The sequence below is a fragment of the Paenibacillus tyrphae genome, assembly GCF_027925525.1.
Taxonomy (GTDB): domain Bacteria; phylum Bacillota; class Bacilli; order Paenibacillales; family NBRC-103111; genus Paenibacillus_G; species Paenibacillus_G tyrfis_B.
Genome location: NZ_BSDJ01000009.1, coordinates 115,343 through 278,602, shown reverse-complemented (window position 1 = coordinate 278,602; position 163,260 = coordinate 115,343). Strand labels below are relative to the sequence as shown.

The following is a 163,260-nucleotide window of genomic DNA, read 5'->3' as shown; positions in this document are numbered from 1 at the left end:
TAGGCGATAGGGGTGGTATCTACGATAACCGTCACATGCGAGTTGCCGCTATGACTGACGGTTTGTTCCACTCTACTCATTTGCTCTCCTCCTCTCTCGCGTTGGTCTATTTATTCTATGATCTATAAATAAGATTCGGACGTGGCAAATATCTGAATATACTTAAATTCCGCTAGACTATTATCGATACTATTGCGATCCTTATGTCTCACGAACCCAAATATTGACCGAATGATTTTGTTGAATCCATCGTAAACTACTCATGGTTAGGGGCATTAACCCATCATGGTCTTAAGGAGCAATCATATCAATCATGAATGGAAAAATGTTTGGAAGCTGGACAACGATGTCGATTCTGGCGTTAGCGGCAGGCGGAGCTGTCGCCTATGCCGTGGCAAGACGCAACGGAGGCCGCAGAAACGTATTGCAAGGCGTACGAGGTTTTCGGTAATTCCGATAATAGGCTTGACCTCACCTATTCCGGTGAGGTTTTATTTTGAGTTTGGGCTTGGCCGAAAAAAATAGCTCGTGATAGAAAAAGCATTTGAGGAACCGTTCGAGAACCGTGCAGTTATAATCATGGCGTTGAAACAATTGCGTATTCTGCTCCTCGTTACGTATAAACGCTCCCTTGTCATACCATTGCATAAACCTGTTGCATAAAGGTTGGTACAGCCGCGGCGCGAATGAAAACGTAATGGAATTCAACTACTTTCAATGTAGTCACGAAGTATAATGTAACCTGACGGATTGAAAAAAATCCAAGTGGAAAATACCTTACGCCAAAAGACGCCTCATCCTGCATGGGATAGAAGGCGTCTTTACCTTAGTTTTTCTGCTTTATGACCCGCGCCGGAACGCCGACGGCCGTACAATCGTCCGGTAGGTCGCAGACAACGGCCGCTCCGGCTCCGACGACGGACCATGCTCCGATCCGGATGCCGTCGATCACCTTCGTTCCCGTGCCGAGGAAGGTGCCGGTTCCGACCGTCACGTTCCCGGACAAGGTCGACCCCGGCGCGATATGGCATGCGGTGCCGATCCGGCATTCGTGATCGACCGATGCGTTCGTATTGATGACGGCGTAATCGCCGATATGCGCTTCCGCGTGAATCACGGCGCCGGCCATCACGGCAATTCCGCTTCCGAGCGTTGCCGATTCGGCGATATAAGCGCGCGGGCTAATGGCATTGACGAGCCCGAAGCCGGCCTCGGCCGTCTGCCGGCACAGCTTCTCGCGCAACCGGTTGTCTCCGATGGCGACGAAGGCGTGCCGGACGCCCTCCTCGTACAGGCGCGGCAGCACGGAATCGTCGCCGAGGATAGGAATGCCCGACACTTCGGTACCCGGCGCTTTGGTTGTGCAGCCTGCCAAGCTTACCGTAGGATCGGACTTCAGAATATCGATGACGACTTTGGCATGCCCTCCGCCGCCGATAACGACCACTTTCCGTACCCCCGTCATACGGAATCTACCTCCTTGCCTTCAGCCGATTCCGATCACCGCTGAATGAGGCTTTGAAATAACCCGTAATATTCCTGCGCCACATTGGACCACGTACGCTGCAGCGTTCCCCGGATGGCGGCTTTCTCTTGGACAACCAAGGAACGGCGGTTTTGGTAAAGCTGCGCGATGGCGGCGGTCATCTCGGGCACTGAGTAAGGATCGAACGTCACGAAGGCGTTCATATCGCTGATCACTTCTCTGGCGACCTCGATCCGGCTGATCGCTACCGGCGTATCGACGGTCAAAGACTCGAGAATCGGGAAGGGGCAGCTTCCTTCGAAAAGCGTAGGCACGATCGTTCCCGCTGCATACTTATACAGCGAAGGCATATCGCCGGACGGGAGTCTTAAGTACACGATGCTGTTCAAAGCTTCATGATCCCGGCACCGTCCCAGCACGTCGGCGATTTCGTGTTCCAGCGGTCTGTGGTGGTAATGATCCGTCAGAACGAGCTTCAGCTTGGAAGCCCGGCCTTCGGGGGACTGCCTGTAATTCAGAAAAGCCTCCAGCAGCCGGTCGTGATTTTTATGCGCCCGGATGATGGAAGGGAACACGAGGTACTCCCCGTACAATTGATGCTTGCTGCGAAAAGCTCCTTCGGCCAACAATCCCAGATTGCGGTATTCCTCCACTGGGGCGGCCAATCGGATTACCTGCGTTTTATGAAGCGGGAGCTGCAAGTAACCGAGACCGTCATAATTTTGAACGTAGGCCGAGTTGAAGACCACTTTAACCGCTTTGTTCGCCATGGCATGAACGATTGCGTCCAAGCCTTGAACCAATTCCGGATGCTTGCGCACGTACAGCTCCCGAAAATGCGTGTACACGAGGTCGTGAATGCATAAAACAACCGGACGCTCAAGCTGCAAGGCCATATCCATCCCTACATAAGGCACGCACCAGACATCAACCGGGAGATGTTGGTTCAACCAGGGGACGCTTGAAAAATGATGCATAAACAGCCGGTTCGGATAGAGCGAGGCGAAGGCTTGGAACAATTTCTCCACTTCCTCAAAATTATGCTCCGTCGTGGCCACGTGGATCATGACGTCCGGAGCGTTCAACAGCAAGCCTTCCGTCAGTCGGACGACAAAGCGCCCGATGCCTTCCCCATCCAGATGAATCTTTGGCTGATACCCGAGAAATATGCCGATATGCTTAAAGGATGGCGCATGGGGCGGCAGCGGCGCAGCTAGCGCGGGTACCGCATGTATTTTCTCCCGAAACTCTCCGGATTCGATAAAGCTGCAGAGCAGCCGGACCCGGGACAAGCCGAGCGAGAGATGGTGAATATGGCTGTGAAGTCCCGGCAGATCGGGCTGGCGCAGCAGCAAGTCTTGATATAAGCAGTACACGAATTCCACATCGGTCACATGATTAATCCGGTGAAAAATACCGATGAACGTCGTATGGGGATATTTCGCCGGCGATTGGGATGGGCTGTACAGACGTTCGGCTTCACCGCTTTGCAGGAAATAGATCAGGAAGCTGGTTTTCGGTACGCCAGCGTTCAGCCCGTTCAAATGCGATTGAAAGCCTTCCGGATCGGCATCCCGGAAAAACAACTGCCGGTACAGTTCCCAGATGAACTCCGCGCCTTCCAGCAGCAGCAGATTGCGCAAAATGTCCGTAAAGCGGAGCGCCGGCGCTTGCTTTAGCTTTTCCGCAAAGTGGGCGCTGCTCAATCTTAAGTTAATAATGTCCATGCGACAAACCTCCCTTACCATAAATTTTCTTGCCGTTACAGCAAGCTGAGATGGGCCAGGCGCTGCTCGATCAAACGGCCGACGGCAGAGGGGGAATACCGGGTGCGGATCGTCTGCTGTCCGGCAGCAGCGACCTGGCTTCGCCAATCGGGATGTCGGACCAGATTGCGCATATGTCTGGCCGCCTGGCCGATGTCGGGATCGGCCCATACTTGATGGGCGCCGTAAGGTCCGTGGTCTGTTCCTACTTGTACAAGTTTGTACCCGACCGTACACGAGTTTTCCGGAGTCATGAAATCCGTATTCCCCGACCAGTCTGTGCCGATAACCGGCTTGCCCAGATACATGGCTTCCGCCAAGCCGAGGCCGAAGCCTTCGGCGCGGTGCAGCGAGACGAAGCTGTCGGTGCAGGCGATCAGGGCGTTCACTTCATGACGCGCAAGCGTGCGGTCCATAATGATAATTTGAGGGAAGCCGTCAACTACGCGATGCAGCAGGGCCATATCTTCCGGCTTCACTCTCGCATTGTTCACTTTGACGAGGAGACCGGCCGACGGATCGTCCCTTTCGAAAGCCGCCTTGAACGCCTCAATGACGGCAAGCGGATTTTTCCGTTCCTGAAAGCTCTGCGTGTCGTACATGGAGCAGAACAGAAAGCGATTGTCCGGCAAGCCAAAGTAGGCCCGGTTCATCGCCGCATTGTAAGCTACTTCGATGCCGTGCGGGATATGGATGACGGGAACCGGAGACCTTTTGGCAATATTGGCCGCCACATAGACCGAGGGCGCCCACACCTCCTGCAGGAACCGGAAGCCGTCGGCGTAAAAATCGGGAAGCTCCGGAAGCTCCCAATGCCAGTAGCCGATATTGTAGCGCCCGTGCAGAAGGGAAGCGCCAAAGTGGTCGACGACATGCTTCAGCGTGTTCCCGTTGACGTGGAAAATGTTCACGTTATAGGCGGGGCCCTGCATTTCTTTATGCGCCCACGTCATATCTTCGTTGCGGTAGTCTCCGTATACGGGACAGTTCAATATCCCGAACGGAATCCTCGTCGTCTGCAGCGCCCGGGCAGCTAACCGGCCGGATTCGCCGATGCCGGTCTCCGCGCGGATTAAGCCGACCAAATTCACCCCGGCGGCGGGAGGAGCTGCAGCGGACGGGGAAGGAGGAACGGCTTTGGTCCCCTTAGGCCGGCGGGCACGCAAGGATGAGAGCCGCTTTTTTCGCTTGCGGCTCGCGACTTTTCGATGCTGACGAAGACCTGCACGGCTTCTCCGGCCCCGTTTCCCGGCAGCTTGCGGCGCCTTTTTGCGCTTCGGCTTCTTGGAGGCTTTGGATGAAGCCCGCTTGTAGCCCCGAGGGCCCGAAGCGCGTCGGGTTTTCTTCTTTCGCATGTCTTTCATCTCCAGACTGGATTGGATCTGTTGGCTGCCCCTTACGGGAAGGAGCGCCAATAATTCAGAAGGTCTTTGAGCGTGCGGTCCAATGGAATTTCCGGTTTCCACCCCGTCGTCTCATGGAATTTCCGATAATCCCCCAGCAATATTTCCACATCTGACGGACGCAGACGGGCCGGATCGACCTTGACCTCGATTTTTGTCTTGCTGAGCGCAAGCAGCTTCTGGAGCATTTCATCGATCGTGATGCAGGAGCCGGAAGCGATGTTGTACGTTTCCCCGGGCACGCCTTTCTCCAGCGCCAGCCAATACGCGCGCACGACATCCCGGACGTCCGTAAAGTCCCGCTTGGCTTGCAGATTCCCGACATAAAGCACGGGGGGCTGTTTGCCTTTTTCGATATCGGCGATTTGCTTGGAGAAGTTCGAAGTGACGAAGTTTTCACCCCGACGCGGTCCCGTGTGATTGAAGGTCCGGGTGATGACGGTGTTCAGGCCGTAGCTTTTGTAATATTGATAGCCCAAAAACTCCTGCGTCACTTTGCTGACGGCATACGGGCTGAGCGGCCGAAGCGGGTTCGTTTCCTTGATAGGCACCTCGTAGGCTTCGACGTGACCGTATTCCTCGCTGGAGCAGGCGATTTGGATTTTGCAGTCGGGCTTGATCCGCCGGACGGCTTCCATGATGTTGATTTGGCTGGCGGCGTTATTGTAGATCGTGTCTACCGGAGAGTTCCAGGAGGTTGGCACGAAGCTTTGGGCAGCCAGATGAAAGATCCGGTCCGGCTTCACGCTGGCGATCATGGCTTCGACGGAAAAAGGATCGCGCAGCTCGCATTCGACCAATTCGACCAATTGAAGATCCTTTAAATGCTTGATGTGATCCAGTCGGCTTCGCTGGCGGATCGTTCCTACGACATCATGCTCCTGCAGCAGATACTCCGCCATATGGCTGCCGACAAAGCCGGAAATCCCGGTAATAAGCACCTTCATAAGTTTGTTCTCCTCCTTTAACGTTACATAAATTTCTGTGCGTCCTTGATATGCTGCTCGTGGGCTTTGTCGCATACGAGCAGGCCGTCGGGGGTCGTGACGATGATCAAATCTTTGACTCCGATGACGACGGTCTTCAGGTTCTCCGTATAGACGATGCTGTTGCTCGTATAGAGAGGAGAGGCGTCTCCCATCACGATGTTTCCTTGGTCATCCGGTTGATGCACGCGTTCCAGCGAGGTCCAGGAGCCGATATCATCCCATTCGAAATGAACGGGGATCGTATAGATCAACGAAGCTTTCTCCAAGATGGCGTAATCCACGGATATTTTGGGCAAGCGCGAATAGACGTCTTCCCACTGCCCGCCGCATCCTTCGAGCAGCGTCCACATGTCCTTTTGGCTGCGGCTCATGTAGTGGGCGATGGTCGAAGGCTTCCAAATGAAAATGCCGCTGTTCCAGTACACGTTCTTCTGCTCGATCAATTGCTTGGCCCGCTCCAGGGGGGGCTTCTCGATAAAGGCTTTCGCCGCAACCGCCTGCCCCTCTGCCGTCGGCTCTTCCGTCACGATATAGCCGTATCCGGTTTCCGGCCGGGTCGGCGCGATCCCCAAGGTAACGATCGAATGGCCCGATCCGGCAACGATCTCCGCTTGCTTCAGCGCTTCCCACAAGCTGTTTCCTTCCGGGATGTATTGGTCGGACGGGGTCGTCACCAGAACCTCGTCTTCCCCTTTTTGCAAAAAATGCAGCGCCGACAAAGCGATGCAAGGAGCCGTATCCTTCGGTTCGGGTTCCATAATGAGGTGTTCCTGCTTCAGCTCGGGAAGCTGCTCGTGAACAATGCTGGCGTATTGCTTTGTCGTCACGACATAGATGGACGTGCCCGGCACATACTGGAGAAATCTGCGGTACGTTTGCTGCAGCATGGTTTCTTCGGAGGTTAGGGAGAGGAATTGCTTAGGCTTCGATTTGACGCTGCGCGGCCAAAATCTCGTTCCTTGTCCGCCAGCCATGATCATGATTTTCATCGGTCTCATCCTCCTTATGCAGTTGATCATTCCGCCTCCGATTAATATATTGGGGCGGGCCGGTTCATCGGAACGTCGACTGTCCCCCGTACAATCGTACAAATTACAAGTAAAACCCCCGATAAAGGAAATGGGCGGATTGAAATACGGAGATGTAATGTTTGGCAATATCGTCCCAGGAGATCGTCGGGTCGTTCATGCCCAGGACAGTGGATTGCTTGTAGCGCGCGTAGTTGTCGGCTAGGCTCTCCATAGCGCGGGTCATATCGTCCGGCGACTCGGGGTTAAACCAGGCCACCTCCGCGCTCCGCCGCACCAGATGCTCTCGCATGACCGGGATGTCCGAGCATAAGACCGGCGTTCCCATGCTGAGCGCCTCCTCCACCGGATAGCTGCCTCCTCCCTCGGCAAGGCTTGGCATAATCAGGGCGTAGGCGTTCCTGATTAACGGAGCGACCAACTGATCCAGCACCAGCCCGAGCGGGAAGACATCTTTATCGATTTGGAGCCCTAATCTTTTGATTAGCGAGACCAAGGTCGGAATCGAAGCCAGCTCCGGCCAGTGGGGCGGAACGCTCCTTAGCATCTCCGTATTGTAGCCGATCAGAAGAAGCGGGTGCTGGCTGCGGCGGGAAAAGCGCGAGTAGGCGAGCAGCAGATTGTAGTGGTTTTTGTGCGGAGAGGTGTTGGCCGGATAAATGAAGTAGGGAAACGGGTAGCTCTTGGCGAGTGCGGAGTCCAGCGCCGGATTCTCGAAAACTTTGGACGGCGAAATCGCATGCGGAATCAGGAAGGTCGGTTGGCAGGCCGGACCGAAATGTGCGACGAGTCGCGACTTCACATATTCGGAGGAAACGACGACATGTGTGCTTCTTTCCAGCCAGACCTTAGCTTTGTCCCAATGCTCGCGAACGACCGATCCCGGCGTGAACGGCGGCACGTAATCGAAGATGGTGGCATCGTGAAACGTAATGACGGTGGGCTTGTGAAAGTCGACGAATGCCGGGCCGTGCGGCCAAAATACGTACACGACGTCGCAATCGGCAATGTACGGATGATTCGGGGTGTTCCTAATGTCCTCTTCGCAGTATACAACGCTAACTTTGGGATGCTGCTGCGCGTTGATTCTGTCCTTAAAACCGGTCTGAGCCGACAGGACGACCCGGACAAATTGCACGGAAGGCTGCCGGGCAAGCGCCGTCGCCAAATTCGTCAGCAGCCTGCCCCCGCCTCCGATGGAGAACATGTAGCTCCATATCAAGATTTTCATTCCGCGATCTCTCCTTGAGAACAAAGTTTGTCAGGTTTGTGTATTCGTATGTACTAACATATGGGATGGGCCTCTTCATCGGCACGACGGATGTCCCAGCCGGAATAATTTTGTAGAGACCCTAATTTTCGCACAAATGAAAACCTGCCATCGATGGATGACAGGCCGCCGGTGTAGCCGGAAAAATTTTCGTCGTACAGAACAGAACAGGCGTATAACCTTGCCAAGCTTTTACCCATATACTGGACCAATGAAATGGTTAATGGGTATGCAAATAGGCTGCATATTGCAGCGGACGCTTATAAACCGCGTCTTGGCCGGAGAACTGGTCATAGATCTCTTTCTGCGGCTTTCCGTTAACTTCGATGATCCACAGCCGCTCGTCGTTGTCCAACGCAAAATCGACGCTAAGCTCGCCCAGATGCAGGCCGGTGCCCGACTCTACGGTTTCCGCGGCTCTTAGACTGATTTCGCGTATCGATTGAAGGAAGGCGTCAGCCTTCTCCTGCGGGTACAAATGGCGAAGCACTTCTTCGGACAAACAAATTTGGGCGCACATGCTCGTATTAAAGCAGCCTTTGTGAGCGACCCGACTGACGATGTTCGTTACTGACCATACGCCCGACTCGTCTTTTTGAACAAGCGCCCGGATATCGAAAACTTGTTCATTCCATTGCTGCAAATCGACCCCTTGCTGGATGAGGTAACGGGTGGACCCGAGAAGTTTGTCTAGCTTTGTTTGGCATTGCGGAACGTCTGCAGTAATAAATTGCGGCAAAAAATAATGCTTGCTAATGTGAATTTCCCCAGACTCTTTCGCTTCTACACGGTGTACCCCTTTCCCTTGATATCCGCAGCAAGGCTTTACATAGAGCACTTTATGAGTTCCCAGCAGCTGTGCGACGGTCTCCCGGTCGTAAAGAACGGTTTCGGGCAAATACGGAGCGAGCGGTTGGCTTAGTAGCTTATAGATCTCGTATTTGTCGAACCGGTTTTGCTGGTTGAAGCATTTGTTGCTTCCGATGGCGGCCTCGAGCCTTTGGAGGGTTGCCTTTTTCGTCGTGTAGCAGCGGTTATATACCACTTCGGGGAAAGGAAACCGGTGCTGTACCCACTTCCAGTTCGAATGATGAAGGCCGAGGATGCTTTTCCGTTTCCAATCAATCTCGGACGGCGTGAAACAGAATAGCCTCATATGGGCCGCTTTGCAGGCAAGATATTTTCTTAGAACATACTTCCTCTGCTTGGGGTTCGCGACCATGATGCCGAAGGTTTTGACAGTACGGCTTTTTTTCTTCATACGCGCTCTCCTTTATCGCTATAAAGTGAGTTGTAAACAAGGTATGTAGCCGCATTGAAAATGCATGGACAACAATACAATTGGATAGAAAACAGGCATGTGCAGGAGACAGCAAAAAAAAATCGGGATGATATGGGCGCTCGCCCTGTCTAAAGGCGGATGCGGTGAGTACATTGGTTGTGAAATCAAAAAGGAGAGTGAACACATATGGGTAGAATACCGGGCCCTCCAGGCCCTCCAGGACCGCAGGGTCCACAAGGACCGCAAGGACCACAAGGACCACAAGGACCGCAAGGTCCGGCTAGGATCACCTCATTTGCTTTTCTGTGCAGTACGGTAGACCAAACCATTGCCGCAGCGCCAACCCCGGGTGGGCAAGGCGGGGTCGTCTCGTTCAATAGTTCTCTTGTCAATGGCACGGCGGTCAGTTTTACCCCGACCTCCACAATTAACATTCTCGAAACCGGCATTTATCACATCAACTGGGAAGTGTTCCCGACACCGGGCAATAACGCGTTCGGATTGTTCTTTGATCCGGACGGCGCGGGTCCGGCTCCGGCAACCCTGGTCCTGTGCAGTAACTATGGCACCAACGCAGGAAACCAGCCTTACACGGGGCAGGTCGTCACTAACTTAACGGCCGGCGGCGTACTGACGTTGAACCGGATTGACAACACAGGGGCTCTGACCCTGCAAAGCACCATCGGAGGCGGCACGCCGGTAGTAAGCGCATCGCTTTATATCGAGAAGCTAACCTGACGGGTGGACTGAGAATCACGCGCCAGACTCCATCGATACCTGCAAGGAAGAGTATAAGCGGCGTTTCCGCGTAGAGCGGGGCGCCGCTTATTGCTGCCGTGCAGCATCAGAAGAGCTTGGCAGGCCGTTCGGCAATCTGTCACAAAAAAGAGGTTGATTCCTTTCCCGCAGAGTGCTATATTTTATGTGTAACCGGTACCACATACTTGATCATGTGAGAATTTTATTACTTATAAAATGCAATGGCATCATCGGAAATTTTTTTTAATCCATATGTAACCGGTACCACATAGTAGGGGTGAAGAAGTATGGCAACCATTCGGGATGTAGCCAAGCTGGCTGGCGTGTCCGTTGCGACGATTTCCCGGTACTTAAACAAAAGCGGCTATGTGAATGTGGAAACGGAGCAGAAGATCAAAAAGGCCATCGAAGCGCTGAACTACGAGCCGAATGCGGTGGCCCGGGGATTGGCCGGAAAGAAGACGAACACCATTGCCTTAATTCTTCCCGATATTTCTAACCCCTTCTTCCCGGAGCTGGCCCGGGCCGTCGAGGATGTAGCCTCGATGTACGGGTATACGGTCATTTTGTGCAACTCCGACGACGAAGGGGTCAAGGAGAAGTCCTATATTGAAGTATTGAAGAAAAAATATATCGACGGCATTATTTTTGCTTCCAATACGCTGGATTCCGCCGATGTCGAGCAGATGACCAAGAAAGGCATCCCCGTCGTCTGCCTCGACCGGGTGCCGCCGAAGCAGTCGTGCAGCGTGGTCCGCTCCAAAAACCGGGAAGGCGCGAAGCTGGCTGTCGAGCATCTTCTGAGCATGGGCTGTCGGAAAATCGCCCACATCTATGGCCCGCAGGAATTCATTACGGCCAAGGAGCGGCTGGCCGGATACGAGGAGTCCGTGAAGCATTTGGACTGGTATTCGCCGACGTTTATGATTCATGGAGACTTCCGGATCGAAGGCGGAATCCGGGCGACGGAGCTGCTGATGGAGCGTCATCCCGATGTGGACGCCATTTTTGCCGGGAACGACCTTATGGCGGTAGGCGCACTCAAGGCGCTTCACCGGATGGGCGTTCAAGTGCCCGGGCAAGTGGCGGTATGCGGCTTTGACGGCATCGGCATGACGGAGATTACGCAGCCGGAGCTGACGACGGTCGCCCAGCCGATCTATGAGATGGGCGCGCTCGTCTCGCGGATTTTGATCAAGAAAATCGAAGGCACCCTGGAAGCGGATCAGACGTACGAGCTGGACGTCGCGCTCGTGCCCAGAGAGTCGACCTTAAGGAGGAACGAACATGCAAGCTCCTAAAATCGTTGTTATCGGAAGCTTGAATATGGATATTGTTATCGAAGCGGACCGGTATCCGCAGCAAGGGGAGACGATGCTCGGACACGGCATCCGTTTTCTTCCCGGAGGAAAGGGCGCGAATCAGGCCGTTGCTGCGGCTCGGCTGGGCGCGGCCGTGACGATGGTCGGCGCGATCGGTACCGACGGCTTCGGGCAAGAGCTGCTGCACGCTCTGCAAGCCGAGAGCGTTGATACGAACGCGGTGCGGGTCGCGGAGCAGGCGGCTACGGGAGTCGCCAGCATTTACGTTTGTCAGGGAGATAACAGTATTGTCGTCCTGCCGGGCGCAAATCATACGCTGCTCCCCGCGCATATCGACGCTTGCCGGGAAGTCATCGCTGCGGCGGACATCGTGCTGCTTCAGATGGAAATTCCCGTGGATACTGTAGCGCATGCGGCTCAAGTGGCGAAGGCGTGCGGGCGCACGGTCGTATTGAACCCCGCCCCGGCACAGAAGCTGCCGGAGGAATTGCTGCGTAACGTCGACTATATTACCCCGAACCGGACGGAGCTGGCCTTGCTGACCGGGCGTTCCGCGGAAGGCAGCCAATTGGAAGCCGCGATGCGGGAGTTGGCCGGCATGGGCGCCCGGCACGTAATTACGACGCTCGGCGCGGAAGGCTCCGCGTTTATGGCGCAGGAGGGCACGCTGACCCACGTTCCCGGGTATGTCATGGAGGTCGTGGATACGACCGGGGCTGGCGATTCGTTTAACGCAGGGCTGGCTTATTCGATTGCTTTGGGGCAAAGCTTAGAGGAAGCCGTATCGTTCGCGGCCAAGGTTTCGGCGCTTGCCGTGACGAAATTCGGGGCTCAACCGGGGATGCCCACGCTGCAGGAAGTGCTCGATTTTAACGGGCGAGCGAAGGGGAAACCATCATGAAAAAAATCGGAATCATCAATAGCGAAATTTCCGAAGTCATCAGTAAATTGGGCCATACGGATACGATCGTGATCTGCGACAGCGGGCTGCCAATCCCCTCCCATGTGCGGCGGATCGATCTGGCCTTGAAGCAGGGCATGCCTTCCCTGCTGGATACGCTGTCCATCGTGCTCGAGGAAATGGAAGTGGAGGCCTCGTTCATCGCGGACGAAATGGAGCGGGCCAGCCCGCAGTTCAAGCGGGAGCTGGAAGCCGTTATGAAGGGCATCCCGGTTCGAACGGTCAGTCACGAGCAATTGAAAAGGCTTACGCACGAAGCGAAAGCGGTTATTCGGACAGGCGAATTTACACCATATGCAAACATCGTTCTGCAGGCCGGCGTGATCTTTTAAGAAAGGAGTGGCCGTCATGACGACATACCTGCTGGAAATGAACGACATCAGCAAGAGCTTCCCGGGCGTCAGGGTGCTGGATCAGGTAACGTTCAACCTGACCGGCGGGGAAGTGCACGCGCTGATGGGGGAGAACGGCGCGGGGAAATCCACGCTCATGAAGATTCTCGGCGGCATTCACCGCAGAGACGGCGGAACCGTGATCCTGAAGGGGACGCCTTGCGAGATCACTTCCCCTTCCATGGCGCAAAGTTTGGGCATCGCCATGATTCATCAGGAATTGAACTTAATCCCGCATCTGACGGTGATGGAAAATATTTTTCTCGGGCGGGAATTTACTTACGGCCGGAGCGGGATGATCAACTGGGGCAAAATGAGACAGGAATCGGTTCGCTTCTTATCCCAGCTCGGCTTGTCCATCGATCCCGGCATCATCGCAGGCGAGCTATCCGTCGGACAGCAGCAAATGATCGAGATTGCTAAAGCGCTTTCCATGAATGCGGAAATTCTCGTCCTCGACGAGCCGACGGCGGCGCTGACCGACCGTGAGATCGAAGCGCTCTTTACGGTGATCGAATCGCTCAAAGCCAAGGGTGTCGGGATGATCTACATCTCCCACCGGATGGAGGAAATTTTCCGCATCTGCGACCGGGTCACCGTCATGAGAGATGGGCATACGGTAGGGACGGACCGCGTAGCGGATACGAATATCGACAAGCTGGTCAAAATGATGGTAGGCCGGGAAATCAAAGACCGTTTTCCCAAAATCGACGTTGCCGTCGGCGAGCCCAAGCTGGAGATCAAGGGCTTGTCGCTGCCGGGCAAACTGCAAGACATTTCCTTTGCCGTGCGCAGCGGGGAAATCGTCGGCATCGCGGGTCTGATGGGGGCCGGCCGGACCGAGCTGGCCAAAGCCTTGTTCGGGGTGACGCCAGCCCGCCACGGAGAAATTCGTGTCGACGGCCGGCCCGTTGCTATCCGCAAGCCGGTCGATGCGATCCGCGCGGGCATCGCGCTGGTCACAGAGGATCGCAAGGACGAAGGGCTGTTGTTGAACTTGTCCGTGAAGGATAACATTTCGCTGCCTAATTTGAAGGACGTTTCCTCATTCGGGTTTGTCAGCCGCAGCAAAGAAACCGGCATCTCGGACCGGCTCATCTCGCAATTGCTGATCAAGACCCCGAACGGCGAGCAGAAGGTCGGCTCCCTGAGCGGCGGAAATCAGCAGAAGGTCGTGATCGGCAAATGGCTCGAAACGAATCCGCAGGTGTTTATTTTGGACGAGCCGACCCGCGGGGTGGACATCGGCGCGAAGAAGGAGATCTATGATTTGATGAACCAATTGGTCTCCCGAGGCGTGGCTATCCTGATGATTTCGTCGGAGCTCCCGGAGGTTCTCGGCATGAGCGACCGCATCCTGGTGATGCACGAGGGCCGGATTGCCGGAGAGTTCGCCAGAGGGGAAGCCACGCAGGAAAAAATTATGCACTGCGCGACAGGAGGAGGAAAGCATCATGCAAACGGAAGCGAAAGCGGGCGGTAAGCGGGCAGGCAAAGCGTTCAGCCTGGGTCCGCTGCTCGGACTCGCCTTAATTGTCGTCGTTTTATCGGTGATCAATAGCGACTTTTTGACCGTTACCAACATTTTCAACGTGCTTCGGCAAATTTCCATCAACGCCTTGATTGCGTTCGGGATGACGTTCGTTATTCTGACCGGAGGGATCGACCTTTCCGTCGGAGCGGTTCTGGCGCTGTCCAGCGCGTTTACGGCAGGTATGATGGCCTCCGGCATGAATCCATGGCTGGCCGTGCTGATCGGCCTCGGCTGCGGGGCGGTGTTCGGAGCCGTCAACGGCTTGCTGGTCACCAAAGGGAAGGTCGCCCCCTTTATCGCCACTTTGGCGACCATGACCGTCTATCGCGGCTTAACGCTCGTCTATACGCAGGGCCGGCCGATTACGGGGCTGCACGAAGATTTCGCCATCATCGGGAAAGGGTATTTTCTCGAAATTCCGATGCCGATCGTTTGGATGGTCCTGACCTTTATCATTCTGTTCATTATATTGAAATATACGACCTTCGGGCGGCGCGTCTATGCGCTGGGAAGCAATGAGGAAGCGACTTGGCTTTCCGGAATCAACACTTCCAGAATCAAAATTATGGTTTATTCGGTAAGCGGATTATTGGCAGCTTTAAGCGGAATTATACTCACCTCCAGACTCAACTCCGCACAGCCGACGGCAGGCACCTCTTACGAGCTTGATGCGATTGCCGCGGTTGTTCTCGGAGGAACCAGCTTATCCGGCGGACGGGGCTGGCTGGTGGGGACGCTGATCGGTGCCATGATCATAGGCGTATTGGACAACGGTCTGAACCTGCTGAACGTTTCATCCTTTTATCAGCTGGTCGTGAAGGGCGCCGTCATCCTGGTTGCGGTGCTGCTGGATCGTTCCAAAGCCGCCAAATAAAAAAAGCAAAGGGGAAAAGTAACATGAAAAAAATGTACATGGTTCTGTCGCTCCTGCTGGTATTCGTCATGGTAGCCGCCGGCTGCTCCACCAAGTCCAATCTGGAGGGCGGAGCGAAGACGGCCGAGCCGAAGAAAGAGGGAGGCGCCGCTTCCGGTAAAACAACGATCGGCCTTTCCATCTCCACGCTCAATAACCCGTTCTTCGTGACGTTGAAAGAAGGCGCCGAGAAAGCGGCGAAGGAAGCCGGAGTCGATCTGGTCGTTGTCGACGCGCAGAACGACACCTCGAAACAAATCAGCGGCATCGAGGATCTGATCCAGAAAAAAGTAAGCGTCATCCTCATCAACCCGACGGACAGCGTGGCGGTCATTACGGCGGTGGAGGCAGCTAACAAAGCCAACATCCCGGTCATCACGATCGACCGCGCGGCGAACGGCGGTCAAGTCGTCTCGCACATCGCATCCGACAACGTCAAGGGCGGACAAATGGCCGGCGACTACATTCTTAAAGCGATCGGCGGCAAAGGAAACATCGTCGAGCTGCAAGGCATCGCCGGAACCTCGGCAGCCCGCGACCGCGGCAAAGGCTTCCACAATGCCGTAGACGGCAAAGACGGTGTTAAAACGGTTGCTTCCCAGCCGGCCGACTTCGACCGCGCCAAAGGGCTGTCCGTTATGGAAAACATCCTGCAAGGGAATAAGGACGTTGCAGCCGTATTTGCCCACAACGACGAAATGGCGCTGGGCGCGCTGCAAGCGATCCAAGCCTCCGGCAAAAACATCGTCGTGGTCGGCTTCGACGCAACCGACGATGCGGTGAAAGCCGTAAACGAAGGCAAAATGGCCGCGACGGTAGCGCAAAAGCCGGCAGCCATCGGCGATGTGGCCGTAAAAACGGCCGTGAAGGTATCGAAAGGCGAGAAAGTAGAAGCTTCGATCCCTGTTGATTTGGAGCTTGTTACGAAAAAGTAAGGCATGGCGTTTAGTTAAAAGACACGCTTTATAATGGAAAGAGGACGATCCCGGGAGCGGAGCAAAAGCCGCGGGATTTTCCTCTTTTTTTGAATGTCACGATCATTTTGATAAATTGATTTATAGAACTATTCCTCTTTTAAGTCTTTCCCCACTGGCTTAGTTTGCTCTGGAGGTTAAAACAAATTAGGCACAGACACAAATATGACTGATAACAATCTAAGTACCTATACCAAGTTGCATCCCTATAAAAGTCGATAACATGACGCTAAGTAATGCCTTTGTAGACTTAGGTATGGATTATACTGCTTCAGCGACTCCGCAAGCACTAGTAACGCCTGCTTCTGGCGCTGAGCATTTTTAGTGATCACATTAGATACCGGCCCGGCCTCTTATGCCATATGAAGTGAATGAGTATACGCCCGCGACGAAATAATATGACAAATCCCCACCAACTTTTGACTGGCGGGGATTATTAAATATCTTACGAATTCATTAAAGAAAGTTTATGTTTGAGCAACGATGTTAATTGGGAACTTTTTCAATTCTCCACTCTTGATCGGCTGCTCCAAATACACTATCCCATTGAATAGCATACCTGCCATTATTTAAATTTGCGGGATAGCCCCCTGCAACACCCATTGATTTTTGACTGTTGTTATTAATTAATCTGTAGCGTCCGTTTCCTGTATCCATAATGTTCCACTGCTGGTCAAGAATCCAGCTTCCAAACGGCCACTCGATGATTTCTTTACCGTTAGCATAGTTATTATTATAACCGCCGGCTACCGACATAACCTTATTGCTCTGGCGGTTAGCTATTTTGTAAAAACCGTTGCCCAGATCCTCTATTTTCCACATTTGATAGTACTTGCTGTTATCCCCAATATCCCATTGTATGATATTTTCTCCGGTGCCATTTAAAAGCTCTAAGGCTTTTCCACTATTTTGGTTAATGATTCTATAGTATGCGTTCGAATCAAACTTTTGGGGTCTTTCATTGCTGTCAATAACGACATCCATATATTTAGTAGCTGTCCCAGCGTAGTTATTTTGAGCGGAATACAATCTGAAGGCTTTTCCAACGCTCATTCTATCCCTTGCGTTGCTGGCATCTACAGGAAAGTTATACCATTGTATTCTGCTGCTGTCAGCAAACTTTCCTTTCCACTCCCAGTCTTGCTTATTGAGATCACTTGCAGTCGCTATATTTCCGCCGCCGTCGTTAATAATCGCCATGTATTTATTCAAATAACTATTCCAAAAAACAACTCCGCTATCGGTTACGTTTCCCGGAAGAACGACGCTATCAAGTCCACCAAGTCCCGATTCGCTCCATGTGCCGTTATAAAATTTTTTCCATGACCCTGGTGCCATTGCTGAGCCGATGGGGCTTCTTGCTACTTTGATTTGCGATTGCCTGTTATCCTGATTTTTGGATAGCCAAGCCGTTTGATAGTATACATAAAAATATCCACCCGCTAAATCAACAAATAGTTTATGATCTCCCACTCCGTAATAATACGATTCTCCCGGATATGCATTGAGATCGGCGTATGTTGGATATTGACTTGTTATAATGTCTCCTTGGTAATTCCAGGTTTGTCCTTTGTCATCGGAATAAGCAACACCAATTCGGCGGAAATGCTGAATGGAGCCTGTATATCCCTGTTTCCTCCAACTGTTGTAATTAAACTCAACATGAACGGTCGTGTAAAATCTTCCGCTTTCAGGTACGATCCATAATCCGCTAAGCCAATACCGATCGTCTCCATTGGGTCTAGTGAACCCATGTGACGCGGCATTAAGTGTATTAAAAGAGTATTGCTCCACCAAATTATCCATGTTGGTTCCTTTAAAAACATGCCAAACGCTGGATCCGTCAGCGTATATAAACCAAAAATTCCCTTGGGGGTCAACAGCAATTCCTGGATCGGCATCGATATTGTTAAACTTGCTTGTTGTTACATCGGGCCCTAGATTTATCGAAGTACTAGCAAATGTGGAGGCCGAAGAAAACAGAAAGGACAGCAGCAAAAGAAATAAGGTTAAAATATATTTTGTTTTTTTCAAGGTCACTCTTCTCCTTTTAAAGAATTCTGAAAAACATGGTGCTTAAGCAAAATAAATCATATCTATCATGCCTCCTTGTAACAAGTTGACTTTATTTAAAGGAATAATAGGCTAATAATATCTAGTGATTCTATGTTATTTTTCTATTTCCTTCCTGATAAATCTAATTTTATAGGATAGTAACAGGGTACAAAACATTCGTGCACCACTTCATGTCAATAAAGATTACTTCATTTTGAAAGATAGATAATCTAAACCTCTTCAGCCTGTATTCTACTTTGATGTTGGCATCGATGGACTATTAAGGTGGGACCGAAAACAGAATAATAAAACCTGAGAATAGCCAGCGGTGATCATTTTTCTTTTTACATTACAAGAAGTGAAAAATTTCCATCGTACATTCGCCATTTGTTGGCACAGTTGTTGGCACAGTATATAAACAAATCTTCTCAAGGGATATGCATGAGCAAAAAAAGAGTGGAAATGGACTTTGGGAGTCATCCACGTATGATCATTCCGTTGCATAGAGAGTCCGATGATTTGGGTATCCCTGGTATTTTCGTGAAAAATTAACGTAGTATTCAGGACACTAGTTCGGTCACAGAGAAGAAAATTAAAACCAGATAGTCAAAGATAAAAACATGAACTAAGAAACGAGGAAAAATTTTGCTTTGCTTTAAGTAACGATACCAGTGGGGTATCATCCTTTTTTTCATCTTTCCGGGATCACTCCTCTTGATTTATCACTAAACAAATTCTACCGAATTATAAGAACATATAAGTTTTTTTAATTAATAAAACATATATACTTATTATCTGACTTATATGTTTTGTCTACACTAACTTACAGGGGGTGTGGACGACTGTGAATGTTCTACAGAAGACGGGGTCAAGAATAAAAGCGATTCGAAAGTTCAATGGACTTTCACAAGAGGCTTTGGCAGAAAAAGCAGACCTGCACTACGTTTATATTGGAGGTATGGAACGCGGGGAAAGGAATATCAACCCTGCGAAACCTCGAAAAGATAGCACAGGCTTTAGATGTTGAGTTACATGAATTTTTTAGATTCAATACTCCCGATACAGAAGACGAAGAGATTACAGCGGCAATCCTCGCTACAATTGAATGCAGGAACACGGAAGATAAGCGGAGGATTTTACAAATAATAAATTTGATACCGGGAGGACAAGACGAAAGAAAGTGTTCAACGGACTCAGCGGCAAATAAATGAGAAAAATGGTCCCCGCCAGTGACGAACTCGAACTGGTCTGGGACTATTTTTATTTAATCCGGATTTACATTTCGACGAATTTGTCTCGAAGCTTGCGACTTATCGGTATATAATGGATACGGAAACGGCGACGGGTTAATATAGGAAGAAAGGCGATGGAATAATTTTATGTCGATGCGCAAGCTAAAAATATTGACGATCCTGCTACCACCTCTGGTCATTGGGGGATTCGAGTATATACGTCACGATTTTCTGCTGGACGTGCTGTCCATGGAGACGGGCAATTTCTACATGACGCTGCTTACGCTGCTGCTGTCGTTCTTGTTCGGCAACTGGATGTTCAACCGCATCGAGGCTATGAACGCAAAGCTGGCCGTTGAGCAATCGAAGCGGGCGGTATACGAGGAGCGCGAGCGGCTAGCTCAGGAGCTGCATGATAATATCGCGCAAATTTTGTTTTTCCTGAACGTGCAGCTAAAGAAAGGGCAGATCGAAGAGGCGCGTTCAGCTGTATCCGAAATCGACCACCATCTGCGGCAGGCGATCTTCAACCTCCGGACGGCACCGGAGGAGGGGGCCGATTTCGGCTCGCGCCTGCGGACATGGCTGGAGGAATGGAGCGGCATGAGCGGCATCGCCGTCAACCACCGGATTACGGTTCCAGAGGAAGGGATATCGCCGTCGGCGGAGGTGCCCTTGTTCTCCATTATCCGTGAGGCATTCACGAATATTCGCAAGCATTCGTATGCAGATCACGCAGAGGTGGAGCTTGGTCCGACTGAGGACGGGCGAAGCTGGAGACTGCGTATTGCCGACGACGGGAAAGGCATGGAGGGCGATGCCGGACAGCGGCCGAACCGGTACGGGGTATCGATTATGCGCAAGCGGGCGCAGGAGCTGGGAGCGGAGCTTGAAATCCGGGCGCAGGAAGGGCAGGGGCTGGAGCTGATCGTTACCGGACCGCTGCGGGAGGTGAAGCTGTGATGATGAATTACCGGGTGCTGATTGCCGACGATCATCCGTTAGCCCGCCGCGCCATCCGCTCGCTGATCGACGGGGAGGCCGGCTTCGAATGGGTAGGGGAAGCCCGCAGCGGCGCTGAGGCCGTCGAGCTGTGTGGACGGCTGCTGCCGGATCTGGTGCTGATGGATATTCAGATGCCGGGAATGAGCGGCCTTGAAGCGACCAAGCGGATTAAACAGCTGTATCCGCACATCCGCATCGTTATGCTTACGGTGTCCGACGACGTGGCCGATCTGTTTACGGCCGTAAGGCATGGGGCGCAGGGGTACCTGCTCAAAAACATGGACCCCGACGACTGGATCGCCTACTTGCGCGGTTTGCTCGATGAGAACAGCGAAATTTCCCGCGGCATGGCGGACAGGCTGTTCCATTCGTTCCGGTCGACCGGCGAATCCACGACCAGCGACATCGGGCCGGGCGTGCTTTCCCATCGCGAATGCGAGATCCTGAGCTGCGTCGCCAGCGGGCAGAGCAACCGCCAGATCGCCGAGACGCTGATTATTACGGAGAACACGGTCAAGAACCATATCAAGAACATTTTGTCCAAGCTGGCGCTGGATAACCGGGTGCAGTTGACCGCTTATGCGGTGCGTCACGGATTGACACAGATCGGACAAAAACAAGGGGGAAAATAGCCCGGTCGAGCCATTCTTTCGATAAGCGGTTTACGATAAAGTACAGTAGGATAAACTGACTGCTTAAAGAGAAAGGGGCTTTTATTTATGAAAAAATGGCATTTTGCGCTCGCGCTCGGACTGCTCGCTTCCATGCTTGGAGGAGGCTTCGCCAGCGCGCATGTGACGGTGCTGCCGAAAGAAACGACGCAGGGAAGCTATGAGAAATTTGCCGTTCGGGTGCCGACGGAGAAAGACATTCCGACGGTAAAAGTCGAAGTGAAGTTTCCACTGGACTCCGTATCGATCTCCCGCTTCGAGCCGAAGCCGGGCTGGAAATACGAGCTGACGAAGGATGCGAACAAAATTACCGGCGTGGTGTGGACAGCTACCGGCGAAGGCTTGGGCGCCACGGAATTCGGCGAGTTTTACATGCAGGGGAAAGTAGCCGATACCGCTACCGCGATTACGTGGAAGGCGTACCAGACCTACAAAGACGGCAGTGTCGTCGAATGGGTCGGCGCCGACGGCTCGGACAAACCGGCTTCCGTGACGAAAGTGAACGCAAAACCGACCGGAGCCGGAACGGACAGCCACGGCCATACGACGGCGCCTGCGACACCGGCGGCCGATAAGGCTGCATCCGAAGCTCCCGCCGCGTCCCAAACGCCGCTATACTTGTCCATCGCGGGCGTCGTGCTCGGCGCCGCAGCTCTGATCGTTTCGCTGATGCGCAGAAAAGCTTAGCCGTCAACTATCTGACGGCTATATGCAAGGCCCGTTTCCTTCGTTCCGATAGGAAATGGGCTTTTTGGCTTGTCTTTTCCCCCGAAAAACGGTTAAACTGGTGAAAACGCCATTCTAACTACACCAAGTCAAAAAAAGGAGACAGCCATAGGATGCCGTCAAGAATTTTGAAAGAATTTAAAGAATTTGCAATTAAAGGGAATATGATCGATCTGGCGATCGGGGTGATCATCGGAGGCGCGTTCGGCAAAGTCGTCACGTCGATCGTTAACGATCTGGTCATGCCTCCGGTCGGGCTGCTGCTCGGCAAGGTGAATTTTACCGATCTGTATATTCGTTTGGACGACAAGCCTTCTTCGACTTTAGCCGAAGCCAAGGCAGCCGGAGCCGCAACATTTAACTACGGATTGTTCCTCAGCACGCTGCTCGATTTTCTGATCGTCTCGTTCGTCATCTTTATCGCCGTCAAGCAGATCAACCGGTTCCGCCGCAAAGAAGAGGCCAAGCCCGACCCGAAAGAAAACATGAAGGAATGTCCGGAATGCTTGTCCGAAATCCCCAAAAAAGCATCCCGCTGCAAATACTGCACCGCCGTTCTCGAAGCTCCGGCTGCGGAACGCGCTTAGCCCCCTTACAGCTCCGGCTGCGGAACGCGCTTAGCCCCCTTACAGCTCCGGCTGCGGAACGCGCTTAGCCCCCTTACAGCTCAGACAGCCTGTGCTCCTGCTTGAAATCTTAGGGAGCCTGGCTTTTTTCTTAAGAAATAATTCAGAAAAACCTCCATTTGTTCTAAAGATATTTTGGATATCCTAAGTACATCACATTCCATTGGACGAAACAAACGGACTCTTATATTCGTTTTAAAAGTAAGGTAATGAAGGGTAACAAGGTTCGAACAGCGTCTAAATGGTTAAATTTAGAGCAACAAGGAGGGCAATACATTCATGAGTTTCCACGCCAGCGTTCAAGAAAAGGTGCTTTTTTTAAATAAATTTTTTCAATCTCCCCGAGAAATGGGCAGCGTTACGCCCAGCTCCCGATTTTTGGCCCGGGCGATGACCAAGCATGTTCCTTGGGCTAAAGCGCAAGTTGTGGCGGAACTCGGAGCCGGAACAGGCGCATTAACCCGGTTCATCCGGCAAGCCAAGGGGTCGCAGACGAAGGTGCTGCTGTTCGAAAAGGAACAGGTGCTGAGGGAGCAGCTAGCCGTACAGTTCCCGGAGTTCTCCTGTCATGCCGACGCCTGCAGTATGGGGCAAGTGCTGCATCAGCGGGGGATCGAGGGACTGGATGCTGTTATCAGCGGTCTCCCGTTCTATAATTTCCCGCAGCAATTGCGCGACCGGCTGATCGAACAAATCACGTCGTCCCTCAAGCCGGGCGGCCGGTTTATCGCGTTTCAATATTCGCTGCAAATGAAGTCCCAGCTCGAACAATACTTTGACATCGAGACGATCCGTTTCGTTCCGTTTAACTTTCCTCCTGCATTCGTGTATGTGTGCCGAAAACCGGGGGGAACACCGCAATGACTTACGATACGCTGATGCTGTGGATCGGGCAGTTCGGGTATTTGGCTTTGTTTTTCGCGCTGTGGCTCGGCATTGTAGGGATGCCGATTCCCGACGAAGTTATCGTGATGACCGGCGGTGCAGTAACGGCCAGCGGCCTGCTGCACCCCGTTCCCGCCTTTCTTTTAACCTATCTTGGCGTCGTATCGGGGTTATCGCTCGGATACGTGCTCGGCCGGTACGCGGGCACTCCGGTATTGGAGCGACTCCGGAAAAAGAAGAAAATGGATAAAGCGATAGAAATGTCGGAAAAGCTCAATCAAAAATACGGCAGTCTGGCCTTGATCATCAGCTACTTTTTCCCCGTTGTCCGCCACGTCTTGCCATACCTCGTAGGGATGAACAAAATGTCCTTTCGCCGCTATGCTCTCCTTTCCTACACGACGGGGTTCGTATGGACTCTTGCCTTTTTCTTCATCGGACGGCTAACGGCCGGTCACGCTCAAGAAATCGGCATGCTCATCTATAGTTACGGGCTTAAGCTGCTGTGGATTCCGCTGGCGCTTGCTGCCGGATGGGTCCTTATCAAGCTCGCGCAGCGCAAAAAATTGCAGGAGGGCGGTTCAATTGGAGCAGGCGAACAGCGTATTGGTAGCTGACGACGATCCGGATATCCGGGATATTATTCAAATTTATTTGCGGAACGAAGGCTACCGCGTACTGGAAGCCGAGGACGGAGTGCAAGCCTTGAAGCTGGCCGAACGGGAAAAGGTGGACATCATCATTTTGGATATTATGATGCCCCAGATGGACGGCATTCGCGCGTGCGTGAAAATCCGGGAAAAGAGTGACGTTCCCATCATTATGCTGTCGGCCAAGGGCGAGGATCTGGACAAAATCACCGGCTTGTCCACGGGCGCGGACGACTACGTCGTGAAACCGTTTAACCCGCTGGAGCTGGTCGCCCGGGTCAAGGCCTGCCTGAGACGGCAGCACATGATCGGCAAGAAGGCGGAACGCGGCCGGGTGGAGGTCGGCGACCTTGTCGTTGATCCGGCCCGTCACTTGGTGTCGGTTCGCGGCAAAAAGGTCAATCTGACGCCGATCGAATTCGCGATACTGGCTCTGCTGGCCAAAAACCGTGGCCAAGTGTTCTCCGTTGATGCGATTTATGAGCAGGTATGGAAAGAAGGCGCTTTCCATTCCGACAATACTGTTATGGTGCATATCCGCAATCTCCGGGAAAAGATCGAAGACATCCCGCGGGAACCCCGGTATATTAAAACCGTATGGGGAGTGGGCTATAAAATTGAGTAGGGTGCGTTTGCCGAAATGGCCGTTTTTGGTAACCCTTCGCGTGAAGCTGATGCTGACCTTCGTCGGATGCCTTATGCTGAGCACGCTAGCCTCGACTTTATTGGAATGGGGTTACCAGGAAATTCAGCCGAACGATTCGGACAATTACGATTCGATCCGAAGGACGGTGAACGAACGGCTGGACAACCTCGACAAGAAGTGGGCGGCCTTGAGCGCAATAGATTCGGATGAACGGACGGCGGCTTCGCTGGTGGAACAGGCCGGACAGGGAGGCAAGCTGAGAGCATACGTTTCGGACGAGTCCGGACGTGTGCTTTTTCGCTCTTCCGAAGCCTCGGAGAGCAGGCTCAGCTTGTATGAGCTGCTGATGTCGGCCAAACAAGCGAACAACAGGCAGCCGGGTGCGGCGTACACGGCGGTGCTGCCGGCGCAGTACCGGGGTCAGGCCGTCTATTTGATCGTTTCCAGCAAGCTGGTTCCGCAGCCGGGGAATGCGTACGAGACTAACGAGGTATGGTTCAAATTTTTACTGTTCATCGCTCTGTTCGTGCTGTTCTTCTATGCTCTAACATGGCGCAAAATGAGGCAGATTCGGTACATCAACCGCGGATTGAACGAAATCGCCCACGGCGAGCTGTCCGTGCGGCTGGCGACAAACAGCCGGGACGAGCTTGGCTTGGTCGCCGCCAATATCAATTCCATGGCGGAGCAGCTGGCCCGGCAGCAGGAGAAGGAGCGGCGCCTGGAGAAGTCGAAGATGGACTTGATCACGAACGTTTCCCATGATCTACGGACTCCGCTAACGAGCGTTATCGGGTATTTGAACCTGCTCATGAATCCTGCGCAAACGGATGCCCCTGAGCGGGAACGGTATTTGACTAGCGCTTACAATAAAGCCAATCAGCTGAAGAAGCTGATCGACGACTTATTCGAATACACCCGGCTTTCCGGGGGAGAGGCCAAGCTGGAACGGCGAGAGATTGACATTCACCATTTACTGGAGCAATTGGTCAGCGAATTCGAGCCGATTGCGGAGCAGCGTCAGATTGCCATCGAATGCCGGCTCCCGGAAGCCCCGTTGTATGTTGTTGCCGATGCGGAAAAGCTCGTTCGCGCGCTGGACAATCTGCTGATGAACGCCGTTAAATATTCCGTCGCTCCCGGCCGTGTGACCGTGACGTTAGCGGCCTATCCGAAGCGTGCGGCTATCGAATTCGAGAACGAAGGCCGGCCGATTACGAAGGCGCAGGAGGAGCTGCTGTTTGAGCGATTCTATAAAGCGGACGAATCGCGGAGGGGGGACTCATTGCCTGACGGCGCGGGACTCGGGCTGGCGATCGCGTATAACATTGCCGAGCTGCACGGAGGACGGCTGACGTTCCGGCACGAGCAGGGACGGTTTGCTTTTCGCCTGGAGCTGCCTCTGAACGTGTAATGCGGGAAGCTTCTTCGCCGGATGGGAATATTTTAACAAGCGGAAATTCCGTATGTTCTTATTGACTTTACATGAATAATTTTGTACACTAACAACGTTTCATCCATTGGATTGAGAATGTTATTTTAATTTCATAGAAACACTTCTTATCAAGAGAGGCGGAGGGACAAGGCCCGATGAAGCCCGGCAACCGTTCCTTAACAGTTCGGAAATTCAGAACTGTAGGAAATCAGGTGCCAATTCCTCCAGAACCGAAGCCCGGTTCTGGCAGATGAGAGGGACATGAGTTAAACCGCTAACCCTGTACCTCGTCGTGCAGGGTTTTTTTGCGCAAGCGAACGCGCCCGTTTAACCGAACAAGGGCCGTTTATTCCGGGGAGGAAGACGATTTGATTCATTTGAAAGGCGTTATGAAAAACTACGATGTCGGGGGCAAACAAGTTACGGCACTGCGGAATATCGATTTGACGATCCGCAAAGGCGAGATCTTCGGCATCATCGGCCATTCGGGGGCAGGCAAAAGCACGCTGATCCGCACGATCAACATGCTGGAGCGCCCGACAGCCGGGGAAGTCGTCGTGGATGGCGTCGAGATGACGAAGCTGGGTACCGGCAAGCTGCAATTGGAGCGGCGCTCGATCGGGATGATTTTTCAGCATTTTAACCTGCTGTCGTCCGCGACGGTAGCCGATAATATTGCATTCCCGCTGCGGCTCGCCAAGCTGCCGAAGGAGCAGATCGCCCGCAGGGTGGAGGAGCTGATCGGACTCGTCGGACTAACCGGCCACGGGAGCAAATATCCGGCGCAGCTGTCGGGCGGCCAGAAGCAGCGGGTCGGTATCGCCCGCGCGCTGGCGACGAATCCGAAGGTGCTGCTGTGCGACGAGGCGACGTCGGCGCTCGATCCGCAGACGACCGGCGCGATTTTGTCGCTGCTGCTGGATATTAACAAGCAGCTCGGGATTACGATCGTCCTGATTACGCACGAGATGAACGTGATTCGCACGATTTGCGACCGTGTGGCGGTCATTGACGGCGGAGAGATCGTGGAAGAGGGACCGGTAACCGACATGTTCCTGAAGCCGCAGCATCGGACGACCAGAGAGTTCGTCGCTCAAGTTTCCGATGTGGCTGCGATCGGACTGGAGACGTCCGGGAGCGCTGGGGCAGGCAATCGGACGCTTGTCCGGGTGACGTACATCGGCGAGCAGACGTACCAGCCGGTACTGTACGAAACGATGCGCGAGACGAACGTGCCGTTCGTCATCCTGCAAGGGACGGTATCGAAGCTCAAGGATACCCCTTACGGACAGCTTGTCGTAGAGCTGCAAGGGCAGGAAGGCGGCGCGGAGCAGGCTATCGCTCTGCTGCGAGGCCGCGGATTGGATGTGGAGGTGATTCAGCATGGATGAACTGCTTAATCTGGATTGGGGAGCGATCGGAGAGGCGACCTACGATACGTTGACGATGCTTGGTCTGTCCATGGTGTTTACCGTGCTGATCGGTCTGCCGCTCGGCATCATTCTCTTCGTCACTTCGCGGGGGCAGCTTCTCGGGCAGCCTGTGGTGTATGCGCTGCTGTCGCTTGTGGTCAACGTGCTGCGTTCCGTGCCGTTCGTGATTTTAATGATTATGCTTATCCCCTTCACCCGACTGGTTGTCGGTACGTCCCTCGGGGTATCGGGCTCGATCCCGCCGCTCGTCATTGCCGCGGCACCGTTCTTTGCCCGCCTGGTGGAGACATCGCTGCGCGAGGTGGACCGCGGCGTCGTGGAAGCCGCGCAATCGATGGGCGCGACGTACTGGCAGATCGTGTCGCGGGTCATGCTGCCCGAAGCGCGTCCGGGTTTGATTGCCGGGGCGACGATTACGGCGGTCACGCTCGTATCGTATACGGCCATGTCGGGGGTTATTGGAGGCGGCGGTCTGGGCGACCTGGCGATCCGCTTCGGCTACCAGCGTTTCCAAACGCTCGTGATGATTGTTACCGTACTTCTCCTGCTCGTGCTGGTTCAAATCCTGCAGTCACTGGGCGACCGGCTTGTCCGGAAGTTTCAGCGGAAATAAGGATTTTTATATACAAAGCAATCGATACTATACTATACAAAAAGGTGGAGGAATCTTACTATGAAAAAAATGATGATTACCGCATTGTCCGTCGTGATGGCCTTCTCGCTGGCCGCTTGCGGCACCAAGCCGGCTCCGGAATCGGCAGCTTCGCAAACAGGAGGAGCGACCCCGGCTCCCGAGAAAAAAGAAGTGACGCTGAAGGTCGGCGCAACCGCCGCTCCGCATGCGGAAATTTTGAATTCCGTCAAAGCGAAGCTGAAAGAGCAAGGCGTCAACCTGGAAGTAAAGGAATTCACCGATTACGTACAGCCGAACGTACAGGTATTCGAGAAGCAGCTGGATGCGAACTTCTTCCAGCACACGCCATATCTGGAGCAATTCAACAAAGACAAAAACATGAATCTCGTTACCGTGACTGGCGTTCATATCGAGCCGTTCGGCGGCTACTCGCAAAAAATTAAAAAGATCGACGAGCTGAAAGATGGCGCAACCGTTGCGATTCCGAGCGATCCGTCCAACGGCGGCCGCGCGCTCGCGCTGCTGGAGAAAAACAACCTGATCAAGCTCAAAGAAGGCGTTGGCGTCAAAGGAACAGTTAGAGACGTCGTCGAAAACAAGAAAAACCTGAAGTTTAAAGAGCTGGAAGCCGCTATGCTGCCGCGTACCTTGGGTGAAGTCGATCTGGCGCTCATCAACACGAACTACGCGCTCGAAGCGAAGTTGGTACCGACGAAGGATGCGCTGTTCATCGAATCGAACGATTCCCCGTATGTGAACATTCTCGTATCCCGTCCGGACAACAAAGATTCCGAGGCGATGCAGAAGCTGGCTAAAGCACTCACGTCCGAAGACGTCAAGAAGTTTATCGAAGACAAATACAAAGGCGCAGTCGTGCCTGCATTTAAATAAGCGATAGCGGTAAGCTGAGCGGGGCCTTCGGGTCCCGCTTTTTCGTGCTGTCCGCCAACTTGAAATTATCCGCGTGAAGTCGTATTCTGCATACGAATGGATTGGGAAGGGGAAAACCACCCGATGAATACGTCAACGAAAGAAACAAAGCTCTTGTACGGGGTTAAAGCCGCTGTGCTGCATGTCCGGGATTTGCCCGACATGGCGGCTTGGTATGCCGGGCTTCTGGGCATGCCGCTCCAGCCTCTGGATGACGAAAAACCGTTTTACGAGTTCGACATGAATAATCGGGTCAATCTGATGCTGGATGATCACCGCAATATGCAGGGGTGGGAAAATATCCGATTTGCATGATGGGAACTGCGGATATTGAAGCAGCCTGCGCATACGTTCAGGAGAACGGGATTTCGATCTCTCAAGATGTGCAGCATCCCCATCCCGGACTCGCGTATTTTCATATTTTCGATTCGGAAGGCCAGTGCAATCGGAGTGGATCAATCCCAATCCGGTGAGGTCGACCGTTCCAGATCACCCGATCCAAAACCACATCAGCAGCGTCGTGATCCCTGTGACCGATCTGAAAAGAGCGACCGAGTGGTACGGCAAGCTGCTCGGCCAGCAGATCAAGCCGATTCGTCAGGATGGCGGGCCGATTTATTGGTTCGATATGCCGAACGGCACGGGAATTCTGCTCGACGATAACCGCAACAACCGAGATCTTGCAGCACTGCCGACGTTTATGCTCAAAGCTGCGAATATCCATGAAGCTTGCGCGTTCGTTCGGAGCTCCGGCATGAAAATCGTCCGAGATGTGCAGTTCGACCATTATTTTATCGTCGAGGACCCGGAAGGTAACGCGGTGATGATTTGTCTGTAATCGGTGCTTCCTCTGATTTGTCATGCGTTCGAGGGATTTGATATAATTGACATAATGATATTATCGATAGCAGAGGTCGTGACGCATGCAAAGCGAAAGACAGCCCTTGTACGTGCAAATTCAGGAGCACTTCAAGCAGCTCATCTCCTCCGGCAAACTGGCCGACGGGGATCGGATTCCGTCCGAGAAGGAGCTGATCGCGAGGTTCAACGTCAGCCGGATTACGGTAGCCAATGCGCTAGCCCAGCTTGCCAAGGACGGCTGGATTTATCGCATTCCCGGACGCGGCAGCTTCGTCGGCAGTGGAGAGGGCGCTTCGATCAGCCCTCAAGCTGGCAGCATACAGGCCGAGAAGGGAGTACAGGGTGCTGCGCCCGGTTCCCCTACCGATCGGACCGCGGCCGGAGTACGCAGAATGATCGGCCTTCTCATCCCGTCCATGGCCGACTATTTCGCGCTGCGGCTGGTGCAGGGAATCGTGAACGAGTTGAACGATACCGGCTATTATCTCGCCACCGTCCTGACGCACAATTCCAAGGAGAGGGAGCGGGAAGCGATCGTCGAGCTGACCCGCATGGGGGCGGCCGGCTTGATTATTTTCCCAGTCGATGCGGAGACGTATAACGAAGAAATATTGGCGCTCAAAATCAACAAGTTTCCGTTCGTATTAATCGACCGTTACCTGCCCGGGGTGGAGACGAATTTCGTCTGTTCGGACAGCGCGCTTGGCGCCAAATTGGCCGTCTCGCATCTGTGGGAGCTCGGGCACCGGAGAATTGCCATCTGCTCGGACTCGCCGCTGCCGACGGTATCCGTAGACGAGCGCATCGCCGGGTACATGGAGGCGCTGAAAGAGCAAGGAGCGATGATCGATCCTTCGTTGATCTTGACGGACTTTCGGATCGACGACGACCCGCTGGACGAGCAGCATCCGCTGTACCGGCATTTGCAGAGCAAATCGGCCACAGCTTATATCGCGCTGAACGCGAAGCTTGGCATTCACACTGCGATTCTCGCCCGGCGGCTCGGGCTTCGCATTCCCGACGATCTGTCCATCTTGACGTTCGACGATCCTTCTCCAGGGCTGGAAGAGCCCGGACGATATACGCACGTGGCCCAATCGGAAGGGGAGATCGGAAGCCGAGCGGCGGAAATTTTGATCCGGCTGCTGGATCGCCCGCAGGACAAAGACAAGGACAACGGGCAGTACACGAAAATCATCTTAAGACCGGAACTGGTCGTAAGAGGGTCAACCGGTCCCATAAAGCCATCCTAGCATTCAGCGAATCCGTGGCAGACTGCGCTGCGGGGGCGGAACTATATTAGCACTAGCTGTCTTCTTTATCATGTGTGTTTGCAAGCCTCGGTCAAGATTCATGCTTGGCGGGGGCTTTTTGCCGTGTGTGTGTAATTCAAATTTTATAGCAAATATGCATATTGATAATATATTTGATATATCGTACATTGAAGGTATATCTTAACGATAGAAAAGGAGAACGGACATGAGATTCGTACAAGAAAAGCTAGAGCGTCGCATCAACGAATTGGCGCACGCCAGATACCGGGATCGCTTCCCGTTGACCGGCATTCGCATTGTGGAGCAAGCCTCTTCCCCGCAGGAAGCTCGGGAGCAGGCAGGAGCACCGGCATCGGTCGGCATTCGTTGGGGAGGACGCGATCAGACCGCTTGGTTCGTGGGCACGCTGACGTTCCCGGAAGCATGGAAGAATCGGGACGTCGTAGGCCTGATCCGGCTCGGCAACACGGGCGGAGGCAATTGCAGCGGTTACGAGGCGCTCGCTTATTTGGACGGGGAGCCGGCGCAGGCGCTGGACCGGAACCATGGGGAGCTGTTTATCCCGACCGAAGCCGTCAACAAGGGCGGCACGGAGCTGATCATTCAAGCCTGGAGCGGCTTGACGCCGCCGGACGCGGGACATCAGCCGTTCGATCACCGGATCGATGAGCTGGACCTCGCTTGGCTGGACCCGGCCACGGACGATTTGTATTATACGGCGCTGCACGTGCTGCAAGCGGTGCGCTGCCTGGAGGACCGCAGCAGCGAGAAGCACGGCATGCTGTCGGCGCTCGATGATGCGTTCCTGCTGCTGGATTGGCGCGCGCCGGGCTCGGACGCTTTTTACGCTGGGACGGAACAGGCTTTGACGCTGCTCAAGCAGCGGCTGGAAGAGCTGCCGCGCGGGACAAGGCCACAGGTGACGGCGGTCGGACACTGCCATATCGACGTTGCTTGGCTGTGGAGATTGAAGCATACGCGCGAGAAATCCGCCCGCTCCTGGTCGACCGTGCTGCAGCTGATGGACCGCTACCCGGAATATATCTTTTTCCAATCCCAGCCGCAGCTGTACGCTTATTTGAAGGAAGACTACCCGGCCATCTACGAGAAAATCAAGCAGCGCGTGGCAGAGAACCGCTGGGAAGCGTCCGGAGCGATGTGGCTGGAATCGGACTGCAACATTCCTTCCGGCGAATCGCTTGTCCGGCAGCTGCTGTACGGCAAACGGTTTTTCCGCGATGAATTCGGTGTGGACAACCGGATTTTGTGGCTGCCCGACGTGTTCGGCTACAGTTGGGCGCTGCCGCAAATTTTGAAGAAGGCCGGCATCGATTATTTTATGACGACCAAAATCAGCTGGAGCCAGTATAACCGCTTCCCGCACGATACGTTCCATTGGCGGGGCATCGACGGTACGGAGCTGCTGACCCATTTTATTACGACACCCAACAACGACGGCAGCTGGTACTACACCTACAACGGCAACGTGACCGCGTCCAGCGTGCAGGGGCTATGGGACAACTATCGGCAAAAGGAGCTGAACGATCAACTGCTGCTCGCCTACGGATGGGGCGACGGAGGAGGCGGACCGACCCGCGATATGCTGGAGGCGGCGCGGCGCTTCGAGGACATGCCAGCGATGCCGCAGGTGCGTCAAGGCCGGGTGGAGGAGTTTTTCGAAGCGCTCGATGACCGGGTATCGGATCACCCGCGGCTGCCGTTATGGGATGGGGAGCTGTACCTGGAATACCACCGCGGCACGTATACGTCGCAAGCCTACAACAAGCGGATGAACCGCCGGATGGAGGCGCTGCTGCATCAAGCGGAATTCGTCAACAGCCTTGCGATGCTGCTGAACGGCGAGCATGCGTATCCGGTTGAAACGCTGCGGAAGAGCTGGATCATTACGCTCCGCAACCAGTTCCACGATATTATCCCGGGCTCCTCGATCGGCGAAGTATACGAGGATAGCCGGGAAGAGTACGCGGAAGCGGAGCAATTGGCGGTCGCGGCTTTGGAGCAAGGCACTCAAGCGCTCGCTGGCGTTCGCGGGCAAGATGGAGCTGCGGCGGAAGAGGTTGTCGGTTATCGGGTGATCAACCCGTTAGGCTGGGAACGGTCGGCGCTTGTGGAAATTCCTTTGGACGCCCTTCCAGCTACTGCCGGGCAATTAGCGTGGTCCTTGCCAAGCGGCGAAGCGCTGGAAAGTCAGGTTGTTCGCGGCGCCGACGGACAGCCCGTCTCGATGCTCGTTCATACGCCGAACGTTCCGGCATTAGGCTATACGACCATCGTCGGCAAAAGCACGAACAGCGCTTCGGCGGCAAGCAGCGACGTGTGGAGCATTGGCGACCGCCTGCTGGAGACGCCTTATTATCGGATTGAGCTTAACGGAAGCGGCCAGATCGTATCTCTATACGATAAACGGAACGCGCGGGAAGTGCTCAAGCCGGGTGAAGCGGCCAACGTGCTGCAGGTGTTCGAGGATAAGCCGATGGCGCACGACGCATGGGATATCGACATCTACTATCAAGAGAAGAGCTGGACTGTCGATGAGCTGACCGAAGTCGTCGTGGAGGAGCAGGGGCCGCTGCGCGCCGTGCTAAAGCTTGTATGGCGTTACCACCGCTCCGTCATCGAACAGAAAATGACGCTGTACCGCGACCATCCGCGAATCGATTTTTGTACCCGGGTCGACTGGCGCGAGAAGCAGCACCTGCTCAAGGCGGCGTTCCCGGTTGACATTCGGTCGACAAAGGCGACGTACGAGATTCAATTCGGCAATGTCGAACGGCCGACGCACTGGAACACGAGCTGGGATTGGGCACGGTTCGAATCGGTGGCGCAGCGCTGGGTCGATCTGTCCGAAGGGGGCTACGGCGTCAGCCTGCTGAACGATTGCAAGTACGGCCACGATATCCGCAATCATGTGCTGCGTCTCAGTCTCATTAAGTCGGCGGTATCGCCCGATCCGGAAGCCGATCAAGGGCTGCACGAATTTACGTATTCGCTGTATCCGCATAAAAACGGTTGGCTGGAGGCAGATACGCACCGTCAGGCGTGCGAGCTTAACCTACCGCTGCTTCCGGTGCGATTGGCCGGAGCGGCACATGCGGACGGCCTTCCTGAGCAGTTGGGGCTGTTCTGCGTCGATGGTTCTCATGTCATGATCGATACCGTGAAAAAAGCCGAAGACGACGAGACGTTCATCGTCCGTTTGTACGAGTACGGCGGCATTCGGGGAGACGTCCGGTTTTGCGTGGATGCGCGGATCGGGGAGTTCGTCTCTGTGGAAGAGACGAACCTGATGGAGGAGCAGCCGCAAGCGGTGGAGCACGGTCCGCATGAGGTAAGTCTGTTCATGAAACCGTACGAGATCAAGACGCTCCGGATCGCTCTGAAAGCTTAGCGCGAAGCCCATTTTTAAGTACGAACGCACCAGCAAGTGCTGCCTTTCATAAACTGAATTTGACTGTATCCCTAGACCTTGTAATGAAACCAAAACCCGGGCAAGGAGGGGTGACACTTTGAAAGGCAGCGATCACAAAAGTAAATTTTTGCTCACCAATCGCGAACGTGAGGTCTTTGAACTGCTGGTGCAAGACAAAACGACAAAAGATATCGCACAGCAGCTGTTTATTAGCGAAAAGACAGTGCGGAACCATATTTCTAACGTCATGCAGAAGTTAAATGTCAAAGGCCGTTCGCAAGCAGTTGTCGAGCTGATCAAGCTTGGGGAACTGCAGATTTGAAGCATTCGCGAAGCAACCACACCAGCCTTCTTTTTCCGCTTTCCTTCCGGGGAAGCGCGGGAAGAGGGCTATTTGGTTTTCGAAAAATTCATGCCATATTAATGTGCGATTTTACATAAATTTGGAGAGGGAGATGGCCGATATATACAGAGGTGCTTGAATCAAGCCCACGTGAATCGAAAGGAAGCAACTTATGCAAAGCAGATTTTTCAGCCATACGATGAAATGGTTAATAATTATGGTATTCTTGGCAGCAGCGGTAGGCTGCGAGAAGTCAACGGCGGATAAACCGGAGGCACCAAAGAAAGACGCAAGCAATCAACTGGAAGGCACTAAACAAAATGCGGAAGCATCGCAACCGCAAGCTCAAGCTCAAGCTCAAGCGCAAGCGCAAGCGCAAACCCAAACTCCATCCCAACTGCCGTCCGAGCCGCAATCCAAGTCTCAGCCCGAGCCACGGCAGACTGGGGCGGCGCAAGATATCCGTAACCTTTCTTCTCTCATTCCGGCCGGAAAGGAACTCTCGCTTCGGAGTAACGGCCAGAAGGCCATCGCCCGCGGAGATCTCAACAAAGACGGAATTGACGATCTGGCCATCATCGTAGAAGATCCCAAGGATTCCATGACGGAAAGGGATTTAATTGTATACTATGGAAACGCTGCGGGAGCTTACGAACAATCGATCTATGCCAAAGAAGCCATTTTGTGTAAAGACTGTGGGGGGTCTTCGGAGAGCCGTTAGAGGAGCTTTCCATAAAAAATAATACGCTCCTCTTTGGTTTTCACGGAGGGTCAAGCGATCGGTGGTATTCGAAGTACCGCTTTCAATACCGGGACCGGGACTGGGTTTTAATAGGCTATACGGGCGGAAGCTACCATACGATGGACGTTTATCAGGGGGAGGAAGAAGACATCAATCTGTTGACCGGAGATTTTGTCCTCAAAAAAAGCGATAAAAACGATCCGGCCGGCAAGCTGATTCAAACCGAGAAGGGGAAGCGGCCCAAACGCAAACTTGTCAAGCTAAGCGAGTTCAAAGGGAAGATTTACGATGAGACAGTCATCGAACGTGTGGAAACAGATAAAGGCAAATCTCTTTCTCACCCGACAATTCCAGGCTGCTGTATGCTCGTGGTTTGGAGGGACTTCCCTCGATTAAGGACCGCCATGTTGACGGAGGCCGCATAAGCATTATGGTGCTGGATCTCGGCACAGGTAAGGAGAAGATCGTAAAGCAGGGTACGGAAACCGTCGATTATGATTTTCCGAGGTGGGAGGACGATCATCAAATCTCCTATACGAAGACAACAAACAGCGTAGTCCATGGGAAACTTGTCCAGACAGATACTAAAGAAACCATGAAGCTCGAAGAATAGCCCCGACAAAAAATACCCTCATCCCGCAAAGGATAGAGGGTATTTGCTCGTTGTAAGTGGACTGGTTGGTTTGGTTCGATCAAACTTCCATAATAATCGGAAGAATCATCGGCTTTCTTCTGGTTCGCTCATATAAGAATCGTCCAAGCGCATCTTTTACATTTGATTTTATCGTAGACCATTGGTTCTCATTCTCGTGAGTTAATTTGTTGATCGTATTGGACACTATGCGGCTTGCATCGTCGAGCAAGCCTTCCGATTCGCGGACGTATACGAAGCCGCGGGAGATGATGTCGGGTCCGGAGAGGATCTTGCCTTCCTGTTTGCTGATCGAAACGACAACAATCAGGATGCCGTCTTGAGACAAGTGCTTACGGTCTCGCAGGACGATATTTCCGACGTCACCGATGCCTAAGCCGTCAATGAGGGTGTTGCCTGCAGGAACTTTGCCGCGTTTGCGGGCTGCGCCGTTCTGGATTTCAACGACTTCGCCGTTGTCGACGATGAAGATGTTGGCCGGGTCGACGCCGACCGCTTGCGCCAGCGTGCTGTGCTGACGGAGCATCCGGTATTCCCCGTGAATCGGGATGAAAAATTTCGGACGCATCAGATTGATCATCAGCTTCAATTCTTCCTGGCTGGCATGTCCGGAAACGTGCATGCCCGTCAGCGAGCCGGAGCCGTAGATAACGTGGGCGCCGAGACGGAACAGCTCGTCGACCGTCCGTCCGATATTTCTTTCGTTCCCCGGAATTGGCGTGGCCGAGATGATGACCGTGTCTCCGGGGAGAATTTCCACCTGCTTGTGGTTCGAGCGGGCCATCCGGGTCAGCGCCGACATCGGCTCGCCCTGGCTGCCCGTACATAGAATAACGATGCGGTCAGCCGCATATTTATTCACTTCGTTTGGCTCAATCAGCATGCCGTCCGGAATATTCAGATAACCGAGCTCGGAGGCGATGGTAATCATATTGACCATGCTGCGTCCGATGACGACCAGCTTTCGGTTCGAAGCGATGCCCGCTTCGATGACCTGCTGAAGCCTGTGCACGTTGGAGGCAAAGGTGGACACGATCACCCGCTGGCGAGCGGTTCGGAATACGTCCTCCAGATTGACGCCGACGCTTTTTTCCGAAGGGGTGAACCCTGGACGCTCCGCATTCGTGCTCTCGGACAGCAGGGCGAGGACGCCTTTTTTGCCGATATCCGACATGCGGTGAAGGTCCGCATATTGGCCATTAACGGGCGTTTGGTCGAATTTAAAATCGCCAGTGTGAACGACTGCGCCTTCGGGGGTATCAAGCACGACCCCAAGGCTGTCCGGGATGCTGTGATTCGTTTTGAAGAACGAAGCAACAATGGTGCCGAACTTTAATACGGAATCCGCGTGAATTAACACCCGTTCCGTCGAACCCAGAATCCCGTGTTCTTTTAATTTTCCTTCAATAAGTCCCATCGTCAGCTTGCTCGTATAGACGGGCATGTTGAGCTGCTTGAGGATATAAGGCAGTCCGCCAATATGATCCTCATGACCGTGCGTAATGACGAGCGCCCTGACTTTATTCCGGTTCTCGATCAGATAGGAGATATCCGGTACGATAATATCGATGCCGGGCAGCTCCACATCCGGGAATTTCGAACCGCAATCAATGACAACAATATCGTCTGCGTATTGTACTACATACATGTTTTTGCCAATTTCGCCTACGCCGCCCAAGGCAAAAATGGACAACTTTTTTTCTGAACCAGCCAAGTTAGACCTCCTCGATGGAATTGACGACGAACATACAAATCAAACTCAAAAGATCCGAACCAGTCACTTGCTTTTATTATAACACAACTCTCGGAAAAAAAGTAAATGTTGGACGAACTCGACACCAGAACATGCTACGGGTCAAAGAGAGCATGGCAAATGCCGGCGCTTTTGATACAATGGAAGGGAAATACAGCCATGCGCGGCACAAAAGACGGAAGGGCTGTACATTAGCCGTTATTCCATATCATTCCACGTATTCAAGGAGGAATTCTTATGAGTGAGCAAGCATCCGGATTGCGGCAGCAGCGTTTCGAGCAGCCGATTGACGCCGGACTGACCCTTCGGGGCGAGGTAACGGTACGGGAAGCGGCCAACGAAGGGCCATTGCCCGTCGTGATCATGGCGCACGGCTTTAAAAGCTTTATGGATTGGGGCTTTCAGCCTTATGCAGCCGCCGAACTGGCCCGCCGCGGATATTACGTCGTCCGGTTTAATTTTTCCTGCAACGGGGTGAACGAGCGGGATTTCGACGAGCTGGACAAATTCGCCGTGAACACGTACTCCCGCGAGCAGGCGGATCTGGCGGTCGTCTGGGAGCTGCTACAGGAGAAACGGCTGCCCTTTGCGGAGCAGGCGGATACCGGCCGGGTTGCCTTGCTCGGCCACAGCCGAGGGGGCGGAAACAGCATCTTGTTTGCCGCGGAGCACCCAGACGTGCAGGCCGTCGTTACGTGGAACGGCATCGCTTCGGCCGACTTGTTCGACGACGCGTTCAAGGAAGAACTCGCCCAGAGCGGCGTCGCCTACGTGGCGAACGCGCGGACGGGGCAGAACATGCCGATTCGGCAAACATTCTACGATGACTTGAAGCAAAATGCGGAGCGCTTCGACATTACCGCGCAGCTCGCCGGGCTGAAGACACCGGTGCTGTCCGTACAGGGCGACGCGGACTCCGATCGGCTGAAGGAGGGCTTCCGCAGGCTGCGCGAGGCCGCTCCGAATCAAGCTTTCGTGACAATTGCAGGGGGGACGCATACGTTCGGTGCGGTTCATCCGTTTGCCGGAACGACCCCGCAGCTGGAGGAAGCGCTCGAAGCGACCGTGCGTTTCCTAGACGACCGGATGCGTGCTACCGGTGAAAGGGGCAGGCAAGGTTGAACGCAGAACGAAAAGCCGGGACATCGGTCCCGGCTCCGTCGGATTTTTACGGACAGCGGATTCTTCCCGCCGTACGCAAGCTGAAGGACCTGGAGCACTTGCTCGCATCCTCCTATGTCTGGATCGTTCTGCTGGACAGCCATGTGTCGCAGCTGATGAGCGTCGCGCACCTTGTCCGACAGCACAAGAAGCAGCTGCTGGTGCACGTGGATTTGATACACGGCCTGAAAAACGATGATTACGCCATCGAGTTTTTATGCCAATCCGTGCGGCCGGCGGGCATTATCTCCACCCGAAGCAGCGCCGTAGCGACGGCGAAGAAGCATAAAGTGCTCGGCATTCAGCGGCACTTCCTGCTTGACTCGATTGCGCTCGACACGACCTACCGGCTGTCGGAGAAAGTGACGCCCGACTACATTGAAGTGATGCCGGGCGTGATGCCGCATATTATCGCCGAGATGCGCAGCAAGCTCGACATTCCGATTCTGGCCGGCGGATTGATCCGGACAAATGAGGATGTCGAGCTTGCGCTGGGCTCCGGTGCGGTAGCCGTCACCACATCTCGTAGGGAGCTGTGGGATGCCTATGCGCCGATATAACGGCTTGCCGGGACCGGGCGATTACTCGGAAGCGGCAGGCGTCGCCGCATCGTGTAGCAGCACGTCCAGTCGGCGCAGATGCTCTTCCGCGACCTCCGGCGTCCAGCCGAAGCGCTTCGCCATGTAAGCCGTCGCCGGCTGCTTCCAACGCTGTGCCCAAGCGATGTCGAAGTACACCGCGCCTGTACGGCGGACGAAAAAGTCTTGCGGCGTCGCGACCATTTCCTCATCGATGCCGTAGGCAAGCGAAGCCAGCACATCGACCGGCAGGCCGGCTTGCTCCGCTTCTTCGCGCAGCAGCGTGCAGCGCTGGAAGACGCGGTCTGCGTTGGAGCCATAGCGCTGTACGATCGACTCGGCCTGCCGCTTCGTCAAGCCAAGCGCTTCGCCGTCGCGTACTTTCGTTTCCGCAAACGCCTTGAATTGCGCGGAGCCGCCGACGTCCCCGCCGGACAGCTTGATCCGGTCCGTCGAACAGCCCGGATACGAAGCGCCGCCTTGCTCCTGGAGCTGGCCTGTCACCAGGTTGACGATGCGCTCCGCCATTTTGCGGTAGCCGGTCAGCTTGCCGCCGGCAATAGTAATGAGACCCGAAGGAGCGATGAAAATTTCATCCTTCCGCGACAGCTCCGACGGCGATTTGCCGTCTTCGTGAATGAGCGGACGCAGCCCGGACCAACTGGACTCGACATCGGCCGCCGTCAGCTTGAGGCTCGGGAACATGAAGTTCGCCGCCGTCAAAATATAATCGCGGTCGGCCGTCGTCGTCCGCGGATGAACAATATCGCCACTGTAGTTCGTGTCGGTGGTGCCGACATACGTTTTGCCGTCGCGCGGAATGGCAAACACCATGCGGCCGTCCGGCGTATCGAAGTATATCGCCTGCTTGAGCGGGAACCGCCCGCCGTCGATGACAAGGTGCACGCCTTTGGTCAGGTGAAGCCGCTTGCCCTGCTTCGAGCCGTCCTTTTCCCGGATCGTGTCGACCCAGGGTCCGGTCGCATTGACGATTTTGCGGGCAAAGATGTCATACGTTTCACCGCTCAGCATGTCGACGACGCGCACGCCCTTCAGCTTCCCGCCTTCATAGAGCAGCTCTTCCACCTTCGCATAGTTGACCGCCAATGCGCCGCGGTCTGCAGCAGCTTTCATCGTTTCAATCGTCAGCCGGGCGTCGTCCGTGCGATACTCGACGTAATACCCGCCGCCCTTCAGTTTGTCTTCGCGGAGCAGAGGCTCGCGCCGCAGCGTCTCGGCTTTGGACAGCATGATCCGGCGCTCGTTCCGCTTGACGCCCGCCAGCGAGTCGTAAATCATCAGCCCGACGGAGGTTGCCAGCTTGCCGTAGGTGCCGCCTTCGATCATCGGCAGCAGCATCCACTCCGGCGTCGTCACATGCGGCGCGTTCTCGTAGACGATGGCCCGCTCTTTGCCGACCTCGGCCACCAGTTTGAATTCGAGCTGCTTCAAGTAACGCAAGCCGCCGTGAATCAGCTTCGTGGAACGGCTCGACGTGCCCGCGCCGAAGTCTTGCATCTCGACCAGTCCGGTTTTCAGACCCCGGGTTTGCGCGTCGAGCGCGATACCTGCTCCGGTAATGCCTCCGCCGATGACCAGCAGATCGAGCGGGGCTCCGGCCATCTCCCGAAGCTGTTCTTGTCGGTGTTCCGCTGAAAATTGCGCCTGTTTTGTCATGTGTATCGATCCCCTTTCGAAATATGCGGCCGCCCGGTTCCGGGTAAAAGCAAAAAAGAGAAGACGTGAAACAACTCTACGTCGGCACGTTGCTTGTCGCACACGCGCTCCTGAAGAGCTTGCTCACGGTCTTCTCTTGATCTCTGACCTGATTAACTTGTTAACATTATCATAGCACGAGACCGGCTTCGGATCAACCTTGACAGCGAAATCGGGCTTGTGATAGATTCCCTTTGCAACCTTTTTCCTATATATTTGCTCGGCGTTCCCGTCGTGCGGCCGAAAGTGACCGAGACGACGGCGCTCGGCGCCGCGCTGCTTGCGAGGTTTGCCGTCGGATTCTGGGCCGGGCTGGAGGAGCTGGAGCAATTGCAAGGCTTCGACCGGACGTTAAATTGAAACACCAATAAACCATCAATGGGGCCCGCAGCAAGCGCGGGGTCGTCTAAGCCGACCCTTCCAGCGATTCGCGGGTTTGTACTCGTTCATGACATGGAGTCAAGGGGGACCAGATGTGGAGCCTGACCGTTTCGATACCGCGCACCGCCCGTGGTCGCTGCCTGCGCTGCCGTGGATCATGAAGCAGACTTGGCGCAATCTTTTGTTTGCCCATTGGCCCGTTCCGGCGGAGGAGGTTCGCGCTTACGTGCCGAAGGAGCTGCCGCTGGATACCTTCGAGGGCAGTGCGTGGCTGGCCGTCGTCCCTTTCCGGATGACGGATATCCGGTTGCGCGGCTTGCCGCCGATTCCGGGAACGAGCCGGTTTCCGGAGCTTAACGTCAGGACGTACGTCACGCTCCATGACAAGCCCGGCGTTTATTTTTTCAGCCTCGATGCGGCGCATACGCTTGCCGTCAAGCTGGCCAGATGGCTGTATCATCTTCCGTACTACCGGGCCGATATGGGCGTAACCGTGCAGAACGAAACCGTGTTTTACCGGAGCGAGCGCCGGCAGGGGGGCCCCGCTTTTGCCGCGCGTTATCGGCCCGTGTCGGCGCCGTATACGGCCAAGCCGGGCTCGCTGGAGCATTGGCTGACCGAACGCTACTGCTTGTATACCCTGAACGGGCGCCGGGACGTCATGCGCTGCGACATCCATCATCGGCCCTGGCCGCTGCAGAAGGCGGAAGCCGAGCTTTACGAGAATACGATGCTGACGGGCAACGGCCTTCCGTTCATGCCGGACGTTCCTCCGCTGCTTCATTATGCGGAAGCTCTGGAAGTGCGCATATGGCCGCTCCTGAAGGCCGCTGGCCGAATGCCTTAGCCGGCGTCCGTTCGGGACGAATCCATCATAGCTCCGTAACCTGCCGATACGTTTCATTCTGAAGTGTCGGCTTTTTCTTATTTTGCTCTTTTTCAAAAAAGCAAGTTCGGAAAACGAAAAAAAAGACGCATATTTTGCCAATATCCTGAATGTTTCGTGTCTTTCCGGTGTATAATGGAATTATATGAACCTATTATAGTAAACTATATGCATATAGCTTTACGCGAGGTAAGCCAAGGAGGAAAACGGTTATGGATCAAATTTCATCTCTGTCGGAGCTGCTGGCGGAGCAGAAAGCGTCATCGTATATCGAAATCCCCGGGGCGATGTCCCGGACGTTCGGACAGACTACGCTTTCGACCACGCTTCCGATGAGCAAGCTGTTCGCCATCTACGAAGTGGATTTGGAGGTTCAGCGCTCCATCGTTCCGCAAAACTTGTCCAAGATGATGGACTATATCATGCTCTATCTGGATCACGGACAAGGCATTTATTTTCCGGGGATCATCCTCTCGGCCCGCGGCGCGGGAGAGTATGACGCGCAGGCGCGGGTCTACCGTTTGCAGGCGATCGAGAAGCTGTACGTCGTGGACGGCCAGCACCGGCTTGCCGCCTTCCGCCGCCTGATGGAAACGCTGCAGGGCGCGATGGCCCGGGCAAAAGACCGCCGGGAGTACGACCGCATGGAGGAAATCAGCGCGAAGCTGAGCAAGCTGTACGCTTTCCCGATGTCCACCATGATCTACCTGGACATCAACGCGCGTCAGGAGCGGCAGCTGTTCTCCGACATCAACAAGCTTCCGCGCAAAATCGGCGGAAATCTGGCCGTTCTCCGCGAGCAGCGCCGGTTCTATCACGTGCTGGCCTCGAGGCTGGTGGAAGATGCGCCTGTGATGAAGAATCTGCCTGTCGACATGTTTACGGAGCGAGGCAAAGGGCCGGAGTATTTGTTCTCCTACCACTTGCTGATCGAAATTTTGATCGGCTTGTTCGAAGGACGGCTCAAGTCGGCGGCGCGCAACAACGGGTACTATTTTGAGGAAAAAGAGATCGAAGAGCATTTGAAGTTGGCGGCGCTCTATTTCGAAAGCCTGCTCAAATACTTGCCGGAGCCGGAAAAGGGCGAGCTCTGCTGGACGGAAAACCTGCAGATCGCGCTGGCGATGTTCTTCCACGAGGAAGTAACGAAAACCGGCACGTTCAACAAATACGCGCTCGATTACGCGCTCAAAATTTTGCCGCATATCGACTGGAGCGCTATTTACAGCGGAGACGAGAAAGACCGTTTGCCAAGACGCTCACGCATCGTAAAAGCGTATCAGTTCGTCAAAGATTTTTACGTGGAGCACCACATGTTCCTGATCCGCGACGATTCGATGGGGCAGCAAGCTTTTCCGGGAGATAGCTCTAAGGAGGACGTCGGTTAATGGACGGTTTAAATTTGCAAATGACCATACATCCGTTTTGCGATCGGTTCGGACTCGCAACGGTTGCGATACAAGTGCAGGATCTGCTTAACTACACCACCATCGATCCGATGGTGCAGCGGAAGCTGAGCGGGGGACAACGCCGCAAAATTTCCAACTACTTGCAGGAGCGCGAGCTCGACCGCGTCTTTTTCGGTCCGGTCACCTTAAGCTTGCGCGACGTAAGCAGCTTGGCTAAGGTGCAGAATGGCCTGTACCTTCGTCCCGGCTCGAAGCTGAGCATTCTGGACGGCCAGCACCGCATTCTCGCTCTCGGCTACGTGAACGAGCAAATGCTCAAAGAAGCGCGCAGCCTGGACAAGAAAGTCGCCGCCATGAAAATCAAGCACCGGAAAGCGCCGGACAATGCGGAGATCGCAAGCGAGCTGGAGCAGCTGGAAGGCCAGGTCGAGCAGCTGGAACGCCGCCGTCTGGAGCTAATGGAAAGCGAGCTGGCGGTGCAAATCTACATCGGACTGAGCGAGGAAGAAGAGAAGCAGTTGTTCGGGGATATCAACTCCAAGGTTCAGCTCGTCAGCAAAGAGCTCGGTCATTCGTTCGACTCGATCGATCCGCTCAACGTCGTCATTCAGCAGGTCGTGGACCACAACGTCTTCTTGAAGTCCGCGGGCGTAGAGCGACGGGCTAACCTGACTGCTTACAACAAAAACTTTACGTCGTTCAGCTGGATGTACTCGACCGCAACGATGCTGTTTACCGGCAAAATGCAGCCGTCCTACGAGCTGGCGCGCCGGATCAAGCAGGACCCGTCCACGTACATCGAGATCTTGCACCAATTCTACAGCACGCTGATTCCTCTCATGCCGGAGCAGCCGGGGCTGCCGCAGTACACTTCGGCGTCCCGCGCCATGCAGGAAAGCGTCGCGCTGTATGCACACCGTCATTTGTTCACGGACGGCAAATATACGAAGAACTGGACCAATTGTCTGAACATCTTCGAAGGCTTCGATTGGACGCACGAGAACGAGCAGTTGATCGAACGATTCGGAGTGCTGGACAACGGCAAGCTGAACCTGATTCACGAAAAATCGCTGCGCAAGCATGGCAAGCTCGTTCAGCTGTTCCAAGAGCTGCACGGCGATTCGGCCGAGGATGGCGAAGCATCCGCTTAGGTAGTTTGGAAGAGGAAACCTAAAATTAGGCGTCCCTGCATTGCATTGCGGGGGCGCCTTTTTGATATGCCGTTGAGGGCAAGAGACGACGGCAAGGTGCGTTAAGCGAGGATATTAAACGTTGTATCGGGGTTAGCGGAACCCAGGAGACTGTCGATTAATTCCCTGACGTGCACTTGCCAAAATACTAATAAAACAACTCATTTTCTCTGTATTTCTCGAAAAATCTCCGTTATTCATGGTATAATATTACTACTATGAGGGGAGGCGGCAGGGTTGAAGCAGGTGCGCTACAAACAGTTGGATCAGATGTCATTCGCCGATTTGGAAGTATACTCGGTGTTACCGGAACATCCCGTCTGGAGTCGGGCAGCTGAACTACTCGATTTCAGCTTTGCCGACGAGATCTGTGCGCCACTTTACTCTACCCGTGGACCAAAACCATACGCGCCTTCACTTAAACTGAAATTGCATATTGTACAGCGTTACTACAATCTTTCTGACCGCGAAATGGAAGAGCGTGTAATTGGCGATTTGTTCATTAAACGTTTTTTGGGTTTACCGGTTAGTTTCATCGGATTCGATCACAGTACGATCGGACTTGACCAGGAACGAATGGGTTCTGCACTATTTGATGCGTGTCACCACCACATTCTCGCCCAAGCGAAACAGAAGGGGCTCTGGGGTGACAACAAGGACATTTGGCTTGTCGACTCGTTTCACACCAACGGGCACATCGCTCGGCTGTCGGCTTACCGTCTCATCAAGCAAGCCGTTCTCCGTGTACTCAGTCATCTTAAACGCGCGCACCGCGTGCTATACCGGCAGCTTGGACTGGAACTGGACCTGAAGCTACTAATCGCCAAGCTACCGGCCGATCCGACGCCCGAAGATGTCACTGCTACTTTCAGTCGGCTGGTCGTCCTTGCATACGGGCTGTTGCATTGGTTTGAAAAGGAGACGATTCGCCCCATTTTCTGGTCTTGGCAGGACCGTGACCGGCAACTCGCTTCCCTAGAGAGGCAAGCGATTCTATTCCGTATTCTCACCGAGAATACCATGCCTGGCGATCCGGATGATCCGAATGACGCCTTCCGCAAGCGCCCGCGCAAAGACCGGCCTGCGAACCAACTGCTTAGCAGCGTGGATCCGGATGCGCGAGTCAGTAAGAAAAGGTCGATCACCTATAGAGGTGACAAAATCCAGGTGGTCATGTCTGCCGCCAACGATATGGTGCTAGTGGCTGAACCGATTGCCGGCAATGAGACGGACGGAGATCGCCTGCAGGAACTGCTGGATGTGGTTCAGCAGAAGCATGGTGTGAAGCCTGCCATTGTGGTGACCGACTCCGCATACGGCCGTGGTTACCATCGTCGCGATTTGAAGATTAAGGGGATTACTTTTGCAGCACCACTCCAAGGCGTCAGCGATAACTTTACTGGCTTGTATTCGAACGAGAACTTCTCTTATGACGTAGAAGCTGGCACGGTAACCTGCCCGGCCGGGCAGGTTACCCAGAAAAAGTCCTACAACCGGAAGCTGGAAGGAACGCAGTACCACTTTCCGAAGACGACCTGCCTGGCATGCCGCCTTCGTGAACAGTGCACAGCCAGCGTACATGGCCGGAAGGTATTCATTAGCGACTATTACGACGAGTTCCAAGAAGCCAAGGCATTCAATGAGACGGAACAGGCTAAACAGCTCTTCCAACTACGAAATAGCATCGAACGCAAGAATAACGAATTGAAAAACCATAACGGTCTCGGTCACGCCCGTACCCGCACCAGAGAGAAGCGTCGCGTGTACGTGAAGGTTGTGAGCATGGTCGTTAACCTTAAGCAATTTGTTAAACAAAGAAATCCACTCACCTTGGGGTTCGTGCGGAAACGTTCCTCTGGTTTCTCGTTGCCAATTTTACCGGCGTCATGAAAAAAAGAAATTCGAAATGCTGACATTCTACACCCCATTTGCACCCGAGAATCTGCAGAAATCCCCCAATTTTCAGCTTTAACAGGGGAAGTAAGTCTAATGGGTACAATTTAATCGACAGTCTCCCCATGTGCTCTAGTCGTGTCGAAAAATGTTCATATCCCCTAAAATAGGGCTGTTAGCGCACCACAGACAGATTCGCTATTTTGAAATGCCAGGCGAATTCTGGGGGCATAGGGTACGTGCAGTTCCGCTAATTTTGGTGAAAGTCTAGGGCATCCGCTCTTGGCTATCCGGCGTCTGGCCGTCAGCATTTGGCCGCCGGCACTCGCCAGCGTCCCTCGGAGCCCTTCATCACCTGCTCCCTCGTCCCGGGTTCATGGATCCCGACACCCCGCCATCGGTACCATGTCACGTACCCGGCCCCGTCCAATCTATACCGCGCTTAGCTTGTTCACGATCAGCAGCGCCGCCCCGGTGGCGAGCGCTTCTTCGCCGAGCGCGCCTTGGCTGAACACCACCTGATATTTGGGATAATAGTATGTTCTTTGAATCGCGACGCGCGTCGCGGTATGGAAGAAGCCGGTATGGCCGCCGATCAAGGAGCCGCCCAGAATGACCTTCTCCGGATGCAAAATGTTAAGCAGGTTGGACAGCCCGATGCCGAAATAGGTGGCCGCTTGCGTAAACAGCTCGACCGTCAGTGGGTCGCCGGCCTGCAGCGCCTTCTGGAGATGGGCGAACCCGATCTTCTCCGGGTCGGGTTCCAGACGGAGCAGCAGGCTGTCACGGCCTTGCTTGAGCCGGGCTTGCGCTTGCTGCTCCAGCGCATGAATGGAAACGTACGATTCGAGCGCGCCGAAGTTGCCATGATTCCACAGCCGGGGGCCGTCCGTTTGGATGATCATTTGGCCGATCGACCCTTCCATATCCACCGCCCCATAGACGACCTGCCCGTTCGTCATCATGGCCGAACGCAAGCCGACGCCGACGTGAACGTACAGCAAATGGCGGTAATCGCGCTCCCGGTCCGACCACGATTCGCCGATGAGCGCCGTATTCGCTCCGTTGTCGAGCAGTACCGGAAAGCCGAGGCGGCTTTCCAGGAAGCCGGTGACGCTGACATTTTTCCAGCCGGCGGCGGCGAAATGAAGCGGCTCCAGCAGCATGCCGGAAGCCCGGTCCAGCGGCCCGACGGCCCCGATCCCCATCCCGAGCACCTTGTCGGCCGGAAGAGAGCGGCGATCCAGCATGGCGCGGGCTTCGGCCACAATCTCTTCCAGCAGCACCTCGGGGGTGACATCCTCCGTCATGACCCAGCGCTTGCTGTCCAGCTTGCTCAGCTGCAGGTCGAATAGAATAAGCTTGGAGTACATTCGTGATATATCCAATCCGAACACATAGGCATAATCGGGATTCACCGTATACAAAATCGGCCTGCGTCCTCCGGTCGATTCGCCGAAGCCGGCCTCCGCAATAACCCCTTGGGCCGTTAATTCCTCCAGCGTCCGGGTTAAGGTACTGCCCGTCAGCCCGCTTTTCTCCAGCAGATCGATCTTGGAGACCGTCCCCTGCTTGCGGATTTGCTCGAAAATTTCTTTATGCTTACGCCCGGCGATGCGCTGTTCAATGGCGGTTGTCATCTTTTTCCTCCGTTGCCAGAAGAGTCTTTTTCGTTTTCAACCGTTAATTATACTACAGTCCCCGATGACCCGCTATCCTTCCTTGAGAAAAACGAAGTACCGCTTCAGCGCGAACGGCAGTTTCGAACAAAAACGTGCGTTCAGGCGGGACCTTCTGGTAAAATAGGGCTTAGTTTGTCTAGGCAAGCTTGGGATAGAAGGGACGAAAGCGAAATGACCGAATGGTTCGAAAAAAGCTTCGGACGGGATTATCTGCTCGTCTATAAGCATCGCGATATGCAAGGCGCATATGAGGAAGTGCGCCGGATGATGGAGTGGCTGGAGCTGCCCGAGGGAGCGGAAGTCCTTGACCTGTGCTGTGGCATGGGGCGCCATTCGATGGCGCTGAACGGATTCGGTTTTCGGGTTACCGGAATGGACTTGTCGGAGGTGCTGCTGGCGGAAGCGAGAAAGCTGGATACCGCAGGCGAAGTACGCTGGGTCCATGGGGATATGCGCAACGTGCCGATAACCGATCAGTTCGATGCGATCGTCAATTTATTTACGTCATTCGGTTATTTTTCCGGCGATCGGGACAACGAGCAGGTGCTGCGGGAAATGTACCGTCTGCTCGCGCCGGGCGGGCGGTTCATTATCGATTATTTGAATCCGGCCTATGTGGCGGAACATTTGGTACCGCACTCGGTTAGAAGCGTCGAAGGAATCCATATCGATGAGAAACGCCGGATCGAGGACGGATTCGTGCGTAAAACGATCGTGCTGCAGGACGGAAGCGGATCAGGCGAGCGGGTCTACGAGGAGCAGGTGAAGCTGATCGGACAGGAGCGTTTCCTGGAAATGCTAGAGCTGGCAGGCCTGAAAATCGACGCCATTTACGGCGATTACGACGCCTCGGCTTATGAACCCGACCGATCGAAACGAATGATCTTTGTCGGCAGGAGGGACGTATAATATGGACGGATCGCCATCAAGCCGCCACGGGAGCGTAACGAAGCACGGCGACGTGCTCCAGATCAAGGTGCCCTTGCCGTTTCCGCTGCGCTGGGTAAACAGCTATTTGCTGCCGGGGGAGAGCGGCTGGACGCTGATCGACCCGGGGCTGCGGACGGAGGCGGCCGAAGCCGTCTGGACGTCGGCGTTTGCGGAGCTTGGGCTCGGCTACTCCGACATCGACCGCATCGTGCTGACGCACCATCACCCGGACCACTACGGGCTGGCCGGATGGTTTCAGGAGCGCACCGGCGCGCCCGTGCTGATGTCGCGGAGCGGGCTTCACCAGACGCGCTTGCTCTGGGGAGACGGGCAGCCGATGACGCAGCAGATCATCGGGCTTTTCCGGCGGGAAGGGCTGCCGGAGGAGCTGGTGAAGCCGATGGAGGAGCATTTGCAAAGCTTTGTCGCGTCCGTTTCGCCGCAGCCGGTAGTCACCGTCGTGGAAGCCGGGGAGCGCGTAAGGCTCGGCCGCGAGGAATACGAAGCGATCGAGACACCGGGGCATGCCGCAGGGCATTTGTGCTTTTACCGGGCGGAGACGGCCGTCATGTTCTGCGGGGACCACGTGCTTCCGCAAATATCCCCGAACGTCAGCTATTTGCCCGGAGGGATCGACGAGAACCCGCTTGCCAGCTACTTGGCCAGCCTGGAAGCGATTCGCCGCTATGAGGTGCGGCTCGCTTTTCCCGGTCACCGGGAGCCTTTCGGCCATCTGCAGCAGCGGGCCGACGAGCTGATCGCCCATCATGCGGAGCGTCTGGAGGCGATGCGGTCGAAGCTTGCGGAGCCGGCCACGGCGTATCACGTATGCTCGGCGACCTTCGGGGAGCGGCTCAGCCTGCACCAGCTGCGCTTTGCGCTGTCGGAAACGATTGCGCACCTGATCTGGCTGCGTGAAGCCGGCAAGCTGACCGAAAGCGTACGCGAGGGGCTTGTATTTTACCGGCAAGCGTAGTACGAATCCAATCCGCCGGTTTCGACCGACCGGCTGCCAGGCGGCATGACTCGTTTTTCGATGGAGTCGGCCGCTTTTTGATCTAGGCCGGGTGTGAAAAAACTAGGTCTGGAATAAAAAGGAAGCCATTGGGGAATAGTAGATGATCTGTAACGCGTTTTTTTGTTAACGGTTATCGGACTATTTTTTCAACTGGAGGCGGCTTCCTTTGAACATAAAGCGAATCTTAATGAACCGGGCCGTATCGCTGCCGCTCGCTGCGGCTTGCCTGCTGCCCGTGGCGGGGTGCGTCCGCTTGACGGATGCGGAGCCTCGCGCATTACAGGCGGAGGAAGCGAGGCTCGTAGCCGCAGGCATTGACGAGGGCCCCGGCGGCCTTCGCGTAACGACGGGCTACGGACCGCCTGCGTCCGGCCGCCCGCTTCAGCCATACTCGAATGCCGGTCCTCGGATGCAATCGTTTGTTTCGTTCCAGGCTGCGGCTTACCGATGGGAGCGGAACCGGCCGCCTGAGCTTGTGGCGATCGGCGAAGCCTGGGCGCGCTCGCACGGCTTCCCGGCTTCGTGGACGAGGCAGATCCGGATGCTCGGCGTGAAGCAGGGCCGCAGACCGCTAGTGGCGGTGGTGGAAGGGACGGCCGAACGGTTCGTCAGCAGCCCGGACACGATGAACGGCGGCATTGCACGGCTCCGGGAAGGAGGCTGGACCGCGGATCCGCTCCGCTTTGCGGGGAGCGCGTACGAGGACGATGTGGTCCTGCCCTACTTGTCCGCAAGTCCGGCCGCAATGGACAATATTCCCAGCCGATCGGGTGTTTCAACCCGGGCGCTTTTGTTTAAGAAACAAGAGCTTGTGACTGAGTTGACCTCGTCCCAAAGCAATCTGCTCGCTTGCATGATGGGGGGTTACGGTCTGCCGAAGCTCGAATGGTCTTCGGATGTGACGCGATTTGCTACCGATTCTCCGCTGCTGCGTAATATAACTTGCCGGGCTGAAATTGCGAGCAACGGCGATTTGAAGCAGCCCCGGCTGAACATGGTGATGCGGGTGGCGGCTTCGCCCGGTGGACCATCCGTTACCGCCGATAGTTGGGCATCGAACCTGCAGCGGCAAGGAACGGAATTGATCCGGTTGCTTCAAGACCTGCGCTCCGATCCGCTGCGCTTGGGGGAGTCCGTGCGGCAGCAATATCCTGGCGTGTGGAACCAGGACCGCTGGCGTGACGCCCTCACCCGCGCTCGAATCGATCTGCAGGTTAGGGTTACATTCGACGGAGGTGCTTGACGATGAAAACAAAAAAACACGCACAATGGATGAGAACGGCGGCTCTGTTGTCCGCACTGATTCTCACCGTGACGCTGACAGCTTGCAAGAAAGAGGCGGCCCAGCCGCCGAAAACCCCGGATCCCACTCCGACGGAGCAGACGACACCGCCGGGACAAACGACTCCACCGGGGCAAACGACCCCGCCAGGCCAGTCAGGACAGACGACGCCGCCGGGTCAGACCGGTCAAGGCGGAGAGGCGGCCAAGCCGCCGGAGGAAGCTCCTATCAAGATGGGTCAGCTTCAGTACAGCGAATTGGAGCGGACGACCGTCGCCACGACGGCCAAAACCGCCGGCGTTCCGACGCATTATTTGCCGGAGCGGGGAGCCTCGGACGATAAGATCGATCAGATGGGCACCAGCGCCAAGCTGCTGACGCTGAAATATTACAAGATGACGATCATGGAATCGCCGGAAGAGATCAAGCCGAGCGGCAAGGTGGAGTCGAAGCAGGAAGTAAAGCTCCGCAACGGAACGGGTCAATGGATCACGGCTGACGGGCACAAGACCCTGCACCTGAAGCTGGACAAGACTTATATTGCTCTTAGCTCGGACAAGCTGTCCCAAGCAGACCTGCAAACCGTAGCCGAATCGTTGGCGACATTGAAATAACCGATAGGCGTTAACCAACGGATTTACAATCAAAAACGGCGCTCTCCTCGGAGAAGCGCCGTTTTCCATTACGTCTGCGTACTTTCCTTCTCTTTCTGCTTGCGGTGGGCGATGCGGCTGCTGGCGGACGCCGCAATAGCGCCGACGATATCGTCGAGGAACGTGTGCTTGTGCTCGCCGCTCTTATCGTTCAGCCGCCCGACCAGCCCCGGCTTGATTTTGTCAATATATCCAAAGTTGGTTAGCCCGATGCTGCCGTACACATTGACGATGGACAGAGCCAGGATTTCGTCGCAGCCGTACAGCCCCTCGTCGTTTTCGATCATCTCCTGAAGCGGAGACAGCAGCTTGCCCTCCTCGGCCAGCACGTCGAGCTGAATCCCCGTCAAAATGGCATTCTGCACCTCCCGCTTGCTGAGGACCTGCTCCACGCTTTCCCGACACTCGTCCATCGTCAGGTTAGAGTAATAATCTTTTTGCAGAAAATAAGTAAGCTCCGCCATATCTTCCATGGTGACGCCGCGCTTCGTCAGCCACAAGGCCGAAGCTTCGGCAACCTGCTTGCTGTTCAAGCTGTAGCTCATAGAGGCCTCCTTAGGAATCCGAGAAAAACCGGAAGTGGTTTTTACCTTGCTGCTTCGATGCATACATCGCCGTATCGGCGCACTGCAGCAGCGTTTCGATATCATGCCCGTCCTCGGGATAGCAGGAAACGCCGATGCTGCTCGTAATGCTCATCGTTTGGCCGTTTAGCTCGAAAGGCTGGTTTAGCGTCTGCGCGATTCTGCCGACGATCTTGGCAACATCCTCGCGGTGCTCAAATTGCTGCACCAGCACGACGAACTCGTCGCCGCCCATCCGGCAGACCGTATCCGGCTCCCGGATGGAATGCGAGAGACGGGAAGCGGCCATGGTCAGCAGCTCGTCGCCGGTGGCATGGCCGTATGTATCGTTAATGCGTTTAAAATCATCGAGGTCCAAGTAAATGACGGCCAGCTTATGGTGGTAGCGCTTCGCCATATTCAGCGATTGGCTAAAACGGTCTTGAAACAGCCTGCGGTTCGGCAGTTGAGTCAACGGATCGTAGTAAGCCAGACGGGTCAGCCGTTCTTCCTGCTTTTTGAACGCCGTGATGTCTTTGGCTGCCAAGGCGGCCTGCCATCCCGAAGACTTGCATGCTAACGGATATCCTTGGCCTTCAAGCCATACGAGAGCTCCGTCCGGCAGCACGGCCCGAAACGTCATCGCGAACGGTTCGCGCTCTTGAAGCAGCCGGCGGCATGCCTGCTGCAGCGGAAGGAGATCGGTTTCGTACACCCAGCGGAACAAGGCCAAGCCGTAGTTGGGTTCCGGGGACAAGCCGACCGGCGAACCGGTCTCGTCCAGTACCCACAGCCAATCCGGAGATTGACGCACAACGGCCCGATATAGGTCGTCAGGCACGAAATCATGAAGACGGTTTTCCATGGGAAATCACCTCTTTTTGGAAAAACACATCTATATTATAGGCTTTTAGTACCGTACAAATCAAGGATATATCCGTCCAAAGTACCATAAACGAAATCGTCCTCCGAATCGGACAAATTGGTGTCATAAACTTGTCTGCCGCCCGTATACATAAAAGTAAAAACGGACAACACCCAATACCAAGGAGGAACACGCAATGAAACAATACAAATGGATACGATGGGCCGCCGCTGTCGGAATGGTCGCTCTGCTTGCCTCCGGCTGCTCGCCTTTGGGAAAGAAGGAACAGTCGCAGCAAATCGATCCTCCGCCGGTCGGAGCGGACGCCATGGCCACAAGCGGCAAAATGTCCCAAACGGTTACCAATCCGATGCAGGTGACGGTTTACGCCAAGGATGAAAAAGGGTTCGTCGCTCCGATTGCCGTTCAAGTCGAGAAGACCCAGGGCGCCGCCCGCAAGGCGCTGGAATACATGGTGGACGGCGGTCCGGTACAAGGACGTCTGCCGGCCGGATTTACAAGCCTCCTTCCCAAAGGTACCGAAATTAAAGGCATTAACATCGTGGAAGATCAAAAACTGGCTATCGTTGATTTTTCCAAAATGTTTACGGATTATAACTTGCAGGACGAAAGAAAAATTATGGAAGCCGTCACCTGGACCTTGACGGGCTTTCCTTCGGTAGAGAAAGTGCAGCTTCGCGTCGAGGGCAAGCCTTTGAAAGAAATGCCGGTCGGCGGCACGCCGCTGGACGAACCGCTGACCCGGGCGATCGGAATCAACGTGGAGAAGCCGGGAAGCGTCGAGTACGGACAATCGACGCCGGTTACGCTGTATTTTCTAAATCAGAATCAGGAAAATTACAGCTATTACGTGCCCGTTACCCGGCTCGTCCCAAGGACGGACAACGTTTCGGAAGCGGTCATCCGGCAGCTTATTGCAGGACCGGATCAGAAGAAAGGTCTGGTTGCCGTCATGGCTCCGGGAGCCGAGCTGCTCAAGGTGGACAAAACGGACGACTTGATTACCGTCAATTTCTCGGACAAAATGCTCGGCCCGGATAAAAAGGCGCCTGCCGAAGCGTTGAAAGCGGTCGTCTTGTCGCTTACGGAGAATACGAATGCGGCCGCCAAGGTGCAAATTCTCGTGAACGGCGACGCCAAAGTAAGCGCAACCGATAATCAAAGCTACGCGAAGCCCGTATCCCGGCCTCAAACCGTGAATCAGCTGAAGCTGTAGCGTCATGCCTCATAAACGAACGCTCCTTCCTGTGCGGCCCGCTTCCGGAAGGAGCGATTTTTCGTTTCCGCAGGCCCGTTTGGTTTTCCTGAGGCGCTCTGGTACAATGGGAACGTGAAAGCCAAAAGGAGGAAATGAGACTTAAATGAGAAGCGACGGGAGAAGAGTCGATCAGGCGCGTCCTGTGAAAATTACGACCAATTACAATAAACACGCCGAAGGCTCGGTGCTGATCGAAGTGGGAGATACTCGGGTCATCTGCACGGCGACGGTGGAGGAACGGGTTCCGCCTTTTATGAAAGGGCAGGGTAAAGGATGGGTGACGGCCGAATACTCGATGCTGCCCCGGGCGACTTCGGTCCGCAATCAGCGCGAAGCGGCCAAAGGCAAGCTCGGCGGACGTACGATGGAAATTCAGCGGCTGATCGGACGGGCACTGCGTTCCGTCGTCGATCTGGAAGCGCTGGGCGAACGTTCCATTACGCTGGACTGCGACGTGATTCAGGCGGACGGCGGCACACGGACGACGTCGATCACCGGCGCATTTGTCGCTATGGCGATCGCAATGGATAAAATCGCGCGGGAGCGGAATTTGAGCCGGTTCCCGATCACCGATTTTCTCGGTTCCGTGAGCGTGGGCATTATTCAGGAGCAGCCGTGCCTGGACCTGAACTATGAAGAGGATTCTAAAGCGAAGGTCGATATGAACGTGGTGATGACCGGCCAAGGCAAATTCGTCGAGGTGCAAGGAACCGGAGAAGAAGCCCCGTTCTCCCGGCAAGAGCTTGACGCGCTGCTGGCGCTGGCCGAAACGGGCATCCAGGGCATGATTCGGGAGCAGGCGCTGGCGCTTGGACCGATTGCCGAACGCATTAAGGGGGCATCCCATGCGGCTCGGAGCTGAGGTCGTCATCGCGACGACAAACGCTGGTAAACTTAAGGAATTCGAGAAGATGTTCCGGGAGAAAGGCATCGCGGTCAAAAGCCTGCTCGATTACCCGGAGATCCCGGACATCGTCGAGGACGGAGATACCTTTGCGGCGAACGCCTTGATCAAAGCCAGAACGGTGGCCCGGCGACTCGGCGTTCCTGCGGTGGCGGACGACTCCGGCTTATGCGTGGATCGTCTGAACGGCGCACCGGGGGTATACTCCGCCCGGTATGCGGGCGAGCCGAAGGACGACGCCGCGAATAACCGCAAGCTCGTCGGCGAGCTGGACAAGCTGGAGCCGCTGCCCCGGCCGGATGACGCGGCTCATCCCGAAGCGCTCAGCCCCGCCCGTTTCGTCAGCGCTATTGCGCTCGTAGATGCGGAAGGAACGCCGCTTGCCGAAGTCGAAGGGACGTGCGAGGGCGTCATCATCCGCGAGCCGCGTGGCAGCGGGGGCTTCGGGTATGATCCGTTGTTTTACGTCCCGCAGCTCGGCCGGACGCTGGCAGAGCTGACGCTCGAAGAGAAAAATGCGCTCAGCCATCGGGGGCAGGCCATCCGTAAATTGTGGGATTTCCTGGCCTAAGGAAGCCGTATTGCCATTATCGGATCGATACTTTGTAATGGCGCAGCCAAGTGTCGACTTGGGCCAAATAAGCGAACAACTGCGGCCCGGTCATCAACTGGCCGAACCAAGGCAGCTGAAACCGGCCTTCGGCGTCCTCTGCGAGGATGCGGATTTTGGCCGTATCGATAAACGGAAGCAGAGGCGAGGAAGGGTCGTCTAAGATGTCCAATACCCAGGAGCGGACGGCGGTCAAATAGTTCGGATTGTGCGTTTTCGGATACGGGCTTTTTTTGCGGGCCAGCACGTCTTCGGGAAGTATGCCGCGGAGCGCTTTGCGCAAAATGCCTTTCTCCCGGTCGCCGGCCGTTTTGACCTCCCACGGAATGTTCCATACGTATTCGACCAGCCGGTGATCGCAGAACGGCACGCGCACCTCAAGGCCGACCGCCATGCTCATCCGGTCTTTGCGGTCGAGCAGCGTCGGCATAAAGCGGGTGATGTTCAAATAGGACATCTCCCGCATCCTGTTTTGCTGTCCGTTCTCGCCGGCAAGACGGGGCACTTCGGAGAGCGCTTGGCGGTAGCGGTCCTGAACGTATTGGGCGGGCTTCACCCAATCGACGAATTCGGGAGACAGCAGGGCGATACGTTCAGGGGTCGCAAGCGACCAAGGGAAGGTTCCGGCATTCAGCGCTTCCTCCCGGTGAAACCAGGGGTACCCGCCGAAAATTTCGTCGGCCGCCTCGCCGGATATCGCCACTGTGGCGCCTTTTTTAATTTCGCGGCAAAACAAATAAAGCGAACCGTCCACATCGGCCATTCCGGGCAAGTCCCTGGCCAGCACGACGGTTCGGAGCGCCTCGACCAGTTCCGGCGTATCGAATTCGATCGCATGATGTACGGTCTCGAGGTGTTCCGTCATCCGCTTGATCCAAGGCGCATCCGCATTCGGCTGAAAGGCGCTTGCTTGGAAATGCCTATCGTTGTCGACATAGTCGACCGAATAGGTGTGCAGGGCTCCGAGCCCTTGCTGCGCATAGTATTGTGCGGCAAACGTCGTTAGAGCACTGGAATCGAGACCGCCGGACAGCAGCGTGCAGATCGGCACATCCGAAGCGAGCTGACGGATCACCGTGTCCCGTAGCAGCTCGCGCACTTTGGCGGCCGTCGTCTCCACGTCGTCCTCATGCGGCTTGCTTTCCAGCTTCCAGTAGGCGCGTACGCTTAGGCCGCGCGCATCCATGACCATGCAGTGACCCGGCTTCAGCTCCTGCATATTTTTATAGACGCCGTGTCCCGGCGTGCGTGCCGGCCCGATGGCGAAAATTTCCGCCAGCCCTTCGCCGCTGATCTGAACCGTAAAGTCCGGATGCGCCAGGATGGCCTTCGGCTCCGAACCGAACAGCAGCCGGCCTTCTGTGTAGGAATAGAAAAGAGGCTTGACGCCCAGCCGGTCGCGTACGAGGAACAGCGTCTGCTCTTCGTTGTCCCAGATGGCGAAGGCGAAGATACCGTTGAGCCGGTCGACGCAGGCTCGGCCCCATTCGACGAACGAAACGAGCAGCACCTCGGTGTCGCAGGTGGTGGCGAACCGGTGGCCTCGCTGCTCCAGCTCTTTTTTTAATTCGGGCGCATTGTATAGCTCGCCGTTATAGACGATCGTTATTGTATTATCCCCGACTTTCCGGGTCATGGGCTGGGCGCCGCCTGCCGGATCCATGACGCTCAGACGGCGGTGGCCGAGCGCGCAGCGGGGCGTGATCCAGCTGCCGGAGGCATCCGGACCGCGCGAGGCGAGCGTATCCGTCATCGTCTCGAGAACGGACGGATACTGGGTCAAATCTTTGTTCCAATCAATCCATCCCGTGATTCCACACATAGCTTTCATCCTCTCCGGTCTTCCAGAATCTGTCGCTCCCACGAGGGGTCCAAAGATGACAGCAAGATGTTAAAGGTTATGCTTGGCGGGAGCGGATGATGTCTGTCCGGACGAGGCGCGACGTGGAAAACTTGATGAAAAAATGGACAAACGGCCGAAGAAAAGTTACACTTAGCGTATAGGTGTATTTTTATAACAGCCTGCGTTTTGGAGACCGATGTATAGAAAGCGTCGGTTTTGTCTCACGCTATAGCTGGGAGAACGATAGGCAGGAAGACAATTGATCAACAGGTAAAGGTGGTTCATCATTAATGAAAAGAACGTTCTCAGAACAGCAGAAAGAATACAAGGAAGCCAAAGAAAACTTCGAGAAGGCGAATAAAGAATTTGAGCAAAAGCTCGCTACGACGAAAAAACTCGGTAACGTAACTCCGGAAGTGATGGAGCAGCTTGTCGGCGATACGGGACTTCATATTGCATTGAACCGGCTCGGTGCGGCGGAAGCCGCGCTTCTGAAATGGTCGCACGAGATGATTCAGAACGAACGCGACTATTTGCAAAATAAAGAGCAGGTCGATCGCATGTACAGCTTCATCGAACAAAATCCGCACATTAAAGCGCAGCTCATCCAAGCCGCGATGAAAATGGAATAGATTTCGGAATATGGAACGCTAAACAGCGCCTGCATAACGGGCAGCCCGGATGCCGTGGTTATTACGCATCCGCGGCTGCTTTTTTACGTCCGCATAACGCGCTTCCGAATCCGGCATTCTAATTTGGAATGGACAGGTAAGCGGGTCGCGGCAGGAGATTTTGCTTTCGCTTCTTTTTTGGGGTACACTGGCATTCATAAAGAAGCTCAGCAAGAAAGGCGGTGTTTCATGAGCGGGCAGACCAATGACAATGTGATTCTTTTTCCGAAAACCGTCGAATTTTACCAGTTCGAACTGACCCGGCTCCTTGAAGCGGAACGCTACGGAGAAGCGATGAAGCTCCTCCGCTTTTTGCTTGCCTGCCAATCGGACGACGACCGGGCGCGGGAAGAATGGCGGTCCTTGCTCGATTGGCTGCAGGTCATGTTCCCGGATCTGGCACTGGGGCAGGAGGACGAAAGCGAAGAGCTCAGCGAAGCGGACCTGCTGCGGCAGCATATACACGCCAAGGGCGAGCAGAAAGGCGACTATGCGAAGCGGCTGCTGGCCAGCCTGCGGGAGCAGCATGCCGTGGACAAGCAGCTGCTGGCTCTGGATCAGCTCGCGTTCTTGGAAGACGAAGGGATCGACGAAGAGCTGATCGGGTGGTTGAAGGAGGATGCGGGGCGGCATCCGCTGATCCAGTTCAAGGCGCTGCAAACGCTCAAGAAGCGGGGCGCGACGGGCAGCGTAACGCTGCATAAGAACGGCGAAGCGACGGTCGTCGAGATCGAGGATACGCCTGCGTCCTTCGACCAGTTTCCTTCGCAGATTCAAGAGATTATTAACCGCGTGCAGGAAATCAGCGAGACGCAGCACCCGGCGCTCTCGTATTTTGCGTCGGAGACGTGGAACGAATTTTTGGCGTTTATTTACGGAACTTCCGCTTACCGGCAAATGCTGCGGCAGGACGCGGCCTGCGTGGACGTATGGGCGGCGGCGCTGCATCTGACGTTGCTAGAACAAGTATTTGAAGGCGGGGACAAAGCGGAGCTGCTCGAATTGTACGGGATTACGTCGGATCTGGCGTTCCAGTGGGAGCAAGCTTACCGGATGATGCAGCAATTTGCCGCAAACGTATTCACCCGGAGATTATAAAATGGCGCCGCGGGACGATTTCCCGACGTTTCCGCGTTAGAAGCCTTGAAAACCGCATTTATTACGGTTATAATATAGTGGTTATATCGGCGGGCTTGTCCGGGTTGTACCGCAACTCCGCCAGAACGTGACAAAATTGCGATGGATAATTTTTGGAGGGGAAAGCATAAAATGAAAGCAAGCTGGGAAAAGATAGAGAAGAACGTAGCCGTTCTTGATATTGAAGTGGATGCGGACCAAGTAGCCGCCGCTCTGGACAAGGCATTCAAAAAAGTCGTAAACAAAGTAAACGTTCCGGGCTTCCGCAAGGGCAAAGTGCCTCGCGCTATTTTCGAATCGAAATTCGGCGTGGAAAGCTTGTATCAAGACGCTCTCGATATCATCGTGCCTGACGCTTACATTGCAGCTGTTCAAGAGACGGGCATTCAGCCGGTGGACCGTCCGGAAGTGGACGTCGAGCAATTTGGCAAAGGCCAAGTTCTGAAATTCAAAGCGAAAGTTACCGTGAAGCCTGAAGTCGAGCTTGGCGAGTACAAAGGCATCGCTCTTGAAGCTCCTTCCGTCGAAGTAACGGCCGAAGAAGTGAACGAAGAGCTGGAGAAGCTGCAAAAGCGTCATGCGGAACTCGTTCCGGTAGAAGCAGGCGCAGCCGAGAACGGCGACATCGTCTCGATCGACTTCGAAGGCTTCGTCGACGGCGCTCCTTTCGAGGGCGGCAAAGCGGAGCGTTATTCCCTTGAGCTTGGCTCCGGCAGCTTTATCCCGGGTTTCGAAGAGCAAGTTGTCGGCCTGGAGAAAGACGGCGAGAAGGACATCACCGTAACTTTCCCGGAAAACTACCATGCGGAAGAACTGAAAGGCAAAGAAGCCGTTTTCAAAATCAAGCTGCATGACATCAAGCGCAAAAACCTGCCTGCACTCGACGACGAGTTTGCTAAAGACGTGAGCGAGTTCGACACGCTGGACGAGTACAAAGCGGATCTGGAGAACAAGCTGAAAGAGCGCAAGCAAAGCGAAGCCGACCGCAAGAAAGAAAACGATCTGGTAGAAAAAGCTTCCGAAACTGCCCAAGTGGAAATTCCGGAAGTTATGATTAACGACGAAGCGGAGCAAATGGTGAAAGAATTCGAAAACCGTCTGCGCACGCAAGGCATGAACATCGACATGTACTACCAGTTCACCGGTCAAAGCGCCGAGGACCTCAAAGGTCAAATGCGTTCCGACGCCGAGAAGCGCGTACGCAACAACCTCGTGCTTGAGGCGATCGCGAAAGCGGAAAACCTTGAAGCGACAGAAGAGGAAATCAACGCCGAGCTGGAGAACCTGGCCCAAATGTACGGCCGTTCCGTTGACGAAATCCGTACCATCTTCGCATCGAATGGCAATTTGGGATCGCTGCTGCAAGATATCGTCAACCGCAAAACCGTGAAATTCTTGGTTGACAACAGCAAAACGGCTTAATTCGGAAATTGTATAAACGCGAACATACATGCAAAGGCACGTGTACATCCATGCGTGCCTTTGTTTTACCTTAAATCGCGTTGACGGTTTCCGTGAAACATGCACATAAGAAGTACATAAGCATAACATAATAAGCGTTACATAAGAAGCAAACGAACCATTACATATGCGGTACATAATGAAATACATAGGCGGCGGCAAGGCGGTCCTGTCCGGCAAAACATACGTTAGCGGCCGCAACGTTTGTTCGTATCGGGCAGGAAATGACTTTAGTCTTTAAACGTGCTACAATGTTTTGAGTAAGGCTGAAAGTGGTTTGCATTTTATGAAGTAAAGGGGTTGGGACGATGACTCTGGTACCTATGGTTGTGGAACAGGAAGGCCGCGGCGAACGCTCTTACGATATTTACTCGCGTTTGCTGAAGGATCGTATTATTTTTTTGGGCAGTGCGATCGATGACGACGTCGCCAACCTGGTTATTGCCCAGTTGCTTTTCTTGTCGGCGGTAGATCCCGAGAAGGATATTCATTTGTACATTAACTCCCCCGGCGGTTCGGTGACGGCCGGTATGGGTATATATGATACAATGCAATTCATCAAGCCGGACGTTTCGACGATTTGTGTCGGCATGGCCGCCAGTATGGGGTCCCTGCTGCTCACGGCAGGTGCCAAGGGCAAACGCTACGCGCTTCCGAACAGCGAAGTGATGATCCATCAGCCGCTGGGCGGCGTCCGCGGGCAGGCATCGGATATTAAAATTCATGCCGACTGGATTATCAAAACGAAGCAGAAGCTAAACCAAATCTATGTGGAGCGTACGGGGCAGCCTTACGAAAGAATCGAACGCGACACAGACCGTGACAATTTCATGAGCGCCGAAGACGCGAAGGCGTACGGTCTCATTGATGCGGTTATCACTCGCAGTGATCTGACTTAGAAAAGGAGTGATCCCATGTTTAAATTTAACGATGAAAAAGGCCAGCTCAAGTGCTCGTTCTGCGGCAAATCCCAGGAGCAGGTACGCAAGCTGGTTGCCGGGCCCGGCGTTTATATATGCGACGAGTGCATCGAGCTTTGCACGGAAATCGTTGAGGAAGAATTGGGTCACGAGGAAGAGCTCGACCTGAAAGACGTACCGAAGCCGAAGGAAATCCGCGCGATTCTGGATTCCTACGTCATCGGGCAGGAACAGGCCAAAAAATCGCTGTCGGTTGCCGTATACAACCATTACAAACGGATCAACTCGCAGCAAAGCAAGCTCGAAGATGTCGAACTGCAAAAGTCGAACATCGTCCTTGTCGGTCCGACGGGCAGCGGTAAAACGCTGCTGGCCCAAACGCTGGCCAAAATTTTGAATGTTCCGTTTGCGATCGCCGACGCAACGTCTTTGACGGAAGCCGGCTACGTAGGGGAAGACGTCGAAAACATTTTGCTGAAGCTCATTCAAGCGGCCGATTACGATGTGGAGAAAGCCGAGCGCGGCATTATTTATATCGATGAAATCGATAAAGTAGCCCGTAAGTCGGAAAATCCGTCCATCACCCGCGACGTTTCGGGCGAAGGCGTACAACAAGCTCTTCTGAAAATTTTGGAAGGCACAGTTGCTTCGGTACCGCCTCAAGGCGGACGCAAGCACCCGCATCAGGAATTTATTCAAATCGATACGACGAACATCCTGTTTATTTGCGGTGGGGCATTCGACGGGCTTGAGCAGATCATTAAGCGCCGGATCGGCAAAAAAGTGATCGGCTTCGGCACGGACGGACATAAAGCCGACCTGAAGCCGGGCGAATATTTGTCCCTTGTGCTTCCGGAAGACCTGCTGAAATTCGGTTTGATTCCGGAATTCGTGGGCCGTCTGCCGGTCATCTCGACGCTGGAGCCGCTTGACGAAGCAGCGCTCGTCCGCATTTTGACCGAGCCTAAAAACGCTCTTGTCAAGCAGTATCAGAAGATGCTGGAGATGGATAACGTATCCCTTGAATTCGAACCGGAGGCGCTGGAGGAAATTGCGAAAGAAGCGATTAAGCGCAATACCGGAGCGAGGGGGCTTCGTGCCATTATCGAAGGCATTATGCTGGAAGTGATGTACGAGGCGCCATCCCGCACGGAGAGCTCCAAGTGCATCGTTACCAAGGAAGCCGTACAAGCGAAGATCACACCTCAGATCACCGCAGCGGACGGCCAGTCCATGAAGAAAAAAGAAGAAAGCGCGTAAGCGCCGGATATACAAAAAAACTAAACGCCTCCAATCCGCAGGACCGATGATTCGTCCCCCGGAGCGGAGGATGTTTGGCATCATGGGAGAGAAGAAAACACATGTTCCATAGAACGGAAACGGTTCCGGTTAAAGTCGGCAATCTAACCATCGGCGGCAGCAATGACGTGATCATCCAGAGCATGTGTACAACCAAAACGGCGGATGTAAAGGCTACGGTGGCCGAGATTCATCGGCTGGAAGAAGCGGGATGCCAGATCGTCCGCGTTACGGTCAACAATAAGGAAGCGGCGGAAGCGATCAAAGCGATCAAGAAGCAGATCTCCATTCCGCTGGTGGCTGATATTCACTTTGACTACCGGCTCGCTTTGCAGGCCATTGAGAACGGGATTGACAAAGTAAGAATCAATCCGGGGAACATCGGCCGACGCGAGAAGGTGGAAGCCGTCGTCAAGGCCTGCAAGGAGCGAGGGATTCCGATCCGGATCGGCGTCAACGCCGGCTCGCTTGAGAACCATTTGCTGGAGAAATACGGTTACCCGACGCCGGAAGCGATGGTCGAAAGCGCGCTGTACCATATCGGCATTCTCGAAGAGCTCGATTTTCGTGACATCATCGTCTCGCTGAAGGCATCCGACGTCCCGATGGCGATTGCCGCTTATACGAAAGCGGCCGCAGCCTTCCGCTACCCGCTGCACCTTGGCATTACTGAGGCTGGGACGTTGTTCTCCGGTACCGTGAAGAGCGCGGCAGGCTTGGGCGCGCTGCTAAGCATGGGGCTCGGTTCGACGATCCGGATTTCGCTCAGCGCCGACCCGGTTGAGGAAGTCAAAGTATGCCGCGAGCTGCTGAAATCGTTCGGGTTGATCACGAATGCCGCCACCTTGGTATCTTGCCCGACCTGCGGCCGATTGGATATCGATCTGTTTTCTATCGCGAATGAGGTGGAAGAGTATATCTCCAAGCTGAAGGTGCCGATTAAAGTATCCGTCCTCGGCTGCGCGGTGAACGGCCCGGGCGAAGCTAGGGAAGCCGATATCGGCATCGCCGGCGCCCGAGGCGAAGGATTGTTGTTCCGTTACGGCGAGATGATCCGCAAAGTACCGGAAGCCGAGCTGCTGTCCGAGCTGAAGAAGGAAATCGACATCATCGTCGAGCATTTCGAGCGAACGGGTGAAATTCCCGGAAGAAAGCATCACGCAGCGATGTAATAGGCACATCATAAATACACCCGCACAAGGCAGGTGGAGGGAAGCGAGTTACGGCTTTCCGTCCTGCATTGGCGGGTGTATTTTTACTTAATTAATGCTTGGTATCGAAAAGGATTGGGAGCTCCTCCACACCATAGACAAAAGGACTGCGGATCGGTTTAAATTCGAAATGCTCTGCAAAGCGGATATTCGTCATCCGGTTCATGATGATGCGCAGTGCTATTACAGCTTCCAACCGGGCTAAAGGAGCCCCCAAGCAAAAATGATTGCCGAAGCCGAAGGCCATATGCGGATTGGGCGTCCGGTCTTCGATAAATTGATCGGCAGCGGGAAACTTGTTTTCGTCCCGATTGGCCGAACCAATCCAGGGGATGATGAGCTCACCCTCACGTATATCGGTGTGTCCGATTCGAACGTCTTTGGTCGCATAACGGCTTAGAGATAAGACCGGGGGATAATACCGCAGAACTTCTTCGACGAAGCTCTCGATCAAAGCCGGTTGTTCGTGAAGTCTTGTCTGCAGCGCAGGGGCCTCGGCTAATCTCCGTACCGAATTCGTAATCAAATTGGTCGTCGTCTCGTTGCCGGCGGCAAGCAGCAAAATGCAAAACTCCACAATTTCCATATCGTTTAAGCGCTCGCCATTTACTTCCGCTTCCACCAATTTTGTGACCAAATCATCCTTCGGACGATTGCGGCGCTCCGCAATGACTTTCAGAAAATAGTCGTCCAATTCGTGCCGGGTCTTCTCTCGTTCCAGATACAGCTGGAGCATGTCTTCTTTGCTGCCGGATTGCGGCCCTTTGACGATCGAATCCGACCATTCTTTGAAAAGTCGGCGGTCTTGCGCCGGAATCCCCAGCAGCTCGGCAATGACGATGACGGGCAGGGGAACGGCCAGATCGTGAACCAAATCCGTCGCCCCTTCATTTGCAACCGCGTTTAATAATTCTTCGGTAATAGAGGCGATGCGCGGACCTAGTTCCTCGATCGATTTCGGAGTAAACGCTTTGCTGACGATGCCGCGCATCTGCATATGCTTGGGCGGGTCCATGCCAATGATGCTTCCGAGCAGGACAGGACCTTTAATCGGTCTTACCGAAGAGAAGGTAGTAGGGTCTTTGAGCACATTGTGCACATCTTCATAACGAAAAATATCCCAGCATTCCCTATGGGGATCATAACGTACGGGAGTGGACTCGCGGCACTGGCGAAAAAACGGAAACGGATCGATTTGCGTTTCTTTTGTAGACAATTCCTTTACCGGTGCTATAGCTTTAGGTAACTCTTTGGCAGACTCCATCCGTGTCATCCTTCCTAATAATAGACTCGTATAACAATAATTTGGTCGATAATACTATTATAGTAGATAAATAATTAAAATAGAATAATTTTACTTTATGAATTGGACATCCATTTAAGATAAGGAGTACAGGAGTACCGCCATAAAAAACAGGCTGGAGCAAAAGGCTTCTTTTTTCTTACCCTGTGGTTTATTTCTCAAAACCAAAAAACGTTCAATGACCAGAAACAAAACACCAAGTACGGCGAAAATCAACAGCGGCTGGCCTGCCAGGACGGAAGCTAGAGCGAATAGCACCAGGACGCTCATTTTCACCGCATTCGTCACGATAATCCTTAGAGCACGCCTCAGCTCAAACCGCTTCCTAAGAACCAGCACATAATAAACCAAGAGAAAAAAACCCAACCAAGCAAGAGTAAATTTCGCCAGCATCCACAGTGACCCCGTAAGCAGCCTTTGCAGCAATCCGTTCTCCCCCAAGCGTTGTTCCGTTTGGGCTCTCGATTCCCGGGCAAAATTCGGATCGTAAGCCCCGTCCAAGAGCGCTTGAATGGTCTGCGCAGACAAACCGGGGATTTTTCTTACCTCGTCCAGCTCCCGGATAAACGATTGATTGTCCCGGTATCGAATGATAACTTCCGCCTCAGCCTCTCCGATGCCTGGAAAAGTCATGAGATCGCTGATATCCGCCGCATTCAGATCGAACGCATAAAACGGCATTCGAATCGAGCCTGCCTCATCGATCGCCAAATAGCTGTGCGCATGGCTCTTGTTCAGAAGCCAGATTTCCGGGGGTCTTGCTTCAAGTTCCTTTTCACTTAGCCCCGTAGCTTCGCCTAGGAGCCGGTACAGTGCTTCTTTCTCGTCCGGGTACTCGACGGCGTAGCCATGGACGAAATCCGCCAACGGTGAATCGGTTCGATTCACATACTTATGGAGAACGTGAAATATTTTCATGTACTCGTTTTGCAGTGGGGTAAACACGGCTTTGGCATCCACGGTACGCGAAGCGTCCGCCAAAAAAGCCGAATAGAACGAATCCTCCCTATAACGGTGCTTCAAGTCGCTGGAAAGCAGCTTCGTAAAAAAAAGCGGAAACGACTCCTTCGGTAGCCAAGGCTTGCGATACGTTCCTCGGTTTGCTCTCAACATAACGAACGCCCGTATTGCGGTATTTGATGCTCTGTTCGGCAGACCCCGCAGAAGGCTGCGTCGTCGTGAAACGAATCGTTCCCTCTTTCACCCAATCGTGCCGCTTCAGCATTTCGAACCGCTGATACCAGAACGGAACAGCGGCTCGATAAAGCTGCAGCCGCATTGGCCAGACGTAGTCCTTTTCGTATCCGGCGACCATGGTCGCTGTGGTTAGCCGAGCCTGCCGGACGCTGGATTCAAGGCCGGCTTTTCTGGATTCGTCCGGCTCATGATCTAAAGAGACATTTTCGAAGTGCTCGGCAAAGCCTTCGTCAAACGCGACCCGCCGGTCCGTGGTCAAGGACACGTAATGCATATCGACCGAACGGCTTTCGGTGCGGTCCCAGTCCGGCGAAAGCAAATGGTACATGACATGGCCGAGCTCATGCGGATAAACTTGGCTCATGGAGCCCAAGTAGTCGGACGCGGCCGTGCTTTTCATAAGGTCGACATAGGGCGTGCCCGTATGGTCGAGCAGCTCTCCATTCTGCTTCAGATAAAAGCCCGTCCCGGGGAAGCCGCCTTCCCGTTCTGATAATAACAAGTAGGCAGGGTGGCTTGCCTGACGGAGTTTCGTTTGCGCCTGCGTTTCCTTGGGGCGGTTAACCAAGTTTTGAGCGAGGAAAAACAAACGTACGGACTCAGCCATAAACGAATCGCGGAATAAATGCTCCGTATTCGCATCGTCGGTATGTTCGAAAATCGGGTATTCGCCTTTCTTCTCCCCGGTATCCCGAACGATTCGGAACGGCGGGGACGGGTCCGGTCTGACGTACGATAGAAAAGAATCGGTTTCCTTAACTGAAGACTCTGCGGCTTGGGCGGCGTCGCAAGCACACATCGCCATCCATACTAGTCCTGCGCAGCATAACAGTTTCCATCGTTTCATTTGAGCCCTACTTTCTTGTCTCTATGTAAATAATTCCAATAACTATAGACGAACAAGACTGCATTTTTCCTTCAAATAGGGATATGAATTTCTGGAGCTAAAATCCAAAATTAGCAAACGCTCGTATAGGTTTTTGCCGTAATGCAAACAATGAAGTAAGGAAATACGGATAAGGAGGTGCGGGCCATGAGAAGGAAATGGTGGGCGTCCGTCACAGGATGGGTCTGTCTATGCGTCATCATTCCGGCAACCGCAGCCGGACAGTACACAGCCATCGACCCGGCGGTAGGAACGAAGAAAATTGCCGTCGTTATCGACGATTTCGGCAACGGTCAAGCGGGCACCGAGCAGATGATGGAGCTGCCGATTCCGTTTGTAGCGGCGGTTATGCCTTTTCTGTCGACAACGAAGCGTGATGCGGAATGGGCGCATAAACTTGGTAAGGAAGTCATCGTACACCTGCCAATGGAGCCGCGGAACGGAAAACCGGAATGGCTTGGTCCGGGTGCGATAACCACGAGACTTCCCGACGATGAAATCCGGCGCAGAGTCATCACTGCCATAGAGGATGTACCCCATGCGGTAGGCATCAATAACCACATGGGATCGAAGGCGACGTCGGACGAGCGGGTCATGCGGATTGTGCTCACCGTATGTAAAGAGCGCAACTTATATTTTTTGGACAGCCGGACGACAGACAAGACCGTCATCGGTAAACTGGCGAAAGAAATGGGTGTGCGCACGGCGGAAAACAACTTGTTCATGGATGATACCTACACCCGGAGTCATATTCTCAAGCAGGCGGTAAAGCTGCAGAAGCTCGTCCGCGAGAATGACAGCACGATTGTCATCGGCCATGTCGGTCCGCCGGGGAAGCATACCTCCGAAATTTTGAAGCAATCGATTCCGACTTTGCAGCAGCTTGGCGGACATTTCGTACCGGCATCTCAGTTGATGAAATAATGTTTCCCGATGCAAAAAAAAGACCGCGCACTGCCGTGGAACGGCGGTCCATTGCGGTCTTTTACTTTTTTTGCTGCTGCAAGTACTGCTCGACGCCTGCGGCGATTGCTTCAGCAATAAGCTGCTGAGACTGGTCCTCGGAAAGCATCCGGCGGTCTTCGGCGTTCGTAATAAAACCCATTTCGACGATAACCGTTGGCGCCTTCGAATATTTTAACAAATAAAACGTGCGGCTAGGCACAGGCTTGTCGCTCGTACCATATAACGCGTTCAACGCTGCTTGCACGGATTTTGCGAGTTGCTCGCTTTGCGGTTTTATTTGATGAATCACGATCGCGCCCCGTTTCGAAGAATGGCGGGCAGAGTTGACGTGCAGACTGATCATGATTTTGGGCTTGATCTCATTGCACAGATGGCTGCGCTGGGCCAAGTCCTTGATATGTCTCGAACGGCTTTTTAACCATAAATTTTCTCCGCTTAGCGCGTAATCGTCCATCCGGTTCATCAAGACGACGTACCCTTTTCTGCGCAAAGTCTCGTACGTTTTTTTGGCGACCGCCAAATTGATATCTTTTTCCAGCAAGTCACCGTAGGAGGTACCCCCGTCGATTCCCCCGTGACCTACGTCGATTAAGACGTCGACGCTCGTTATGGCGGGATTGGCAGACTTCAGCTCCGGCAAGTACAAGGATTCAGGCACAAACGCTGCCGCTTGTCCGGCTTGGAAAGTCAGGACGGTCAGTGCCAGCATTGCGGCAACGGCAAGTTTAATCGCCCGCTTCCATAGATTCGGCCCCGACATCCGCTGTCCCTCCTTTCGCATAAAATCGTCCGCAGCTTTTTGTATCACATGGTTTTAGCATTCCCCAAAAAGTTTCTTAAAGCGCAGCGATTAATGGTACCATGACAGGGCAATACTACCAATTATATGAATGCCGTAGCGGCCGTTCAGGCGGCCGTGAGCAACAGGAGGGATTAGATTGAATATCAGCGTGATTTTGATGGTTATCCAGTTGTTTTTTGCCATCGTCATCGGTATGTATTTTTGGAATTTGCTGCGCAATCAGCAGACGAATCGTTCCGCCGTCGATAAGGAATCGAAGAAAGAGCTGGAGAAGCTGCGCAGGCTGCGATCCGTCTCTTTAAATAAACCGTTAGCCGAAAAAACAAGACCGACTGCCATGGAGGACATCGTCGGGCAAAAGGAAGGGCTGCGTGCCCTGAAAGCGGCGTTGTGCGGCGCCAACCCGCAGCACGTGATTATCTACGGCCCGCCCGGCGTGGGCAAAACGGCCGCCGCCCGTGTCGTATTGGAAGAAGCGAAAAAAAATCCGGAATCGCCGTTTCGTCCGGACGCCAAATTTACCGAGATCGATGCGACGACGGCGCGGTTTGATGAGCGCGGCATTGCCGACCCGTTAATCGGCTCGGTTCACGATCCGATTTATCAAGGAGCGGGAGCTATGGGAGTTGCCGGCATTCCGCAGCCGAAACCCGGGGCGGTGACGAAGGCGCACGGCGGGATTTTGTTCATTGACGAGATCGGTGAATTGCATCCGCATCAGATGAATAAATTATTAAAGGTGCTTGAAGACCGCAAAGTATTTTTGGAAAGCGCGTATTACAATTCCGAAGACACGAATGTGCCGAGTTATATTCACGATGTGTTCCAGAACGGCCTGCCTGCGGATTTCCGGCTCGTAGGGGCAACGACGCGCAACCCGCAGGAGCTGCCCCCGGCGATCCGCTCGCGCTGTATGGAAATTTATTTTCGTCCGCTGCTGCCGGAGGAAATCGGCTCGATTGCCGACAAAGCGCTGAAAAAAATCGGATTTCCCGACTGTCCTCCCGCGATTGAGGTCGTTAAGAAGTACGCGACCAACGGTCGCGAAGCGGTTAACATTATTCAGCTTGCGGCAGGGGTGGCGCTGACCGATCAACGCAGAGAGCTGACGGCCGCCGACATCGAATGGGTTGTCAACAGCTCGCAAATTCCGCCGAGGCCGGAGAAAAAAGTTTCCCAGCGCCCGGAAATCGGTCTGGTTAACGGATTGGCCGTTTACGGACCGAATCTCGGTATGCTGCTTGACATCGAAGTGACCGCCATTCCGGCGGCCCAACCGGGGATGGGTCAATTTACGATTACCGGTGTCGTCGACGAGGAAGAGATGGGTGGCGGATCCCGGACGCTGCGTCGCAAAAGCATGGCGCGCGGCTCCGTCGAGAACGTGCTTACCGTCCTGCGTCGGCTCGGCATGCAGCCTTACGATTACGACATGCATATCAATTTTCCGGGCGGCATTCCGATCGACGGACCGTCGGCCGGTGTATCGATGGCCGTGGCGATTGCTTCCGCCATCAAACGAATTCCGGTCGACAACCATCTGGCGATGACCGGCGAAATCAGCATTCACGGCAAGGTGAAGCCGGTAGGAGGCGTTATCGCCAAGGTTGAAGCCGCTTTTCAGGCCGGAGCGACCAAAGTCATCATTCCGAAGGAAAACTGGCAGGAAGTTTTTGCGGGGCTTAACGGATTGGAAGTCATTCCGGTCGATTCTGTGGAGGAACTGCTTCATCACGCCCTGGGTATCGAAAGCGCCCATCTGGCTGCCGAGCCTCCTGCCATGCCTCAGGAGACGGTCAGCAGCGCCTCCGTTACGATTCTGCACGCCGATGCGCTCGAATAGAGCGGTTGGCGTCTCTTTGTTCGTAAGAGCGGAAACTGCGGCCCCCGATTGGTGTTTTAAAATCAATTTTGATAAAATGTAAATCACATGCATGTAAGTATAGTCTGGAGGTGCTCGCGGATGGGAACGAGCAAACAGAAATTGCGCCGCTTGCCGCTGCTTCCGCTCCGGGGGCTGCTGGTGTATCCGAGCATGGTTCTGCATTTGGATGTGGGCAGGGAAAAGTCGGTACGGGCCCTGGAGAAGGCTATGGTCGAAGACAGCATGATCCTGCTGTGCTCGCAATCCGAGGTGAACATCGAGGAGCCGAAAACCGAAGATATTTACCGGATCGGCACGATATCGAAAGTGCGGCAAATGCTCAAGCTGCCGAACGGAACGATCCGCGTGCTTGTCGAAGGCGTCGTTCGCGCCGAAATTGCGGAATTTCTGGTTAACGACGAATACTACGAGGTTCATGTCAGGGAACTCCCTGAGCAGGAAACGTCCGATCCCGAAATCGACGCGCTGATGCGCACGGTGCTGAACCAATTCGAACATTATATCAATCTTTCGAAAAAAGTGACCCCGGAAACGTTGGCTGCCGTATCCGATATTGACGAACCAGGGCGACTCGCAGACGTGATTTGCAGTCATTTATCGTTAAAAATTAAGGATAAGCAAGAAATTTTGGAAACGGTCGATGTCCGGCTGCGGCTTGAGAAGCTGCTCGGTATCCTGAACAACGAGCGTGAGGTGCTCGAGCTCGAACGCAAAATCAGCCAGCGCGTCAAGAAGCAGATGGAGAAGACGCAGAAGGAATATTATTTGCGCGAGCAAATGAAGGCGATTCAGAAGGAGCTCGGGGATAAAGAAGGACGGGCCGGCGAGGTCGAGGAGCTGCGCAACCAGCTCGCGCAAAGCGAAGTGCCCGAGAAGGTGAAGGAAAAGATCGAGAAGGAGATCGACCGGCTCGAAAAGATGCCGGCAACTTCCGCCGAAGGCTCGGTCATCCGCAACTACATCGATTGGCTGCTTGGCTTGCCTTGGGCCCAATCGACCGAAGACGACCTCGATATCCGCAAGGCCGAGGAAATTCTGAATCAGGATCATTACGGCTTGGAGAAGCCGAAAGAGCGCGTCCTTGAATATTTGGCCGTACAGAAGCTGGTCAAGAAGCTCAAAGGACCGATTCTATGCCTTGTCGGCCCTCCCGGGGTCGGGAAGACATCGATCGCCCGTTCGATCGCTAGGTCGCTCGGCCGGCAGTTCGTGCGCATTTCCTTGGGCGGCGTGCGCGACGAAGCGGAAATCCGCGGACACCGCCGCACGTATGTGGGCGCGATGCCGGGTCGGATTATTCAAGGGATGAAAAACGCGGGAACGAACAATCCCGTCTTCCTGTTGGACGAAATCGATAAAATGGCGATGGATTTTCGCGGCGACCCGGCTTCCGCTCTACTGGAAGTACTGGACCCGGAACAAAACAGCACGTTCAGCGACCATTTCGTCGAAGTGCCGTTCGATCTGTCCAATGTCATGTTCGTAACGACGGCCAACGCCATACACAACATTCCGCGGCCGCTGCTTGACCGGATGGAAGTGCTGTACATTCCGGGATATACGGAAATCGAGAAGCTGCACATCGCGCGCAATTACCTGCTGCCGAAGCAGCAGGAGAACCACGGGCTGCAGGACGGTCAGCTCGTCATAGACGAAGACGCCCTCATGAGCACGGTGCGCGAATATACGCGAGAAGCGGGCGTTCGTAACCTGGAGCAGCAAATTTCGTCCATCTGCCGGAAGGCGGCCAAGGAGATCGTCGGCGGAGCAACGGCCGTGCATGTGAAAGCCGATAACCTGAAGGAATATCTCGGCCAGCCGAAATTCCGCTATGGCATGGTGGAGGAGCGCGATCAGGTCGGCGCGGTGACCGGGCTTGCCTGGACGGAGGTCGGCGGGGTCACGCTCGTTATCGAAGTGACGGTGATGCCCGGCAGCGGCAAGCTGACACTGACCGGAAAGCTCGGAGACGTCATGAAGGAATCCGCTCAGGCGGCTTTCAGCTACACCCGTTCGCGGGTCGAGCAATTCGGAATTCAGCCAGACTTCCATGAAAAATACGATGTCCACGTGCACATGCCGGAAGGCGCCATCCCGAAGGACGGTCCATCCGCCGGCATTGCGATGGGCACGGCGCTCATCTCGGCCTTGACTAATATCCCGGTCTCGCGTCACGTCGCGATGACGGGCGAGATCACGCTTCGCGGCCGCGTGCTCCCGATCGGCGGTTTGAAGGAAAAGGCTATGGCCGCCCACCGCGCCGGCATCCGCACGGTTCTACTGCCGAAGGACAATGCCAAGGACATCGAAGAAATTCCCGAGAGCGTGCGCTCCGAGCTGACGTTCATCCCGGTTTCGCATATGGATGAGGTGCTCGAACACGCTCTGGTCAAGCCTGTAGGCGTATAATAACAGGCGTTGGGTTGGGTGGTTTTTCGGAATTTATCATTCGTTCCAGGCAACGTTAGGAAAAGTATTTTCGAGGAAAGTTTACGGCCGCCTTTGAAATCAAGTTGTATCCGCTAAGGATCATAATAGACAACTTGAATTTCAAGAGCGGTGGAGCGGAAATATTTTTCCGGCCCGGCAGATAAGAATGATTTTTACGAACTCCGTCCGGCCCAACGCCCCATCAAGAAATGAGTGAAACTTATGAAGGTCAATCAAGCTGAATTCATCATCAGCGCGGTTGGTCCGAGTCAGTACCCTACGGATGCCTTGCCGGAGATTGCTCTGGCAGGGCGTTCCAATGTAGGGAAGTCATCGCTGATCAACCGGATGATCAACCGCAAAAACTTGGCTCGTACCAGCTCCAAGCCCGGCAAGACACAGCAGTTGAACTATTACAAAATTAATTCCGATTTGTTCTTCGTCGATTTGCCGGGGTATGGGTATGCGCAGGTGTCCAAAACCGAACGTGAAAAATGGGGCAAATTTATCGAAAATTATTTGCTCCACCGGGAATTTTTAAAGCTGGTGCTGCTCGTGATCGATCTTCGCCATCCGCCGTCCAAAGACGACCAAGCGATGTATTCGTGGCTGAAGCATCACGGCACGCCGCTTTGCATCGTGACGACGAAAGCAGATAAAATTCCGCGCAGCAAATGGCAGCAGCATGTCAAGATCGTCAAGGAAACGCTGGGAGCGGACAAGTCGGACCCGGTCGTCCTATTTTCGTCCGAGCTGGGACTTGGAAAAGACGAACTGTGGCAGATCATCGAGCAGAAGATCGACTATGGCGCCGATACGGCTGCGGAGGGACAGTCTGAGACGCAGCCCGAATCCGGCGATCAAGAACATTAATACGCCTGTCCTCTAAAGGGGGCGGAAGCCAAAAAGGCTATCTCCCAATCTCCGGTCTCTTGTGCCGGTAAACGGGAATAGCCTTTTTAAACTTGATTTTTATCGCTTAAGAGCATAATCCCACCACATTCGGCTTTGACCGGATGTCAGGTCGGAAATACGGTTCACCTGACGGTCCACGACATAAATGTGCCCCTTGCTGTCTACATAGCCTCTGCCTGCTCCTTTGTACAAAAACAGCCTCGTTTCTTTCCCCTGCAGGTCCAGATGATAGTATGTCTCCCGTTCCTCCGCATCAAGCGGAATGAAGCTGTCATGATAAGCTTTAAAACGGTCGCTGTAGGCTTTGACCGTCAATCCGTCGTTGGTGGAAGCCAGCAGATCGATGTCTTTTTCCCCAAGCTTCGTGTTCATGCCACGGAGCTGTCCCGATACGTTCAGCAGCGCGAGCTGACCGTATACGTTCGGCGTCCGGCTTGTCATCCGGTCGGCCGCTTCGCTGGCGATCCAGAACGAACCGTCCGGGTTGCGGACGACGCGGGTAGGCACCTGGGTCAAATCCGGCACGGGCAAAGCTTTCCCGTCCCGAACGATGAAAGCCTCGTGCGTATAGGGCGTATAGGGAGGCGGGATGTGCAGGAAGCTTGAGACCGAGATGACGGCGAGCACCGTTCGGTCGTCGAGCTTCATGATTTCGGATTGCACGTCCAGTCCCTTATTCTCATATTCCGTCTGCGATTCGTAGAAGGCTGCCGCTTTTTCCAGAATCGGCTTGAGCGACATCAATTCGATGTTGTCGTAATAGACCGAATCCCCCAGGCGTACGGCCGTTTGCTTCGGGTCTCCGGCAAAAGGCACTCCGGGCTTCCGCTTTTCCGCCAATTGATTTACGCCAGCCTTCGCTTTGTCGTCTAACAGGGACGGATCGCCTTTCAAATCTTTATTCACCTTCAGCATCCGGTTCGACTCGGCTTCCACAAATAGAGCTTCCGTATCCTCGGCGATAATGCGGTGCAGCACCTTTTGCTGCTCCGTTGTAAGCTGAAATCCTTCCTGTGCGCCCCAATCCGTCCGCCAGCCGAACTCGTTATGCGCATAACGCCAGGTCATCGGCAAATAGGAGACATTATCCACCAGCAGCAAGGGATACGGCTCGCCGGCGTTGTTAATTGATTTTCCGTTCACATCGATAGGGAATCCGGGCAGTACGGCTTCATAACGCCGGCTTCCGGATGTTTTGTCCTTCGACTCGACCGTCGGCCGTATCCCCGAAGGACGCTCGCGGCGGTTAATCTTAAGCCCGCGGGCGGCGTCCCATGCCACTTCCAGCCCAAGGGGGACGGTTCTTCGGCTTGTACGGGGGAGCCGGAGGCAAGCGCAAGCAAGATTCCGGCGACCAGCCCACCGACCGTATGGCGTAAACGAATGCGATGATTTTTCATCGGGCGGATTCCTCCTTCGTATAATCTGCCGCCTTTTACCCCAAACTTGGAGGAAGAGACTTTGTCTTCCATCCTGAGCGAGGAGCGTCGGAGCCAATTGAACCTGTTAACCCGTTTCAGCTTAAAAAATGCGGCCGCCATCATATTAGGCTCTATCCTGCTTATGCTCGGCGGAATATATGCTTTCACATCCCTGAAGGTGGACTTGCTGCCGGATGTGGAACTACCCACGCTAACGGTGCAGGCCGTGTACCCCGGGGCATCTCCGGCCGATGTGGAAGAGCGGGTGACGCGCGAGCTGGAACGAAGCTTGAAAGCGCTCAGCGGCCTCGAATCGTTAACGAGCCAATCGATGGAAAGCTTCGCCGTGGTGCAGATGAAGTACCCGATCGGGACGGATATGGAGCTGGCTTCCCGTCAGGCAGAGGACGCGTTCAAGGGACTGAAGCTTCCCGAAGGCGTGACACCTAAAGTGACGCGATTGAATTTCAGCGCGCTGCCTATCCTGAACTTGGCCGTATTCTCGAAGCAGAGCGATTCCATTGAAGAGCTTATCGTTCAGGACATTCAGCCCGAATTGGAAAAAATCCCTGGCGTCAGCAGCGTAGCGGCAGGCGGTTTAAAGGAAAGCTATATCCGAATTGCCATCGATCCCGCCAAAGCCAAAGCGTATAATCTAACCTTAACCCAAATTCAGCAAAAAGTGCAGGGGCTATTTTTGTCCTTCCCGGTCGGCTCCGTTGTCGAGAACGAGCTGGTCATCCCGGTCAGGGTCGAGGAGCGCGCCGCAGGCATTCAGGAATTGAAGCGGCTTGCGCTCGATGTCCAGACGGGCTTTCCGCCTGTCCCTGCGGAGATCGCGCTGGAAGATATCGCCGCTGTGCAGCCGATAGAGGAAGCGTCCGAGCTGGTTCGCTACAACGACAAAAGCGCCCTAGCCCTATCCATTTCCAAAAAACAGGATGCCAATACGGTCCAAATCGCCGATCAGGCATTCGCCGTGTTGAACAAGCACCGGGACCGGATCGATTACGCGCTCGCTTTCGATCAATCGGGAGGGATCAAAAAGTCGGTCCAAAGCCTGCAGAGAGAAGGGCTGTACGGAGCGCTGTTCGCCTCTTTGGCGGTGCTTCTGTTTCTGAGGAATCTAAGAGCGACGCTCATCGCCGTCTTATCCATCCCTTTGTCATTATTGATCGCATCGATCGTCTTGAATCGCATGGATATCACCCTGAATATTATGACGCTGGGTGGTATGGCTGTTGCGGTAGGGCGGGTGGTCGACGACAGCATCGTGGTGATCGAAAATATTTACAGGCGCATGAGCCAAAGAAAGCCCGGCGAAGACCGGACGCAAATTACGCTGGATGCGACCAAAGAGATTATGGGCGCGATCACATCGTCCACCTTGACGACCGTCGTCGTGTTTTTGCCGCTCGGCTTCGTTGGGGGCATTACCGGGACGTTTTTTAAGCCGTTTTCGCTGACCGTCGTCTTTGCGCTCGTCGCTTCACTGCTTGTCGCCGTTACGCTCGTTCCGATTTTGGCCAAAGCTTCGTTCGGCCGCATCCGGGAAAAGGAAGGGCGAGAGAGCGCGCTGCAGCGGGGGTATGCGGCAGTGCTCACCTCGGCGCTGAGGCATAAATGGTCCGTCATCGCCGTTTCGCTGGCGGTGCTTGCCGGGTCGCTTCTGCTGGTGCCGAAGCTCGGATTTATTTTTTTGCCGAACGAGAAGCAGCGGATCGTCGCCGCCGGAGTACAGCTTCCACCGGCTTCCCGGCTTCAGAAAACGAATGAAATATCTAAAGATATTGAAAAGATGCTCCGCGAGCAGCCGGGCGTCTTCGAATACGTTTTTACAACCATCGGCGGGCTTGATTACCGTTCCGGTCTCAAGCAGGAGAATCGGGCGCAATACATGATGAGCGTAAATCGCTCGGCCGATATCGAAGCCGTCGTGAAGACGCTCGCGGTCAAGATGGATGCGATCGTTAAAAAGAGTTCGCCGGAGGGAACCGTAACGGTGCAGGAAATGAGCTCCGGCGGCCCCATGACCGGGACAAGCGTCGAAGTCCGGCTGTTCGGGAGCCAACCGGACCGGCTGGGGGAAGCCGCCAAGCGGATGGAGGACCGGCTGAAGCAGATACCTTATCTGCGCTCAGTCCAAAACAATTTCCGCGAAAAGCAGCGGCAGTGGACCGTCCGCATCGATCCCGGGAAAGCCGCCGCGGCAGGAGTCGACCCCCAGCTAGTGCTCGGACTCGTTGCGGACCGGACCAAGCCGGTCGAGATCGGCACGTACAAGCTGGACGGCAAGCGGCAAAAGCTGCAGGCCACCTATACGGCGGGCCCTGCCAATGTCGCCGAGCTGGAGCAAATGCCGCTGTTTGGCAAAAAAGGCCCCGTGCTGCTCCGCGATATCGCGGCCGTCGAAGCATCCGATACCGTATCCGCAATTCAGAAGCTGGATGGCAAGCCTTATGCCGCGGTCAGCGCGGAGCTGACCGGAAACAACATCAGTCAAGCGACGCAGGACGTCAAGGACGCGGCTTCCGCTGTCCCGCTGCCGGAAGGCGTGACGCTCGGTTTTGGGGGCGGCAGCGACGAGACGGAGAAGACGTTCAAGGATCTGGGCGTGGCGATTGCCGCGGCCATCGGGTTGGTTTATTTGGTTATGCTTGTTACCTTCGGCCAAGCGCGCGTTCCGTTCATCATTTTGTCTTCGCTGCTGTTCGTACCGGTCGGCGCAGCCTTCGGCCTGTATTTGACTCGAGAGCCGCTGTCGGTCAGCGCCATGATCGGGCTGTTGATGCTGGTCGGCATCGTCGTGACGAATGCGATTGTGCTGATCGACCGGGTGCGTCAAAACCGCGACAGCGGGTTAAACATACGCGAGGCGCTTATCGAAGCGGGCAAAACGCGGCTGCGGCCTATTCTGATGACCGCATTCGCTACCGTCTGCGCGTTGATTCCTTTGGCGTTGACCGAATCGGAGGGCAGTTTGATTTCTAAAGGGCTTGCCGTCGTTGTCATCGGGGGCTTGGTTACGTCGACGCTGCTGACGCTGGTCATCGTGCCGGTGATGTATGAATTGTTTTTTCATCGTCAGCGCCGCAGGGAACTGCGGAACAAAAGGAGGTAAAACGAGTTTTTAAGCTTTTATGCCGTCCTCCTGCGAGGAAAACGCGGAATTTTCTGATTTCCGGCGAAAATCAATGACTGCCTGGCAGGAATATTAAATAATTATGTAGTATAATGTATATAGACAATAGAATCAGGCTCACAGACACATGGTTTGAAAAAAATGAATCGAGGGATTTTTATGGCAATTAGGTTAGCGACCGAATACGTCAAAACCTGCCTGCAGCTTACGGAAGCCGAGATGGCCAAGTTCATTCGGATGTTTGTCGATCACGGAGCCTCTCTGCAAGTCAAAGTACTCGAAAACGGAAATCAAGAGGTGGTATTGCCGGACGACGCCGGCGAAGAAATCGTGCTGTCGTTCGAACGTGAAATGAACTTGTATGTATGCCGGGGAACATGCCGCATCCGCAACAAAAATTTGGTCAACCTGATGCGCAAAGCCGTAGCCGAATTTAAAGGCGACGCTGTCGTGCATCGCATTTATGCAGCATATACGATGGTCTATACGTACAAGCAAGGTGCGGTAGTCCGAATCACTGAGAAAAAGGACGCCGCGGAAAAAGTGATTTACGAATATCGGGATACCGTCGGACAATTGGAGCAACTGTTCCATAAGAATGAGGTGGAGCAGGAAATCCAAATGCTCAAAGCCCAAGTGAATCATCTGCTCGACATGAGAAACGAGATGCAAGAAGCCGCCATCCGCGAGCACATCGACGGGCGTTTGCACAAACTTACCCATCGCTTGTTCGTACTCGAAGCTTAACATATATCTTTTAGACTTCTCGATCATAGCGGAAAAAGCTCTTCCCGATCGCCCATAACAAGGGCAGGGAAGAGCTTTTTTTGTATTTTTATGCATCGAAGGGTATATTTTCCTCAGGAAAGAAGTAGCAAGAAAAAAACGGAAAAGTTGGGCTTATCCGGAGCTTCGCGGCTTACACCCCGTGCGGGCTTCGGGCATAATTTATTGTTGTGTGCCACCCTCTGGCAGGTAAATATGGCCTGTGCAAAAAAAAGGGTTGCATTTCTGTTCAATAGATGTTATTTTTATCTTCGTTGAAAACAAAATAGGAACCAGGATTCACTCAGGACATGTAATGTTGCGAGAGATTATTCCCTCGGGAAGTGAATGACGTAGGTCCTAGCGGATGAAATTTTCAAAACATTTTATTCCTAGGAAGGGGGAACCGGAAGATGGAATATTCAACTTTCGGAAGACACGTAGCTGTAGACACTTGGGGAGTAGATTTTGAGCTTCTCAACAATGCTGAATGGTTACAAGCGCAAATGGTAGAAGCTGCTGAGGTATGCGGAGCAACCGTTTTGTCGGTACAATCCAAACAATTTGAGCCCCAAGGGGCAACCGTTCTGGTCATGTTGTCGGAAAGTCATCTCTCCATTCATACGTATCCTGAGAGAGGATTTGCTGCCCTTGACTGCTATACTTGCGGTGAGACGGTAGACCCTCAACTCGCGATCGAGCACATGCTGTCCGTGCTGAAGCCGGAAGTGTCTCATGCGAAGAAACTGGTTCGCGGTATGGGTGAACTGCAAGTGGAAACACCGGCATTGAAGCAAGCTGAATTGGTAAAATAATTACAAGCGCATATACGATAACCACGGACGATTCCGTGGTTATTTCTTTTGCTCCGGGCCCATACACTCTCAAAGAGAGCTTGGTTCCTGCGGCGTCCGTCCGCCGCAGGCAGAGGAGGGGGACCCGGGTTGAAAAGATTCAGAAAAAAGCTGTTCATGTACCTGATCGTAGCCGTGCTGATCATCTGGCCTGTTCTGCAAATCGCAGAGCTGATCGGCCATAAGGCACCGCCCGAAAAAGCGGAGAAGCTGCTTTATCAAGTATCCCTCTTTCAAATGGAGCTGCTTGGCAGCTACTTGCAGGAAACCGGCAAGCTCAAGGATACCGAGGCGCTCAGCGCGCTCCGTCAAGCCGTTTACTCCGCTTCGTTCGCACACGATCATCTGGCGCTTGCCTACGGCGACAGCAGCTTGGCGAAGCTCGATTCGCTCGCCCAGCTCATGCAATATTTGCTGCGCCTCCAAGTCGGCGGCTCCCGCCCTCTGCGTGCGGAGGAGGCCCAAACCCTCGGAGACGTTTCGAAGCTGTACGCCGACCTGTACGAGGCTTACTCCAAACTGATGTCGAGCGGCGCCGACATTGTCGATTCGCAGAACGACCGTCTGATGAAATCCGACAAAGCGGTCGCCGACCTCCTGCGCAAAAAGCTGCTGCAATAATTGCCGTAGTCGTATAGGCCCGCCCGTTTCGGAGGAAACTAAAACTGGCAGCCTTAGGCAGGTCAGGGCGGTATGGTAGAAGGTAGGGCAAGGTAGGGGGAGAAGCTACCGATAGGAAAGGGTGGCGGCTGTTGGTTGAACATAGGCAAGTGAGCGTGATTTCAATCACAGCCTGCTTCAGTCAGGCGTGATAGGATGTTGGGGAAAGTTAGGGAATGAAATATGTTCTCTGGCAGAAGGTGGCTGTGTGGGATATTGGGTTCGTCGCTCGCTCCCACCAAAGAGTGTGGGAGTCGAGCCAGCGCAGTAAAGCGTGTTCAGGAGACGGTCGCTTCCTGGGGGAAGCCGGCCTCTCCTGAACAGACGCGATCCCTGCACCACAGCAGCTCTCATGCGCGTCTCTGCGCCTCCCACGTTCTTTACCCGTTCCCGCACGCCGTTAAGCGTATCCTTGCGTTAACCGGCCCCCTCTCCATAGGGAGAGAGGGGCGGTTAACACAAGGAGGAAAAGCGCTCACTCCACCAACTGCGCATCGAAGCTCGGGGGTCCAGGGGGATGGAGCCCCCCTCTCCCTGTAATAAAACTTTCAAAATTATTGTCGCAAAAACTCGGACTTGTTCCGCATCGTGTGATATAATAAATTGACTTTTACGAGGAGGAGGCAGGTGAACCAGATGCATATCGTCGTGGCGGGTTTAAATTATCGCACAGCACCGGTGTCCATCAGAGAAAAATTTGCATTCGCCGAAGGGGATTTGCCGCTGGCGCTGAAGGAGCTCAAGGAAACGAAGAGCGTCATGGAGTGCGTCGTCGTGGGCACCTGCAACCGGACGGAATTGTACGTGGCGGTCGACCGCCAGCCCTGTGCCCATTATTTGCGGGGCTTCATTGAGAAATGGTTCGGCGTACCGCGCGGAGAGTTTCAGGAGCATTTGTACGTTTACGAGAACGAGAAGGCGATCGAGCATTTATTCCGCGTAACGAGCGGTCTCGATTCCATGGTCATCGGCGAGACGCAAATTTTGGGGCAGGTTCGGGACGCGTTCCTGTTGGCTCAGCGTGAGAAAACGACCGGCGTTTTGTTCAACACTTTGTTCAAGCAAGCCGTAACGATGGCCAAACGGGCCCATTTCGAGACCGGCATCGGGGAAAATCCGGTGTCTGTCAGCTATGCGGCTGTCGAGCTGGGCAAGCGTATCTTCGGCAGCTACGCGCATAAGAAAGTGCTGATTATCGGCGCGGGTAAAATGAGCGAGCTGACCGTCAAGCACCTGTACGCGAACGGAGCCGACAAAGTGACCGTCGTGAACCGGACGCTCAGCCGGGCGCAAGAGCTGGCGGACAAGTTCCGGGGCGTGGCAAGCACGATGGACCGGTTGATGGCGCACCTGGAAGAAGCTGACATTGTGATCAGCTCTACCGGAGCCGCCGGTTACGTGCTGACGGCCGAGCAGGTGTCCTGTATTTTGCAGCGGCGCCGTTCGCGACCGCTGTTCATGATCGATATCGCGGTTCCGAGAGACCTCGATCCGCGGCTTGGCGAGATGCCGAACGTCTTTTTATACGATATCGACAATCTTCAATCGCTCGTGAACTCTCATTTGGAAGAGAGGCGTAAAGCTGCGGTGCAGATTGAGAAAATGATCCGTGAGGAATTGGCAGCCTTCGAGCAGTGGACGAAAACGCTGGGTGTCAGCCCGGTTATTCAAGCGCTGCAGACCAAAGCGGCCACGATTCACGAGGAAACGATGGACAGCTTGATGAAGAAGCTGCCGGATTTGGATGAACACGAATTAAAGGTCATTCGCAAATTAACGAAAAGCATCGTCAATCAGATGCTGCGCGATCCCATTGTCCGCATTAAAGAAATGGCTGCCGAGCGTCACGGGGATGACGCGCTGGACATGTTCACGAAAATTTTTGCTTTGGAAGAGCCTTTGGCTGAGCAAAAACGGGTGGAGCAGGCGGTACGGAAGCAGGAGGCGGAGGCGGCGCAGGATCGGATCAAGGAAGAACTGCTATCCAAAGTGCGGGCCGCGGCGCCTGCCGAAGCGCTTGACGTTCTGGCCAAAGCTTGACCGGAAAGGAACAGCATGGTCACTCAAACCTGGTTGTACGATGTCATTTTATATATTTATGCCCTGAGCCTCCTGTTTTACTTCTCGGACTTTGTCGGTCCGAACCGAAGTGCAAAGCGGATGGGGACAGGGTTGCTTTCTTTTGTATGGGTACTGCAAACCGCCTACTTAATTTACAGCTTGGTCACGCACGGCAAGCTGTCGGCGTTTTCCATGTTCGAAACGCTTTTTATTTTATCTTGGCTGCTTGTGACCGTCTCGCTGATCGTGAACCGGTTTTTCCGGATCGAGCTGTTTGTGTTTTTGGTCAACGTGTTCGGATTCGCGACATTTGCGCTTAACGTTTTCAGCCGGCCGGGGCTGGCGCCAACCTTGGCGCATTGGAACATTAACGATGAGCTGCTGTTCATTCATATTACGTTCGCGATTTCCGGCTATGTCGCATTCGTCGTATCCGCTATTTTTTCCGGAATGTACTTGTTCCTGCACCGCAAGCTGAAGGAGAAGCAGTGGTCACAGCAAATGCTGCGTCTGCCGAGCTTGGAGAATACGGACCGTTACGCGTTTGTTTCCGTAGTTATCGGAGCTCCGCTTCTGCTGCTTACGCTGTCGCTTGGAATCGTCTGGATCGCGCTTGAGGGCGATTTGATGCTGTTTTTCGATCCGAAGGTGCTGAATTCCTGGTTCGTGCTGTTGGCTTATATTTTTTATTTGTTTCAACGGTTGGTGATGAAAGCGGCAGGCAACCGACTGGCGTTGTGGAATTTGGCCGCGTTTATCATTACGCTGCTTAACTTTTTGTTGGCTAATCAATATTCGAACTTTCACCAATGGTCCTAAAGGGGGCGTAGGAAATGACGAAAGCTGGCGAAGGAAGGCTCCCGGGGCCGTCCCCCGGCGTCAAATCCTACTATCCCGCTATGCTCGATCTTGAAGGGCGGCCATGCGCCGTTATCGGCGGCGGCCGGGTAGCGGAGCGCAAGGCACGCGCGCTCCTCGAGGCGGGGGCTCACGTCACCGTCGTGAGCCCCGTTTTTACGCCGCAGCTGGAAGCGTGGGCGGCCTCGGGCGCGGTACGCGCGCTGCGCGAGCGGTACGCGCCCGGCCTGCCCGCGCTGGCCGAGGCGCGGCTGGTGTTCGCGGCCACCGACGATGCGTCGGTGAACGCGCAAGTCTGCGCCGAGGCCGAGGCGCTCGGCAAGTTCGCGAACGCCGCCGACGAAGGGGCTGGCGGCGGTTTTCTCGTCCCGGCTGCGGTCCGGCGGGGACGGTTGACGCTCGCGGTGTCCACCGCAGGCGCCAGCCCTGGTCTGGCCGCGACGCTGCGCCGCAGGCTGGAGGAAGTGTTCGGCGAAGAGTATGCGCCGTATGTAGAGCTGCTCCACGAACTGCGCGGTATCGTACAGCAGACCGTCCCGGAAACGGGTCAGCGGCAGGAGCTGTTCCGCGGCATGCTGGAGTGGGAGCTGCTGCCGCTGCTGCGAAGCGGCCGGACCGATCCGGCGGAGCTGCGCGCCGAGCTGGCGCACAGAGTGCTGCAAGATCCGACGCCGGGAGGCATTGAAGCGACTGGCGACTGGTTGCGTGTATATGCACGGCAATTGGGATATGAATGAGAAAAGTAGTACATAGCGAATACAGCGCTTCCGATTTTGCAGGGAGAAGATAAGGGGTTGACTTCACGCATGCGTACCATCGTAGTAGGCACAAGACAAAGCGCGCTTGCTTTGACGCAAACCGGACAGGTGATCGATCACCTGCGCGAGCTTTGCAAGCAGCACGGCATCGAAGCCGAATTCGAGCTGAAAAAAATCGTCACCAAGGGCGACCGCATTCTGGACGTCACGCTTTCGAAAGTCGGCGGCAAAGGCCTGTTCGTGAAAGAAATCGAGCAAGCGCTGCTTGACGGCGAAATCGATCTTGCGGTACACAGCATGAAGGATATGCCCTTCGAACTACCTGAGGGACTTGTAGTCGGCGCCGTACCTCTGCGGGAAGATCCGCGCGACTGCTTGATCACGCGGGACGGCCGTGGGCTCGACGACTTGCCTCAGGGCGCCAAGGTCGGAACAAGCAGCCTGCGCCGGGCTTCCCAACTGCAGCATTACCGCCCCGACTTGCATATTGAGTCGATCCGCGGCAATATCGACTCGCGGCTGCGCAAGCTGGAAACGGAAGGCTTCGATGCGATCCTGCTTGCCGCCGCCGGACTGCACAGGATCGGTTGGCAGGACCGCATCAGCGCTTACCTGCCGCCGGAGCTGTGCCTGCCGGCGGTAGGACAAGGCGCCTTATGCATCGAATGCCGCGGCGATAACGAGTTCGTGCTCGACTTGTTGTCCAAGTACAAGCACGAACAGACGGCGGTTGCCGTTGCCGCGGAGCGCAGCTTCCTGGGCCGTTTGAACGGCGGCTGCCAAGTGCCGATCGGCGCTCACGCGCATTTGACGGAAGGAAGCGGCCCGTCTATTGTGCTGACCGGTATGGTCGGATCGCCAGACGGCAAGCGGGTGCTGAAAGAGACGATGGCCGGAGACGATCCGCAGCAATTGGGGCTGCGGCTGGCGGAAGCTTTGATCGCCAAAGGTGCTGCCGAACTGCTTGCATTAGCTGAAGAATAGGGGAGAAGCGGTTGTGAACAAGGGTGTCGTTTATCTTGTCGGTGCCGGACCGGGAGATCCGAAGCTGATTACGCTGCGAGGCTTAGAAGCGATTCAGCGGGCCGACGTAGTTGTCTATGACCGGTTGGCCAGCCCCCGTCTGCTCAAACATATGACAGCTGGGGCGGAGAAAATTTTTGTCGGCAAGCTGCCGGACAAACATATGATGAAGCAGGAAGAGATCAGCCGCCTGCTCGTCGATTTGGCGCTGCAAGGAAAAACGGTGACCCGGCTCAAGGGCGGAGATCCGAGCGTATTCGGGCGCGTAGGCGAAGAAGCGGAGCTGCTCGCGGAGCACGGAATCCGCTTTGAGATCGTGCCCGGCATCACGTCCGCGATCGCCGTCCCCGCTTATGCAGGCATCCCGGTGACGCACCGTGATTTTACTTCGTCCTTTTCGATCGTAACCGGTCATGAATATAAGAATAAAACGTACTCCCAAGTGAATTGGGATAACTTGGCGCAAGCCTCCGGCACGTTGATCTTTTTGATGGGTGTCGCCAATCTGGAGCAAATCTGCACGGAGCTGATCCGCGGAGGAAAATCGCCGCAAACGCCGGTCGCTCTAATCCGGTGGGGCACTTGGATGGAGCAGGAGACGCTGGCGGGTACGTTAACGGATATTGTCGACAAGGTAAGAGCGGCAGGTTTCCAATCCCCGGCCGTCACCATTGTCGGCGAAGTGGTCAAGCTGCGCGATAAGCTGGCCTGGTTTGAGACCAAGCCTTTGTTCGGCCGGCGTATTCTGGTTACCCGCGCACGCAGTCAGGCGAGCGAGCTGTCCTCGCAAATCGACGAGCTTGGCGGGGAAGCCGTGGAATTTCCGGTGATCCGCACCCGGCCGCCTTCCCGTCCGGAAGCGCAAGCGGCGCGGGACGAGGCGTTAAAACGCCTTTCTACCTTTGATTGGGTCCTGTTCACAAGTGCGAACGGCGTCGAATTTTTTATGGAGCGTCTGCGGGAGCTGCGGCTTGACATTCGGGCATTGGGAAATGCCCGCTTGGCGGCGGTCGGTCCGAAGACGGCGGCTGCCTTGGCGCAGTACGGACTGCTCGCGGAGGTCGTCCCTTCGGAATTCGACGGGGACGCTTTGCTGGATGCCATCGCTCCTGAGCTACGTCCAGGGCAGAACGTGCTGCTTGCGACGGCGGATATCGCCAGAGCGTACTTGCCCGAACAATTGCGGGAGCGCGGCTTGAACGTAACCAAAATCGATATCTACGAAACGGTGCTGGACACCGATGGCGGCTCCGAGATTATCGAGCTGCTGAAGCAAAAAATGCTTCACATCGTTACGTTTACCAGCTCGTCGACGGTTACGAATCTGTTGCGCGCTCTGCAAGAGCTTGGCGAGACGGAGCCGCTCAAGCTGCTGCAAGGGTGCAAGATCGCTTGTATCGGTCCGAGAACGGCGGCTACCGCGCAGGAAGCGGGACTTCAGGTCGATTATTTGGCCAAGGAAGCGACCGTTGCTTCCCTGGTTCAGTGCTTATACAAGGAGGAGGAATAAACCATGAGTTTTCCACTTGTTCGAAACCGGCGTTTGCGCAGCTCGGCTGCGCTTCGGAATATGGTACGGGAGCATACCGTTACGCTGGACGACTTGCTCTATCCGATATTTGTGACGCACGGAACGAATATTAAAGAAGAAATCAGCTCGATGCCGGGCGTCTACCATTTCTCGCTGGATCGGCTTGAAGAGGAAATCTGCGAAATCGTTGAGCTGGGCTTGCCGGCCATTGTGCTCTTCGGCGTTCCGCACGAGAAAGACGCGCATGCCAGCTCGGCCTACGATCCGAACGGGATTGTTCAACAAGCGTCGCGCTTAATCAAAACATGGGCTCCGGAGCTGCTTATTGTTGCCGATACTTGCCTATGCCAGTTCACGGATCACGGCCACTGCGGCGTCGTACATTACGACGAGGCGAAAGGCCGCGCCGAGGTGCTGAACGACGCGTCGCTGGAACTGCTGGTCAAAACAGCGGTTTCGCAGGCGGAAGCCGGCGCCGACATTATCGCGCCGTCGAACATGATGGACGGCTTCGTTTATGCGATCCGTCAAGGACTTGACGAAGCCGGCTACGAGCAGGTGCCGATCATGTCGTACTCCGTGAAGTACGCTTCGTCGTTCTACGGTCCGTTCCGCGAAGCGGCACATTCCACGCCGCAGTTCGGCGACCGCAAAACGTACCAAATGGACCCGGCCAACGTCCGGGAAGCGCTGCGCGAAGCGGAATCCGACGTAGCCGAAGGCGCGGATATGCTGATGGTCAAGCCGGCTCTGGCGTATATGGACGTCGTTCGCGCGCTCCGCGAAAAGTTCAATTTGCCGCTCGTGGTTTATAATGTGAGCGGGGAATATTCCTTGGTGAAAGCTGCCGCCATGCAGGGCTGGGTCGACGAGAAATCGATCGTTATGGAGACGATGACCGGATTTAAGCGGGCCGGCGCCGACATGATCATTACTTATTTTGCCAAAGATATCGCTCGCTGGCTCCGAAACTAACTGCCGCCACGATACGCGATGATGAAGAAGACCGTTCCGCTATCCGGCGTTTCTCCCGGAGCGGAGCGGTCTTTTGCATAGCGGCACTGTCAAACTTTTGTCGGAAACTGTAGCCTGACACACGTTGTTACCTGGTTTCAAATAGGGCATAATGGGAAGTAGACTATGGGAGTTTACGGAAAAGAGGATGCACCAATGAGTTATAACGATACGTTTATTCGCGCCTGTCGCAAACAGCCTGTCGAAACGCTGCCCGTATGGTATATGCGTCAAGCCGGCCGTTACGACCCCGAATACCGGAAAATTAAAGAGAAATACAGCCTGCTGGAAATTTGCAAGCAGCCGGAGCTGGCGGCCCAGGTCACCTTGATGCCGGTCAAAAAGCTGGGCGTAGATGCGGCGATTTTATATTCGGACATTATGAATCCGGTCGCTTCCATCGGCATTGATTTTGATATCGTCAAAAATGTCGGTCCGGTCATCGACAACCCGATCCGCTCGGCGGCGGACGTGAACAAGCTGAAGCCGATCCAGGTGGAGCAGGATTTGCCTCATATTTTGCGGACGATTGAGATGTTGGCGGCCGAGCTGAAGGTGCCGCTGATTACGTTTGCCGGCGCGCCGTTTACGATCGCAAGCTACCTGATCGAAGGCAGGCCGTCCAAAAGCTATATCCGCACGAAAGGATTAATGTACGGGGAGCCGGAGGTATGGTTCAAGCTGATGGATAAGCTTGGCGATATGGTGATCGCTTATCTGAAAGCGCAGATTGCGGCAGGAGCGAAAGCGGTGCAGCTTTTCGACAGCTGGGTCGGCGCGTTGTCCCCCGTTGATTTTAAAACGTATGTTTTGCCGACGATCCGCCGTATTTTTGCGGAGCTGAAGCATTTGGAGCAGCCGAAAATTTATTTCCCAGGCGTCAGCTCAGGTGAATTGCTGCCTTATCTGCAAGGCATTGATGCCGATGTCATCGGTCTCGATTGGCGCGTGTCGATCTCGGAGGGCCGTAGAAGAGTGGGCTCGTTCTATGCGGTGCAGGGCAATCTCGATCCGTACGTATTGACCGCTCCGATGTCGGTCATTCAGGCGCAAGCCAAGGCGATTATCGACGAGGGCATCCAGGAACCGGGCTATATTTTCAATCTGGGTCACGGACTGTTCCCGGAAGCGTCGCTGGAGAAGCTGAAAGAACTGACGGATTTCATTCACGACTATTCTCGTCAAGCTCTGAAAGCGCAAGGCTGGACGAGACAGGAAAGCGGTGTATAGCATGAGCGTTACGCAGCAAAAACGGATCGGTGTTCTGGTCATGTCTTACGGAACGCCGGAAAGCCTCGATCAAGTGGAAGCTTATTATACGCATATTCGTCGCGGGAATCCTCCGACTCCAGAGCAGCTTAAGGATTTGACGGATCGTTACGAAGCGATTGTAGGAGGCTTTTTCCCGCTTCGGGAAAATACGGATAAGCAGGTGCAAGGGCTGGAAGCCCGGCTAAACGAGAAATACCCGGATACGACGTTCGTATGCTATCAAGGACTGAAGCATGCGTCTCCGTTCATTGAGGACGGTGTGGAGCGGATGGTGCAGGATGGGATAACGGAAGCCGTTGGGGTCGTCCTGGCACCGCATTATTCGGTCATGAGCGTAGGCGGCTACATCAAGCGCGCCCAAGAGAAGGCGGATTCGCTTGGGCTTTCGATGCGTTTTGTGAAGAGCTATCACCTTCATCCGGCGCTGATCGAAGCGCTTGTGCAGCGGGTGGAGGAAGGTTTGAACCGATTCGAGGGCGTGGCGAAGGACGATGTCAAAGTGATTTTTACCGCGCACAGCCTGCCTGAAAAAATTCTAGAAATGAAAGACCCGTACCCTGATCAGCTATTGGAAACGTCCAAAGCGATAGCCGAGCGATGCGGCATTACCCATTGGCAATTTGGATGGCAGAGCGCCGGACAGACCGGCGTGCCTTGGCTTGGGCCCGATATTCTCGACGTCCTGCACACCGTGAAAACAGAGAAGCAGGCGGAGCATGTGCTGATTTGTCCGATCGGGTTTGTATCCGATCATCTGGAAGTGCTGTACGATCTCGATATTGAAGCGCAGAAGACGGCACGGGAGCTCGGACTGCGGCTGGAACGCACCCGCTCGCTCAATACCGATCCGCTGTATATGGAAACGTTGAGCGACGTCGTCTATACACAGACCGAGAGGGATTGATACGATGGAGGAGAACCGAAGTCCGAAACATGTGGTGATTATTGGCGGCGGGATCACGGGCTTGAGCGCCGCTTTTTACTTAAAGCAAAGCATCGAGACGTCCGCTGCCCCGTTGAAAATTACCATCATGGACAAGAGCGATTCGTTCGGGGGCAAAATTCAAACGCTGAAGCGCGACGGGTTCGTCATTGAGAAGGGGCCGGATTCGTTCCTGGCCCGCAAGCTTCCAATGGTCGAGCTGACTCGCGAATTAGGCTTAGAGGATCAATTGACCGGCATGAATCCGGACTCCCGGAAAACGTATATTTTGTCCGGCGGCAAGCTGCACCGGATGCCTCCCGGCTTGATGCTCGGTATACCGACCCAAATGGGGCCGTTCATGCGCACGGGACTGCTGTCATTGGGCGGCAAGCTCAGGGCGGCCATGGATTTAGTGCTGCCGAAACGGACGTCGCCCGAGGACGAATCGCTCGGGCATTTCCTGGAGCGCAGGCTAGGTGTGGAAGTGCTCGGTCAGATCGCCGAGCCGCTGCTGGCGGGCATTTATGCGGGCAATACGTACAATTTGAGCTTGCGGGCGACCTTCCCGCAATTTCATGCGATTGAGCAGAAGCATCGCAGCTTGATCCTCGGCATGATGAAGAACCGCAAGACAGGCGGCGAAGAAAGCCGTACGCTTCCCGAGGTGGCGCGCAATACGATGTTTCTTTCCTATAAGGAAGGGCTTGAAACGATCGTTCACGGCTTAATCGATGCGCTCGACAACGTGCGGTTCGTCAAGCAATGCGGAGTGGCCCGGATCGAGCGGGCCGACGACGTATACCGCGTGATCCGCGAAGACGGTTCGGTAGAGGAAGCGGACGGGGTGATCGTGGCGCTGCCGGCTCACGGCATCTCCAAGCTGCTCGGCTCGTCGGTCCCTGAGGTCAAAGAGCTGGACCGGATCGAGTACGTGTCGGTTGCCAACGTGATTCTCGCCTTTGACGAGAAAGAGCTTGGACGCGAACTTGACGGTTCGGGCTTCCTCGTCCCGAGACGGGAAGGGCGTTTCATTACCGCCTGTACGTGGACGTCCAGAAAATGGCTGCACACCGCGCCAAGCGGCAAAGTGCTGATGCGCTGCTATATCGGGCGTTCCGGTGACGAACGTTGGCAGGACATGTCGGAGGATGAGATCATCCGCGCGGTACGGCACGATTTGAAGGAAGTTATGGGGATTACGGCAGAGCCTTTGTTTACGGAAATGACGAAGCTGATGCATTCCATGCCTCAGTATCCGGTAGGTCATCTGGACCTTATACGCGGGGTACGGCAGCGTTTGGCAGACAAAATGCCGGGCGTGCTGATTACCGGAGGCGCGTTTCATGGCGTCGGGCTGCCGGACTGCATTCGTCAAGGCAAGGAAGCGGCCAAGGAAATGACGGAGCGGCTGCAGTTATCCTCAAAATAGGTTAGGAGTGGAATGGATGAACGATCAGCGAAAACGTTCCGATGCGCGTTCGGCGCGGGCGTTCGAGGAAGCGAAGCAAGTGATTCCGGGCGGAGTCAACAGTCCGGTTCGCGCGTTTAAATCGGTTGGATTGACTCCTCTGTATATGCATAAAGGGAGCGGCTCGCACGTCTTCGATATCGACGGCAACGAATTTATCGATTACATCGGCTCGTGGGGCCCGCTCATTATGGGACATGCCCACCCGGAGGTCGTCGAAGCGATCAAACGGACTGCGGAGCTTGGTACGAGTTTCGGTGCACCGACGGAACTGGAAACCGAGATGGCGAAGTTGGTGATCGAAAGAATGCCTTCCATCGAACTCGTACGGATGGTCAGCTCCGGGACGGAAGCGACAATGAGCGCGCTCAGGCTTGCCCGCGGCTATACCGGAAGGAGCAAAATCCTGAAGTTCGAAGGCTGCTACCACGGCCATGCCGACTCGCTGCTGATCAAAGCGGGTTCCGGGGTGGCCACCCTTGGACTGCCGGATAGCCCTGGCGTACCTGAAAGCGTAGCGGCCAACACGATTACGGTCCCTTACAACGATCTGGATTCGGTACGGATGGCTTTCGAGCATTTCGGCCAAGACATTGCCGCCGTTATTGTGGAGCCGGTTGCCGGAAATATGGGCGTTGTACCGCCGCTTCCCGGATTCTTGGAAGGATTGCGGGAGCTCACGTCTTCCTACGGCAGTCTGCTGATCTTTGACGAGGTCATGACCGGCTTCCGCGTAGGCTTGAACAGCGCGCAAGGGCGATTTGGCATTACGCCGGATCTTACCTGTTTGGGCAAAGTTATCGGCGGGGGGCTGCCGGTTGGAGCATACGGAGGCAAACGGGAGATCATGGAGCGGATTGCTCCGTCAGGCCCGATTTATCAGGCTGGAACGTTATCCGGGAACCCGCTGGCGATGGCTGCAGGGTATGCGACACTTAAGCTGCTGGGAGCACCCGGCGTATATGAAGAGCTGGAACGCAAGTCCGCCCGTCTGGAAGCAGGAATGCTCCAAAATGCCCGGGAACTGAGCGTTCCGATGACGATCAACCGAATCGGCTCCATGGTTTGCCCGTTCTTTACCGACCAGCGGGTAACCAATTACGAAACCGCGAAACAATCGGATTTGACCAAGTTCAACCGGTATTTTGGTTTGCTGCTCGACTACGGCGTCAGCATTCCGCCTTCCCAGTTCGAAGGCATGTTCGTTTCGGCGGCGCACTCCGACGACGATATCGAGGCGACGATCGAGGCACATTACCAAGCGCTCAAGCAGCTATAATGTAAAAACGGACGGCACGTCCACTCCCGAAGGAGGGGAACGTGCCGTCCGTTTGTTTGTGTAATGCTACTACAGATTTATGTAAACGATCATGGTGTTTTGGCCGGCGGTACAGCCGTACCCGAGGCTGGTTGGTTAGGCATTTGATTTTGCTGAGGAGGTGGCGTCGGCGTAGTCGTCTCGGTCGATTTCTCGGTCGTCTTGGTTGGTGTGCCGCTGCCGGTTCCTGGGGCCGAGGCTCCGGCGGAGGAGTTCGGTGCGGTTCCCGTAGAACCGTTCCCGCCTCCTCCTGCCGTACCGCTGCCTTGGGAAGAACCGGAGCCTGCAGCCCCGCTGCCGGTTCCTCCTTGGCCGGAAGTGCCGCCGTTCGGCGTTACCGACCCACTACCCGTGCCCGTCGGCGGCGAATTGCCCTGGCCGCCGTCCGGCTTGCCGTGATCTGCCGTTCCCGTACCCGAACCGGAATTAGTTCCTGTGCCGGGAACACCAGGCTTTTCGGTACCCGGCTCTTTGGTTGCATTGCCGCCGGGTTTCGCGTTTTCGCCTTTCTCCGTGCCCGTCTTGCCCGTATCGTTCGTTTCCGGTTTATTCGTAGCCGGCTTGTTTGTTTCCGGTTTTGTATCGGTTTTCGTCTTTGTCTTATCGGTATCCGTCTTCGTCTTGTCCGCATCCGTCTTGGTAGACGGTGTCGGGTTTTGCTGCTGCTTGGCCTTCTTTTCGGCCTGCTCGCGCAGGAAGTCGGGGTGGTCGTAAGAGCCGCCCGCATCGATTTTGTCGATGCCGTCCCAGACGCGGTCCGCTTTAACCGACGTCGGATCGTCGTAGACCAGGAATGCATTAGGCAATCTGCGCTCGCCGTAACGGCTCGATGGCTTGGTAAGCAGCTCCCCGTCGACAACGAGCTCGGACGAGGCCCCTCCGTCCAGGTTGCCTGCATTGACGCAGCCTTCTTCCAGCAGAAGGTCCTGCACTTCCTTAAGCGTCGCGCCTACGCTGTGCGCCTGCCGTCCGTCGATAACGATGAATATAACGGTGCCGTCCGCTTTTTGTCCGACAGCCGTTCGCGGTCCGCGGCCCCAGCCGCCGTCGCCGCTTGTAATCAGAGGCTTGCCGTTGGCGATCAGACGCGGGTGGAACGAAACGGCGTCCGAGATGCCCATCTCGCGCAGCTCGAAAATATTGTATTTTCCGACGACGAGAATTCCTTCCTTGGTAAAGCCGACGATGTGCTGCGGAATGCTGCCGTCCTGATCCGTATAAATGACCTCGCCGCCGGAGATAATGGCGCCGAACGCCGCAAATCCGTTCCCGAGACCTTCCGGATCGTCGAAACCGCCGCCATTGACGCCGGCCACGGCTCCTGTACGCTTGACCATCGAGGTGATTCTCTCGCCTTCTCCGGACTTGGGAGGCGTCATGACACGAATCGTCTTTGGATCATAGACGTACATCTTTTTGCCTTGCCAAAATTTTCCTGATATATCTTCGACCTTAATCAGTTCATCGATCGAACGAGCTTTGCCCTGATGATTGCGAATTTTGATCAAGCTGCTATCCTGCTTTTCGCGCGCGGCTTCCTCGTTGAAGTCCTGCAATCGCTTGACCATCAAATCGCGCTGCTCCGCACCGACGAAAATCCATGCCCAGCTCCGGTGCTGCGTCGTAATGACCGTTTCCGCGAGCCACTCTCTGATCTGGCCTCCCGGCGGGGTCAGGAATAAAAAGCTGGACGTTAAAAAAGTCAACATTGTGAAATAAAAAAGCGCCTTTTTCCAATTACTCCAATGTCGTATCGCTTGCAGAGCCCTGCTCAATGTTTTAACCTCTCCCATGCGTAAATTAAGGCATTTCGTGTCGAATTTTTTTTGCTTTTTTCCTATGCTATTCTATCATATGAAAAGAAGATTTAACAACTTTCGCTAGATTGTAAGATCCGGCGGAATTGGCATTGTAACCGCTTTGCGTTCGCCGCAAAGGATTGATAGAATGACCATAAGCTATACATTGGAGGAAGCGCTCATGTTAAATCGGTACAGCCTATTCGGTACCACGCTCGAATTGATCGTTGTGGCGGGCGTGTTTTTCATTTTGTTTGCAGGAATCGTTCTGACGGCATGGTTGCAATGGGGACGCCGGAAGAAACGGGCAGCATCCGTAGCGGGGCAATCCAAGAGGCGTCTGCCATGACCGCATGTCGGCGCAAAGGCCAGTGGCTGGAATGGACGGCGAACGCCGTGCCTTCGACTTTCGAGGAAGTGAAGGCGTTTCTGCCGGATGCGATCGACGAGCGGACGCTAAAGAAGCTCTGGGGCGCCTCGGGCATCGAAATCCAGGGACGCCGCATTTTGCTGCGGCTGTTCCCCGAGGAATCGCTGCAATATATGCCGGAATGGACGGGGATAGAAGTATTGTTCGAAGACGACTTTTGCCTCGTGGCGGATAAACCGGCCGGGATGAAGGTGCATCCGACCCGGGAGTCGGAGGGCGGAACGCTGCTCCATGCGGTCGGCTGGCATCTGGAGTCGACAGGGCAGTCGTGCCGGCCCCGGCACATTCATCGGCTTGACGAAGATACGACCGGTCCTGTGCTGATGGCCAAGTGTCCATGGGCGCAGGTCCGATTAGACGAAGCGATGCGGGAGAAAAAGGTTGAGCGGACTTATGTGGCCCTGGTGCACGGGCGTCTCTCTCCGAACCGGGGCTGTGTGGATGCCCCTATCGGCAGGGACCGGCATCACGCGACGCGACGGCGCGTCTCTCCCGGGGGCGAGCGGGCCGTCACCCATTACGAGGTCGTGGAGTCTTATCGTTCCGCGACGCTTGTGCGGCTCCGGATCGAAACCGGCCGGACGCATCAAATCCGCGTTCATCTAAGCCATCTGGGCCATGCATTGATCGGCGACACGCTGTATGGCGGACGAAGCGAGGGCATGGAGAGACAGGCGCTGCATGGCGAGCGGCTGACGTTTCCCCATCCGTGGAGCGGCGAGAGCATCGAAGTGCATTCCCCGTGGCCCCCGGACTTTGCTGCACTGAATGAGCGATTGAAAAAATAGTAGTCATGCTCCTTCCCCTGAAGCCATATAAATTGTAGAGACGAAGGCATAGGGCCATCTATCTTTTTATGGTTATATCAGAATTTCGAACTCGCCGGAGCCGATGCGGGATTCTGTGGAAAAGGCAGGAATTACGGAGGGAGGATTTACATTGACGACGCAGCATAACGGATTACGCTTCGACATTTACGAGCGTGTGCATTTGTCCGAAGGGGCGATCGGCATTCAAGACTTGGAGGGGGTGGAGCTTGTTCCCCATATTCAGGTCATTCCGCAAGGGGACCAAGCCCTGCTTCGCGGTAATCTGTTTTTGACCGGGACCTTTATCGATGAGCTGGGCCGCAGCGATCAGACGTTGGAGCATCTGATACCGGTAGAGATTACGCTTCCGATGAACCGGGTTCAGCGGATGGAGGATATCGCCGTCGAGATCGAAAACTTCGACGTCGATCTGCTGTCATCCCGCAGCTTGAACATTACGGGAGTGCTGTCGCTCGCTGGTCTGGAGCTCGTGTCGGATGCGGCCCAGGAGGCTTGGCGGGAAACGGAAAACGAAGTGGTGTTCGTTCACGAAGCGCGCGATCCGCATACGGTTCCTCTTGCGGGGGCGACGGATGGGGCATTCGGGGACGTTTCCGGCTTTTTCGATTCGGCGGACCAAGCTCCGGCTGAAACGGAATCTTGGGAGCTGCGAAGCGAGAGGGTGGAGCCGACGAGCAAGCTGCCTGCGGGGCCGCAGGCGCAGAGCGTACCTCAGCCAGCGCCGAATGTGTTTCAGGCGGCCCAGCAGAATGTACCTCAGCCAGCGCCGAATGTGTTTCAGGCGGCCCAGCAGAATGTGCCTCAGCCAGCGCCGAATGTGCACCAAGAGGCTCAGCAGAACATTCCGCAGCCAGCGCCGTACGTGCAGCAAGAGGCTCAGAAGAACATCCCGCAGCCTTTGTCGAATGTAAATCCGGCTCCGCTGTCTGTTCAGGAACCGTCGAAAGGTCCGGAGACTTTAAAGCCGCAGGAAGCGCAAAAAACGAAAGAAGCCCCGACCGCACAATCCTTCGGTGATCTTAACCCGACCGCAACGACGGATAAAGATCTGAAGGTAGGCGTCGGCAGCAAAAAAACGCCCGAGCCGCTTTCGGCGCCCGCACCGCTTTACAAATCGTTCGGACTATCCAACTTGTTTAACCCCGGCTCTTCCCAAAAGGAAAAGCGCGATCCGGAAGAAACGTTTGGGGAAGAATCGGAGTCCGTGGCGGAGAAGGTGGAATGGAAAAACCTGCTGCTCACTTCCAAAGGCGAAGAGCAAGGATTCAAAAGGCTCCGGCTATGTATCGTGCAAAAGGAAGAGACACTGGAATCCATCGCCAAGCGCTACGATCTGAACCCTCGCGAAATCGCGCTATACAACCGCCTTGGAGATAATGAAGTATCCGAAGGGCAGATCGTGTATATCCCGAAATGAAGCCCTTTTTACAAAAATTCCCTCGTTTGAGCCAAAACAGGCTTGACCGGGGGGATTTTTGGTTATACTTGTATTGACTCTGTCCTGACTATTGTTTATCATAGTACGCATAGATGCAAGCAAAAACGCGGAAAGGGAATAGTAGACAGCGAACCCTTCAGAGAGCGGAGCCGGCAAGAGCTGGAAGGTTCCGCAGGACGTACCTGTCGAAGTCGCCCCGGAGTTGTCGAATTGAAAGCGGAAGCTCTAGATTCGGCCGGTCACAGCCGTTATCTGTTCAAGTGCCGCACGGATGAAGGGAAGCCTCCAGCTTCTCGGAACACGGGCGGAATAAAGGTGGTACCACGGAAGCGAGAGCCTTTCGTCCTTTGCGGCGGAAGGCTTTTATTTGTTTGTCGTCATTTCTCCGGCAATGGTACTGTAAGGCTAAAAACTCAAAACAAACCACAATTATGTGCATTTGGAGGTTGCAGTGATGGAAGAAACCAAACAAGCGGCGCCGGAAACGGCTATGCCGACAACCTACGATCCGAAGGAAGCCGAGAAAAAGTGGTACGACTACTGGCTCAAGGGACAATACTTTAAAGCGGGGCAGCGTCAGGATGCGAAGCCGTACACGATGGTTATTCCGCCTCCGAACGTCACCGGTATGCTGCATATCGGCCATGCGCTCGATTTTACGCTCCAGGACATTATGGCGCGGACCAAACGGATGCAGGGCTACGACGCCCTGTGGCTGCCGGGCTCCGACCATGCGGGCATCGCGACGCAGACGAAAGTGGAGCAGAAGCTCCGCGAGGAAGGCGTGACGCGGTACGATCTCGGCCGCGAGAAGTTTTTGGAAAAGGTGTGGGAGTGGAAGGAGCATTACGCCGGAACGATCCGCGAGCAGTGGGCCAAAATGGGCTTCTCGCTCGACTATTCCCGCGAACGTTTCACTTTGGACGAAGGGCTGTCCAAGGCGGTGCGCGAAGTATTCGTCCGCTTGTACGAAAAAGGGCTGATTTACCGAGGCAAATATATCATCAACTGGGACCCGGCCGCCCGCACGGCGCTTTCCGACATCGAAGTCGAATACAAAGAGGTGCAGGGTGCGCTGTATCATTTGAAATATCCGGTGAAGGACAGCAATGAGTTCATCGTCGTGGCGACGACCCGTCCGGAAACGATGCTCGGGGATACGGCCGTCGCGGTCCATCCGGAAGATGAGCGATACAAGCACCTGATCGGCAAAACGCTTGTGCTTCCGATCATTGGCCGCGAAATTCCGATCGTTGGCGACGAATATGTCGAGAAAGATTTCGGCAGCGGCGCGGTGAAAATTACTCCGGCGCACGACCCGAACGATTTTGAGGTAGGCAGACGCCACGATCTTCCGCAGGTGCTTGTGATGGACGAATCCGGCAAAATGAACGAAAATGCCGGCAAGTATCAAGGGATGGACCGCTTCGACTGCCGCAAGCAGATTGTGGCGGATATGAAGGAGTTCGGCGTGCTGATCAAAATCGAGGAACACGTGCATCAGGTCGGACACAGCGAGCGCAGCGGCGCCGTCGTGGAGCCGTACTTGTCCACGCAGTGGTTCGTTAAAATGAAGCCGCTCGCCGAACGCGCAATCGAAGCGCAGAAGTCGGGCCAAGGCGCGAACTTCGTACCGGATCGCTTCGAAAAAATTTATTTGCATTGGATCGAAAACATTCGTGACTGGTGCATTTCCCGCCAGCTGTGGTGGGGACACCGCATTCCGGCCTGGTACTGCAGCGATTGCGGAGAAATGACCGTCTCCCGCGAGGACGCTACCGTATGCCCGCATTGCGGCGGCTCGCATCTGACCCAGGACAACGACGTGCTGGATACCTGGTTCAGCTCCGCGCTGTGGCCGTTCTCTACGCTTGGCTGGCCGGAACAGACGGAAGATCTGAAGCGTTATTACCCGACCAGTCTGCTCGTAACCGGCTACGATATTATTTATTTCTGGGTCGCGCGGATGATTTTCAGCGGACTCGAATACACCGATCAAATTCCGTTCAAAGACGTGCTGATTCACGGTCTCGTCCGCGACGCAGAAGGCCGCAAAATGTCCAAGTCTCTCGGCAACGGCGTCGATCCGCTTGAAGTCATCGAAAAGTACGGCGCCGACGCCATGCGCTTTATGATTTCAACCGGCTCCACGCCGGGGCAGGACCTCCGGTTCCGCTGGGAGAAAGTCGAGCAGGCGCGCAACTTTGCCAATAAAATTTGGAACGCTTCGCGCTTCGTCCTGATGAATCTGGGCGATTTCAAAGCGTCGGATATCGATCTGAGCGGCGAGCTCGGTACGGCCGACCGTTGGATTTTGCACCGTTTGAACGAAACCGTCCGCGAAGTGACCCGACTGATCGATGCGTATGAATTCGGGGAAACCGGACGTTTGCTTTACAACTTCATTTGGGACGATCTGTGCGACTGGTATATCGAATTCAGCAAGCTGTCCTTGTACGGCAGCGACGAAGCGGCGAAGAAAACGACAAAATCGGTTCTGGCCTACGTGCTGGACCGTACGCAGCGCTTGATTCATCCGTTCATGCCGTTTATCAGCGAGGAAATTTGGCAGCATCTGCCTCATGAAGGCGAGACGATTACGCTGGCTGCCTGGCCGACCTTCGAGGCGCGTTTTGAAGCGGCGGATGCGGTGCGCGAGATGGAGCTGCTGATGGATATCATCCGGACGGTGCGCAATATTCGTGCGGAAGTGAACGTGCCGATGAGCAAAAAGATCGAGCTGCTCGTGAAGCCGGCCGGCGAAGAATCGCTGGCAATTTTGAAGCGCAACGAAGAATACGTGCAGCGTTTCTGCAATACGTCGGCGCTTTCCATCGAGCTTGGGCTCGCAACGCCGGAAAAAGCGATGACGGGCATCGTGACCGGGGCGGAGCTGTTCTTGCCGCTTGCGGGGCTGATCGACATTGCCCAGGAAATAGCGCGTCTGGAAAAAGAGCTTACTACGCTGCACGGCGAAGTGGACCGGATCGAGAAAAAGCTGGCCAACCAAGGCTTCGTTGCCAAAGCGCCGGCCAAAGTCATCGACGAGGAGAAAGCGAAGCTCGCCGATTATGCGGACAAACGGGATAAAGTGTCGGCCCGGCTGGCCGAACTGAGAGGATGAGCCATCATGAGCGAAGCACAGCTAAGCGTTAACGAAGGGCCGTTCCGGACGGCCCGGGAGGCGATAGACTGGGTTGTCCGGTTTATTCCTCTGGCGGGAATCAAGCCGGGACTGGAGAGGATGGAGCGGCTCATGGAGCTGCTCGACCATCCCCACCGGCGTCTCAAGTTTATTCATGTCGCCGGTACGAACGGCAAGGGATCGGTTTGCGCCTATTTGACCGAAGTAATCCGCACATGCGGCTATGATGTGGGAACATTTACTTCTCCTTACATTGAAAGCTACAACGAGCGCATTCGTCTCAACGGGGTCAACATCCCGGACGAAGACCTGCTGAAGGTGATCAATAAAATCAAACCGTTCGTCGATCAGGTTGCGGAGGAGTTCGGGCAGCCGTCGATGTTCGAGATCTCGACCGTTGTCGCGATCGAGTATTTTGCCCGTACTGCTTATCCCGACTTCGTCGTTTGGGAAACGGGGCTCGGCGGACGATTGGATTCGACGAATATCGTGACGCCGCTTGTCTCCGTCATTACGAATATCGGTCATGACCATATGGAGTTTCTCGGCGATACGCTGGAAAAAATCGCAGCGGAGAAAGCGGCCATTATTAAGGCGGGCGTCCCGGTCGTAAGCGCCGTGGAGCAGCCGGAGGTCGTCCGGATCGTCGAGGATGCGGCGAAGGCCAAGAACAGCACGCTTTATTTGCTTGGCCGGGAGTTCCGTTATGAAACGGTCTCGACCAAGGAAAACGAGCAGACGTTCCGGTTTACCGGCACGTTCCGGGACATTCCGGACGTTGCCATCTCCATGAACGGACCGCACCAGCTGAAAAACGCGGCAGTCGCGTTAATGACGCTTGAGGTGCTGCGGCAATATTATGCGCTGATCGTAGAAGACGAGGATTTGCTTCGCGCCATGAAAGCGGCGCAGTGGCCGGGGCGGCTGGAGATGGTATCGCAGGAGCCGCGCATTCTGATCGACGGCGCGCACAACCCCGAGGGGGCCGAGTCGCTTGCCGCTGCGCTGAAGGAGACGTATTCGTACAATAGGATCCATTTTATGATGGGAATGCTGACGAACAAGAATCATACGGGCTATTTGAGGCATATACTACCAATAGTGGATACGCTTATCCTAACCGAGCCGAATTGGCTGAAAAAGGCCGCTGCCGAAGATCTGGCCGGACTGGCCAAGTCGCTTCTGGCGGAGTGCGGGAGGCACGACGTGGAAGTGATCGTGGAACCCGATTGGAAGACGGGGCTGGAGCGGCTTAAAAGCATGACGGCACAGGACGACCTGGCTGTCGTCTCCGGCACGTTATATTTAATAGGGGACGTCCGTTCCTGGATCAAGCATCAATCCGATTCTGAAAAAGGCTGGTGAACGCAGGCGTGAATACATCGGAGCATATCCATTTTATCGGCATCGGCGGGTACGGTATGAGTGCCATTGCCAAGGTGATGCTGGAAATGGGCTACCAAGTTTCGGGATCCGATTTGGCGCAGCAGGAGCTGACGGAGAAGCTTGCGGCCAAAGGGGCGCAAGTGTTCATCGGGCACGAGGCGCAAAATGTGAAAGGCGCGGACGTCGTCGTATATTCCACGGCTTTGGCCAAGGATAATGTCGAAATGGTGGCGGCGGAGGAACTGAACATTCCGATGCTGCACCGTTCGCAAATGCTGGCGAGACTGATGAACGCCAAAAAAGGCATCGCGGTTGCGGGCGCGCACGGAAAGACGACTACGTCGTCGATGATCGCGCTCGTACTTGAGCGCTGCAGCTTGGACCCAACCTTCATCATCGGCGGGGAAATTATGAACGTGGGAAGCAACGCCAAGGCGGGCAAAGGCGATTGGGTCGTCGCGGAAGCGGACGAGAGCGACGGTTCGTTTTTGCAGTACCAGCCTGCCATTGCCTTGGTAAATAATATTGAAGCGGATCATCTGGAAAACTACGACGGCAATTTTGAAAATTTGAAAAAAGCCTATGCGCAGTTTTTGAGCCAGGTGAAAGAGGACGGCAAGGCTATCGTTTGCTTGGACGACCAATACTTGAAAGAGATGATCTCCAGCGTAAATAGCGAGGTCCTCACGTATGCGATCGAAGCGGAAGCGGATTTTACGGCTCGAAACATCGTTCTTGGCGACCGTAAAGTATCCTTCGATGTGATGCGAGGCGGCGAGTCGCTCGGAGCGATTCATCTGTCCGTACCGGGCAAGCACAACGTCTACAATGCGCTCGCTACGCTGATTACTTGCATGGAAGCGGGGGTGTCCTTCGACCGGATCGCGGAAGCGATTACCGAGTTTCGGGGGGCCAAGCGGCGTTTCCAGGTGCTCGGGGAAGTCGACGATATTCTGGTGATCGACGATTACGCGCACCATCCGACCGAAATCGAAGCGACGATTCAAGCGGCCAAGGCGACCGGTAAACGGATTGTCGCCGTATTTCAGCCTCAGCGCTACACGCGGACGTACTTTTTGTTCGAGCAGTTCAGCCGCGCGTTTCCCGAGGCGGACGAAGTGATCATTACCGACATCTATTCGCCGGCGGGCGAGAAGCAGATCGAAGGCATCGATTCCGCGAAGCTCGTCGAGCTGATTCGTCAGAACAGCAACGCCAACGTACGCTATGTCCCGACCAAGGAGCAGGTGCAGACCTATTTGCTGAAGTCGGTGCAGCCCGGAGATTTGGTGATTACGATGGGCGCTGGAGACATATGGAAAGCGGCGGCCGGTCTTGCCGAGGCATTGACGAAACGCTTGGCTTAGCAGTACGAAACGAAAAACCTCCGGAACACGGGTTCTTTTGAGAACAGCGCAGCCGGGGTTTTTTTGCGTGCGACCGTTCTATTTGCGGACCGATTCTCATAGTCTAGTAATACGAAAATGGGACAAGGGAGAGTTGGCGCAATGAACAAGACCAAGATGACGTTTCGTTTCCACAAGGACGGGCAGCGGCAAGAACGGCAGGAAACGGGAAGCGGGCCGCAGGTTATCCCCCTTCGATCAGAAGAATATACCGTCGTGGAGCAGCGGGTTGACGAAAGCCGCGAGGAGCCGGACAAGGGGGACAAGCCGCAGGTAGAGACTGAAAAAATAAGAGGACCGCTGTGGACCGGACCTACGCTTAACGAATATACGACCGATTTCGGTGGTTGGCAGAGCTCCTTTGAGACCGAGACGCACCGCGTGGAACAATTGATTCGCGAAACGGGCGGCGGCCGGTCGTTCGATCCGGAAACGGGTTACGTCGAGCGGCCGGATCAGACCGGCGGCATGGAGCGAACGCACCGGCCTTATACACAGGAGGAATCGGCCTATTTCAGAAGAACCCCGGGTAACGGCTCTTGGATTCGGATTACCGCTTCCGTCGCCGGTGCGGTTGTAACGGGCGTCGCGTTCGGTTTTTTGGTTTTGTCGATGTTTTCGGGCGGTACGGACTCGGTCAAAACAACAACCCCGGGCGGCACGACGACGGCCCAGCAAGGGACAAAGGGAACCGGGGCCGGCGGGACCGCTTCTACGGGAGAGACGACCGGTAAAACGGGAGATGCGGCGGCCAAGTCGGGCGGCGCGGCTTCGGCCGCCCCGGCGAGCGGTTCTGCTATTGGCGTGGCGTTGCAGATTCCGGCGAAATCATATGCCGTTCTGCAAGGCGGGGTATTCAGCAGCGCGCAGGGAGCAGAGGCCGCGGCTGCGGATTTTCGCAAGAAAGGATTGGCAGGAGCGGTAGATGGGGGAGACAAGCACCCGGTCTATGTGGGAATGGCGGGAACCCGGGACGAAGCTCTGGGGCTGTCGCAAGCTTATCAGCAAAAAAATATCGAGGTGATTGTCAAAACACTCGATTTGCCGGCGGTGACGAAAGTCAAATGGAACGGCAAGCAAGCCGATGTGTTTTCCAATTATATAGCGCAAGGGGATAAGCTTGTGAAGCTCATCGCGGCGCAAACGATCGCTCATGCGGCCGACGCCAAGCCGGAAGCGCTTGACGACAAGGCGCTGCAGTCGATCAAGACGACGCATCAAAGCTGGTCTCAGACGGCTGCAGCTGTCAGCGACGGTCTGGGCGAAGCCGGGAAGAAGGCGCTGCCCAAAATGAATAATTCCTTGAATACGGCTGTGGCGTCGCTTGAGGAATACAAGAAGAACCCGTCCCAAGCCTTCCTGTGGCAGGCGCAAACGGCTGCCATGCAGTACGTCGTGGCGGAGAAGGAATTGCTCCATGCGGTTGCGCTTCCTTAAACCTACAGGCGGACATCCGCCGACGGGGGCGCATGAAAAGAGCCGCCCGGACCGGATTCGGTTCGGACGGCTTTTTCCGCGGGTATAAAGGACTTGCTTACTTGTCGGATGATGGCTGTTCAGGGGCCGTTTTCTTCGGCGTTGCGGCATTCGCCATGTAGCGGTCGACCAGCGCTGCGGCTTCCGCGCGCGTGATCATCCGCTCCGGCTCGAAGCGCTCTGCCGTCACGCCGTCGATCCATCCGGTCCGCTTGAGGCTTGCGATGGCGTCCGCGGCCCAGAAGCCTGCCTTCACGTCCCGGAACGGCAGCTGCTCGCCCGGAACCTGCGGCGCCTTCGCCAGCCGCTGAAACATCGCTGCCGCCTCCGCCCGGGTCACGGGCCGGTCGGGCCGGAGCGTGCCGTCGGGGTAGCCCTCCAGCACGCCGGCCTTCACCGCCCGATCGAGGGCGGCGAAGGCCCAATGCCCCGCGCTCGCGTCGCGGTACGCGCCCGCGCCGGCCCCGGCGGCTCCGCAGCTCCCGTCGCCGTAAACCCCGCCGGTGACCGTGCCGTCACCGGCGCAGGCGCTCCCTGCCGGCTTCGCCGCCGGCAGGTCGAATACCCGGCCGAGCAGCGTCGCCCACTCCGCTCTCGTCAGCATCCGGCCGGGCTCGAACCGCCCTCCGGTGCCTTCAACCACGCCTTGCGCTTTCAGCCGCAGGACGGCGTCCCGGGCCCAGTGTCCCCGGAGATCGGGGAACACGTTGCTTTGCGGCGATATGTACGCTTCAATGCCGCGGGCAATACCGAGCGCCATCGTCTGGCGCATCGAGTTGCTGGCCAGCAGCTCCGCATCCTCTGCGTTCGAGAGGAACGCCGTCTCCACGAGAATGCTCGGAACCGTTCCCATCCGCACGACATATACCGCACTGGGAACAAGCCCCTTGTTTTCCAGCCCTGTCGTTTGGACGAAGGCGTCCAGCACCTGCTGCGCCAGCTTGCGGCTCTCGGGTGTGAGCGCCTTCATCTCTTCGCTGGCAGGGTAGCTGCTCTGAGGGGAGGCATCGTCATAATAAAGCACCATGGCCCCGCGTGTGCCCGCATTAAAATACGAATTTGCATGAACGGAGACGAAAAGATCGGGCTGCTGTCCATTGGTGAAGTCGACGCGTCCCTTGAGCGAAATAAAATCGTCGGTATCCCGGGACATGGCCACCTCATAGCCCCGCTGGACAAGCAGATCCCGCAGCCGGCGGGCTATGTCCAGATTCACCGTTTTCTCCTGCAGGTCATTTACCCCGATGGCCCCGGAATCGGAGCCCCCATGCCCTGCATCGACGACAATTTTCGCAGCCGAGGCATGCCCCGGCAGCACCAGAAGGGCGAACGCGAGCAAAGCGGCCCGCATCCATGGCTTTCGCATCTTCCGGTCCACTCCTTCCTTGATCCGGCTTCTATTGTACTGGTACTTCTTGCATCCGGTAAGCGGTAAAATATTCCTTCGTGAAGAAGTCCTTTGTTAACGAAAAGTCCGCTTGTTCCTTCGCGAGTTATGGTATAATGACGTGTGGCATTTTCGAAGCGGCCGATTGCATTTTTTACGAAAGAGGTATCCTATATTTTGAAAAAGAATACGCTCACGTTCATCCTCATGCTGCTGCTCGGGCTCGTCGCCGGAACGCTTATCGGCCAACTGCTGTCGCCGTATGCGGGCTTGTCCTTTCTGACCAAATCCGTAGAGCTGACCTGGCAGCCAAAAGCCGATTTGTTGGTCATCCGGTACGACCTGAATCTGCATATTCGGCTGAATCTGATCAGCATCGTCGGGCTGGCGGCCGGCTTTTGGCTGTACCGCAAACTTTAGAACCGAAGCGGGCGGAGACGGCAAAGGCCCACTTTTACAAAATTCGAAACGAGGGACCGGTTTATGACGCTCACGACAACCAAAACCTTAATACTGGCTTCATCTTCTCCGCGCCGCCAGGAGCTGATCCGCTTCCTTCAGCTGCCTTTCGTCGTCCAAGCGAGCGATGCGGACGAAACGACGGACGCCGGCTTGACGCCTTCGCAAATCGTGGAAGAGCTGTCCAGGCGCAAGGCGCTGGCCGTAATTTCGCGTTTGAAGGCGGACGATTCCATGCCGAAGGACGGTGTCGTTATCGGGTCGGATACCATTGTCGTTTGGCATGGCGAAGTGCTCGGCAAGCCGCAGGACGAAGAGGACGCTTTCCGGATGCTTAGCGCGCTTCAAGGCACGGAACATGAAGTATACACCGGGATAGCCTGTATCGGGCTGACGGCGGACAACGCCCCGAACGGCGAAGCCGGAGGCACGGAGCTTTCGGTTACCCGTCTTCCCGGAGCGGTTTATACAACATCGACCGACCGTTTTACGGGAAGCTGTCGCATGACCGTCGGGCACAGCGTGACCAAAGTTGGCATGAAGCCGCTCACGGACGAGCAAATTCGGAATTACATCCGAACGGGGGAGCCGATGGATAAAGCGGGAGCTTACGGCATCCAAGGCTTAGGCTCCACCTTGATTCAAAACATCGACGGCGATTATTTTACCGTAGTCGGTTTGCCGATGTACCTGTTGTCCGAGATGCTGGAGGCTCACGGCATCCGGGTACTGTAGAGCCGAACGCCTTCCGGGCGTTCCGCAACGAATCGCTTAAACTTCTCCAGGAAAGGCGCCCTTTATCCGGCGCTTTTCGTGCCTCTCAACCATCATTTCCCAACAGGCCCTGGGACTGAAATCGACTCCGGTTTCCGAAGAGATATATAGGTTTTACCGCTTGGCCTGCGTACATCAGTTCGGTATTCGGCACGTTTTGTCGGTCACTGTCATTTGACAAAACATCATGCTATAATGAGGACTCGGACATCTCATAGAAAGAAGGGAATGCATGGAATCGCCCAATATGACCTTGCGCGATGTCCCCAGCGAAGACCGACCGAGAGAGCGCATGATGTTGTATGGGGCACAAGCACTGAGCAATGCGGAACTGCTGGCTATTTTGCTCCGCACCGGTACATATCAGGAATCGGCCGTTCACGTTGCCCAGCGACTGCTTCTCGAATGCGGCGGTCTCCGCATGCTAACGGACATGAGCATGGAGCAACTTACCGAAATTAAAGGCATCGGCGAAGCCAAAGCGCTGCAGATTCAAGCGGGCATCGAGCTCGGGAGAAGGCTGGCGCGAAGTACGATGAACGAAACGGTTACGATTCGCTCGCCGCAAGATGTCGCTGCGCTGCTGATGGAAGATTTGCGCTATTTGCAGAAAGAGCATTTTGTGTGCCTGTTCTTAAATACGAAAAATCACGTCATCGGGCAGGAAACCTTGTCGATGGGCAGTTTGAACGCCTCCATCGTACATCCCCGCGAAGTGTTCCGGGCCGCCATCAAGCGCAGCAGCGCTTCGATCGTATGCGCCCATAATCATCCGAGCGGCGACCCTACGCCGAGTCCGGAGGACGTGGAAATCACCAAGCGATTAGTCCAAGCGGGCGAAATTGTCGGGATTGACGTGCTGGATCATATCGTCATCGGCGACAAGCGCTACATAAGTTTGAAGGAGCTTGGATTCATGTAATATAATGAAAGAAACGGGCCGGACGGCAGGAGGTTCGGGATTAGACGAGCCTTGACCGTCAGGCCGCAAATGCGTTGCCGCAGCAGTGCGGCAGCTCCTCGTAAGCCGCATCAAACAAACCATTCCGCGTGATCAGCGCCTCAAATAGAGAAGGGAGCACCAACCATGTTCGGAGGATTCACAAAAGATTTGGGTATCGACCTGGGAACCGCAAATACATTAGTTTACGTCAAAGGCAAAGGCATCGTCGTGCGCGAGCCGTCCGTCGTCGCGATTCGCACGGATACGAAAACGATCGAGGCCGTAGGCAACGACGCGAAGAAGATGATCGGCAGAACGCCGGGCAATATCCGCGCGATCCGTCCGATGAAGGACGGCGTCATTGCCGATTTCGAGACCACGTCGACGATGATCAAATATTTCCTCCGTCAAGCGCAGAAGCAGCGCGTCTTGTTTCAACGTCACCCGAGCGTCATGGTGTGCGTTCCTTCGGGAATTACCGCTGTGGAGAAACGCGCGGTAGAAGATGCGACGCGCCAAGCCGGCGCTCGCGATGCGTATACGATCGAAGAGCCGTTTGCCGCGGCCATCGGCGCCGATCTTCCGGTATGGGAGCCGACTGGCAGCATGGTGGTGGATATCGGCGGGGGGACGACGGAGGTTGCCGTCATTTCCCTCGGCGGCATCGTCACCAGCCGTTCGATCCGCGTGGCCGGCGACGAGATGGATGAAGCGATCATCCAATATATTAAACGCACATACAATTTGATGATCGGCGAGCGCACGGCGGAGCAGATCAAGATGGAAATCGGTTCGGCACTGCCGTTGGAGCCGCCGACCCGTCTTGAAATCCGCGGCCGCGATCTCGTGTCCGGCTTGCCAAAAACGATGGCCGTGACGTCCGACGAGATTACCGAAGCGCTTGCCGACACGGTGAACAGCATCGTGGAAGCCGTCAAGGTAACGCTTGAAAAATGCCCGCCGGAGCTGGCGGCCGACATTATGGACCGCGGCATCGTGCTGACCGGCGGCGGGGGCTTGCTCCGCAATCTGGATAAGCTGCTGTCCCGCGAAACCGGCATGCCGGTGCTGGTCGCCGAGAATCCTTTGGATTGCGTGGCTATCGGCACCGGACGCGCGCTGGAGAACATTCATTTGTTCAAAACGAGAACCGGCCCTACAAGCAGGTCCAGGCGCTAAGCGCTGTCTCGGGTTGGAAGGTGTAGCCATTGAAACTACTGGGGAATAAAAGACTGCTGATCCTGATGCTCGGCCTCATCTGTTTTATTGCGCTGATGGGGCTAACCTTCGGTCAACTGGGTTATAGAACTTGGCCGGAGAAATTTATAAAGGATACCGTTGCATGGACACAGGGATTGATTTATAAGCCGATCGGCTTTGTCGCCGGCGTTTTTGAAGATGTGAACCGGCTGCGCACGCTTCATGAAGAAAATACGGTACTGCGGGAAACGTTGTCCAGATACGCCCGCGATACGACGCGCCTGAATGATTTGGAGCTGCGGAACGAGCGGCTGCAGGCGATGCTTGGCTTCACGGAGCGGCAAAAGTCGATGAACAAGTATAACTTCCGGATTGCCGAAGTGGTGACGTTCCAGCAATCGAACAAGACAATTACGATCAATTTGGGAGAAAAAGACGGTATCCGTCCGAACATGGCCGTTCAATCCGTCGAAGGCTTGCTTGGCCGCGTTATTTCGGTTTCCAATTTTTATTCCGATGTCCAGCTCCTTACCGGGATCGATGACAAAGCCGTAGAATCCAAGGCGATATCGGCAACCGTAAAAGGAAAGGAAAACGAGTCGTTCGGCATGATCGAGCGCTTCGATCCCGACAAGCAAAAGCTGATCATGACAAAGATCGACCCACAAGATAAGCTTCAGGTCGGGGACACGATCATTACGGCGGGGAAAGGGCTTGTCTTCCCGCGCGGCATTGAAATCGGCAAAGTGGTAGAGCGGTACGAGGGCGATTCCGTTACCCATGTTGCGGCTATCGAACCGTTTGCTTCCTTCAACCATCTTCGCGAAGTATTCGTGATCGAAGTGCCGGAAGGTTGAGGTGAGCCGCATGAGTCATAAAAAGTTATGGTTAATTCTCTCCGTGTTGTTTCTGCTCGAAGGAACGCTCCTTCCTTGGCTCGTTCCCGTCGCCTGGCAATCGAAGGTCCAGGTGGACCCGCATTTTGTCCTTGTTATCGTTTTATTTATCGGATTATATATCAACCGGCATACGGCGCTTGTTTACGGCCTCGTATTTGGTATGCTGCACGACTTCATCTATCATTCGCCCATGCTCGGACCTGTATCGTTCGGAATGGGCCTTGCCGGATATTTGGCCGGGATGCTGCAAGGACGCATTTATTCGAGCATTGTGATCAGCATGGTCGTGATCGGGCTCGGCAATTTGTTTTACGATACGGCGATCTACGGCTTGTTCCGGCTGTTTCGTGTCACACATACGAACCTTGAGTGGGTATTCCTTCATCAGATGCTGCCGAGCATGCTGATCAACCTGTTGTTTGCACTTGCCATTTACGTGCCGATCCGCAAGCTTTTCGAGAGTCTTCCGGTGAAGCAGACCGAGGAAATGGAATAATTTTTTTAACGCAAGGCAGCAGGAGAACGCCCGCGCCAAGCCGAATTGTATAGGCTTAGGAGGTAGGAGCGGTTATGGCGGCAGCTAAACATCATGTGACGATCAAAGGTGTGAAGGACGGATTGGTGTTTTTGCTCGATGACGCGTGCGAGTTTTCCGACGTGGTCGCCGAGCTGAGACATAAGCTGGAGAAAACGCACCAGCAAATTTTAACTGGCCCGATCATTCATGTGCACGTCAAGCTCGGCAACCGGGCGGTGACCGAAGAGCAGCGGGAGCTGGTGCGCAGTATCATCAGCCAAAAGGGCAACTTGCTTGTCCAATCCGTAGAGACGGCGGATCCTTCGCACGAGCGAGCGCCGCAAGGGACTCCGGACGTGAAAATCGTTCGGGGAATCGTCCGTTCGGGACAGACGTTTTCGCACGAGGGCGACATTTTATATTTAGGAGACATTAACCCGGGCGGAGCTATTATCAGCTCGGGCAGCATATATGTGATGGGCTCGCTTCGCGGCATGGCGCATGCGGGGGTCGACGGAGACGAAAGATCCGTTATCGCCGCTTCGCACATGAGGCCGACGCAGCTTCGCATCGCGGGAATTATCAGCCGTCCTCCCGACGAATGGGGTCTTGGGGACGCTTTCGATACGTATATGGAATTCGCTTACGTGAAGGACGGCAAAATGGAAATCGACAAAATCCATCATTTGCACAAGTTCGGCTTGAATGTACACGCTTGATGGTAAAGGAGTGGGACCTATGGGAGAGGCAATCGTTATCACGTCCGGCAAAGGGGGCGTCGGCAAAACGACGACGTCCGCGAATATCGGAACGGCTTTGGCGCTGCAGGGGAAAAAGGTCGTTATGGTTGATACGGACATCGGTCTCCGCAACTTGGACGTCGTGATGGGCCTTGAAAATCGTATTATATACGACTTGATTGATGTCGCCGAAGGACGATGCCGACTGCCGCAAGCGCTTGTGAAGGATAAGCGCTTCGACGAGCTGTACATGCTGCCGGCCGCCCAGACGAAAGACAAGCACGCCATTTCGCCGGAATCGGTTCGGCAAATTGTGGTTGAGCTCAAGCGCGATTTCGACTTTGTGATTATCGATTGTCCGGCCGGAATCGAGCAGGGCTTCAAGAATGCGGTAGCCGGCGCAGACAAAGCGATCGTCGTCACAACGCCGGAGAACGCCGCCGTACGGGATGCCGACCGCATCATCGGTCTTTTGGAAAAAGAGCCGAATGTCGAGTCGCCGAAGCTCGTGATCAACCGCATTCGTCCGAACATGGTCAAAAAAGGCGAGATGCTCGATATCGACGAAATTTGCTCTGTCCTTGCCATCGATTTGCTTGGTATCGTTCCCGATGACGAGTATGTCATTAAAGCGGCGAATATCGGAGAGCCTACCGTGATGAATCCGAATTCGCGCGCAGCGATCGCTTACCGCAATATCGCCCGGCGGATGCTTGGCGATTCGGTACCGCTGATGCCCATGGAAGAGAAGACCGGGGTATTGAATAAAATGAAAAAGTTTCTCGGAATAGGATGAACGTCAGGTGCTGCACAAGCTGAAAAAAATCGATGTGCCCATCGTAGTCATACTTCTCGCCTTCATGGTCATCAGCACGATGCTCGTGTACAGCGCGACGCTAAACTCAAGAGTCATTACGTTTGAACCGAAAAAAATAATCGTGATTTACATCGTATCCATTATTGCTTTTTTGGTTACGACCTTGATCGACTACAGGATACTTACCAAAGTCTCCTTTTATTTATACGGATTCGGCGTATTTCTTCTCATTGCCGTTCTATTGTTCGGCGAAAAGATCGGCGGGGCGAGAGGCTGGTTTTCCCTTCCGATCGTCAAGCTTGACTTTCAGCCCGTGGAGTTATTCAAAATTATTTTGATTCTAACCTTGGCGATGTTCATTGCCAGGCGCAAAGGGGAGCCGCTTGAGCTGCTTCAGGATGTCGTTCCCGTCGGCTTGATTACATTCATCCCCGTTGTTCTGGTCGCGGTCCAGCCGGACCTTGGAAATGCGATGATTTTGGTTGTCATCTTGTGCGGAATGTACTGGATCGGCAACATGAGGCTAAGCTACTTGCTGATTGGGGCACTGGTCATTGCCGGGGCTGCCTATTTGTTTTTATATTTGTTTCAGCATTATCATACGGATATTCAGCAGTTCTTCCAGGCCAAAAAATGGCCGACCCACTGGATGGACCGCATCAATACGTTTATTAGTCCGGAAACGGCCAGCAAGGACGACAAATGGCAGGTGGACAACGCCATCCGCGCCATCGGCTCGGGCTCGCTGATCGGGGAAGGGTATTTGAACGGATCTTCCATTCACAGCAACCGGATTCCCGTCGTTTACACGGATGCCATATTCGTAGTTGTCGGCGAAGAGTTTGGTTTTGTCGGAGCTTCCGTTTTGCTGCTGTTGTATTTTGTATTGATTTACCGCATGATTCTCATCTCGATTTATTGCAACCACCTCGCCGGTACCTACATTATTATCGGTATCGTCTCGATGATGGTTTTCCAAATTTTCGAAAACATCAGCATGTGGATCGGCATTATGCCCGTAACCGGTATAACGCTGCCGTTCATCAGTTACGGGGGAACCTCGCTGCTGATCAACATGATTGCGATGGGACTCGTCATGAGCGTGCGGCTGCATGATGACAAGCTGCTTGAGGACGAGTGAACAAAAATGATACGAAGCCAAGTGAAGCACCCGCCGAAGGGTGCTTTTTTGTTTATAGTTGCAGCGGCACCGAATCCGTTCGTCCCTGCTCCTTGTCCGTATATTTGCGGGTACAAGCTCATAGGATGGAGTATAGCTTGAATGCGGGAGGGGCACGGGGATGGAAACGAGAAAAAACGTCCGGGAACGCCGGTCCGAAAAAATACGCAAGCTGCAGGAAGGCGGAGGCCGCCGACCAGGCAGAAACACGGAATATGCGCACATCGAATTTCCGTCTGGAGGAGAGATTTGCGAATGGGAATGGGACCGGGATCGCTTGGGCATAGAGGGTGAATGGAGAATCCGATCCGACGATCCGCGCGGATTGCCCGGGCCTTATTCCCGACAAGAGGGGCCGCCCGGCCCGGACTTATACGTTTCCGCCGACCCGGAGGAGGAATGGAACCGCAAATGGCAGCGGGAACTGTCCCGCATGGGCCGGGAGGACGACGGCGGATCGTTTTTTCGTCCGGGCCCCCGCACCGGACGGCTTGCGGTCCGGCTGCTGATTAGCGGGATGCTGTTTGCTGCCGTATGGGGCATGTTTCTTCTCGACCGTCCTTGGGCGAACAAGGGCAAGCAGTGGGTAACCGCCGCTTTAACCGAGTCGTTCGATATGGTTGCGCTTGCCTCATGGTACGAGAGTAAGTTCGGCAGCGCACCGTCGTTTCTTCCGGCAATGAACCCTGCGAAGCACACGGAGGCTCAGAAGGTCGCTATTGTATCGAAGCATTACTTTCCGCCAGTTGCCGGAAAGCTCATCGCTCCGTTTACGCCTTTACAAGGCGGGGTGCTTGTAGAAGCGGCGGCGGGCTCGCCCGTGGCGACTATCGATACGGGGCTGGTCACGTTTGCCGGTCCGAAAGACGATATCGGATTTGCCGTGGTGCTTCGTCATGCCGACGGTATGGAGTCGATATATGGGCATTTGGAGCCGGGGAAAGTGCAGACAGGCGATTGGTTTAAAGGAGGAGAGTCGATTGGTACGGTAGCGGAACCCGCAGGGGGGCAGGGAGCGGGAACGCTCTTTTTTGCCGTTTCGAAGAACGGTAAGCCTGTCAATCCGATGGACGTGATTTCATTTGATTAGACTGAGGAGAGGCAGACCGTGGAATGAATGGTTTGGCATTCGCTACCGGTTTCATCCGCTGTTTTCGATCCTGCTGCTGCTATCCGTATGGACGGGATATTTTATTGAAACGGCAACGCTGTTCGGAATCGTTCTCATTCACGAGCTCGGACACGTCGCGGCTGCCCGGAGCTTCGGGTGGCGGATCAGGGAGGTGCAACTGCTTCCCTTCGGGGGTGTCGCCTCGATGGAGGAACCCGGCGGCGTTCCTGCCGTTCAGGAACTTGTCGTTGCTCTGGCCGGACCGCTGCAGAACGTCTGGATGATGGTGGTCGGCTCACTTTTGACTACGGTCGGTCTGTTTTCCGAGCCATGGGGCTCCTATTTCGTACAGGCGAATTTGCTGATCGCCTTGTTCAATCTCCTGCCGGTGATGCCGCTGGACGGAGGCAAGGTTATGCAGGTGCTGGTCGGGCTGTGGCTTCCATATCAACGAACGATACAGGTGACAGCTGGGGTCAGCCTGCTCCTAAGCGCGCTGTTGATCGGTGCCGCCGGTGTGCACTTGCTCTCGGAAAAAGGCGGCATTCAGCTCAATTGGCTGATGATCGGACTATTTTTGCTCTATTCCAATTGGTACGAATGGCGCAGCGCGCCTTACCGCTTCATGCGTTTTCTGGTGCATCGGGAAGCGCGGTTCAAGAATATAAGAGATGGAACAGGAGAGCTTGCCGGACCGATCGTGGTGCCCGGAAACCGTAAAGTGACCGAGGTGGTCCGGTTGTTTATGCGCGACCGGTATCATTTGGTTTATGTGCTGGACGACAAAGGGCGCATCCGTTATGTCGTTCCCGAGCACGCGGTGCTCGCTCATTACTTTGACGAAACAAAAAGAGGAAAGTCGCTTGCCGAGCTTTTCGCCTAAAGAATGTGGTACAATAGGGCCGAGGTGTTGCTGCACATGAAACGTATATTGGTGAAACGCAACGAAGAGCATACCGAGGTAGCCGTCCAGGAGAACGGCAAGCTCGTGGAATATTACAAGGGTGAGCGAAATCAGGGGCAATTGGCCGGAAACATATATATCGGGCGCGTGGTTCGGGTGCTGCAGGGAATGCAATCGGCTTTTGTCGATATCGGGCTGGAGCGGAACGGGTTTTTATATATCGACGATCTGCTGCCGGCTCATATGGATAAGCAGCCGAAGGAAAAGCCGCCCATTCATGATTTGGTCAAAGTAGGACAGCAAATTATGGTCCAGGTCGTCAAGGAGCCTGTCGGCACCAAGGGGGCTCGCGTGACGACGCATTTCTCGCTTCCGGGCCGTTTCGGCGTCTATATGCCGTTCGCCGATTATATCGGCGTATCCCGCAAAATCGACAGCGCCGCCGACCGCGACCGGTTGAAACGGATGGCGGAGCGCCATCTGCGGCCCGGGGAAGGCTTCATCGTGCGTACGGCAGCTCTCGGAGAGCCGGAAGAGGCGCTTGCGGCCAATCTTGAGGAGCTTCGCATCCGTTGGCAGCAGTTGGAGACAATATCCCGATCGGACGGAGACGTACCGCGTAAAATTTATAGCGATCTGGAAATGCTTCCGCGTTTGCTTCGCGATTTGTTCCGCGACGATGTGCAAGAGCTGGTCGTAGGCTCCGAGCAGATGCTGAAGGAGGTGCGTGGGCTTATTGCCTCCCCGCGTTCCGAAGCACTTGCCGATCGGGTCAAGTTTCGCCCTCATACCGATCCGATTGCGGAATACGGGGTGGAGAAGCAGCTCGAGCAAGGACTCAGACGCAAGGTTTGGCTGGACAACGGCGGGTATTTGATCGTAGACCGGACGGAGGCGCTCACCGTCTTTGACGTCAATACGGGTAAGTACACGGGCTCGATCGATCTGGAGCAGACGGTGTTCGACACGAACCTCGAAGCGGCCAGAGAGATTGCGAGATTGCTGAGGCTGCGCGATATCGGCGGACTGATCATAATCGACTTCATCGATATGGAAACGGAAAGCTCCCGCCAGCAGGTGCTCGAGGAGCTGATTCGGGAAACGAAGAAGGACCGGACGAAAACGGTCGTTGTCGGCTGGACAAAGCTCGGGCTGGTGGAGTTGACGCGCAAAAAAGTGCGGGACAGCAAAGAGGCGGCGGCTCTGAAGTCGTGTCCGACTTGCGGAGGCAGCGGTTTTGTTGACTATAGTCAATAAAGTGTTGCATATTGCCTACATTTTATGATAATATATCTTGGTATGTTGCTATAGCATGCTGTAACCGCGCGAAGCGGGTTGTTTCCAAGCGTTTGTCCAGCTCGGACAAACCACCTGGCTTTAGGCGAGTCTGAGACATGAGGAGGTGCAACAATGTACGCAATTATTGAAACTGGTGGTAAACAGTACAAAGTCCAAGAGGGCGATGTTCTTTACATCGAAAAACTCGAAGCAGGCGAAGGCGAAGCGGTGACATTTGACCGCGTATTGGCCGTATCCGGCGCTAACGGTTTGGTGGTAGGCGCTCCGGTAGTTTCCGGCGCTTCCGTATCGGGTAAAGTTGAAAAGCATGGCAAAGGCGAAAAAATCATCGTTTACAAATACAAAGCGAAGAAAAACTATCGCCGTAAGCAAGGCCATCGTCAGCCTTACACTAAAGTTGTGATCGAAAAGATCCAAGCGTAAGAAGCCATGATTCGGGTCGCGATAACACGGGGGCCGGGCAGGCGGATTGAACGTTTTACCGTTGACGGACATGCGCAATATGACGAACCGGGCAAGGACATTGTCTGTGCCGGCGTCTCTGCCGTAACCGTAGGAACGGTAAACGCCGTCGAAACGCTGACGGGAATTCAGCTTGGAACGCGCATGAAGCACGGACTGCTTCAAGTCAAGATTCCGGCGGAGCTCGAGGCGGACATCGACGAAAAAGTACAGCTTTTGCTGGAAAGCATGGTTGTCATGCTGAGATCTATTGAGCAATCGTATGGTGCATATATAGCGATGCAAGATACATCATCATTCGAGTAAGGAGGTAGACAGACATGTTGCAATTGAATCTTCAGTTGTTCGCATCCAAAAAGGGTGTAGGTTCCACGAAGAACGGCCGTGACAGTATTGCGAAGCGCCTTGGCGTTAAGCGTGCCGACGGTCAAAAAGTGACGGCAGGAAGCATCCTCGTTCGTCAACGCGGAACGAAAATTCACCCGGGCAACAATGTGGGAATCGGCTCGGACGACACGCTTTTTGCTAAGGTTGAAGGCGTTGTGAAGTTCGAACGTTTAGGCCGCGATCGTAAGAAAGTGAGCGTCTACCCTGTGTCGGCTGCTCCTGTAGCCGCAGCAGTGGAAGTTTAATTCCCATCATCAACGTCCAAACCCCTGGCGAACGATGCTCGCCGGGGTTTTTTCTTAGTTAAATCCGGAATATTTTGGTAAGTTCGTAAGGGATACCGTGAATTTTGCTGCACAGCGTGCTATACTGGGAGGATAAAGGACGAACCGGAACGGAGAGGGTAAGCGTGACGTCGAACGCACAAGGTCGTACCAACGATGTACAATTTTACGATGCGGCGAAGCCGGCGACGGCGTTAGGGGCCTTGCTCGATGGGCCGGATTCGGACGTTCGTTTGCTTCGGTTATTTAATCATTACCGGCATGACTGGATGAACGATATCCAAATTTTGATGGGCTACGTGCAGTTGAAAAAGTATGATAAATTGCTTCCGCTTATGGAGAAAATAAAAGAGAAGGTCAGGCAGGAGAGCTATGTCTCCAAGCTTGGGATTCCTTCCTTGATTGTGCATTTGCTTGCATTTCAGGCAGAGGTTAAAGAGCTGCGACTTGAAATGGCGCTGGAAGAAGAAATTCATCTCCAGGATCTTGTTCAGCCACAGGAAGCGGCCGATGCCGTTATGGCGCTGCTCGCTTGCTTCAGAGAAGAAGCCGGCGACTCCAAAGATGAAGAGAATGTATTTGAATTGCGATTGGCCAGAATGAAAGACCGTTTGAAGCTAACGGCTCGTTACGAAGGGAAATATGCGGCACAGCGGCTGCAGCGTAAAGAAAGATCGTTTAAGGAAATACACGAAAGCTTGGAAACGTATTACGGCGAACATACGGCTGTGTGGACGTTATGGTGGTCCTACCGGCATTGATACATAAAGAGGGTGAACCTGATGTTTGTAGACAAGGCGAAGATTTATGTTAAAGGCGGTGACGGAGGCGACGGTCTGGTTGCTTTCCGGCGGGAGAAGTACGTTCCCGAGGGAGGACCAGCCGGAGGCGACGGCGGGGATGGCGGCGATGTCATTTTCCGCGTGGACGAAGGATTGCGCACGCTGGTTGATTTTCGTTACCAGAAGCATTTTAAAGCGCAGCGCGGTGAAAAAGGCCGCAATAAAAGCCAGCACGGGGCGAATGCGGATGATATGGTCGTGCGAGTTCCGCCGGGAACGGTCGTCATCGACGACGATACGCAGGAGATTATTGCTGATCTGACGCGTCACGGTCAGCAAGTCGTCGTAGCCAAGGGCGGACGGGGAGGCCGCGGCAACACCCGGTTTGCGACTCCGAACAATCCGGCTCCGGAAATTGCCGAGAACGGGGAAGAAGGCGTCGAACGCTGGGTGGTGCTTGAACTGAAGGTCATGGCGGACGTCGGTCTGGTCGGCTTTCCGAGCGTAGGAAAATCGACGCTGTTGTCCGTCGTATCCGGCGCCAAGCCGAAGATCGGGGCGTATCACTTTACGACGTTGACTCCGAATCTCGGTGTGGTGGATGTAGGCGACGGCCGCAGCTTCGTCATGGCGGATTTGCCGGGTTTGATCGAAGGGGCTCATGAGGGAGTAGGATTGGGTCACGAGTTTTTGCGGCACGTCGAGCGGACGCGGATCATTGTGCATGTGGTGGACATGGCGGCAACCGAGGGGCGCGATCCGTTTGAAGACTGGGTCAAAATTAACGACGAGCTGAAGCTTTATAACGCCAAGCTGGAAGAACGGCCGCAGATCGTCGCTGCCAATAAGATGGACATGCCCGATGCAGAGGAGCAGCTTGCTGAATTTAAGCGCAAGCTTGCGGAAATCGGCAAAGAATTGGATATCTATCCAATTTCTGCCCTTTCCCGGACCGGTGTACAAGAGCTATTGTACAAAGTGGCTGATAAGCTGGAAACCATTCCGGAAATGCCGATGGTGGAAGAATTGGTCGAATTGTCGGAGCGTAAGGTGTACCGTCTGGAGTACGAGGAAGACGAAGACTTCACGATTCGCCGGGAAAACGATGTCTTTGTTGTCGATAGCCCGAGCATTGAGAAGCTGATCAAGCGGACCAACTTCAGCACCCATGAATCGGTTATGCGGTTTGCGCGCATTTTGCGGAAGAAGGGCGTCGATCAAGCGCTGCGCGAGCGTGGGGCGAAGGACGGTCAGACGATTCGCATCGGGGATTTCGAATTTGAGTTCGTAGAACAGGAATAGAACAACGAAAGCATCAATCGAACGTGTGATAAACATGTGAGGTTGGTGTTTTTTTTTGTTGATTAATTAGGAGGATATACGAAGGGATCGATAAAAAATAGTATTGAACTTTTTGGTTTTGGATTGTATAGTAAATATTATGTAATTAAATATGACATAAAATTATGCGTTTATAATGTTTATTTTGCGAAAACACCTGATTATCAGTCGACTTCTTGTTTAATGTCATTATAATTAACATTAAATATACCGGTTGGGAAGTCGGATCATTAGGCGGGCCTCAGTATCTGTATGCTTTCATTTTCGTCCTTAGGCCGCCTTATACCCCGTAGCCTTTCGCATATCGAAGGTTGATATTTTCAGGAGGTGATTCCGTCTTGAAGGAGTGGATCAAAGCGGTAGGTAACCGGAAGCCCGGGACCCGGAACTTGAGCTATGACGAAGCGGTAGCTGCAGCTCACGCCATTGCGCGTGGCGACTCGACGGATGCGCAAACGGCGGCATTTCTGATGGCGATGCGGATGAGAGGGGAATCGGAAGAGGAGATGACGGGCTTCATCGATGTTTTCCGCAAATATTCCTTGCCCTATCGTTCGTTCTCTCATTCGCTTAACTCCGCCGGTCCGCATAACGGACGATTGTGCTTTCCAGTGACGATTCCGGTCAGTCTGCTGCTGGCGTCCGTCGGCTTTCCTCAGGTGCTGCACGGCGGCGAATTGTTTTCCCCGCGAACGGGGCAATCGCTGAAATCGCTTCTGGAGGGGCTCGGGCTTCAAGTTGTACTTGGTGCGAGAGAATGGGAAGCGGTATTTTTGCAGCTCGGCATCGGCTTTATTTGGACGGAGCTCATGTGTCCGCCATTCGGCCGCGTGCGCCCGGTTCGGGAGCAAGTCGGCTTGTGGACCTTGCTGGATACGGTCGAGCAGGCCATGAATCCGGTTCACTCGCAATATATCGTTCTTGGGGTTCGGCATAAGACGGCGATGGAGCGTTTGTTGAAGCTGCTGCGGAAATCCGGAGTGGAAACGGCTTACCTTATACAGGGAATAGAAGGCACGGAAGATTTGCCGCTTCACAAAAGCAGCTCGATCCGCAAGGTGACCCCATGGGGCGATGAGGCAACCACGATCGATCCCGGGACGTTTGGCTTTCATGGCGCTCCTTTGGAGAAATGCGGCAAAGAACGCCAGCTTGAGCTGCTGGAGCGCATCATACAAGGGGAGGAAGCACCGGAACTGCACAACGAGCGGGAGCATGTCGTTTTTAACGCCGGGCTGCGATTGTATTGGTTTGACAAGGTCGGATCGTATGAAGAAGGCTTCCAACTGGCCCGCTCCTTATTGCAGCGCAAAGAAGCGTATAAGCTGCTGGTCAAATGGCGTGAGCTCAGCGGTATCGGCCAGAGCAGAAAGCTGTCACGGAAGAAAATGAGCGGCTGATGGACGCGGGCTGCAAAAGCGAAATTATTGAAGGGAAGGGCGCTCATCTGGGGCGCCCTCTTTGTTTTTGACGTGTGGAAGAAAGTCAGACTTGCTGCGGGTCGATGAGTTGCGTCCAATGCACGGCAGAATTACCTTCTTCGTCATAGCCGGCCGTTCCGACCCAAACGTGGGGATTCGGCCCTTCGGTAAAATAATGCTCCAGCAGTTTGCGGAAAATAAACGGGATTTCGCGGTCCAGCACTTGATGGCGCGGAATCCAATGCAGCTCCCCCTCGTCGGTCGAGCCGACGTCCCTTTTCAAGGTTTCGGCCGTGTAGATAAACTGCTGGCGCACTTCCTGTTGGTTAAGGCGTATTAAGATGTACTGCAGCCGCAGATTCGCGATATGCTCCGCCAGCAATCCGGTTTCCTCGTGAATTTCCCGGAGCACTGCACCCGCCGGATCGCCGATTTCGTGCGGCTCCAGATGTCCGCCCACAGATGCCCACAAGCCGGGGGACAGCGTCCGGTTGGGGGAGCGCTTCATCATCAGCATATCGTTTCCGTGAAATAAGATAGCCGTAGCCATCAAACGCGCTCGTATCAAGCTTCGTCCTCTCCTTTGTGCTTAACGCGGATTTGCTGAATACCACTTTATCACAAAATATCGAAAAAAGCCTATTGCGGGAACTCTGCGCTTTGCGCTATAATGTCCACTAGGTAAAAACAATCGTCTTTTTAGAGAGGACTGTTACAGTGCCGGAAAAACAAGCCGTTCAGGATAGCCGAATCGGGACGGAGCGCTACTTTTTGGTGCGTGAAGATATACTGCCCGAGGCGCTGATTAAGACGGTACAGGCCAAAGAGCTGCTGGCCCGCGGAGAAGTGAAGACCATTCACGAAGCGGTGGAGCAGGTGGAGCTGAGCCGAAGCGCTTTTTACAAGTATAAGGACGGGATTTTCCCGCTCAGCAAGCTCGAACGGGAGCGGATCGTAACGATCTCGATGGATTTGGAGCATCGTCCGGCGATTTTGTCCCGGGTGCTTGCGATGATTGCTGGCCTTGAGGGCAACGTGCTGACGATTCACCAGACGATCCCGTTGCAGGGCATAGCCAATGTTGTCATCTCGGTGGAAACGTCCATGATGGGCGAGACCGTCGCCACGCTGCTCGACAAGCTGCGCTGCCAGGAAGGGGTAAGCCGGGCCGCTTTGGTGGGGCAAGGCTAGAACTAATTTTTGGGACCATCTACTTTATGCACAATTACAATCAGGAGGAACCCTATGAAACCCGTCAAAGTTGGATTACTTGGTCTCGGTACGGTCGGTACCGGGGTCGTTCGCATCGTGGAAGGACATCAGCACGATCTGATGAGCCAATCGGGCTCGCCGATCGAGATCGCTAAAATTTTGGTGCAGGACAAAAACAAAGCCCGCAGTATCAACGTATCGTCGGATATTCTGACGGAAAATCCCTGGGATGTCATCGAGAACCCGGAGATCGACGTCATCGTCGAAGTGATGGGCGGCATCGAGCTGACGAAGCAGTTGATGCTCGGTGCGTTGGAGCGCGGCAAGCACATCGTTACGGCAAACAAAGACCTGATGGCGCTGCACGGTCCGGAGATTTTGGCGAAAGCTGCTGAGAAAGGCTGCGACGTTTTCTACGAAGCGAGCGTAGCCGGCGGTATCCCGATCATCCGCACGTTGATCGAAGGCTTTTCTTCCGACCGGATCACGAAGATTATGGGTATCGTCAATGGGACAACCAATTATATTTTGACGAAAATGAGCCAGGAAGGCGCGGCTTACGCCGATGTGCTGAAGGAAGCGCAGGAGCTCGGCTATGCCGAAGCCGATCCGACCTCCGATGTCGAAGGCTTCGATGCGGCGCGGAAAATGACGATTCTCGGCACGCTTGGCTTTCACGCTAACGTCGCGCTTGCAGATGTAGAAGTGAAGGGCATCTCCGGCGTAACGAAAGAGGACATTGCGTACGGCAAACGTTTGGGTTACGAAGTGAAGCTGCTCGGCATCGCCGAGCGTCAGGACGAGCATATCAGCATCAGCGTGCAACCGACGATGGTGAAGACGTCGCATCCGCTGGCGTCCGTCAACGGTGTGTTCAACGCCGTCTACGTCTACGGAGAAGCGGTGGGCGAGACGATGTTTTACGGTCCCGGCGCGGGCGAGATGCCTACGGCAACATCGGTTGTGGCCGACCTTGTCGCTGTCGTCCGCAACCTGAATCTTGGTGTCAACGGCCGCCGCGGGTTCATCCCGTACAAAGAGAAGAAGCTGAAAACCGACGAGCAGATCGTTTCCAAAAATTTCATCCTGCTGCACGTCGCCGACAAAGCGGGCGTGCTGTCCCAAATCACGCAAGTGTTCGCCGAGCACGGGGTTAGCCTGGAGTCGGTTCTACAGCACCCGAATGCAACGAATCCGCTTGCCGAAATCATCATTATCACGCACGACGCCAACAAGGCGGCGATGAATAAGGTGCTGAAACAATTCGAAACCATGGACGTCGTTCATGCGATCAAAAGCGTATACCGAGTGGAGGGCTAATCGAAATGAGATACATGGGATTACTGCAGACCTATAAACAATATTTGCCGGTGAACGACAATACGCCGCTGCTCACCCTGCAGGAAGGCAATACGCCGCTCGTCCGCGCGGAAAATTTGTCGAACGAGCTCGACCTCGACATTTATTTCAAATATGAGGGCTTGAACCCGACCGGCTCGTTTAAAGACCGCGGGATGGTGATGGCCGTTGCCAAGGCGATGGAAGAGGGCAGCCGCACGATTATGTGCGCCTCCACAGGCAACACCTCGGCGGCGGCGGCCGCTTATGCGGCGCGCGGCGGGCTGAACTGCATCGTGCTTATCCCGAACAACAACATTGCGCTCGGCAAGCTGGCTCAAGCGATCATTTACGGCGCCAAGGTCATCGCCATCGAAGGAAACTTCGACCGTGCGCTTGAGATCGTACGCGAAATTACGGCCAAGCATCCGATCACGCTGGTGAACTCCGTCAATCCGTTCCGGATCGAGGGCCAAAAGACGGCGGCGTTCGAGGTGTGCGATCAGCTTGGCAAAGCGCCGGACTATCTCGCGATTCCGGTTGGCAATGCGGGCAACATTACGGCTTATTGGAAAGGATTCAAGGAGTACTACGAGAACGGCAAATCGAAGTCGCTGCCGAAAATGATCGGCTTCGAAGCCGAAGGCGCGGCGGCGATTGTGCGCGGCGAACCGATCCCGGACCCGGAAACGATCGCGACGGCGATCCGCATCGGCAACCCGGCCACTTGGAAAGGTGCGGAAGCGGCAGCCAAAGATTCCGGCGGTCAAATTAATTTCGTGACGGACGAGCAGATTTTGCATGCTTACAAGACGATTGCCGCGCGCGAAGGGATCTTTGCCGAGCCGGCTTCGGCGGCATCGATCGCAGGCGTCATGAAGCTGAAGAGCGAAGGCTACTTTGAGAAGGGCCAATCTGTCGTCTGCGTGCTGACGGGACACGGTCTTAAAGATCCGAACATCGCAATCAAGAGCGTCAGTGCGGAACCGATGGTCGTACAAGACTCCGAAGAAGCGGTCATGGAAGCGATCCGCAAGCTTGAAGGTTAGGAGCGTCGCGGTAACTATGGAAAACGGCAGCAGGAGAGTGCGCGTCAAAGTACCGGCCAGCACGGCCAACCTCGGCCCCGGCTTCGATACGCTGGGAATGGCGTTGAATTTGTATGCTTGGATCGAGATGGGGCTTGCCGAGACGACGCAGATCGAGCTTTTCGGCGACCAGATGAACGGCGTACCTGCGGATAAAAACAATCTCATTTACAAAGTAGCCCAAATGGTGTTTGAGCGGGCCGGTGTCCGTCATCCGGAGCTGTACATTGCGATGTACAGCGACATTCCGTTGACGCGCGGGCTCGGCAGCAGCGCTTCGGCCATTATCGGCGCGCTGGCTGCGGCTAACGCGCTGATCGATCGTCCGTTTACCGACGACGATTTGTTTCAAATGGCGACGGAGCTGGAACAGCACCCTGACAATGTCGGGGCCTCGCTGTTTGGCGGCATCGTTGTCGCTTTCTGGGACGGCAAGCGGGCGGAGCATATCCGCATCGAGCCGCACGAACAGCTGGAAGTGCTGGTGGCGATCCCGCACTTCCAGCTGTCGACGGACAAAGCTCGCGGGGTGCTGCCGCGCGAGCAGAGCCTCGAAAACGCCGTCTTCAACGTCGGCCATTCGTCGGTGCTGGTAGCCGCCCTGTGCACCGGGCGGCTCGACATGATCGCGCGCGCGATGAAGGACGCGCTGCATCAGCCATACCGGGCACCGCTCGTGCCCGGGCTCGCCAAGATCCTCGCCGAAGCGACGGACCACGGCGCGCTCGGCGTTGCGCTTAGCGGCGCAGGTCCGACGATGCTGGCGCTCGTCGACCGCCGCAGCTCCCGGAAGGCGGAGCTTGAGGCGTTCATGCGGGGAACGTTGAAGGAAGAAGGGATCGAGGCCTCGACGATGTGGCTGAGTCCTGACCGAGCGGGGGTTCAGGCGCACCGATTGATCTCTGCGGACGGCGGACATACACTATTTGAAATGATAAAGGGAGAGAACCGGGCATGAAGCGAATATCGCTCCTCGGACCTGGAACGTACACCGAAGAATCCGCACATCATTATCTTGGTCGAGACGCTTTTGACTATGTAAATTACAAATTGATTGCGGATGTGTTCGAATCGACGGTAAACGGTGTGACCGATTACAGTGTGATTCCGATCGAAAATACGTTTGAGGGCTCTGTCAGCCTGCATGTGGACTGGCTCGTGCACAATGTCGACCTGCCGATTCAGGCGGAGTGGGTATATCCCATTTCGATCAATCTGCTGCGTTTGCCCGGCGGGCCGGGCGGTTCGGATGAGCTGGAGGCGGCTTGCGGAGCAATCCGCAAAATTTATTCCCACGGGGTAACGCTGGCGCAATGCCAGCAGTTTCTGCGTACGCACTTGCCCGATGTCGAGCTGGAGCCTGTCGGCAGCAACGGTGAAGCGGCACGCATGGTCAGAGAGCTTGGCGATCCTGCCGCAGCCGCGCTTGCGCCGCTCGGCGCCGGGGCATTGTACGGGCTGGAGACGCTGGCAGCGGGCGTGCAGGACCATCAGAATAATTTCACGCGCTTCGTGCTGATCGGTCACGAGAAGCCGCAGCTCAAAGAGACGGCCGACCGGAAAACGACCATCCTGGTCACGCTGCCGGAAGATTTTCCGGGAGCGCTGCATCAGGTGCTCTCGGCGTTTGCCTGGAGGCGCATCAACTTGTCCAAAATTGAGTCGCGCCCGACGAAGAAGAAGCTGGGAAGCTATTATTTTTATATCGATATTGAGGCTTCGATGGATTCCGTGCTGCTTCCTGCGGCTCTGCAAGAAATTGAGGCCATCGGCTGCCAAGTTCGGCTCATGGGCTGCTACCCTACGTTTTCTTACGGAACCGAAACGGCAAAAGTCTAGTCCGTATGGTACAGGACGTTTATTTAAACGGCGAATACGGCAGGAAAAAGAGTGCGAAATTTCGGCGGGATCGTCGATTTTTGTGATAAACTGGTAAATTTGAGGGAATCTGCCTGTGGCGGGTTTCTTTTTTTTGAAGTTTTGACTAGATGCAAGGGAATTGCGCTCTAACGTGATAGCAGGAGATGCCGTGGTTTCGTACCATTTTTTTCGATTTGGATGGTCAAATGCCTACTTTGCTGCATAAACTGTAATGTCATTTTGTTCCGGAGCGCCAGCGGGCTTCACGGAGCCGGTTCCGGGCCGGAAATCAAGCGGTTTTCTTAAGTCAGTACGACTTCCGCACAACTGAAGGAGGTTTACGCAGTGAAGATTCATATCGTCAAGAAAGGCGAGTCGCTCTACGGGCTGTCCCAAAAGTACGGCGTCGAGCTCGACAAGCTGATCGCGGCCAACCCGCAAATCACCGATCCGAACGTCATCGATGTCGGGCAGAAGGTGAAAATTCCTCATGCGCCGAAGCCGGTAGCCCCCCCGCCAACAGATTATTTGTATAAGCACGTTGTGGTTCAGGGGGACTCGCTTTGGAAGCTGGGCAAAGCGTGGGGAGTTCCGCTTGCGGATATGATTGCGGCCAATCCGCAGCTCAAAAATCCGAATGTATTGATGACTGGAGATGTCGTCTACATTCCGAAGCCGGGCTCGAATCCGAACCCCTACCCGCTGGCTACTCCACAAGCTCCGCTGCCTGTTGAAGCGTCTCCGATCTCGGAGCTTCCGCTCGCTCCGAATGTAGGTATGCCTAATGTGGGTTCGCAGCCGGAGATGGAAACGCCGCATATGGGACCGCTCCAGAGTTTGGGCATACCGCACGTCATGCCCTTCTCAAATATCCCGCAGCCCAATGTGACGCCATTTTCGACTCAGCCGAATATGCCGCAGCCGAACGTAGCGCCGTTTGCGGCTCAGCCAAATATGCCGCAGCCGAACGTAACGCCGTTTGCGGCCCAGCCGAATATCCCGCAGCCGAACGTAGCGCCGTTTGCGGCCCAGCCAAATATGCCGCAGCCGAACGTAGCGCCGTTTGCGGCTCAGCCAAATATGCCGCAGCCGAACGTAGCGCCGTTTGCGGCTCAGCCAAATATGCCGCAGCCGAACGTAGCGCCGTTTGCGGCCCAGCCAAATATGCCGCAGCCGAACGTAGCGCCGTTTGCGGCCCAGCCAAATATGCCGCAGCCGAACGTAGCGCCGTTTGCGGCCCAGCCGAATATGCCGCAGCCGAACGTAGCGCCGTTTTCGACCCAGCCGAATATGCCACAGCCGAACGTAGCGCCGTTTGCGGCCCAGCCGAATATGCCGCAGCCGAACGTAGCGCCGTTTTCGGTCCAGCCAAATATGCCGCAGCCGAACGTAACGCCGTTTGCGGCCCAGCCGAATATGCCGCAGCCGAACGTAGCGCCGTTTGCGGCCCAGCCGAATATGCCGCAGCCGAACGTAGCGCCGTTTGCGGCCCAGCCGAATATGCCACAGCCGAACGTAGCGCCGTTTTCGATTCAGCCACAGGGCAAGCAAGAAGCCGCATTGTCTTCCAACATAGCTCCTATACCAACTTTCCCCACAATGGAACAACAATCATTCCAAACACCACAACCGTTCCAAGCGGCATCGAACGAGGCCCCACAACCGTTCCAAGCGGCGCAGAAGGGCAAGCCGGAGCCGATGTCGCAGCCGTTTAGCGCAGCGCAGAAGCCGCAGCCGTACGAGGCGCCACAGCCGTTCCAAGCGGCGCAGAAAGGCATGCCGGGCCCGATGCCGCAGCCGTTCAGCGCAGCGCAGAAGCCGCAGCCGTACGAGGCCCCACAGCCGTTCCAAGCGGCGCAGAAGGGCAAGCCTGAGCCGATGTCACAGCCGTTTAGCGCAGCGCAGAAGCCGCAGCCGTACGAGGCGCCACAGCCGTTCCAAGCGGCGCAGAAAGGCATGCCGGGCCCTATGCCGCAGCCGTTCAGCGCAGCGCAGAAGCCGCAGCCGTACGAGGCCCCGCAGCCGTTCCAAGCGGCGCAGAAGGGCAAGCCGGAGCCGGTGTCACAGCCGTTTAGCGCAGCGCAGAAGCCGCAGCCGAACGAGGCGCCACAGCCGTTCCAAGCGGCGCAGAAAGGCAAGCCGGAGCCAATGTCACAGCCGTTTAGCGCAACGCAGAAACCGCAGCCGTACGAGGCCCCACAGCCGTTCCAAGCGGCGCAGAAGGGCAAGCCTGAGCCGATGCCGCAGCCGTTTAGCGCAGCGCAGAAGCCGCAGCCGTACGAGGCGCCACAGCCGTTCCAAGCGGCGCAGAAAGGCATGCCGGGCCCTATGCCGCAGCCGTACGAGGCGCCACAGCCGTTCCAAGCGGCGCAGAAGGGCAAGCCGAGCGAGTCAGCTCTAAATCCGTATGAAGTTGCTCAGCCGCAGCCCGGGTACCAACCGTTTCAGTTTGGATCCCAGCCGCCGCAGCCTTCGGAGTCTTTGTTCCATCAATACAATGTTCCCGCTGTCGAAGCATTGGCTCACCAGCCGCCGCAGCCCTATGGAAAAGGCAAAGAAAACGCTTGGAAGGAACCGGAGCTTCCGCCGATTCCGCAAATGCCTAGCACAGGGACGATGCCATATTTTACGGCCCCGGCAGCGCCTCCGGCATACCCGCCTTTATCTACCGGTCAGCCGCCGGTTGTTAAAAGCGGCTGCGGCTGCGGAGGGGGGCTGGCGGATTTGCCTTACGCGTTACCGCCGGAATCGCCTTCCTTTGCGCAGATGCCTGAGCAGGCTTCTTATGTGCCTCAATGGTCCCATACAGCGCCGATTTCGCTCGAGCCGCCTCTGCCGCAGCCGAATTTTCCCGGTCCGTTCCAGCCCTATGGCCACCCGGCGGACGAATATCCGCTCATGCCGTTTGCCGGTCCGGGACCTTTATTCTGTGAACCGATCGTTCCGTTCCACGGATACCCGGGGTTTCCGTCGTATCCAGGCTATGTAAGCCCTGCGGTGTCTCCGTACGGAAGCCCCTATCCTTGGGGGCATCCGCCGGTTGACGATATTGGGAGAGAAGGCGAAGAGGAATCGGGAAAGAGCGCCCCTTCCGAAAAGGCGGTCATTTCGCAAACCGATACCCGATCCGAACCTAAAGCGGCTCGTCCCCCGAAACGGAAAAAGAAGCAAAGCTCGGCGCGTGCCGCACTCAGCAGCCTGATTGAGCGCAATCGCCGGCAGGCGGTCCGCTCGGCGAAACCGAGAAAACCATTGCCTTGGCTGGGGAACTAAATAAAAAACAGCCGGAAGCTTAGGCCTCCGGCTGTTTTTTATGCTCATGTCACATCTTGATGCCCAATACGTGGTCCAGCGGAATAAAACCGATTTCCCGGCTGTCTTTGCTGTGATTTCGGTTATCTCCCATAACGAAGATATGGCCTTCGGGGATCGTCCATTTGTGCTCGCCGAGAACCTGCATCGGTTCGTTCAAGTACGGTTCCTCCAGCGGCTCCCCGTTACGGTATACTTTACCGTTTCTGAGCTCCAGGACATCCCCAGGCTTGCCGATGACCCGTTTGACGTACATATTCGGGTCCTCGCTTCCGCGAATGAACTTCAGCAGCGGGTGTTCCAGCACATCGTCCTTGAGCGTGCGCTCCCGTTCCACCCTGCTGTCGATAATAACGATATCTCCGTACTTCGGCGCATAGCGGAACGTATGCGATAGCTTGGATACATAGATGCGCTGTTCGTTGTGCAGCGTAGGGTCCATCGAATGGCCCAGCACATTGGTCGGTTGAAACACGAAGATGCCGATCACAAGCGTCAGTGCAAAAGCGGCTGCGATGGAACGAACCCACGCCCAAATTTCTTTGATTAGAGGATGCATAAACAACCGCCCTTCCTTTCCGCTGTTCGTATGCAACATAGTATACATGGAAAAAGTATAAACGTCGATCCCCATGGGAAAAATAGTAAAAAGGCTTCAGGTATTCAAAACACCACGGACAGAAGGGGATCGCCATGATGTTGCTCGGCTTTTGGAATCAGTTAAAGAAGCAATTGAAAAAAAAGCTGCGTCTGAAACGCCGTTGGCTGAATCTGGCTGTCGTTTTGCTTGCAGCCGGCTTGTTCGCTGCGGGTGCATGGATGCTGCGCGGTTCGCTATACGATAAGGGGAGCCGACAGGGTCAGGAACAGTCCGTCTTCAGCCGCGCCGTCGAAACCTATTTGCAGCCGGAGGAAGAAGTGCGTGCGATGGTAAAAGATTTGAGCGGGCAAAGGGATGCTTTTGTAAAAAAATCGTATGTTTGCGGCGAAGAGCTGCAGCGGATCGGCATTATGAACGCAGCCGACATTTTGGCTTACCACAAAGCGCATCCGTCGATGACCGTTAGTCTGGGGAATACAAACCGGGTTTATTTCATCGAGAAAGTGGACGACTTATCCCCGCAGTGCAAAAACAACGCTTATTTCGGACTGGACGCCAAAGGCAACTTGTCGTTGTTCGAAGGGGTGCCGGGGGCGGGAGGACAAAACGTGCTGCGAACGTTTTTTCAATTGAACATCCGGCATTTGGAAAGCAGCTTGCCCCGGGAGACGGTCAAGCAGCTTTATCAGGGGGTTCGGATAAGGGATTTGGCCGATTATAACAGCGTGCTCTCAACCCTAAGTGATTATGCGATAGAAGAAACGGAGAAAGCGATGCAAGTGACGCCATCCCCTTAGAGGAGAGGTGCTTAATCCCGCGCGAACGATTCAGACAAGCTCTGTCCTATAACGAAATGCGACGAAGTCCGCTGCGCCATTGGAGGCCGGGCGGACTTTTTTGCCGTGTTCATGGAAGGGATAATCTGCTATAATGGCAGGTGAATACATATGTTCGCTTCTTGCGGTCCGAGAGCCGCAGTAGGGGAAAGCGAATGGGGGAGTGCGCGTTTTGCGGATTTTAGGCATTGACCCGGGGATTGCTATCGTCGGCTTCGGGTTTATCGATAAACAAGGTCATAAGCTGGTTCCCGTTCAATACGGATCGATCCAGACGCAAGCCGGTACGGAAGATGCCCTGCGGCTAAAACAAGTATACGAGGCAACGGTGCAGCTTATCGAAAAATATAAGCCCGATGCGGTCGCGATCGAAAAGCTGTTCTTTAACCGGAACGTCACGACGGCGCTGACCGTCGGGCAAGCCCGCGGCGTATTGATGCTGGCAGCGGTCCAGCAAGGGCTGCCGATTGCCGAGTATACTCCTTTGCAGGTGAAGCAGGCGATTGTCGGCTACGGGAAAGCGGAGAAGAAGCAGGTGCAGGAAATGGTTAAAATGTTTCTGCATTTATCTGCCGTGCCAAAGCCTGACGATGTGGCGGATGCGTTGGCAGTGGCCATATGCCATGCCCATTCTTCGGGATTACAACAAAAATTGAACGGAGCTTACAAGCGATGATCGACTTTTTAAGAGGGACGGTGGCGCACCGCGAAACGGAATATGTGGTGCTGGACGTACGCGGCGTCGGCTACCGCGTGTTTTGTGCCAATCCGTATGCGGTAGGAGCCGGTAAGGACGGCGCGGAAGTAACAATGTACATTCACTACCATGTGCGGGAAGATGCTCACCTGCTGTTCGGATTTTCGTCCAGAGAAGAGCAGTCGTTGTTCCGGCTGCTGCTCGATGTGAACGGCATCGGGCCGAAGGTAGCCATCGGCGTACTGGCGGGAGGCCGTCCTGAAGTGATTGCGGCGGCCATCAGTCAGGAAAATCTTTCGTTCTTGACCAAGCTGCCGGGCATCGGGAAAAAGACGGCGCAGCGCATGGTGCTCGACCTGAAGGATAAGCTGGGCGCATGGACTTCGGCCGAGACGGACGGTTCCGGTTTTGGCTTGCTGGAAATTGCCGTGGCAGGGCCGACGACAAGTGGCGCGTGGGGCGAGGCGAAGGCGGCGCTGCTTGCGCTGGGCTATACCGAAGCCGAGGCCGATCGGGCGGGACAAACCGTCAAGCCGAAGCTAAAGGGCGACGAGACGGCCGATGCGGTGACGAAGCTTGCGCTGCAGGCACTGTTTCAGCAGTCGCTGATGAAATAAGCCGTGTGGAAGGAAGCTTAACGCGGCAGGCGGCGTCCGCCTTGGCGGACAGCCGACAGGAAGGAGAGGCATAACATGGAAGACCGCATCATCTCGGCGCATCTGATGATGGAGGATCAAGGGATGGAGTTCAGCCTGCGTCCGCGGTATTTGGCTGAATATATCGGTCAGGCCCAGGCGAAGGAAAATTTAAAAATATATATCGAAGCGGCTAAAATGCGCAAGGAGGCGCTCGATCACGTGCTGCTGTACGGACCGCCGGGCCTTGGCAAGACGACGCTTTCGAATATTATCGCAAACGAGCTCGGCGTCAATCTGCGGACGACCTCGGGACCGGCGATCGAACGCCCCGGCGATCTTGCGGCCATCTTGACCAACCTGCAGGAAAATGACGTGCTTTTCATCGACGAGATTCACCGGCTTCACCGAACGGTGGAAGAGGTGCTGTATCCGGCGATGGAAGATTACGCTCTCGATATCATCATCGGCAAAGGGCCGAGCGCCCGTTCGGTGAGGCTCGACCTGCCGCCGTTTACGCTGGTGGGCGCGACGACGCGCGTCGGGCTGCTTTCGGCTCCGCTTCGCGACCGGTTCGGCGTCGTCAGCCGGCTTGAATATTACACGGTTGATGAGCTGTCTTATATCGTCAGTCGCACTGCCGATCTGCTGCAGGTGCAGATCGTAGGCGAAGCGTCCCGGGAAATTGGGATGCGCTCGCGCGGGACGCCGCGGATCGCGAACCGGCTGCTCAAGCGGGTGCGCGATTTTGCCCAGGTGAAGGGCGACGGCATCATTACGCTCGACATTACGCAGGCCGCGCTGTCGAGCATTCAAGTCGATCCGCTGGGACTTGACGAGATCGATCACAAGATGTTGCGGGCCATCATTTTGAGCTTTCAGGGCGGTCCGGTCGGGCTGGATACGATTGCCGCATCGATCGGAGAGGAAAGTCAAACGATTGAAGATGTCTACGAGCCGTATTTGCTGCAAATCGGATTTTTGCAGCGGACGCCGCGGGGACGAATGGTAACGCCGAGCGCGTGCAAACATCTCGGGCTGCCGATGCCAAGCCGCTCTTAAGCGGAAGCATCGGCGGCTCCGTCAAGAGAGGGGAATCGGCGGTTTATGTATAAAACGAAACGGCCGCTCGATCCTGTGGGACAAGCTCCTATAGGGCGGGCGGCGCGTTGCTTAAGATCAGGAATAAAGGTGCCGGCAGCGCTGCTGCTTGCGGCAGCAATCGGCTTCACGGGACCCACAGCAGGAGGCGTGCTGCCTGCCGTTTACGCCGCAGTATCGGTGCCGAAGCTCGATAATATTCGTGTCGCTTTATTTATCGATACGGGCAAATATGTTAGTCCGGCCGCCGCAGTTACGCTGTCAGCGGACGCCGGTCTGCAGCTCGGCTTGCGCGGGGCTACCGGGGTGAAGCCTGTCCATCAAGCATCGGCAAAAATGCCTGTACGCGTCTATGCGGACGGCTATTACGCGCAGCTGCCCGAGACGGGCGACGTTACGGCAGCGCGTTCGCAGGCGCAGAAGCTCACGACTGGAGGAGCCGCTGCAGGCGTAGTACAGCGCGTGAAGCGCGGCCAGTCGGCGTACCGGGCCTATGTAGGCCCGTTCGCGACGAAGGAAGCGGCCGCGTCGGCCGCCGCAGGCCAGTCCGGCGCTACCGTCAGTGGGCCGCTGCGCTGGAGCGCGGGCAGCTTCGCCGGCGAGGCGGAGGCGAATGCGCAGGCGATAGCGCTGTCACAGGCGGGCTTCGACGCCGACGTGGCGCTGACCGAAGCCGGCTACGCGGTGTTCGTCGGCGAAGCCGCGGACAACGCGGCGCTGCAAGCGCTGAAGGCGCAGATCGCGACCGCGCTGCCGGCCGTGGCGCTTACGCCAGTGGACGCGGCGCAGAGCTACGTGCTGAAGCGCAGCGAGCTAGACATGGGCGGCGAGAACGCCGGTGGACCGGTAGCGGCCTTTGCTTTTAGCGGCGGCGCGAAACTGTGGGCCGCGGCGGCGGATGCGCAGGGAGGCGTCACCGTTCGCGAGCGGTTCGATCGCGCCTACCGCGGGGGGATCGAGGTGTCCCGGTTCAACGGCAAGCTGGCCGTTGTCAATGAGCTGCCTTTTGAGCAGTATCTCGTGTCGGTCCTCGGCTCCGAGATGAGCAAAGAATGGCCTTTGGAGGCGCTAAAGGCGCAGGCTGTCGCTGCGCGCACATTTGCGCTCAAGCAGGGGGTAAAATACCAGATCGCACACGTCACCGACACGACCACAGATCAAGCGTATAAAGGAGTGGCGGGAGAGTTCGCCGCCGCGCAGCAAGCGGTGCAAGCGACGCAAGGCGAAGTGATCGTAGATAAGAACGGGTTGATCAATCCGCTGTATTATTCCAATGCAGGGGGAATGACCGCAGCTCCGGCCGAAGTATGGGGCAACGAAGTGGCGTATTTGAAGAGCCAGAAATCTCCGGACGAAGGAGCTCAGGCAGGCAAGAAAGTGTGGTACCGGATCGTTCTGCCGAACGGCAATACCGGCTACATTCACTCCGACTACGCAAGGGCGACGGGGCAAAAAAATCCGGCGGGCTTACCTTATTACGAGTCGACGGCAACCGGTGTGAGCGTCCGGCCGGCCCCCTACGTAGACAATGCGACTAACCCGACGGCGTTCAAGGTGGACATCGGGGATCGATTCGTCGTCATCGATCAAGAGGTCGAATCGAACGCTTACTCCTGGGTCCGCGGCCCATATGATGCGGCGAAGCTAAAGGAAAAGCTTGGCGCATCTTATACCGGCGGGGCGGTAAACCGGCTTGAAGTGTCGAAGAGAGGGGCGTCCGGCCGCGCGATGGAAGTAACGGCGAACGGACAGCCGCTCAAAGCCGCTTATCCGGATTCGCTCCGTACGATGCTCGGCGGCCTGCCCAGTACCCGGTTTGATATTGAAGAAACGGGACGCTATACTATATTGGGAGCAGGGGGGGCGACGCGAAGCCAGACCTCGGCCTCTCAGTCCGTCATTGTCGCAGGCAGCGGTGGAAAGGGAAAACAAACCGACGATCAGCTGTTTGTGATGGACGCGCAAGGCAAAGTGCGGCTAGCTACGCGGGACCCGCAGTTTATTTTCAAAGGCACCGGCTATGGTCACGGGCTGGGGATGTCCCAATGGGGCGCCAAAGGCTATGCCGAGCTCGGTTATGATTACCAGAAAATTTTGCTGACGTACTACACGGGCGTCTCGATTCAGAAAGCCGCTCCTTGAGGCCCTGAGGAACGATGACCGTTCGCGCAGCATAAAAAAGTTAAACTAAATATGAAACCTACAGAAGGATGAAACGTATCATGCAAGTGGACTTGTTCGACTACCATTTACCCGAATCGCTAATTGCGCAGACGCCGCTTCCGGATCGGACGGCTTCGCGCCTGCTCACGCTGGATAAACGAACCGGGGAAATTGGCCACCATACATTTGAACAATTGGAACGGTATCTTGAGGCGGGAGACGTGCTCGTGCTAAACGATACGCGGGTCATTCCGGCCAGGCTGTTCGGAGTGAAAGCGGACACGGGGGCCAAAGCCGAAGTGCTGCTGCTCAAACAGCTCGAAGGGGACCGCTGGGAAGCGCTCGTCCGTCCGGCCAAGCGGCTGAAGACCGGGACCGTGCTGCATTTCGGAGGCGGTGCTCCGTCGGAACCGGACGGAGATGCGGAGCCGCCGCTGCTTGTCGCTACCGTCGAATCCGAAGGCGACATGGGCAGCCGGGTGCTGCGCTTCAGCTACGAAGGCATTTTTAACGAACTGCTCGACCGCTTGGGGCATATGCCGCTGCCGCCGTATATTAAAGAGCAGCTTCCGGAGCGCGAGCGGTACCAGACGGTGTATGCGAAGCATCAAGGCTCGGCAGCAGCGCCTACGGCGGGGCTTCATTTTACACAGGAATACTTGAATCGGCTGGAACAAAAAGGGATACAATTAGCGTATGTTACGCTTCATGTCGGACTGGGAACGTTCCGTCCCGTCGGGGTCGAGACCGTCGAACAGCACGAGATGCACGAAGAGTATTACGAAGTATCCGCAGAAACCGCCGAGCTGGTAAATGGCGCGAAACGAAAGGGCAGCCGGGTGGTTGCGGTGGGAACGACTTCGGCCCGGACGCTGGAAACGGCAGCAGGTGAAGATGGCATGCTGCAAGCGGGAAGCGGCTGGACCGGAATTTTCATTTATCCGGGCTACCGGTTCCGCATCGTCGATGCGCTGCTAACCAACTTCCATCTGCCTAAATCGACACTGCTTATGTTGATCAGCGCGCTCGCCGGGCGGGAGAACGTACTCGCCGCGTACCGCGAAGCCGTCGAGCGGGAGTACCGCTTTTTCAGCTTTGGCGACGCGATGTTCATTCATTAAACATAAGGAAAAATTGACCGGAAGAGAAAGAAGTGATTGGATTGGCCGTTACCTATGAGCATATCAAGACCTGCAAGCAATCCGGCGCGAGGCTGGGCCGGGTGCATACGCCCCACGGAGTGATCGAAACGCCCGCTTTTATGCCCGTCGGCACTCAGGCTACCGTGAAGACGATGAGCCCCGAAGAGCTGAAGCAGATGGATGCGCATATCATTTTGAGCAATACGTATCATTTATTTTTGCGTCCCGGCCATGAGATTGTAAAGAAAGCGGGAGGACTGCACCGCTTCATGAACTGGGATCGTCCAATTCTGACGGACAGCGGGGGCTTTCAGGTGTTCAGCTTGAGCGAAATGCGCAAAATCAGTGAGGAAGGCGTACAATTCCGCTCCCATTTGAACGGGGACAAGCTGTTTATTTCGCCCGAGAAATCGATCGAGATTCAAAATGCACTCGGCTCGGATATCATGATGGCCTTCGACGAATGCCCGCCTTATCCGGCGGAGCACAGCTACGCCAAGCAATCGCTTGAACGGACGACGCGCTGGGCGGAACGGTGTCTGAAAGCCCATGCCCGGCCGAACGATCAGGCGTTATTTGCGATCGTCCAGGGCGGCATGTACGAGGATTTGCGCAAGCAGAGCGCGCTTGAGTTGACTTCCATGGATTTCCCGGGGTATGCTATTGGGGGACTCAGCGTAGGCGAGCCGAAGCATTTGATGTACGAGGTGCTCGACTACACCGTTCCTTATCTGCCTACCCATAAACCGCGCTATCTAATGGGCGTAGGATCGCCCGACGCTTTGGTGGAAGGATCGATCCGCGGCATTGACATGTTCGACTGCGTGCTGCCGACGCGGATTGCCCGCAACGGCACCGTCATGACGAGCGAAGGCCGATTGGTTGTCCGCAATGCAAAGTTTGCCGAAGATTTCGGTCCGCTCGATCCGGAGTGCTCCTGCTATACGTGCCGTAACTACTCGCGGGCTTACATCCGTCATCTGATCAAAGCTGACGAAACGTTCGGCATCCGGCTGACGACATATCATAATCTTCATTTCCTGCTGGAGCTGATGCGCGGGGTGCGTCAAGCGATTAGAGAAGACCGGCTGCTTGATTTCCGTGACGAATTTTTCGCGAAATACGGCATCGATGAGAACAGCAAAGGGTTCTAAAAGCCGATGAATCTGGAGCACAGCCGCTTCGGATTCACCGGACTTACCATTTGGTATACATAGAGAAAGTTTGTAGAAAGGGGGGAATCAGACAATGTGGTTAGCGGCAAATGAAACGGCGGCGGCTCCGGGGATCGAGGGATATCTCGTGACTTACGGCCCGCTCGTCCTGATGTTCGTCGTTCTTTATTTCTTACTTATCCGCCCTCAGCAAAAACGTCAAAAGACTCGCAACATGATGCTGAGCAACTTGAAAAAAGGGGATAAGGTCGTTACGATCGGGGGCCTTCACGGCACAATCCTGGAGATTACGGACGATACAATTGTCCTGCGTGTGAACGACGTCACGAAGCTGACCTTCGAGCGTTCGGCCATTAATACGGTCACAACTTCCGCAGCGGCTTCTGAAGGTAAATAATAATTCCATTGCGCTTCGCTGCAAACGCAAACAAGCGAGGTCTCATTCCATCCGGATTCCGGCGGGGTTAAGAGATCTCGCTTTTTTTGCTTCCGTTCCGTACGGAGGGGAGCCGAGTTCGATTGGACCGGAGGTCCGGTTCATTTCTTCAAATTGATGCCGATCATCCCGCCTAGCGCCCCGGCCAGCAAAGCTACCACCGCTAGCCCCAGCATCTCCTTGGAAAAACCTGCATCGTAAGCCAGAAATCCGATCATCCATACGACCACGGTATACATGGCCCCCAGCAGTCCCCCGTGGTACCAGCCTTTGCTGCCGCTGCGTTTGCCCGATACCGCGCCCCCCACCAGCATGGCGACTCCGTGAATAAACAGCGTTGCGCCCAGCCACGATTTTTCCGGAATATTCGTTCCCAGCAATACAAGCGAAGCTAGCAGTGTTCCGACCAGCATGAACGCCACGGCATACACCAAGCCGGAAAATAAGGGCGAACTTTTCATCATCCCTCTTGACCTCCTGTTCCAAGCCATCCTATTTCCCATTGTATGGGCATGTACACCGAAATAGTACAGCTTCTTCGGCTGCGGAAGCATCGATTGGTTACCAGCAATTCACCCGCATGACAATCGTTCCCCGAGGCTACAATAGGCATTGAACTGCAATCGGGGAGGTCGAGTCCATGGATCTACTGACGCTTTTTTTTCGCACTATCCTGATCTATGCGATCGTTTTTTTTACCCTGCGCATTATGGGAAAAAGGGAGATCGGCAAGCTGTCGGTCTTTGACCTCGTCATTTCCATCATGATCGCGGAAATTGCCGTGTTCGTACTGGAAGATATCGAGAAGCCTTTGCTCGATGGAATCCTTCCCATGGCAACACTGGTCGTGGTTCAGTTGACCATTGCTTTTGTTTCGTTGAAAAACGAAAAGCTGCGCCGCTTGTTTGAAGGCAAGCCTTCTCCCATTATTCAGAACGGCAAACTGAATAGGAAGGAAATGAAGCGTCAGCTATACAATTTGGACGATTTGCTGCTGCAATTGAGAGAGAATAAAGTGACAAACCTTGCGGATGTGGAATTTGCCCTTCTCGAATCGTCAGGCAAGCTGACCGTGGTAGAAAAAAAGCAAGAGATGGAACCGTCCGGCGAAAAGCCGCCGTCGTTTCGTTACGAGGGACTTCCTTTGCCGCTTATTATGGACGGTAAAGTACAGGATGAAAACTTGGTCAAGCTTGGCCAAACCAGGTTTTGGCTCAAGAGCCAGCTTCAAGGTAAGGGAATCAAAGATTTCAAAGACGTATTTTTTTGTTCCATCGATCATCGGGGCCGCTGGTTTATCGATAAAAAAAGATGAGCTGGCGCCTCCACTATTTCACAATCCGTTTGCCAAGCCATAAAATTCGGAAAACGTCGTCGCGGTTAATGAGTTTAAGCAGCATGGCGATCAGCAGATAAACGATAACCCCCGTCAGGCAGGAGAAGGCAAAACGCGTAAAGCCGCTGGCGATCCAATGGGTATACATCACGACATAGCTGGCAAAGCCGGCGACGGCCATACTTATTCCGACTTTCAGGAAATCTCCGGCCTGCATGCGAAACTGAAGCAGGCGCACGACACTGTTCCAGTGCAGCAAGGTAACGAGCATGATATTTACGCTGATGGCGACAACCGCACCCAAGATGCCGAATTCCGGCCGGCTGGCCAAGAAATAAATTAGCGTCAGCTTAACGATGGACCCGACGAGCGTATTGATCAGTGCGCTTCCGGGTCTTTCAAGCGCTTGGAGGGTCGATTGCAGCGGCGCCTGAAAATAAATGAAAAGCGCCGCAGGCGCCATCATCCGAAGCATCGCCCCGACCCCGGGCTGCCCGTACATATACAGGCAAATCGGCTCTGCCAGCACATACATCAATACGGCGAAGGGGGCGCCCGTCACCAAGGCAAGCTTCAGCGATTGATGCAGCCGCATATGGATGGTTTTCATGTCGTTCTTGGCCGCCGCCTCGGATAAGGATGGGATAAGCGAGACCGCGAGGGAAAAAGTAAGGGCGCTAGGCAGCATCAGTACCGGAATAATCATGCCTTGCAATGCTCCGTACTGCGCCGTTGCCACACCGGTTGCTACGCCTGCAACAGCGAGGCTTTGAATAATGAGAATCGATTCGAGAAAATACGAGCCGGAGCCGACCAGCTTGCTACCGGTAACGGGCACGGCTAATTCCAGAAGACTCTTCAGGCTATCGAAGCGGTTGAGCGACCGTCGAGTTCCGATGTTTGCCTGGTGAGGCGCCAGCCGCTGCGATCGATTATGCCGGTATAGCAGCACCAGAACGAGCATGGCACACAGCTCGCCGATCATGACGCCGAGCATCGCTCCGGCGGCGGCAAATTCGATGCCATAAGGCAGCAGCATGAAGGCAAAGGCGAGCACGGTAACGATGCGGACGAGCGTCTCGACCACCTGGGACACTGCCGTCGGAATCATGTCCTGTCGGCCTTGAAAATACCCGCGGAATACGGCCGATATGCCGACGAGTGGGATGATCGGCGTCATAAACAGGAATGTGTAATATACCCGGGGGTCCGTGAACAGATGGTCGGTAATCCAGCGGGCGCCGAGGACGATGACGGCCGTAAAGGCAAAGCTGATTACGGTAGCTAGGGCGAGCGCTACCCGAAAGATCGTGCGGACCCGGGCGGCGTTGCCCTCGGCTTCGGCCGCAGCGATCAATTTGGCTACCGCGACCGGAATGCCTCCGGTGACGATCGTAAGAATAACTATAAGAAACGGCCATCCCATTTGATAAAGGCCGATTCCTTCTGGGCCGATCACCCGCGGAAGCGTGATCCGGGGAATGAAGCCGAGGATGCGGTTGACAATGCCTGCTGCAAGGAGGATGAGCGTTCCTTGGATAAACGATTGTTTTGTCAAGGGACCGACCTTCTTTCTTCCTGGATGGGCTTGTATTCCCGTGCGTTATTAATGGATATGCATAACCTGTCCAAGAGCATGCAACAATTTTTAGAGCACGCCGCAGGCATAAGCGGCAGGAAAACGCTCGGGTACAGCGAATAGGTACAATAACGAGGCTGCGCACGCGGGAGGGTTGCAAGATGGAAAACGACAGTTGGAAACAGGATCGCAGCGACGGCAAGCGTTCGGATGCCATGGAAGCGGAACTGGAGCACGCCGCCACCTCCGCTCCGGAAACGGGGACGGAAGCCGGGAACGAGAATACGGACAGCTCGGAGTCCCGGAATACGGAAGAAGACGGGGCGCGGGAGGCTGCAGCCGAAAAGCCGCTTGCGGAGCCGGTCCCCTATATGGAGCTTTTTTACTCCGAGAGGGAGACTGGCGATCACCCGCAGGATTCGTTGGCGGAAGAGACGGTTTCGGCCCCGCGTTTGCTTGAGGAAGAAGGAGCGGCCGATCCGAAGCTGAGCGAGCCTCAGCAGGAGATCGGTTCGGCCTCGGTTCAGGAGCACGACGAGGAATGCGAACCCGAAGCGGGCAATCTGCCGGAGCTTTGGATGAAGCACATGGAATCGGAACCGGACCCCGAACCGGAAGAAGAGCCTATGAATGACGAGGAGCTCAGCCGGGTAATCGAAGAAATTTGCCGGAGCAAAGCCGAGGAGTTCCGCATGATCGGTTACGAGCAGGTGACAGGAGAGGAAATATGGGAGTGCGTTAGCGACAAATACCATAAGACCGGCGTTCCTCCGCTGCACCGGATCGTCAACGATATTTTATCTTTGAAGGCGACGCAGTTCATGAACTGGATGACCATGAGCATATACAAGGATGCCCATCGCTAGCGACCGGGCTTCTTTTTTGCGCGCGTCTTTACAGAAAGGAAAAAAGAGGCAAATTGACTCGTTTTTCGCACGTAGGTATAATAGGAATATTGAGTATGGAAGGAGACTTTTATGGACATCAAAAGAATCGTCGCTTTTTTCGCTATCGTGCTGATCGTCCTTGCCGCGATCGGAGTGACGAGTCCGCAGCTTGTCAGACAAGTGAAGCTGGGGCTTGATTTGAAAGGCGGCTTTGAGATTCTGTACGTTGTGGAGCCGATTGAGCCCGGGAAGCCGGTTACTCCCGAATCGCTCAAGCAAACCGCGATCAGTCTGGAGAAACGGGCCGACAGCCTCGGGATTGCAGAGCCGGAAGTGACAACCGAGGGAAGCGACCGAATCCGTGTGAAACTGGCCGGGGTGTCGAATGAAGAGGAAGTTAGAAAGATCATCAAAGAGCCTGCGCAGCTTACGTTCCGCGGCCCGGACGGCACGAAGGAAATGCTGGGGAGCGACTTCGTAGAGGGTGCTGCCAAAGTCGGTTTCGACCAACAGAACCGTCCGATGATTTCGATCGAAGTCAAGGATAAAGAGAAATTCCGCAAGGTCACGGAGAAGCTGCTCGGTCAACCGCTTGCCATTTATTTGGACGAGACCCAGTTGTCCGCGCCGATCGTACAGCAGGTGCTGACCGATGGCAAAGCGACGATCTCAGGCAATTATACGTATGACGAAGCCAACAAGCTGAAAGACACGATCAACCTCGGCGCGCTTCCGTTGAAGCTTACCGAGAAATATACGCAGAGCGTAGGCGCTACGCTTGGCCAACTGTCCCTGCAGGAAACGGTTAAAGCCGGCCTTGTCGGTTCCGTGCTGATCCTGCTCTTCATGCTGATTTTTTACCGGATACCGGGCCTCGTTGCCTCGATATCGATCATCACTTACTCCTGGTTGCTGCTCATCGTCTTCGACTGGATTCATGCGACGCTGACGCTGCCGGGGATCGCGGCGTTTATTCTCGGTATCGGGATGGCGGTCGACGCGAACATCATTACCGCGGAGCGGATCAAAGAGGAAATCCGCAGCGGCAAGAGCATTCTTTCCTCGATGAAGGCGGGTTCGAAGCATTCGTTCAGAACGATTATGGATGCCAATATTACGAACATCATTTCCGGCTTTGTGTTATTTTATATCGGTAACGGAGCCATCCGAGGATTTGCGCTTACGACGATGCTCAGCATCGTGCTCAGTGTGATCACGAACGTCTTCTTTGCGCGGTTTTTGACCTTGCTGCTCATCCGAAGCAATTTGTTCAAGAAGCCGGTCTACTTTGGCGTAAAGGAGTCGGAAATCCGTGAACTCTAAAACTAAAATACTTTTCGATTTTGTCAAACATCGCAAAACGTTCTATATCATTTCGCTTCTCGTCTGTATCGTCGGCGCCGTCGTGTTGTCGGTCAGCGGTTTGAACTACGGGGTGGAATTTCGGGCAGGGACGTCCATGGACATCTCGGCCGGACAAGCGATGGACAAGGCCAAAGCCGAAGAACTGCTCAAAAGCGTCGGTGTCGAAGCCGGTGTGATGACGCTTGGCGGGGACAACAATAACCGCCTGTCCATGAGATTTAACGATATTTTGCCCGAAGCAACCCAGAAACAGATTCAGGAAAAATTCAAGGCAACCTACGGCAACGGCGTATCGCAGGAAGTCAATACCGTTACGCCGGATATGGCGCTGGAGCTTCGCAATAAAGCGCTCATCGCGATCGGGGTAGCCAGCTTGGCCATTTGTCTCTATGTCACGATCCGTTTCGAGTGGCGGTTCGCGATTGCTTCGATTATTGCGATTCTGCACGACGCCTTTCTGGTTATCAGCGTGTTCGCGATATTCCGGCTGGAAGTGAACTTGCCGTTTATGGCGGCGGTGCTCACAACGATCGGTTATTCGATTAACGATAAAATCGTCGTCTTTGACCGGGTCCGCGAAAATCTGCGCTTTGCCAAGCTGAAGACGCCGGACGATTTGGCGTCCTTATTGAACGACAGTATCTGGCAGACGATGACAAGGAATATCAATACGGTCCTTACGGTATTGATTGCCGCCGTATGTTTGCTTGTGCTCGGCAGTCCTTCCATTCAGCTCTTCGCGCTTGCGAAGATCGTCGGTCTGACCAGCGGCGCTTATTCTTCCATCTTTATTGCAGGTCCGCTCTGGTACGATCTGAAAAGCAAATCGATCGACTCGAAAAAGAGCTCTGCAGCGAAAGCGTAAGAACCGCTTTTACCGAAGCCATGGTTCATCTGCGGCCGGCCGCGCGAAACGGCAAGTTTCCGCGGCCTTTCTATCAATCTCATGGAGGAGTGGCCCATGACGGAGGAACGTTACAAGCAAGCGGCTGCGGGCGCATGGATCGGCATAACAGGAAATCTTGCCCTGGCCCTTCTGAAAGGCGTAACCGGCTATATGGCCAACAGTAAAGCATTAATGGCCGATGCGTTCCATTCGGCGTCGGATGTCGTGGGATCGGTGGCGGTGCTGGTCGGGCTTCGCGCGGCCAAGAAGCCTCCTGACGAGGATCATCCGTACGGACACGGCAAGGCGGAGCCGATAGCGGCCATTGTTTTATCGGTGCTGCTGCTTGTGGTCGGCGTTGAAATCGGCATTTCGGCTGTGAAATCGATCTATGGCGGCGTGCATGAACCGCCGGAAGGCTTCGCGCTGACGGTGCTCATCTTGTCCATCATTGTCAAAGAAGCGATGTTTCAATACAAGTTCCGGCTTGGGAAGAAGCTGGCGAGTCAAGCCCTGATCGCGAACGCTTGGGAGCACCGCTCCGACGTTTATTCTTCGATTGCCGCTTTTATCGGCGTCGGGGGCGCGATGCTCGGCTCCTATTTCGGAATGGCTTACCTGTATTACTTAGACCCAATTGCGGGTTTGGTCGTCGCGGTCATGGTGCTTCGAATGGGATACCGTTTATTGATGGATTCGGTTCACAGCACGATGGACCACGTACTGCATCAAGAAGATGCGGCAGATTTGCTTGAAACGGTACAGCGCATTAAAGGCGTTATTGCTGTGGATCAACTGCGGGCGCGGGAACACGGCCATTATGTCATTGTCGACGTAAAAATCAGCGTCAATCCGCGCATCTCGATTCAGGAAGGGCATGATATTGCCAAAATCGTCAAGCATACGCTCATGAAACGGTTCCTGCACGTTTCCGACGTGTTCGTTCACGTCAATCCGTACGATGCAGGTTATCCGTACAAAAGTACGGATTCGGAGCCTGACGATATGCCCACGCTGCTTCATTAAGAGGAATAGGGGGAACGGCCGTCATGCTTCAGGCGAAGGCAAGATGGAATATCGGCGCGGCAGACGGCAATGCGGCTGAAAGGTTGGCGGAGGAGCTTAATTTGCCGCCGATCATTTCAAGATTGCTCGTTGTCCGGGGAATAACAGATTCCACGCAAGCCGCTCATTTTTTAAACGGAGGAACGGATCAGACGTACGATCCGTTCCTTTTAGATGGTATGGAACAAGCGGTGGAACGAATTCGAAAAGCGATCGACAACGGGGAACATATTCGCATCTACGGCGATTACGATGCGGACGGTGTCAGCAGCACGACGCTGATGGTTCACCTGCTGCGGCAGCTCGGCTGCACGTTCGATTATTACATTCCGCACCGCGTTCACGAAGGCTACGGTCTCAATACCGCTGCGCTTGACGCGGCGAAAGAGCAGGGCGTCGGGTTGATCGTGACGGTCGATACCGGCATCAGCGCCGTGAAGGAAATCGCGTATGCGAACGCTCTGGGAATCGATGTCATCGTTACGGATCACCATGAACCGCCGGAGGTGCTCCCGGACGCTTACGTATTGATCAACCCGAAAAAGCCGGGTTGTCCATACCCTTACAAGCAGCTTGCGGGGGTAGGCGTCGCGCTTAAGCTCGCACAAGCGCTGCTCGGTCGTTGGCCCGAGGAGCTGCTGGAGTTTGCCGCCATCGGTACGGTAGCCGATCTCATGCTGCTGACGGACGAGAATCGGATCATCGTGAAGCAAGGCTTGGAACGGATGAGATCGACATCGAATTATGGGATTCGATCGCTGCTGGAAATAGCCGGCGTTCCGGTTCGGGAGGTATCCTCTACGCATATCGGGTTTGCCCTGGCGCCCCGCATTAATGCAAGCGGCCGTCTGCTCAGTGCGGACACGGCGGTCAGGCTGCTGACGACCACGAGCGAACAGGAAGCGGATCAGCTGGCATTCGAGCTGGATCAGCTGAACAAGGAACGGCAGCGCATTGTCGACGAAATGGCCAAACAGGCCGTAGACATGGTCGAAAAACGCAAAGCGGACGGCGGACTGCCCGATGCTATCGTACTGGCTCACGAAGAATGGAACGTCGGTGTGATCGGCATCGTTGCCTCCAAGATCGTCGACCGGTTTTACCGGCCGACCATTATTTTGGGCATAGATCCGGAAACCGGTATGGCCAAAGGCTCTGCGCGTTCGATCGCTGGCTTCGACATGTACCGCGCCTTAACGCACTGCTCCGATATCATGGATCATTACGGCGGTCATCCGATGGCGGCGGGCATGACGCTTGCAAGGGCACATTTGCCGGAACTCGGCCTTCGGTTGGAGCAACTGGCGAAAGAATGGCTGACGCCGGACGATTACATACCGCGGCTAGATGCGGATCTGGTCTGCGATTTCAGCGACGTAACCTTGGAAAGCATCGGACAGCTGGAGCGGCTTGGACCGTTCGGGATGGGGAACCCGTCACCACGTTTTGTGTTCGGCGATCTTGCTTTAAATGACATGCGCACGATGGGCAAGGAGCAGCAGCATTTGAAGCTGTCTCTCCGGTCTGCGCAGGACGAGACGGCGGCCGCCATGGATGGGGTCGGATTCGGCAAAGCTTCTTTGGCGGAATGGATATCGCCGTCGGCACAGCTTGAAGTGCTCGGGGAGTTATCCATCAACGAATGGAACGGAGTACGCCGTCCGCAAATTATGATCCAGGACGTGCGCGTGCCGGAAATACAGCTGTTCGATTGGCGAGGGGCTCCGAAGCCGGAAAAGAAGCTGGCGGAGCTGTGCGAACGGCTGGAACGTCATAATTCGGGGCAGCATGGCTCTTTGCCTGCCGTAATCGTATTTGGAGAGGCGGTTCCGGCTCCGCTCCAATCGCCTTCTGTCCGATACGCGCTGTGGTGTGCCGACATTCACGGCCGCTTTCGGCCTGCGAACGAGCGCGCAGAACTTACGCCGTTATCGGAGGCATTGGACGTGTTCATTTACTGCCTCCCGCAGAGGATGGAGCAGTTGCACGCGCTGGCCGCCGAAGCGTCCTCTGCACAGCGCTATTACGCTGCGTTCGGAGGTACCGAAGAGGATAAGCAAGGCAGTGTCATGCCGGGCCGCGAGATGTTCAAGGCCGTTTACGGCGCCGTCATGGCGCTGCGGCCGGAAGCTGCGAGTCGGTCCACAGGTGTCCAGGTTGTTCAGGCGATTGCAAGACGTTGCGGGCTCTCGCCTCACCTCGTCCTGTTTATATTAGACGTGTTTACCGAGCTCGGCTTGATCGAGCCGGAAGGGGAGGGGTACAGGGTTGTACCCTCCTCCGAGAAAAAAGATTTATCCGTCTCGCTGCTTTACCGCAGCCGTTCGAAACGGCCGGACGTAGAGCAGGAGCTCCTATACTGCTCCGCAAAGGAGTTTCGTTTGAAGCTTCTGAGGGGACCGGAACCAAACCATTCCATGATGGAGGAAATTGTATGAACTTCAAAGATTATATTCGCGTTATCGACGACTTCCCGCAGCCGGGAATCAGCTTTAAGGACATCACGACATTGCTGAGAGACGGCCAAGCCTACAAAGCCGTTATTGAAGAGCTTGCCCGTCATTTGAAGGACAAAGAGATCGATTGCATCGCCGGACCGGAAGCGCGCGGTTTCGTGATCGGCGCGCCGCTCGCGATCGCACTGGGAGTCGGATTCGTGCCGATCCGCAAAAGCGGAAAGCTGCCGGGGGCGACGATTGAAGCGGATTACGCTTTGGAGTATGGCAAAGACAAGCTTGCGATGCATAACGATGCGATCGCTCCTGGCCAAAAAGTGCTGATCGCCGACGACTTGCTGGCCACAGGGGGAACGATTGCAACCTCGATCAACCTGGTCAAGCAATTGGGCGGAGAAGTGGTCGGAGCGGCTTTCCTGATCGAGCTTTTGGAGCTTAACGGACGGGAGAAGCTGGACGGGATCGAAGTATTTTCGCTTGTGCAATATTAATATTCGCAGAAAAGCGGCCTGAAGGAAAAAATTCCTCGGGCCGCTTTTTTAAGCTTAGGGCCGGTGGACCGTTTTGACATGATCGATATGCATGAACATCGACGCGCCGCCGGAAGTAATGAGTTCGATAATGGGGGGGGCGGCGGTTTTTAACAGACCTATCTTGCCAGGGTTTTCTCCCAGATTTAATACGACGAACTCTCCCTCTAATTTTTTCAATTGTTGATCGATCGTTCGCGCCAGAGCCATGGTCGGTGTGCTGACCGGAAAGGAAGTCGGATTCATGGCATAAGGCGTTGCGTTCGGACTGTAAGGAATCAAATATTTTAAATGCCGCATAGCGATCAAAACGGAATGAAAAACCGGCGATTGAAAGACGAAAAAATCGTTCATGATGCTCGTTACGTATCCGTGATTCGATTGATTCCCTGTTATATACAGTTCAGTAAACATGCCTTTGGCGTTCATCAACACTTTTCGATACGATAAATCTTGGGACGGTTCCCATGAATCCCGAGAAAATTCCACAATTGCCTCTTGCTTGACGGAGAGAGTCATTTGCTTCAGATGCAGGAGCGGGAGGTAGAGAAGCCTTTCCCCATCTTGAAGCACCATAATATCGCTGCCGATATCAATTAATAAACCACGGACACAATCCCTTTTGCCGGAGACGGATAATTCGACGTATTGGTTAATATGCGAGCGCATCGTTTTCATACGAAACACCTCCCTATAGCCTTTTTGCATACTTAAGCGAAAACGATGTCCCCCAAATGGCCGCCCCAAGCAGCCGGATGCACCGGTGGCTGCTTAACATCTGCGCGCCCGGGAGCAGGACGGAATTTCGTTAGAGCCCCTTTCAATACCGGCTGCAAGCCCCCTCAAAGCCTAGTTGCCAAATGGCATATGCGGCTCGTGAGGCAGGCATTCGGTGCCTTGTCCGGGACTTAAGTGGAGAAAGGAGCTTCCCAAAAGTTAAAGCCTTGTGATCTCCCGCTGCGGCTGCTTCGGTGACTACGATTAGCGCGGTTGCCGCTGTGACTGCTCTTGTTGTTATTATTGCCGCCTGATTTTGGGGTTGCATTTCCGTTTGCCTTCCCGCTTTTATTCCTGTTTTTGTCTCCACGGCTTTTCAGTCCGACGGTAACACTCTTAATATGGAAAAGAGGGACGCGAACAGGTTCGTTGTTAATAATGACGATAACATGATCAGATGTTACATCAGATACAATACCTTCCAGTTTTTTCGGACCTCCCCGGTTAATCTTAACGAAATTGTGGCGAAGCTCATGCAGCAAATCGTTAAAGCTGGAGGTTTTGATGTGCGCCGTAACCGATCCGTTCGTCCCCGAGCTTTTTTGGTCGGTGGACTGCGAAATGCTCTTCAAATGAGTCGTATTTACATAGACGGCACCATCTTCTGTACTTAGGGCCACATAGTTGGGATGAATTCCGATCAATTTACCGGTAACGGCATCCGGATCTCCCCGGTTAATTTTCACCTCTGAACCGATCAAACTTTTAAACGTGCTATGTTCCGCCATGATATATTCCCCTCCGTGTAATAAAATTGTGGCTTTTCCGATTACCTGAATGGATGACCTGCGATGGCTTGTCACCGAATCGCCAACTTGCCGTATGGGCACCGACCTCCTTACATTTGTCGATGGAGTTGATTTGCAATTTATTTATATGTATCTCGCATCATTCGGTATAGTCTGAAATGTAGTTGACTTTTAATTTCCGCTAGTATCTTGAGACCTGGACATAGTGTTGGTAGATTTTGCGGGACAAGGCGAAAGTTCTTGTTGAAGAATTAACGTTTGTTCCGTGACAACGCTTTCACTGCAAGTATAAGTTAAAACTATCAATGGGAAAGAAGGTAGTTTTGCACTATGAATCCTTTATTTTCTAATTGCGATCCATGGTTTTGGGGCGGAAATCAAGGCGAAATGGGGCAGCCGACGTGGCCGGAGCTAGCGTTAATTGCAGACAAGGCACTCGCCGTGACTGAGCTGTTTATGGACGCATACGGTAAAGTAGCACAAAAAGCCTATCCTCAAGGATAGGCTTTTTGCTTTGTAGAGAAAGGCGGAAGGCCGATGTTTGCAGAACTGCCTGTGAGGCATTTGGTAATTGGCGAGCAGCAGTTGAAAGAGCTGCAAAAAAATGTCTGGAGCAACCGTTTCGTTCAAGGAAGTATGGCGTCCGAGGGAACGAAAAGGATGATCAAGGTTCGCTACCGGGGCGGACATACACGCGACTACCCGAAACGTTCCTACGAAGTAGTTAGCGGCGGGAAAACGTACCATTATAATGCCGAGTACGACGATCCTTCCTTGATTCGGAATGCTTTGTCGTTTCGTTTTTTCGAATGGATCGGGGTGCCTTGTCCTCAAACCAGACATTGTTTGCTGCGGCTCAACGGCCAAAATTTAGGGGTGTATCTGGAAATTGAAGGAGTCGACCATTATTTTTTCCGAAGACGGGGAATCTCGGTTCAATCGCTATTTTATGCTATAAACGACAATGCTAACTTCAGCTTGTATTCAAACGATTCGAGCCGCAAAAAATCCTCATTATTTTCGGGCTACAAGCAAATGATCGGGTCCTCGGATGATCGGAGCAAGTTCACGTTGTTTATCCGTAAGCTGAATACGCTCGGCTCGGACAGATCTAAAGCGCTGTTATCTTATCTGCAGCTTCGCTTGGACATCGACAATTACCTCCGCTGGTTGGCAGGGGCCGTTTTAACTGGAAATTATGACGGCTTCGATCAGAACTATGCCATGTATCGGCACCGAAAATCACAAAAATACCGGATCATTCCATGGGATTATGAAGGCACCTGGGGGAGGAACTGTTTCGGCAAACCGTGCGGCAGCGATTTGGTGCGCGTGACGGGGTATAACCGGCTGACCCGTACCTTGCTGAAATTTCCGGCCGTCCGGAGCAAATATAAAAAGCTGCTTGCGGCTATGCTGAACGACCCGTTCACGGTAAGAAGAATCATTCCCGTCGCCTACACCATGCATAGCGCGATCAGGCCTCATGTGATACGGGATACGGCTCGCAAATGGTCGGTTTCGGAGTTCGAGGGCGAAGTATGGATGATTCGCAGGTATATTGAAGAACGCCGAAGGCTCGTAGCCGATGCGCTCCGGGATTTGTAGCCGCCAGCGTAAGAGGAGCGTGTATAATTGTCCGTTTTGCGCGTAATATGTCGGTTTGTCCCGCAAATTCTTGACGCAGCCCCCGGTTCAAGGGCATAATGGATTAAAATCGAATTAAGGGAATGGATGAACGGATGGGGATAGAGCAGCTTCTTGCGAAGGCATCCACATATGTGAAAGAAAATGACCTGAAACGAATCCGGGAAGCTTATGAATTTGCGGATCAGGCGCATTACGGCCAAGTGCGCAAATCCGGAGAACCCTATATATTGCATCCGCTTGCCGTAGCGGACATTTTGGTTAACATGCAGATGGATACGACTTCCATCATTGCTGCGCTGCTCCATGACGTGGTGGAGGATACGACGGTATCACTCGAAACGGTGCATGGAAAGTTCGGCGCTACCTGTGCGATGATCGTCGACGGCCTCACCAAACTCGAGAAAATCAAATTCAAGAGCAAGGAAGAGCACCAGAACGAAAACTATCGCAAAATGTTCGTCGCCATGGCACAGGACATTCGCGTCATTCTTATTAAATTGGCGGACCGTCTGCATAACATGCGAACGCTCAAGCACCAGTCGGAAGAAGCGCAGCGGCGCATCGCGGACGAGACGCTGGAGATCTTTTGCCCGATCGCGCATCGTCTGGGGATATCGGCGATCAAGTGGGAGATGGAAGACATCGCCCTGCGATACTTGAATCCCCAGCAGTATTACCGCATCGTGAACCTTATGCAGAAGAAGCGCGCCGAACGGGAGCAGTACTTAAGCGACGTCATTACGTCGGTAGGCGAGAAGCTGCAGGAGATGGGGATCGACGGCGACATCTCGGGAAGACCGAAACATATTTACAGCATTTACAAGAAGATGACGGTGAAAAGCAAGCAGTTCAATGAAATCTACGATCTGCTGGCGCTGCGGATTATCGTCGACAATATTAAAGACTGCTACGCCACGCTAGGGATCATCCATACGCTATGGAAGCCGATGCCTGGCCGTTTCAAAGATTATATCGCCATGCCGAAGCCGAATATGTATCAATCGCTGCATACGACGGTCATCGGTCCGAAAGGCGAGCCGTTGGAAGTTCAGATCCGCACGTTTGAGATGCACCGTACCTCGGAGTATGGGGTCGCTGCGCATTGGGCCTATAAAGAAGGCACATCTGTCCCGTCAGGCAGCTACGAAGACAAGATGCATTTTATCCGCGAGATTCTAGAGCTCCAGAACGATACACAGGATGCACAGGAGTTCGTCGAGTCGCTTAAAATGGATTTTTTCTCCGATCTGGTGTTCGTCTTTACGCCGAAAGGGGAAGTCATCGAACTGCCAGCGGGCTCGGTCCCGCTCGACTTTGCTTACCGGATTCATACGGAGGTCGGCAACCGTACGATCGGCGCCAAAGTCAACGGTCGCATCGTCCCGCTCGACCACAAGCTGAAAACCGGCGATATTATCGAGATTTTGACGTCCAAGCATTCGTACGGACCGAGCCAGGATTGGGTGAAAATTGCTCAATCGTCGCACGCCCGAACCAAGATTCGCCAATGGTTCAAGAAAGAGCGCCGCGAAGAAAACGTGCTCAAGGGCCGCGAAATGATCGAGCGCGAGCTGAAACGGCTTGGCTACGACGTTCCTGCGCTGACGAAAGATGACGAGATGCTGGAGGTCGCCCGAAAGTTCAACTTTAACGAAATCGAGGACATGCTGTCGGCCGTCGGCTTCGGCGGCATCACCGCGGCCCAGATCGTAACCCGTTTGACCGAGAAGGTTCGCAGGGAAGCGGAGGAAGCCCAGCAGCAGGCGATGCTTACGTCCGAGGTTAAGGAAATGAAAGCGCCGGTGTCGGATAAGGAGCGCAAAGGCCGTCCGACCGGAGGGGTCCGGGTCAAAGGAGTGGACAACCTGCTTGTGCGGTTTGCCCGCTGCTGTAATCCCGTTCCGGGCGATGTGATTATCGGGTATATTACGCGGGGGCGGGGGGTATCCGTTCACCGTTCGGACTGTACGAACATTCCTTCACCGGAATGCAGCGAAGAAGGGAATCGCGTGATCGAGGTGGAGTGGGCGGACAACATCGAGGCGAATTACAATGTCGAGATCGAAATTACGGGACACGACCGGCGCGGACTGCTAAACGAAGTGCTGCAGGTCGTATCGGAATGCAAAACGGTCATTTCTGCCGTTTCCGGCCGCTCGGATAAAAATAAGATGGTGGTCATCCACATGACGATATTGATCCGCAATATCGATCATCTGCATTCGGTCGTGGAAAAAATCAAGCGGATCAAGGACGTATATTCGGTACAACGCATTATGCAGGCTTAAAGCCCCGGAAATTTTATTTTTTGAAACGGAGTCTGGACGTTCATGAGAGTGGTACTGCAAAGAAGCAAAGCGGCACAAGTGACGGTGGACGGTGAAACGGTAGGACGCATCGACCAAGGCTTGGTGCTGCTCGTCGGCATTGCAGATGGCGATACCGAGGAGGATGCCCGGTACGTTGCCGATAAAATAGCGGGCTTGCGCATATTTGAAGACGAACAAGGGAAAATGAACCATTCGGTGCTTGAGACCGGAGGCCAGGTGCTGTCCATCTCTCAATTCACCTTATACGGGGACTGCCGGAAGGGAAGACGGCCCAATTTCATGGCGGCCGCTCGTCCTGAGCTTGCGGAGCCGCTTTACGAACGGTTTAACGGTATGCTTCGCGAAGCGGGGCTTCAAGTGGAGACCGGACGGTTCGGGGCAATGATGGACGTGTCCCTCGTCAACGACGGACCGGTTACGCTCATTGTCGAAAGCAAGCAGGCCTAGAGTCCGGGACAGGAGCCGCACGTATAACGGCTTTTATCCGCGGCTGTTCAAGAGGCTTCGGCATGCGAATAAGCAGGGCTCAGGCGGGGGACAATGAGAATAAGCCTGCACACGGTTTATCTTGTGCGGCTGCCCGACATCTAAGGAGCCTATGCCTATTATGTACCGATCGCCGAAAGAACAAAGCTTACTGATGCCGGAGCTGCAACTTGGTTCCGGCGGTCTGGCGGAGGCGGCGGCATTGCAATCGTCCGGCATGGACGATACGGAAATCCGTGCCGATTTCTCTTCTTCCAGCGAGCAACTGAAGCGGACGGCGCGCAAACCGTTCCGCTGACCAAAAAGACGGGCCGTTTTCGTGGATTGAGCGAAAGCGGCCCGTTTGTTTCATTAGACAGCCAAATATGCTAAACTATTGCTAGTTTTGTTCCAATTTGAAACTTCTTGTGCAGTAGTCCCGTCTTATAAGTGACGAAGCATTTGTTTCGGCATCCAGCGGCTGACTCGCACAGACGATTAACGGAGGATGGAATGCATTGAAAATCGAATTCGAGCGTGTCGGTTTCGGTGAACAGGCCAATGAGCTGTTTCATATAGGCAAGCTTTTTTTCGAAGAGGTCGAGGCGGTCTACGAGAGAACGGACGATGCGCGCCTGCACGTTCGCGTCGATGTGGAAGCCGATGAAACGAAGCGAGTAATCAGGTCCAAGATCCGACTGACCGACCGGGAGACGGAAGCCGCTTACGACAACGAGCATGAGCGGGCGATGGATGCGCGGGACGCCGGGCATAAACGCACCGTCAAGCGGGCGGTCAGCTACGGGCTGCTTCAAGTGCTTCGCGAGTATACCGGGCTGGAGCAGGCATGGGGGATTTTGACCGGCGTGCGGCCGACCAAGCTGATGCATAACATGATGATGAAACAACCGATGGAAAGCTGCAAGCAAACGCTGCGCGACGAGTATCTCGTCACCGAACCGAAAGTGGAGCTGCTTGCCGGTATAGCCGAACGTCAACTGAAAGTGATCCCTGATTTGTTCCATTTGGACCGGGAAGTGAGCATTTATATCGGAATCCCGTTTTGTCCGACCAAATGCGCGTACTGTACATTTCCGGCCTACGATATTCGGGGAAATAACGGATCTGTCGAGGCGTTTCTGGAAGGATTGCATTACGAGATTCGTGAGATGGGCCGCTGGTTGCGGGAAGCCGGAGTCGGCATAACGACGATTTATTGGGGCGGAGGAACGCCGACGAGCATTACGGCCGAGCAGATGGATGCGCTGTTCGTCACGATGCACGAATCGTTCCCGGCGATGGATCGTGTCCGCGAGCTTACCGTCGAAGCCGGCCGTCCGGATACGATAACCGAAGACAAGATCGAAGTAATGAAACGTTGGAAGGTCGACCGAATCAGTATTAACCCGCAAAGCTTCACGCAGGCGACACTTGATGCGATCGGACGGCACCATACGGTGACGGAAACGATCGAGAAGTTCAAGCTCGCGCGAAAGCTCGGCCTGAACAACATCAACATGGATCTGATTATTGGGCTGCCGAACGAAGGAATGGCTGAGCTGCAGAGGACGCTCGATCAAACGGCCGAGCTGCTGCCGGAATCGCTGACGGTTCATACGCTTTCCTTCAAGCGCGCTTCCAAGATGACGAAGAACAAAAGCGAGTACGAAGTGGCGGAACGGGACGAAATAGCCGAGATGATTCGCACAGCCTCCGAATGGATGGAGGAGCACGGATACAAGCCGTATTACATGTACCGGCAGAAAAACATCTTGGGCAATCAGGAGAACGTCGGCTATTCGCTCGAAGGCTTCGAGAGTCTGTATAACATTCTGATGATGGAAGAGCGTCAGACGATTATCGGACTCGGCTGCGGCGCGGTAAGCAAAGTGCTGTATCCGAAGGTCGAGCATGAGGACGGCTACGAGCAGCGCATCGAACGGATGCCGAACCCGAAGGAGCCCTCCTTCTACAACGAGGCTTATCAAGAGTATGTAGACAAAAAAATCAGGCTGCTGAACGATGCTTATGGCATTCCGGCCGGCCAGCCGTCTTAAGGCTACGTAATGGATCATGCTTCGTTTTAATTTCGAATGATCAGGCATTAATCATAACATGGCAGAGGTGTATTATGGCAGGGAAATCGAACAATTCCGGAGGCAGCGCAAAAGGATACGTACTAGTAATCGCACTGATCGTTCTAATTGCGGCTGGCGCCGGTGCATGGCATTACTGGAAAGCAGGGGGAACGAAAGCAGGAGCGGGGGGCGGTGAACGAAAAGCCGCCCAGAAGCTGGAAGAAGTGAAGACGGTAAGCACTCCAAAAGACAGCTATGACCTTATCGTGGCCGGTACCGACCCCGAGGGAGTGGCGGCGGCTGTTTCCGCGGCGCGCAACGGCCAGAAGACATTGCTGGTTGACGGAAAAGACCGCGAGATCTTGGGCGGACTGATGACGCTCGGATGGTTAAACAGCTTGGACATGAACTATGAGCCGGACAAAAGTGTCCTACATAAACGGGAAATGCTCAACAAGGGCATATTTGCGGAGTGGTACGGCAAAATTGAAGGAGATTCGTTCGATGTCGTGACGGCAGCAAATGCCTTTAATTCGCTGGTAGCCGCGGAGAAAAATATCGACGTGCTGCTGAAGGTCAAATCGATGGAGCCGATCACCTCCCCTTCGGGTACGGTTTCCAAAATCACGGGCATGAAGCTGACGCTGGCCGACGGCAGTGTCAAAACCGTCGAGACCAAAGCACTCATCGATGCAACGCAGGATGCGGACATTGCCGCATCCGCCGGAGTTCCTTATACGACGGGACGCGAAGATCTCGGCGACAAGAAGGCGCGTATGGCCGTGACGCTCGTCTTCCGGCTGAAGAACGTCACGCCGGACGTATGGGAGAAGGTCCGTAAGCGTCTGGACGGAGATAACGACGCCGGAACAGGCGCGAATGAAATGAGCGCCTGGGGCTACAAAGACATGAAGGATTATCCTGCGGTCAATAAAGATCGCGTGCGGATGCGGGGATTGAACATCGGACGTCAGAACAACGATACGATGCTGATCAACGCGCTGCAAATTTTCGGAATTGACGGAACCGACCCCAAATCGCGTGAAGAAGCATTTAAGCTCGGCAAGGACGAGCTTCCGAATATTGTGAAATACATGAAGGAAAAATATCCTGAATTTGCCGGCATCGACTTGGACGATACAGCGCCGGAGCTATATGTGCGCGAAACGCGTCACATCCAAGGCGAATACCGCCTCAGCATTATCGACGTGCTCGAAAACCGCGATCAATGGGATCGCATCGGTTTCGGCTCCTATCCGGTCGATATTCAGCGCATGTCGCCTGCGGATACCGGTGCGGTCGTGACCGTGCCTCAGCAATACGCAGTACCTTTCCGCAGCATCGTGCCGCTGAAAGTGGACGGGCTGCTGGTCGTCGGACGCGCGGCAAGCTTCGATTCGCTCCCGCACGGGACCGCACGAGTTATTCCAGTCGGTATGGCGGCCGGCGAGGCAGCCGGGGCCGCGGCGAAAATCGCGGCGGACTCCGGAAGCACGTTCCGTCAAATGTCCGCCAACAAAGAAGCCATTACGAAGCTTCAGGATACGCTGAATAATCAGGGCATGGTACTGAAGCCGTTCAGCATTAAGGCCCAGCCGTTCATGGAGCATAAAGCGTACGAAGGCCTGAAGGTAGCGGTCACGCTCGGTCTTGCGACAGGCGGATACGACAACAACTTTGCGCTGGACAGCAAGTCCAACCAGCAGCGGTTAGTCAACCTTCTCTTGGGCATGCGCAAGTTCAAGCCCGAGGCCATGGCCGGGAACCCGGGAGAGGCGCTCGCCAAAGGCACCGATCCGAAGACACTGCCGGTTACGTTGGACCAAGCGGCGCATATGATCGCCCTTCTGCTGAAGGTGGAAACGGCGCCCGAGCAAGCGCTGCAGACACTGCAGAGTAAAGGATTCCTTGCTGCCGCGACGTTGGACGGCATTGCAAATAAGCAGGAGCTGACCAACGGCGATGCGTATATGATGATGAAAGACGTATATAACGCGCTGAAGGCGGCAAAATAATCCGAATGAAAATTTGCAAGCAAGCGGATGTTTTTTCTTGACTTTGGATACCTTCGCGGGTAGAATAAATTCTAATTCCATGTCATATCTTGTAGATCCGTTGATGGGACAAAGTAATTCGAACCTTGCGTATCCAGAGAGGGAAGCCCAGGCTGCAAGCTTCCTTATGCGAATCGGACGAACAGACCTCCCGGAGGACGAACGGGGAACCCCGGCCAGACGAAGGCGTTTATAGCCAGTGCCGGATATTAGTCGTTTGCGGCTGGCGGACGTTACCCGCTTGAAGAGTGTGAGCGAGTTATTTTGCGGAAAGCCGGGCCCGGCAGTAGCAAGCTCGTTCGAATCGTGGGTGGTACCGCGGGAGACTTTGAGCAAGTACAATCTCTCGTCCCTGAATTAGTTCAGGGGCGGGAGTTTTTTATTTTTTTGTGCTGAAACGCGACAGAAAGGAGTCTGGGCTTACATGAGCATCCAAAAACCAAAGGGCACGCAAGACCTGCTGCCCGGCGAAATTGAGAAATGGCAGTATATTGAGACGAAGGCCCGGGAACTGTGTCGGCGTTTCAATTTTCGCGAGATTCGTACGCCGATGTTCGAGCACACGGAGCTGTTCCAGCGCGGCGTAGGAGAGACGACGGACATCGTCGAGAAGGAAATGTACACCTTCCTGGACAAAGGCGACCGCAGCATTTCGCTTCGTCCCGAAGGAACGGCCGGAGTCGTTCGCTCCTATGTAGAAAACAAGCTGTATGGCGAGCCGGATGTCAGCAAGCTGTATTATATCGGCCCGATGTTCCGCTACGAGCAGCCGCAGGCCGGCCGCTACCGCCAGTTTCACCAGTTCGGCATCGAAGCGTTCGGTTCGGTGGATCCGAGTCTCGATGCGGAAATCATTGCGCTGGGCTACACGTTCTATAAGGAGCTGGGGTTAAAAGACGTCACGGTGGAAATCAACTCCGTTGGCAATCCGGCTGTGAGGGCTGTATACCGCGAGAAAATTCAGCAGTTCTTCGCTCCGGTGAAGGATAAGCTGTGCAAGGATTGTCAATCGCGCTACGACCGCAATCCGATGAGGATTCTCGACTGTAAGGTCGATCAGAAATACGGCGAAGGCGCACCGACCATTCTCGAATACTTGGACGAGGAATGCCAAACGCATTTCCAAGCGGTGCAACAATATTTGACTGCGATGGAAATTCCGTTCCGCATCAACCGACGTCTGGTGCGGGGACTGGATTACTATACGCACACCGCGTTCGAGTATAAAGCGGCGGGTATCGGCGCGATCGATACGATCGGCGGCGGCGGGCGTTATAACGGCCTTGTCGGACAGATCGGCGGAACCGACCAGCCGGGCGTCGGCTTCGGGCTCGGCATGGAGCGTATCCTGCTTGTGCTGCAGGCACAGGGAGTCGATATTCCGGCGGCTAAGCCGTTGGATGTGTACTTGATCGGCCTCGGCGAAGCCGCAGAGCGCGAGTGTGTGAAGCTGCTGCAAAATCTGCGACTGGCGGGGCTATCTGCGGAAAAAGACTACTTGGGCCGCAAAATCAAAGCGAAAATGAAATCGGCCGACCGGTACAACGCAGCTTATGTCGCCATTCTTGGTGACGACGAGCTC

At 54.9% G+C, this 163,260-nt stretch carries 147 protein-coding genes, 1 riboswitch and 2 other annotated features (1 of these 150 running past the window's edge); of the genes, 120 read left to right on the top strand and 27 right to left on the bottom strand.

Annotation, left to right across the window (positions count from 1 at the left end; all coding sequences use genetic code 11):
• Positions 1–313 precede the first annotated feature (313 nt).
• A complete protein-coding gene (locus QMG93_RS13630) occupies positions 314–451 on the top strand; it encodes a hypothetical protein (RefSeq protein ID WP_281937250.1) in 138 nt (45 codons plus the stop codon).
• Positions 452–826: 375 nt separating this feature from the next.
• Here the strand turns inward: QMG93_RS13630 and QMG93_RS13625 are convergent, their stop codons facing one another.
• The 7 genes from QMG93_RS13625 to QMG93_RS13595 all read right to left on the bottom strand — a co-directional run bounded on the left by QMG93_RS13625 (position 827) and on the right by QMG93_RS13595 (position 9,203).
• The gene (locus QMG93_RS13625) at positions 827–1,465 is read right to left on the bottom strand and encodes an acetyltransferase (protein WP_281937248.1); all 639 of its coding nucleotides are present in this window, start codon (positions 1,463–1,465) and stop codon (positions 827–829) included.
• A 35-nt stretch (positions 1,466–1,500) separates the two neighbouring features.
• On the bottom strand, positions 1,501–3,213 hold the full coding sequence (locus QMG93_RS13620; RefSeq protein WP_281937247.1) for a DUF4214 domain-containing protein: 1,713 nt from the start codon (positions 3,211–3,213) through the stop codon (positions 1,501–1,503).
• 35 nt (positions 3,214–3,248) lie between these two features.
• Positions 3,249–4,607 carry a glycosyltransferase family 4 protein gene (locus QMG93_RS13615; protein ID WP_281937245.1) on the bottom strand — a complete coding sequence of 453 codons (1,359 nt, stop codon included), beginning with the start codon at positions 4,605–4,607 and terminating at the stop codon, positions 3,249–3,251.
• 41 nt (positions 4,608–4,648) lie between these two features.
• Positions 4,649–5,602, bottom strand: coding sequence for a GDP-mannose 4,6-dehydratase (locus tag QMG93_RS13610; RefSeq protein WP_281937243.1), 954 nt, complete (start codon positions 5,600–5,602; stop codon positions 4,649–4,651).
• Between the two features lie 23 nt (positions 5,603–5,625).
• Positions 5,626–6,633 (bottom strand): mannose-1-phosphate guanylyltransferase, encoded by a 1,008-nt coding sequence (locus QMG93_RS13605; RefSeq protein ID WP_281937241.1) that lies wholly within the window; start codon positions 6,631–6,633, stop codon positions 5,626–5,628.
• A 103-nt stretch (positions 6,634–6,736) separates the two neighbouring features.
• A complete protein-coding gene (locus QMG93_RS13600; protein WP_281937239.1) occupies positions 6,737–7,903 on the bottom strand; it encodes a glycosyltransferase family 4 protein in 1,167 nt (388 codons plus the stop codon).
• A 259-nt stretch (positions 7,904–8,162) separates the two neighbouring features.
• The gene (locus tag QMG93_RS13595) at positions 8,163–9,203 is read right to left on the bottom strand and encodes a YheC/YheD family protein (protein WP_281937237.1); all 1,041 of its coding nucleotides are present in this window, start codon (positions 9,201–9,203) and stop codon (positions 8,163–8,165) included.
• 207 nt (positions 9,204–9,410) lie between these two features.
• Between QMG93_RS13595 and QMG93_RS13590 the strand changes: the two genes are divergently transcribed.
• The 7 genes from QMG93_RS13590 (at position 9,411) to rbsB (ending at position 16,040) form a co-directional block, all read left to right on the top strand.
• Entirely contained in the window at positions 9,411–9,962 is a 552-nt protein-coding gene (locus QMG93_RS13590; RefSeq protein WP_281937235.1) for a collagen-like protein, read from the top strand.
• 308 nt (positions 9,963–10,270) lie between these two features.
• A complete protein-coding gene (locus QMG93_RS13585; protein ID WP_281937233.1) occupies positions 10,271–11,284 on the top strand; it encodes a LacI family DNA-binding transcriptional regulator in 1,014 nt (337 codons plus the stop codon).
• Positions 11,271–12,206, top strand: coding sequence for a ribokinase (rbsK, locus tag QMG93_RS13580; RefSeq protein ID WP_281937231.1), 936 nt, complete (start codon positions 11,271–11,273; stop codon positions 12,204–12,206). Before QMG93_RS13585 ends, rbsK begins: the two co-directional genes overlap by 14 nt.
• Positions 12,203–12,598 carry a D-ribose pyranase gene (rbsD, locus tag QMG93_RS13575; protein WP_251601234.1) on the top strand — a complete coding sequence of 132 codons (396 nt, stop codon included), beginning with the start codon at positions 12,203–12,205 and terminating at the stop codon, positions 12,596–12,598. The genes rbsK and rbsD overlap by 4 nt, the downstream gene beginning before the upstream one ends.
• Positions 12,599–12,614: 16 nt before the next feature.
• The gene (locus QMG93_RS13570) at positions 12,615–14,141 is read left to right on the top strand and encodes a sugar ABC transporter ATP-binding protein (RefSeq protein WP_281937226.1); all 1,527 of its coding nucleotides are present in this window, start codon (positions 12,615–12,617) and stop codon (positions 14,139–14,141) included.
• Positions 14,113–15,066 carry an ABC transporter permease gene (locus QMG93_RS13565; RefSeq protein ID WP_281937224.1) on the top strand — a complete coding sequence of 318 codons (954 nt, stop codon included), beginning with the start codon at positions 14,113–14,115 and terminating at the stop codon, positions 15,064–15,066. Before QMG93_RS13570 ends, QMG93_RS13565 begins: the two co-directional genes overlap by 29 nt.
• 23 nt (positions 15,067–15,089) lie before the next feature.
• Complete coding sequence (rbsB, locus tag QMG93_RS13560) at positions 15,090–16,040, top strand: ribose ABC transporter substrate-binding protein RbsB (protein WP_281937222.1); 951 nt, start codon at positions 15,090–15,092, stop codon at positions 16,038–16,040.
• A 525-nt stretch (positions 16,041–16,565) separates the two neighbouring features.
• Here rbsB and QMG93_RS13555 read toward each other — a convergent pair.
• On the bottom strand, positions 16,566–18,113 hold the full coding sequence (locus tag QMG93_RS13555) for an RICIN domain-containing protein (protein WP_281937220.1): 1,548 nt from the start codon (positions 18,111–18,113) through the stop codon (positions 16,566–16,568).
• Between the two features lie 853 nt (positions 18,114–18,966).
• Between QMG93_RS13555 and QMG93_RS35380 the strand changes: the two genes are divergently transcribed.
• From QMG93_RS35380 to QMG93_RS13460, 20 genes are all read left to right on the top strand, one after another.
• The gene (locus QMG93_RS35380; RefSeq protein WP_413789293.1) at positions 18,967–19,161 is read left to right on the top strand and encodes a helix-turn-helix domain-containing protein; all 195 of its coding nucleotides are present in this window, start codon (positions 18,967–18,969) and stop codon (positions 19,159–19,161) included.
• A 352-nt stretch (positions 19,162–19,513) separates the two neighbouring features.
• Entirely contained in the window at positions 19,514–20,329 is an 816-nt protein-coding gene (locus QMG93_RS13550) for a sensor histidine kinase (protein ID WP_281937218.1), read from the top strand.
• A complete protein-coding gene (locus tag QMG93_RS13545; protein WP_281937269.1) occupies positions 20,329–21,003 on the top strand; it encodes a response regulator in 675 nt (224 codons plus the stop codon). The genes QMG93_RS13550 and QMG93_RS13545 overlap by 1 nt, the downstream gene beginning before the upstream one ends.
• A gap of 87 nt (positions 21,004–21,090) precedes the next feature.
• Positions 21,091–21,729, top strand: a complete 639-nt coding sequence (locus QMG93_RS13540; protein WP_281937216.1) for a YcnI family protein — start codon at positions 21,091–21,093, stop codon at positions 21,727–21,729.
• Between the two features lie 164 nt (positions 21,730–21,893).
• A complete protein-coding gene (mscL, locus tag QMG93_RS13535) occupies positions 21,894–22,355 on the top strand; it encodes a large conductance mechanosensitive channel protein MscL (protein WP_281937267.1) in 462 nt (153 codons plus the stop codon).
• Positions 22,356–22,673: 318 nt separating this feature from the next.
• Positions 22,674–23,258: a class I SAM-dependent methyltransferase gene (locus QMG93_RS13530; RefSeq protein WP_281937214.1), complete on the top strand. Its 585-nt coding sequence runs from the start codon at positions 22,674–22,676 to the stop codon at positions 23,256–23,258.
• Positions 23,255–23,896, top strand: coding sequence for a DedA family protein (locus tag QMG93_RS13525; protein WP_108534347.1), 642 nt, complete (start codon positions 23,255–23,257; stop codon positions 23,894–23,896). The genes QMG93_RS13530 and QMG93_RS13525 overlap by 4 nt, the downstream gene beginning before the upstream one ends.
• Complete coding sequence (locus QMG93_RS13520; protein ID WP_164824276.1) at positions 23,865–24,554, top strand: response regulator transcription factor; 690 nt, start codon at positions 23,865–23,867, stop codon at positions 24,552–24,554. The genes QMG93_RS13525 and QMG93_RS13520 overlap by 32 nt, the downstream gene beginning before the upstream one ends.
• Position 24,555: 1 nt before the next feature.
• Entirely contained in the window at positions 24,556–25,989 is a 1,434-nt protein-coding gene (locus QMG93_RS13515; protein ID WP_281937266.1) for a sensor histidine kinase, read from the top strand.
• 143 nt (positions 25,990–26,132) lie between these two features.
• Positions 26,133–26,267: riboswitch (SAM riboswitch) on the top strand.
• 111 nt (positions 26,268–26,378) lie between these two features.
• On the top strand, positions 26,379–27,401 hold the full coding sequence (locus QMG93_RS13510; protein ID WP_281937211.1) for a methionine ABC transporter ATP-binding protein: 1,023 nt from the start codon (positions 26,379–26,381) through the stop codon (positions 27,399–27,401).
• Positions 27,394–28,056, top strand: a complete 663-nt coding sequence (locus QMG93_RS13505; RefSeq protein ID WP_010493954.1) for a methionine ABC transporter permease — start codon at positions 27,394–27,396, stop codon at positions 28,054–28,056. The genes QMG93_RS13510 and QMG93_RS13505 overlap by 8 nt, the downstream gene beginning before the upstream one ends.
• A 60-nt stretch (positions 28,057–28,116) precedes the next feature.
• On the top strand, positions 28,117–28,968 hold the full coding sequence (locus QMG93_RS13500; RefSeq protein ID WP_281937209.1) for a MetQ/NlpA family ABC transporter substrate-binding protein: 852 nt from the start codon (positions 28,117–28,119) through the stop codon (positions 28,966–28,968).
• Positions 28,969–29,091: 123 nt separating this feature from the next.
• The gene (locus QMG93_RS13495; RefSeq protein WP_281937207.1) at positions 29,092–29,322 is read left to right on the top strand and encodes a hypothetical protein; all 231 of its coding nucleotides are present in this window, start codon (positions 29,092–29,094) and stop codon (positions 29,320–29,322) included.
• 124 nt (positions 29,323–29,446) lie between these two features.
• Positions 29,447–29,845, top strand: coding sequence for a VOC family protein (locus QMG93_RS13490; RefSeq protein ID WP_281937206.1), 399 nt, complete (start codon positions 29,447–29,449; stop codon positions 29,843–29,845).
• Positions 29,846–29,930: 85 nt separating this feature from the next.
• Positions 29,931–31,121, top strand: coding sequence for a GntR family transcriptional regulator (locus QMG93_RS13485; protein ID WP_281937205.1), 1,191 nt, complete (start codon positions 29,931–29,933; stop codon positions 31,119–31,121).
• A gap of 226 nt (positions 31,122–31,347) precedes the next feature.
• Complete coding sequence (locus QMG93_RS13480) at positions 31,348–34,551, top strand: alpha-mannosidase (RefSeq protein ID WP_281937203.1); 3,204 nt, start codon at positions 31,348–31,350, stop codon at positions 34,549–34,551.
• Between the two features lie 118 nt (positions 34,552–34,669).
• Positions 34,670–34,894 (top strand): helix-turn-helix domain-containing protein, encoded by a 225-nt coding sequence (locus tag QMG93_RS13475; RefSeq protein ID WP_010493958.1) that lies wholly within the window; start codon positions 34,670–34,672, stop codon positions 34,892–34,894.
• Positions 34,895–35,087: 193 nt separating this feature from the next.
• On the top strand, positions 35,088–35,636 hold the full coding sequence (locus QMG93_RS13470) for a hypothetical protein (RefSeq protein WP_281937200.1): 549 nt from the start codon (positions 35,088–35,090) through the stop codon (positions 35,634–35,636).
• Between the two features lie 140 nt (positions 35,637–35,776).
• A complete protein-coding gene (locus QMG93_RS13465; protein ID WP_281937198.1) occupies positions 35,777–36,082 on the top strand; it encodes a hypothetical protein in 306 nt (101 codons plus the stop codon).
• Between the two features lie 5 nt (positions 36,083–36,087).
• Positions 36,088–36,270, top strand: coding sequence for a hypothetical protein (locus tag QMG93_RS13460; protein WP_281937196.1), 183 nt, complete (start codon positions 36,088–36,090; stop codon positions 36,268–36,270).
• A 79-nt stretch (positions 36,271–36,349) separates the two neighbouring features.
• Here the strand turns inward: QMG93_RS13460 and QMG93_RS13455 are convergent, their stop codons facing one another.
• Entirely contained in the window at positions 36,350–38,023 is a 1,674-nt protein-coding gene (locus QMG93_RS13455) for a ribonuclease J (RefSeq protein WP_281937194.1), read from the bottom strand.
• A gap of 276 nt (positions 38,024–38,299) precedes the next feature.
• Here QMG93_RS13455 and QMG93_RS13450 point away from each other — a divergent pair, with 276 nt between their 5' ends.
• Both QMG93_RS13450 and QMG93_RS13445 read left to right on the top strand, forming a co-directional pair.
• Positions 38,300–39,184 carry an alpha/beta hydrolase family protein gene (locus tag QMG93_RS13450; protein WP_281937192.1) on the top strand — a complete coding sequence of 295 codons (885 nt, stop codon included), beginning with the start codon at positions 38,300–38,302 and terminating at the stop codon, positions 39,182–39,184.
• Positions 39,181–39,783, top strand: coding sequence for a glycerol-3-phosphate responsive antiterminator (locus QMG93_RS13445; RefSeq protein ID WP_281937191.1), 603 nt, complete (start codon positions 39,181–39,183; stop codon positions 39,781–39,783). Before QMG93_RS13450 ends, QMG93_RS13445 begins: the two co-directional genes overlap by 4 nt.
• Positions 39,784–39,804: 21 nt before the next feature.
• On the opposite strand, the gene QMG93_RS13440 is transcribed toward QMG93_RS13445, so the two are convergent.
• Complete coding sequence (locus QMG93_RS13440; RefSeq protein WP_413789292.1) at positions 39,805–41,478, bottom strand: glycerol-3-phosphate dehydrogenase/oxidase; 1,674 nt, start codon at positions 41,476–41,478, stop codon at positions 39,805–39,807.
• Between the two features lie 273 nt (positions 41,479–41,751).
• On the opposite strand from QMG93_RS13440, the gene QMG93_RS13435 reads away from it, so the two are divergent.
• From QMG93_RS13435 to QMG93_RS13415, 5 genes are all read left to right on the top strand, one after another.
• Positions 41,752–41,877: a hypothetical protein gene (locus QMG93_RS13435; protein ID WP_309299672.1), complete on the top strand. Its 126-nt coding sequence runs from the start codon at positions 41,752–41,754 to the stop codon at positions 41,875–41,877.
• A 115-nt stretch (positions 41,878–41,992) separates the two neighbouring features.
• Entirely contained in the window at positions 41,993–42,745 is a 753-nt protein-coding gene (locus QMG93_RS13430) for a YqjF family protein (RefSeq protein ID WP_281937189.1), read from the top strand.
• Positions 42,746–42,996: 251 nt separating this feature from the next.
• Positions 42,997–44,172: a DNA sulfur modification protein DndB gene (locus QMG93_RS13425; protein WP_281937187.1), complete on the top strand. Its 1,176-nt coding sequence runs from the start codon at positions 42,997–42,999 to the stop codon at positions 44,170–44,172.
• Complete coding sequence (locus QMG93_RS13420; RefSeq protein WP_281937186.1) at positions 44,172–45,344, top strand: DNA sulfur modification protein DndB; 1,173 nt, start codon at positions 44,172–44,174, stop codon at positions 45,342–45,344. The genes QMG93_RS13425 and QMG93_RS13420 overlap by 1 nt, the downstream gene beginning before the upstream one ends.
• A 285-nt stretch (positions 45,345–45,629) precedes the next feature.
• Positions 45,630–47,273 carry a transposase gene (locus tag QMG93_RS13415; protein WP_281937262.1) on the top strand — a complete coding sequence of 548 codons (1,644 nt, stop codon included), beginning with the start codon at positions 45,630–45,632 and terminating at the stop codon, positions 47,271–47,273.
• Positions 47,274–47,707: 434 nt separating this feature from the next.
• Here the strand turns inward: QMG93_RS13415 and QMG93_RS13410 are convergent, their stop codons facing one another.
• Positions 47,708–48,916: an ROK family transcriptional regulator gene (locus tag QMG93_RS13410; RefSeq protein WP_281937184.1), complete on the bottom strand. Its 1,209-nt coding sequence runs from the start codon at positions 48,914–48,916 to the stop codon at positions 47,708–47,710.
• Between the two features lie 213 nt (positions 48,917–49,129).
• On the opposite strand from QMG93_RS13410, the gene QMG93_RS13405 reads away from it, so the two are divergent.
• The 4 genes from QMG93_RS13405 (at position 49,130) to QMG93_RS13390 (ending at position 52,802) form a co-directional block, all read left to right on the top strand.
• Positions 49,130–49,867 (top strand): class I SAM-dependent methyltransferase, encoded by a 738-nt coding sequence (locus QMG93_RS13405; RefSeq protein WP_281937182.1) that lies wholly within the window; start codon positions 49,130–49,132, stop codon positions 49,865–49,867.
• A 1-nt stretch (position 49,868) separates the two neighbouring features.
• Positions 49,869–50,864, top strand: coding sequence for an MBL fold metallo-hydrolase (locus tag QMG93_RS13400; protein WP_281937180.1), 996 nt, complete (start codon positions 49,869–49,871; stop codon positions 50,862–50,864).
• 208 nt (positions 50,865–51,072) lie between these two features.
• Complete coding sequence (locus tag QMG93_RS13395) at positions 51,073–52,149, top strand: Ger(x)C family spore germination C-terminal domain-containing protein (RefSeq protein WP_281937178.1); 1,077 nt, start codon at positions 51,073–51,075, stop codon at positions 52,147–52,149.
• Positions 52,150–52,151: 2 nt separating this feature from the next.
• A complete protein-coding gene (locus tag QMG93_RS13390) occupies positions 52,152–52,802 on the top strand; it encodes a hypothetical protein (protein ID WP_281937176.1) in 651 nt (216 codons plus the stop codon).
• Positions 52,803–52,870: 68 nt separating this feature from the next.
• On the opposite strand, the gene QMG93_RS13385 is transcribed toward QMG93_RS13390, so the two are convergent.
• Both QMG93_RS13385 and QMG93_RS13380 read right to left on the bottom strand, forming a co-directional pair.
• Positions 52,871–53,386 carry a phosphatidylglycerophosphatase A gene (locus QMG93_RS13385; RefSeq protein WP_281937175.1) on the bottom strand — a complete coding sequence of 172 codons (516 nt, stop codon included), beginning with the start codon at positions 53,384–53,386 and terminating at the stop codon, positions 52,871–52,873.
• A 10-nt stretch (positions 53,387–53,396) separates the two neighbouring features.
• The gene (locus QMG93_RS13380; protein WP_281937173.1) at positions 53,397–54,269 is read right to left on the bottom strand and encodes a sensor domain-containing diguanylate cyclase; all 873 of its coding nucleotides are present in this window, start codon (positions 54,267–54,269) and stop codon (positions 53,397–53,399) included.
• A 196-nt stretch (positions 54,270–54,465) separates the two neighbouring features.
• Between QMG93_RS13380 and QMG93_RS13375 the strand changes: the two genes are divergently transcribed.
• The 3 genes from QMG93_RS13375 (at position 54,466) to QMG93_RS13365 (ending at position 57,023) form a co-directional block, all read left to right on the top strand.
• A complete protein-coding gene (locus QMG93_RS13375) occupies positions 54,466–55,506 on the top strand; it encodes a GerMN domain-containing protein (protein WP_281937171.1) in 1,041 nt (346 codons plus the stop codon).
• Between the two features lie 145 nt (positions 55,507–55,651).
• Positions 55,652–56,410: a ribonuclease PH gene (gene rph, locus QMG93_RS13370; protein ID WP_281937169.1), complete on the top strand. Its 759-nt coding sequence runs from the start codon at positions 55,652–55,654 to the stop codon at positions 56,408–56,410.
• The gene (locus QMG93_RS13365; RefSeq protein ID WP_281937168.1) at positions 56,394–57,023 is read left to right on the top strand and encodes an XTP/dITP diphosphatase; all 630 of its coding nucleotides are present in this window, start codon (positions 56,394–56,396) and stop codon (positions 57,021–57,023) included. Before rph ends, QMG93_RS13365 begins: the two co-directional genes overlap by 17 nt.
• 16 nt (positions 57,024–57,039) lie before the next feature.
• Here the strand turns inward: QMG93_RS13365 and asnB are convergent, their stop codons facing one another.
• Positions 57,040–58,884, bottom strand: coding sequence for an asparagine synthase (glutamine-hydrolyzing) (gene asnB, locus QMG93_RS13360; RefSeq protein WP_281937167.1), 1,845 nt, complete (start codon positions 58,882–58,884; stop codon positions 57,040–57,042).
• Positions 58,885–59,195: 311 nt separating this feature from the next.
• Here asnB and QMG93_RS13355 point away from each other — a divergent pair, with 311 nt between their 5' ends.
• From QMG93_RS13355 to ispG, 6 genes are all read left to right on the top strand, one after another.
• Positions 59,196–59,537: a hypothetical protein gene (locus tag QMG93_RS13355; RefSeq protein ID WP_036690680.1), complete on the top strand. Its 342-nt coding sequence runs from the start codon at positions 59,196–59,198 to the stop codon at positions 59,535–59,537.
• A gap of 228 nt (positions 59,538–59,765) precedes the next feature.
• Positions 59,766–60,674 (top strand): hypothetical protein, encoded by a 909-nt coding sequence (locus tag QMG93_RS13350; RefSeq protein WP_281937163.1) that lies wholly within the window; start codon positions 59,766–59,768, stop codon positions 60,672–60,674.
• 171 nt (positions 60,675–60,845) lie between these two features.
• Positions 60,846–62,135 carry a trigger factor gene (tig, locus tag QMG93_RS13345; protein WP_281937161.1) on the top strand — a complete coding sequence of 430 codons (1,290 nt, stop codon included), beginning with the start codon at positions 60,846–60,848 and terminating at the stop codon, positions 62,133–62,135.
• A gap of 347 nt (positions 62,136–62,482) precedes the next feature.
• On the top strand, positions 62,483–63,073 hold the full coding sequence (gene clpP / locus QMG93_RS13340) for an ATP-dependent Clp endopeptidase proteolytic subunit ClpP (RefSeq protein WP_010493986.1): 591 nt from the start codon (positions 62,483–62,485) through the stop codon (positions 63,071–63,073).
• A gap of 15 nt (positions 63,074–63,088) precedes the next feature.
• Entirely contained in the window at positions 63,089–64,354 is a 1,266-nt protein-coding gene (gene clpX / locus QMG93_RS13335; RefSeq protein ID WP_216795566.1) for an ATP-dependent protease ATP-binding subunit ClpX, read from the top strand.
• A gap of 101 nt (positions 64,355–64,455) precedes the next feature.
• Positions 64,456–65,565, top strand: coding sequence for a flavodoxin-dependent (E)-4-hydroxy-3-methylbut-2-enyl-diphosphate synthase (ispG, locus tag QMG93_RS13330; RefSeq protein WP_281937155.1), 1,110 nt, complete (start codon positions 64,456–64,458; stop codon positions 65,563–65,565).
• A 91-nt stretch (positions 65,566–65,656) separates the two neighbouring features.
• Here the strand turns inward: ispG and QMG93_RS13325 are convergent, their stop codons facing one another.
• The 3 genes from QMG93_RS13325 to QMG93_RS13315 all read right to left on the bottom strand — a co-directional run bounded on the left by QMG93_RS13325 (position 65,657) and on the right by QMG93_RS13315 (position 68,951).
• Positions 65,657–66,868 (bottom strand): cytochrome P450, encoded by a 1,212-nt coding sequence (locus QMG93_RS13325; protein ID WP_281937153.1) that lies wholly within the window; start codon positions 66,866–66,868, stop codon positions 65,657–65,659.
• Positions 66,869–66,982: 114 nt separating this feature from the next.
• Positions 66,983–67,930 carry a ComEA family DNA-binding protein gene (locus QMG93_RS13320; protein WP_281937152.1) on the bottom strand — a complete coding sequence of 316 codons (948 nt, stop codon included), beginning with the start codon at positions 67,928–67,930 and terminating at the stop codon, positions 66,983–66,985.
• Entirely contained in the window at positions 67,914–68,951 is a 1,038-nt protein-coding gene (locus QMG93_RS13315) for a hypothetical protein (protein WP_281937150.1), read from the bottom strand. Before QMG93_RS13315 ends, QMG93_RS13320 begins: the two co-directional genes overlap by 17 nt.
• Positions 68,952–69,137: 186 nt before the next feature.
• Here QMG93_RS13315 and QMG93_RS13310 point away from each other — a divergent pair, with 186 nt between their 5' ends.
• Positions 69,138–69,914 carry a divergent polysaccharide deacetylase family protein gene (locus QMG93_RS13310; protein WP_281937148.1) on the top strand — a complete coding sequence of 259 codons (777 nt, stop codon included), beginning with the start codon at positions 69,138–69,140 and terminating at the stop codon, positions 69,912–69,914.
• Between the two features lie 61 nt (positions 69,915–69,975).
• Here the strand turns inward: QMG93_RS13310 and QMG93_RS13305 are convergent, their stop codons facing one another.
• On the bottom strand, positions 69,976–70,716 hold the full coding sequence (locus QMG93_RS13305; RefSeq protein ID WP_281937146.1) for an N-acetylmuramoyl-L-alanine amidase family protein: 741 nt from the start codon (positions 70,714–70,716) through the stop codon (positions 69,976–69,978).
• 199 nt (positions 70,717–70,915) lie between these two features.
• Between QMG93_RS13305 and lonB the strand changes: the two genes are divergently transcribed.
• The 3 genes from lonB (at position 70,916) to yihA (ending at position 75,946) form a co-directional block, all read left to right on the top strand.
• Positions 70,916–72,601, top strand: a complete 1,686-nt coding sequence (lonB, locus tag QMG93_RS13300) for an ATP-dependent protease LonB (protein ID WP_413789295.1) — start codon at positions 70,916–70,918, stop codon at positions 72,599–72,601.
• 120 nt (positions 72,602–72,721) lie between these two features.
• Entirely contained in the window at positions 72,722–75,052 is a 2,331-nt protein-coding gene (lon, locus tag QMG93_RS13295) for an endopeptidase La (protein WP_281937142.1), read from the top strand.
• 243 nt (positions 75,053–75,295) lie between these two features.
• On the top strand, positions 75,296–75,946 hold the full coding sequence (yihA, locus tag QMG93_RS13290) for a ribosome biogenesis GTP-binding protein YihA/YsxC (protein WP_281937140.1): 651 nt from the start codon (positions 75,296–75,298) through the stop codon (positions 75,944–75,946).
• A 99-nt stretch (positions 75,947–76,045) separates the two neighbouring features.
• Here yihA and QMG93_RS13285 read toward each other — a convergent pair whose 3' ends face one another.
• Positions 76,046–77,269 carry a hypothetical protein gene (locus QMG93_RS13285; protein ID WP_281937139.1) on the bottom strand — a complete coding sequence of 408 codons (1,224 nt, stop codon included), beginning with the start codon at positions 77,267–77,269 and terminating at the stop codon, positions 76,046–76,048.
• 180 nt (positions 77,270–77,449) lie between these two features.
• Here QMG93_RS13285 and QMG93_RS13280 point away from each other — a divergent pair, with 180 nt between their 5' ends.
• The 14 genes from QMG93_RS13280 (at position 77,450) to hemL (ending at position 95,019) form a co-directional block, all read left to right on the top strand.
• On the top strand, positions 77,450–80,530 hold the full coding sequence (locus tag QMG93_RS13280; RefSeq protein WP_281937137.1) for an efflux RND transporter permease subunit: 3,081 nt from the start codon (positions 77,450–77,452) through the stop codon (positions 80,528–80,530).
• Positions 80,531–80,710: 180 nt separating this feature from the next.
• Positions 80,711–81,298 (top strand): non-ribosomal peptide synthetase module, encoded by a 588-nt coding sequence (locus tag QMG93_RS13275; RefSeq protein ID WP_281937134.1) that lies wholly within the window; start codon positions 80,711–80,713, stop codon positions 81,296–81,298.
• A gap of 431 nt (positions 81,299–81,729) precedes the next feature.
• On the top strand, positions 81,730–82,131 hold the full coding sequence (gene speD, locus QMG93_RS13270) for an adenosylmethionine decarboxylase (RefSeq protein ID WP_010494003.1): 402 nt from the start codon (positions 81,730–81,732) through the stop codon (positions 82,129–82,131).
• 129 nt (positions 82,132–82,260) lie between these two features.
• On the top strand, positions 82,261–82,791 hold the full coding sequence (locus tag QMG93_RS13265) for an S-adenosylmethionine decarboxylase (protein WP_281937130.1): 531 nt from the start codon (positions 82,261–82,263) through the stop codon (positions 82,789–82,791).
• Between the two features lie 675 nt (positions 82,792–83,466).
• Complete coding sequence (gene hemA, locus QMG93_RS13260) at positions 83,467–84,870, top strand: glutamyl-tRNA reductase (RefSeq protein WP_281937261.1); 1,404 nt, start codon at positions 83,467–83,469, stop codon at positions 84,868–84,870.
• 15 nt (positions 84,871–84,885) lie between these two features.
• A complete protein-coding gene (gene ccsA, locus QMG93_RS13255; protein WP_281937128.1) occupies positions 84,886–85,710 on the top strand; it encodes a cytochrome c biogenesis protein CcsA in 825 nt (274 codons plus the stop codon).
• A gap of 14 nt (positions 85,711–85,724) precedes the next feature.
• Positions 85,725–86,486: a bifunctional precorrin-2 dehydrogenase/sirohydrochlorin ferrochelatase gene (locus QMG93_RS13250; protein WP_309299671.1), complete on the top strand. Its 762-nt coding sequence runs from the start codon at positions 85,725–85,727 to the stop codon at positions 86,484–86,486.
• 69 nt (positions 86,487–86,555) lie between these two features.
• On the top strand, positions 86,556–87,491 hold the full coding sequence (gene hemC / locus QMG93_RS13245) for a hydroxymethylbilane synthase (protein WP_281937127.1): 936 nt from the start codon (positions 86,556–86,558) through the stop codon (positions 87,489–87,491).
• Positions 87,492–87,504: 13 nt separating this feature from the next.
• Positions 87,505–89,040, top strand: coding sequence for a uroporphyrinogen-III C-methyltransferase (gene cobA / locus QMG93_RS13240; RefSeq protein ID WP_281937125.1), 1,536 nt, complete (start codon positions 87,505–87,507; stop codon positions 89,038–89,040).
• A gap of 3 nt (positions 89,041–89,043) precedes the next feature.
• Entirely contained in the window at positions 89,044–90,036 is a 993-nt protein-coding gene (gene hemB / locus QMG93_RS13235) for a porphobilinogen synthase (protein WP_281937123.1), read from the top strand.
• A 195-nt stretch (positions 90,037–90,231) separates the two neighbouring features.
• Positions 90,232–91,305: a uroporphyrinogen decarboxylase gene (gene hemE / locus QMG93_RS13230; RefSeq protein ID WP_281937121.1), complete on the top strand. Its 1,074-nt coding sequence runs from the start codon at positions 90,232–90,234 to the stop codon at positions 91,303–91,305.
• A gap of 1 nt (position 91,306) precedes the next feature.
• Positions 91,307–92,251, top strand: coding sequence for a ferrochelatase (gene hemH / locus QMG93_RS13225; RefSeq protein ID WP_281937120.1), 945 nt, complete (start codon positions 91,307–91,309; stop codon positions 92,249–92,251).
• Positions 92,252–92,255: 4 nt separating this feature from the next.
• The gene (gene hemY, locus QMG93_RS13220; protein WP_281937118.1) at positions 92,256–93,701 is read left to right on the top strand and encodes a protoporphyrinogen oxidase; all 1,446 of its coding nucleotides are present in this window, start codon (positions 92,256–92,258) and stop codon (positions 93,699–93,701) included.
• A 16-nt stretch (positions 93,702–93,717) separates the two neighbouring features.
• Entirely contained in the window at positions 93,718–95,019 is a 1,302-nt protein-coding gene (hemL, locus tag QMG93_RS13215; protein ID WP_281937116.1) for a glutamate-1-semialdehyde 2,1-aminomutase, read from the top strand.
• Positions 95,020–95,108: 89 nt separating this feature from the next.
• On the opposite strand, the gene QMG93_RS13210 is transcribed toward hemL, so the two are convergent.
• Entirely contained in the window at positions 95,109–96,767 is a 1,659-nt protein-coding gene (locus QMG93_RS13210; RefSeq protein ID WP_281937114.1) for a phosphodiester glycosidase family protein, read from the bottom strand.
• A 271-nt stretch (positions 96,768–97,038) separates the two neighbouring features.
• On the opposite strand from QMG93_RS13210, the gene QMG93_RS13205 reads away from it, so the two are divergent.
• The 7 genes from QMG93_RS13205 (at position 97,039) to QMG93_RS13175 (ending at position 106,929) form a co-directional block, all read left to right on the top strand.
• A complete protein-coding gene (locus tag QMG93_RS13205; protein WP_281937112.1) occupies positions 97,039–97,206 on the top strand; it encodes a hypothetical protein in 168 nt (55 codons plus the stop codon).
• Complete coding sequence (locus tag QMG93_RS13200) at positions 97,203–98,075, top strand: RluA family pseudouridine synthase (protein WP_281937110.1); 873 nt, start codon at positions 97,203–97,205, stop codon at positions 98,073–98,075. The genes QMG93_RS13205 and QMG93_RS13200 overlap by 4 nt, the downstream gene beginning before the upstream one ends.
• Before the next feature lie 151 nt (positions 98,076–98,226).
• Positions 98,227–99,534 carry a LysM peptidoglycan-binding domain-containing protein gene (locus tag QMG93_RS13195; RefSeq protein ID WP_281937108.1) on the top strand — a complete coding sequence of 436 codons (1,308 nt, stop codon included), beginning with the start codon at positions 98,227–98,229 and terminating at the stop codon, positions 99,532–99,534.
• 119 nt (positions 99,535–99,653) lie between these two features.
• Positions 99,654–99,906, top strand: a binding site (T-box leader).
• Between the two features lie 103 nt (positions 99,907–100,009).
• Positions 100,010–102,679 (top strand): valine--tRNA ligase, encoded by a 2,670-nt coding sequence (locus QMG93_RS13190; protein WP_281937106.1) that lies wholly within the window; start codon positions 100,010–100,012, stop codon positions 102,677–102,679.
• Positions 102,680–102,685: 6 nt separating this feature from the next.
• Positions 102,686–104,065 carry a bifunctional folylpolyglutamate synthase/dihydrofolate synthase gene (locus tag QMG93_RS13185; RefSeq protein ID WP_281937104.1) on the top strand — a complete coding sequence of 460 codons (1,380 nt, stop codon included), beginning with the start codon at positions 102,686–102,688 and terminating at the stop codon, positions 104,063–104,065.
• Positions 104,066–104,073: 8 nt separating this feature from the next.
• Positions 104,074–105,453 carry a UDP-N-acetylmuramate--L-alanine ligase gene (gene murC, locus QMG93_RS13180; RefSeq protein WP_281937102.1) on the top strand — a complete coding sequence of 460 codons (1,380 nt, stop codon included), beginning with the start codon at positions 104,074–104,076 and terminating at the stop codon, positions 105,451–105,453.
• Positions 105,454–105,594: 141 nt separating this feature from the next.
• Positions 105,595–106,929 (top strand): hypothetical protein, encoded by a 1,335-nt coding sequence (locus tag QMG93_RS13175; protein WP_281937101.1) that lies wholly within the window; start codon positions 105,595–105,597, stop codon positions 106,927–106,929.
• A gap of 97 nt (positions 106,930–107,026) precedes the next feature.
• Here QMG93_RS13175 and QMG93_RS13170 read toward each other — a convergent pair whose 3' ends face one another.
• Positions 107,027–108,334, bottom strand: a complete 1,308-nt coding sequence (locus QMG93_RS13170; protein ID WP_281937099.1) for an N-acetylmuramoyl-L-alanine amidase — start codon at positions 108,332–108,334, stop codon at positions 107,027–107,029.
• A gap of 198 nt (positions 108,335–108,532) precedes the next feature.
• On the opposite strand from QMG93_RS13170, the gene QMG93_RS13165 reads away from it, so the two are divergent.
• The 18 genes from QMG93_RS13165 (at position 108,533) to QMG93_RS13080 (ending at position 123,854) form a co-directional block, all read left to right on the top strand.
• A complete protein-coding gene (locus QMG93_RS13165; RefSeq protein ID WP_054975041.1) occupies positions 108,533–108,775 on the top strand; it encodes a DUF4321 domain-containing protein in 243 nt (80 codons plus the stop codon).
• 63 nt (positions 108,776–108,838) lie between these two features.
• Positions 108,839–109,549 carry a Maf family protein gene (locus QMG93_RS13160; RefSeq protein ID WP_281937096.1) on the top strand — a complete coding sequence of 237 codons (711 nt, stop codon included), beginning with the start codon at positions 108,839–108,841 and terminating at the stop codon, positions 109,547–109,549.
• A gap of 271 nt (positions 109,550–109,820) precedes the next feature.
• Positions 109,821–110,510, top strand: coding sequence for a RadC family protein (radC, locus tag QMG93_RS13155; RefSeq protein WP_281937094.1), 690 nt, complete (start codon positions 109,821–109,823; stop codon positions 110,508–110,510).
• A gap of 165 nt (positions 110,511–110,675) precedes the next feature.
• Positions 110,676–111,710 (top strand): rod shape-determining protein, encoded by a 1,035-nt coding sequence (locus tag QMG93_RS13150; protein ID WP_216795535.1) that lies wholly within the window; start codon positions 110,676–110,678, stop codon positions 111,708–111,710.
• A 29-nt stretch (positions 111,711–111,739) separates the two neighbouring features.
• Positions 111,740–112,588, top strand: coding sequence for a rod shape-determining protein MreC (gene mreC, locus QMG93_RS13145; RefSeq protein ID WP_281937092.1), 849 nt, complete (start codon positions 111,740–111,742; stop codon positions 112,586–112,588).
• Positions 112,589–112,598: 10 nt separating this feature from the next.
• Positions 112,599–113,126, top strand: coding sequence for a rod shape-determining protein MreD (gene mreD / locus QMG93_RS13140; RefSeq protein WP_281937090.1), 528 nt, complete (start codon positions 112,599–112,601; stop codon positions 113,124–113,126).
• 74 nt (positions 113,127–113,200) lie between these two features.
• Complete coding sequence (minC, locus tag QMG93_RS13135) at positions 113,201–113,866, top strand: septum site-determining protein MinC (RefSeq protein WP_036690573.1); 666 nt, start codon at positions 113,201–113,203, stop codon at positions 113,864–113,866.
• Positions 113,867–113,885: 19 nt separating this feature from the next.
• On the top strand, positions 113,886–114,683 hold the full coding sequence (minD, locus tag QMG93_RS13130; protein WP_010498631.1) for a septum site-determining protein MinD: 798 nt from the start codon (positions 113,886–113,888) through the stop codon (positions 114,681–114,683).
• A gap of 7 nt (positions 114,684–114,690) precedes the next feature.
• Positions 114,691–115,845 carry an FtsW/RodA/SpoVE family cell cycle protein gene (locus QMG93_RS13125; RefSeq protein WP_281937085.1) on the top strand — a complete coding sequence of 385 codons (1,155 nt, stop codon included), beginning with the start codon at positions 114,691–114,693 and terminating at the stop codon, positions 115,843–115,845.
• 160 nt (positions 115,846–116,005) lie between these two features.
• The gene (locus QMG93_RS13120; RefSeq protein ID WP_281937083.1) at positions 116,006–116,974 is read left to right on the top strand and encodes a peptidoglycan DD-metalloendopeptidase family protein; all 969 of its coding nucleotides are present in this window, start codon (positions 116,006–116,008) and stop codon (positions 116,972–116,974) included.
• Complete coding sequence (locus QMG93_RS13115; RefSeq protein WP_281937081.1) at positions 116,967–117,878, top strand: site-2 protease family protein; 912 nt, start codon at positions 116,967–116,969, stop codon at positions 117,876–117,878. Before QMG93_RS13120 ends, QMG93_RS13115 begins: the two co-directional genes overlap by 8 nt.
• Positions 117,879–117,914: 36 nt before the next feature.
• The gene (locus QMG93_RS13110; RefSeq protein ID WP_281937079.1) at positions 117,915–119,156 is read left to right on the top strand and encodes an Rne/Rng family ribonuclease; all 1,242 of its coding nucleotides are present in this window, start codon (positions 117,915–117,917) and stop codon (positions 119,154–119,156) included.
• 52 nt (positions 119,157–119,208) lie between these two features.
• Positions 119,209–119,298, top strand: a sequence feature (ribosomal protein L21 leader region).
• 11 nt (positions 119,299–119,309) lie between these two features.
• Positions 119,310–119,621, top strand: coding sequence for a 50S ribosomal protein L21 (rplU, locus tag QMG93_RS13105; protein ID WP_010498637.1), 312 nt, complete (start codon positions 119,310–119,312; stop codon positions 119,619–119,621).
• A gap of 6 nt (positions 119,622–119,627) precedes the next feature.
• Entirely contained in the window at positions 119,628–119,966 is a 339-nt protein-coding gene (locus tag QMG93_RS13100) for a ribosomal-processing cysteine protease Prp (protein WP_281937076.1), read from the top strand.
• 14 nt (positions 119,967–119,980) lie between these two features.
• A complete protein-coding gene (gene rpmA / locus QMG93_RS13095) occupies positions 119,981–120,292 on the top strand; it encodes a 50S ribosomal protein L27 (protein WP_010498641.1) in 312 nt (103 codons plus the stop codon).
• A 164-nt stretch (positions 120,293–120,456) separates the two neighbouring features.
• The gene (locus tag QMG93_RS13090; protein WP_281937071.1) at positions 120,457–121,092 is read left to right on the top strand and encodes a Spo0B domain-containing protein; all 636 of its coding nucleotides are present in this window, start codon (positions 120,457–120,459) and stop codon (positions 121,090–121,092) included.
• Positions 121,093–121,113: 21 nt separating this feature from the next.
• Positions 121,114–122,415: a GTPase ObgE gene (obgE, locus tag QMG93_RS13085; RefSeq protein WP_281937069.1), complete on the top strand. Its 1,302-nt coding sequence runs from the start codon at positions 121,114–121,116 to the stop codon at positions 122,413–122,415.
• A gap of 377 nt (positions 122,416–122,792) precedes the next feature.
• Complete coding sequence (locus tag QMG93_RS13080; protein ID WP_281937067.1) at positions 122,793–123,854, top strand: anthranilate phosphoribosyltransferase; 1,062 nt, start codon at positions 122,793–122,795, stop codon at positions 123,852–123,854.
• 85 nt (positions 123,855–123,939) lie between these two features.
• Here the strand turns inward: QMG93_RS13080 and QMG93_RS13075 are convergent, their stop codons facing one another.
• Positions 123,940–124,443: an NUDIX domain-containing protein gene (locus QMG93_RS13075; protein WP_281937065.1), complete on the bottom strand. Its 504-nt coding sequence runs from the start codon at positions 124,441–124,443 to the stop codon at positions 123,940–123,942.
• Between the two features lie 149 nt (positions 124,444–124,592).
• On the opposite strand from QMG93_RS13075, the gene QMG93_RS13070 reads away from it, so the two are divergent.
• The 6 genes from QMG93_RS13070 to QMG93_RS13045 all read left to right on the top strand — a co-directional run bounded on the left by QMG93_RS13070 (position 124,593) and on the right by QMG93_RS13045 (position 132,646).
• On the top strand, positions 124,593–125,066 hold the full coding sequence (locus QMG93_RS13070; RefSeq protein WP_281937063.1) for an ACT domain-containing protein: 474 nt from the start codon (positions 124,593–124,595) through the stop codon (positions 125,064–125,066).
• A gap of 54 nt (positions 125,067–125,120) precedes the next feature.
• Positions 125,121–126,407, top strand: coding sequence for a homoserine dehydrogenase (locus QMG93_RS13065; protein WP_281937061.1), 1,287 nt, complete (start codon positions 125,121–125,123; stop codon positions 126,405–126,407).
• Between the two features lie 5 nt (positions 126,408–126,412).
• Positions 126,413–127,474 carry a threonine synthase gene (gene thrC / locus QMG93_RS13060; RefSeq protein WP_054975038.1) on the top strand — a complete coding sequence of 354 codons (1,062 nt, stop codon included), beginning with the start codon at positions 126,413–126,415 and terminating at the stop codon, positions 127,472–127,474.
• A 16-nt stretch (positions 127,475–127,490) separates the two neighbouring features.
• Entirely contained in the window at positions 127,491–128,471 is a 981-nt protein-coding gene (thrB, locus tag QMG93_RS13055; protein ID WP_281937057.1) for a homoserine kinase, read from the top strand.
• Positions 128,468–129,352 carry a prephenate dehydratase gene (pheA, locus tag QMG93_RS13050; RefSeq protein WP_108534280.1) on the top strand — a complete coding sequence of 295 codons (885 nt, stop codon included), beginning with the start codon at positions 128,468–128,470 and terminating at the stop codon, positions 129,350–129,352. The genes thrB and pheA overlap by 4 nt, the downstream gene beginning before the upstream one ends.
• Positions 129,353–129,718: 366 nt before the next feature.
• Positions 129,719–132,646 (top strand): LysM peptidoglycan-binding domain-containing protein, encoded by a 2,928-nt coding sequence (locus QMG93_RS13045; RefSeq protein WP_281937053.1) that lies wholly within the window; start codon positions 129,719–129,721, stop codon positions 132,644–132,646.
• A gap of 49 nt (positions 132,647–132,695) precedes the next feature.
• Here the strand turns inward: QMG93_RS13045 and lepB are convergent, their stop codons facing one another.
• On the bottom strand, positions 132,696–133,244 hold the full coding sequence (gene lepB / locus QMG93_RS13040) for a signal peptidase I (RefSeq protein ID WP_281937050.1): 549 nt from the start codon (positions 133,242–133,244) through the stop codon (positions 132,696–132,698).
• 134 nt (positions 133,245–133,378) lie between these two features.
• On the opposite strand from lepB, the gene QMG93_RS13035 reads away from it, so the two are divergent.
• From QMG93_RS13035 to yajC, 8 genes are all read left to right on the top strand, one after another.
• Positions 133,379–134,083, top strand: coding sequence for a BofC C-terminal domain-containing protein (locus QMG93_RS13035; protein WP_281937048.1), 705 nt, complete (start codon positions 133,379–133,381; stop codon positions 134,081–134,083).
• Positions 134,084–134,294: 211 nt separating this feature from the next.
• Positions 134,295–134,798, top strand: coding sequence for a crossover junction endodeoxyribonuclease RuvC (gene ruvC, locus QMG93_RS13030; RefSeq protein WP_036689929.1), 504 nt, complete (start codon positions 134,295–134,297; stop codon positions 134,796–134,798).
• A complete protein-coding gene (gene ruvA / locus QMG93_RS13025) occupies positions 134,795–135,436 on the top strand; it encodes a Holliday junction branch migration protein RuvA (protein ID WP_281937046.1) in 642 nt (213 codons plus the stop codon). Before ruvC ends, ruvA begins: the two co-directional genes overlap by 4 nt.
• A gap of 75 nt (positions 135,437–135,511) precedes the next feature.
• The gene (gene ruvB, locus QMG93_RS13020) at positions 135,512–136,516 is read left to right on the top strand and encodes a Holliday junction branch migration DNA helicase RuvB (protein ID WP_010498666.1); all 1,005 of its coding nucleotides are present in this window, start codon (positions 135,512–135,514) and stop codon (positions 136,514–136,516) included.
• A gap of 45 nt (positions 136,517–136,561) precedes the next feature.
• Positions 136,562–138,697 (top strand): SpoIID/LytB domain-containing protein, encoded by a 2,136-nt coding sequence (locus QMG93_RS13015; protein WP_281937042.1) that lies wholly within the window; start codon positions 136,562–136,564, stop codon positions 138,695–138,697.
• Positions 138,698–138,777: 80 nt separating this feature from the next.
• A complete protein-coding gene (gene queA, locus QMG93_RS13010) occupies positions 138,778–139,839 on the top strand; it encodes a tRNA preQ1(34) S-adenosylmethionine ribosyltransferase-isomerase QueA (RefSeq protein WP_281937040.1) in 1,062 nt (353 codons plus the stop codon).
• 35 nt (positions 139,840–139,874) lie between these two features.
• Complete coding sequence (tgt, locus tag QMG93_RS13005; protein WP_251604740.1) at positions 139,875–141,014, top strand: tRNA guanosine(34) transglycosylase Tgt; 1,140 nt, start codon at positions 139,875–139,877, stop codon at positions 141,012–141,014.
• 94 nt (positions 141,015–141,108) lie between these two features.
• On the top strand, positions 141,109–141,432 hold the full coding sequence (gene yajC, locus QMG93_RS13000) for a preprotein translocase subunit YajC (protein WP_010498684.1): 324 nt from the start codon (positions 141,109–141,111) through the stop codon (positions 141,430–141,432).
• A gap of 140 nt (positions 141,433–141,572) precedes the next feature.
• Here yajC and QMG93_RS12995 read toward each other — a convergent pair whose 3' ends face one another.
• Positions 141,573–141,935, bottom strand: a complete 363-nt coding sequence (locus QMG93_RS12995; protein ID WP_281937038.1) for a TIGR04086 family membrane protein — start codon at positions 141,933–141,935, stop codon at positions 141,573–141,575.
• A 176-nt stretch (positions 141,936–142,111) separates the two neighbouring features.
• Here QMG93_RS12995 and QMG93_RS12990 point away from each other — a divergent pair, with 176 nt between their 5' ends.
• The gene (locus QMG93_RS12990; RefSeq protein ID WP_281937036.1) at positions 142,112–142,786 is read left to right on the top strand and encodes a DUF421 domain-containing protein; all 675 of its coding nucleotides are present in this window, start codon (positions 142,112–142,114) and stop codon (positions 142,784–142,786) included.
• Between the two features lie 13 nt (positions 142,787–142,799).
• Here QMG93_RS12990 and spoVB read toward each other — a convergent pair whose 3' ends face one another.
• Positions 142,800–144,365: a stage V sporulation protein B gene (gene spoVB, locus QMG93_RS12985; protein ID WP_281937034.1), complete on the bottom strand. Its 1,566-nt coding sequence runs from the start codon at positions 144,363–144,365 to the stop codon at positions 142,800–142,802.
• 182 nt (positions 144,366–144,547) lie between these two features.
• Here spoVB and QMG93_RS35215 point away from each other — a divergent pair, with 182 nt between their 5' ends.
• The 6 genes from QMG93_RS35215 (at position 144,548) to QMG93_RS12955 (ending at position 151,536) form a co-directional block, all read left to right on the top strand.
• Positions 144,548–145,252, top strand: a complete 705-nt coding sequence (locus tag QMG93_RS35215; protein WP_309299670.1) for a post-transcriptional regulator — start codon at positions 144,548–144,550, stop codon at positions 145,250–145,252.
• Between the two features lie 111 nt (positions 145,253–145,363).
• On the top strand, positions 145,364–146,596 hold the full coding sequence (gene secD, locus QMG93_RS12975; RefSeq protein ID WP_281937032.1) for a protein translocase subunit SecD: 1,233 nt from the start codon (positions 145,364–145,366) through the stop codon (positions 146,594–146,596).
• Complete coding sequence (gene secF / locus QMG93_RS12970; protein ID WP_281937030.1) at positions 146,586–147,503, top strand: protein translocase subunit SecF; 918 nt, start codon at positions 146,586–146,588, stop codon at positions 147,501–147,503. Before secD ends, secF begins: the two co-directional genes overlap by 11 nt.
• 96 nt (positions 147,504–147,599) lie before the next feature.
• Entirely contained in the window at positions 147,600–148,550 is a 951-nt protein-coding gene (locus QMG93_RS12965; protein ID WP_281937029.1) for a cation diffusion facilitator family transporter, read from the top strand.
• Between the two features lie 23 nt (positions 148,551–148,573).
• Positions 148,574–151,027, top strand: a complete 2,454-nt coding sequence (gene recJ / locus QMG93_RS12960; protein ID WP_281937027.1) for a single-stranded-DNA-specific exonuclease RecJ — start codon at positions 148,574–148,576, stop codon at positions 151,025–151,027.
• A complete protein-coding gene (locus QMG93_RS12955; protein WP_281937026.1) occupies positions 151,024–151,536 on the top strand; it encodes an adenine phosphoribosyltransferase in 513 nt (170 codons plus the stop codon). The genes recJ and QMG93_RS12955 overlap by 4 nt, the downstream gene beginning before the upstream one ends.
• 54 nt (positions 151,537–151,590) lie before the next feature.
• Here QMG93_RS12955 and QMG93_RS12950 read toward each other — a convergent pair whose 3' ends face one another.
• Together QMG93_RS12950 and QMG93_RS12945 are read right to left on the bottom strand one after the other, a co-directional pair.
• Positions 151,591–152,253, bottom strand: a complete 663-nt coding sequence (locus QMG93_RS12950; protein WP_281937024.1) for a DUF2642 domain-containing protein — start codon at positions 152,251–152,253, stop codon at positions 151,591–151,593.
• Between the two features lie 230 nt (positions 152,254–152,483).
• On the bottom strand, positions 152,484–153,080 hold the full coding sequence (locus tag QMG93_RS12945; RefSeq protein WP_281937022.1) for a hypothetical protein: 597 nt from the start codon (positions 153,078–153,080) through the stop codon (positions 152,484–152,486).
• Between the two features lie 351 nt (positions 153,081–153,431).
• Between QMG93_RS12945 and QMG93_RS12940 the strand changes: the two genes are divergently transcribed.
• From QMG93_RS12940 to hisS, 8 genes are all read left to right on the top strand, one after another.
• Entirely contained in the window at positions 153,432–153,605 is a 174-nt protein-coding gene (locus tag QMG93_RS12940) for a hypothetical protein (RefSeq protein ID WP_281937020.1), read from the top strand.
• Between the two features lie 33 nt (positions 153,606–153,638).
• Positions 153,639–154,709, top strand: a complete 1,071-nt coding sequence (locus QMG93_RS12935) for a CotH kinase family protein (protein WP_281937018.1) — start codon at positions 153,639–153,641, stop codon at positions 154,707–154,709.
• A 134-nt stretch (positions 154,710–154,843) separates the two neighbouring features.
• Entirely contained in the window at positions 154,844–157,039 is a 2,196-nt protein-coding gene (locus tag QMG93_RS12930; RefSeq protein ID WP_281937016.1) for a RelA/SpoT family protein, read from the top strand.
• 42 nt (positions 157,040–157,081) lie between these two features.
• Entirely contained in the window at positions 157,082–157,528 is a 447-nt protein-coding gene (dtd, locus tag QMG93_RS12925; protein WP_281937014.1) for a D-aminoacyl-tRNA deacylase, read from the top strand.
• A 160-nt stretch (positions 157,529–157,688) separates the two neighbouring features.
• Entirely contained in the window at positions 157,689–157,865 is a 177-nt protein-coding gene (locus QMG93_RS12920) for a hypothetical protein (protein WP_253408551.1), read from the top strand.
• Positions 157,866–158,064: 199 nt separating this feature from the next.
• Complete coding sequence (locus tag QMG93_RS12915) at positions 158,065–159,603, top strand: coproporphyrinogen III oxidase (RefSeq protein ID WP_281937010.1); 1,539 nt, start codon at positions 158,065–158,067, stop codon at positions 159,601–159,603.
• 74 nt (positions 159,604–159,677) lie between these two features.
• Complete coding sequence (locus QMG93_RS12910) at positions 159,678–161,639, top strand: FAD-dependent oxidoreductase (protein ID WP_281937008.1); 1,962 nt, start codon at positions 159,678–159,680, stop codon at positions 161,637–161,639.
• A gap of 463 nt (positions 161,640–162,102) precedes the next feature.
• A protein-coding gene (gene hisS, locus QMG93_RS12905; protein WP_281937006.1) for a histidine--tRNA ligase crosses the window boundary here: on the top strand, positions 162,103–163,260 show its 5' portion. It continues 105 nt past the right edge of the window; 1,158 of the gene's 1,263 nt are visible here — the first part of the coding sequence; it begins with the start codon at positions 162,103–162,105; its stop codon lies beyond the right edge, outside the window.

Bases quoted from the DNA above. Each gene is read 5' to 3' on its own strand.
- QMG93_RS13380 (WP_281937173.1), bottom strand. From the start codon at position 54,269: ATGGAAAACCGTCTTCATGATTTCGTGCCTGACGACCTATATCGGGCC.
- QMG93_RS12910 (WP_281937008.1), top strand. From the start codon at position 159,678: ATGGCAGGGAAATCGAACAATTCCGGAGGCAGCGCAAAAGGATACGTA.
- QMG93_RS13400 (WP_281937180.1), top strand. From the start codon at position 49,869: ATGGACGGATCGCCATCAAGCCGCCACGGGAGCGTAACGAAGCACGGC.
- QMG93_RS12955 (WP_281937026.1), top strand. From the start codon at position 151,024: ATGAACTTCAAAGATTATATTCGCGTTATCGACGACTTCCCGCAGCCG.
- ruvA (WP_281937046.1), top strand. From the start codon at position 134,795: ATGATCGACTTTTTAAGAGGGACGGTGGCGCACCGCGAAACGGAATAT.
- rbsK (WP_281937231.1), top strand. From the start codon at position 11,271: ATGCAAGCTCCTAAAATCGTTGTTATCGGAAGCTTGAATATGGATATT.
- QMG93_RS13375 (WP_281937171.1), top strand. From the start codon at position 54,466: ATGAAACAATACAAATGGATACGATGGGCCGCCGCTGTCGGAATGGTC.
- QMG93_RS13065 (WP_281937061.1), top strand. From the start codon at position 125,121: ATGAAACCCGTCAAAGTTGGATTACTTGGTCTCGGTACGGTCGGTACC.
- QMG93_RS13440 (WP_413789292.1), bottom strand. From the start codon at position 41,478: ATGACAAAACAGGCGCAATTTTCAGCGGAACACCGACAAGAACAGCTT.
- QMG93_RS13595 (WP_281937237.1), bottom strand. From the start codon at position 9,203: ATGAAGAAAAAAAGCCGTACTGTCAAAACCTTCGGCATCATGGTCGCG.
- asnB (WP_281937167.1), bottom strand. From the start codon at position 58,884: ATGTGTGGAATCACGGGATGGATTGATTGGAACAAAGATTTGACCCAG.
- QMG93_RS13505 (WP_010493954.1), top strand. From the start codon at position 27,394: ATGGATGAACTGCTTAATCTGGATTGGGGAGCGATCGGAGAGGCGACC.
- QMG93_RS13530 (WP_281937214.1), top strand. From the start codon at position 22,674: ATGAGTTTCCACGCCAGCGTTCAAGAAAAGGTGCTTTTTTTAAATAAA.
- QMG93_RS13120 (WP_281937083.1), top strand. From the start codon at position 116,006: ATGGAAACGAGAAAAAACGTCCGGGAACGCCGGTCCGAAAAAATACGC.
- QMG93_RS13565 (WP_281937224.1), top strand. From the start codon at position 14,113: ATGCAAACGGAAGCGAAAGCGGGCGGTAAGCGGGCAGGCAAAGCGTTC.
- QMG93_RS13485 (WP_281937205.1), top strand. From the start codon at position 29,931: ATGCAAAGCGAAAGACAGCCCTTGTACGTGCAAATTCAGGAGCACTTC.
- QMG93_RS13015 (WP_281937042.1), top strand. From the start codon at position 136,562: ATGTATAAAACGAAACGGCCGCTCGATCCTGTGGGACAAGCTCCTATA.
- QMG93_RS13525 (WP_108534347.1), top strand. From the start codon at position 23,255: ATGACTTACGATACGCTGATGCTGTGGATCGGGCAGTTCGGGTATTTG.
- QMG93_RS13625 (WP_281937248.1), bottom strand. From the start codon at position 1,465: ATGACGGGGGTACGGAAAGTGGTCGTTATCGGCGGCGGAGGGCATGCC.
- QMG93_RS13630 (WP_281937250.1), top strand. From the start codon at position 314: ATGAATGGAAAAATGTTTGGAAGCTGGACAACGATGTCGATTCTGGCG.
- QMG93_RS13545 (WP_281937269.1), top strand. From the start codon at position 20,329: ATGATGAATTACCGGGTGCTGATTGCCGACGATCATCCGTTAGCCCGC.
- QMG93_RS12990 (WP_281937036.1), top strand. From the start codon at position 142,112: ATGGATCTACTGACGCTTTTTTTTCGCACTATCCTGATCTATGCGATC.
- lonB (WP_413789295.1), top strand. From the start codon at position 70,916: ATGGTTATCCAGTTGTTTTTTGCCATCGTCATCGGTATGTATTTTTGG.
- QMG93_RS13540 (WP_281937216.1), top strand. From the start codon at position 21,091: ATGAAAAAATGGCATTTTGCGCTCGCGCTCGGACTGCTCGCTTCCATG.
- QMG93_RS13305 (WP_281937146.1), bottom strand. From the start codon at position 70,716: ATGTCGGGGCCGAATCTATGGAAGCGGGCGATTAAACTTGCCGTTGCC.
- hemH (WP_281937120.1), top strand. From the start codon at position 91,307: ATGAGCGTTACGCAGCAAAAACGGATCGGTGTTCTGGTCATGTCTTAC.
- clpP (WP_010493986.1), top strand. From the start codon at position 62,483: ATGACTCTGGTACCTATGGTTGTGGAACAGGAAGGCCGCGGCGAACGC.
- ccsA (WP_281937128.1), top strand. From the start codon at position 84,886: ATGGTCACTCAAACCTGGTTGTACGATGTCATTTTATATATTTATGCC.
- hemL (WP_281937116.1), top strand. From the start codon at position 93,718: ATGAACGATCAGCGAAAACGTTCCGATGCGCGTTCGGCGCGGGCGTTC.
- QMG93_RS13275 (WP_281937134.1), top strand. From the start codon at position 80,711: ATGGCAATTAGGTTAGCGACCGAATACGTCAAAACCTGCCTGCAGCTT.
- hemB (WP_281937123.1), top strand. From the start codon at position 89,044: ATGAGTTTTCCACTTGTTCGAAACCGGCGTTTGCGCAGCTCGGCTGCG.
- QMG93_RS12945 (WP_281937022.1), bottom strand. From the start codon at position 153,080: ATGGCGGAACATAGCACGTTTAAAAGTTTGATCGGTTCAGAGGTGAAA.
- rpmA (WP_010498641.1), top strand. From the start codon at position 119,981: ATGTTGCAATTGAATCTTCAGTTGTTCGCATCCAAAAAGGGTGTAGGT.
- QMG93_RS13405 (WP_281937182.1), top strand. From the start codon at position 49,130: ATGACCGAATGGTTCGAAAAAAGCTTCGGACGGGATTATCTGCTCGTC.
- lon (WP_281937142.1), top strand. From the start codon at position 72,722: ATGGGAACGAGCAAACAGAAATTGCGCCGCTTGCCGCTGCTTCCGCTC.
- QMG93_RS13210 (WP_281937114.1), bottom strand. From the start codon at position 96,767: ATGTTGACTTTTTTAACGTCCAGCTTTTTATTCCTGACCCCGCCGGGA.
- QMG93_RS13465 (WP_281937198.1), top strand. From the start codon at position 35,777: ATGGACGTTTATCAGGGGGAGGAAGAAGACATCAATCTGTTGACCGGA.
- QMG93_RS13420 (WP_281937186.1), top strand. From the start codon at position 44,172: ATGGACGGTTTAAATTTGCAAATGACCATACATCCGTTTTGCGATCGG.
- QMG93_RS13410 (WP_281937184.1), bottom strand. From the start codon at position 48,916: ATGACAACCGCCATTGAACAGCGCATCGCCGGGCGTAAGCATAAAGAA.
- QMG93_RS13315 (WP_281937150.1), bottom strand. From the start codon at position 68,951: ATGAAACGATGGAAACTGTTATGCTGCGCAGGACTAGTATGGATGGCG.
- QMG93_RS13175 (WP_281937101.1), top strand. From the start codon at position 105,595: ATGAACAAGACCAAGATGACGTTTCGTTTCCACAAGGACGGGCAGCGG.
- QMG93_RS12950 (WP_281937024.1), bottom strand. From the start codon at position 152,253: ATGAAAACGATGCGCTCGCATATTAACCAATACGTCGAATTATCCGTC.
- lepB (WP_281937050.1), bottom strand. From the start codon at position 133,244: ATGCATCCTCTAATCAAAGAAATTTGGGCGTGGGTTCGTTCCATCGCA.
- QMG93_RS13365 (WP_281937168.1), top strand. From the start codon at position 56,394: ATGCGGCTCGGAGCTGAGGTCGTCATCGCGACGACAAACGCTGGTAAA.
- QMG93_RS13605 (WP_281937241.1), bottom strand. From the start codon at position 6,633: ATGAAAATCATGATCATGGCTGGCGGACAAGGAACGAGATTTTGGCCG.
- QMG93_RS13200 (WP_281937110.1), top strand. From the start codon at position 97,203: ATGACCGCATGTCGGCGCAAAGGCCAGTGGCTGGAATGGACGGCGAAC.
- speD (WP_010494003.1), top strand. From the start codon at position 81,730: ATGGAATATTCAACTTTCGGAAGACACGTAGCTGTAGACACTTGGGGA.
- QMG93_RS13250 (WP_309299671.1), top strand. From the start codon at position 85,725: ATGACGAAAGCTGGCGAAGGAAGGCTCCCGGGGCCGTCCCCCGGCGTC.
- QMG93_RS13590 (WP_281937235.1), top strand. From the start codon at position 9,411: ATGGGTAGAATACCGGGCCCTCCAGGCCCTCCAGGACCGCAGGGTCCA.
- hemE (WP_281937121.1), top strand. From the start codon at position 90,232: ATGAGTTATAACGATACGTTTATTCGCGCCTGTCGCAAACAGCCTGTC.
- rbsD (WP_251601234.1), top strand. From the start codon at position 12,203: ATGAAAAAAATCGGAATCATCAATAGCGAAATTTCCGAAGTCATCAGT.
- QMG93_RS13350 (WP_281937163.1), top strand. From the start codon at position 59,766: ATGAGCGGGCAGACCAATGACAATGTGATTCTTTTTCCGAAAACCGTC.
- QMG93_RS13585 (WP_281937233.1), top strand. From the start codon at position 10,271: ATGGCAACCATTCGGGATGTAGCCAAGCTGGCTGGCGTGTCCGTTGCG.
- QMG93_RS13100 (WP_281937076.1), top strand. From the start codon at position 119,628: ATGATTCGGGTCGCGATAACACGGGGGCCGGGCAGGCGGATTGAACGT.
- QMG93_RS13495 (WP_281937207.1), top strand. From the start codon at position 29,092: ATGAATACGTCAACGAAAGAAACAAAGCTCTTGTACGGGGTTAAAGCC.
- rplU (WP_010498637.1), top strand. From the start codon at position 119,310: ATGTACGCAATTATTGAAACTGGTGGTAAACAGTACAAAGTCCAAGAG.
- QMG93_RS13385 (WP_281937175.1), bottom strand. From the start codon at position 53,386: ATGAGCTACAGCTTGAACAGCAAGCAGGTTGCCGAAGCTTCGGCCTTG.
- hemC (WP_281937127.1), top strand. From the start codon at position 86,556: ATGCGTACCATCGTAGTAGGCACAAGACAAAGCGCGCTTGCTTTGACG.
- QMG93_RS12965 (WP_281937029.1), top strand. From the start codon at position 147,600: ATGACGGAGGAACGTTACAAGCAAGCGGCTGCGGGCGCATGGATCGGC.
- QMG93_RS13325 (WP_281937153.1), bottom strand. From the start codon at position 66,868: ATGGAGTCTGCCAAAGAGTTACCTAAAGCTATAGCACCGGTAAAGGAA.
- QMG93_RS12930 (WP_281937016.1), top strand. From the start codon at position 154,844: ATGGGGATAGAGCAGCTTCTTGCGAAGGCATCCACATATGTGAAAGAA.
- clpX (WP_216795566.1), top strand. From the start codon at position 63,089: ATGTTTAAATTTAACGATGAAAAAGGCCAGCTCAAGTGCTCGTTCTGC.
- mreD (WP_281937090.1), top strand. From the start codon at position 112,599: ATGAGTCATAAAAAGTTATGGTTAATTCTCTCCGTGTTGTTTCTGCTC.
- rph (WP_281937169.1), top strand. From the start codon at position 55,652: ATGAGAAGCGACGGGAGAAGAGTCGATCAGGCGCGTCCTGTGAAAATT.
- secD (WP_281937032.1), top strand. From the start codon at position 145,364: ATGGACATCAAAAGAATCGTCGCTTTTTTCGCTATCGTGCTGATCGTC.
- QMG93_RS13570 (WP_281937226.1), top strand. From the start codon at position 12,615: ATGACGACATACCTGCTGGAAATGAACGACATCAGCAAGAGCTTCCCG.
- QMG93_RS13390 (WP_281937176.1), top strand. From the start codon at position 52,152: ATGAAAACAAAAAAACACGCACAATGGATGAGAACGGCGGCTCTGTTG.
- yajC (WP_010498684.1), top strand. From the start codon at position 141,109: ATGTGGTTAGCGGCAAATGAAACGGCGGCGGCTCCGGGGATCGAGGGA.
- QMG93_RS13160 (WP_281937096.1), top strand. From the start codon at position 108,839: ATGACGCTCACGACAACCAAAACCTTAATACTGGCTTCATCTTCTCCG.
- QMG93_RS12995 (WP_281937038.1), bottom strand. From the start codon at position 141,935: ATGATGAAAAGTTCGCCCTTATTTTCCGGCTTGGTGTATGCCGTGGCG.
- QMG93_RS13170 (WP_281937099.1), bottom strand. From the start codon at position 108,334: ATGCGAAAGCCATGGATGCGGGCCGCTTTGCTCGCGTTCGCCCTTCTG.
- ispG (WP_281937155.1), top strand. From the start codon at position 64,456: ATGTTCCATAGAACGGAAACGGTTCCGGTTAAAGTCGGCAATCTAACC.
- QMG93_RS12940 (WP_281937020.1), top strand. From the start codon at position 153,432: ATGAATCCTTTATTTTCTAATTGCGATCCATGGTTTTGGGGCGGAAAT.
- QMG93_RS13450 (WP_281937192.1), top strand. From the start codon at position 38,300: ATGAGTGAGCAAGCATCCGGATTGCGGCAGCAGCGTTTCGAGCAGCCG.
- minD (WP_010498631.1), top strand. From the start codon at position 113,886: ATGGGAGAGGCAATCGTTATCACGTCCGGCAAAGGGGGCGTCGGCAAA.
- rbsB (WP_281937222.1), top strand. From the start codon at position 15,090: ATGAAAAAAATGTACATGGTTCTGTCGCTCCTGCTGGTATTCGTCATG.
- QMG93_RS13615 (WP_281937245.1), bottom strand. From the start codon at position 4,607: ATGCGAAAGAAGAAAACCCGACGCGCTTCGGGCCCTCGGGGCTACAAG.
- radC (WP_281937094.1), top strand. From the start codon at position 109,821: ATGGAATCGCCCAATATGACCTTGCGCGATGTCCCCAGCGAAGACCGA.
- QMG93_RS13355 (WP_036690680.1), top strand. From the start codon at position 59,196: ATGAAAAGAACGTTCTCAGAACAGCAGAAAGAATACAAGGAAGCCAAA.
- obgE (WP_281937069.1), top strand. From the start codon at position 121,114: ATGTTTGTAGACAAGGCGAAGATTTATGTTAAAGGCGGTGACGGAGGC.
- QMG93_RS13035 (WP_281937048.1), top strand. From the start codon at position 133,379: ATGATGTTGCTCGGCTTTTGGAATCAGTTAAAGAAGCAATTGAAAAAA.
- yihA (WP_281937140.1), top strand. From the start codon at position 75,296: ATGAAGGTCAATCAAGCTGAATTCATCATCAGCGCGGTTGGTCCGAGT.
- QMG93_RS12935 (WP_281937018.1), top strand. From the start codon at position 153,639: ATGTTTGCAGAACTGCCTGTGAGGCATTTGGTAATTGGCGAGCAGCAG.
- QMG93_RS13500 (WP_281937209.1), top strand. From the start codon at position 28,117: ATGAAAAAAATGATGATTACCGCATTGTCCGTCGTGATGGCCTTCTCG.
- QMG93_RS13425 (WP_281937187.1), top strand. From the start codon at position 42,997: ATGGATCAAATTTCATCTCTGTCGGAGCTGCTGGCGGAGCAGAAAGCG.
- recJ (WP_281937027.1), top strand. From the start codon at position 148,574: ATGCTTCAGGCGAAGGCAAGATGGAATATCGGCGCGGCAGACGGCAAT.
- QMG93_RS13600 (WP_281937239.1), bottom strand. From the start codon at position 7,903: ATGAAAATCTTGATATGGAGCTACATGTTCTCCATCGGAGGCGGGGGC.
- QMG93_RS13550 (WP_281937218.1), top strand. From the start codon at position 19,514: ATGTCGATGCGCAAGCTAAAAATATTGACGATCCTGCTACCACCTCTG.
- pheA (WP_108534280.1), top strand. From the start codon at position 128,468: ATGAAGCGAATATCGCTCCTCGGACCTGGAACGTACACCGAAGAATCC.
- QMG93_RS13310 (WP_281937148.1), top strand. From the start codon at position 69,138: ATGAGAAGGAAATGGTGGGCGTCCGTCACAGGATGGGTCTGTCTATGC.
- QMG93_RS13480 (WP_281937203.1), top strand. From the start codon at position 31,348: ATGAGATTCGTACAAGAAAAGCTAGAGCGTCGCATCAACGAATTGGCG.
- ruvB (WP_010498666.1), top strand. From the start codon at position 135,512: ATGGAAGACCGCATCATCTCGGCGCATCTGATGATGGAGGATCAAGGG.
- QMG93_RS13610 (WP_281937243.1), bottom strand. From the start codon at position 5,602: ATGAAGGTGCTTATTACCGGGATTTCCGGCTTTGTCGGCAGCCATATG.
- hemY (WP_281937118.1), top strand. From the start codon at position 92,256: ATGGAGGAGAACCGAAGTCCGAAACATGTGGTGATTATTGGCGGCGGG.
- QMG93_RS13460 (WP_281937196.1), top strand. From the start codon at position 36,088: ATGGTGCTGGATCTCGGCACAGGTAAGGAGAAGATCGTAAAGCAGGGT.
- QMG93_RS12920 (WP_253408551.1), top strand. From the start codon at position 157,689: ATGTACCGATCGCCGAAAGAACAAAGCTTACTGATGCCGGAGCTGCAA.
- QMG93_RS13620 (WP_281937247.1), bottom strand. From the start codon at position 3,213: ATGGACATTATTAACTTAAGATTGAGCAGCGCCCACTTTGCGGAAAAG.
- QMG93_RS13190 (WP_281937106.1), top strand. From the start codon at position 100,010: ATGGAAGAAACCAAACAAGCGGCGCCGGAAACGGCTATGCCGACAACC.
- thrB (WP_281937057.1), top strand. From the start codon at position 127,491: ATGGAAAACGGCAGCAGGAGAGTGCGCGTCAAAGTACCGGCCAGCACG.
- hemA (WP_281937261.1), top strand. From the start codon at position 83,467: ATGCATATCGTCGTGGCGGGTTTAAATTATCGCACAGCACCGGTGTCC.
- minC (WP_036690573.1), top strand. From the start codon at position 113,201: ATGGCGGCAGCTAAACATCATGTGACGATCAAAGGTGTGAAGGACGGA.
- QMG93_RS13205 (WP_281937112.1), top strand. From the start codon at position 97,039: ATGTTAAATCGGTACAGCCTATTCGGTACCACGCTCGAATTGATCGTT.
- QMG93_RS35215 (WP_309299670.1), top strand. From the start codon at position 144,548: ATGGAAAACGACAGTTGGAAACAGGATCGCAGCGACGGCAAGCGTTCG.
- QMG93_RS13110 (WP_281937079.1), top strand. From the start codon at position 117,915: ATGAAACGTATATTGGTGAAACGCAACGAAGAGCATACCGAGGTAGCC.
- tig (WP_281937161.1), top strand. From the start codon at position 60,846: ATGAAAGCAAGCTGGGAAAAGATAGAGAAGAACGTAGCCGTTCTTGAT.
- QMG93_RS13185 (WP_281937104.1), top strand. From the start codon at position 102,686: ATGAGCGAAGCACAGCTAAGCGTTAACGAAGGGCCGTTCCGGACGGCC.
- QMG93_RS13150 (WP_216795535.1), top strand. From the start codon at position 110,676: ATGTTCGGAGGATTCACAAAAGATTTGGGTATCGACCTGGGAACCGCA.
- queA (WP_281937040.1), top strand. From the start codon at position 138,778: ATGCAAGTGGACTTGTTCGACTACCATTTACCCGAATCGCTAATTGCG.
- dtd (WP_281937014.1), top strand. From the start codon at position 157,082: ATGAGAGTGGTACTGCAAAGAAGCAAAGCGGCACAAGTGACGGTGGAC.
- QMG93_RS13470 (WP_281937200.1), top strand. From the start codon at position 35,088: ATGCAAAGCAGATTTTTCAGCCATACGATGAAATGGTTAATAATTATG.
- thrC (WP_054975038.1), top strand. From the start codon at position 126,413: ATGAGATACATGGGATTACTGCAGACCTATAAACAATATTTGCCGGTG.